Origin of the sequence: Sphingomonas sp. Leaf343 (assembly GCF_001423765.1) — a bacterium.
In the GTDB taxonomy this organism is placed as follows: domain Bacteria; phylum Pseudomonadota; class Alphaproteobacteria; order Sphingomonadales; family Sphingomonadaceae; genus Sphingomonas.
This window is the reverse complement of record NZ_LMPG01000013.1, coordinates 111,957-338,642: the sequence shown is the minus strand read 5'-3', so window position 1 is coordinate 338,642 and position 226,686 is coordinate 111,957. Positions and strand designations below refer to the sequence as shown.

Sequence of the window (226,686 nt, the reverse complement as noted above, 5' to 3'; positions counted from 1 at the left end):
GAAATCCTCGCTCGGGAGCGACGGGGAATCCGACGAGCTTCTGGAGACCATGGGCCAAAAAGGTCAATCCCGTGACCACACGCAATACAGCCAAAGCACAAGGCGCATAACGCTCAAGAAAACGCAGCGAAAACATATCTACCCCCCCAAATTCGATCGTGGTTCGTCGTTGGAAGGGCCGTCGGCCCCGTGGGGGGTGCCGCCAGCGACGACCGCGATCACCCTGTTACCGATCGTTACACTGCAGGATTAACGCGTCCGACATAATAGACGCCGCCGCCCGGTGCCACATTCTTTTCCGGTCAGGCCGCTCGCCTCAACTCAGGTCGTGCAGGTCTTTGCCCAGCGGTGCGGTGATCGCGAGATCGGATAAGCGGACCTGCAAGCCGGCGCGCTCGGGCGTGCAGGCCAGCGGCCCGACCCGATACGACGACGCGACCGGAAACGGGGCAAGCCGGACGAGTGGCCAGGTCTTGCCGTCCGCCGAGACCTGAAGCCTCAGCACGCCCTTGGCGACGGTCGCACGCATCCAGAAATCCTTCGGATCGCCCTCGTATGGACCTGTTCCCCAATCCGACTTACCGTCGGTCAGCACGCTGCTCAGCATCGCACGCCCGTCGGACAGTTCGATGCCCGCCTTGACCCAATGCCGCTCGTCGACGCGGATCATGATTCCGGCCTGATCGTACAGCTTGTCGTACGTGCCGCGAACGCGAAGCTGCGCAGTAAACGCGGCCGGTGCAGTGAAGCCGAGGAAGTGGCCGCTATCGCGGATGAATCCGTAATGCGTCTCGCGCCAGAAATCGCTGTCCTTATCGGTCACCATCAGCAGGTCGCCGGCCGAATCAACGCTCCAGCGTTTAGGTTCATTCAGCCAGCGGCCATCGCGGCGGCCCAGTATGGCCGTGTCGGCGGTATTGGTCTGCGAGGCAGCGCCGGCCATGGCCGGCATCGCCAGCGCCGCCGCCCCGCTGATGACGGAGCGTCGTGACATGATGGGATCTGCCATGCTTGTTGATCCTGCTACTACGATAGATGGTGGTGTACATATGTACACAAATCACGCGGCAAGGGAAGCTTGATGGCGGAACGATCTGCCGGGAACGATCCCGGACGGCGGCAGCGGATCGTCGATGCAACGCTGCGTGTAATCGCTGAATACGGCGTTGCAGATACCACCCATCGCCGGATTGCCGCGGAGGCCAACGTGCCGCTCGGATCGGTCACCTATTATTTCGCGTCGCTGGAGGCGCTGATGACCACCGCTTTCCTGCAATTGGCGGCACAGGCATCGGATGGGTTCGCCGCACGGCTGGCGCAGGCGATCAATCGGCGGGACGCGCGCGCGGCGGTGATCGACATCATCGCGGATTCGGTCTGGGCCGAACCGCGCACGCTGCTGCTCAGTTACGAACTCTACGCTTTCGCGGCACGTCACCCGCCTGTCGCCACGGTGATGCAGCAATGGATGAACAGTAGCCGCACCGCGCTGGGCCGCTTCTTCGATCCGTTGACCGCGCGGGCGCTGGACGCACTGGTGGAGGGGATCGGCATCCATAACTCCATCGACACCGAGCCGCTCGATCGCGATGCGATCCGGACGATCGTCGAACGGATCACGGGCGTCGACTGAGGCCCCCGAAGCCTGCGGCCGAAGGTCGCGTGACAAAGCTGCATCCCTCCTGCCGCTTACAGGGAGCATTCCCTGTAAGCGGCGGCGCGCGTCAGTAATTCCATTGCAGCTGGGTGCGGATCAGGTTTCCCTCGGCCGTGCCCAAGCGACGTTCGTCCGCTTCGGTACGCTGCATCCGGGCATAGGCGATCGTGATTTCGATCGGCGGTACGGGCTGAAACTCGATGCCCAGTTCGAATTCGTCGGTTTCCAGTCGTGGACTGTTGGGCAGGGCCTTCCAGCCGCCGCGATATCGCTGCCAACGGGCATAGGGCATGAAGGCGCCGAGTGGCGACCGGGGTACGCGGGCCATCGCCTGGATATAGCCGCCGTTCAGCGGTCTGGTGGTGATCGCCTGCAGGACGCGATCATATTCGGGGCCGCGCCCCCAGTTCCATTCCGCCTGGAAGCCGATCGGTTGCGGATAAAAGATCGCATGGAATCCGGCGCGCTCCTCACGGAAGGCGACGGGACTGACGCCGCCGGCGCGTAGTTCAGGCTGAACGTCGTTGCGCAGCGCCGCGGCGCCGACTTCGAGCACCTGCCCGGCGAATCCCGCACCCAGCCCGTCGAGTTCGAACGGCCAGGTAGCGAGGGCTACGGTCATCAGGCCGTCGTTGGTTTCCGTGCGGTTGATGCCCTGGCCGTTATAGACGCCGATCCCGAATGCCCCATAATTGCCGAACAGTTTCTGGCCGTCGTTCGCCAGCCGCTTCCAGATCCGCTCGGCCCTTAAGGGTGTGTAATAGGCGACGATCCCGATGTCGCGTTCGCTCGGCACCGCACTGTTGATGCCGTCGCTGCGGTCGAGCGCCAAGCGGTTGGACGAGGACTGCATGTTCTCCCACCCGTACGGCACTTTCGACTGACCGAAGCGCAGGCGGAGGCGTTTGTCGGGATCGATGACGGTGTCGACATAAGCGTCGCGAAGCTGTGCGAACCCCTCACGCCGCTCGCCGCCGGACTGGTTGCTGACGCTGGTCGCGAAATCGGGCTGGAAATAGAAGGATACGCGGTCGTTCAGATCGCCCTGCAAGACGACGCGGATACGCCGGAAGGTGAGGCCGGTGTTATCGCCGATGCCACCGTCATGCACCGACCGCAGGCGCGATATGCCGGCAGGCGCGGCGCGATCGCCCGAGAGGATCTCGTTGAAGCGCAGCTGCGTGTAGCCGCGCAGCAGGATGCGGTCGGACCAGAGTTTGTGACCCGTGCCGCGGCGCGCGAGCGAGGCGGGACCCTGCGCGAGTTGCGTGTTGCCGGGCATCGTCCCGGCGGGTGCGGCCGGACCCGTGGCAGCCGTTTGCTGCGATGTTTGCGCGATCGGGCGGGCGGGGGCGGGCGCGGCCCCACCAGCCGCCTGCATCCGCGCGATGGTCGCCTTGAGCTCGTCGATCTGGCGCTGGAGGTCCTGCACGGTCTGCGCGTGGGCCGGGAAGGCGGGCATGGCGAGCGATCCGAAACCGGCCATCGCCACCAGCAGATTTCGTGGCATGGCCGTCATCGCTCTTGTTGGGCGGGTTCGGATGCGAGCCGCCATCGTTGTCCGTGTTGCAGTTTTGCGACGCCAATATGACGATCCGGCGTCTGACGGCAATCCGTTCCGTCGTTCCGCAATCGGGGCGTTGACCCATGGCCTGCCCATTATTGACAAAATGCTTTTGTTATTAGACCCTTGGCTCAGCGCCGATGGTTCGCGAACGAGATGGGTCGAGGCGCAACGGGAGGGGGTGATCGCCCTCGTCAGACAGAGGTGCGCGATGATCCACGCCGTTTTTCCCCTTAGAGCGCTGATCCTCACAGCCGGCGCCCTTGCCGCGGTCACGGTCGGCGCTCAGTCCGCGCGATCGGTGCGCGAGCCCGTCGACGAGGCCAATCCGCTGGTAGGCACCGCGCCGCTCGACCGCGCCGATCTGCTCGGCAATGCGCCGCCGCCGGGGGAGCCGGCCTATTCCGGGCAGACCTCGCCGGGGGCGCGCGTACCGCACAGCGGCGTCGAGGTCGCGCCGGTCAACGTCAACATCGAGCTGAGCTACCCCTTCGGCGTTCCGGCGCCATATCATTATCCCAACGCGACGATGATCGGCTTCACCGCGGGCGGCGGGCCGACCTATGGCGGATGGGCGAAGCCGTTCTTCATGCCCGTGGTCGGCGACTGGACCGTACCGCCCGCCTATACTCGGGTTCACTACGATAAGGCGCGCGAAACCGCCGCGCCCGGTTACTACAGCGTGGAACTCGACGGCGGGACGAAGGTCGAGTTGACCGCGACCCGCCTGAGCGGTCTGATGCAGTTCACCTTTCCCAGGACCGACCGGGCCGCAGTGCTGGTCAATCTGCCGCGTGCGGGTGGGACGGTGGAAGTGGTCGGCGACCGCATGATCCGCGGCCTGTCGACGCCGGGTGACCGCGACGTGGCTGATGGTCCCTATTTCATCGCCGAGTTCTCGAAGCCGTTCACCGGCTTTGGCACCTTTCGCAAGTCACCGGGCGACAATGCGATCTGGGGGATCGGCGACAAGGATGTCGAGGCGAACCGCCGCGCCATCGCGGGTAGCTATGCGGGCGGCTATCTGAAGTTCGCGGCGCGCGATGGCGCGACGGTGCAGGTCAAGGTTGCGCATGGCCACAGCTATGCCGAGGCCGAAGCGCGGCTGCGGGCCGAACAGCCGGGCTGGAACTTCGCCGGCGTCCGCGGGGCCGCACGCGCAGCGTGGGCGCGGTTGCTGAACAGGGTTGAGGTGACGGGCGGTACGCCGCGACAGCGGCAGCTGTTCTATTCGACGCTGTTCCAGTCCTTCGCCAGCCCACGGCTGGTCGCGCGCAAGAGCGAGACGCTCGTGCGGCGCGGCGGGGAAGCGTCGGTGGTGGCGTATGACCGCTATAGCCCGGTGCCCTACTGGGATACCGCGCGCAACCAGTTGACGCTGCTGGAATTGATCGATCCGGATCTGGTCGCGGCGACGATGCGGTCGGAACTGGAGACGGCGCGGGAGCGGGGGTATATGAACACCTCGTTCCACGGCGACCATGCGGTACTGATGTATCTCGGCGCGATGGAGCGAGGCATCCCGTTCGATTATGCCGCCGCGTACGACTATCTGCGGAAGAACGCGACCGACACCAAGGGGCCGCGCGGTTACCTGGACGAATATGCGGCCAGGGGCTGGATCGCCGACATCGTACCGGAGGGCAATCCCAGTCCGCCCTATGCCGGCGGCAAGGCGGGCATGGACAAGACGCTGGAATATGCCTGGGACGATTACGCGCTGGCGCAGTTCGCCCGGCGGCTCGGTAAGACGGAGGACGCCGCGTTGTTCGGCAAGCGCGGGTCGAACTGGCGCAACGTGTTCGATCGCTCGACGGGATTCATGCGCGGGCGGACGGCCGACGGAAAATGGATCACGCCGTTCGATCCGCAGGAACCCTATTACAACTTCGCCAGCAAGGAGGCGTCGGGCTGGTCCAATCTTTGGCTCGTGCCGCATGATGTCGCCGGGCTGGTCGGGGCGCTGGGCGGATCCGCGGCGTTCAATGCCAAGCTCGATGCGTTCTTCAATACGCCATACACGCCGAAGGGGATCTGTCGCGATTGTACCGGCCTGATCGGCCAGTATGTGCAGGGCAACCAGCCCGATCAGCACGCCCCCTATCTCTATGCGTGGAGCGGGCAGCCCTGGAAGACACAGCGCCTCGTTCGCCGCGTGCTCGCCGACCTCTATGGCAGCGACGCCGCGGGATACGGCTATCCGGGCATGGACGATCAGGGGTCGACGTCGAGCTGGTACGTCCTGAGCGCGATGGGTTTCTACCCCGTCGATCCCTCCACTCCACACTACATCATCGGCAGTCCGATCTTCGACCGGGTGCGGCTGACGATGGGCAGCGGCAAGGTTCTGGAGGTGGTCGCGCGCAACAACTCTGCGGCCAACATGTACATCCAGTCGGCGACGCTCAACGGCCGGCCGTGGACCAGACCGTGGTTCAGTCACGCCGATATCAAGGCTGGCGCGACGCTGGTGCTGATGATGGGGCCGAAGCCGAACACCGGCTGGGGCAGCGCGCCGAGTGCCGCGCCGCCTTCGGCGTCAGGTGGCGTGCAATGAAGCAAATGCCGACGCAATTCTTCTACACGACGGAAATAGCACGGAATTAATTGACAACTTTCTTTTCATATTTTTCAATCCGGACACGCTGTCGGGCCACATGAGGGCCATCCACGGGAAGGGACCCGTATCGGCGGCGGTCAGGGAACACCGGAGGCGATCGCGCCCCGGTGACGAACAGAGGGGAGACACGACATGACGTTCACCGGAGCCGCAACCCGCCGTCGCCTGATCGGCGGATTGCTATCGGCCACTGCGATGGTCGGCCCCGCGCCGGCCACCGTGGCCCAGACAACGACGCAGGGTGCCCCGGCGGGTACCTCTACCACACAGAGTACGCCAAGCGGTGCTACGCCGCCGACACTCCAGAACCCCGAGACTACCGCGCCGCAGGGGCCGGGTGCGGGCACGCCGCAGGGAGCCGACGGGACCGTGGACGGCGGCGACATCGTGGTCACCGGATACCGCGAGTCGATCGAGGCGAGTCTTCAGCAGCAACGCGAGGCCAACGCGTTCGTCAACGTCATCACGGCACAGGACGTCGGCAAATTCCCCGACCGGAACGTCGCCGATGCGTTGCAGCGCGTTCCCGGCGTCGTCATCAGCCGCGACGGCGGCGAGGGCAGCCGCGTCAGCATCCGCGGCCTGCAATCCGGCCTGACGCTGACGCTGCTCAACGGCAACTTCATCGCAGGCGCGGACAGCGGCGATCCGCAGCGTTCGTTCAACTACGTCCTGCTGCCGACCAACTTCATCGGCAGCGTCGAGACGTTCAAGTCCCCGGAAGCGCGGATCGAGGAAGGTGGCGTCGGCGGCACCGTCATCGTCAACACCCGGCGTCCCTTCGACCTGCCCGCATGGTCGGGTTCGGTCACCGCGGAGGGGACCTATGCCGACACCACCGAGAAGGTGAACCCGCAGCTGTCGGGTCAGGTATCGTGGAAGAACGAGGACCAGACGCTCGGCCTGCTGGTCGGCGCGACCTATCAGGAGCGCAACGTCCGCGAGTTGCGGGGCGGCACGGAGACGTGGCGCTGGTGGAGCGATCGTGCGCCCGGAACCAACGCGATCCTGACGCCCGCGACCGACGTCGACGGCAACACCTATTCGAACAACGCGGCGATCTCCTATTGGCCAGGGCAGGGTACGACCACGCAGAGCGGCCAGCATTATACCGGCTACTGGGCCCCGCAGGCGGTCACCACCGAGGTCTTCCAGCAGAAGCGCAACCGGCTGGGCATCCAGGCGACGGCGCAGGCGAAGCCGTTCGAGGATTTCGTCGTCACCGCGAATTATTTCCGTTTCCAGTACAGCAGCGATTTCGTCAGCAACCAGCTCGCCATTCCGGAATGGGGTTATGGCGACTTCTTCAACGGCGCGACGCTCGATCCCAGCGGAACGATCTTCCAGTCGGCGACCTTCCAGGTGCCGCCCGCCGGCACAGGCTGTCTGACGCGCACGCCGCCCTGTACGATGGAGACGCCGCAGATTCGCGGATCGTACAGCCGAGAAAAGCAGATCTCGAACACGTTCGAGGTCGAGGGCGCGTGGCGCAAGGACCAGTTCGACGTCGTCTTCAAGCTGGGCAAAACCCGCGCAGAGGGAGGCCCGTCGCTACGCTTCAACATGGCAGCGAAGCCGCGTTTGACCGTGCCGGGGCAGGAGCGCAACGGTAACTTCCTCAGTCGCTGGTCGTTCGACAACAACCAGCTCAACATGGAGTTCTCGCCGGAGTTGCAGGACAATATCCGCAACGGTGCCGCCCAGATCGACGTCGGTTCGACCGGATCGAGCTTCACGACCAGCTCGCTGGAGCAGCGTTACGCCCAGTACGACGTGACGTACCGGACGGAGACCTTCCTCGATTCGGTTCAGGCCGGCATCAAATGGCGCGACCTGCGCATCGCGCGCGACACCGGTCGGATCGAATGGTACGCCAACCCGGCGACGCAACAGCGGTATCAGGACACGCCGGCCGGGGCGGTCGCGCGGCCGGAGTTCTTCTACGACAAGCCGATCGACAACATCACCGGCGGGTTCAAGGCCAATCTGGTCCCGGGCATCGATTTCAACAGGGTCCTGAACTACCTGAACACGACGTATGGCGACCCGACCAAGGTCGACGAGAACGGGTTCCAGTATTTCCTCGGCGAGCGCGTCTGGGCCGCCTACTTCCAGGCGAATTTCAAGACCGACCGCTTCCGCGGCAATCTGGGCGTCCGCGTCGCGCAGACGCGCCAGACCGGCACCACGTCGGACCGGCTCCAAATCCTGAACGATTACTGCACCAATGGTCCGGGCGGTCCGCTCGACCCCAACCGGCCGCTGGGCCCGGACGGCAATTGCTCGGTACTGCCGCTGTCGGTTCGCGAGACGATCGTCAACACAAGCGTCGACCAGAGTCGCACCTATATGGACGTGCTGCCGAGCGCCAACGCGGCGTTCGACATCACCGACACGCTGCTGTTGCGCGGTGCTGTGGCGAAGGTGATCTCGCGCCCGGCTTTCCAGAATCTGGGCCAGCAGCGCTCGCTGACGTTCCGGTCGGATGCGTACGCGTTCGACCGGGCGCAATTCGGCGAATTCGCCGGCTGGTCCGGCAGCGGCGGCAATCTCGACCTTCAGCCGTTTTCTGCATGGCAATATGATCTGGGGCTGGAATGGTATTTTCAGCGCGGATCGATCGTCGGTGCGACGCTGTTCCGCAAAGACGTGAAGGACTTCATCGTTCCGCTCGTCATCGACGTGGTGCAGACGGTGCAGGGCAACAACGTGCTGATCCAGCCCTATTCGACCAACGCCAACGGATCGAGCGCGGTGACGCAGGGCGTGGAAGTGTTCGCGCAGCACACGCTGCCGTTCGGGTTGGGGGCGCAGGCCAACTTCACGTACAACGACACGTCGACGTCGGTCATCACGCTCAATGGACAGAATGTCGGCAGTTCGCCGCTGGTCGGCAGCGCGAAGACTCAGGTCAACGGCTCGATCTTTTTCGAGAACGACCGGATGCTGCTGCGCGCGTCGTACAATCGGCGCGGCCGGATCGTCGGGGGCCTGTCGTCGGGACTCACCGTCTATACGGCACCCTACGAGCAGGTCGACCTGAACGCGTCGTTCAAGCTGATGGAGGGCCTAAACCTGACCGGGTCGGTCATCAACCTGACGAAGTCGGAGAGCCGCACCTATCTGGGCAATGATACAGAGGCGCGGTTCGGATCGAACAACTATTTCGGCCGGATCGCCTTTCTGGGCCTTTCCTATAATTTCTGACGCGTTCCACGGCGCGTTTCCGGTGGGTGGCTTCCTTGAGAGCCACCCATTTCTTTTTGGCGGCCTGCCAGTCCATGTCAGAAAGCGGTGGAGAGCACCGCACCGATCGCATTGTCGAAGTGCGCGTTCATCAGCGCGATGGCACCGGGCGCGTCGCGGTTGCCGATGGCGCGGGCGATCTCCTCATGGCGTTGCAGGACAACACGGCGGGCCTCTTCGGTGTCGCGCGTCTTCCACGCCAGCGGCACCGCTTCCACCATCAGCGGCTCGAACGAGCGGACGATCTGAAGGAACAGCGCATTGCCGCTGGCGCGCGCCACCGCCTGGTGAAAGACGATGTCGTGATGCGTGACGGCGGCGATATCGTCGGCGCACGACATGGCGGTCGCGGCGGACAGGATGATCGCCGCATCCTCGTCGGAACGGCGGCCGGCGGCGAGTTCCACCGTGCGCAATTCCAGCGTGCGGCGAACATCCCACACCTCCGCGACGGACACCTGCGCGGTCGAGACGGCGTGGTCGAGCGAGGTGCCCATCACCGACCCGTCGATTGCGCCGACGCGAGCGCGCCGGCCATTGCCGACGTCCAGCAGGCGCAGCGCCGCCAGTGCGCCGAACGCCTCCCGCATCACCGCGCGACTGACGCCCAGCTCGGTCGCGAACTGGCCCTCCCCCGGCAGCGTGTCGCCGACCTTCAGATCGTGATTGCGGATATGGTCACGGATGCGGCGGACCGCGAAATCGACCAGCGAGCCGCTTTCATCGATGCGCGCTGCCTTCATGCCGCCAGTTCCAGCGCGCGCAGGCGCGTGGGAGCGAGGCCGAAGCGGCGCGTGAAGGCGCGGCTGAAGCTGGCATTGTTCTGATAGCCGCAACGATAGCCGATCGAGGACACCGGCAGGTCAGTGGCGAGCAGAAGGCCGTGCGCGCCGTGCAGCCGACGGTCGGCGATAGTGGCGGCGACGGTGGAGTTGAAGAGGGTGCGGAAGCCACGTGTGAGCTTTGCGCGGTTGAGGCCGCAGGCGCGGGCGATGGAGTCGAGCGTCAGTTTCTCCTGCCAGCGTTCGTCGATCAGCCGGCGCGCGGCGGCGAGGCGGAGCGAATCGAGTTCCGACAATTCGCCCGATCCGTCCGCGGGAACGAGATCGTCCAGCACCGCCAGGGTGGCGCACAGCAGTTCGATGCTCTTGGCCAGCCGCATCGTGTAGCAGGCCGGTTCGGGCAACGGGCAGTCGCGCAGCGCGAGGACCAGCGCGCGCAGGTCGCTGGGCAGATGCCAGGTCGCGGGCGCGTCGGGCAGGGTGCCGAACAATCGGCGGCAGGCGGTGGCGGCGACCCGGAGCACCACGATCGCGTCCGCATCGGTGCCGTCGCCATAGCGGCAGACGGGGGGATGATCGCCATCCCCCAACTGGAACCGCAACGTGACCGCATCGGCATCGAACGACCGCGCATCGTCGGGGACGTCGCCATTGCCGATGAAGGCCAGCATGTCCGTCGATACGTCGATCCGCTGTTTGAACGTGACCGCCATGACCCTCTCCTTATGAGAGCATCCTATACCTTTATGAAAGGTCGTCAACAGCTATCTTATAGGTCTATCGTCGCCGAAACGGGTGCGGTGCGGATCGCGAACAGGAACGCGCCGACCGACAACAGGCCGGTGACGACGCCGACGATGGCGAGCGCGGGCGCGAGATGCCCCTCGCCGCCGAGCATCGTGCTGACCAGCGTCACCAGCGGCGGCGCGATGCCGAAGCCGATCAGGCCGGCGAAGGCGATGAACGCGCCGATGCACAGGCCGCGCAGTTCGTTGGGGATCAACACGGTCAGCGCGACCGACGTAGCGAGGCCGGTGATCGCCCCGCAAAGCGACAACAGGCCGAACGCCAGCGCGAACCACGTCACCGACGGCGCGATCGGGAACAGGGCGGCGGGGACGCCGAGCATCGCCGCGACCGATGCACCGATCAGCAGGCCGCCACGGCGGCCGCTCTTCTGGCCGAGGTCGGCGGTGAAGCCGCCCAGCAGCGTGCCGCCGAGACCGCTGACCAGCACCAGTGCGCCCATCCAGCCGGCGAAGTCGCCCGGCTGCAACCCGAAGCGGCGCGAGAGGACGGGGGCGGCCCAGACCAGTGCGGCGTTGTCCGCCATCACGACGGCGACCTGACCGACGAACAACGGGATCAGGAACCGGCGGCGCGACCAGAGCTGGCCGGCGAGGACCCCGAACGGGGCGTGCGTGGTCGCCGCGACCTCGCGCCGGGCGGGTTCGCGCAGCAGGAGGAGCGGCGCGATCAGGACGATGCTGACGATCGCCAGCACGACGTGCGTGCCGCGCCACGGGACCATTCCCGCGATCGTCGGCAGCGTGCCGCCGGTGAACGCGCCGAACAGCCAGCCGCCGAGTGCGAACGCTCCCGCGATGCCGGCGATCTTGCCCAGATTGACGACCAGCATCGCGCGACCGCGCTGTTCGGGAACGCAGAGATCGGCGGTCAGCGACAGCGCCGCCGTCAGCGCGGCGGTGGTGCCGGTCGCGGTCAGGACGCGCGCGACGAACAGCATCGTCGCATCCTGAGCCACCGCGGTCAGGGCGGTGCCCAGCGTCCAGACCAGCGCCAGCGCGATCATCAACCGGACCCGGTTGAACCGGTCGACGAGGAGGCCGACGGGGATCGAGAACACGACCAGCGCCAATCCCGCGCTGACGCCCTGGATGATCCCCAGCGTGGCATCGGTCAGCCGCAGTTCGGCCTTCACGCTTTCCTGCACGGTGCCGAACGATCCCATCATCGCGAAGCCGATCGTCATCGCCAGCGTCAGGGCGAGAAGCGAGGGCAGCGCGCTGCGAAAGCCGGATCTGGGTGCGAGTGCGATCGTCGCCATTATGCGATTGCTCCTGACAGGGCGCGGGCCAGCGCGTCGATACGGGCGGCCTGTGCGCGGTTCGCCACGGCCGGGCCGGGCAACGCGTCGAAGCCGTGGAAGCCACCGGGGTGGACGTGAAGTTCGGTCGGTACGCCCGCGGCGATCAGGCGGCGGGCATAATCGATATCCTCATCGACGAAGAGGTCGAGTGCGCCGGTCATGATGAAGGCCGGCGGCAGGCCGGACAGGTCGTCGGCGCGCGCCGCGGCGGCATAGGGCGACACGGCGTCCATGCCGGGTTCGTGGCCGAGCAGCGCCGCCCAGCCGAAGCGGTTGTTGTGCGGCGTCCAGATGAACTCGCCCGCGAAGGGATGCGGCGGCCGGATGCAGGTGCGGTCGTCGATCATCGGATAGGTCAGATGCTGGAACGCCAGCCGGATCTCGCCCCGATCGCGCGCCATCAGCGCGAGGGCCGCGGCGAGGCCGCCGCCCGCGCTTTCGCCCATCACGCCGAGGCGGGCCGGATCGATTCCCAGTTCGTCGGCGTGCGCGACGGTCCAGCGCAGGCCGGCATAGCAATCCTCGATCGCGCCGGGGAAGACCGTCTCCGGCGCGAGGCGATAGTTGACCGACACGATGACGCAGCCGAGCGTGCCGGCGAGCGGGCGGTGGATGAACTCCAGCTCGCGCGCCGATCCGCCGACATAGCCGCCGCCGTGGATGTGGTAGATGCAGCCGGTCGAGCCGGTGGCGTCGCGCGGGCGATAGATGCGCAGGCCGATGTCGGGCGCGCCAGCCGGGCCGGCGATGCGCCGCTCCGTCACGTCGACGCCGCTGTCGGGGGCCGGCGGCAGGGGCAGGTCGCGGGCGCGGAGTTCGGCGAGCGTCGCGTCCGTCAGCCGCACCGTGGGCCACGCCGCCAGCAGGGGATGGAGTTCCGGATCGACGAGATGCCGGCTGGTCATCGGTCGGGTCACAGGGTGAAGATCTTCCCGGGGTTCATCAGGTTCAGCGGGTCGAGCGCGCGCTTGATCGTCCGCATCGTATCGACCGCATCGCCCAGTTCGGCGACCAGCCAGTCCTGCTTGCCGATGCCGATGCCGTGTTCGCCGGTGCAGGTGCCGTCCATCGCGATGGCACGGTCGACGAGACGGCGGTTGATCGCCTCCACCTCCGCGAACTCGTGCGGGGCGGCGGGGTCGATCGAGAAGATGACGTGGAAATTGCCGTCGCCGACATGACCGAGGATCGAGGCCGGGACGCTGCCGGCATCGATATCGGCCCGGGTCTGGAGGATACATTCGGGCAGGCGACTGATCGGCACGCACACGTCCGTCGTCCAGCCGACCGCACCGGGGCGGACGTTGACGGCGGCGTAATAGGCCTCGTGCCGCGCCTTCCACAGCTTCGCGCGTTCCTCCGGCTGGTTCGACCATGCGAACTGGCCGCCGCCATTGGCGTCGGCCAGCCCGGCGACGATCTCCACCTGCTCCGCGACGCCGTTGGGCGACCCGTGAAATTCGAAGAACAGCGTCGTGATCTCCGGATAGTCGAGCTTCGACCAGCGGTTGACCGCCGCCATCTGACGGTCGTCGAGAATCTCGACGCGGGCGAGGGGTACGCCGCACTGGATCGACTGCACGACGGTATCGACCGCGCCCTGCAACGTCGCGAACCCGCAGACGGCGGAGGATATCTGTTCCGGGATCGGGTGCAGGCGCAGCGATACCTCGGTGATGATGCCCAGCGTGCCCTCCGCGCCGACGAACAGGCGGGTCAGGTCGTAGCCGGCGGCGGACTTGCGCGCGCGGGTGCCGGTGCGGATGACTGTCCCGTCTGCGGTGACGACGGTGAGCGACAGCACCGCATCGCGCATCGTGCCGTAGCGGACGGCGTTGGTGCCGCTGGCCCGCGTCGAGGCCATGCCGCCGATCGTCGCGTTCGCGCCCGGATCGATCGGAAAGAACAGGCCGGTGTCGCGGAGATGCGCGTTGAGTTCCTCGCGCCGCACGCCCGCCTGCACGGTGCAGTCGAAATCCTCGGCATGGATCGCGAGGATCGCGTCCATCCGCGACAGGTTGATGCTGACCCCGCCGTTCACGGGCAGTGCGTTGCCCTCGATCGAGGTGCCCGCGCCGAACGGGACGATCGCCACCCCCGCCGCCGTGCACAGCCGGACGCAGTCGGCGACCTCCTCCGTCGAGGCGGCGAAGACCACCGCGTCGGGCAGCGCCTCCGCGAAATGCGCCTCGCTGGTGCCGTGCTGGCGGCGGATGCCCTCACCCAGTGCCAGTGCGTCGCCGAAGCGCTGGCGGAGGGAGGCGACGAACGCCTCGTCGAGCGGCGGGCGGACGGGGTTGCCGGACTGGCCAGGTCCGGACTGGGCAAGCGGTGCGTGGATCATGTCAGAACCGGATCGTGCCGCGGATACCGATGCGCCGGCGTGGCGACTGGATCGCGAGGTTGGAGACGAGCGGCGCGGGCAGGCCGGCGCGGCGCAGCAACGAGGCGTCGAGATACGTCTCGACATATTTCTCGTTGAGCAGGTTGGTGGCGAAGGCGGCGACCTCCAGCGGCCCGGCCTGCCAGCCGAGCGACGCGTTGACGAGGTAATAGGGCGACAGGATCGGTACCGATGCGGCATCGAGCGAACCGCCGGTGCGAGCGCCCTTGGCGACGACGTTGGTGTCCAGCACGATCGCCTGATCGCCGTGGAAGGGCAGGCGCAGGTTGGTGCCGACCGCGTAGTTGGCGTCGGGCACGAACAGGATGCGGTCGCCCGGATAGGCATAGCCGGTCACCGCCTGGAACTGGCGGGCGTCGGTGACGCGCGAGTGGAGCAACGTGGCATTGGCGTAGACGCGCCACAGCTTGCTGATGCTGAACGACAGTTCCGCCTCCGCGCCGTAGCTTTCGACGTCGCCGGAATTGAGGTTGATCGCGACGAAGCCGACCGGCTGGCCGGTCGCGGGGTTGAGGATGGTCGACGGGGCGAGGGCGTTCGCGCCGATGAAGTTCTTGTAGTCGTTGTAGAAGGCGGCAACGTTGGCGGTCAGGCGGCCGTCGAGGGCGCTGGCCTTCGACCCGACTTCGTAGGTCCAGACGCTGTCGCCCCGGTAGGTCAGGTTGGGTGCGCCGGGACCGTTCTGGCCACCGCCGCGCACGCCGCGCGCGACCGAGGCGTAGGTCATGAAGTCGGGCGTCCAGCGCTTGGTCAGCGTCGCGCGCGGCTGCCACTCGTTCGCCTTGTAGGCGGCGGGCAGGCCGGCGGTGGAGGCGCTGAGCGTCTGGTGGTCGTAGCGGATGCCGACCGCGAGATCGAGGCCGTCGCCGAAGTTGAGGAAGCCGGTGGCGAAGCCGGCCATGTTCTCGTTCTTCGCGGTGGCGGTCGCCGGCACGGTCAGGTTCGCGGGCACCACGGTCGTGGTCGAGACCGCATCGGTGGTCGAGCGGCCGTAGAATGCACCGATCAGGGTCGAGAAGCGGTCGCTCCACTTGGTGTCGAAACGAAGCTCGCCGGTGCGCGTCTTCAGCGTGCGGTCGGAGGTGACGCGGAAGAAGTCGAGCGCGCTATAGTCGCCGTCGCCCGCGCTGACCGTGTCGCTCTGGTTGTAGGCGGCGATGGCGGTGATGGTCGTGTCGATGCTGTCGACGTCGAACTCGCCCTTCAGGTTGGCGGCGTAATAGTCGATCGTCGCGAGGCTGCGCTGGTTGGTGCTGTTGTCCAGCGTGTAGTCGCGCGGGCCATTCACGTGGAAATACGGGGTCGAGCCGCCGAAGACGCGGTCGTAGCCGCCGTTGAGCGTGAAGCGCGCCCAGTTGGCGGGAACGAAGCGCAGCGTGGCGTTGATGCTCTGCGTTTCCAGCGGGTTCTGGTCGCCGCCGGCCAGCAGGTTGCGCTGGAACCCGTCCTCGCGGTGGTATGCGGCGCCGATGCGGAACTGCAGGACATCGTCGACGATCGGGCCGGAGATGCTGCCGGAGACGGACGCGTAGTTGTCGCCGGTCGCCAGCGCGCCGTCGATGCGGCCCTGCCAGTCGTTGGTCGGCTGGCGCGTGACGACGTTGATCGCGCCGCCCAGCGTGTTGTTGCCGAACAGCGTGCCCTGCGGACCGCGCAGCACCTCGACGCGGGCGACGTCGACCAGCGGTGAGTTCAGGTACGTCGTGTTGGGCTGGTAGATGCCGTCGATGAAGATGCCGACGCCGGGCTGGACGGTATCGATCAGCGTCGTGCCGACGCCGCGGATCGACACGAATGCGCGGCCGACCGAATCGGAATTGATGTTCAGGCCGGGCGTGTAGGCGGCGACGTCGCGCACCACGACCAGTTGCTGGTGCTTGATGGCGTCGCCGGAGATGGCGGTGACGGCGATCGGCACGTCCTGCAACCGCTCCTCACGACGGCGGGCGGTGACGACGATGTCGGAGGCGGCCGGATCGGTGCCGGCGGGGTCGGAGGCGGCGGGGTCGACCTGCGGATCGGCGGGCGTGCCCCGATCGGTGGTCCGGGCGCCCTGTGGCTCCGCCGTCTGTGCCTGCGCGAGGGCGGGCATGACGAGAGCGAGGGCGGTGGATAGCGCGAACAGCGAACGACGACGCATGCAGAACCTCTCCGTGAGCGGCGGATCGTTGTCGTCCACCTGTCAGAAAGGTATGCGCCTGTCGCTACCTATCGGAAAGGCCGGCGGCTGTGCCGATCGGCTCTCCGGCTTGCCTCACCAGCAGGAATAGCCGCCGTCGACGAGGACGATGCTGCCCGTCATCAGGCTGGCGGCGTCGGAGGCGAGGAAATGGACGACGGACGCCACCTCCTCGGGTTCCCCAAGGCGGCCCTGCGGCGTGGCGTCGATCCAGCGGCGGTACATCTCGCTTGTCCGGTCGGCGAAGGCGTTGAGCGGGGTCGCGATATAGGTGGGGGCGACGGCGTTGACGCGCACGCCGCGGCCGGCCCATTCGGCGGCGAGGCTCTTCGTCAACTGATGCACCGCAGCCTTGGAGGCATTGTAATAGCTTTGCGGCTGCGGGCGGTTGACGATGACGCCCGACATCGAGCCGATGTTGACGATCGATCCCGATCCCTTCGCCAGCATCCGCCGCCCGAAGGCGCGCGCGCACCAGAAGGTGCCGTTGAGGTTCACGTCGAGGACGTTCAGCCAATGCTCGTCCGCGACATCCTCGGCCGCGGTGTCGCTGCGCGCGATGCCGGCGTTGTTGACGAGGATGTCGGTGCCGCCGCTGCGCTCCGCCGCCGCCTCGACCGCCATGGAGTCGGTCACGTCGAGGACGCAGCCGTCGACGCGGTGGCCCTTCGCGCGCAGGCCGTCGAGACCGCGGTCCAGCAGGGCGGGGTCGCGGTCGGCGATCGTCACGGCCGCGCCGAATTCCGCCAGCGCGTCGGCGCAGGACCAGCCGATCCCCTGCGCGCCGCCGGTGACGAAGGCGGTACGGCCGTCCAGCCGCAGGCGTTCAGCGTACATCGTGTCGATCCCTCAGGGCAGATAGGCGGCGGCGGGCATCGCCGGTTCGTGCGCGGCGGTGCCCGCCTCGACCCGGTAGACCTGCCGCGTGTCGCAGTCGAACGCCGGCCACGGCAGCGAGCCGTCGCGCGCGAAGTCGATCCACAGGCGGTGCATGCGATCCGCCAGTTCCTGCGGTGCGGTCCGGCCGAGCAGACCCTCCGGCCCGGTCGCGGTCGCGAGCGTGTCGAACACGAACGGGATCTCCACCGCATGCGCGGCGCCGAGTTCGCCACCGAACGCGGTCGATCGCCATTCGAACTCGTAGACATGGGTGCGGCCGCGATGCTCCTCCGCGAAGCGACGCGCGGGCCAGCGGAAGACGAGGTCGGTCATCGCATCGGTCAGCGCACGGCCGCCCGACTGGCGCCCCGCGCCATAGGCGTTCAGGACGCTCCACGCGCGCGGCTGCGACCGGCGGAGCGCGAGCCACGCGATCAGCCGGCCGATCCTGTCGCGCACCCCGCTGGAGACGAGATACAGGTTCATTTCCTCCGCGTTCGATCCGATCAGCACGTCGATCTCCGCGCCCGCACCGGTCGTCAGCGCGGCGAGCGGCTCGGCCGGCAGCACGTCGTCGCCGTGGACGGGCACGAAGCGGCTGATGCCGAACACCGGCTCGCGACCGTCCGGCCCGCGCAGGTCGAGACGCGTCGTCGGCAGCGACACGCGCTCGATCGCGTCGAGCACCGCCTCGGCCGGGGCGGCGGCGAAGCCGTCGCGGGTGGCCGCGACGCCGAGCAGCTTCGCCATCTTTGCGACGAGGCGCTGCGCCACGCCAATGTCGCGCGTCATGCCGCCATGCCCGCTCTGGACGATCGCGCGGCGGAACAGCCCCTTCGCCAGCGGCGACGTGACGAGATCGGCGATCGCCATCGCCCCCGCTGATTCGCCGAAGATGGTGACGTTGCCGGGATCGCCGCCGAACGCCGCCACCTCCCGCTGCACCCACTCCATCGCCGCGAGGATGTCGCGCAGTCCGAGGTTCGTCGGCACGCCGGGGATCGGCAGGAACCCGTCGAGGCCCATGCGATAGTTGATCGCGACGCACATCACGCCGTCGCGCGCGAAGGTGCCGCCGTCCTGCACCGGCGCATCCTTGCTGCCGACGACGAAGCCGCCGCCATGGACGAAGACCATGACGGGCAATCCGCCACGGTCGTCGTCGGGCCGCCAGACGTTGAGCGTCAGGTAGTCGTCGCCCGGCACCCAGCCGTCGCCGACCAGCGCCGCCACGTCCAGACCGGGCACCTCCCTGATCCGCTGCGGCGCGTTCGCGCCCGCGGTGACCGCGTCGCGGATGCCGGCCCACGGTTCCACCGGCTGTGGCGGTTCGAACCGTCGCGCGCCCGTCGGCGGCGCGGCGTAGGGAATGCTGAGGAAGCGGCGCACGCCATCGGCGACGATCCCGCGCAACTCGCCGGCCTGCGTGCGGATGATGATCGGCGGGGATGCGGATGATGCCATGACGCGATCCTAGATCATCCCGACGCGTCGGCAGCGACTTACGCTATGCCAATCGGCATCTTGCGCGTGCCGCGGGTGCGATCGGCCCGGTCGCGCCGGTGGGTGGCGAACCCTTGTCTTTCGATCCGGGCGGAGGCACCCGGTGCGGATGGACGCCGGCGACGATCTGGAAACCGCGATGCTGGGGCCGGTCCTGGCCGACCGGTCGTGCGGCGACTGTACCGCGTGCTGTACGACCCTGACGGTGGATACGCCCGATTTCGCCAAGCCGGCGGGGGTGCCGTGCGTGCATCTGACGACCGGGGGGTGCGGTATCCATCCCGTCCGGCCCGGCATCTGCCGGACGTGGTTCTGCGTCTGGCGGCGCGACGCGGGTTTGCCGGACGAGGCGCGGCCGGACCGGTCGGGGTTGCTGGTGTCGCTGAATTTCGTCCGCGCGCCGCAGAACTGCCTTGAGGGGGTATCGATCAACGTCCGCCTGCTGCCCGGCAGCGACGCGATCGGCAACGGGATGGCCGCCGCGATGCTCGACCGGCTGTGCGACCGGCTGATCCCGGTGTGGTTCAGCGACGGAGCGAAAAAGATGCTGATGCACCCCGACAACGACGTCGCCCGCCTGATCCTGTCCGGCGACGCGCCGCCGCCGGCATTGCGGGACGAGGTCGCCGCCTGGCGGGAACGCTACGGAGCCTTTGCCGACAGGGGTTGAGCGTCCGTGACCCGGCGGGCCTGCCAGCCGGGCCCGGTCATCCTGTCGCCCGCGACGACGCCGTCATACGCCCTGCCCGACGCGGTGAAGCGGATGTGGGCACCGCTCAATCGGGCACCGGTCAACCGGGCATCGGTCAATCGGGCATCGGCCAACCGGACGTCGGCGAGGGTTTCGGTGGACCCGGCGCGGACCAGCGTGCCGCCGATGTCCTGAAAATGCTGGTGCAGGACCAGCCGCCCGCCATCCGACAGCGCCCATTCGCCGGCGACCGCCGCCGGTATCCGCCACAGATACAGATGCGATCCGCCCACCCGGCCGGTCCGATCGGGGGGCCAGTCCGCCATGTCGAAGGCGTGGCTGACGATGCGGGTGCCGGGCGGCAGGTCGCGGAGCAGATGCGGCCGCAACCGCAGATTGACGCGCGGCAGCAGGAACATCGTCACGACGCTGTGTCCCCGCAGCGGCGTGGCGAACAGGTCCTGCGCGACGAAGCGGGTGCGATCGGCGACCCCGGCGCGGGCGGCGGCGGCCTTCGCCTCGCCGATCAGGACCGGGTCGATGTCGACGCCGGTGCCGGACGCCCCGCGACGCGCGGCGGCGATCAGGATGCGGCCGTCGCCGGTGCCGAGATCGAGCACCCGGTCGCCGGGGCCGACCGCCGCCATGTCGAGCATCCTGTCGACCACTTCCGGACGGGTGCCCAGATAGGGCACGTCGAGCGACGGGCCGCGGCCGGTGAGCGTGGCCCATGAACATCGCGCGACGCCGGGCGACAGGCAGCGCGCGCCCAGCGCAACGCTGCCGCTGGCGAGCAGCGTCAGGGCGAGTGCGGCGATCGTGGAGCGGCGGGACATCGCGATCCCCGCTCAGGCGCGGGGTTCGGATGAAGACGCCGGGCCGCGCACTGGTCCGCGCACTGGCCCGCGCACCGCCAGCAGCACCAGCGCCCCGACCGCAAGGACGGCGACGCCGACCAGCGCGCTGACCCCCGTATAGGCGATGCTGGAATATAACAGCCACGCGCTGGTCGCGCAGAACAGCGCCGGCACCACCGGATAGAGCGGCACGCGGAAGGCACCGGGCGGGAGCGGCGCGCGGTGGCGGAGTACGAACACCGCCACGCCGACCAGCAGCAGGAAGAACCAGAATACCGGCGCGGTATATTCGACGACCGCGCCGAACGCGTCGCGCCCGAACGTCGCGCCGATGACGAGGAGGACGGCGATCGCCCCCTGAAGCAGCATGGCGTTGCCGGGCGTATCGCGCGCCGCGCTCCACCGGCCCAGCCAGCGGAGGCGGGGAAAGGCGCGGCCCAGCGCATAGCTGGTGCGCGCGCCGGTGATGACGGTGGCGTTGGCGGAGGTCAGCGCGGCGATCGCGATCATCAGGCTGATCGCCGCGCCGCCCGCCGGCCCGAAGGCGCGCGCCATCACGTCGGCGGCGACGGTCTGGCTGCCGGCCACCCCCTCCAGCCCCAGCGCGCGCAGATACGCCCAGTTGACCAGCAGATAGAGCAGCGTGACCAGCCCCAGGCCGGCGATCATGACGGGGGCGATCCGGCGGCGCGCGTTCTTCAGTTCGGCGGAGATGTAGACGACCTCGCTCCAGCCGCCATAGGTGAGCAGCACGAAGACCAGCACCAGCCCGAGCGCGCCGTCGCGCTCGACGCGTGGGGCGGGCGCGGCATGAGGAGCGACGATCAGGCCGGCGACGATGACGCAGACGAGGCCCAGCACCTCCGCGCAGGTCATCCAGAACTGCGTGCCCGCGCCCTGCCGGATGCCGAGCCAGTTGAGGCCGGTCAGCCCGACGACCAGCAGCGCGGCATAGATGCTGCTCGCCTGCGACCCGACCGGCAGCAGCGCGGCGAGATAATCGCCAAAGACATAGGCGAGCAGCGCCAGCGACCCGGTCTGGATGACCGCGAGCCGCGCCCAGCCGTACAGGAAGGCCAGATCGCGCCCGAACGCCAGTTCGAGGAAATGGAAATCGCCGCCGGCACTGGGGTGGGCGGAGGCGAGTTCGGCGTAGCAGAGCGCCCCCAGGATCGACAGCACGCCGCCGAGCGCCCAGGTGCCGAGGAACATCGCCTCGCTCGACGAGGCTCCCGCGACCATCGCGGGGGCGCGGAAGATGCCTGCGCCGATCACGATCCCGACGCACAGCGCCAGCCCGTGCCGGATGCCGAGCGTCTGGCGCGGTTGCGCCGCGGGATCATTGGGCAGGGCAGGGGGCAGGGCAGGGGGCAGGGCAGCGGAGAGGGCAGGGCGCGCGGTATCGGTCATGCCCCCTTGTGCAACGCGCGTCAGCGTTCGGGAACCGTCCACAGGTGGATATCGCCGCCCAGCAGCCCGCCCTTGATCGTCCTGTCCGGCTTCCAGTCGCCCATGTCGTGCCAGTAGCTGACGATCCGCGTGCCGGGTTTCAGCGCCATCAGCTTCGGCCGCAGCTTGCGGTTGATGTCGGGCCAGAGGAACAGGGTGACCACGGTCGCATCGGAAAAGTCGGCCGCGAACAGGTCCTGAAGCCGGAAGTCGACCTGTCCGGCGACGCCCGCCGCGCTGGCGTTGGCCTTCGCTTCCGCGATCCGTTCGGGGTCGATGTCGATGCCGACGCCGCGCGCGCCGTAATCCTTCACCGCCGCGATCGGGATGCGGCCGTCGCCGGAGCCGAGATCGTAGACCACGTCGCCGGGCTTCACGCCGGCGAGATCCAGCATCGCCCTGACCTTCTTCTGCGGGCTGGGCTGGTACCGGACATCGGGTTTGCGGAGCGGGGCGGCGGGAGCCGCGTCCTGCGCGATCGTGGCAGGCGCGGCGACCGCGCAAAGCAGCAGGGCGATCGCTGCGCGCCGGATCATCGCCACGCCGCCCAGCGCACGGCGTTGGTCAGGATGCGGCGGTAATCGGGATCGTCGTAGCTTTCGGGCCGATGCCCCAGCGCGGAATAGACGACGCGGCCCTTCGTCGCGGGATTGACCCAGATGACGGGATGCCGGCCCATCGCCAGCTTCGCGCCGGGCCGGTAGCTCCCCTCGTCGATCCGCGCGAGGACGGTCATGCCGCGCGTCGCGGGATCGACGTCGAACGAATACCATTCGTCGACCGGGCTCCACGGCAGCGTGACGCCCGCCATGACGGGGTGGCGCGGACGATCGACGACGATGCGCGCCGGCTGGAACTGGTCGTCGCCGCCGGGATGGCCGATGAACCTGGTGCGGACGATCGTGTCGACATACCAGGGCGCGGTATGGCTGTCGTCGCCGGCGGCATGCAGCGCGACCACGCCGCCGCCCCGCGCGACGAAGCGGGCGAAGGCCGCGCGCTGGTCGGGCGTGAGGAAGTCGCCGCTGGCGCTGTTGAGGACGACGACAGAGAAATGCCGCAACTGCGCGTCGTTGAAGATCGCCGCATTCTCGGTGACGTAGCTTGGCCGGTGCAAGCCCGTAGCGATGTCGGCGAGCACGCGGTTCGAATGCGGGATATGTTCGATATGCCGCCAGCCATTCGTCTTCGACACGATCAGCACGGCGCGATCGAGCCGGTCGGGCAGGACGGGCGCGACCGTGTCGTAGGCGGGGGGCGGCAGATGAGGGTTCGGGCCGGCCTGGGCCGTGGTCAGCAGCGCGACCGCGGCGAGCATCCGGTGCCTCGATTTCATGTTCATCGTGCGATCTCCCGCCCGCGATCCTAAACCAACGGACCGGGGTGTGCGAGCGGGCGTGTATCGGCGTCGACCGCGCCGCGGGATCGATGGCGGGCGATCATCCGGCATCACGGGGCGGCGTCACGCGCCAGACGGTGTTCGACAGATCGTCCGCGATGATGAGCGCGCCGCGCGGGTCGAGCGTCACGCCGACCGGCCGGCCCCGCGTCTTGCCGTCCGCACCCATGAAGCCGGTCGCGAAGTCGATCGGCTGCCCGGCGGGCCGGCCGCCGCGGAAGGGGACGAACACGACCTTGTACCCGGACGGCGCGTCGCGGTTCCAGCTGCCATGTTCGCCGACGAACACCCCGTCGCCGAACCGGCCGCCCATCGCCGCGCCGGAGAAGGCGACGCCGAGCGCGGCGACATGCGCGCCGAGCGCGTAATCGGGGCGGATGGCGCGCGCGACCATATCCGGCTTTTGCGGGCGGACGCGCGGATCGACGGTCTGGCCCCAATAGCTGTACGGCCAGCCATAGAAGCCGCCGTCGCGGATCGAGGTCAAATAATCGGGGACGAGATCGGGGCCAAGCTCGTCGCGCTCGTTCGCCACCGCCCATAGCTGGTCGGTGCCGGGCCGGATCGTCAAAGCGGTCGGGTTGCGGACGCCGGTGGCGAAGGGGCGATGCGCGCCCGTCGCCGCGTCGACCTGCCAGATCATCGCGCGATCCACCTCCGCCGCCATGCCGCGTTCGGTGATGTTGCTGTTCGATCCGATGCCGACATACAGGAAACGGCCGTCGGGGCTGGCCGTCAGCGATTTGGTCCAGTGGTGATTGATCGCGGCCGGCAGGTCGGTGACCTTTTCCGGTGGGCCGTCCGCGCGGGTCTGGCCGTCACGATAGGCGAAGCGGACCAGCGCATCCTGATTCGCGACGTAGAGCGCACCGTCGACCAGTGCGAGTCCATAGGGGGCGTTGAGGTTTTCGGCGAACACCGTGCGCCCTTCGTAGACGCCGTCGCGATCGGCGTCGCGCAGCAGCGTCAGGCGATCGCCGCCCTTCACCGACGTCGTCCCCTTCGCCTTGATGATGCCGGCGATGAAATCCTTGGGTCGCAATTTGGGGGCGTCCGCGCCGCCCTTGCCCTCCGCGACCAGAATGTCGCCATTGGGCAGGACCAGGGTCTGGCGGGGAACCTTCAGGCCGGTGGCGATGGCGGTGATCGCATAGCCCCGGGGCACGGTGGGGCGATCTTTCCCCCAGCCGGCGGGGTCGGCGATCTTCATGCTGGGCAACAGGCCGCGCTGCTGGGTCGGCAGGGTGGGGTTCGCGCCGTAGCGCGACGCGGCGGGTTCGTCGCCGCAACCCGCCAGCAGGATCGACAGGCACGTCGCCGACGACAAAGCGAGCCGCGTCATGCCACCGTCTCCCCGCGCAGGCTGGAAAAGCCGATCCACGTCGCCGACAGCGCGAACACGGCGGTGATGATGCTGAGGATCAGCCCCTCCGGCATGCTCGCCCACGCATCCTTCGCGTGGACCAGCGCATCGACGAAGCCGACGACGAAGGTCACGAGCAGGAGCAGGGCATAGCCGATCGGCCGCTGGCCGCGGCGGTCGGCGCGCAGCACCTCGACGATCGACCAGAGCAGCGCGGCTCCGCAAAAGACCAGCGCGCCGGCGAGGAGCCACGACGCGAAGTTGATCCACTGAACCTCGTAGGAGCGCGCATAGGCGAGGTCGCCGAGCAGCGCGCCGACGAACAGCGGCACGGTCGACGCGAGCAGCACCGCGTGAAGGGGGTGGAGGATCTTCATCGCGCGCCGGCGTGGCACGGGGTGTGGCACGGGGTGTGGCAAGGTTGACACGGAGCTTCGTCCTTCTTCAGCGACCGGTGCGGCGGTGACGACAATGCCGGCGATCACGGGGACAATGCGGTATGGTCCGGCGATGTTCCGCCGACGCCGCATCGGACCCGTCGCCGATCGGGGACGGGATCACGTCGGTGGTGGTCGAGCCGGAATTCTGCCGGTAATGAGGTGCTTGGTTGCATCGTCGTCCGGCCGTGAGACGCCGGTCGATAGCGGAACAACAGATTCGATCATGATCGCGGGCAGGAACAGCATGACATTCCCCATCCACGGCGCGCTGGCAGTGGTGATTGCGGTCGCCGGTGCGACGATCGCGGTCGCGCAGACGGTCGCCTCTGCGCCGGCCGCCGATCCGGAACGGGTGCAGACGGCGGCGTTGTTCGAGAAGACCTGTTCGGGTTGTCACGAGCTGGAACAGGCTACCAGCCAGCCGCAGGACGTCGCCGGATGGCATGCGACGGTGGAGCGGATGGTCGGCTATGGTGCGGCGCTGACCCCGGCGGAGCAGGACCGGATCGCGCGATATCTGGCGACGGAACACGGGGTGCCGGCGGCGAAGTAGCTCGCTAAGCCTCTTCGACGACCGGCCGCCGGTCGTGCGGCGGGCCGGCCGTCAATGCTCCCCGAACGCGCCCCAGAAGGAGCCGACGAGCGGTTCGATCATATATTGCAGCGCGGTGCGACGACGCAGCGGCACCAGCACCTCCGCCGGCATGCCCGCGCGGAACGCGAAGTCGTCGCCCCGTGCGCGACGGACGATGGCGAGCTGTTCGGGGGGGATGCGGATTTCGGCAGTGTAGTAATGCTGGCTGGAGCGTTCGTCGGTGAAGCTGTCCGCCGACAGCCGCGTCAGCACTCCCTCCAGATCGGGCAGGTCGCGTTCGTGGAGCGAGGGGAAGCGCACGCGCGTCGTCTGGCCGACGTGCAGGTCGTCGGCATCGTCCGGCTGGACCTTTGCCTGCACGACCATCGGCGCGGCTTCGGGGACGATGTCCATCAGCTTCTGGCCGGGCGCGACGACGCCGCCGGGGGTGAAGACGGTCAGCCCGACGACCGCGCCGCTGGCGGGGGCGCGGATTTCGGTCCGTGCGACCTGATCGCGCGCGGCGGCGAGTTTCGGCAGCACGTCGCCCAGCTTGTCCTCCGCATCGCGCAGTTCGGCGGCGGTGCGCTCGCGATAGGTCTGCTGCGCCTCCAGACTCTGCAACTGCATCTCGCGCATCGCGTCGCCGCTCTGCGCGACGCCGGCGATATACTGGCCGTCCTGCCCGCGCAGCCCGGCCCGTTGCCGCTCAAGCTCGCGCAGGCGGGTCTGCGACACGAAGCCCTTGTCGGCGAGCGGCGACAGCGCGCGGATCTGGTCGTCGATCAGGCGCAGTTGTTCGCGCGCGGCATCGGACTGGCGCGCATAGCCGCGACCCTGCTGCACCGATTGCTGCGCGCGGCTGCCGAGCGCGCCGCGCTGGGCGCCGAGGGTGGCGCGACGGGCGACGAGTTCGCGCTGCTGCATCGCCAGCGTTTCGGCGGCGAGGGGGCGGTCCTGCTCCGCGAGGGAGGCGAATTCGGGTGGTGTCGCGACCTGCGAAGCGCCGGCCTGTTCGGCGAGCAGCCGCGCGCGTTGCGCCCAGAGGCGGATCGCCTGCGCGGCGAGGATGCGTTCCTGCGCCTCGACATCGGGCGCGGCGAGACGGATCAGAAGCTGACCGCGCCGCACGCGCTGCGCCTCCTGCACCAGGATCGCGGCGACGACGCCGCCGTCGCGGTGCTGCACCGACTGGCGCTGGCCCGATACGACGAGCTGGCCGGACGCGTGCGCGGCGGCGTCGAGCCGCGCGACGGCGGCCCAGCCGAGGAACAGCACGAAGAACAATGCCGCGACGATGCCGCCGGTGCGGATATCGCGGCGCGGGTCCGACAGCCGCGCATGGGCGGCGATCATCTGGTCCGACAGGCTGCTCACGACACGCGCGCCATGCGGCGCCCGGCGGGCGGGGCCATCGTCGCGAGCACGGTGTCGCGGTCGCCGGACAGTTCGACGCGTCCGTCGCGCAGCAGCAGCATGCGGTCGACCACGGGCAGGATCGCGGGTTTGTGCGAGACGATCAGGATGGTCGTGCCGGCCGCCTTCAGCTTCGCGAGCGCGGTGACGAGGATCGCATCGCCCTCCGCATCGAGGTGCGCGTTGGGTTCGTCGAGCAGCAGCAGCGTCGGCCCCCCGAACACCGCCCGCGCCAGCGCGACCCGCTGACCCTGCCCGGCCGAAAGCCCGCGTCCGCCCGCGCCCAGCATATGGTCGTAGCCGCCGGGCAGGCCGAGGATCAGCTCGTGCGCCCCGACCAGTGTCGCCGCCTTGATGACGGCGGCGTCGATCAGGTCGGTCGCGCCGCTGAGTTCGGTGGCGAAGCGGCTGATGTTCTCCTTCACCGTGCCGGCCAGCAGCGCGGTCTCCTGAGGCAGATAGCCGATGTGGCGACCGAGCAGTTCGGGGTCCCAGTCGGTGCGGGCCGCGCCGTCGACGCGGATGGTGCCGGCATCGATCGGGCGGGCTCCGGCGAGCGCCCGCAACAGCGTGGACTTGCCCGCGCCGCTGGGTCCGATGATCGCCACGACCTGACCGGCGGCGACCTGCATGTCGATCTCGGCGAGCAGCTTGCCGTCGCGCGCTGTGGGGCTGGCGACGGTCAGCGCCTCTACGGTCAATGATCCCTTCGGCGACGGCAGGCGCGTCGGCGTGGCGGTGTCGGGATCGCCGAGCAGCGCGTCGAGCGACCGGTACGCGTCGCGACCATGCGCCAGTCCCTTCCACGCCGAGACGAGCTGTTCGATCGGCGACAGTGCGCGCGCGATCAGGAACGACGAGGCGAAGATCGCGCCCGGCGAGATCGACCCGTCGATCGCCAGCAGCGCGCCGAGCCCGAGCGCCAGCGATTGCAGCGTCAGGCGGACGAACTTGGTCGCGGCGAGATACGAACCGGCGGTGAAGCCGACCTCCGTCGACAGCGTCAGCGCGGTCTGGCGCTGGCGGAGCTGGCGCGAGACGACGGCGCGTCGCATTCCCATCGCGCGCACGGTATCGGCGGCGAACAATGTCGAATCGAGCGCGAGATGGCTGGCGCTGGCGGCGAGCTGCGCGCGTTCCAGCTTGCGGTGCGTCGCCACCTCGTTGCGCCACGCGATCACGGGCAGGATGATGCCGCCCGCCAAGGCCATGACGCCGATCCAAGGGTGCACGAGAAAGCAGACCGCGATGTAGATCGGCGTCCACGGCGCATCGAGCAGGGCGAGCACGCCCGCGCCGGTCAGCGTCTGGCGCATCGAATCGAAATCGCGCAGCGCCTGCCGCGCGGCCGGGCGTTCCGGCCGGCCGAGCATCGCATCGAGGATGGCGGGCGCGACGGCGGCGTCGAGCAGCACGCTGGCGCGGACCAGCAGACGCATGCGGATCCGGTCGAGCATCGACAGCGTCAGCAGCGCGACGGCGAGCGCCAGCGTCAGGAACAGCAGCGTCAGCCGGCCCTGCGTCGGCACGACCCGGTCATAGACCTGCAGCATGTACAGCGTCGGCGCGATGTAGAGGATGTTGAGCAGCGCGCTGAACCCGGCGGCGGCGGCGAGATGCCGACGGCAGCGCGCGAAGGCCGCGGCCAGCACCGTTCGTTCCTGATCGCCGTCCGCCATTGCCCGTTCCATTCGCCTCGAACCGTGGCAGCGGCGCTTTCCGACCAGACGTCAGGTCGATACCCCATGATTATCACGGAACCGGAGCCATTGCACCGGCTGCGTTAGACAGGATCATTGGTAAATGTACCGTTACGGAACAGCATCATTTCAGTGGTCCGTGGCTCTTAACGCACATCAAACCTCATGCTATTGGCTCCGGCGACGGCAGAACGAGCGAACAGCCGGACGTCGACTTGAAACATGACCGAATTATTACACCGATGCCTTGGAACGGGGCGTCGGGCGCTGTAAACCATTGGGGGTACTGGAAATGCTGGCACACGCACCGATCCGGCTGGACGGTTCTCTGAATGAGTGGTCGCTGGACGACCGGATCGACCGCGGCGTGCTGCCGACCGGCTATACGCTGAGCGGGACGTCGGACACGGCGAACTTCTACCTCGCCCTGACCTCCGCGACGGCGATCGGCGCGAACACGACGGTGTGGCTGAATACCGACCGCAACGCCGCCACCGGATATCAGGTGTTCGGTTTCGCGGGCGGTGCCGAATATAACGTCAACATCGCCGCCGACGGCACCGCATCGCTCTACAGCGGTGCGGCCGGGCAGACGTTGGTCGCCGCCAACCTCCAGATCGGCCGGTCCACGGATGGCAAGACGCTGGAAATCCAGATCCCGAAATCGGCCATCGGCTCGCCGCAGGCCATCGACGTCATCGCCGATGTCAACGATTCGGTATTCCTGCCCGGCAGCTATTCGGACCGTCCCTTCACCGTGTTCGGCGACAGTGGCATCGTGCCCGATGCCGGCAAGCGCGTCGCGATCGTCTATTCGGAGACGACCGCGAAGAATTACTTCAGCGAAACCGCCTATGGCCAGTTGTTCATGGCCGCGCAGAGCCAGGTGACGCAGGCGGGCCTGCCGTTCGACATCCTGACCGAAAAGGACCTGACCAGCCTGACGACGCTGGCCAAGTACGACACGATCGTCTTCCCGTCTTTCCGCAACGTCGACGCAGCGCAGGCAAGCCTCATCACCAACACGCTCGAACAGGCGACGAAGCAGTTCGGCATCGGGCTGGTCGCGGCGGGCGAGTTCATGACCAACGCCGCCGACAACAGCGCGCTGCCGGGCGACAGCTATGCGCGGATGAAGCTGTTGTTCGATGCGACGCGCGTCGGCGGCGGCTTTCCGGCGGACGTGACGGTCAAGGCGACCGACGGCGGCGTCGGCGTGTTCGACAATTTCGCGCAGGGCGAGGTCGTCCGCGATTACAAGGGCGTCGGCTGGACCGCGATCACCAGCGTCAGCGGACAGGGCGCGACGATCGCGACCGAGACGGTCGGCGGCCAGACCTATGCCGCGGCGCTCGCCACGCAGACCGGCGGCCGCAACGTCATCTTCTCGTCCGAAGCGGTGATGGCCGACAGCAACCTGCTGTGGCAGGCGGTCGATTACGCCACCAACGGCAACGGCATCTCGGTCGGGTTGCAGATGACGCGCGAGAAGGCCATCGTCGCGGCGCGCAACGACATGGACCAGAGCCAGTATCGCGACGAGGTGAACCCCGCGAACGACGCGGCCGGCATCTATGACAAGATGCTGCCGATCCTGGATCAGTGGAAGAAGGATTACGGCTTCGTCGGCAGCTATTACGTCAATGTCGGCAACAATCCGGCCGTCGAGGAGACGACCGACTGGGCGGTATCGGGCGCCTATTACAAGAAGCTGCTCGACATGGGCAACGAGCTGGGCACGCACAGCTACACGCATCCGGCCGACACCAATCTGCTGACCCCGACGCAGGTCGCGTTCGAATTCGGCCAGAGCAAGGCGGTGATCGAGGCGGAGATGTCGAAGATCCTCGGCCGCGCCTTCACGATCACCGGCGCGGCGGTGCCCGGCGCGCCGGAGGGGATCGTCACGTCGCAGGAAATCCTGAAATATGTCGACTATCTGTCGGGCGGCTATTCGGGCGTCGGCGCGGGGTATCCGGGGGCGATCGGATTCATCCCCGTCAAGTCCGCGGTCGGCCCCGAGCTGATCGTCAACGGCAGTTTCGAACAGGCCCCGGTCGCCGCCAATGCGTGGCGGATCAACGGCAACGGACAGGTCGCCGGCTGGACCGGCTCGCGCGACGGTATCGAGGTTTGGAACAACGGTTTCATGGGCGTGAAGCCCACCGCCGGGCTGAACGTGGTGGAGGTCGACGCCATGAACGGCGCGCTGACGCAGGCGGTCGCGACCGAGGCGGGCAAGACGTATACGCTGTCGTTCGACTATGCCGGGCGTCCGGGTGCGCTGCCGAGTTCGACGTTCGAGGTCGTGTGGAACGGCAACGTCATCGCCACGGTCGCGCCGACCGGATCGACGATGACCGCGAAATCGCTGACCGTCACCGGCACCGGCGGCAACGACACGGTGCAGTTCCGCGCGGTGGCCGGCGACACGGACAATTTCGGCGCGCTGCTGGACAATGTCTCGCTGAAGTCGCTGGTGAACGGAACGTCGTTCAATCAGGTCTATATCGCGCCGAACACCAGCTTCGATTTCACGCTGGTCGGGTTCCAGGGCAAGACCGCCGAGCAGGCGGCCGCCGCCTGGGCGACCGAGTGGAACCAGTTGACGGCAAAGGCGGAGGTGCCGGTCGTCGTGTGGCCGTGGCACGATTACGGCCCGACGCTGTGGGATACCGACAATACCGGCCAGCCCAGCCGCTACTCGCTGGCGATGTTCACCGACTGGATCTCGCGCGCCGCGGCGGCGGGGTCGGAGTTCGTGACGCTGGCCGATCTGGCGGAACGGACGGCAGCGATCGCGAAGTCGACGCTGACGACCAGCGTCGTCGGCAACGTCGTGACGGCGACGGTAGGGTCGGGCGATGCCGGCCGCTTCGCGCTGGACGTCGACGGGCAGGGAAGCAAGGTCATCCAGAAGGTCGCGGGCTGGTACGCCTATGACGACCAGAAGGTGTTCCTGCCGACCACCGGGGGCACCTTCACGATCACGCTGGGAACGACGGCCGACGACGTCACCCACATCACCGACCTGCCGATGCGGTCGGAGCTGAAGACGGTGACGGGCGATGGCCGCAGCCTGAACTTCTCGCTGGTCGGGGAGGGTAAGGTCACGGTCGACCTCGCCGCCAGCGGCACCGACTGGACCACGATCACCGGGGCGACCGTCGCCAGCCGCGTCGGCGACGTCGTGACGCTGGATGTCGGCGCGAACGGCACGCACGATGTCGGCATCACCTATGTCGCCAACGTCGCGCCGGTGCTGACGTCGAACGGCGGCAGGGCCAATGTGGCGCTGTCGATCGCGGAGAACGGCACCGCCGTCACCACGATCGCGGCGAGCGACGCCAATCTGGCGCAGGGCGACAGGGTCCATTACGCGCTGGGCGGCGGCGCGGACGCCGATCGGTTCAGCATCGATGCGACCACCGGGGTCCTGAAGTTCATCGCCGCGCCCGATTTCGAGGCTCCGCTCGATCGTGGCGGCGACAACGTCTACGACGTCACCGTGCTGGCGATCGACGAGCGTGGTGCGAGCGTCGCGCAGGCGCTGGCGGTCCGGGTCGCCGACGTGGCAGGCGTGACGCTGAAAGCGTCGATCTATGGCGGGACGCTGAACGGCACCGGCGAGAACGACAATCTGTCGGCGACGCTGCTGAAGGCGACGCTGAACGGGCTGGGCGGCAACGACATGCTGACCGGCGCGGCGGGCGAGGATACGCTGAACGGCGGCGACGGCAACGACGTGCTGGTGGGTCTCGGCAATGCCGATCGCCTGACCGGCGGCGCGGGCAACGACATCTTCCGTCTGACCAGCACGCGCGATTCCGGCGAATCGAAGGGCACGCGCGACGTCATCACCGACTTCCAGCAGGGCCAGGACAGGATCGACCTGTCGATGATCGACGCGAACGCGTCGTTGCGCGCGCCCGGCGATCAGGCGTTCACGCTGATGCCGGGCGTCGGCGGCAAGTTCACGACGGCGGCGCAGCTCCGGTACAGCTACGTCATGATCGACCGCGTCGAGCATACGATGATCGAGGGTACCACCGATACCGGATCGGGAGCCGAGTTCTCGCTGGCGCTGGTCGGGCATTTTAACCTGACGCCAAGCGATTTCATGCTTTGACGGACGTGCTGCGACGAGGGCCGCGAAGGCCATCGTCGCAGCGACCGGGAAGGCGGGGGTAGACGGGTGGCCGGCATCGGCTTCAGACTGGCGCATATGGCGCGCACCGGCGGGATCGGCGGGGCGGCGGCGGCGGCCGTGCACGGGGCGACGATCAGCTCCGGCCCCTGGCTGCTCGCCGCCGGCACGATCATGGCGCTGGAGCAATGGTCGCGCGGCAATGCCGGTGCCGACGCCGCCGGGGCGCTCCAGACGATCCTGATCTATGCGTTCAGCGTGTCCGCGTTGATCGCGGGACCGGTCGTCGCGGTGACGACGCGGGCGCTGTCCGACCTGCTCTATGCACGCCGGTCGGGGGATGCGCCGGGGATGCTGGCGGCGTCGCTGATGACGGTGACGCTGGTGGCGCTGCCCGCGGGGACGGTCATCTATGCACTGGCCGGGCTGGCACCGGTCGACCAGTTGCTGAGCGTCGCGATCCTGGCGCTGCTGGCGCAGATCTGGGTGGCGAACCTGTTCCTGACCGCGATCCACGCGCACCGGGCAATCCTGACGGGCTATGCCGTGGGCGCGGCGGCGGCGGCGCTGGCGGCGTGGCCGATCGACGCGGCAGGGTTGCGCGGCCTGTTGATGCTGACGATCACCGGGCTGCTGGTGACCGATCTCTGCCTGATCCGGGCGATCCGCGTCAGTTTCGCCGGTATCCCGAGCTGGCCGGCGGACTGGCGGGGTCTGTTCCGCCGGCACGCGCACATCGCCGCCGGCGGAATCGCGGCGGCGGTGGCGATCTGGATCGACAAGTGGATGCTGTGGGGATTGTCCGCCGACAGCGTCGCATCGCTGGGGATGTTGCGGCATCATCCGATCTACGACCCCGCCAGCTTTCTGGGGCTGCTGGCGCTGGTGCCCGGACTGACGCTGTTGCTGGTCGTGATGGAGACGCGGTTCGACCGGCAGTTCATGGCGGTGATGGCGGCCTGCGCCGGGGCGGGGACGATCGGCGGCATCGACGGGGAGCGGCGGCGGCTGGCGCGCGTCGTGGTCGAGAACCTGCGGCTGCTGATCGTGGCGCAGGGGACGATCGCGGTGCTGCTGTGGGTGCTGGCACCGGCGATCGCGCACGCGATCGGGATGGACCCGCGCGGCATCTTCGCGTTCCGCTTCACCGTGGTCGGGACCGTATTCCACCTTATCGCGCTCTTCGCCACGATCATCCTCTCCTATTGCGACCTGTTCGGCCGGGTGCTGGTGGTGTGGGCGTTGTTCGCGGTGTTCAGCGCGATCGGCACGCTGGCGCATCTGTCGGCGGGGTTCGCCGGCCTCGGCTGGGGCTATATGGCGGGCGCGGCGATCGCGGCGGTCGCGGGGCTGACGCTGGTGGCGCAGGCGATCGGCGACCTGACGTACCTGCTGTTCGTGGGCAACAATCCGTCGATCATGGGGGAACGGCGGCGATGGGCGTGACGCGCCGCCTGATGCTGGCGATGCTGGCGGCGACGGGGTTCGCCGCGCGCGGTGCGGGCGCGTCCGCGAACTACGTCGTGCGTCGCCGCTTGCCAAGCGGCAACGACTGGCGCTGGGCCGTCGATTACGGTCCGGCGACGCGGCCCATCGCTGCGCGATCCCATGACGTGCTGATCCTGGAGCCGGATCACGCGCGGGCCGTCGCGCCGCTGCGCGGTCCGGGTGCGACGGTGCTGGGCTATATCAGTCTGGGCGAGGTGGCGGAGAGCCGGGCGGTGTTCCCGGCGCTGGTGAAGGCGGGGGCGCTGCGCCAGCGCAACCCGCACTGGCCGGAGGCGCGCTATGCCGACCTGCGCCATGCGCGCTGGCGGGCGGAGGTGGTGGACCGGATCGTCCCGGCGATCCTGGCGAAGGGCTATGACGGCATCTTCATCGACACGCTGGACAATGCGGAGGCGATGGAACGTGCCGATCCGGCCGGGAATGCCGGCATGATCGCCGCCGCCGCATCGCTGGTCGCAGCAATCCGGCAACGATTTCCTTCTATTACGATCGTGATGAACCGCGGCTATGCCCTGCTGCCCGGCGCTGCGGCCGATGTCGACGGCGTGCTGGGCGAGGCGATGGCGTCCCGCTGGAACTTCGCCACGAAGCGTTACGACCGGCTGGTCGACAGCGACTGGGACTGGCAGGCGACCCGCCTGCGCGCGGCGCGGGCGAAGAACCCGGCGCTCGCGCTGATGACGCTGGATTACTGGGACCCCGCCGATTCGAAGGGCGTGGCGGCGCTGTATGCGCGGGAGCGCGCGGCGGGGTTCGTGCCCTATGTCTCCGTACTCGCGCTCGACCATATCGTGCCGGAGCCGGGCCGGTGAGACGCGGGCAGCGGATCGCGCTGGCCTTGAGTGTCGGTGGTGGAGCGGTGGCGCTGGGCGGTGCGTCGCTGCTGCTGTCGCCGCGCTCGGACGAGCAACTGGCGGCGGCGATGCGCGCGCACGATCGCAGCGGCGTGGCGCGGATCGCGGGAACGGTGCGGCCGGCGGATGCGGGCACCGCGATCCTCGTCGCGCGGTCGCTGATCGAGGCGGGGAAGGCCGGTGACGCGCTGACCTATCTGACGCCGGTGGCGGCCGCCTATCCGGGCGACACGACGGTCGCGGCGCTGCTGGAGCGGGCATTCGTCGCGACGGGGCGCGACGCCGACCGGCTGGCGGCGGTGCGCGCGCGGGCGGCGAACGGCGGGGCGGCGGACGTCCGCGCGTGGCGCGCGCTGGCGCAGGCGGCGGGTGACGAGCGCGCCGAACGGGCGGCGCTGGAACGGCTGGGCACGCTGAAGATCGCGACCGGGCCGGAGGCGGAGCGGTTGGCGTGGCTGGACGAACAGGCGGGAGCGGGGGAGGCGGCACGGGTCAGGCTGGCCGCGCAGCCGGTGCTGTCGACCGACGCGCTGCAACGGCTGATGCGGCTGTCGCTGGCGGATGCGGACGCGCCGACGCTGGAGGCGCTGCTGGCGCGGCTGGCGGCGCGGACATCGCCGCCGACCCGGGCGGCGGTGATCGACGATCTTGCCGCGAAGGGCCGTCCGGCCGTCGCACTGGCGCTGGCGGCGGGTGCAGCGCCGGGGGCGGATGCGGTGGCGCTGTGGCCGCGGCGGTTCGCGCTGCTGCGGCAGACGGGGGATGTCGCGGGCGCGCGGGCGCTGCTGGCGGCGGCGGTGACGAAGCCGGCAGGGGTCGCGCCGGGCGAACTGGTCCGCGCCGCCTATGCGCTCGACTGGCCGGAGGGGGTCATCCTGGCGGCGGAGCATCACGCGATCCCGCGTCCCGACACCGCGCTGGCGCGCGATCTGGCGGCGCGGGTGAAGACGCGGCCCGATCTGGTCGCGCGGCTGGATACGGTGGCGGGCGCGGACTGGCGACGGGTCGATCCTTGGCTGGCGTTCCACGTGGCGCAGGCATCGGGCGACCGCGGGGCGGCGCTGCGCGCGGCGGCGGCGCTGCCGGGTCCGGCGGCGGATCAGGCGCGCGAGCAATTGCTGGCGGGCGATCCGGCGGCGCTGAGGGCGCTGCTGATCGAGCGGGCGGGGCGGCGGCCGGAGTCCGCGGCGACGGTGGCGGAACGGCTGCTGACGCTGGGGTTTCGCGACGATGCCATCGCGACGTTGCGGATCGCGGCGAAGGATGCGCCGATCGACGCGGGCACGACCCGTCGCCTGTTGTACCTGATGGGGCCGCGCCCCGATGCCGGATCGCTGGCGTGGATCAGGCGGCGGGCGGATGGCGGCGACGCTGCGATGCGTCTGCGCTGGCTGGCGGCCTATGCGGATCGCGATCGGCCGGTGGCGGCGCTGAGAACGCTGGAGGCGCATCCGCTGGGCGACCGGACCGAGATGCTGCTGGCGCGGATCGCGCTGGCGGCGACGACGCGCGATGCGGCGGCGGCGAACCGCGCCGCCCGCGTGCTGCTCGACGGACGGACGCTGACCGCCGACCAGTGGCGGGCGGCCGGGGCGGCATGGCCGGCGAAGGGCGATCCGGCGATCCGTCTGGCGTTCGCGCGTAAGCGGCTGGCGATCGGGGGTGCCGGCGCGGGCGACCGGATGGATGTCGCGTGGACGGCGTGGAACGGCGGCGACGTGGCGACCGCGCGCGCGGCGGTGACGGCGCACCTTTCGGTGACACCGGACGATGCGGCCGCGCTGATGCTGATGGCCGCGATCGAGGCGAAGACGGGCGGCGAGACGCGGGCATTGCCGTGGGTGCGCCGCGCCTATGCCGCGGGCGAGGGCGATACGCGCGAGCGGGCGGCGATGCTGCGGCGGACCGGCCGGTCGGGCGAGGCGCTGGCGATGATCCGCCGGCTGCGCGCCCGTGACCGGGGCGACCGGACCCTGATCGCGGAGGAAGCGAATCTGTTGATCGCATCCGGGCGACCGGCGGCGGCGCAGGCATTGTTCGCGCGATGATCGCGCCGGTTCTGTCCGCACTGGTGCTCGTGGCGACGACGGTGCCGACCCTGTCGGTCGATATCGACGCGCTGACCCGGGACATGGCGGTGACCGGCGGCGATGCGCCGACGGGCGGGGCCGCGACGCTGCGCTGGCGCGGCAAGGTCAAACTGGTGGTGGAGCCGGGCGATGGCGCCGATGCGGACGAGATCGTCGTGCGGTTCGACACGCCGCTGGACGAGGCCAGCATCGCCGGATTCCAGAGCCGGCTGGGCAGCGGCCTGTCGCGGTTCGAGTGGAACGACGACAGTCTGGTGCTGCGCGCCGCCCCCGGCCGGGCGCTGACCGCGATGCCGCGGGGCGACACGCTGGTGGTGACGATCGCGGCGGACGATGCGTCGGCGGACGTGCCCGCGATCGCCGACGATCCGGTGCCCTATGCGCTGGCGGCGGCGGCGGCGGATGCGGCGGCGGGGTATCCGGGCCGCGCGCACCGCCGCGTGGCGGCGCTGGCGACGCGCTATCCGGGCGATCCCCGCGTCCGCCGCGCGCTGGCGGATGGCGATGCCGCGCGCGGGGCTTCGGGGCGGGCGGCGGCGGGGTACCGCGCGCTCGACGCCGACGATCGCACCGCGCGGCGCACGATCCGGGATGCGGGCGGAGAGGCTTTGATCGGCGCAAGTTATCGCAACGGATCGGGATTTTCGCAACTCGACGGCACCGCGCGGCTCGGTGTGGCGATGTCGCCCGCGTTCATGGCCGCCGTCGCGGTGCGGCAGGTGCATACCCGCGCCGACGCGCTGGTCGGGCGGGATGGCATCATGCGGTCGGGCAGGGCGGACGCGACGGTGATCGAGGCGGGCGGCAGCATCGTCGGCGCGCGGCCGGTGCGGGTGGAGGCGGCGATGCTGGTCGACCTGTCCGACCCGCGCGTCGCATTCCGCGGGCGGCTGTTCCACGGCTATGCCGAAGGGGAGGCGCGGCTGGTCTTCGCCTATCGCGCGCCGGAGTTCCAGACCGCGGAGCAGGCGCTGTTCGGCGGCCATGCCAGCCGGATCGGCGGCGGCTTCACGTGGCGGCTGGCCCCGGCCCTTCAGGCGCGGATCGATCTCGGCCTGAACCGCTATGGATTGGCGAACGAGGCGCGGCTGGTCGACAGCACGACGCTGTCGGCGGGACTGGACCTGATCCTGCACCGGGGCTCCCCCGATATCCTGTTGCTGTACCGGCTGGATGCGGAATATGTCGGGCGTCAGGTGCGGCGACCGGGAGGACTTCCGGCGCTCGCCTATTTTGACCGGGAGAATCATACCGGCCAGTTGCTGGTCGCGCGCGACGTCGGGGCGATCCGGCTGGCGGCGGCGGGCGGCTGGACGGTCGATCGCTATGGCAGCGACGGGCCGACCGCCACCGTCACGGCGGGCGGCGCGATCGGCGATGCCTGGCGGTTCGATCTGGGCGGCGGGGTGACATCGATCCAGCAGCCGAACCTGCCGGGGACGCAGATATTCGCGCGGGGCTCCGTCTCGCGCAGTTTGGGACGACCATGACCTTACCTCGTAACATCCGCATCGCCGGGGAGATGGCGCTGGCGTTCGGGGCGCTGCTGCTGCTCGATCGCTGGATCGGCGCGGACATGTTCCGGACGGTGCAGCCGCATCCGTTCTGGCTGCCGGTGCTGGCGATGGCGCTGGTCTATGGAGCCGGGCCGGGGCTGGCGGCGGCGGCGGTCGCGACAGGGCTGTGGATCACGGCCCCGCATCCGACGCTGGCGATCGGGGAGGATCCGTTCGACCGCCTGGTGGCGCTGTCGATCGGGCCGATGCTGTGGATGGCGGCGGCGGCCTTGATCGGGGAGGTCAGCTCGGCCCGGATGCGGCGCATCGCGCTGCTGGATCGGCGTGCGGCGATGCTGGCGCGCAATACCGCGGCGCTGACGGAGGCGCACCAGACCCTGGTATCCACCAACCGGACGCTGCGCGTGCGGATCGCGACCGAGGAGCGCGGCGTGGCGGAGGCGATCGCCGCCGTCCCCGGCCTGATCCACCCGCATCCCGCCGCGCGGCTGCGAACGATCGCGCGGCTGGTCGAGCTGGATGCCGGCAGCGACGATTTCTCCGTCTATATGGAGCAGGACGGCGTCTGGCACCGCTTCCTGCGCGGGAGCGGCGCGACGCTCGACGTGACGACGCTGTCGCCGTCGCTGGTGGCGCGGGTGGCGACCAGCGAGACGCCGTTGCCGATCGATGCGCCGGTGCTGGACGGCGTCGGCGTGGTCGCGCTGGCGGTGGGCACGGACGATGCGCCGCTCGCCAGCGTGCTGGTGTTCCACAACCTGCCGATCGAACGCTTCACGCAGCGCGGGATGATCGATCTGCTCGCGGTCGCCGGGCGGCTGGGGCCGTTGCTGGCGGACGAGGGGCTGCGCCGCGCGGGCCAGCAGACGCGGCTGCGCGTCGTCGGGTCGGATCTGGTCGCGTGAAGGGTCCCGCGGCGATGCGGCTGATCTGCCTGGCGGTGCTCGACCTCGCCTGGCTGCTCGGCTGTTCGCTCGCGGGGGCGTGGGGATACCGGCTGTTCGGGCCGGGGCACGCGGTGCTGACGGCGGCGACGCTGTTTCAGGTGCGGACGCTGGCGGACTGGCGGCAGCCGGGCGGGACGATGCTGTGGATCGCCGCGACGGCGGGGCCGGTCGGCCTGCTGATCGGCCGCGCGCTGCAACCGCTGTTCGGCCGGGTGCCGCTGCGCCTGCACCTGCCCGCGCCCGACGGCGATATTGGCGGGGAGGCGGTGGAGCCGGTCGCGGCGACGCTGACGCGGCTGCCCGACGCCGCGCTGATCGGGCCGATGGCGCCCGTGTTCCGGCACGGCCGGATCGGCGACCGACAGGCTGCGATTGAGGCGGCGGTGCTGTCCTATCAACCGCGGCTGTCGGCGATCGTGGCGATGGGCCTGACCGATCGCGACCAGACGATCCGCGCGCTCGCCGCCTCCGCGTCGACGCGCGCGGGGCAGTTGCTGATCGACCGGCGGCAGCGGCTGGAACGGGCGATCATGGCGCATGGCCGGCTGGACGACCGGATCGCGCTGGCGACGATGCTGGCGGATCACGGCGAGCATGACCGGCTGTTGTCGCCCGCCCGGCGTGCCAGGTTGCGCGCGGAGGCGGCGGGTCTGCTGAGGGATATCCTGACGCGGCTGCGCCCCGGTGATCCGCGGCACGATCCCCGGCGCGATGTGCGGTACGATCCCGGGCACGATCCGCGGCACGAGGCGATGCTGGCCCTGCTCCAGCGGATGGAGCCGGACGGCGGCGATCCCGACACGCTGCCGCTGGGCGCGGCGATCGACCGGCTGTACCGACAGCGCGATCTGGCCGGACTGGCGCGGCGGTGCCGGGCACCCGATGCGATGGCGCTGCGCGAGGACGATCCGCTGCACGCGATGGCGGCGTGGTGGCGGGGCGCCATACCCGCCTGATGCCGGACGCGAACGTCGATGCCGATGTCTGCCTGATCGTCGAGGGAGCCTATCCCTTCGTCGTGGGCGGCGTCGCGAACTGGGTGCAGGACCTGATCGTCGGGCTGCCGGATATCTCGTTCGCGGTGGTCGCGATCAAGGCGGACGGGCGGGAGATGCCGTGGCGGTTGCAACCGCCGCCCAACGTCCTGTTCGTGACCGAAGTCTCGCTGGCCCCCGAGATCGGCATCGCGGCGCGGCCGCGCAGCCGGTCCGAGATCGAGGCGATCGCGGCGTTGCTGATCCGGTTCCTGGTCGATGGCGGCGAGGAACCGCTGATCGAGCTGGTCGCCGTCCTGTCCCGCGCGCGCCCCGCCTGGACGGCGAGCGAGGTGCTGTCGCACCCGACGACGTTCCGGGCGATCACCGACTATGCGGCACGCGACCTGCCGGAGGCGTCGTTCCACCTGATCTTCTGGGCGGTGCGGACGTTGCTGGGCGGATTGCTGGCGGCGTTGCTCGCGCCGTTGCCGCGCGCGCACAGCTATCACACGATCTCGACCGGGTTCGCCGGGCTGATCGCGGCACGGGCCTCGATCGAGCGCGGCCGGCCGAGCGTCATCACCGAACACGGCATCTATCTGCTGGAACGACAGATCGAGATCATGATGGCGGACTGGATCGGCCAGCACGAGGAGGCGATGCTGACGCTGGACGGCGCGGTGCCGGGCATTCGCGACCTGTGGCGGCGTGCATTCGAGAATTATGCGCGCGCCTGTTACGACCGCTGCGACCCGATCGTCGCGCTGTACGCGGCGAACAATCAGGTGCAGCGGCGGCTGGGCGCAGCGCCGGAACGGGTGCGATCGATCCCCAACGGCATCGACGTGGCGCGGTTCGACATGGTGGCGGCGAAGCGCGATCCGGACCGGCCGACGATCGCACTGATCGGGCGCGTCGTGCCGATCAAGGACGTGCAGACCTTCATCCGCGCCGCCGGCATCGTCCATCTGGATCATCCGCAGGCGCAGTTCCGAATTCTGGGGCCGACCGACGAGGACGGCGAGTATTTCGAGGAATGCCGCGCGCTGGTCGATGCGCTGAAGCTGGGCGGCGTCGTGCATTTCGAGGGGCGGGTACGGGTCGACGACTGGCTGCCGGTGATCGACGTCGTCGTGCTGACCAGCCTGTCGGAGGCGCAACCGCTGGTGATCCTGGAGGCGGGGGCGTGCGGCATCCCCTCGGTCGCGCCGGACGTGGGCAGTTGCCGCGAATTGCTGGAGGGGCCGGCGGGGGAGGACGCGCCGGGCGGCCTCGTCACGCCGCTGGTCGATGCGGAGGCGACGGCGGCGGCGATCGGCGAGCTGCTCGCCGATCCCGCATTGCGCGAGCGGCTGGGGGCGAACCTGCGCCGACGGGTGCGGCGCGATTACGACCAGTCGATGGTGCTGGCGCGTTACCGGGCGATCTACGAGGGCGCGATGCTCAGCGGATCGTGAAGCGCGCCTGATCCACGACGCGGCCGTCGACGTCGATCAGGCGCAGCCGGTGCGGCCCCGGTGCGGGCATCACCTGCGGCCGCGCGCCCGCCGGCCCGAGATCGCGGTCGTCGAGCATCAGGCGATACGCGGCGGCGCTGCCGGTGACGGACACCGCGAACCGCTGGCGATCGGGCGGGATATCGGGATCGATCGCGTAGACGGTGCCGGCGACCGGATTGGCGATGCGCGGCCGTCGCGCCGCGGCGGGGGCGGCGGCGATCAGCGTCTGGCCGGTGCCGCGGAGGAAATACTCGCGGCGCGGCTGCTCGATCCGGTCGGCGAAGGCGATCCCGCGCGCCTCGACCCCGGCGGGCGGCGGCGGCGCGCGGCCGGGGGTGCGGGCATGCAGCGCCAGCATCAGGTCGCGCCATACCGGCGCCGCGCCGCTGGTGCCGGAGACGGCGCGCATCGGATCGCCCTCCAGATTGCCGACCCAGACGGCGACGGTGAAGCGATCGGAAAAGCCGACGCACCAGTTGTCGCGCATCGCTTTCGACGTGCCGGTCTTCACCGCCGCCCAGAAGGGCAGGCGCAACGCCGAGTCGAGGCCGAACGTCGCCGCGCGGGCGTTGGGATCGGCCATCATGTCGGCGACGATCCACGCCGCCGCGGGCGTCGTCACCGGCCGCGCCGCGATCGGGGGCGCACGCATCAGCACCCTGAGCGGCGACCAGCGCCCGCCGTTCGCGAGGCTTCGATACGCGTCCGCCTGTTCCAGCAGCGTGACCTCCGCCGAACCCAGCGCCAGCGAGAAGCCGTAATATTGCCCGTCCTCGGTCAGGCCGCGATACCCGGTATCCCATAACCGGTCGCGAAACGGATCGACGCCGACCAGCAACAGCGTCCGCACCGCCGGCACGTTGAGCGACCCCGCCAGCGCGCTGCGCGCCGATACCGGCCCCTTGAAACCGTGATCGTAGTTCTGGGGCACGTACAACCCGGACGCGGTGTCGAGCTGCACCGGCGAATCGTCGAGGATCGATGCGGCGGTCAGGTATCCGCGCTCGATCGCCTGTGCGTACAGGAACGGCTTCAGCGTCGATCCCGCCTGACGATAGCTGTTCGCGCCGTCCACCGATGCCGCCGTCGACGCGCCGCCGATACCGCCGACATAGGCGAGTACGTCGCCGCTCCGGTTGTCGATGACGACCACCGCGCCGTCGCGGGCGCGGGTCCCGCCCAGCCCCTGCAACTGCCGCCGGAGCGCGCCGATCGCCAGCCGTTGCAACCCGGCATCCAGCGTCGTCGCGACGCGCAGGCCGGGTCTGGTCAGCAGCCGGTCGGACAGATGTGGTGCCAGACCGGGATCGAGCGCCAGACTGCGCGCTGGGCCGAGCATCGACGCCGCCTGCGCCTCGAACGGGGTACAGTCGCCCGCATGGGCAAGCCGGCAGGCGCGACGGGCCAGCCGGTCGGCGCTCGCCTGCGGATCGGGGAGCAGGGCGGCGAGCAGCACCGCATCGTCGCGGGCGAGCGCGGCGGGGGTCTTGCCGAAGAACCCCATCGCCGCCGCGCCGATCCCCTGCGCCTCGCCACGGAACGGCGCGAGGTTCAGGTACGCCTCCAGGATCTGGTCCTTGGTCCAGCGCGCCTCCAGCGCCCGTGCGGCGCGCATCTGCCGCAGCTTGTCGCGCCAGCCGCGTGCGCCGGGGCGGGCCAGATCGGGAGCGAGGAAGCCCGCGACCTGCATCGAGAGGGTGGAAGCCCCGCGCGCGGACTGTCCCGCGAGCCGCCGCCGCAGCGATCCCGCCAGCGCCAGCCAGTCGATGCCGCCGTGTGAGGCGAAGCGGTGATCCTCCGCCGCGACGATCGTCCGCAGCACGGCCGGAGCGATCCGGTCGAGCGGCGTCCACGCGAGCCGCCGCGTCGCGAAATCCACCCGCGCGCTGTCGATCAGCACGCCGTGGCGGTCGTAGAGCCACGCCTCCGACGGGCGATAGGCGGCGCGGGCCTGCATGTAATCGGGGATGGGCGGCGGACGGGTGGGGTAGTCGAGGACGGCAAGGAGCGCGAAGGCGACCAGCGCGGCGATCCAGCGCCATCGCCGCCGCAAGACTTCGCGTGTTCCCACCCGGTGCCGCACAGAGCCACGCCCGCCGGTCACAGCCGATGCCGGACTGGTGCCTTCCGCCCCGCGTGCCGCATGACGTCGTTCACGCGCCCGGCATGACGCGGCACCGTCACCGCATCCCCACCACGACCGGCGCGTTCGGCACCGCCGCGCGGATCGCGGGGGAGTACATCGCCTCCACGCGGCTGGGTGGCAGGCCGAAGCGGCCCGCGCCGTTCAGGCGCACGGTGTAGGCGACCACGAACCGTCCGCGCGGGACCCACGCGAAATAGCCGCGCCATGCGTCGCGGCCGCGTTCGACGTACGACGGCTGGACGCCCTCTCCGTCGCCGCTCGCCTGCAACATCGCCGATTGCCCGCCGAGATCGCCGACGATCGTCGCGCCCGCCGGGATCGGGTCGCTGACGACGACCCAGTTGCGCTCCGCGGTGGCGTCGACCGTGATCGTCACCTTCAGCACGTCGCCACGCGTCAGCCGGCCGGGGTTGCGTGCCTGCACCGGCGTCACCTGCCGCGTCATGCGATAGCCGGCGGAAAGCGAGGTCCTGAGCGGGACGGCGGCGGACACCGATACCGTCGCCCATGGCCCCGCACCGCCGGCCTGCGCCATCCGGAGCGGCGTCGGTGCGGCCAGCAGCGGGAAGGACGCGCTGCGCTGGTCGCCCGCCAGCGGCCATCCCTTCGCGATCCGGCGCGTGCCGTACGCCAGCGTCGTCGTGCCCGTCACCGCCTCCGCCGGATAGAGCCCGCCGAACTTGCGCGCCGCGATCGTGCCCCACGCGTTCGCCGTCGTCGTATCCCAATGTCCGCGCGTCTGGCGCAGCGCGGTGCCGACCATCATCCGAGGCGCATCGTCCTGCCAGCCGGGGCGGCCGAGCGTCACCAGCGTCGCCTTGATCGTCGCCTCGTCGCCCGACGACATCAGCCACCACGACTGCGACGACTGATCCGACAGGTCGAGCCGCGTACCCTCGTAGACCAGCCGCGTCCGCAGCACGCGCTCGCCCTCCGCCTTCAGCGCCGGGCCGTTGGCGAGGCCGGGGATGCGGTCGAGTGCCGCGAGATAATCGGCCAGCGTCGCGGTCGGCATGTCGGCGGGCGGCATCCCGATCTGGCCGAGCATCGCCGGCGTCGCCGCCCCGACCCGCGCCAGCGCGGCGAGCGCCGCCACGCGTTGCAAGCGCACGTCGCCATAATCCTCGCGCCGCAACCGGCCGTCGAGCACCGCCTTCATCGCCTCGACCATCCGCGTCTTCGCCGCTTCGGGCAGCGCCAGCCCCGCCTCGCCGGTGATCGACAGCACGTATGCCGTCAGCGCCTCCGACCCGTTCATCGTGTCGCCGGGGAAGTAGCGCAGCAGGCCGTCGGGTGCCTGATAGGTCGGGATATCGCCCGCCAGCCGCGCCCAGCCCGCCGCATCCCCCAGCACGACGATCCGCGACAGCCGCTGTTCGAAGCAGTTGTACGGATACCCGCTCATGTAATCGCGCACGCCCTTCAGCGAGGGCACGAGGCTGTCGTCGAGGCGGATGTCGACGCTGCCCCGCCCCGGCAGCGCGCCCGCGGGCGGCCCGATCGGGATCATCGAATCCGCACCGACGCGCGCCAGCGTCGCCGCCCAGATTTCGACCGGCACCGCGGGCACCACGTCCTGCGTCACCGTGATCCGATCCGTCGCGCGGCCATCCGTTGTGCGTGCCCGCACCTGCCAGCGCAGCGACGCGACACCGTCCGGCGCGGTCAGGTTCCACGCGACCGGAGCGGCACCGCCCGCCGGGATCGTCACGGTCAGCGGCTTGCCCTGCGCCACGCGCGGGAAGATGTCGACGTTCGCCGTCACCGTCATCGGCTTCGCCGATCCGTTGCGCAGCGTGAAGGCGGCGGCATAGAGGTCGCCGGTCCGCACCAGCGGCGGCAGGCCGGCATAGATCGACAGGTCCTGCGCGGTACGGATATCCGCGCTGCCGGTGCCGAACAGCTGCGCGCCGTCCGTCGCGATCGCCACCAGTTTGAAAGACGACAGCGCGTCGGAGAGCGGCACGGCAACGCGTGCCTGCCCGCGCGCATCCAGCGCCACGCGCCCGCGCCACAGCAGCACGGGCTGGAAGTTCTCGCGGTTCAGCCCCGACATATCGCCGCCGCCACCGCCGCCCGCCTCCACCGCCTTGCGCCCGTAATGCCGCTTGCCGACGACCTGCATCTGCGCGGTCGCGGTCAGCACCGACAGCGGCCGCTCGCCCATTTGGGCGGTGAGCACGTCCCAGCTATCGTTCGGCGCAAGCTGCAACAGCGCCTGATCGACCGCGACGAACGCGACATCGGCGGTGCGCGCCGGCTGACCGTCCGGCGTGCGGACGCGGATCGCCACCTGCGCGGTGTCGCGCGGGGCGTAGCGGTCGCGATCCGCCTTGACGGCGACCTGCAACCGGTGCGCTTCCCACCCGACCTTCACCCTGGCGATGCCGATGCGGTAGGCGGGCTTGGCGAGATCGACCAGGGCGGTCGGCTCCGGCGCGTCGTCGGGCGTGTCCGACAGCCCCAGCGTACGGGCGATGCCGTGCAGCCAGCTCCAGAACCCGCTGGTCGTCCGACCGCGCACGACCATCACCGACACGAACACGTCGGGCGCATAGGCCCCCGTCATCGGCACCGACACCACGGGATCGGAGCCCGACAAATGCGTGACGAAGCTGGACAGCACGCCCTCGCGCTCCACCGTCACCAGCGCGGTCGCCTCGCGGAAGGGCATCCGCACCTGGAACCGTGCGGTTTCCCCGGAGGCGTAGGATTGTTGTTCGGGGACGAGGTCCATACGGTCGCCATTGTCGCCGCCGAACCACCAGTCCTCGTCGCCCGCCAGCCACACGCTGCGCACCGCGCGCGCCGTTCGCCCGTCGCCGTCGACCGTCGTCGCGACGGCGTAGATTTCGCCCGAGACGCCCGGATCGACCTTGCACTGGGCCAGTCCCTGCGCATCCGTCGTGGCGGTACAATCCGCGTCGATCTTCGTCGTGCGCATCTGGTTGTCATAGGCGTAGAACCCGCCGATCAGCCGCCGCCGCGCGGTCAGCACCTGTCGGCTGTACAGCGCGACCGAAATCTTCTGGCCCTTGATCGGCTTTCCGCCGGTATCGAGCGCGACGAAGCGCAGGCGCAGATCGTCTTTCTTCATCAGCCAGCCGTCGGTCTTCACGCCGAGCTGCACGCCCGACGCGAAGATCGGGATCGTGCGCGACGCGGTCAGCGTCTCTCCGTTCGCATCGCGGTAGTCCATCTCGACCTGCATGTCGGCATTGCCGTCGAGCGACTGCGGCACCTCGATCGTCTGCCGCGCGGTGCCGTCGCCGCCCAGCATCGCGGGCAGCGTCTGCGTCGGCGGCAGCTCGGTCCGCTCCTCCTCGCCGTCGCCGTCGAGCGCCTTGACGCCCTCGGTCACCGCACGCCCGCCAAAGGTGTAGCCGTCATACCCGTCGGGCGTGGCGCTGTGCGCGAACCAGCCGACGCGCAGGTCGACACCCAGATTGGACGCGCCGCCGCCCGACAGATAGCCGACGAACAGGTCGAGCGGCAGGCTGGCGGGACGGATCGCCGCCGTCTTTGGCCCGGTCATCGTCGCGCGCATCGTCGGCAGCTTGTATTCGTCGACGCGGAACGACTGGTCGATCGCGATCGATCGCCCCGCCGCCTCGATCGACAGGTCGTAATCGCCCATCGGCGCGCCCTGTGGCGTGGTCCACTGGTTCTCGCCGATGCCGTTCGCGTCGATCCGGAGCGGCAGTTCGAACTGCGTGTCCGACCCGCGATGCGTCAGCTTCAGCGTGCCGGTGACGCCGGGGGCCAGCGCGAAGCCGCTGCCGTTCGGACGCCGCAGGATGTGCTTCATATGCACCGTCTCGCCCTGCCGGACGAGCGCACGGTCGAACACGGTGTGGACCATCTCGCCACGCGCCGAATAGCCATAGGGCAGGTCGAAGTCGTAGGGGCGGATGCCCTCGCCCCATTCGGTCAGGGTGAAGCTGAAATCGCCGTCGCGGCGCGCCGACACCATCAGCGCGTGCGATCCGGTCTCGCTGGAACAGTCACTATAGGTTTCCGGCTCGGGCAGGCCGGCGGGTACGTACAGCCCGCCGCTGCGATCGGTCACGCCGCGCGCCAGCAGCCTGCCCGTGCAACTGTCGGTGACGCGCACCTCCGCATTGGCGGCGGGCTTGCCGTCCGACAATTGCGTCACCCACGCCAGACTGCGCTCGCGACCCCATTTGAAATGCACCGCCATGTCGGTGACCAGCGCCGCGCTGGCGACGTAACGCGGCACGTCGCGCCCGAGCAGCGCGCGGCCCAGCACCGGGCTGGCGAGTTCGACGACGTAGAAGCCGGGTTTGGCGAGGGGGATGCCGACGACCTCGAAATCCTTGCCCTTGCCCGGCAGCGCGACGGTCATCGCCGCACCCGAGCCGGCGGTCAGGATCGGCTTTTCGCCGGTGTGGTTGACGCGGATCGTCTCGCCGCCGCGCTCGACCTCCTGAATATCGGTGTCGTCGGCGGTGTCGACGGTGCGCAGCCATCTGGCGACGTCGCCGTCCGAGCCGTCGACGCGGATCGTCTGGCCGCTCACGGCCAGCCTCCGGCCCTGCAATGCCGGCTCGACGTTGCGGACCGTCACTGGCAGCACGCCACCCTGCTTCGCCTCCAGAATGCCGAAGCCCGCGGCGAACTTCACGAGCGGCGGCGCGACGTCGAACCGCAGGTCGAGCGGGAAGCGCTCGGCGTTCGCCAGAATACGCCCGCTCTCGTCCCTGATCCCGGCGGGCAGGAGCAGCGTGCCCGTGGTGCCGAACGGCAGCGGGCTGGCGAAGGTCACGTCCGATGTCATCGCCCTCTTGCGATCGTCGTCGTCGAAGGTCGGCGCGATCGTCTTGCCGTCCGGCGTCCGGATGCGGATCGTCGCCGCCTGGCTCATCGGCACGGGCGCGGTGAAGCGGACATACGCCTTCTCGACCGGGCTGCACCCCGCCTGCGGATTGACGCGCGAACATTCGAACCGTGCAGTAAAAGGCTGGCGCACGGTATAGTCGAAACGCTGGTCCGCGCCCGCCAGCTTGCCGCCCGCGCCGGCGATGTTCGCGCCCCAGACCAAAGCCACGTCGCGACCGGGTGGCAGCGGCCGGCGGCATTTCAGCGCGGTGACGGTCGACAGCATCCGCTGGCGATCCGGCGCGGCGGCGGGGATCGTGACCGGCAGGCCCGCGCTTTCGAGGAAGCTGCGCACCTCCCACTGGGCGGTGCCCATCTTCGCCAGCAATTCGCCCGCGAGGCTGGCGGGCAGCACGTCGACCGCGATCCGTTCGCCGATCCCGTCGACGGCGCAATACGCATTGGCGGCGACCGAGGCGGGTGTCGCGGCCATGTTCGCCGCGACGAGGAACACCTGATCCTCCTCGATGTCGCGGCCCTGACCCGGCAGCACCGCGCGCGCCACCGGCCCGCCCGCGTCGATCCGGAAGCTCTGCTGGTCGGCCAGCGCATAGCCGCTCGCGCTTTTCAGGCCGTCACGCGTCTTCGCCTGACATTCGGTGCCGCCGGGCAGGGGGCTCGCAAACTCCCAGACATAGGTCTGCTGGTCGACCCAGCGTCCCTCGCCGCCCACCGCGCATTCCACCACCAGCGGCCCCGCGGCCCGTGGATCGCCGAGCGCGACCATCGGCTGGCTGAACCGGATCGTGAACCGCTCGATCGAGCCGCCGCCGATCCCCGGCGTCGCGAGCACCACCTGCGGCGCGCTGTCGCCGGCCGCCGCGAGGGGGGCGAGCGCGAGGGCCAGCAGCGCCAGTCGAACCGTCAGCCTCATCGTGTCGCATCCCCGCCCGTCGCGCAGACGCTACCCCCGCCCGCGCAAGAGTCCAGCGGGATGCGACGGGCGGTCAGGCGGTCCAGGGAGAGACGTCGTCCGCCTGCGCGATCAGCGCCAGACCATAAGCGATCGAGGTCAGCTCGCCGCCCGACATGATGCGTCCGGCGCCGAACCGCGCCTCGAACACCTGGCGCACGGCGGGGACCAGCGACGTGCCGCCGGTCAGGAAGACGCGGTCGATCTGCCGTTCGGTCACGCCCGCATTCGCCAGCGCCTGATCGACGGTCGCGGCGATGCGGGCGATGTCGTCGGCGATCCACCCCTCGAACTCGGCACGCGCGACGTCGCGCTCGATCACGATGTCCGCGCCGGCGAAGCGGAAGGTCGCGTGGTCCGCCGTCGACAAGGTGCGCTTCAGCCGGCCGACCGCGTCGTAGAGCGGGAAGCCGAGTTCGCCCTCGATCAGGGCGATCATGCGGCCGATCGCGTCCGGATCGACCGCGCTGCGCCGCAGCCGGTCGAGTTCGGCCAGCGTCCTGCGGTTGCGCATCAGCGCGAGCTTCGACCAGTCGGCGAAGTCCGCGAAATAGCCGCCGGGTATCTCCAGTATCTTGTCGAACGACCGATAGCTGCCACCCTTGCCGAGCAGGGGCAGCACCAGTCGATCGACGATGCGCTGGTCCAGCCGGTCGCCAGCGATGCCGATGCCGGCATGGCCGAGCGGGATGCAGCGTCGCGCCGCCCCCGGTTCCGCGACGCTGACGATGGAGAAATCGCTGGTGCCGCCGCCGAAATCGGCGACCAGCAGCGTCGCCGGCTCGGTCAGGCGGGCGGCATGGCCGAACGCCGCCGCCAGCGGTTCGTAGACATAGTGGACCTCGCCCGCGAACCCGTCGAACATGCCGTCGTAACGCTGGCGCGCCAGTCCCTCGTCGGGGCGCGACCCAGCGTAGCGGACGGGCCGGCCGACGACGACCCGGTCGAGCCGGTCGAGCGCGCCGCCCGCCTGCGCGGCGAAGCGCTGGAGGAACAGGCGGCCCAGCTCCTCGAACCGATATCGCTTTTCGAACACCGGCGCGGTGTCGAACGAGGCGCTGGCGGCGACCGACTTGAACGACTGGAGGAAGCGGCTGTCGCCCGGATACTCCAGATATTCGCGGATCGCCGCCGGCCCGGCCTCCACCGCGATGCCGCCGCGGACATCCTCGTCGTGCCAGAAACACAGGGCCGAGCGGAAGACTTCGCCGTCGGGGCCGTCCAGTGTCACCAGTCGGGGGTCGCCGGCGCGATCGGCAAGGGCGGCGACGCTGTTCGTCGTCCCGAAATCGATTCCGGCGGCTCGCATCGTCGTCATCGGTGGCAATCCGGCAGCATCAGGGAAGGCGCGCTATGTCGCGGCGGGCGCGCCCGGACAAGCGGCGACGCAACCGTTCAGGCCGCGGGCAGCGACTGCAACGTATCGGAGATGCGTTGTCGTAGCTCCGGCTCGCGCGTGATCTCCAGCATCGCGCTCAGGCTGCGGCGGGCGGCGGGTACGTCGCCGTCGACCAGTTCCAGCCGCGCCTGTTCCCACCACGCATGACCATAGGCCGGGGCCATCAGCGTCATGCGGCGATAGAGATGAAGCGCACGGCGCCCCTTGCCGCCACGTTCGGCGCGGGTCGCCTGGTTCAGGAGCAGGCGGATCAGGACGGCCCGGTTGGGCATCGTGCCGACGGTCGGCGCGCCCGACGCGCGCCCGTTGCCGAACGCGGTCAGCAACGCCGCAAGCTGTTCCGCCCCGACGCGCGCGCCGCCATGAAAGGGATCGACGATCACCGGCGCGTCATCGCCCGGCGCGCCGTCGCCCGCGATCAGCACCAGCACATGGCCGGGCAGATCGAGCAGATCGGCCCGCCAGCCAACGCGCCGCGCCGCAGCGACATGGAGGATCGACAGGCTGACCGGCAGGCCGCGCCGGCGATCGATCACCCGGATCAGGTCGGCATTGTCGGGATCGTCATAGCTGTCCTGATCGCCGATGAAGCCGAACTCGCCGGCCAGGACGGAGGCGAGCGCCGCCGCCCGGTCTTCCGCCGTCGCCGCATCGCCACCGACCGCGTCCAGCCGGACCGCGATGTCGGCCAGCAGGTCGCGATAGGGTTCCAGATCGGTATCCGGATGATCGAGCAGCGCCAGCGTCAGCGCCGCCTCGTCCAGCACGATATCCTCTTCGTCGACCAGCCCCAGCCGGATCAGTTCCTCGCTCATGCTATCAAGATGGGGCGGCGGCGAGCCTGTGCAAACCGCCACGCTGGCGCCTGGGGTCCACACGGGGGGATCAGAGGCCGATCCGGTCGAGCGCCGACGCCAGTTCGGTGCTCATCGCCTCGTCTTCCCCGGCGGGGGTCATCCGGTTGAGCACGGTCCGGACGCGCTTTTGCGCCACGTCCATCATCTTGCGCCGCACCTCCCGCGTGGCGTTGGTGCGCCACGACGGGCTTTCGCCGACCAGGGCGGCCCATTTCGCCTCCTCCGCCGCCATGATCGCCAAGGCGAGGCGCAGGCCGTCGCGGCGGCCATGTTCATAGTCTGCGGACGTCGGGTCTTTGGGCACGACGGTCAGACGTCGACGCTGTCATAGACGACGACGCGGTCCCACAGGTCCCCGCATTCCGCCACGAAGCGCTTGTGGATGGGATGTTCCTGATACCGGCCCTGATCCTGAACCGTGTCGAAGATCATCAGTTCGGACACGTCGTAGCTGCTGTCGACCACGGAACGCTTCTCCGTCGCGGCAGGCACGCCGATGCGCAGTTCGCGGATTTCGGGGATGTCACGCAACGTCTTCAGCCCGGCGATCAGCCGGGGCGCGTCGGCGGGGTCCTTCAGCCAGAAGAAGACGTGGTGGACGATCTGCTTGCGCGGGTTCGCCCGGCCGGCGGCGATCGCCCGGCCGGTCAGGATGGTCAGGCCCGACAGCGTGAGCAGCCCTATCCAGCGTCGACGGTCCACCACCATGATAATCCTTTCGCGTGTGCGTTCCGACGATGCCGCCCGCCGTCCGATCGCGCAACCGCTGGCGAGCCGTTCGGGTCGACGGCGTCACGCCTTGCGACGGATCGCCCAGATCAGGCCGGAAACGCTGCTGACCAGTGCGGCCAGCGCCATCAGCATCGGTGCGTCGAGATTCGTCATGATCCACCTCCCGATCCCGGGCATGACAGCGATAATCGTTGTAGGACAGCGCGTTATGTCTATCGATCGGCGAGAGATGCAGTTTGATGGAATGGGTCGTCCGACCGAAGTGCCCGCCGCTGCGTCATCGGCACCGGTCGCAACGTGCGGCGTTGAGCGCCCGTGAGACATGCGAACGAGACGGCGGATACCGCATCCTGGTGGCTGATCGTCGCGATGGCCGGGGCGTGCCTGATCGCGTGTCGCGGACTCGGGTTCCGCATCGATGCCGCGCGCGCGATCGTGCCGGCCGCGGCGATCGGCCTGCTATGGGCGGGTGCGGTTCTGGGGCGAACGCGCGGGCGGCCGCGGCTGGCGGCGGGGGCGACGGCGTTCCTGCTGATGACGTCGTTCACGATCATCGGCGTCGTCCTGTCCTATGCCCTCGCCGCACGCGCCGGGCCGTTATGGGACGGGCGACTGGCGGCGGCGGATGTCCGGCTCGGCTTCGAATGGCCGGCGGTGTTCGACGCGCTCGACGGTCATCCGGTCGCGTTGTGGGTGGGCGGTGTGGCCTATCACAGCCTGACGGTGCAGATGATCGTCTGTATCGTCGTGCTGAGTGCGGTCGGCCGGTTCGACGCGCTGCGGATCGCGGTGGCGGCGGCGATCGTCGGCGGGTTCGCAACCATCCTGATCTCCGGCGCGATGCCCGCCATGGGCAACGTCTTCGACCCGGCCGGGTATCGTCGGCTCTGGCCATCGGTCGCGTGGATGGAGCGGGCGATGATTGTCGGCCTGCGCGACGGATCGTGGCGGACGCTGGACCTGACGCAGTTGATGGGGATCGTCACCTTTCCCAGTTTTCATGCCACGTTGCCGATCATCCTCGCCCGGGCACAACGGGACGTGCCGGTCTGGCGGATCGTCGCGCCGGTGTGGGCGGGGGTGACGATCGTCGCCACGCCGGTGTTCGGCGGGCATTACGGCGTCGACGTGCTGGCGGGGATCGCCATCGCGCCGCCGGCGATCGTCGCGGGGGCTTATATCGTCCGGGTGCGGGCAGCGGCGCAGCGACCTATATTCGGGGATGCGGTAACCCCGATCACAGGTCCGGCCGCCGGGTTGCGGTTGGCGGGGCGCGGCCGGCGGCGTACAGCGACCGGGTCTGGAGTAGGCGATGACGTGGTTTGAGAAGCTGGCGCTGGTGGTCGGCATGGTGGTCTTCATGGAGTGTTTCGCCTGGGCGACGCACAAATACGTGATGCACGGCTGGGGCTGGGGCTGGCACCGGTCGCATCACGAGCCGCACGAGGGCGCGTTCGAGAAGAACGACCTCTACGCCGTTACCTTCGCGGTCATCGTCGTCGGCTTGTTCGTGGCGGGCATGTGGTGGGAGCCGTTGTGGTGGGCGGCGCTGGGCATCACCATTTACGGCGGCATCTATGCGTTCGTGCACGACATGATGGTCCACCAGCGTTTCGGCATGCGCTGGGTCCCGCGTCGCGGCTATTCCAAGCGGCTGTTGCAGGCGCATCGCTTGCACCACGCGGTCAAGGGCAAGGACGGCGGCGTCAGCTTCGGGTTTCTGTTCGCGCCGGACCCGGCGAAGCTGAAGCGGAAGCTGTCGGAGCGCGTGGAGCGGTGACGGGCAAGGGGTCAGACGGGCGCACCAGCATCCTGCTCGCCGCGGCGATCGGGGGCGCGTGGCTGGCGATCCACATCGGCGGCATCTTCCTGTGGGAATGGCGCTGGACGACCGCGCCGGTCGCGCTGGTGCTGATCGTCGTGCAGGCGTGGCTGAGCACCGGGCTGTTCATCGTCGCGCACGACTGCATGCACGGTTCGTTCGCGCCCGGCCGGCGGGGCTGGAACACAGTGGTCGGGACGCTGTGCCTCGCGGCGTATGCGGGGCTGTCCTACGGTGCGCTCTATCCCAAGCATCACGCGCATCACGCCGCGCCGGGTACGGCCGACGACCCCGATTTCCATGCGGGCGCTCCGCGACAGGCGTTGCCGTGGTTCGTGCACTTCTTTCGCGGCTATTACACGCACGGCCAGATCCTGAGGATCACCGTGGCGGCTGTCGCCTATATGCTGTTGGGCGCATCGCTCATCAACATCGTCGCCTTCTGGGCGGTGCCGGCGCTGCTGGCGCTGGCGCAACTGTTCGTGTTCGGCACCTATCTGCCGCACCGCCACGACGACACGCCGTTCGCCGACACGCACAACGCCCGCAGCAATTCGCTGTCGCCGCTGGCGTCGCTGGTGACCTGTTTCCATTTCGGGGCCTATCACCACGAACATCATCTGAAGCCGCAGACGCCGTGGTGGCGGCTGCCCCGTCTTACGCGCGCAGGATGAACCCGGCGCTGACGGCGGCGGCAGCAGCCGGGGCACCGCCGGCCGTCGCGATCTCCCCGGACAGGCGCCGCGCCGCGGCGCGGTAGTGCGGCGATCCGATCACGTCGGCCAGCGCGGTGGCGATGTCCCTGGCCGACGCCCGTGTCGGAGAGACGATGCGCCCCGCGCCGAGATGCGCGACGCGCGCGGCGGTGCCGGGCTGTTCGAACGCGATCGGCAGCACGATCATCGGCACGCCGGCGGCCAGCGCATCGAGCACCGAATTGAAGCCGCCGTGCAGCACCGCCGCCGCACTGTGGCGCAGGACCGCCCGTTGCGGCCAGAAGGCGCGCACCAGCGGATCGCCCGGCAGCGTCGCTTCCTCCTCCGCCGACAGGCCGCCGCCATGCGCGATCACCGCGCGCGCGCCGATCCGCGCACAGGCATCGGCGATCTTCGCGAACACCGCCCGGCGCGACCCCTGCAACGTGCCGAGCGAGCAGAAGACCAGCGGCCGGCCATCGTCGGGCAGCACGACTTCTTCGTCATCCTCTGCCCGCCAGGGGCCGCCATACCGGAAACCGGGGGGCAGCGCGGTGCGCGGATAATCCAGACTGCGCGGGCATTGCGCGATCTGAAGGGTGTCGCGTTCGTCCGTTTCCGCGAGTCTCCACGCGCGCCGCCTTTCCTCCAGCACCTGCGTGATCGGGCGGAGCAGCAGGTCGGATATCGTGTACCCCGCCCAATTGCGATGGCGGCCCCACGGGTCGGTCCGGTAACGCCAGCCGACGAAAGGCGGCGGAACGGCGGTTTCGCGCAGCAGCGGCAGGCCGGTCACGCTGATGACATGCGGGATGCCGAGCCGTGCGGCGATCAGCGGACCCGCCGGTTCCGCGGCATCGGCGATCACCGCGTCGGCGCCGATCCGCTCCAGCACCGCCGGCGCCTCGTCCAGCAGCAGGCGGGTCAGGCCGGCGGTGGCGCGGATCATCCGCATCAAGCCCGCCGGACCGGTCGGATCGGCCAGCCGCTTCAGATAGGCGGCGAGGGCGATCGATGTCGGGAGCGGCGCGAAGCCGATCCGGTCGTCGGCGATATGCGCGGCCACATCGCCGCCATGCACGAACGTCACCCGGTGGCCGAGCGCGATCAGCTCGCCGCCCAGCACCTGCAACGGGTTGAGGTGACCCGCCGTCGGCGGCGAGACGATCGCGACGTGCCGCCGGGCAGGTGTGACCGGTGCGCGCATGGGCCGGACCGTGACGTCGTCGCTATCGGACCGGGGCGGACGGCTGGCAAAAATCGATCATACTCGCGCGGACATGACCTCGCCGCGCTATCACGATCGTCATGATGCCCCGCTGATCTCGATCAGGGGGCGGCATGTTTCAGTCGCGAGTGCCCTCGTCGTAATCACCAGCATTAGCAAGGAGGTGAGGTGGTGAGCCGGATAGCCGATCCTTTTCATGGCATCCGTCCTGCGGCGGGGGCATGCGACGTCGGCAGGAGGACGGACATGACGATGCTGATCGCAGGGGGCTATGCAGGCACAGGGGCGCGCGGCCTGTATCCGCTGGACCTGACCGCTGGCGTGCTGCGCGTCGGCGACCCGATCGCGCCGGTCGTCAACGTCTCCGCCGGGGTGGCCGTGCCGGGAACGCGGCGCTGGTTCGTCGTGGACGAGGCGGCGGGACGGATCGTCGCGCTGGACGCGGCGACGGGGTGGCAGCCGTCGGTGTCGTTCGGGTCGGGTGGGATCGATCCCTGCCACCTCGCGCTCGATGCGTCCGCAGGGTTGTTGGCGGTGGCGAATTATGGCGACGGGGCGGTCGCGCTGTTCCGGATCGATCCGGACACCGGTCGCCCGTCGGGTGCGCCCGCCATCCATCGTCATCGCGGCAGCGGCCCGGTTAAGGATCGTCAGGCGGGGCCGCATGCGCACTGGGTGGGGTTCGACCCTGCCGGGCGGCTTTATGCGGTCGATCTGGGTGCGGATCGCATCCTGTTATTCCATCCGCGGCAAGGCGCGCTGGGCGAACCTGTCGTCGCGCATGTCGCGCCGCCGGGTTCAGGGCCGCGCCAGCTTGCGTTCCACCCGTCGCGGCCGGTCGCCTATCTGCTCTGCGAGCTCGCCTCGACGCTGACGGTGCTGCGGGTCGGCGGACGTGGCATGCTGACGGCGGAGCGGACATGGCCGATGCTGCCCGCCGGGACGACGGTCGAGAGCCTGGGCGGGGCGATCGTGCTGAATGACGCGGGGACGCGCCTCCATGTCAGCAATCGCGGCCATGACAGCATCGCGACCTTCGCGCTCGACGCGTCCGGCGATGCGACGCCGCTGGGGCATGTGCCGACCGGCGGCCGCTCGCCGCGCTTTCTGCTGGTGGCGGACGAGCATCTGCTGGTCGCGCACGAGCAGGCGGGTGGCGTCACGCTGTTGCCGCTGGATGCCGGGGGAATACCCCAGCCGCCGGCCGGCCGCGCCGATGTGCCGGGCGCGTGTTTTCTGGGCTTGCTGTCGCCCTGAGACGGCGTTCAGCCGGGATGATGCTTCCGCGCGCCGGGTTCGGGCAACCCCAGACTCCAGACGTCCGGCGCAGCATCGGCGGCCTCGCCCAGTGCATCCGCGATCGCCTCCACGACCTGAAAACCGGCGCAGGGGTCCAGCATGCAGCGGAGGCGGTTGAGCGGACTGCCGGGGTCGAGGCGGGCGGGGCCGACGACGATCACGTGCACGCCGCGTTCGATCGCGGTGTCGATCGCCGCGGCGAGCCCGCGACCCGGCAGCGCGTGACTGACGGCGAGCGCCGCCGGTGTCTCGCGATCGAGCAGCCTTTCCAGCGCCCGGACGTCCCTTGCGGTGCCCGCGACGCATCCGCCTGCCGCCGCGATGGCATTGCCGAGATAGGTCGAGCGGAAGTCGTTGCCGACCGCCAGCGCGACGGGCGTACCGTTCAGGCGATCGCGACGCATGGCGTGCTCGACCGCAGGCAGCGGTGCGGTGGATTGATGCGTCGATAGCGTCCGGTTCACGGGTCTTGCCTCTCGTTCCTCTATGACGAAGTACCCTCTACCTTTTGCCCGGCCATGTCCTTGATCGCGCTCAGTTTATCCGGGTTCTGACCGCACGCCGGGGGCGTCGCGTCGTGCCGCACGACGTTCTGCATAACGCGGATCAGATGCCGGAACCGTGATCCGGTCTGCCGATTTTCCGATCGTCATAAAGGCTGGATTATCAATATGTTGATCTTGATGAAGTCGGATAGCGACAGCGGAGAAACCGGGGATCGGGAACGCTGGTTCTCGCCCGATCGCCGGGGTGCGTTGCTGACGGTGCTGCGCCTGCTCCGTGCCCGCGACTATGCGTTCGTCACGGCGACGCCGGCGACGCACGCGCGCGTCGTCCGGCGTCCGACCCGGCGGGCGGCGACGGATCTCCGCGACGTGCTCGGCTGGAGCCTGCCGTTCGAACGCGAAATGCTCGACGCGGAGCGTCGCGGCACGGGAGACAGGCGATCCGCATCTGACGCTTGCCGACATCAATCCCAAGGCGCTGTTCCTGTCGAGCATCAACGCGGAGTTCGCCGGCATCGATCACGGCACCATGCGCGCGAGCCGGCCGGGCTAGGTGCCGGGACATTACGATCTGGTCGTCACGCATCCGCCGTTCATGATCGATGAGGGGCAGCGTGCGTACCGGGACGGCGGCGACCTTTACGGTGCACGCCTGTCGCTGGAATGGGTGGCGCAGGCGATCGACCTGCTCGCGCCCGGTGGCCGGCTGATCCTGCATACCGGCGTATCGATCGTCGGCGGGCGCGACGTCCTTCTCGACGCCTTGCACGAGCGGCTGCCGACGAACGGACTGAGCCTGGAGTATCGCGAGCTCGACCCCGACATCTTCGGCGAGGATCTGGACCAGCCGGGCTATGCCGAGGTCGAGCGGATCGCGGCGGTGGGCCTCGTGATCCGTCGCGTGGACGAGCCGGACTGATCCGGCTTCATCCTGCTGGACGTCTTCGCAATCAGGCCAGCTTCAGCCCTTCGCGGTGCATCAGTCTGGTCAAATGGCGGTTCTGCGCCTCGTCCAGCGTCCGGCGCATACGGGGGAACAGATCGTCCTCCTCCTCGCGCATGTGCTTTTCGATCCACGCGCGGAATTCCTTCAGCTTGGGCAGCCACGCGGGATCGTTGCGCGGCATCTCTCCCAGATCGAAGAAATACTGCTTCACGTAACCATGTTCGTGATTCAGGTGATCGGCCGCCTCCGCCATCTGGAGGTCGCGCATCATCGCATAGACGCTGTTCTCCTCCTGAAACGCGTGTTTGCCGATCGCGTGCTTCAGCGTCGTCAGCAACGTCGTGCGCGTCCCCGGCTGGTCGTCGCCGGTCGCCTCGATCTGGTCGAAGATCGCCAGCGCCGCCCTGTGTTCGGCGGCCAGCGCCCGATCCCAGCTTCCCGCCAGAACGGACGGAGCCTGCACCACCGCCTTTCGCAAGAGGTTCGCGAGCAGCCCCGCGCCGACGCCGGCGGCGATACCGATCGCCACGTCCCGGCCCAGCCCGGCCGATCGACCGGTGGCGTCGGTACGATCGCGCAAGGCGCCCGCCTCGACCTCCGTCGCGGCACCGCCGCCGCCGCCGATATCGCGCGTCGCCTCCGCGAAGGCCACGCCCGAGCTTTCCTCGACGAAGACGACGCGGTCGTCCCCCGTCTTCACCGGATGGCCATAGCCGGGATCGTCGACGCGGTGGTCGCCGGTGTCGACCTCCCGCGTGGCGTTACCCTGCTTGTCGTCGGGTTCGGGGGTTCCATAAAGATGGGGTGCGTCGGCCATCGGATTCGTCCTGCGCGATTGGATCGTCTTCCGGCAACCCGCCGCATCCGACGCGGTTCCGCCATATGATCTGCATTATCAATGTCTTGGGACAATTTCGGCTGCGAGTTGACGACCGGCGGCGGGGGCGGTCCGATATCTCGCCACGGCTGCAACTCCCGCATCTTATCAAGGGTTAGTCCCTCGCACCCAGCCAAGGATTCCCATGACAGATCATTCCACCCTGAACGCCGGCAACGGCGGCGAGACGCATCAGACGACCGATGCCGATTATCCGGTGCTGACCACCAACCACGGCATGCCGATCAGCGACAATCAGAACCAGCTGAAGGCGGGCGCGCGTGGCCCGGTGCTGCTGGAGGACGAGGTCTATCGCGAGAAGATCAACCATTTCGATCACGAGCGCATCCCGGAGCGGATCGTCCATGCGCGTGGGAGCGCGGCGCACGGCTATTTCGAGTGCACCGAGAGTCTGGCCGACATCACCGTCGCCGACCTGTTCCAGAAGAAGGGGCAGCGGACCGAGGTGTTCACCCGCTTCTCGACCGTCGCGGGCGGTGCCGGGTCGGTCGATACGCCGCGCGACGTGCGTGGCTTTGCGGTGAAGTTCTACACGCGGCAGGGCAATTGGGACCTCGTCGGCAACAACATCCCGGTGTTCTTCATTCAGGACGCGATCAAGTTCCCCGACCTGATCCACGCCGCCAAGATGGAGGCGGATCGCGGCTATCCGCAGGCGGCGACCGCGCACGACACGTTCTGGGACTTCATCAGCCTGATGCCGGAATCGACCCACATGATTATGTGGGCGATGTCGGACCGCACGCTGCCGCGCACCTTCGCCAACATGGAGGGGTTCGGCGTCCACACCTTCCGCTTCATCAACAAGGAGGGGAAGTCGACCTTCGTCAAGTTCCACTGGAAGCCGAAGGCGGGGCTCGCCTCGACGATCTGGGACGAGACGGTGAAGATCGCGGGGGCCGATCCCGATTTCCAGCGCCGCGACCTGTTCGAGAGCATCGATCGCGGCGACTTCCCGACGTGGGAGCTGGGCGTCCAGCTGTTCGACGAGGAGTTCGCCAACAGCCAGCCGTACGACGTGCTCGACGCCACCAAGATCATCCCGGAGGAAGTGCTGCCGGTGAAGATCGTCGGGCGGATGGTGCTCGATCGTTATCCGGACAATTTCTTTGCAGAGACCGAGCAGGCGGCGTTCGTGCCGAGCCACGTCGTGCCGGGCATCGGCTTCTCGAACGATCCGTTGTTGCAGGGGCGGCTGTTCAGCTACACCGATACGCAATTGTCGCGGCTGGGGTCGGTCAATTTCCATCAGTTGCCGATCAACGCGGCCAAGGGGCGTACGGCGGCGGCGGGGTGTCCGTTCCTGAACCAGCAGCGCGACGGGCACATGCAGATGGCGGTGCCCAAGGGGCGGGCGAATTACGAGCCGAACAGCCTCGCCAAGGCGGGCGAGGAGGCCGGCGCGCGCGAGGACCCGGAGGGTGGTTACAAGACCTTCCCCTCGGAGGAGCAGGGGCAGAAGCTGCGCATCCGGCCGGAGAGTTTCGCGGACCATTATAGTCAGGCGCGGCTGTTCTTCCGGTCGATGGACCCGGCGGAACAGGCGCACATCGCCTCGGCGCTGGTGTTCGAGCTGTCGAAGGTGAGCCTGGAGCATATCCGTATCGCGGTGATGGCGAATTTGCGGAACGTCGACGAATCGCTGGCGCAGCGGGTTGCCGATGGGCTGGCGATGGACTTGCCGGAGGCGTCGCCGACCGCGGGGCCGGTGATCGACATGGACCCGTCGCCGGCGCTGCGGATCATCCGCGGGCCGCTGGAGAAGCATACGCTGGAGGGCCGGACGGTCGGCATCCTGTTCGCGGACGGCAGCGATGCGGCGGCGCTTGCGGGGCTGACGTCGGGGATCGCGGCGGCGGGCGGGGTGGCGAAGCTGATCGCGCCCAAGGTAGGCAAGGTGCCGCTGTCGGACGGGTCGTTCGTCGCGGCGGATGCGCAGCTGTTCGGCCAGCCGTCGGTGACGGTGGATGCCTGCGCGGTGATCCTGTCGGAGGCTGCCACGGCGAAGCTCGTCAGGGAGGGCGCGGCGGTGCAATGGGTGATGGACGCGTTCGGGCATCTGAAGGCGATCGGCTTCAATGCGGAGGCCAAGCCGCTGCTCGACAAGGCCGGAGTCGAGGCGGACGAGGGCGTGGTCGATCTGGACGGGTTCGTCGAAGCGGCGAAGAAGCGGTACTGGGATCGCGAGCCGCAGGTGCGCACGCTGGCCTGACGCGATACCGGATGACCGTCCGTTGGCCTGAGCCATCGGGCGGTCATCCGACCGACGGCCCGGTCTGAATCTACCAACGTCCGGGTAGTTCGGCACGATATGGCTGGGGCGTGGTGCGCAGTAAGCAGCATACCATGACCGACAAGAATCCATCCGCTTCGCCCGCCAGCCAAGATGACGGCGATTATTTTCGCAAACGCGCCGCCGATCATCTTCAACTCGCTGAAATAGCGAAAGAATCCGGGTCGAAGGCGATCCATATGCGGTTTCATCGCATCTATCGCGACCGGGCCAGAATGCTGGGGATGGTGCTTCGCGACTAGCGGACCGCGCAAAAATACCAGGAACGGGCCTGTTTGCAATCGGTTGATGCGCCCTGACCGACAGCCCATCGCGGGTTCGGCAGCGGAGGCCCGATGATGAAAGTACCGGCGAACATAGTGCTGGGCATAGTGCTGGGCGCGTTGGCGCTGACGGCCTGTGCGGCCCCCGCGACCCGCATCTCCACGGGGTTGCAGCGTTACGGGCTGGACACGCAGCGAGCGGATTGCGTCGGCGGCCGGTTGCAGGCGGATCTTTCGCTCGGGCAGCTCCAGCAACTGGGACGCGCCGCCGCTGCCTATCGCACCGGCGACAGCGACCCGCAGGCGTTGACCCCGAGCGATCTGTTCCGCGTCGCAGGCGAGGTGAAGGACCCCGCCATCGCCCTTGCCGTCGGGAAGGCGGCTGCGGGTTGCGGTGTGTTGCCCTGACGCCCCACGAATCTTCAGCATGAAGGAAAAGACGATGAACGAAGACGAATTCAAGGGCGGTGCCCGGTATGTCGGCGGCAAGGTCGAGAAGGCGGTCGGCGACGCCGTCGACAGCCGCGACTGGAAGGTCGACGGCGTGGTCGATCAGGTCGCCGGCGGTGCGCAGCATGCCTATGGCCGCGCCCGTTCGATCGTGGGCGATGCGATCGACAGCGCGCCGGAACTGGCCGACGAGGCACGCGACCGGCTGAAGGCGGCCGGCGAGCGGGCGGCGGATGCCGCGCAGAAGGGTGGCAAGGCAGCGGCCGAGACGGTGCGCGATACGCCCACCCTGTGGGCGCTGGCGGCGGCGCTGACCGGATACGGGCTGGCGTGGATGATCCACGGGCGTCGCGGCTGACCATCCCGTGACGACCGCCCCCACCACGAAAGCCCGGACGACGACAGGAGGGTTCAAGTCGCTGCGCGAGACCGCCGATCTGCGCCATCTGCGCCAGATCATCGTCGGTCTGGACGAGGGCGTGATCCTGATCGATCCCGACCAGAGCCTGCTCTGGGCGAACGATGCCGCGCTGGCGATGCACGGCGTGGACGGTCTCGGGGATCTGGGCGCGACAGTGGACGAATATCGCGAGCGGTTCCAGTTGCGATACCGCAACAATCACCGCGTCGAGGCCGACGATTACCCGATCGAGCGGGTCGTGGCGGGCGATTCGTTTTCCGAAGTCGTGGTCGAGGTCACCGTGGCCGGGGAAGACGCGCCCCACTGGGTGCATCAGGTACGCAGTCTGGTCCTGAACGATGCCGACGAGGCGGAGCCGGCGTGTCTGGTGCTCATCATCCAGGACGTGTCCGCGCAATACGAGGCGGAGGACCGGTTCGAACAGTCGTTCAACGCCAACCCCGCGCCTGCGGTGATCTGTCGATTGAGCGATCTGCGGTTCGTGAAGGTCAATCAGGGATTCCTCGACATGACCGGCCACCGCCGCGAGCAGGTGCTGTGCAAGACGGTGTACGACATCGACGTGCTGCGCGGCGCGGATCGGCGTGATCTGGCGAAGGAACGGCTGGCCGAGGGCAGGACCATTCCGCAGATGGAGGCGGAGATCGAGTTGCCGGAGGGCGGGACCAAGCTGGTCATCGTCGCCGGCCAGCCGATCGACATGGACGAACAGCCGTGCATGCTGTTCACCTTCGCCGATCTGGAGCCGCGCCGGAAGGCGGAAGGCGCGTTGCGCCATAGCGAGGAGCGCTTCACCCGCACGTTCCAGATGGCGCCGGTGCCGATGGCGATCGGCGCGCGCGACGGGCACGTGCTGTACGAGGTCAATACCAGCTTCACGCAGATGACCGGCTATCCCGCGACGGAGATCATCGGACGCCCGCTGGGCGAGGTCGAGCTGTGGGAGAATAGCGGCGTAAGGCGGGAGATCGAGGCGGCGATCGACGGCGGTCGCGACCTGCGCGGACACGAAGCGCGCGTACAGGCCAGGGATGGCGCGTCGATCGACTGCCTCGTGTCGACGGAGGCGATCCGGCTGGGCGAGGATGCCTGCGTGCTCTGGGCGTTTCAGGACATCACCCAGCGCAAGGCGACCGAGATCGAACTCGTCGAGGCGATCGAGGCGGTGATGAAGGATACGAGCTGGTTCAGCCGGTCCATCATGGACAAGCTGGCCCGGCTGCGCGCGCCGCAGACCGATACCGAAGGGCCCGGGCTGGACGACCTGACCGCGCGCGAACGCGACGTGCTGGCGCTGATCTGTCGCGGGTATGACGACAAGCGGATCGCCCGCAGTCTGGATGTCGCGAGCAACACCGTGCGCAACCACGTCGCCCGCATCTATGCCAAGATCGGCGTCAATCGTCGCATCGCGGCGGTCGCCTGGGCGCGTGCGCGCGGTTTCGACGGCGAGGGCGTGGCGATCGAGAAACTTAATCGGGAGACGGCGGCATGACCGCGAAGCAGCCACACGACTCCTCGGCCAGCAACGCGTCCGCCGATGGCGGGGCGAAAGCCGCGACCACGCGCGAGGCGAAGGGATCGGTCCACGAGGCGATCGGCAAGCTTATCGGCGACGATGCCGTCCGCGACCGGGGTACCGCCGAAAAGCGTGCCGGTGCGGCCGACGCGGTCGAAACCCGGAAGCCCCGGCGACGCTGAACGCCCCGGAACAGACATCACAGAGTTCAACAGGAGTAATCATGGCTACCGATTTTACCAACGGCGTTTCGCCGATCGATCACGCGCGTCCGGGCAAAACTCCCACCCGCATATCCTGGGGCGCGATCTTCGCCGGCGTCGTGCTGGCGGTCGCGGTCCAGCTGGTGCTGGGCATATTGGGGACCGGCATCGGCCTGACGATGGTCGATCCCGTGGAGGGCACGACGCCCGGCGCGGCAGGCTTCGGCATCGGGGCCGGCGTCTACTGGCTCGTCACCACGGTCCTGGCGCTGGGTGCGGGCGGTTACGCTGCAGCGCGCGTGGCGGGCGTGCATGAGCGGTTCGATGCGCTCGTCCACGGCCTCGTCGTGTGGGGCGTCACGCTGATCCTGACGCTGTACCTGCTGACGTCCGCGGTCGGCGGCATCATCGGCGGCGCATTCCGCACCGTCGGCGCAGTGTCCGGCGCGGTCGGCAGCACCGTGAGTGCCGCGGCCCCCAAGGCCGCGTCGCTGGCCAAGATCGACGAAGACGACGTGCGTCAGGAAGCGTCCGCCTATCTGTCCGACGCTCCCGCCGATCCCGCCCAGATGACGCCGGAACAGGCGCAGAAGGAAATCGCCGGTGAATTGCCGGCGCTTGCGCGCGGTGGTGACGACGGTCGTGAGGCCGAAGCCCGGATCGTCGACATCGTCGCCGCCCAGCGCAAGATCAGCCGCCCCGAGGCGCAGGCCCAGGTCACGCGCGCCAAGCGGCAGTTCGTCCGGACCAAGAACGAGACGATCGCGACCGCCAGGTCGGCGACCGATGCAGCGGCCGGTGCCGCGGCGGGCACGTCGTTCGTGCTGGTGTTCGCACTGCTCGTCGGTGCGGCAGCGGCAGGGTTCGGTGCGACGGCGGCAACGCGCCGCCGGCTCCGTTGATCTGACTGCGGCGGGCCGGTCCGTCCGGTCCGCCGCTCATGTTTTTCAAGGAAGGAATCATCAATGAAGAAGACGATCGTTTTCGCCGCCGTCCTGATGGGCATGGCCTCGCTCGCGGCCTGCAACACGGTGAACGGTGCGGGCAAGGACCTGAAGTCGGCAGGGTCGGCGGTGTCCGACGCATCGGGCGAGAGCAAGAAGTAATGCGTAAGGGAGCGCCGCACCCCGTGCGGCGCTCCTGTACATTCCGATCATCGCATCAGGATGAAACCTGCCAGCTATCCTCGTCCACGGCCGCTTCGGCGGTGCGGCCGAGATGACGATAGAATTGCTCGAAGATCGGCACCGTGAAGGTGACGAGGACCGGATCGCCATCCGGCTCCTTGAAGGTCAATACGACGAAGCGCGTTCCCGTCTCGTCGATCATCAGACCGGTTTCGATCGCGCCGGGGCCGCTGGGGCTGATGACGATTTCCGCCACGCCGGTCAGCTCGGGTGCGCCGCGCTTTCGACGGCATCGTCGCTGCCGTCGGTCGGGATCGCGGCGGGGTCGACCGGCATCGCGTCGCCGGCATCGTCTTCGGATAGCCGCATCTGCTCATAGGCGATCTCCAGATCGGCGACACCCGAACCGGTCGGCTGGATCGGCAGGTCGCCAAAGCCTTCCGGCGCGGGATCGGTCGGGATGTCGGTCGGTGTCCGGTGATCGGTCATCATGCTCTCCTTGATCGGGAATGAGGCAGCAACGCACCGCGCGGCGGCTGGTCGCATGATCGGGTGCTGATCCGCGCGCGAGGCTGGGCTACAGCGCGCCGGCATGGCGCAGGCGCGAGGACAACAGAGGCGGCGTGCGCCCGCGAAACGGCGCAAAACGACGGCGCGGCGGCGGGCCACGTCGCAGCGACGCTGGCTGTTGCTGGTCGGTGTCGTCGTCGCGGTGATTGCCCTGGCGGCGTGGATCGGGTCGCTGCCGCTGCCGGTCGCGCCGCCGAACCGTGCCCGGCCGATGTCGATGGCGGCCGCGCGGGCATCGAACGCGCGCGTGCCGATCGTGGCCGACCGTCTGCGGCGAGCCGCGCGCTTCCGGTTCCGCGGCGGCCCGGCGGCGCGCGAGCAGGCCATCGAATGTCTCGCGACCGCCGCCCTGTACGAGGCCGGCGACGATCGTCGCGGCCAGCGCGCGGTGATGCAGGTCGTGCTGAACCGCGTCGGCGCACGGGGTTTCCCGAAAACCGTCTGCGGCGTCGTCTATCAGGGATCGGCGCGCGTCACCGGGTGCCAGTTCTCGTTCACCTGCGACGGATCGGTCCGGCGGCGGCCGATCCATGCCGGCTGGACGGAGGCGCGGCGTCAGGCGCGGCGGGCGCTGAACGGTCGCGTCTATCCGGAGGTCGGGCGGGCGACGCATTACCATACCGACTGGATGGTGCCGTACTGGCGCGATTCGCTCGTTAAAGTGGCGCGGATCGAGTCGCATCTGTTCTACGTCCGCCGCCGCGATTGACGACCGGCGGTGCGCACCAGCACAAGGCTGTGATGAGCATCGGATCGCATCGTCGCCTTGCGCTGTGGGCGCTCGCCTGTCTCTCCGGCGTGATCGCCACCGGCGCGGCGGCGTGCCCGCTCGCTTCCGGCGGTGCGGCGCGGTTTTCGCCGGGCGCGGGCGCGGCGCCGGTCGGCGTGCATGTTCCGGCGGGCTGGACGGGCGCGCAGGCCGCGCCGCTCGTCATCCTGCTGCACGGCAGCACCGGCACCGGCGCGCAGATGCTGGCGAGTTCCGGCCTGGCGGCGACGGCGGACCTTCACGGCTTTCTGCTCGCCTATCCTGATGGCGGCATCCGCGCCAAGACCGGCTTCGTCTGGAACATCCCCGGCGTGCCGACGGTCGAGGGCAGGCTGCCGGGTCCGGGCGACCGGGACGATGTCGCCTATATCGGCGGGCTGATCGACGGCATGGTCGCGGCGGGCTGCGTCGATCGGGCTCGCGTCTATGTGACGGGCCTGTCGGGAGGCGGGCGAATGGTGTCGTGGCTGGGCTGCGTCGCGCCGGAGCGGTTCGCGGCGATCGCGCCGGTCGTGGGACTGCGTGCGGGCCATCCGCTGGCGTCCGATCCGGCCAGACCCGATCCGGCGACCTGCCGGCCCGCGACGCCGGTGTCGGTCATCGCCTTTGCCGGCGATCGGGACCAGACGAACCCGATCGGGGGCGGTGGCGCAGGATATTGGCGCTATACGATGCACGCGGCGGAGCAGCGCTGGGCGCAGCTGAATGGCTGTCCGGTGCCGCCGATGACGCGGTGGGTGGCCGCCGCCGTATACGAGGAACGCTATGCCGGGTGCAGCGACGGCACCGAGGTCGTCGCATGGATTTCGGTCGGCCGGGGGCATGAATGGGTCGTCGACAACGACACGCTGTGGGCGTTCCTGTCGAGACATCGGCGCCCCGGTCGCTGATCCTTCACGCGCGCGGGTGACGCGGCAGTCGGCGCTCGACCAGCAGGACCGCGCCGGCCGCCAGCAACAGGCACACCGCGAGGAACAGCATCGGTGCGAGATCGCTGCCGGTTTCGTCGCGGATGCGCGGCACGACGGTCTGCGCGACGAAGCCGCCGAGATTGCCGACGGAGTTGATCGCGGCGAACCCCGCCGCCGCCCCGGCCCCGGTCAGGAAGCGGGGTGGTAGCGTCCAGAACACCGGCTGGCCGGAAAATATGGCGGGCGCGGCGATGCACAACAGCGCGAACTTCGCTGCCGCGCCGGGGACGATCACGCTGGCGACGAGCGCCGCCGCGCCGATCAGCGCGGGGGCGACGATGTGCCAGCGCGGGTCCGCGAAGCGCGCGGCATGGCGCGGCACCCACCACAGGGCGAGCGCGACGAGCAGCCACGGGATGACGTTGAGGAAGCCGTTGGCGGTGTTCGAGACGCCGAAGCCGCGGACGATCGTCGGTAGCCAGTAGCTGAGGCCATAGGCGGCAAGCGGAAAGCCCAGATACGCGCCGCACAGCATCAGCACGCGCAGATCGGCCAGCGCGCGCAGCGGATTGCCGTGGGCGACGATGCCGGCAGCGGCGCGTTCGGCCGCCAGCGTGGCGGCGAGCCAAGCCTTCTCGGCGGTCGACAGCCACGGTGCCTCCTCCGGCCCGCGCGGCAGCCAGCGCAGGACGGCGGGCACCAGCAGCAGCGCCGGGATGCCCGTGGCGAGGAACACCCACTGCCAGCCGCGCAACCCGAGCGATCCATCGAGGTCGAGCAGCATCCCCCCGATCGCGGCGCCGACCGCGTTGGCGAAGGCGCTGGCGACCATGAACAGCCCGATCGCCCGCGCGCGGTGCGCCTGCGGGAACCACAAGGTCAGCGCGTAGAGGACGCCGGGAAAGAACCCCGCCTCCGCCATGCCGAGCAGGAACCGCAGGACGTAGAACATCGCCTTGTTGGGCGTGAAGGCGAGCAGCAGCGTGACGAGGCCCCAGCTGGCCATGATCCGCGCGAACCACAGCCGCGCGCCGACGCGTTCGAGGACGAGGTTGCTCGGAATCTCGAACAGGCAATAGCCGATGAAGAACAGCGCCGCGCCGAATCCGTAGGCGGCCTCACTCAGCCCCAGATCGCCGACCATCTGCAATTTGGCATAGGACACGTTCTGACGGTCGATATACGCGACCATGTAGATCAGGCCGAGCAGCGGGATCAGCCGCGTCATCACCCTGCGGACGGTGCGGTCGCCCAGTTCGTCCATCGCTCTATTCCTCCCCCGTGCCGCCCCCTTGTTCGGGCAATCGGGTGCGGGTGCAAGTGGTTGCTAGTCTTCGGTCGCCGCGACCGGAACCGCCGTCTCCAGATTGGGCACCAGCAGATGCACGAGCAGCAGGGCGATCAGGTATGCGCTGCCGGCCCAGAGGAAGACGGGGACGTAGCTGCCCACGGTCTCCAGAACCTGTCCGACATAGCGCGCCATAATCATGCCGCCGACCGCGCCCGCCGCGCCGCCGATGCCCATGACAGAGGCGACCGAGGTGCGCGGGAAGGTATCGGACACCATCGTGTAGAGGTTGGACGACCAGCCCTGATGCGCGGCGGCGGCGACGCCGATGATCGCGACGGCTGAGAACAGGCTGGACACCGTGCTGGCGAAGACGATCGGCGTGACGAGGATCGCGGAGGCGAGCAGCGCCAGTTTCCGGCCGGCATTGACGCTGTAGCCGCGCTTGATGAGCGCCGACGACAGCCATCCGCCGCCGATGCTGCCGACATCCGCCAGCAGGTAGACCGCGATCAGCGGCGGGCCGAAGGTCTTGAGATCGAGGCCGTGGCGCTTGGCGAAGAAATCCGGCAGCCAGAACAGGAACAGATACCAGACCGGATCGGTCAGGAACTTGGCGAGGACGAACGCCCAGGTCGCGCGACGGCGGAACAGCTGCCGCCACGGGATCGTCGCGGTGCCGGCGTGATTCTCCTGATCGGAGGTGATGTAGGCCAGTTCCTGCGGCGTGATGCGCGGGTGCTTCTCCGGCGCGCGATAGAAGGTGAGCCACGCGGCGAGCCAGATGAAGCCGAGCAGACCGGTGATGAAGAACGCCGCCTGCCACCCGTAATTGAGGGCGATCAGCGGCACGACGATCGGCGTCGCGATCGCGCCGACGTTCGCGCCCGCGTTGAGAATGCCGGCGGCGAGCGCGCGCTCCTTTTTCGGAAACCACTCCGCGACCGACTTGATCGCGGCGGGAAAGTTCGCCGATTCCCCCAGGCCGAGCGCGAAGCGGGCGGCGGCGAACCCGCCGGGGCTGCGGACGAAGGCGTGGACCAGCGCGGCGAGGCTCCACACCGTGATCGCCGCCGCATAGCCGAGCTTCGATCCGACCTTGTCGATGATCGGTCCGCAGGCCAGCAGGCCGATCGCGTAGGCGGCCTGGAACCAGAATACGATCATGCCGTAATCGATCTCGGACCAGCCGAGTTCGTTCTGCAACGTCGGCTTCAGGATGCCGATGACCTGACGGTCGATGTAGTTGATCGTGGTCGCGAAGAAGAGCAGCGCGCAGATCACCCAGCGGACGTTCCCGCCCGCCTTGGTCGGGGGGGCGGCGATCGCCTCGCTGGAACCGTTCACGCGCACTCTCCCGGCAGATCATGATTGGGTCGGACGGCTGGACTCACAGCCGGTAGGCGCGGCGGACGAGACCCACGGTCAGGTCGTGCGCCAGTTCCGCCGCTTCCCAGTCCGCCAGCCGATGTTCGGCGACGAGACGGGCGAGCCACGCACAGTCGACGCGGCGGGCGACGTCGTGGCGCGCGGGGATCGACAGGAAGGCGCGCGTATCGTCGTTGAAACCGACCGTGTTGTAGAAGCCGGCGGTCTCCGTCGTCATCTCGCGATAGCGGCGCATCCCCTCCGGCGAATCGTGGAACCACCATGCCGGGCCGAGCTTCAGGCACGGATAATGGCCGGCCAGGGGCGCGAGTTCGCGCGTGTAGGTGGTTTCGTCCAGCGTGAAGAGGATGATCGTCAGCGAGGGTTCGTTGCCGAACGCCTCCAGCAGCGGGCGCAGGCCGTTGACGAAATCCGCCCGCATCGGGATGTCCGCACCCCGGTCGCGGCCGTGGCTGGCGAACAGTGCGGCGTTGTGGTTGCGATAGCTGCCCGGATGGATCTGCATCACCATGCCATCCTCGACCGACATGCGCGCCATTTCGGTCAGCATCTGCGCGCGGAACAGCTCGGCATCGGCGGCGGTGACATCCGGACGGATCACGCGCTCGAACAGTGCCGCCGCTTCACCGGCATCGAGATTGGCAGTGCGGGCGGTGGCGTGGCCGTGATCGGTCGCGGTCGCGCCGGCGGCACGGAAATCCGCGCGGCGCTGGCGGTGCGCGGCGAGATAGCCGGTCCAGCTCCAGACATCCTCGCCGGTCAGTTCGCCGAACCGCTCCATCGTCGGGCGGAAGGCTTCGTGTTCGACGTCGATCACGCCGTCCGGGCGATAGGTGGTGACGACGCGGCCCTGCCAGCCGGAAGCGCGGATGGCGCGGTGCGCGTCGAGGGGATCGTCCGCGCCCTCCGTCGTCGCGAGGAATTCAATGTCGAACCGCTCGAACAGCGCGCGCGGGCGGAAGGCGTCGCTGGCGAGCAGTTCGCCGATGCGATCGAAGTAGAGATCGCTGGTGCCGGCATCGAGCGCGACGTCGAAGCCGAGCACCTCGGCGAAGACATGGTCGAGCCACAGTTGCGAGGGCGTGCCGCGGAACAGGTGCATGTTTTCGGCGAGCGTGCGCCAAGCCTCCCGCGGATCGACCTGCGGCGGTCCGCTGCGCGAGGGCACGCCGAGCCGGTCGAGCGCGATCCCCTGGCTGTAGAGCATGCGGTAGAGATAATGGTCGGGCGACAGCAACAGGCTGGTCGCGTCGGTCCACGCCGCGTCGGTGGCGAACCAGCGCGGATCGGTATGGCCGTGCGGCGACACGATCGGCAGTCTGCCGATCTGCGCATACAGGCTGCGGGCGATCGCCCGCTGATCCGGGTCGCTGGGGAAGAGGCGATCGTCGGACAGGCGGAGCGGACGGGCGGTCATGCCGCCACCGTCGCGCGCGTCGGCGCGGTCGCGCGGGCGGCGGTCGCGTGGGTGGCGGTCGCGTGGGCGATGCCGCGTTCCAGCCCGCGCAGTTCGGCGAGACCGCGCATCCGCCCGATCAGCGAATAGCCCGGCAACGTCCGCTTCGACAGGTCGTCGAGCATCTGGTGACCGTGGTCGGGGCGCATCGGGATCGAACGCCCTTCGCGCGTTTGCAGATCGTGGATCGCGGCGACCAGCGAAACCATGCCGGCGTCTCCTTCCAGATGGGGAGCCTCGTGGAACGCGCCGCCGGGTTCGCGCTGGACGGAGCGGAGGTGCAGGAAGCCGATGCGGCTGCCCAGGCGATCGATCATGCCGGGCAGGTCGTTGTCGGCGCGCGCACCGAACGATCCGGCGCAGAAGCACAGGCCGTTCGACCGGTTGGGCACGCGGCGGAACAGCGTGGCGACATCGTCCTCGGTGCTGACCACGCGGGGCAGGCCGAACAGCGGGAAGGGCGGATCGTCCGGATGGACGACGAGCTGGATGCCGAGTTCGTCCGCCAGCGGGCAGACCGCCTCCAGAAAGGCGACGTGGTTGGCGCGCAGCGTGTCGGCGTCGATGGCGTCATATTCGGCCAGCGCCTGACGGAACTGGTCGCTGGTGAAGGCTTCCTCGCTGCCGGGCAGGCCGGCGATGACGGTGCGTTCCAGATGACGGCGCTGATCGTCGTCCATCGCGTGGAAGCGCCGCGCCGCCCGGTCGAGCATCGCCGCATCGTAGGAACGCTCCGCTCCCTCGCGACGCAGGATGTGGAGGTCGTAGACCGCCGCCGCCTCTAGTTCGAAGCGCAGTGCGAGCGCGCCGTCCGGCATTGCCCAGCCGAGATCGGTGCGCGTCCAGTCGAGCACCGGCATGAAGTTATAGGTGATCGTGCGGATGTCGCAGGCGGCGAGATTGCGCAGGCTCTGGCGGTAATGATCGATCAGCGCGTCCCAGTCGCCGCTGCGGGTCTTGATGCCTTCGTGGACGGGAAGGCTTTCGACCACCGACCAGTCGAGGCCGGCACCGGCGATCTCCGCCTTGCGCGCGGCGATCGCGTCCGTGTGCCAGATCTCGCCGTTCGCGATCTCGTGCAGCGCGGTGACGATCCCGGTCGCGCCCGCCTGCCGGATGTCGCGCAACGTCACCGGATCGGATGGCCCGAACCAGCGCATCGTCTCGATCATCATCACCCTGTGGTCGTCCCTTTGTGTGGCGCCGGCCGAGCCGGCGTTGATCCTGTCGACCGGTCTAGCATCGTCCGATTTGATAGACCAGCTTCAATGATGCTGTCAGACCAATTCGGACGGCGATTCGTCCCGAAAGAAAAAGGCGGGTGCATCACGTATTCGCGCAATGCACCCGTATCGTTCTATCGGCATCGGTAGGAAAGGCGATGCCGACCGGGGGACGATCCTTGAAGACCGGGATCAGAACTGGAAGTTGACCGCCAGCGCATAGGTGCGGCCGAAATAGGCCGTGTACAGCGGATCCTTGCGATTGGTGTCGACGGTCAGGCGATTGGTTTCGTTGGTGATGTTCGACACTTCGGCGATCAGCTTGATGTTCTCGCTGATGTTGTACGAGGCCGAGGCGTCGACGAAGATCGAGCTGGCGTTGGACGTCGAATCCGCATCGACCGAACCGCTGGGCACCGCCGTCAGGAAGGCGGAGCGGTAGTTGAGCGTCGAGCGGATGCTGAACCGGCTATCCTCGTAATAGATCGTGCCGCTGGCGGTCTCCGGCGACAGGCCGACGAGCGGCGCGGTGCGCGTCAGCGTCGAGGAGATGACATAGTCGATGTTCGACCGCACGCGCGTGAAGTTCGCCAGCGCGCCGAAATTGCGCAGCACCCCCGGCAGGAAGGTGAACGGCAATTGCACGTTCACCTCGAACCCGCGCAGCGGCCCGCCCGGCGTGTTGTTGCTGCGCTGGACGGTGAACTGGTCGCCGGGCCGCAACTGCGTGCCGTTCAGCAGCGTCAGCGGCAGGCCAATATCCTGGAACGCCACCGACTGGCTGGTCGTCTGGATGTAGGTCTCGATGTTCTTGTAGAAATAGGCGACCGAGATCAGCGATCCGGGTGCGAAATACCATTCGAGCGAGGCGTCGAAGGTGTTGGCGCGGATCGGGTCTAGGAACGGGTTGCTGAACGATGCGGTCTGGATCACCAGATTGGCGGAACCGGCGGGGATCAGCTGGCCATAGGAGGGGCGCGACATCACCCGCGCCGCGGAGGCGCGTGCGATAAGTTCGGGCGTGATATCCAGCGCCAGGTTCATCGACGGCAGCCAGTCGTCGTACTTGCGACCGACGTTCGAGATCACGAAGCGCGACGGATACAGCGATCCGCTCGGAGCCGCCGTGGTGATCGGGCCATAGGTGTCGAGGTTGGTGTGGACGTAGCGCACGCCGGCATCGCCCCGCAGCTTGAACGGCAGGATGTCCTCGGTGTTGAACTTCGTCATCAGATAGCCGGAGCTGTACTTCTCCTCGACGCCGCCGAACGTGCCCTTGGCGCATTCGACGCTGCAATAGACATAGCCGTCGAGGCCGATCGCCGAGCGGAACTTGTCCGGATCGATCGAGACGAAATCCTGCAGTTGGCCATCGAGGTTCTTGCCGACGCCGCTGGTGACGAACGAGAAGTCGGCGATCGAGACGCCGGAGGGCAGCGCCAGCGGCGTGTTGGTCGCCAGTTGCCGTTCGCGCGCGGTGTATTTGTTGGTGCGGTACTGGCCACCGAACTGCAGCGTGAAGTTGCGGGCGGCTTCCCATTCGCCGTTCAGTTCGAACGTCTTGCTGGTGATCGTATTGCGGCGGATGAAGTTCGACAGCTGACCCTGCTGGTCGCCGTTCGACAGCGGCGGGCCATAGCGGAACAGCGCGGGATTGGTGGTGTCGATCCCGTAGTCGATCTTCGGGATATCCGCATTGTCGCGGAAATCGATGCCCCAGTTGCGCGTGTCGTTCGAGTCGATCGCGACCTGAAGCCGGTTCACGTCGAGGCGCGACTGGTTGATGCCGGCCAGACCGAACACGCGGAACGTGTCGGAAAAGCGGTGATCGATGTTGAGATTGGCCTGCTTGTATTCGGACTTGAACCGCTCGTCCTGCATTTCCGAGCGGAGGTCGACGCCGTCGAACAGGCCGTGGACCAGCGATCCGTTCTCGTCGACCTCGATCTCCCGCACCGACGTCAGCGGCTGGCCGTTGTTCGAGATGGCGCGGCCGAACGAGCGCGCGTCGAACATCGTGTCGAGGCGGTTGACCTTGAAGCGCGAATACAGGCCGTCGATCGAGATGTCGGTGTTGTCGCCCGGCTTCCATTGCAGCGTCAGCGATCCGGCCAGACGCTCCTGATCCTGGCTGCTCTTCACCGGGCGCGGCAGGCGGGGCAGATAGACGCCGCCGCCGGGGCGGCCGTTCACGCCGGTCCGCGCCATGATATAGTCATAGGCGGCGGCGGTGCCCGTGCGTGGATTGCCGGTACTGCAATTATTGGCGTCCGCGCCGATCGGCACGCCGTTGGGCTGCGTGTAGCCGACGGTCGGGCTGTTCGTCGCCGCGCCGCGGAACGAATATCCGACCGGCGTACAGAAGGGGAAGATCACACCGGCGTTGGGCGTGCCGGCGGGTTGCGCCAGACCGTAGACGGTGGTCGGCACGACATCGACCGCCGAATACGCATATTCGTCGATATGGCGCTTCGAATAGGCGATGCTGCCCAATATGCCGAACGTGTCGCCGAACTTCTTCGACACCAAGGCGGACAGGCGCGGGTCGATGTCCTTCTTGATGTCGTTGTAGATGCCGCGCGCGGTGCCGGAGAACACGAAGTCCTTCTTCTGGTCGAACGGCTTGGGCGCGCGCAGGTCGACGGTCGCGCCCAGCGATCCTTCCTCGACATCCGCCGACAAGGTCTTGCGGACCGACAGGCTGGAGAAGATCTCGGTCGGGAAGGTGACGAAGTCGAAGGAACGCCCGGTGGCGACGCCGCCGCGGATGTCGCTGCCGCTGACCTGCGACACGCCTTCCATGCCGTTGATGCGGACGCGGGTGAACTGCGCGCCCAGACCGCGGACGGAGATGTTGCGACCCTCGCCGCCATCACCGCGCGACAGGGCGACGCCGGGGATGCGCTGCATCGATTCGGCGAGGTTCGAATCGGGGAACTTGCCGATATCCTCCGCGACGATGCTGTCGATCGCGGCGGTTTCGTTGCGCTTCTGGTTGAGGGCGTTGTTCAGCGATGCCCGGAAACCGGTGACGACGATGTCGGCATTGTCGCCGGATTCGGTCACCTGCGGCGGGGTTTCTTGGTCGGCGGTGGCAGCGGCCGGGGACGGGGTCTGCGGCGACAGGGCGGCGCCAGCATCCTGAGCGAAGGCCGGGCTGGCCGCGATCAGGCTCAGCAGGCTGATCGAGACGTAAAGGTGGCGCTTATGGCCGTGCTGACAGGTCAAAACCCTCTCCCCTTTTCAACGATCGGCCGCATGTTCGCGGTCCTGACCGTGCAAATGGCAGTGGCTCGATGCCCTGCCTTACATGTCAGGTATCAATGTAAGGGAGATATGACAAGTGCGTCTTACAACAAACGATCGATCAGTGGCCGGGCGCGGAATGGTTCAGACCGAACGGCGCGCCAGCGCATGACGACGCTGCACCGCCTCGGCGCGGGCGCGTTCGACCGCCTCGGTTTCGGTGACGTCGAGCAGATGGTCGATCACGCGACTGAGATGGTCGCGCATGGCGTTGCGCGCATCGACCGGCGAGCGCGCCTCGAGGGCGCTCAGGATGCGGCCATGTTCGGCCATGCGGCTTTCGGTGCCGAGGCTGCCGGCCTTGAGCAGGACCTCGCGCGCCAGCGGCGACCGGAAGCGCATATCCCAGAAGTCGGTGACCGCGGCGATGATGACGGCGTTGCCCGTCGCCTCCGCGATGGCGATGTGGAAGCGGCGGTCGGCATCCTCGGCCGCGGCGTTGTCGGTCTGCTTCATCTGCGCCAGCAAGGACCGTAATTCAGCGAGTTGCGCGGCATCGATCTCGGTCGCGGCGACGGCGGCGACTTCGCCTTCCAGCAGGCGGCGGGCTTCGGTGATCTCGAACGCCCCGATGTCGAGTTCCCGATCCGCGTCGGCGGTGCCGGTCGCCATCACGAAGACGCCGGACCCTTTCCGGGCCTCGACCATGCCCTGCATCTCCAGCGCGATCATCGCCTCGCGGACGGTGGGGCGACTGACCTTGAACCGTTCGGTCAGGTCGCGTTCGGCGGGCAGGCGCGATCCGACGGGAAACAGGCCGGCGGCGATATCGGTCATGATCGCATCGACGATCCGGCGATACAGCTTGCCGCCACTCTCTGTCTTGCGCATTCCAGTTCCTCTGCTCGACGCTGCCGACCGACTGTAGCGGAAAGTCGGTTTGGCGACAAATGTCTGACATCTCTATTGCGTGTGGTCCGACCACGATTTAGGGTCGGTGGCAGGAGAGGTGCGACAAGCACCGGTGCATACATGATAACAGGCGAAGGCCGATGCCGCGATTCGCGTCAGGTCGATCGCCCAGCAGGGGCAAGGCACATGAGGATGGTCCGAGGGTTTGCGGTTCTGGCCGTGGCGACCGCATCGCTGGCCGCAGCCGGATCGGTTCCGGCGGCCGCGCCGGTTGAGGTGGGGCAGGCTCAGTCGAACCAGGCTCAGGCGAAACAGGCGGATGCGCCGTGGCGCGACGTGACGCCGCGCGCCGGTCTGGCCGGCTGGCATGCGGTCGGCGGCAAGGCGACCTATGCAGTCGCGGACGGCGAACTGGTCGGACGCGCGGAGATCAGCAAGACGAACAGCTGGCTGGTGTCGGACGCGCAATATGGCGACTTCATCATCGAATTCGATGCGAAGACCGATCCGAAGCTGAATTCCGGCGTGATGATCCGGGGGCAGAGCCGGCCGGATTACAGGAACGGCGTCGTATTCGGCTATCAGGCGGAGATCGACCCGTCGAAGCGCGCGTGGAGTGGCGGGCTGTACGACGAGCAGCGGCGGCAATGGCTCTATACGCTGGGCCGTAACGAGGCGGCGCGGCGGACCTTCCGGTCGGGCGACTGGAATCATTACCGGGTGGAGGCGATCGGCGACCGGCTGAGGACGTGGGTCAACGGCGTGCCGGCGGCGGACGTGGTCGACGATGTCGACGCGCGCGGCTTCATCGCGTTCCAGGTCCACGCCATTCCGGACGACGAGGCGGCGCGGCATCCGGAAGCGCGGTTCCGCAACGTGCGGATGATTACCGACCGGCCCGCGCGCTTCGCGCTGCCTGAGACGGGGCCAGCGACGGGGTCCGCGACGGGGCCAGCGACGGGGATCGAGCAGCAGGGCTGGCTGTCGAACCGCCTGTCGAGCGGCGAACAACGCGCTGGATGGAAGCTGTTGTGGGACGGCAGGACGGCGAAAGGCTGGCGCAGCGCGAAGGCGGCCGGCTTTCCCAAGAAGGGCTGGTCGATGGCGAACGGCCTGCTGACGGTCGAGGGCGCGGGCGGTGCGGAGTCGACCAATGGCGGCGACATCATCACGACGCGCGACTACCGCAATTTCGAGCTTTCGGTCGATTTCCGCCTGACCGAGGGGGCGAACAGCGGCATCAAGTATTTCGTCGACCCCAATCTGTTGAAGGGTGACGGATCGGCGATCGGGCTGGAGTATCAGTTGCTGGACGATGCCCGGCATCCGGACGCCAAGATGGGCCGCGACGGCAACCGCACGATCGGGTCGCTGTACGACCTCATCACCGCGCGCAACCTGCTCGACCCGGACAGCCCGGGCAAGCGGGTCAACCCGCCGGGCGAGTGGAACCGCGCCGTCATCGTCGTGCGCGGCAAGCATGTCGAGCATTGGCTGAACGGCTTCAAGGTCGTCGACTACGAGCGCGGCTCGCCGGAGTTCCGGGCGCTGGTCGCGCAGAGCAAATACGCCAAATGGCCGAATTTCGGCGAGTGGGAGCAGGGGCCGATCCTGTTGCAGGATCACGGCAACCGCGTCGATTTCCGATCTATCAAGATCCGCGAACTTTAAGGGGGATGGGATACATGCTCGACCGTCGCACGATGATGACCGGGGCCGGCGCGGCGCTGGGGATCGCGATCAGCGCGCGCAGCTATGCGCAGATCAAGGGCGCGAACGACCGGCTGCGGGTGGCCGTGGTCGGCGTCAACGGCCGCGGACAGGCGCATATGAGCGCCTTCGCGAAGCAGCCGAACGTCGAGATCACGCATCTGGTCGATTGCGATTCCGCGGTGCTGGCGAAACGCGCCGCCGCCTTCGCCGCCAAGGGCAATGCGAGGATCAAGACCGAGGCCGATTACCGACGGTTGCTGGACAAGAAGGCGGTCGACATCGTCACCGTCGCGACGCCCGATCACTGGCATGCCAAGCTGGCGATCGACGCGATGGATTCGGGGCGCCACTGCTATATCGAAAAGCCGATCGGGATCGCGCCGGCCGAGGGCGAGGCGCTGATCGCCGCGCAGAAGCGCACCGGGCGGACGTTGCAGGTCGGCAACCAGCAGCGCAGCAGCCGCGAGACGCAGCAGCTTCGTACGATGATCCAGGCGGGCGAACTGGGCGACGTGTACGAGGCGCAGACCTGGTACGCGAACAATCGCAAGTCGATCGGCAACGGCAAGGAGGTCGCGCCGCCGGCCGAGCTGAACTGGGACATGTGGCAGGGGCCACGCCCGCGCGGGTCGTACCGGTCGAACCTGGTCCACTACAACTGGCACTGGTTCTGGAAGTACGGCACCGGCGAGATCTGCAACAACGCGATGCACGAACTGGACGTGGCGCGCTGGTTGATGGGCGTGACCTATCCGAAGACGGTGTCGGCGCGCGGCGCGCGGCGCTTCTATCAGGGCGACGATTGGGAGATGTACGATTCGCTCGCGCTCGACCTGATCTACGACAATGATCGCGCGATCCGCTGGAACGGGCAGAGCTGCAACGGGCAGCTGACCTATGGCCGCGGGCGTGGCGTGCTGTTGCTGGGCACGAAGGGATCGGCGGTGGTCGATCGCAACGGGTTCGAGCTGTACGATCTGGCCGGCAAGTCGATCCGGCAGGTGACCGCGCCGAACAGTTCGGAGACGACGGGCACGGTCGGGGAGGGGGCGCTGGACGTGTATCACGCCGCCAATTTCCTCGATGTGATCCGTGGTCGATCGAACCAGCTCGCCTCCCCGATTGCGGAGGGGCATATCAGTACGACGTTGTGCCATCTGGGAAATATGGCGTATCGGACGAAGAGCGTGCTGACCGTCGACCCCACCACCGGCAAGCCGACCAGCGCGGAGGCGATGAAGCTGTGGTCCGTGGACTATCAGCCCGGCTGGGAGGTCAAGGCCTGACGCCGGATGCGATCATGACGCTGGACGCGCGACCATCGTCGGACAGCACGGGTATCGCGTGCTTCTTCGCGATGGGCACGCGCGTGGAATTGCACCGGTTCGGTCCCGGCGACGACGACGCGCTGATGCTGGCGCGGCGCGCGATCGAGGCGGTGGACGATGCGCTGACGATCCATCGCCCGTCCGTGACGACGGCGCTGAACGAGGCGTTGCTTGCGGGGCAGGGCGTCGCGGTGGACGATCCGGTGCTGTTCGACGCGCTGGTCGCGATCGACGCGGCACGGGACCTGACGCTCGGGCTGTTCGACCCGACCGCCGATGCGCGGCAGGCAGGCGGGTGGAGCGACGTGCAGTTCGACGAAGGTACTCGCCGTATCGCCGCGCTCCAGCCGCTCGCGCTGGATTTCGGCGGGTTCGGCAAGGGCTTCGCGCTCGACCGGGCGGCGGCGGAACTGCGCCGGGCGGGCGTCTCCTGCGCGCTGCTGTCGGCGGGGGAGAGTTCGATCGCGGTGATCGGCGAGCATCCGCTGGGTGGCGGCTGGCCGTTCTCGATCCCCGATCCGCTGCGCCCCGACCGCGTGCTGATCGAGCTGGAGTTGGCCGACGAGGCGCTGTCGATCTCGTCCACGGTCGGGGCCGGCACGCTCGCGCCCGGTCGTGCGGCGATGATCCGGCCGACCGATGCCGCCGTCATCAGCGCCGCGCGATCCGCCGTGGTGGTCGATCGCAGCGGATCGCATGCGGAGATGCTCAGCACCGCGCTGATCGTCGCCGCCGACGACGAGGTCGCGCGCCTGCGGGGCGGTGCGCGGCGGTTCCTGTTCGATCTTGCCCCCGTTGAATCAGCCAGGATGCTTGTGTGATGACCGAGAAGGATTTCGACCTCACGCGCCGATCGTTCATCGATCGCGTGCTGATGGCCACGGCGGGCGCGGCGATGTCCGCGGCGACGCCCTGGGCCGCGATGGCAGCGGGGGCGCAGACGCTGGGCACGGGCAAGGTGCGGCTGGGCGTGATCGGCACGGGCGATCGCGGTCGCGCGTTGATCCAGAATATCGGCAAGACGCGCAACTGCATGGTCGCCGCGATCTGCGACACCTATGCACCCAATATCGTCAAGGCGCAGCAATGGGTCGCGGCGGGGACGCCGACCTTCGCCGATCATCGCGCTATGCTGGACGCGGGCGGGCTGGACGCGGTGGTGATCGCGACGCCGCTGAACATGCACGCGAAGCACAGCATGGATGCGTTCGACGCCGGCCTGCATGTCTGGTGCGAGAAGGCGATGGCGCGGACGATCGCCGATTGCGGCGCGATGGTCCGCAAGTCGCAGGACAGCCGCAAGGTGCTCCAGATCGGGCACCAGCGCATGTTCCATCCGACCTACCTCAACGCGCTGCGCAGGGTGAAGGCCGGTGAGATCGGCACGATCACGCAGATCCGGGCGAGCTGGCACCGCAACAACAGCTGGCGGCGGCCGGTGCCGGCGGACAGCAACGATCGCCGCATCAACTGGCGGCTGTACCGCGAAAGCTCCGCCGGGCTGATGACGGAGCTGGCGACGCACCAGCTACAGGTCGGCAACTGGTTCCTCGACGGCGTGCCGACGCGCGTGCTGGGCTCCGGCAGCATCTGCTACTGGAAGGACGGGCGCGAGGTGTACGACCATGTCGCGCTGATCTACGAATATGCGGGCGGGCGGAAGTTCATCTACACGTCGCTGCTGAACAATGCGCGCTATGGCTGCGAGGAGCAGATCCAGGGGAGCAAGGGATCGATCGAGCCCGAACTCGGCCGCATCTATCAGGAAATCCCGCCCAAGACGCTGGCGCTGCAACGGATGCAGGCCGACGTGAAGCGCGGGCACAAGCGCGTCGTGCCGATCGGTGGCGCGACGTGGTTCCCGGAATTGCCCGTCACCACGCCGGGCGATTCGCTCGGCTGGGGCGAATATGACGAGACGATGCTCCAGTTCGAGGGCTTCGGAGAGGCGGTGCGATCGGGCAAGCCGCTGCCGGGGCTTTTGTATCAGGCGTATAATGCCAGCGTCGCGTCGCTGCTGGGCGAACAGGCGATGGACAAGGGCGAGGCGCTGACCTGGCCGACCGGCCTCGTGACCATTTAAGGGAATTTGCCACCGTGACCGATTCCAATCGCCGCGCCGTTCTGGGCATGGGCCTGACCGCCGGGCTCGTCGGGTTCGCCGCCGACGCGCTCGCACAGTCCGCGACACGGGGCGACGCGCCGACCGAAAGCGCGATGGCGCGGCCCGCGCCGGAGGCGAAGTACCGCGTGCCGTTCGCGGTGATCGGGATGGATCACAACCACATCTATGGCATCACCGACGCGATCATCCGCGGCGGCGGCGTGCTGACCAGCTTCTACGCGACCGATCCGAAGCAGATCGCGATGTTCCAGAAGCGGTACCCGGCTGCGAAGCTGGCGCGGAGCGAGGACGAGATCCTCGACGATAAGACGATCAAGCTGGTGTGCAGCGCCGCGATCCCCAGCCTGCGCGCCCCGCTCGGCATCCGCGTCATGAAAGCGGGCAAGGATTATCTGAGCGACAAGGCGGCGGTGACGACGCTGGCGCAACTGGCGGAGGTGCGGCGCACGATCAAGCAGACCGGGCGCAAATACGGCATCATGTATTCCGAACGGCTGGAGGTGCCCGCCGCGGTCATGGCCGGGCAGATGGTGCATGACGGCGCGATCGGGCGGGTGATCCAGACCGTCAATCTCGCGCCGCACCGTATCTCCGCGTCCAGCCGCCCCGACTGGTTCTGGGACCCGGCGCGGAACGGCGGCATCCTGACCGATGTCGGCAGCCATCAGGCCGACCAGTTCGTGTATCTGACGGGCAGCAAGCGCGCGCATGTCGTCGCCTCGCAGACCGGCAATTTCGGCAATCCGCAGCATCCGAAATTCGAGGATTTCGGCGACATGGTGCTGAACGGCGACGGCGGCACCGGCTATGTCCGCGTCGACTGGTTCACGCCCGACGGCCTGTCGACCTGGGGCGACGGGCGGCTCTTCATCCTCGGCACTGAAGGGTACATCGAGCTGCGCAAATATGTCGATATCGCGGGCCGGCCGGGCGGCAACCACCTGTTCGTCGCCGATCGCAAGGGCATGCGCTACATCGACTGTTCGAAGGTGCCGCTGCCGTTCGGGCCGCAGTTCGTGAACGATCTGGTCGAGCGCACGTCGGTCGCGCAGGATCAGGACGGCGCGCTGCTCGCCGCCGAACTGGTGCTGACGGCGGAGGCCAAGGCGACGCGCGCCAAGGCTCCCTGACGGTTACGCGAACTGGCGCGGCACCCAGCGGACGAACGCCTCTGGCCAGAGCGAGCCGGGCTGCGCGTCGGGCAATTGCACGCCGAAGCCGTGGCCGCCGCTTTGCAGGATATGCGCCTCGACCGGCACCTTCGCGGCGATGCACGCGTCCAGCCAGCGCAGGCTGCATGATGCCGGCACGACATCGTCGTCGAGCGCATGGACGAGGAAGCAGGGGGGCGTCTTCGCGTCGATGTGACGGAGCGGCGAACGGCGCAAGACCGCGGCGTCGGGGGCGTTCCGGTCGAGCAGATTCTCGCGGCTGCCGACATGCGTATCCGGCAGTTCCAGCGTGGTGACGGCGTACATCAGGCCGGCGAAGGCGGGTTTGGCCGGCTGGCGATCCGCGGCATCGACGGGCGTATAGACCCGCTCGTCATAGGCGGTCGCCAGACTGGCGGCGAGGTGGCCGCCGGCGGAGAAGCCGAGAACGCCGACCTTCGCCGCATCGATACCGAACCGCGTTGCGCCCGCGCGGATCAGCCGCATCGCGCGCTGCGCATCCTGTAGCGGCACGTCGGCCTGTGCGTCCCAGCCCTCGGCGGGGAGGCGATAGGTGAGGATGAAGACGGTATAGCCCTGCGCGGCCAGGCGATCGGCGACGCGATTGCCCTCATTATCGAGCGATACGAAGCCGTAGCCGCCGCCGGGGATCACCAGCACGCCGATGCCGTTCGCCGTGGCCGGGCGGCGGATGGCGATCGTCGGCTGCGCGACGCCGGTGATGCGGGCTTCCGGGGTCGGCTTGCGGCCAGGTTTCGGCAGCGTCGCGCGCGCGCCGGGTGGACGGCCCGGCCACAGCGGCATCGTCTCCGCCTCCGCAGCGGCGGCCATCGTGGCGGGCAGGGCGGCGGCTGTGAGACTCAGCGCGATCAGGCTGCGGCGGTCAAGGTCGGTCATGTACGTGTTGTCGGGGGAAATGCAGCTGATCGCAAGAGCGTGCGGGTGCGTCCGAAGGCGGGCCCCAGGATCCTGTTATGCCGGAACGAACCCGCATGACGGGGCGGGTGGTTGCGCTTGCCGCAAATGGTTTCGGGAGCGAAATGCGTGTTGCGGGGTTCAAGCCCCCTCATCCCGGCGCGTTTTCCGATCGCGTCGTCGAACTCTCGCAAGGCAGCACCTATGGCCGTCCACCGTCAGCGCGTCGAAAATGGCGGCCTGATCCTCTTCGTCGTCGCGTTCACCCTCGCACTGGGGTTCGTGGTGTCGAGCTTCGCCGGCGCGCTGCTGTGGGCGGCGCTGGCGGCGTTGCTGTTCCAGCCCCTGTTCCAGCGGTTGCTGGCGCGGTGGCCGGAACGACGGAATACGGCGGCGGCGGTGACGATGCTCATCATCACCTTCGCGGTCGTGATCCCGGCGATGATCGTCGCCAGTCTGGTCGTGGAGCAGGCGGCCAGCGTCTACAACCAGATGCGATCCGGCCAGATCAACTTCGCGTCGTATTTCCAGCAGATGCACGACGCGCTGCCGCAGCGGCTCCAGCGATTGCTCGACAGCGCCGGGTTCGACAGTTTCGAACGCGCGCAGGCGAGCATCTCGGAGGCGATCGGCAGCAGCGCGAGCATGCTGGCGCGGCAGGCATTCTCGATCGGCGCGAATGCGGCGGCGTTCCTGCTGGCGTTCGGCGTCGGCCTGTACGTCACCTTCTTCCTGCTGCGCGACGGCGGCCGGATCGGCCCGGCGATCGTCCGTGCGTTGCCGCTGGAGCCGGCGGTGGCCGAGCGTTTCGCGGAAAAGTTCGTCGCCGTGGTGCGCGCGACGATCAAGGGATCGGGCGTCGTCGCGCTGGTGCAGGGCGCGCTGGGGGCGATCACCTTCTGGATCGTCGGCTTGCCGGCGGCTTTGCTGTGGGGCCTGTTGATGGCGATCGCGGCGCTGCTGCCGGCGGTCGGTCCTGCGATCATCTGGGGACCGGTGGCGGTCTATCTGCTGGCGACGGGGGCGATCTGGCAGGCGGTGGTCGTGGTATTGTCGGGCGTGCTCGTCATCGGGCTGGCGGACAACATCCTGCGCCCGATCCTGGTCGGGCGCGACACGGGCATCCCCGACTGGCTGGTGCTGGTGACGACGCTGGGTGGAATCGACCTCGTCGGGCTGAGCGGGATCGTCGTCGGGCCGCTGGCGGGCGCGCTGTTCATCACGGGCTGGCAGGTGCTGACCGAGCAGCGTGGCGCGGCAGCACCAGCGCCCGAATGAAGTTGCCGAGTTCGACACGCCGGCCGGACTCGTCCGCAAACGCGTCGTCGACACCCAGCCGCCAGCGCAGCGGGCGCGAGGCGGGGTCGTTGTCGAGAGCGTCGAGCAGATCGGCCTGCGCCTCGACATCGGCGTCGTCACGGGCAAGGCCGGCGTCCGCCAGCCCGTCCTTCTGACGGCGTAACGCGGTCGCGATCTCCGCCAGCGACAATTCCGGATGGTATTGCACGCCCCAGAACACGCCCCTGTCGTGGCGGACCTCCGCAGCCTGCACCCGCGTCGAGCCGTTGCCCGCCAGCAGGGTCGCGCCGGGCGGAAGTTCCTCGACCTCGTCGCCGTGAATCGCAGGAGCGTCCCACACGATCGTCCGGCCGGCGAGCAGCGGGTGGTCGCAACCCTCCGGCGTGGCGACGATCCGGCGGGCGATCCCCGCCTCCAGCCGGTCCGGCATCTTGCGCACCTTACCGCCCGCCGCTGCGACCGCGACCTGAAGACCGGCGCAGGAGCCGAACGACGGCGTACCGGAGGCAAAGACGGCGCGCATGAACGCCAGTTGCCGGCGTACTGCGGGCGTGTCGTCGTAGACATGGAGCGGCGAGCCGGTCAGGAACACGCCGTCATAGTCCGCCAGCTCGTCCGCGGTGTAGGTCCGGGCATCCTCGTCGGCGGGCGCGATGCGGGTGATGTCCGCGCCCGGCATCATCTGATCCAGCGTCGCCGCATAGCTTTCACCGGAGCTTTTGCCGGTATGCTCCCGACGCGCGTCGCGCTCCTCGGGGGTTTCGCTCTCGGCGACCAGAACCTTCAACAACGACGGCACCTTTCATCGGGAGCCGCCTCAACGCACCGGTTGCGGGACGCGTTGCCGCTGCACCATGATTGATCTACGTTCGACCCGTTCAAGGAGACATGCACCATGTCCATCACCGTCAACGGTTTACCTGTTCCGCTGCCGACCGATCCGCGCGTTTCGCTGCTCGATCTTCTCCGCGAGGAATTGCAGCTTTCGGGAACGAAGAAGGGCTGTAATCAGGGCGCGTGCGGGGCATGCACCGTGCTGGTCGACGGACAGCGGATCATCTCCTGCCTGGCACTGGCGGTGCAGTATGACGGGCGCGAGGTGACGACAGTCGAGGGGCTGGCGCAGGGCGGCGTGCTGCATCCGTTGCAGGCGGCGTTCGTGGAGCATGACGGGTTCCAGTGCGGTTATTGCACGCCAGGTCAGATCTGCTCGGCGATCGGTATGGCGGCGGAGGTGAAGCGCGGCGTGCCGAGCCATGTCACCGGCGATCTGTCGGCGGAGACGATCGCGCTCGACCGCGACGAACTGCGCGAGCGGATGAGCGGCAATCTGTGCCGCTGCGGGGCGCATAACGGGATCGTCGATGCGATCTTCGAGGTTTATGCCGGGACGGAGGCCGCAGAATGACGCCCTTCACCTTCACGCGTGCCGCCGATGCTCCGGACGCGGTGCAACGCGCGACCGACGCGAGCACCAAGTTCTTCGGGGGCGGGACCAATCTCGTCGATCTGATGCGCGAGGCGGTGGAGCGCCCGACGACGCTGATCGACGTCACGGGGCTGTCCGACGGCGTCGAGGATACCGAGGGCGGCGGGCTGATGATCGGGGCGGCGACGACCAACACCGCGCTGGCGGAGCATCGCGCCGTGCGGACCCGCTATCCGGTGCTGTCGCGCGCGATCCTCGCCGGAGCGAGCGCGCAGATCCGCAACATGGCGACGGTGGGCGGCAATCTGCTCCAACGGACGCGCTGCACCTATTTCTACGATGTCGAGGGATCGCGCTGCAACAAGCGGCAGCCGGGGCAGGGATGCGATGCGATCGAGGGGTTCAACCGCATCCACGCGATCCTCGGCGCGTCGCCGTCGTGCGTGGCGACGCACCCGTCGGATATGTGCGTGGCGCTCGCAGCGCTGGATGCAGTCGTGCACCTGTCGTCCGCCGGCGGCACGCGGACATTGCCGCTGACCGATCTGCATCGGTTGCCAGGCGAGCATCCCGAAATCGAGACGATGCTGGAGCCGGGCGAACTCATCACCGCCATCGAGCTGCCGGCGATGCCGATGGCGGCGCATTCCGCCTATCGCAAGGTGCGGGACCGGGCGAGCTATGCCTTCGCGCTGATCTCCGTGGCGGCGGCGCTGGAGGTCGAGGATGGCCGGGTGACGGACGTGCGCCTCGCGCTGGGCGGGGTGGCGCACCGGCCGTGGCGGGCGTTCCGGGCGGAGGAAGCGTTGCGCGGCGGACCGGCGACGGTGGCGGCCTTCACCGCCGCCGCCCGGGCCGAACTCGCCGATGCGCAGCCGCTGCGCGATAACGGCTTCAAGGTCGAACTGGCGACGCGGACGATCGCGGCCGTGCTGGCCGATCTGGCGGGAGTGAGCGCATGAGCATCGTCGAGGACGCCAAGCAGGCCGTACAGGGCGCCGTTCAGGGCGTGATGCAGAAGGCCATCCAGATGGCGCCCGACAGCTTCATGCCGGGAGGAAAGCCCGATCCGCTGATCCGGCAGCAGCATGGGCATATCGGCAAGCCGATCTCCCGCCTCGACGGGCCAATCAAGGTGCGTGGCGAGGCGACCTATGCGGCGGAGTTCCCGCTCGACGGGATGCTCTATGCGGCCCTGGTGTTCAGCACGATCGCCAAGGGGCGGGTAGCGGCGCTCGACACAGATGCGGCTGAGGCCGCGACGGGCGTCGAACTGGTGATGACGTATCGCAACGCGCCGCGCATGGCGCCGATGCCGCTGTTCCTGACATCGGAAAAGGCGTGTGGCGGCAACGACCTGCCGATCATGCAGGACGATCGCATCTCCTGGAACGGTGAGCCCGTCGCGCTCGTGCTGGCGGGGACGCAGGAACAGGCGGATCATGCCGCGTCGCTGATCGCGATCGAATACGAGGCCGAGCATTCGGTGACCGCGATGGCGGAGGCGAAGGCGAAGGGGACCGAGCCCGGCAATTTCATGGGCCAGCCGCTGCAATTCGCGACCGGCGATGCGGCGGCGGCGCTGGCCGCGGCGGCGCACAGCGTCGACCGGACCTATACGACACCGCGTCACAGCCACAATGCGATCGAACTGCATGCGGCGACGGTGGCGTGGCAGGGCGATACGCTGCGGGTCCACGATGCGTCGCAGATGGTGGCGCACATGGCGTGGTCGCTGGGCCATGTCTTCGGCCTCTCCGAGGACAAGGTGCATGTCACGTCGCCGTTCGTCGGTGGGGGCTTCGGCAGCAAGGGGCTGTGGCAGCATCAGGTGCTCGCTGCCGCGGCATCGAAGCTTTCGGGCCGGCCGGTCCGGCTGATGCTGTCGCGGGAGGGCGTCTACCGGATCGTCGGCGGGCGCACCGTGACGGAGCAGCGCGTGGCGATCGGCGCGTCCGAAGACGGCAGGTTCGACGCGCTGATCCACACCGGCACGACGGCGATGAGCCGGCACAACGTGCTGCCCGAGCCGTTCATCCTGCCGACGCGCAGCGCCTATGCCGCGGGCAGCATGACGCTGGACGTCGAGGTCGCGTATCTCGACATGGTCGCCAACACCTTCATGCGTGCGCCGGGCGAGGCGGTCGGCACGTTCGCGCTGGAGAGCGCGATCGACGAGCTGGCGGTGGCGATGGACATCGACCCGATCGAACTGCGCCTGCGCAACGAGCCGGACAAGGACCCGACGACCGGCGCGCCCTTCTCGTCGCGCGAGATCGAGAAGGCGTATCGCGACGGGGCCGCGCGGTTCGGCTGGGCGGATCGCGGCGCACCCGGCAGCCGGCGCGAGGGCGAATGGCTGATCGGCACCGGCGTCGCGACCGCGACCTATCCCTATTACCGGATGCCCGGCGGCGCGGCGCGGATCACGCTGAGCCGTGAAGGGCATGCGACGGTCGATATCGCCGCGCACGACATGGGCATGGGCACCGCCACGGCGCAGACGCAGGTCGCGGCCGACCGGCTGGGGCTGCCGATGGAGCAGGTGACGTTCCGCTATGGCGACAGCACGCTGCCCGGCGTCGTCATGGCGGGCGGGTCGCAGCAGACGGCGGCGATCGGCGCGTCCGTCATGGCGGCATACCGCGACCTGGTGACGGAGTTGCTGAAGCTGGCGGGCAACGATTCGCCGCTGGCGGGACTGGACGCGGACGAGGTCGTGGGCGTCGACGGCGGGCTGGCCAAGACCGACGACCGCACGCGGCACGAAAGCTATGCGTCGATCCTGTCGCGGGCGCAACGCGACGAGGTGGTCGTGGAGGCGACGCCGCCTGCGCCGCTGGAGACGATGCACTGGTCGATGCACTCGCACGGCGCGATGTTCTGCGAAGTGCGCGTCAACGCGGTGACGGGGGAGGTGCGGGTCAGCCGCTTCCTCGGATCGTTCGACTGCGGCCGCATCCTCAACCCCAAGACCGCGGCCAGCCAGTTCCGCGGGGGGATCATCATGGGCCTCGGCCTCGCGCTGATGGAAGAGACGCAGTTCGACGAGCGCAACGGCCGGATCATGAACCCCAGCCTCGCCGAATATCATGTGCCGGTGCACATGGACGTGCCGGAGATCGACGTGATCTGGACCGACATCCCCGACCCCCACACCCCGATGGGCGCGCGCGGCGTGGGCGAGATCGGCATCACCGGCGTCGGCGCGGCGGTGGCGAACGCGGTGTTCAACGCGACGGGGAAGCGGGTGCGCGACCTGCCGATCACGCTGGACAAGCTGTTGTGATCGTTGGGGGTGGGTCTGGAGGCTCAGGCCAAGCTTAGTCCTGTGCGCCGTATCCTGCGTGAAGGGCCGGTTTCATCTTACGGCCGGGCATGACGGATATCGGCGACACTGTCCGCCTCGATCCCTAACTCGAAGAGGCGCAACATACACGCATTTTTGACTTTGCGAGAGCCTGTGCGCCTCCAGTTTCCGATCGCCATGTCGTGTTGCCCTTCGCGACGACAGGCGGGTGGCGTTCACCGGATGCGAACGGCGCCGCCACCCTTCCCCTCGCGCCGACGTCAGTCCTTCTTGGCGGTCAGGTGGGCGCTCAGATGCTTGTTCATTTCGAACATGCTGACGGACTTCTTGCCGAAAATCTTGGCCAGAGCGTCGTCGCCGTTGATCTGGCGGCGATCCTTGGCGTCCTGGAGGTCGTGCTTCTTGATGTAGTCCCAGACCTTCTTGACGACCTCGCTACGCGGCAGGTCGTCCTTGCCGACGATTTCGGCGAGGTCGGGGGATGGGGTGACGGGGGCGGTGATGCCGCCGCGGGCGCCGCCAGCGGGCTTGCCGGTTGCCTTGACCGTCTTCTCGGCGGCCTTCGTCTCGTCCTTGCCGCGTTTTTCTGCCGTGCGTGCCATGTTCCAAGCCTTTCATCTGCAATGATTCAGGGGCGTAACGACACAGGGGCGACATGGCTCCGGCGGGTGCGACGAAGCGTAACGCTTGGTTTTCGGCCGCAGTGCAGCATAATGCCGGCATGCGGATCGCGATCATCGACACCAGCACGACGCGCGCGGCGATCATCTCCGATGGTCTGCGCGATGCGGGACTGGGCGATCTGGTGCTGATCGATCCCGCCGGGCCGCTGCTCGCGCAACTGGAAGCGGCGCGGCCGGAGGTGGTGCTGGTCAATCTGGAGAATCCCAGCCGCGACGTGCTGGAGGATTTCTTCGCCATGTCTCGCGCGCTCGCCCGGCCGATCGCGATGTTCGTCGATCAGAGCGATGCGGAGTCGACGGCTGCGGCGGTCGATGCGGGCGTGTCGGCCTATATCGTCGATGGGCTGGCGAAGCAGCGGATCAAGCCGGTACTCGATCTGGCGGTGCGGCGGTTCCAGGCGTTCGCGCGGCTTCAAAACGAACTGGCGGAAGCGAAGAGCGCGCTGGCCGACCGGCAGGCGGTGGACCGGGCGAAGGCGATCCTGATGAAGCGGCGCGGGCTGGACGAGCCTGCCGCCTATGCGCTGCTGCGCAACCACGCGATGCAGTCCAACCGGCGCATCGCGGAGATCGCCGAGGCGATCGTCACCAGCGACGCGCTGATGGGAGATTTGTGATGGTCCGCATCGGTTTCCTGCCGCTGGTCGATGCGGCCCTGCCGATTTTGGCGCATGAACAGGGCTTTGCCGCGGCCGAGGGCGTGGGCATCGAGCTGGTGCGCGACATGACGTGGGCGACGGTGCGCGACCGGTTGCTCTATGGTCACACCGATGCCGCGCACCTGATCGCGCCGCTGGCGATCGCGACCAGTCTGGGACGGGGGCGGCCCGCCGTGCCGCTGAGCGTGCCGTTCGTGCTGGGGCTGAACGGCAATGCGGTGACGCTGTCGACGGCCCTCGCGGCGGCGGTGGAGTTGGGCGACGGGCTGGCCGATCCGGTGGTGCTGGGTGAACGGCTGCGGGCGGTCGCGGTGGAGCGGGCGGCGGCGGGAACGCGGCTGCGGTTCGGGGTGGTGCATCGCTATTCCAGCCACAATTACATGCTGCGATACTGGCTGGCGGCAGCGGGGATCCAGCCCGATCGCGATGTCGAGATCGTCGTGACCAGCCCGCCCTTCGCCGCCGATGCACTGGCGGCGGGCGAGGTCGACGGCATCTGCGTCGGCGAGCCGTGGAACAGCATCGCGGTCGACCGCGGGGTCGGCCGGATCGCACTGGTCACCGCGCAGATCTGGCGGCGGGGCGTGGAGAAGGTGCTGGCGCTGCGGGCGGACACGGTGGCGGAGCGGGGCGACGAGGTCGCGGCGCTGATCCGCGCGCTGCACCGGGCCGCGGCGCATTTCGTCGCGCCGGACACGGCGGAGGACAGCGCGGCGATCCTGTCGCGCCCCGAATATTGCAATGCACCGCCGGAGACGGTGCTGCGCGCGATCACGGACCGGGTGCGGCTGGCACGCGATGCGGAGGCGCTGCACATCCCGGATTTCATGTTCCAGTACCGCGAGGCGGCGAACTTCCCGTGGCGCAGTCAGGCGGCGTGGCTCTATTCGCAGATGACGCGGTGGGATGGCACGCCGTTCTCCGCGGGGGAGGCGAAGGCGGCGGAAGGGGTGTTCCGGCCGGACCTGTACCGGGCGGCGCTGGCGGGATCGTCGGCGACGCTGCCGGGGGCGAGTTCGAAGATGGAGGGTTCGATCGGTGAGGCGACCGGCGTGGGGGCGACGCAGGGCCGGTTGATATTGGGGAGCGACCGGTTCTTCGACGGGCGGGCGTTCGATCCCGACGAGATACCGGCCTATCTGGCCGGGCTGGCGGAGTAGCGGCCCGGCTGTCGTTTGCTGCATGTGCGAAATGCACTTGCGCCGACCCTGCGAATCAGGCAGTTTTCGAATCGTCGGGCAATGATGCCGGACACGAAATAGACGCAGCGCCTTTCCAACGGGGGGCAGGCACTGCGGCGACGGATGGCGGCGACGCCACCCTTCAACGGCAACGAAGCCGCCAGGATGCAGCCAGTGATGGCCGCCGTCCTGGCGGCTTTTTCTTTGTCCAGCGCAGATGGGGACGGCACATGGCGACGGCACTCTGGCAAGACGATACGACGACGGACAAGACCGGTTTCTGGGCGAGCGGCCATACGCCGACGCTGATCGCCGCGTTCCTCTACTTCGACCTCGCCTTCATGGTGTGGGTGCTGCTCGGGCCGCTCGCTCCCGAGATCGCGAAGACGCTGGCGCTGACCCCCGCCGAAAAGGGCCTGATGGTCGCGACGCCGACGCTCGCTGGCGCGATCCTGCGCGTGGTCAACGGGCTGCTGGTCGACCGGATCGGGCCGAAGAAGGCGGGCGCGATCAGCCAGATCATCGTCATCGCGGGACTGTTCTCCGCCTGGACGCTGGGGGTGAACAGCTTTGGCGGAACGCTGGCGCTGGGCGTCATCCTGGGCTTCGCCGGCGCCAGTTTCGCGATCGCATTGCCGCTCGCCAGCCACTGGTATCCGCCGCAGCATCAGGGCAAGGCAATGGGCCTCGCCGGCATGGGCAATTCGGGCACCGTGCTCGCCGCGCTGTTCGCCCCCGCGCTCGCCAAGCTGTTCGGCTGGAACGCGGTGCTCGGCCTCGCCTGCGTGCCCCTGACCCTCGTGTTCGTCGCCTATATGATGATGGCGAAGGATGCGCCGAACGCCCCCGCACCCAAGAGCCTCGCGCAATATCTGACGCCGCTGAAGACGGCGGACGCATGGTCGCTGATGGGCTTCTACGCGGTGACCTTCGGCGGGTTCGTCGGGCTGGCGGCGTCGCTGCCGATCTATTTCACCGACCGGTTCGGGCTGACGACGATCCAGGCCGGCTATTGCACCGCGGCGTGCGTGTTCGCCGGGTCGCTGGTGCGGCCGATGGGCGGGGCGCTGGCCGATGCGATTGGCGGGGTAAAGACGTTGACCGCGGTGTTCCTCGTCGCCGCGCTGGCGCTGGCGGGCGTATCCACGGCGAACAGCGTCGAGGCGGCGCTGGCGCTGTTCGTCTGTGCGATGCTGGCGCTCGGCACCGGCAACGGCGCGGTGTTCCAGCTCGTGCCGCAGCGGTTCGCGGCGGAGATCGGCGTGATGACCGGGCTGGTCGGGTTCGCAGGCGGCATCGGCGGCTTCTATCTCGCTTCGTCGCTTGGGATCGCGAAGCAGATGACCGGCAGCTTTTCGTCGGGCTTCCTGATCTTCGCGGGTCTGGCGCTGGTCGCGCTGGCCGGGCTGGCCTTGGTCAAGGGCGGCTGGCGCGCGCGCTGGGGTGCCGCCGGTGGCGTGCGGATCTGACATGCGCCACGTCATCGCTCTTCCCTTGATCGCCGTCGGTGCGACCCCCGTCGCGGCGCAGACGATCGCCCCGCTGGTCGAGGTTCGCGTGCGTCACGAGCATGTCGATCAGGCCGCGCTGCCCGGCGACGCCGATGCGGTGACGACGCGGGTGCGGGCGGGCGTGCAGGTCAGCGAAGGGCCGTGGTCGGCACTGGCGGAGGCACAGGGCAATCTCGCGATCATCAGACGTTATTATGACGGGCTGAGCGGACCGGCCACGCGCCGCCCGCTGATCGCCGATCCCGAGAGCATCGGCCTCTATCGCGCGCAGGTTCAGTATCGCAGCGCGCCGTTGACGGTGACGGCGGGGCGGCAGCGCATCCAGCTGGACGACGAACGCTTCGTCGGCGCGGCGGCGATCCGCAACAACGGCCAGACCTTCGACGCGGTGCGCGCCGAGATCGTGCCGGTGAAGGGCGTGAAGGCGGACGTCACCTATGCATGGAGCGTCCGCACCATCTGGGGTATCGACGGGTTCGGCGCACGGCCGCAGGCGGTGGGCGGCGACAATGTCTTCGCGACGCTCGGCTGGGCGTCGCCGATCGGCACGCTGAGCGGTTTCGCCTATCTGGTCGATCAGGACGAGGCGCCGGTGCAGGGCTACCGCCTGTCGAGCCAGAGCTACGGCGTGCGGCTTGCGGGATCGCGCAAGCTCGGCAAGGCGACCGTCGCGTGGCAGGCGAGCCATGCGCGCCAGTCCGATTACCATCGCAACCCCAACGACTATCGCGCCGATTACTGGCTCGCCGACATCGCGGTCGACCTCGCCGGGCCGAAGCTGGGCGGGGGGTATGAGGTGCTCGGCGCGGATCGGGGCGGCGCGCTGACGAGCTTCCAGACGCCGCTGTCGGCGATCTTCAAGTTTCAGGGCTGGGCGGACAAGTTCACCACCACGCCGCCCGACGGCATCCGCGATCTCTACGCCAGCGCCGGCTGGGGCTGGAAGCAAATCGGCACGCTGAAGAACGTGTCGGTGCAGGCGATCTACCACCGGTTCGGGAGCGACCGGCTCGTTCGCCATTACGGCAACGAGATCGACCTGCTCGCGAGCGCGAAGCTCGGCCGCACCGTCGCGGGCGTCCGCTACGCCGATTACGACGCGGACCTGTTCGCCACCGACACCCGCAAACTCTGGCTCCAACTGGACTGGACCCTATGATGAACACCGCTGAGCATCTGGTCGTCATCGGCAACGGCATGGCCGGCTGCCGCGCCGTCGAGGAACTGATCGCCCGCGATCCGCACCGCTACCGCGTCACCATCTTCGGCGCAGAGCCGCATGTGAACTATAACCGTATCATGCTGTCGCCGGTGCTCGCGGGCGAGAAGACCTTCGACGAGATCGTCATCAACGATGCCGCCTGGTATGCGACGAACGCGATCGAGCTGGTTTCGAGCGATCCGGTGCAGGCTATCGATCGCGCTGCGAAGACGGTGACGGCGCGCTCGGGCCGCACCGTGTCCTACGACAAATTGCTGATCGCCACCGGCTCCGATCCGTTCATCATCCCGGTGCCCGGCAAGGACCTGCCCGGCGTCATCAGCTTCCGCGACATGGCGGATGTCGACCACATGCTCGCCGCCGCGGGAGCCGGCGGCGATGCGGTGGTGATCGGCGGCGGGCTGCTCGGGCTGGAGGCGGCGCACGGCCTCACCCTGCGCGGCATGAAGGTCACCGTCATCCACTTGATGCCGACGCTGATGGAGCGGCAGCTCGACGAGGCGGCGGGCTGGCTGCTCAAATCCGCGCTCGAAGCCCGCGGCCAGACCATCCTGACCGAAGCGCACACCGCTGCGATCGTCGGCGACGGCAAGGTCGAGGGCGTGCAGTTGAAGGACGGCACCGTCATCCCCGCCAGCCTCGTCGTCATGGCGGTCGGCATCCGCCCCTCGGTCGCGCTGGCCCGCGACGCCGGGCTGGAGATCGGGCGCGGAATCAAGGTCGACGACCATATGGTCACCTCCGACCCTTCGATCCTCGCGGTGGGCGAATGCGTCGAACATGACGGCAACGTCTATGGCCTCGTCGCGCCTTTGTGGGACATGTGCCGCGCACTCGCCGACGGGCTGGTCGAGAAGCACAGCGGCTATCGCGGCTCGGTCACCTCCACCAAGCTCAAGGTCGCCGGCCTCGACGTCTTCTCGGCGGGCGATTTCTCGGGCGGCGACGGCGCGGAGGACATCGTGCTGCGCGACGCCTCGCGCGGCGTCTACAAGCGCGTCGTCGTCCGCGGCGACAAGGTCGTCGGCGCGGTGCTGTACGGCGATACCGCGGACGGCGGCTGGTATTTCGACCTGCTGAAACGCGAGGAGGACGTGTCGGCGATCCGCGACATGCTGATCTTCGGACAGGCCTTCGCCTCGGGAGGAGGCGTTGCGGACCCTAAGGCGGCCGTTGCGGCGCTCTCCGACAACGCGGAGATCTGCGGCTGCAACGGCGTCACCAAGGGCAAGGTCGTCGCGTGCATCGGCGCCGGCAACACGACGCTCGACGCCGTGCGCGCCACCTGCAAGGCGTCCGCATCCTGCGGATCGTGCACCGGGCTGGTCGAGACGTTGCTCGCCGTCACGCTGGGCGACGATTATTCCGGCGAGCGCACCGTCAAGACGATGTGCAAATGCACCAGCTTCGGCCACGACGACGTCCGGCGAGAGATCGTCGCGCAGGACATGCGCTCGATCCCCGAAGTCATGCAGAAGCTGACGTGGAGCACCCCCGACGGCTGTTCGTCGTGCCGCCCCGCGCTCAATTACTATCTGCTCTGCGCGCTGCCCGGCGAGTATAAGGACGACCAGCAGAGCCGCTTCGTCAACGAACGGCTACACGCCAACATCCAGAAGGACGGCACCTATTCGGTCGTCCCCCGCATGTGGGGCGGCCTCACCTCGCCGAAGGAACTGCGCGCGATCGCCGACGTGGTCGAGAAGTTCGATGCGCCGATGGTCAAGGTCACCGGCGGCCAGCGCCTCGACATCTTCGGGATCAGGAAGGAGGATCTGCCCGCGGTCTGGGCGGACCTGAACGCCGCCGGGATGGTCAGCGGCCATGCGTACGGCAAGTCGCTGCGCACGGTGAAGACGTGTGTCGGGTCTGAATGGTGCCGCTTCGGCACGCAGGATTCGACCGGGCTGGGCGTGAAGGTCGAGCGGATGACGTGGGGCAGCTGGATGCCGCACAAGTTCAAGATCGCGGTCAGCGGCTGCCCGCGCAATTGCGCCGAGGCGACGATCAAGGACTTCGGCGTGGTCTGCGTCGATTCGGGGTACGAACTCCACGTCGGCGGCAACGGCGGGATCAAGGTCCGCGCCACTGACTTCCTCTGCAAGGTCGCAACCGAGGAGGAGGCGATGCATTACTGCGCCGCCTTCATCCAGTTGTACCGCGAGGAAGCCCGCTACCTCGAACGCACCGCGCCATGGATCGAGCGGATCGGCGTAGACTATATCCGCGAACGCATCGCCGAAGACGCGGAAGGTCGCGACGCGCTGGCCGCACGCTTCCGCTATTCGCAGACCTTCTCGCAGGACGATCCCTGGGCCGCCCGCGCGGCAGGTGACGCGCGCGAACAGCATGCACCGATGGCGGTCTTCACACCTTTGGACGCAGCGAGGGAAATGGCATGACCGGCGAATGGCTCGACATCGGCTGGGTCGACGAGATCCCCGTCCGCGGCAGCCGCACCGTGCAGGTGACCGGCGGCGACGACATCGCGGTGTTCCGCACCGGCGACGGCAAGGTCTTCGCATTGCTAGATCGCTGTCCGCACAAGCACGGCCGGCTGTCGCAGGGGATCGTGCACGGCGGTGCGGTGGCGTGTCCGCTGCACAATTGGCGGATATCGCTGACCACGGGCGAGGCGCTCGGCGAGGACAAGGGCTGCACCCCGGTGGTGCCGGTGAAGGTCTCCGCCGGGCGGGTGCTGATCTGCCGGACCAGCGTGCTGAAGGCGGCGGCGTGAGTAGCAAGAAGAAAGCCCCTCCCCTTCAGGGGAGGGGTTGGGGGTGGGGCGGTGTCTCACCGAGACCATCGTCCGCGGACAGGCCCCACCCCAACCCCTCCCCTCAAGGGGAGGGGCTTTGAAGCCCGTCCGCACCACCTGCGCCTATTGCGGCGTCGGCTGCGGCATCGTCGCCACCCCCACCGGCGAGCGCACCGCCACCATCGCCGGCGACCCCGACCATCCCGCCAACCACGGCAAGCTCTGCTCCAAGGGCACGCACCTCGGCGAAACGATCGGCCTCGAAGGGCGTCTGCTCCACCCCATGATCGGCCAGCGCCGCGCCACATGGGACAAGGCGCTCGACCTCGTCGCCCGCAGGTTCCGCGACACCATCGCCAGACACGGCCCCAACAGCGTCGCCTTCTACGTCTCCGGCCAGCTCCTGACCGAGGATTATTACGTCGCCAACAAGCTGATGAAGGGCTTCATCGGCTCGGCCAACATCGACACCAACTCGCGCCTCTGCATGTCGAGCGCGGTCGCCGGCCATACCCGCGCATTCGGCGAGGATATCGTCCCCGCCAGCTACGACGACCTCGACGCCGCCGACCTGATCGTGCTCGTCGGCAGCAACACCGCCTGGTGTCACCCGATCGTCTACCAGCGCATCATGGCCGCCCGCGCCGCGAGGGGTACGAAGCTGGTCGTCATCGACCCGCGCCGCACCGAAACCGCGGACGAGGCGGACCTGCACCTCGCCATCCGCCCCGGCACCGACGTCGCGCTGATGCACGGCCTGCTGGCATGGTGCCGCGCGAACGGCGCGGTCGATGACGCCTATCTGGAGCGCCACGTCGCGACTCCCGCCCATTTCTGGACCGGGTTCGGCGAGGGAAGCGACCTGTGGTCGACGGCGCGCGTCTGCGACGTGCAGCCGGACGACCTCAGGCGCTTCTTCGACCTGTTCGCCGCGACGCCGCGTACGGTGACGATGTTCAGCCAGGGGGTGAACCAGTCGCTCGCCGGCACCGATCAGGTCAACGCGATCATCAACCTCCATCTCGCGACGGCGCGCATCGGCAAGCCCGGCGCGGCCCCCTTCTCGATCACCGGACAGCCCAATGCGATGGGCGGGCGAGAGGTCGGCGGCCTCGCCACGACCCTCGCGGCGCATATGGACTTCGCCCCCGACAACGTCGCCCGCGTCGCCCGCTTCTGGGCCGCGCCGAACATAGCGACGAAGCCGGGGCTGAAGGCGGTCGACCTGTTCCGCGAACTCGGTCACGGCCGGATCAAGGCGTTGTGGGTGATGGCGACCAACCCCGCCGTCTCGATGCCCGATGCCGGCCGCGTGCGCGAAGCGCTGGCCGCCTGCCCCTTCGTCGTGGTCAGCGACGTGATCGCCGACACCGACACCAGCGTCCACGCCCACGTCCGCCTGCCCGCCGCGGCATGGGGCGAGAAGGACGGCACCGTCACCAATTCGGACCGCACGATCAGCCGCCAGCGCGCCTTCCTGCCTCTGCCTGGCGAGGTCAAGCCCGACTGGTGGATCGTCAAGGAAGTCGGCAGGCGCATGGGGTGGAAGACCGCCTTCGCCTATGATCGCCCCGCCGAGATCTGGCGCGAACATTGCCGGCTGTCGGCCTATGAAAACCACGGCGAGCGGCTGTTCGCGCTGCCGGGTCAGGCGGCGACCGGCAACGCCGCCTATGACGCGATGGCGCCGTTCCGCTGGGGCGGCACCACGTTCGCGAACGGGCGCTATTCCACGCCGGATGGTCGCGCACGGCTGGTGCCGGTCGCGCAAAAGCCGCTGTCGGCCCCGCTCGCCGACTGGCCGATGACGCTCAACACCGGGCGTTACCGCGACCAATGGCATACGATGACCCGCACCGGGCTCAGCCCCAAACTCGCCCGCCACCGCGAGGAGCCGCTGGTCGAGGTCCACCCCGACGATGCCGCCGCGCTTTCATTGACCGACAACGGCCTCGCCCGCGTCGCCACGCCACAGGGCGACAGCCTGTTCCGCGTGCGGCTCGCCGCGACGCAGCGGCGCGGCGAGCTGTTCACCCCGATCCACTGGACCGATCGCACCGCCACCGGCGGCCGCACCGGGCTCCTGCCCCGCCCGCTCGCCGACCCGATCTCCGGCCAGCCCGGTTTCAAGGCGACCCCCGCGCGCATCGCCGTGGTCGAGACCGCATGGCGCGGCTTCGTCATCGTCGCCGGCGAACTGTCGCAACGCCCCGATTGTCTATGGGCGACCCGCGTCGCCGTGCCGTGCGGCACCGCCTGGGACCTCGCGGGCAACGGCGATCCCGCCACGCTCGACGCGCTGCTGCCGGCGGGCCAGCGGCTGGAGGCGATCGACGCCGCACGCGGCACCCGCCGCATCGCCATCCTGCGCGACGGCCGCCTCGCCGCCGCGCTGTTCGTCACCCGCGATGGCATCCTGCCACCCCGCGACTGGCTGGTCGCGCAGCTCGCCGAGCCGCAGGCCGCCGCCACGCTGCTGGCAGGCCGCGCACCGGGCGTGCAGGTCGATGGCGGCCCGATCGTCTGCGCCTGTTTCGATGTCGGGCTGAAGACGATCCTGTCCGCGATCGCGACGCAGCATCTGACCGACGTCGCCGCGATCGGCGGCGCGCTGAAGGCGGGCACCAACTGCGGCTCATGCCGCCCCGCGCTCGCCAAACTCCTCGCCGAAGGATCGACCCATGCCGCATGATCTGATCGCCCCCGGCACCGTCTGGCTGGTCGGCGCCGGCCCCGGCGATCCCGACCTCCTCACCCGCAAGGCCGAACGGCTGATCGCCGCCGCGGACGTCGTCTTCTACGACGCGCTGGTCGGCCCCGGCGTGCTCGATCTGATCCCAGCGGGCGTCGAGCGCGTCGGCGTCGGCAAGCGTTCCGGCCGCCATTCGAAGGATCAGGGCACGATCGACGATCTGATCGTCGCCGCCGCGCTCGCGGGCCGACGCGTCGTGCGGCTGAAGGGCGGCGATCCGTCGATCTTCGGCCGCTCGACCGAGGAGGTCGACGCCTGCGCCGCGCACGGCATTCCCGTCCACATCTGCCCCGGCATCACCGCCGCCAGCGCCGCCGCCGCCTCCGGCAGCATCTCGCTGACCATGCGCGGGCTGGCACGCTCGCTCACCTTCGTCACCGCGCATGCGCGGGCGGGGGAGCCGCTCGACCTCGACTGGGCCGCGCTCGCCCGCCGCGACACGACGCTTGCGGTCTATATGGGACGAGCCGCGGCAGGCGACGTCGCGCGCAACCTGATCGGCGCGGGCCTCGCGCCGGATACGCCGGTGATGGTCGCGGTCAACGTGTCGCTGCCTACCGAACGGCTGATCCGCGGCCGGCTGGACGCGCTGTCGTTCCTGGTGCGCGCGGTCGGCGCGAACGATCCGACGCTGTTGCTGATCGGCGCGGCGATGGGAGCCGCGGAGCCCGCCTCCGCGATGCCGGCGCGAACGGTCGAACGCGCCGCATTACGGGCGTCAGCGCTGTAGCCTGATCGTCCGCCCCTCCCGCGCGGAGCGGTAGATCGCCTCGACGATCCGCATGTCGCGCAACCCCTCCGCGCCGGAGACGATCGGTTCGCGACCGGCGGCGGCGCATTCCGCCATATGGTCGAGCTGCCCGACGAACTGGTTGACGGGAACGGGCGGGGGTTCGATCACGCGGTCCCGGCCGTTTCGCCCGGTCCACATCCGGTTGCCGTCATATTGCGTTGCGGGTTCCAGCTCGATCCGGCCCTTGTCGCCCATCAGCAGGATGTGGTTCTGGTTGGCGCTGTACATCGACTGGCAACTGGCGAGCGCGCCGGAGGGGAATTCCAGCGTCCAGTCGATCATGTCCTCCACCTCCGTGAAGCGGGGATCGCGGCGGTCGGTGGATTCGCGGGCGGTGACGGCGACGGGTTCCTCGCCGGTCATATAACGCGCCGCCTGAAGGCTGTAGATGCCCATGTCCATCAGCGATCCGCCGCCCGACAGCGCCCGCTTCAGCCGCCATTTGGCGGGATCGCCCTGAACGAAACCGTGTTCGGAGCGGACGTAGCGAATCTTGCCGGCGTCCCCGGCGCGGGCGAGGCGCATCGCCTCCAGATTATGCGGTTCGAAATGCGATCGATAGCCGATCATCAGCCGCCGGTTCGCGGCGCGGCAGGCGGCGATCATCGCCTCGCATTCCGCGACGGAGATCGCCATCGGCTTTTCGCACAGGACATGCTTGCCCGCCCTCGCCGCGCGGATCGTGTATTCGGCGTGCATCGCATTGGGCAGGCAGACATAGACGATGTCGACATCCGGGTTGTCGCGGATCCGGTCGAACGTGTCGTAGGAATAGACCGAGTCCGGTGTCAGGCCGTGCTCCGCCGCCACGCGCTTCGCCTTCGCCGGATCGCCGCTGACCACCGCCGCGAGCCGGCTGTGGCGGCATTTGGCGAATTGCGGAATGATGACGTTCAACCCGTAATAGCCGAGGCCGACGATAGCATAGCCCAGCTTGCGAGGAGGGGCCGCACAGGCGGGCGCCGCCATGCCGACCACCATCGCGGCGGCCGACAGCAAGATATCGCGCCGTTCGATCTCCACCCGCTATCCTCCTGTAATGCCGTGTATCGTCGTGGATGGTACAGGCATGATGCCGAGGTTCAACCGCCATCGCACCGCGATCGAGTGCAACCGCTTTATGCTGCACTGCATCGAAAACCGTCGCGGCCCGTCAGGTCCGCAGCGGGAGCATCGTCGCGTCCCGATCGACGACAGGATGGCGAGCATGATTGCGCAGGATCGTCGCGGGCAGCGTCGATCTGAGCGCGATCGCCACGTCGGCGGCGGTGCCGCTGTACGTGTCGGCCACGAAGGTCGGGAACGGCGCGGCGCGCCTGTTCGAAAACGACGAGATCGATCTGGACGCGATCATCGCCTCCGCCTGCCTGTTGCGCGACCTGAAGGCGTTGACCGAGGTGCAGGCGATGGCCCGCAAGACGCATTCGCCCGAGCCAGCGATGCAGGCGCTGGCGGCGACCGACCTGCATCTGATGGAAGCCTGCCCCGAACCGGCGGAGCGTGGTTCGGCGAGCAAGATCGATACGCGCTGGTCGCAGATCGAGGAGCTGCGCGCGCTGGGACGCGCGACGGCGGACGCGTGTCTGGCGGATTACCGGCGCGATCCGGGCCGCACCTCGACGGTGAGCGACCTGTTGGAAGCGGTGGCGGCGTAGCGACTATCGCAGCAACTTCGCCACCGCGATCGCCTTCGCCTTCGCATCGGTGGCGGCGACCGGACCAAACAGGTCGATCGCGACGTAGCGGCGGTCGTCGAGGAACAGCTGCAACTGTGCGCCCCGATCGCGCCATAATGCCGCGCGGCCGAGGCCGGGAACATCGGCGGCAGGGGGCAGCGTGCCGCCGGCGGTGCGCGACGCTTCCACATCGCTGCCCGCGGAATCGCCATTCGGCGCGGCGCGGGCTAGCAGCACCATCCGGCTGCCGTCCGCCAGCGTGTAGGTGCACATCGAAAATGCCGCACGCCCCTCCGCGGCGGGCGACACGCTGCCGAGTTCGGTCGTCGTGACGCCGACGCCAAGCGCCTTTGCCACGGCATCCCGGTCGAGGACGGAGCAGGCATCCTCCGCATTCCAGTCGGCGGTCGCCGTCGTCACCGCCTTGGCCGTCGCCGCGGTGGTGCCGTTGCCGTTGCCGCTTGAGTCCACGCCGCCGCATCCGGCCAGCGCCAGCATCGCCGCGATGCCCATCGACCTGTTCATTTCACCCTCCCCCGAAGACGGGTGAAGTAAAGCGCATCTTCGCCGGACTTGCCAGTGCCGGATCGTCGTGCGTGCCCCTATCGATCCGCGCCGATCGTGAACGACCATATCATCGGTTCGAGCGCGATGCGGTAGGGCATGTGGGGGCGGCCATCGAGGCTCCAGCCGGTGTCGCCGCCGACGCCCGCCTGCGCGGCATCGACCAGCAGCGTGCCGTTGCCGTGCGGGCGGATGTCGCTGCTGTGCCTGGCACTGTTCAGGTCGGCGTAGGGGAAGGGCAGGGCGTTGACCGACAGCGGCTGTCCACCGGTGACGCGCAGGCCCGGGACGTCCCGGCCGGTCAGCGCGATCCAGCGGACGTCCTGTTTGGAGCCGGACTCCTGCGGCCGTGCATAGCCATGATACTGGTCGGCCAGCGCACCCTGCCAGATCGCGATCTGGCCGCCGGTCTTGCGATCGGCATAGGTTTCCTGCGGCCCGCGTCCGTACCACCGCACCCGGTCGAGTGCCGGCGGAGTGGCGAAGGTCAGGCCGACGCGAAGCGGATCGGGCAGGGTGTCGCGGACGGGCGTGAACTGCACGTCGGCGCGGGCTGTGCCGTCCGCCGCCATCGTCCAGCGCGTCGTCGTCCTGACCGAGCCGACGCCCATGCTATGATCGACGACGATCGCATCGCCGTCCGCCGCGACACCGTCGACGCGGCGATTCTCGGAGAACTGCTTCCACATCGCGTGCGATTTGACGACGCCGGTGCCGACGTCGTTGTCGGTCGGCGCGCGCCAGAAATCGGGTGCGCCGCCGCTGAGCAATATGGTGCCACCGCGGGTGTAGCTGTGGACGAGACCCGTGGTGCGGTCGATCGTCAGCACCGCATCGCCGGCGGAGAGGGTCAGCGCATCGGCCGTTTCGGCGGGACGGACGTTCGTCGCGACCGGTGCGAGCGGGCGCGGCGGGGTGAGCGGGAACTGTTCCCAGCCGACGACATGCCCGGCGGGGACCATCGGGATCGCGCCCGCCTTCGCCCGCGCGCGCAGGACGAGGATGCGTTCGGCGCCGGCTTGCCGCGCGGGTGGCGGGGTGAAGTTCAGCGAGCTGCGGCCGCCGGGGGCCAGTTGCGGCGTCGGGATGCTGCCCGTCGCGACGGCGCGGCCGTCCTCCATCATCGTCCAGTCCAGCGTGAAGCGCGACAGGTCGATATGGTCGTGGCGGTTCGTCACCGCGAAACCGGGGCGCATCTGTTCGAAGGCGATCGGCGACTGCACCTTGGCCAGCTCGTAATATTCGGGGTCGGGTGTCCGGTCGGAGCGGATCACGCCGTCGCCGACCGGGCTGTCGTCGCCGCCCTTGTTAGCGAAGTCCGGCCCCTGCGCCCAGTATTCGCGGCCCTGCGCGTCCTTCCGGATGATCGTCTGGTCGACCCAGTCCCAGACGAAGCCGCCCTGCAGTCTCTTGTGGCTGCGGAAAACATCCCAGTAATCGGCGAAATTGCCGAGGCTGTTGCCCATCGCGTGCGCGTATTCGCACAGGATCAGCGGCTGGGTCAGGCCGGGCTGTTCGGCATAGTCGGCGATCTTGCCGATATCGTCGTACATCGGCGCGAAGATGTCGACATAGGTGTTCACCGGGTGTCGCCACCCGCTCATGCTCCAGCCGAGAAAGCTGACGAGGCGGGTGCGGTCGCGCGCCTTCACCCATTTCGCCGCCGCTTCGAAGCTGGTGCCGATGCCGGTCTCGTTGCCCAGCGACCAGAAGATGATCGACGGGTGGTTCTTGTCGCGTTCGACCATGCGCTGGACGCGGTCGAGATGCGCGGGTTTCCATTTCGGGTCGTTGCCGAGCAGGACCGTCGGGTCGTTGTTCCGCTCCTGCGACAGGCTGAGATAGCCGTGGCTCTCGATATTGGCCTCATCCATGACGTACAGGCCGTACTCGTCGGCGAGATCGTACCAGCGCGGGTCGTTGGGGTAGTGGGACGTGCGGACCGCGTTGATATTGGCCTGCTTCATCAGTTCGATGTCGCGGCGCATCGTCGCTTCCGACACGATGCGGAAGGTGCGGGGATCATGTTCGTGGCGGTTGACGCCGCGGATCATGATGCGGCGGCCGTTGACGCGGACCTCGCCGCCCGCGACCTCTACAGTGCGGAAGCCGATGCGGCGGCTGGTCGCCTCGATCAGCTTCCCGTCGGCGTCGAGCAGTTCGACGAGCAGCGTATAGAGATCGGGGGTTTCCGCGGTCCAGCGACGGATCGAGGGGATGGTGCCGTTCAGGGTAACGCCGCTGCCCGTGACGTCGCCGTCGCGGGTCAGGACGGAAGTCTTGCCGTCCAGCACCGTCGCGCGGACGCGGGTCGGGCGCGTATCGCCGGCAACGTCGACTTTCAGCGCCAGCGTGCCGTCACGATAGGCGGGGTCGAGCCCCGCCTCCACCGACAGGTCGCGCAGGCGAGTGGTGGGGGCGGCGTAGAGCGTGACGCTGCGTTCGAACCCGTTGACGCGCCAGAAATCCTGATCTTCCAGATAGCTGCCGTCGGCGTAGCGATAGAGTTCGATCGCGACGCTGTTGCGGCCCGGTTTCGCGGCGGCGGTGACGTCGAACTCGGCGGGAAGCTTGCTGTCCTCCGAATAGCCGACACGCACCCCGTTGACCCAGATGTAATAGGCCGCCCCCGCCGCGCCGACCGTCAGCAGCAGGCGGCGGCCCGCGAAATGCGGCGGTACGACGAAGTCGCGGCGATACGAGCCGACCTCGTTGAGTTTGTGGTCGATCCACGGCTGGTTGCGCGGAAACGGATAGCCGCTGCCGACGAAGACCGGGCCGCCATGCCCCGTGGCCTGAAGGATGCCGGGCACCTGCATCGTGCCCCAGCCGGACACATCGTACCCGGGCTGCTGGAAACCGGCGGGCCGGCTTTCCGGCGTCGGCGACAGGCGGAACCGCCATGCGCCGTCGAGCGACAGGTGGTAGCGGGATCGGCGGACGTCGCGGGACAGTGCGCCGCCGCGCGTCTCGAACCCGTCGAAGGTCGCGCGCATCGGCTCCGCGCCCTGACGGATGACGCCGGGCTGTTCCCATTCCGCAGGGTTGGCGACCTGCGCGGCGGCGGGGAGGACAGGCGTCGCCAGCAGGAGTGCGATCATCGCGGGGCGGATGAGATGGGTCATCAATGGTCCTGACGATAGCCGTGGGCGTACAACCGGATACGATATCCGTTTGCGGCGGCTACATCGGGGCGACAAGTGAAATCAGGCGGATCGGGTCTTTCCAAGCGAGCGGACTTCGGCAGAATGGCGGGCGACCGACCTTTCACGCAGGAAAAGAGGAAGACCATGACCCTCACCGGCCGGACACCGCGCTGATGCCGCGCTATCGCATCGACGGCCACAGCCCGCAGGTGCCGGCGTCAAGCTGGATCGCGCCGTCCGCCGACCTGATCGGCGACGTGCAACTGGGCGAGCAGGTCGGCATCTGGTTCGGTGCGGTGATCCGCGCGGACAACACGCCGATCGTGCTGGGCGACCGGACGAACATCCAGGAGGGGGCGATGCTGCATTCCGATCCCGGATCGCCGCTGACCGTCGGGGCGGACTGCACGGTCGGGCATCACGCGATCCTGCACGGGTGTACGCTGGGCGACCGGGTGCTGGTGGGGATGGGCGCGACGGTGCTGAACGGCGCGGTGATCGCCGACGACTGCCTGATCGGCGCGGGCGCGCTGGTGACCGAGGACAAGAGCTTTGCGGCCGGCAGCCTCATCATCGGGTCGCCGGCGCGGGCGGTGAAGGACTTGTCACCGGAGGTGGTTGCGGGCCTGAAGGTGGCGGCGGCGGGCTATGCCGCGCGACAGGCGCATTTCGCGGCTCATCTGGAGCGGCTGGACTGAAACGCCGGGTGGGCGCGTCAGGTGGAAGTGGGGCAGTAGCGGTCGAGGAAGTCCTGATGCGTGGGCAGCGCCTCGACGCCCGCCGCGACGCCTGCCTGCAACTGCGCCAGCGTGTCGCGCAGGCGGCCCGGCGGCATCATCCTCGCGACGTGGTGGTGCGTGCGCGGCTGAAGCCCCTGGCCCAGCATCACCTGTAGCCACGACGTGACGCGGAACAGCTCGTCCGCCCCCTGATAGGCCTGTGCATTGTCGCGGAAGAGCGCGATGCGGTCGGCCAGCGTGTCCGGGATGCCGCCCTCGCGACGGTCGCGCCAGAAGGGCTCGTCCCGCAGGTTGAGGTGATAGTGGAGGACGATGAAGTCGCGCACGCCCTCGATCTCGCGGCGGGACTGGTCGTTGTAGCGGGCGACGGTTGCGGGGCTGATGCCGTCGAACGGGAATTGCTGCACCAGCCGCGTCATCGCGACCATGATGAGGTGGAGGCTGGTCGATTCCAGCGGCTCGACGAACCCGCCCGCGAGGCTGAGGGCGATGCAGTTGCCGTGCCACGACCGAAGCCGGCGACCGGTGCGGAAGCGGATCAGGCGCGGGTCGGTCACCGTCTCCCCTTCGACCGAGGCGAGCAGGCGATCGTGCGCGGCGTCGTCCGACAGGTGGTCGGCGCTGTAGACCAGCCCGTTGCCGACGCGGTGCTGGAGCGGGATCTGCCAGCGCCAGCCGGCATCGTGTGCGACGGCGCGGGTATAGGGCACCGCCGGCCCGACCGCCTTCGTCTGCACCGCAAGCGCGCGGTTGGTGGGCAGCCAGTGGCCCCAATCCTCGAACCCGATCCCCAGGGTGTCGCCGATCAGCAGCGCGCGGAAGCCGGTGCAGTCGAGGAACAGGTCGCCTGCGATCCGCTGGCCGTCGTCCAGGTGCAGGGCGGCGATGTGGCCGGTGTCGCTGTCCTGTTCGATGCGGGCGATGCGACCCTCGATCCGGGTCAGTCCCGCCGCCTCGCACCGGGCGCGCAGGTACCGGGCATAACGGCCGGCGTCGAAATGATAGGCGTAGTTCAGCCGGTCCTGCCCGCCGGTGGCGAAACGGCCGGCGAGCGCGGCCTCGTGTTCGACGCAGTACGCTCCGATCGGCGCGGCGATGCCCTGCGCGCGCGCCTCCAGCCAGAAATGCTGGAAGTCGCCCATCCAGGTCGATCGGCCGACATCGCCGAACGAGTGGATGTAGCGCTCGCCGGGGCGCGTCCAGTTCTCGAACGAGATGCCCAGTTTGAAGCTGGCACCGGTCGCGGCCATGAACTCGCGCTCGTCGAGGCCGATCAGCGCGTGAAAGGCCTGTATGGTCGGGATCGTCGCCTCGCCGACGCCGACCGTGCCGATCTCGTCGGATTCGACCAGAACGACGTCGATCAGCGGGCCGAGCTGGTGCGTCAGGATCGCGGCGGCGAGCCAGCCCGCAGTGCCGCCGCCGGCGATGACGACGCGGGTGCGTTTCGGGGTGTCGGTCATCGGTTGAGCCGTTCCAGCAGGCGGGCGCGCAACCGGCGCGCGGCGCGATCGTCGAGGGTGGCCAGGTCGCCGTGCATCTGTTCGGGCAGGTGCGCGGCGGGACGGCCGCTGTCGCCCCAGACGTAATAATCGAACAGGCCGGCCCAGGCGCGCTTCTCCGCCGCCGGCCGGTCGCGCAACGACAGCAGGGCGTGGAGCAGCGTCGTCATCGGACTGTCGAGGAAGGCGGGGGCGTCGTTCCACCAATAGTTTATCATGACGTTGAACGCGCCTAGCGCCTCGACATTGTGCCACCACAGCGCGGGGTAGAAGAGGACGTCGCCGGGTTCCAGATCGGCGACCTGCGCGGTCGCCGCCGCTTCCGCGAAGCCGGGATAGCGATCGAGGTCCGGCGCGCGGAGGTCGACCATGCTGACGACCTGACCGCCGGGCGTCGGCTCCAGCGGGCCGGGGTAGAGGTTGGCGATCTGGTCGGGCGGGAACAGCGTGAAGCGGCGCGGGCCGACCATGCAGCACGCCAGATTGTTCGACATGTCGTAATGCGTGGCGGCGGTGGTGCGGTTGCCGATCCAGATGCTGGCGAGCGCGGGGTCGCGACCCTCCACGGGCGGCGGCAGCGGCAGGTCGTTCTCCGCGCGAAGGCCCGGCAGATAACGGTCGAGATCGGTGGAGCCGAGATAGAAGGACGGCGCGGCGGGATCGCCGAGGTGCGCGACGATGCGGTCGAGATAGTCGGACAGTCCGACGCGGCGGGCATCGAAATTCAGGCCGCTGAAATCGTCGCGGTAGAAGAAACGACCGCCGATCGCCGGATCGCCGGTATAGCCGACCACGGGCCGGCCCGCGTCGAACCGCTTGAGATAGGCCATCGCCTCCTTTGGCCCGCGCCGTCCCGCCGCGACCAGCGGCCAGTCGGCGGCGAGACCGCGCAGGATGACCGGCTCCTGCGCCGACAGCAGCGCGGCGGGCGAGAAGTCCGTCAGGGTCGCGCCCGCGATCTCGCGCGTGCGACGCTCCGTGATCGCGGGCAGGCGGCCCGTCACGACGCGTCGCGCTCCTGTCGCAGGGCGATCAGGTGGTTGATGTTCTCCAGCGACGCCGCCGCCATATAGGCGATACGGAGTATGCCGCTCTGCGACAGGCGCTGGAGCGTCGCGCTGTCGAGCGCCGCGAGTCGGTCCTGCGCGACGACGTGGATGTCGGGAACGACGTAGCTCTGCCCGTCGCCGAGATCGATCGCGATCTGCGTCGGGTGGAGCAGCCCGGCCTCCGCCAGGGCCGCGAAGGTCGGGGCCATCGATCGCTGTCCCTCGGCGACGACATCAAGGACGCGGGCGATGTGCTGGAGATAGGGGGCCTGTCCGCCGTGGCGGAGGAAGAGGGGTTCGCCGTCACCGGTGCCGACGCGGGGATCGTCGCGGTCGATCTGGATAGTGTCGTCGGTTCGCGCGAACGGGCCACGCTGGCGGATGGCGGGGACGTAGCGCGCCTGCCAGCGATCGCCGCGCAGGAACAGGTTCTCGTTCAGGTCGAGGCCGAGCAGCGCGACCGCATAGAATGCGCCGTCCTGCTGCCGGAACACGATCGGGTATTCGCGCTGCACCTGTTCGAACTCGGTCGGGAACACCAGCATCTGGTTCACCGCATCGCCCAGATCGGCCCCGTAGCGGATCGCCACCGTCAGGTCGGCATGATCGATATTGTCGAGGGGAACGCGGTCAGTCATCGCCGGACGATCCTGGCTTCGGGGACGGATGAGGATGGCGCAGGTCGGATGGCGGGGATCATAGGTCGCCGGGATGGCGGCTCAAGGGAGAAGTGCGTTCGCCGCCGTCGCCATCGGCCATCGTGGGGGCGTTGCGCGAGGCGGCGATCCGCCCGCGCCGGATTGCGGAAAAGGGGCCGCCCTCCGCCGGGCGGCCCCCTTCGTCCGGTCAGAAGCGGAAGCGGGCACCCGCGAGCAGGCGGGGCTTCAGTTCCTGTGCGAACACCAGCGCCTTCTTGTCGCGGCCATATTGGCGCAGCGGCTCGCTGGTCAGGTTCACGCCCTCGAACGACAGCGCGATATTGTCCGTCAGCTCGTAGCTGATGTTGAAATCGAGCGTGCCGAACGCTGCGTTGAACAACGGGTTGCGATCGTCGCCCTGGTTGGTCGCCGCGAGGAACTTCGCCCGCCAGTTATAGGTGACGCGCGCCGACAGACCGTTCTTGTCGTAGATCAGCGAGCCGTTGGCGCTGTCGCCCAGACCGGTCAACGCAAACACGTTGACGTCCGGATCGGCGGCGATGTCGACGTTCACGTTGCCGTCGACCTTGGTGTACGACGCCGACACACCGAAGCCGGTGTTGCCGAAGAAGTGCTGGCCGGCGAGTTCGAAGCCATAGATGTGGCCGTCGCGGTTGTTGATCGGCTGCGCCACCGCGAAGTTGAACAGCGGGTCCTCCGGGTTGGCGAGCACGTCGACCGCGCGCAACGTCGAATCGACGAAGGTCTGGTTGAGCGCCCCGCCCGGCGAGCGGTTGGCCTGGAAGGTGGCGTCCGCCTGCGCGGTGTTGCCGCCGTTCTGGACCAGCAGCGCCGTGTAGGTGAACAGGTTCACGTCGCTGAGGTCGGCGGCGAGTGCCGCCAGCCGCTGTGCCGCGACGCCCGAGCGCGTACCGGCCGCGCCGGAGGTCGGATCGCGCAGGCCGAACAGGTTGCGGTTGAACACGCCCTGACCGATGAAATTGCGGACCCGCTTGTCGAAGAAGCCTGCCGACACGAAACTGGACGGCTTGTAATACCATTCCAGCGACAGATCGAAATTGTCCGAGACGAGCGGACGCAGGTCGGCGTTGCCGCTGCTGCCGCCCGGCTGCCCGCCCAGGAAGGTCGGGCGTCCCGGCGTACCCGCCGTCGTCGACGAGAACAGGTTGCCGTAGTCGGGCCGTGCCAGCGTGCGGCTGGCCGAGGCGCGGGCGATGACGTTGTTCGCGACCTCGATGTTGAAATCGACCGCGGGCAGCAGGTTGGAGTATTTGCCCTTGGACAGGATTTCCTGCGGCGTCGCGGCGGCACCGGTCGGGAAGCGGATGCCGAAGTCGTTGTCGGCTTCCCACGCGATCGCGGACGGCACGACCTGAAGCGCGCGCGAGCGGACCCGTGTCTGTTCGTACCGGGTGCCGAACACGAGGTTGGCGGCGCGGCCGGCGATCTCCCCCTTCCACGTGATCTGGCCGTAGATCGCCCAGACCTTCTCGCCGACCTGATCAAAATCGTTGGCGGTCTGGTTGACCGGGTTGGCCGCATAGAAGCTGGAAAAGATGTTGTTCAGGTCGACGGCGTTGCCGCGGAAGGCGATCAGCGCCGCGTCGGCGGAGCGTGGCTTGTAGCGATCGAACTTGCAGGTCAGACAGAAGGTGTCGACGACGTTGCCGGCCAGCCGCTCGACGATGCCGGGATCGTTGATGCCCCAGTCGCCCAACTGCTGCTGCGTCTGCGTGCGGCGGCTGGTCATCAGCGAGTCGGTATAGGTGCCGCCGAAGTCGAACCGGCTGCCGCCGCCCAGATCCCAGCCGAGATCGGCGCGCGCGCCGTCGATGCGCTGCTTCTGCGCGGATGTGACCGTGCGCGCGATCTGCGTGCCGAGATCGCCCAGGTCGAGGACGCCGTTGCCGTTGCCGCGCAGCGCATCGTTGATCGTCGACGCCTGGACCGGGAAGCCGCTGCTGAAGTCGAGCGACTGCGAAGCGATGACGGGGGCGCCGAGGCTGATGAGCGTCGACGACGTGCCGTTCTTCGCATCGGGATCAGACTTGGAGATCGCGTGATAGCCGTCGACGTTCAGCGACAGGGTGTCCGTCATCTCCCACTTGCCGTTCAGGCCGTAGGACTGGAGCTGCGTCTTGGTGGCGCGGAACTGCTGTTCGTAGCCGGCATCCTTCACGCCGTTGATGTTCTCCTGAAGGAACGTCGTGGTGGCGATGACGGGGTTTTCGTCGAACGTCACCTGCGCGAAGGGGCGGTTGAACCAGTTGCCCTGCTCGCTGCGCTGCTCCTGCAACCGGTTTTGCGCGAACAGCGCGTCGGCGGTGAAGGTCAGGCGGTCGGTCGGCTTGAACTGCGCCACGGCCTGACCGTTGATGCGCTCGCGCTTGTTCTCGGAGAACTGGTAGCGGCTGTCGTTGGGGACCAGCACGAACGGCGTCGTCGGACGGTTGGTGATTTGGGTCGCCGCGTTGATGTACGGACCGGCGGTGTTGAAGAAGGTCGCGTTCGGGACGACGTTGAAATAGTTCGGGTTGCTCTGCGCCGAGGTGCTGTCGCGGCGCTGATAGCTGCCGAATGCGGACACGCCGAACGTGCCGCCGTCGTTCTTCCAGTTCAGCAGGCCGGACAGTTCCGGCAGGACCTTCTTGCCTTTACCATTGTCGACGCTGGTATCGTACAGCGCCTTGGCTCCCAGCGAGCCGCTCAGCCCGTCCTCGCGCGCATCGAGCGGGCGACGGGTGACGACGTTGATCGCCGCGCCGATGCCGCCCGACGGGATCGCGGCGCGGCCGGTCTTGTAGACCTCCAGCGTCGAGACGCCTTCGGAGGCGAGGTTCTGGAAATCGAACGAGCGGCCGGTGCCGCGCGCGAAGTCGCCGCCGCCGCTGGTATCGACGTTCGACGCGGGCAACTGGCGGCCGTTGAGCGTCACGAGGTTGAAGCCGCCGGAGAAGCCGCGGACGGAGACCTGCGAGCCCTCGCCGTTGACGCGGTTGATCGACACGCCGGTGATGCGCTGGAGCGATTCGGCGAGGTTGGTGTCGGGGAACTTGCCGATGTCCTCGGCGGAGATCGCGTCGACGACGCCGGCCGAGTTGCGCTTGATGTCGATCGCGCGATCGAGGCTGGCGCGGATGCCGGTGACGACGATGTCGGCGTCCTGAGTCGCATCTGCGGGGTCCTGCCCCGTCGGCTGCACGGCGGTGCCGGTGGCCTGCGCCCCGGTACCCGGCTGTGCGTTGGTGACCGAATCGGTCGTCTGCGCCGCGGCGGCGGCCGGTAGTGCCATGCACATCGTCAACGTCCAGATCGACGTCGACCGCGCAAGAGCGGACAGAACTGCAGAGCCCTTCATGATATCCTCCCGTATTGCGGCTTTACGCCGCCCCTGACCCGACCGTTTTTTGCTATCGGTCTTGTGGTAACGCTATCAGACTGTCCGACGTTGTCAATTGCCTTAAACGCCTGTAATCAGCCCTGTCGATCGCGGGAATAGTATACTGCGGCGATCCCTTTACCCGAGGATCCGTATTGGAAAGCGCGCCCAGACGGGCAACGATCGTCGATGTCGGCCGACGCGCGGGCGTTTCGGCCAAGACGGTGTCACGCGTCCTGAACGGCGAGCCGCATGTCAGCGCCGCGGTTCAGCAGCGGGTTCGCGACGCGGCGGAGGCGCTGCATTATCACCCCAACATGCTGGCGCGTGCGCTGGTGCGGCAGCGATCGATGCTGCTCGGCCTCGTTTATGAAAATCCGTCCGCCAGCTATGTCGTGGAGCTTCAGCGCGGAATGCTGACGCGGCTGGCGAACGGGCCTTACCGGCTGGTCGTATTCCCGATCGCGTCGATCATCGAACGCAGCGGAGAGGTTGCGGGGCTGTTGCGGTCCGCGGGGCTGGACGGGGTGGTCCTGGCACCGCCAGCGGCGGACGACCTTCGCATCCTGAACGATCTGGCGGCGGCGGGTATTCGTTGTGCGCGGATCGGACCGTCGCGCGGGATCGAACTCGCGCCGAGCAACCTGGTGGACGACATCACGGCGGCGCGGGAAGTCGCCGCACATGTCATCGCGCTCGGCCATCGGCAGGTCGGGATCATCAAGGGGCTGGCCTCGCACGCCGCCAGCGAGGCGCGGGCGATGGGGTATAGCCAGGCGTTCTTCGCGGCGGGCGTGCCGATGCGGCTCGATCTGGTCGAGCAGGGGGATTTCACGCAGGAGAGCGGCCACGCGGCGGCGCACCGCCTGCTGGCGCGGCCCGATGCGCCGACCGCCATATTGGCGCAGAACGACGACATGGCGGTGGGCGCGCTGCTCGCCGCGCGCGAGCGGGGGCTGACGGTGCCGGACGACCTGACGCTGGCGGGGTTCGACGACTCCGAGATCTCCCGCGTCTGCTGGCCGCCGCTGACGACCGTGCGGCAGCCGGTGTTCGACATGGCGGTGGAGGCGACGGACATGGTCATCGCCCAGCTTGAGGGGCGCAAGGCGACCGCGCGGCAGGATCATGCCCACCAGTTGCTGGTCCGCGCGTCCTCCGCCCCGCCCCGGCCGGCGGGGGTGGGCTGACGCGCCGTCGCTGACAGCGTTGACAGCGATCCCTCGACGCATGGCGCGGGCTGGGCTTTTCCCGCGAAAAGGGTGAAGGAGCCTTTCGTTTTCGGGAGGCGATGATGACGGTGACGCGGCGGACGGTGATGGCGACGGGCGGGTTGCTGGCGGCGATGCCGCGGATCGGCCGGGCGGCGGACGCGCCGCTGGCGAGCCGGCGTCCGGCCCCGAAGGACCGCCGCTTCGTCAGCCCGGCGGTGGAGCGGGAGATCGTGCGCGTAGCAACGCGCATCGGCGATCCGGAGCTGCGGTGGATGTTCGGGAATTGCTATCCGAACACGCTCGACACGACGGTGAAGATGGGGGTCGTCGACGGCAAGCCGGACGCATTCGTCATCACCGGCGACATCCCGTGCCTGTGGCTGCGCGATTCGGCGGCGCAGGTGCGGCCGTATCTGCACCTCGTGCCGTCGGACCCGAAGCTGGCGGAGCTGTTCCGCGGCCTGATCGCGCGGCAGGCGCGGTCGATCCTGATCGATCCCTATGCCAACGCGTTCATGGAAGACCCGACCGCGAAGAGCGATCTGGAATGGTCGCAGTCGGATTTGACCGAGATGAAGCCCGGCGTCGGCGAGCGGAAGTGGGAGGTCGATTCGCTCTGCTACGCGATGCGGCTGGCGCATGATTACTGGTCGGCGACGCGCGACCCGCGACCGTTCGACGCGACCTGGGCGCAGAGCGCGCGCGCGATCGTCCGCACCTTTCGCGAGCAGCAGCGCAAGGAGGGGCCGGGGCCGTATAGATTCCAGCGCAGCGCGCCGCAGCCAAGCGAGACGTTGCAGGGCGGCTACGGCGCGCCGACGCGGAAAATCGGCCTGATCCATTCCGGGTTCCGGCCGTCCGACGACAGTTGCACCTATCCGTTCCTGATCCCGTCCAACCTGTTCGCGGTGACGACGCTGCGCGAGCTGGCGGTGGTGGCGCAGGGCGCGCGACAGGATGCCGTGCTAGCGGCGGACGCCACCGCGCTGGCGGACGAGGTGGAGCGGGCGCTGCGCGAATATGGCACGATGACGCTGCGTGACGGCCGCAGGGTGTGGGCGTACGAGGTCGACGGGTTCGGGAATGCGGCGTTCATGGACGACGCGAACGTGCCGTCGTTATCGGGGCTCGCGTTCCTCGGCTGCGTCAAAGCCGACGATCCGCTGTGGCGGGCGACGGCGGCGGCGGCGTGGAGCGAGGCGAACCCGTGGTTCTTTCGCGGCAAAGCCGGAGAAGGGATCGGCGGGCCGCATGTCGGCGATGGTCAGATCTGGCCGATGTCGATCATCATGCGCGCCTTCTCCGCGACCGACGATGCGACGATCCGCCAGTGCCTCGCGATGCTGAAGGCGACTCACGGAGGCACGGGGTTCATGCACGAGTCGTTCGACAAGGACGATCCGAAGACCTTCACGCGAAGCTGGTTCGCGTGGACGAATGGGCTGTTCGGGCAGTTGATCGTGCATCTGGCGACGACGCGGCCGCATCTGTTGGCATGAGGTCTGCCGCTCCCTCCTCTTGAGGGGAGGGAGCGGGAAGATCTATCCCTCGCCCGAACCCGGCTCCGCCATCTTGCGGTGCTGTTCGGCCAGCACCGCGGCCGGCGTGATGCCGGTCATCGCGCCCTGCAGCTTCGTCTTCCAGCCGGAGAAGATCGAGGCCACGCCCTTGTTCATCGCGCTCCAGCCGTCCTGTGCGACATCGACGGGATCGCTCTTGCTGTCCGACTGTCCGACCGACGTGTCGAGCATGTCGCCGCGCGCGAAGAACTCCGTCTCGACGGGGCCGGGTTTCAGCGTGGTGATCGTCACGCCGTCCGCATCCTTGATTTCGTTGCGGATCGCGTCGGTGAAATAGTCGATGAACGACTTGGACGCGTTGTAGACGGCCTGGAACGAGCCGGGGATGTAACCGGCGATCGATCCGGTCACCAGCACCTTGCCCTCGTTGCGGGCGATCATCGCCGGCAGCACCTTTTGCAACAGGTAGATGGTGCCGACGATGTTGGTGTCGATCACGCGCCTCCAGTCTTCGACGCTCTGGTCGAGGAACGCATGGCCAAGGCCCTTGCCGGCGTTGGCGCACAGCACGTCGATGCGGCGGCCGTTCGTTGCGGCCAGCAGCGCGTCGACACCCTCGAACGTCGACAGGTCCGCCTCCAGCGGCGTGACCTCCGTGCCGAACTGGCGAAGATCGTTCGCCGCCGCCTCGATCAGCGGCTCGTCGGCGACGATCAGCACGTCGTAACCGTCCTTGGCGGCGAGCGTCGCCAGTTCGAAGCCGATGCCGGTCGAGGCACCCGTCACGATCGCAAATTTGTCGGCCATCATCACTCTCCTGTCAGTCTAGCGATCAAGCGGCGACCATGCCGGGCTTCAGCACGATCTTGGTCGTCTCGTTCTGCTCGTCGTGGAACATCTTGTAGCCCTTGGGCGCGTCGGTCAGCGGCATGCGATGAGAGATCAGGAACTCGGTCTCGATCTTCCCCTCCATGATCGCGTTGAGCAGGCCAGGCAGGTAATGCTGGACATGGGTCTGCCCGGTCTTGAGCGTCAGACCCTTTTCCATGAACGCGCCGAGCGGAAACTTGTCGACATAGCCGCCATAGACCGCCGGCATCGACACGCGCCCGCCCTTGCGACAGGCGATGATCGCCTGTCGGATCGAATGGGGCCGGTCGGTGCCGAGGAACAGCGACGCCTTCACCTGATCGACGACATTGTCGACGAACAGGCCGTGCGCCTCCAGTCCGACCGCGTCGATCACCGCGTCGGGACCGATGCCGCCGGTCATCTCCATCAGCGCCTCGTAGGTCGCGCTTTCCTTGAAGTTCAGCGTCTCCGCTCCAAACCGTTTCGCAAGTTCCAGCCGGTGCGGGAAGTGATCGATCGCGATCACGCGCTCCGCGCCCATCAGGAATGCCGACTGCACCGCGAACAGCCCGACCGGCCCGCAGCCCCAGACGGCGACCGTATCGCCCGGTTCGATCTGCGCATATTCCGCCGCCTGCCAACCCGTCGGCAGGATGTCGCTGAGGAACAGGACCTTGTCGTCCTCGACCCCGTCGGGGATGACGATCGGACCAACGTCGCTGAACGGCACGCGGACATACTCCGCCTGACCCCCGGCATAGCCGCCGGTCATGTGCGAGTAGCCGAACAGGCCGGACATCTCCGTGCCGTAGAGTTCGCGGGCGATATCCTGATTGTCGGCTGGAAGCCCGTTGGGACAGGCGGAATATTGATGCTTGCCGCAATGGTAGCATTCGCCGCACGCGATCGTGAACGGGACGACCACGCGCTGCCCCTTCTTCAGCGTGGATCGGGACCCGACCTCGACCACTTCGCCCATGAACTCATGGCCCAGAATGTCGCCGGCCTGCATCGTCGGGATGTACCCGTCGTAGAGGTGGAGGTCGGACCCACAGATCGCGGTCGACGTGACCTTGATGATCGCATCGCGCGGATTGACGATCTCGGGATCGGGGACGTTGTCGATGCGGACATCGTGCTTACCGTGCCAGGCGAGCGCTTTCACAATCCCATCTCCTCGAACTGCCCCGGGTTCATTGCGGGGGTGGCGATCTCGCCCGTCTCCAGCAATTGCTTGAAGCGGGTCAGGTCGCGGCGTGCCTGGATCTTCGGTTCGCGCTGGAACATCTTGGCGACGATCCTGCCGACGATGCCCGCGGGCGGGTCGTAGAGGATCGTCGCGCTGACGACCGTGCCGCGCGCACCAGCGTCGCGGAAATCGACGCGGCCTGAATTCGGCACGTCCGCGCCCTCCTCGCTGGTCCACGCGATGAAGCGGTTCTCCGCCTCGTCGGTGACGCGCGCATCCCATTCGACGGCTCCGCCGCCGGGGGCCTTGACCACCCAGTGGGAGCGCTTTTGATCGAGGGTTTCGATGCGGACGACGTTCTCCATGAAGCCCGGCAGGTTCGCGAAGTCGCGGAAATGCGCGAAAACCTCCGCCACCGGCTTGTTGATCGTGACGCTGGCGTTGGCGAAGCTGTCACCCTTGCCTTCCGGCAACTGGCCGGCGGCATCCGCCGGAGCGTCGCTGCGTTTCGAGGTGTCGAGCGGGGCGTCGTCGCTCTGCGGGTTCGCAAGGTCGGCCATCGGATTTCCCATGCTGATCTGGAACAGACAGGGGCGATAGCGCATGCGATCGGTCACGGGTTCCGATCAGCCGTCAAACAAAGCCAATCTTTTCAGTATGTTGATTTGCATCAGTCCAAAAGAAAGCACGACACTTCATTTTTGCCTGCGATATTATAAATCCAATCTGTAACCATTGCATAGCCAAACTGTCACGAACCTCGCCTAGCGCCCCCGCATCAAAACATCGGGGGACTTATGAAGACGTCGACCATTCGGCTGCTCGGCAGCGCGTTCGTATTCTGGGGCGCGGCCACCGGCAGCATCGCTGTCGCGCAGGAGGCGGCACCCGCCGTCGCCGGGGAGACGGCCAGCGAGGCGCTGACCGGCGACATCGTCGTCAACGGCCGTCGCCAGCAGAGCGTGTTGCTGGAGGAGCGCAACAGCATCGGCACGCTCGACATCGTCACCACGGGCGATGTCGCGGTCAACTCGCAGACCGGCGTCGCCGATCTCGCCAAGGCGCTGCCGGGCATCTCCGTCGCGCGCGATCAGGGTCGCAACCAGAGCGCCACGGGCGAGGCGCAGTTCGTGACGATCCGCGGCTTCGACACCGGCTTCAACGCCTATACGCTGGACGGTTTGCGCCTGCCGCAGGTGGCGGGCACATCGCGGGCGATCTCGCTCAACCTGTTCTCGCCGTTCGCGATCGGCGCGATTTCGGCCGACAAGACACCGGGCGCGAACAAGGATGCCGACGCGATCGCCGGCATCATCGACCTGCGCACGCCGACCGCGTTCGACTTCACCGCGCCGTTCATTCGCGGCCGCGTGCTGGCGCAGGGCGCGCAACTGGCGCTTGACCACAAGCAGCAGGGGTTCGGCGGAGCGATCGGCATCGACTTCGCGCGCCGGATGGGCAGCGACGGACAGTTCGGCGTCTACATGGCCGGATATTACGAGGAACGCGCCAATATGGGCGAGTCCACCGCCGTCCAGAACGATTACAAGACGACGCAGCGCAACGTCGGCACCGCGCGCGCCAATGGCGACGCGCTGTCGGCGGACGGCGTGCAATGGAACGTCTACACCAATACGATCAAGCGATACGGAGCCAGCGGGTCGTTTGATTTCCGTAGCGATCCGGTCGATCTCTATACGCGCGTCAACTACGCGACCTATCGCAACACCAACACGATGAACCAGACCGGCCTGCGCAACGAGCTGACGCGGGGGCAGACCAATCCGAATGGCGGCGCGTACAATGCCGCGGGCGTCTACACGCCGCTGGGGATCAATCCGGCCAGCTATTTCCGCACCGAGGATGTCGAGCAGGAGCTGCTCTCCGCACAGGTCGGCGGCAAGGCGCGGCTGGGCGGCGGCATCGTCGCGGCGCTGGAGGGGGCGTACGCCGACGGCCGGTTCGACCAGCCGCAGCGGATCGAGGCGGCGTTCCGGGGCATCGCCTATAACGGCGCGGCGGGGAACACCGGTGCGGCGACCGAGGGCGTCGTGGTCGACCTGTCCAATCCGAAATCGCCGCGGCCGGTGCTGTCGGCGGGGGCGACCGCCTATGTCGGCTCGCTCGACCGGCCGACGCAGCTCTACGTCCAGCAGGGCTACGACTATCTGTCGGAAACGAAGAAGACGGTGAAGGGCAGCCTGGGCTGGGAAGGGCGGGGCTTTCTCGCCAGCGTATCGGTCGGCGGTCTGTACGAGGACTCGCGTCGGGAGGGTCGCAGCCTGACGCCCGATGCGACCCGCTATCGCTTCCTGACGCCGCTTCAGGCGGGCACGGTGCAGGGGCCGTCGATCGCGCAGTATTTCGGCGATGTGCTGACCAGCTTCCTGGATTTCTATCCGCAGCGGCCGTTGAAGCTGCTGTCGCGCAGCCAGCTCGATTCGCAGGTCAGCCAGTTCGTGCCGACGATCGCGGTTCCGGTGGCGACGATCAATCAGGGGCTGCTGGACGGCAAGGAAACGCGCAAGGCGGCCTATGCCACCGCGACGCTGCGCGCGGGCGGGCTGGAGGTGGTGCCGGGCATCCGCTACGAGGACAACGCTTTCTCAGCACGCTATTATCTGTCGGACGCGGACGGTGCGCGCTTCGTGTCCGCCGGGCGTGACTACGACCATATCGACCCCAGCCTGCTCGTCGCGTTCCGGCCGAGCGAGGAGCTGGTCGTGCGTGGCGCGGTGCGGTCGAGCTATGCGCGCCCGTCGTTCGACCAGATCGCCGGCCCCACGCGGATCAGCCGCGATGCGGTGACGAACGCGATCCTGTCGATCACGCAGCCGAACCCCAACCTGAAGCCGGTGGAGGCGTGGAGCTACGACGCCGGGATCGAATATTATGGCGGCGTCGGCCGCTATCTTCAGGTCGCGCTGTATTACAAGGATCTCGACAACATCCTCGTACCCACCGGCGTGCGGTCGGCCGGCGAGACGATCGACGGCATCGTCACGAACCGTCCGATCAACGGCGGCACCGGCAATGCCAAGGGTATCGAGGCCTCGGGCCGCTTCACGCTGGGCGATCTCGTCGGATCGGCGATGCTGGGCAATTTTGGCGTCGGCGGCAACATCACCTATCAGCGGACGCGCGCCAATTACACGATATCGGCGACCGACATCCGCCGCTCCAGCCTGCCCCAGGCACCCGACCTGATCTTCAACGCGGAGGTCTTCTATGCGGGCGGCGGGCTGCGGACGAACCTCTGGTACAATCACACCGGGCGGTTGCTCGCCAGCGTGCAGGACAGCCAGCCCGACATCTACGTCCAGCCGATCGGCGAGCTGAACTTCGGTGCGGCGTACGAGGTGACGGATGCGCTGGAACTGGGCGTGTCGGTGCGCAACCTGCTCGACCAGCACACCTATTGGGCGACGGTCGGCCAGTCGAAGCGGTACATCTCCAACGACCGCAATGGCGGCTATCTGGAGACGGGCCGCGTGTTCCAGTTCAGCCTGACGATGAAAATGTAACGGGAAGATGTAACGGGAAGATGTAGCGGCAAAGAGCCGAAGTCGATGCGCGTGCGTTAGGACGCGCATCGACCCTTCTGGAGACCCCGATGATCCGCGACCTCGCCGAACTGGACCGCATCCGCGCCGAATGTCACTCGCTGGTGACGAAGCGCTCGCTGGCGTCGGCAGGGGCGGCGGTGGTGCCGATCCCCGGTGCGGACATCGTCGCCGACATCGGGCTGCTGACCAACCTGCTGCCCGCGATCAGCACGAAGTTCGGGCTGAACCACGAACAGGTCCAGAAGATGGAGCCGAACATGGCGCAGCAGGTGCTGGTGCTGGCGACCAGCGCCGGCAACACGTTCATCGGCCGCATCGTCACGCGCAAGCTGGTGACGGCGGTGCTGCGCCGGATGGGCGTGCGGATCGCGACCGCGTCGGTGGCGAAGTTCGTGCCGTTCATCGGGTCCGCGGTGGCGGCGACGATCAGCTTCGGTGCGATGAAGCTGGCCGGCGACGCGCATGTCGAGGATTGCTACCGCACCGCCCGCGCGCTGATCGGCGAGCCGGTAACGGCCGCACTGCCCGCGAGGTGATCGAGCAGCCCTGCCGTCACCTCCGGCAGGGCGGCGGGGGCCAGATCGTGCGCCATCGCCTGCACGACCAGCAGCTTGGCCCCCTCGATCCGGCGCGCGAGGTCCTCGCCGTGGCCGAGCGGGATCAGCGGATCGACCGCACCGTGGATCACCAGCGTCGGCGCGACGATGTGCGTCAGCAGCACGGGGCGACCCGTATCGGCGATGATCGCCGCGAGCTGCCGCCGCCCGCCGACCGGATAATGGCCGCGATCGACCGCGCGCGTCGCCTGTAGCGCCAGCGCCTCGACATCGCGCGCGGCCTCGGGGTGGGAGATCAGCGCGAGCGTCGCGATCGTCGCCGCCACCGCCTCGTCGCGGCTCGGCGTTGCGGGCCAGCGCATGACAAGCCGCCGCATCAGCGCCGGGCTGGGCGGTGGCAGGCCGGGCGCGCCGCTGGACGACATGATCGTCGTCAGGCTGGCGACTCGTTCCCGCCAGCCGGCGGCGATATGCTGCGCGATCATCCCGCCCATCGACGCGCCGACGACATGCGCGCGCTCGACCCCCAACGCATCCAGCAGCGCGACCGCATCCGCCGCCATGTCGCGCAGCGTATAGGCGAGCGGAAACGGCATCCGGAGCCGGCTCGCGCCCAGCACCCATAAAGGGTGCAGCGCCGGCGTGCCGTCCAGCCGCGTCGACAGGCCAACGTCGCGATTGTCGTAGCGGACGACGCGATATCCGTCCCCGACCAGCGCGTCGATCAGCGGATCGGGCCACGCGATCAACTGCGTCGCCAGCCCCATGACGAGCAGCACCACCGGTCCCCGCGGGTCGCCGGCTTCCTCGTAATAGAGATCGACGGCGTTGACGTGGACGGTGGGCACTTCGGGGTTCCTCGGGGTCGGAGCGGACGGCCTATACCATCGCCGCCCTCGAAGGGGAGTGCGCAGCAACAGGAAGACGGCCCCGCTATTCCCCTCCCTCGCAGCGGAGGATTTAGCGGCGGACGTCCAGCCCGCCTTCGTGGAACGTCGCCAGTTCGCGGCGGGTGACGAGGCTCTGGTCGCCCGGCGTCGCATGCTTCAGCGCGGCGAGCGCGAGGCCGGTGCGGGCCGCTTCCTCCAGCCCGTGCGGCAGGCCAGCGAGCACGCCGCCGGCAAAGGCGTCGCCGGTGCCGATCCGGTCGACGATGCCGGTGATCTCCACCTCGCCCGTCTCGACCGCCTCGTCCGGCGTGTCGATCCGCGCGGACAGCGTATTGTGGTCGGCATTGTGGACGTGGCGCGTGGTGGTGGCGATGTAGCGCAGCTTCGGAAAGCGTTCGAACGCCGCCAGCGCCGCCGCGCGCCGCCGCTCCGATCCCTCGCCCGGAAAATCGCGGTTCAGCAGCAGGGCGATGTCGCGGTGGCTGCCGAACATCAGGTCGCATCCCTCGATATGCCGCGCAAGAATGGGGGAGGGGGCGTCGCACCAGCGCGCCCACATGCTCGCGCGGAAATTGCCGTCGAACGACACCGGTACGCCGACGGCGTTGGCCGCCGCGATCGCCGCCAGCGCGACCTCCACCATCTGCGGACCGATGGCCGGATTGATGCCCGACAGATGCAGCCGGCCAGCGCCTGCCAGCAATTCCGCCCAGTCATAGGCGTCCGGCGGCGTCTGCGCAAACAGGCTGTTCTCCCGGTCGTAGACGATCGCCGACGCGCGCAGGCCAGCGCCCGGCGTCAGGAAATACAGGCCGAGCCGCCCCGCCGCCCGGCGCACGCGCGTCATGTCGACGCCGTGCCTGCGCATCGCCTCCACCGCGGCATCGCCCAGCGCATCGTCGGGGGCGGCGGACACGATCGCGCTCGGCACGCCCAGCCGGGCCAGCGCGACGGCCACGTTCGCCTCCGCGCCGCCGAAATCGGCGTTGAGCCGTGGCTCCTGAAACAGATGGCCGCGCCCCGGGGCCGACAGCCGCAGCAACAATTCGCCGAAACACACGATCTGACCGGCCGTCGCCATTCGGAATACTCCCCGCTTCGTCTTTATCGAGACGGGCCTATAACCGCGTCGGCGTGCCCTTGACAGCGCCGACAGCGTCGTGTTGGTAGCGCTATCAGCGACGATAGTCGAGTGGAGGGGATATGATGGGCGAGCGTGAGCCCGCGGCGATGCTGCCGGCGGACTGGGAAACGGGAACTTTCCTCGGTCGTATCCAGACTGCGGACGGACCCAGCCCGATCGTCGTGCGCGGTGGCGAGGCGTTCGACATGGCGCGCGTCGCGCCGACGGTATCGGCGCTGGTCGAGGCCGGCGACTTCTCCGGTGCGGGCGGCATTTCGCTCGGTCGCCTCGATCCGGCGGTCCACGACCTGCTCAGCCCGGTCGATCTCCAGTGCGTTAAGGCGTGCGGCGTCACGTTCGCGGTATCGGCGCTGGAACGCGTCATCGAGGAGCGCGCGCGCGGCGACTGGGCAGCGGCGGCGGCGATCCGCACCCGGCTGGAAGAGAGCATGGGCGGATCGATCCGCTCCGTCGTGCCCGGCTCTTCCGAGGCGGCGGCGCTGAAGGCGGCGCTGATCGAGGACGGCTTGTGGTCGCAATATCTGGAGGTCGCGATCGGCCCCGATGCGGAGGTCTTCACCAAGGCGCCGGTGCTGGCGACGGTCGGTGCGGGCGCGGAAATCGGTATCCGCTCCGATTCGGGCTGGAACAACCCGGAGCCGGAGATCGCGTTGCTGGTCGACAGCCGCGGCAACGCGGTCGGTGCGATGCTGGGCAACGACGTGAACCTGCGCGATTTCGAGGGGCGGTCGGCGCTGCTGCTGGGCAAGGCCAAGGACAATAACGCGTCCTGCGCGCTCGGGCCGCTGGTCCGCATCTTCGACGGCAGCTTCACGATCGACGATGTCCGGCAGGCGGAGGTCGGGCTGCGGATCGAGGGCGAGGACGGTTATGTCCTCGAAGGGCGCAGCAACATGGCGGAGATCAGCCGCGATCCGCTGGAACTGGTCAGGCAGACGCTGAGCGAGCATCAATATCCCGACGGTTTCGTGCTGTTCCTGGGCACGCTGTTCGCGCCGGTGCAGGACCGCGACGAGCCGGGTCGCGGTTTCACGCACAAGGTCGGCGACGTGGTCGCGATCGACAGCACCCGCCTCGGGCGGCTGGAGAATCGCGTCGTCACCTCCGCCGATGCCGCGCCGTGGACGGTCGGGATCGGCGCCTTCTATCGCAACCTCGCCGAACGGGGCCTGCTGGCATGAGCCGTGCGATCTATCCCAGCCTGAACGGCAAACGCGTCGTCATCACCGGCGGCGCGACCGGGATCGGCGCGGGGCTGGTCGAGGCGTTCGCGGGGCAGGGCGCACGGGTCGCGTTTCTCGACATAGACGAGGCGGCGGGCGAGGCGCTGGCGGCGCGGCTGGACGGGGCGATCTTCGCGCCCTGCGACCTGCGCGATCTCGATGCGCTGAAGAGGACGCTGGACGGGTTCGCCGGCCGGCTCGGCGGCGTCGACGTGCTCATCAATAACGCCGCGCGCGACGACCGGCATAGCGTCGAGGAGGTCACCCCCGCCTATTGGGACGAGCGGATGGCGACCAACCTGCGCCATCTGTTCTTCGCCGCGCAGGCGGTGGTGCCCGCGATGAAGGCGGCGGGCGGCGGCGCGATCCTCAATTTCGGGTCGATCAGCTGGCATCTCGGCCTGCCCGACCTCGTCCTCTATCAGACCGCGAAGGCCGCGATCGAGGGTCTGACGCGCAGTCTGGCGCGCGATCTGGGCCGCGACAACATCCGCGTCACCACGATCGTGCCGGGCAACGTCCAGACGCCGCGTCAGGAGAAATGGTACACGCCGGAGGGCGAGGCGGAGATCGTCGCCGCCCAGTGCCTCGACGGGCGTATCCAGCCGGTCGACATCGCCGCGCTGGCGCTGTTCCTCGCGTCCGACGATGCGCGTATGTGTACCGGACACGACTATTTCGTCGATGCAGGGTGGCGTTGATATGGTGCGATCGGTCCTGAATGTCGGTGCCACGCTGGGAGAGGGGCCGGTGTGGATCGGCACTCCCGATGCGGGCGCATTGTGGTTCGTCGATATCAAGGCGCACCGCGTCTACCGCTTCGATCCGAAGACGGGCGCGAGCCGCCACTGGCAGGCCCCCGATCAGGTCGGCTGGGTCCTGCCGGCCGAGGGTGGCGGCATGATCGTCGGGGTGAAGACGGGGCTGCACCGCTTCGATCCGGAGACGGGGCGGTTCACGCTGCTCCACGATCCCGAGCCGACGATGCCGAACAACCGCCTGAACGATGCGGCGACGGATTCGAAGGGCCGGCTGTGGTTCGGCAGCATGGACGATAGCGAGGGCAAGGCGACCGGGCGGCTGTATCGCTGCACCGGCGGCGTCTGCCTCGACACCGGCCTGCCGCCGGTATCGATCACCAACGGGCCGGCGATCTCCGCTGATGCGCGGACGCTGTACCATACCGACACCGGTGGCCGGACGATCTGGCGCGTGCCGGTCGACCCGGACGGCACCGTGCTGAAGCCGGAGGTGTTCGTCACGATCGAGGACGGCGCGGGCTATCCGGATGGGTCGGTATGCGATGCGGAGGATCATGTCTGGGTCGGCCTGTATGGCGGACACGGCGTGCGCCGCTACGACCCGGCGGGGAAGCTGGTGCACAGCATCAAGCTGCCGGTCGCGAACGTCACAAAGATGGCGTTCGGCGGCCCCGGCCTGCGCACCGCCTATGCGACGACGGCGCGACAGGGGCTGGATGCGGCGGCGCTGAAGGAGCAGCCGCTGGCCGGCAACCTCTTCACCTTCGACCCCGGGGTGGCGGGCGTGCCGGCGACCCCGGCGAAGATCTGACGACGAACGAACAAGCAAAAAACATCATCAGGAGCGGGACGGGATGGCAAGGGACCTGGGCGACCAGCGCGTAAACATCGGCTTCATCGCCGCGATCGTCGCGGTGGCGACGATCGGCGGCTTCATGTTCGGGTATGACTCGGGCGTCATCAACGGCACCCAGAAGGGGCTGGAGGCGGCGTTCGATCTCGGCAAGCTGGGGATCGGTGTTAATGTTGGCGCGATCCTGATCGGATCGTCGATCGGCGCGTTCGGCGCCGGGCGGCTGGCCGACCGGATCGGCCGGCGCGGCGTGATGATGATGTCGGCGATCCTGTTCCTCGTCAGCGCGCTGTTGGCAGGGGCCGCGAGCAGCTCCGCGATCTTCATCTTCGCACGCATCATCGGCGGTCTGGGCGTCGGCGCGGCCAGCGTCATCTCCCCCGTCTACATCTCCGAAGTCACACCCGCGTCGATCCGCGGCCGGCTGTCGTCGGTGCAGCAGGTGATGATTATCTCCGGCCTGACCGGCGCGTTCGTCGCGAACTTCGCGCTGGCGCGCTACGCTGGCGGGTCGACCGCCGACTTCTGGCTGGGGTATGAGGCGTGGCGCTGGATGTTCTGGCTGCAGGCGATTCCGGCCGCGATCTATCTGTTCGCACTGCTCATCATCCCGGAAAGCCCGCGCTATCTGGTCGCCAAGGGCCGCGATGCCGACGCGCACGCCGTGCTGACGCGGCTGTTCGGATCGGACGAGGCGGATCGCAAGGTCGCCGAGATCCGCGGCTCGCTGGCCGCCGATCATCACAAGCCCAAACTGTCCGATCTGGTAGACAAGACCACGGGCAAGATCCGCCCGATCCTGTGGGCGGGCATCGGGCTGGCCGTGTTCCAGCAGCTCGTCGGCATCAACGTCGTCTTCTACTACGGCGCGACGCTGTGGGAGGCGGTCGGTTTCACCGAGGACAACGCGCTCCAGATCAACATCCTGTCGGGCGTGCTGTCGATCGGCGCATGCCTGTTCACGATCGCGACCGTCGACCGGATCGGTCGCAAGCCGCTGTTGCTGGTCGGGTCGGCCGGCATGGCGGTGACGCTGGCGGTGGTCGCCTGGGCATTCTCCACCGCGGTCACCGATGCGGCGGGCGCGGTCAGCCTGCCGGGCAATAACGGCGTCATCGCGCTGGTCGCGGCGAACCTCTACGTCATCTTCTTCAACGCCAGCTGGGGCCCCGTCATGTGGGTGATGCTGGGCGAGATGTTCCCGAACCAGATTCGCGGTTCGGGGCTGGCGGTGGCCGGTTTCGCGCAGTGGATCGCGAACGCCGCGATCTCCGTCAGCTTCCCGGCGCTGGCAGTGTCGCCGGGGCTGGCCGTCACCTATTTCGGTTATGCGTTCTTCGCCGCCGTGTCGTTCTTCTTCGTCCGCGCGATGGTCAACGAGACGCGCGGTCGCGAACTGGAGGACATGCAGGGCTGATCGTCCTGCCGCCGGGTCCGTCGCGCGACGGACCCGGCGCCCCGGTCCTACCGGCCCCAGCCGCCGTTCCGCCGCCGCGCGATCATCGGGCGAAAGCGGACGCCCAGGCAGATGATCGTCGGCCACAGCAGCGTGTTGACGATATCCAGCGTCGTATCGGGCCAGCGCCACGATCCGAACTGCAACCGGTCCATGATCTCGTTGAACGCCTCCGCGACGATCACCACCGACAGCGGCACCAGACTGCCCAGCGACCGCCGCGTGACGACCCGCGCCAGCATCAGCACCGCCATGCCGGCGTGGATGTGCAGGATCGTGTCGGGCAGGCCGGTACCGTCACCGATCCAGTCGATGAACTGATGCCACAGGCCGGGCAGGGTGTGCGGGCCGGGCCGGCTGACCCAGTGAACGGCATTGTGCGCTATCATACGTGCCGGCCTAACGCCGTTGCCGTCACAACGCTATGTGGCGTGGCGCCAGTCGCCGGATATCGAGGACGTTCACGCCCGCCAGCCGGACCTCGCCCAACTGGCGATCGCCGGTTTCGACCAGGATGCCGTCGGCGGTGGAGCGGACCGTGCGCCACATCACCTCCCGCGCGACGAGGCCGCGGCCCAGTCGCTTGACCGCCGCGACGCGCCCGTCGCCGCTGACCGCCAGCGCGCCGCCACCATCCGCCCCCACGACCGCGCCGGTGACCGCAAAGCCCTGCAACGCCGCCTCGCAAGCGGCGGCGGCGTCCTCCGGGCTTTCGATCCGGGCAGGGCGGCGGGATCGTACGAACAGCAGCACGCCGACCGCCAGCGCGATCAGCACCGCCGCCGCGACCCCGATCTGGACCGGCATCACGCCGTTCGCCATATCGGCGATCATTCCGGTCCGGGACCTGCCAGCGCGTCGAGCATCGGCCGGATGCCTGCCAGATCATATCCCGCACCGGCGGCCTGCGCGGTCAGCAGACCCGGGTCGCGCCCCGCCTTCGCGGCGGCCAGCGCCCACAGATTGCAACTGCGCGTGCCCGACCGGCAATAGGCCAGCACCGGACCGTCCGCCGCAGTCAGCGCCGCCGCCATCGCATCCAGTTGCGGGTGGGAAAAGCCCGCCGCCGTCACCGGGATCGCGGTATAGGTCATGCCCGCCGCTTCCGCCGCCGCGCGCAGGGCGTCGCCCGCGGGCTGACCGGATTCCTCGTCGTCGGGCCGGTTGTTGACGATCGCGACATAGCCTGCGGCCTTGATCGCGGGGACGTCTTCGGGACGGATCTGGGGAGCGACGGCGAAACTGTCGTTGAGCGGACGGATCATGGCCGCGCCCTATCGCATCGGATGCCCCCCGTCAGCCCTTCGTCGACGATAATGCACCGTGCACCCCGCGCCGGCGAATACCGGATCGGGACGAAGATGTCGGAGCGAACCGGGTTACCGGATTGACGGAAAGCAACTTTTGGCGCTTGGGCGGTGTAGATTGTCAGGAGGGGGAATCATCATGGAAGACGACGACGACGAGATCGAAATGAATCCGTCCGGCAACTGGTCGGCGATGAACAGCGTCTTCAAATATGACGGTGGCAACACGCTGGCTTCCCGCGCCATGCACGGGCATGTGTCGAAGGTGATGGCGGGCGCGTCGGTGGCGACCTCGGCCGTGGGCCAGGCGCATCACCTGACGATGTTCGGCGTCGCCGGTGCCGCCGCGCTCGGCGCCGGTACGGCCGGCATCGGACTGGCGGTCGCCGGCGGGGCCATGTCGGTGATCGGCATCGGCACGTCCGCGGTATCGCTGTTCAAGACGGCCGCGCATATCGATGCGCTGGAGGACCTGAAGGCGCGCGGCTCGATGAAGCACCATTGCAACTGCAAGACGCGCGACTTCGGCAACCAGATGTCGGACGATCACGACGCGATCTTCAACACCGTGCTGCCCTATATCATCGCCAAGAAGAAGGCGAAGCGGAACAAGAAGGGCGTGGGCACGATGGGCCTGTCGTTGGGCACCAGCGCTCATCGGCTGGGCAAGGCGATCTACAAGTCGGTCAAGGGCACGAAGGGCAAGAACCGCAGCTTCTATGCCGAAGTGCTGGCGCGGCATGCGGTGACGCACGAATGCGATCTGGTCGCCGGGATCGTGTCGGAGCTTTACACCGGGCAGGATTATCTGGCGATCCGCTCGATGCGGTCCGATCAGGCCGCCGTGCTGATCGCGGCAAAGATGAAGTCGGTCTAGCCAGAACCGGAACGGCGTCCCCCTCCCCGTCAGGCGGAGGGGGCGTGCGTTCAGCCCGCGTCGCGGATCACCTGCAGGAAGGCGTCGCCGTACGCGTCCAGCTTGCGCGCGCCGATCCCCGACAGCAGCGACAGCGCCGCCCGGCTGTTCGGCCGTTGCGCCGCCATGTCGCGCAGCGTCGAATCGTGGAAGATGACATAGGGCGGCACCCCCGCCTCCTTCGCAAGATCCCGGCGGCAAGCGCGCAGCGCCTCGAACAGGGGATTGTCCGCCGCGTTCGCCGTGACGGGCGTGCCACGCCGCCGCCGCTCGCGCTTGGGCGGTACGATGACGGACAGCGCCGCCTCACCCTTCAGCAGCGGCTTCGCACCCGGCCCGAATTCCAGCCCGCCATGCGCGTTCGTCCTCAGCGCGTCGCGCAGCAGCAGCGCGCGCACCACCGGCTTGACCAGCGCCGCCTCGTCCGCCGTCGCGATGCCCCACACCGACAGCGCCTCGTGCCCGTTGGTCAGGCTGCGCTCGGTCGACTGGCCCAGCAGCACCTGTTCGACATAGCCCGCGCCGAACAACTGCCCCGTGCGGAACACGGCCGACAGGAACTTGCGTGCCGTCTCCGTCGCGTCGACCGCATCGCTGGAGCCGAGGCAATTGTCGCAATTGCCGCAGTCTTCGGTCGGGTTCTCGCCGAAATGCTTCAGCAGGATACGGCGGCGACAGCCCCCCGTCTCGACCAGCGCTCCCAGCGCGGCGAGGCGGGTCCGCTCCCCCGCCTGACGCTCCGGCTCGACCTCGCCGATCCGCTGGCGGGCGCGGGCGAAATCCTCCGCCCCCCAGAACAGGTGCGCGACCGAGGGATCGCCGTCGCGCCCGGCGCGGCCGGTTTCCTGATAATAGGCTTCGATCGATTTCGGCAGCCCGGCATGCGCGACGAAGCGCACGTCCGGCTTGTCGATCCCCATCCCGAATGCGACCGTGGCGCAGATCACCATATCCTCGCTCGCGACGAAATCCGCCTGGTTGCGCGCGCGGATCGCCGGGTCGAGGCCGGCATGATAGGCGCGTGTCGGCCGACCGGTCCGCGCCAGTTGCTCCGCCAGCTTCTCGGTCGCGGCGCGGGTCTGGGCATAGACGATGCCGGGGCCGGGATTGGCGGCGATCAGATCGGCGATCTGCCGCGAAATCGTGTCGCGGGCGGAGATGCTGTAGCGGATATTCGGCCGGTCGAAGCCGGACACGATCATCCCGTCGGTCGGAATGCCGAGCTGCCTGGCGATGTCCGCCCGCGTGTGTGCGTCGGCGGTCGCGGTCAGCGCCAGCCGCGGCACCTCCGGGAACGCCTCCATCAACGGACCGAGCAGGCGATAGTCCGGGCGGAAGTCGTGCCCCCATTCGCTGACGCAATGCGCCTCGTCGATCGCGAACAGCGACAGCTTCGTCTGCATCAGCAGGTCGCGGAAATGCGTGCCCGACGCCCGCTCCGGCGCGACGTAGAGAAGGTCCAGCTCGCCCGCCTTCAGCCGGGCGATCGTCTCGGCGCGGTTCTCGTCCACCGACGTCAGCGTCGCCGCGCGGATGCCGACGGCGGTCGCGGCGCGCAACTGGTCGTGCATCAGCGCGATCAGCGGCGACACGACGACGCACGTCCCCTCCAGCATGACGGACGGCAACTGGTAGCAGAGCGACTTGCCAGCACCGGTCGGCATGACCGCCAGCGTCCGCTCGCCATCCAGCACGCGCTCCACCACATCCGCCTGGACGCCGCGAAACGCGGGGAAACCGAAAACCTTGCTGAGAATGGGGAGGGGATCGAGCATCGTCGTCGGCGCATGTAGCGACGCCGGCCCGCCGGGTCGAGGTTTGCGGTCGGCCTCCCCGGCGCTTTGCCAGGACGGGTTGAATGGCATGCGGGCGAGGGGCATCTAGCCTGGATGAACGAAGTACGCGACAACCGGGCCGAGCAGGAATTCACGCTGGAGGTGGACGGCGAGCGCGCCGTCGCCGCCTATCAGCTCTATGGCGACGAGATCGTCTTCACCCACACCGTCGTACCGCCGGCGATCGAGGGGCGCGGCGTCGGCAGCCGTCTGATCCGCGTCGCGCTCGATAGCGCCCGCGACCGCGGGCTGAAGGTCTTGCCGCAATGTCCCTTCGTCGCCGACTTCATCCGCAAACATCCGGGATACCGCGATCTGGTGGGTTAAACTGCCGATCCGATCCGGCGCCTTCAGAACGCCAGCGCACCCTGACGATGACGGAGCGCGCCGATGCGCTCGCTCAGGCGCATCTTCTGTTCCGCCTTCTCACGAGCCGATATGGACATCACGGCCACCAGTCGATCCAGCCCGTCCAGATCGGATATGGTCAGGAACTCGCTGGCCTTGTTCACGAAGACGACGGACGTCTTGGTCTGGCCGAGGAGTTCGATCACGTTCGTCAGGGTGCCTGTGCTGCGCGAGTCCCAGATCATCAGGCCATAATCCGCGGCCTCTGCCATCGCGATGTCCTTGGCGGTGAACCAGCGGCGCGTGCCCGGCGGCGCATCCGGATAGATGTTTTCGACCGGCCAGCCTCCGACGTTGTTCCGCGGTTCGTCGCCGCTGCAATATACGGTGACCGAGCGGGCCTCATGATCCGCGAGCACGCGCTGGATCGCCGTATCGGCTCCGTCGGCGTCTCCGACGACGACGGCCATGTCACGCTCGACCACACTGGCGATCCGTTCGCAGACCGCGGGTTGAAGGCGGCTGATGGCGATCGATCCGGCGATGAACACGGTCTGGCTTCGCAACATCGTCATCTCCAGCTGATCGCCGCCACATAGATCCTGCCGACCTTTCCAGACTTCCTCAAGGCTGCGCAAGCCGCGTGGAGCGATGCTCCGGTATGGATCAGATCGTCGACCAACAGGATGTCGGACGGCCCGGCGCTCATCCCCGCGTCGTGGATGGAGAAGACGCCGGCCAGGACCGCATCCTTCTCTTCGCGCGTGTTGAGGTTCTTGAGCTGTGGCGTCGATCCCTTCTGCAACAGGCCGAGGTCGACCGGGCGACCGAGTTGCCTGGCCACTTCGATCGCGAGTTCCGTAACGGGTTGACGGGCACGGACGGTCGAGGCCGGCATCGGGACGATCAGGTCGATCTTGGCGAAAGCTGCTTTGGCACCGTTGGCCATCGCAGAACCCAGCGATGCGATATTTCCCCAGCCTTCGCGGTATTTAAGCTGGAACAGCGCCTCCCCGATTTCCGTCCGGGTCGTGTCGAACTGGGGGTGCCCATTGTCGTCGTCACCCAGGTACACGCTCGACAATGTGTGCTTGTCCAGCGCGAAACCCTTGTCCCAATTGCCGGTGATCGCCTTCGGATTGACCTTCATGTCCTGCTCCCTTTGGGAGACCGGTATGAAGTTCGGTCCGGGGCCGCTCAAATCCAACCTGCTCCGTTTCGGAGCAGGTTATTCCGCCGCCAGTGCCTCATCGCGTTCGCGGGCCTGGCGGGTCCACATCTCCGCGTACAGCCCGCCGCGCCTCAGCAGTTCGGCATGGGTGCCGCGCTCCGCCACCCGGCCGTGGTCGAGCACGGCGATCTGGTCTGCGTCGACCACGGTCGACAGGCGGTGCGCGATGACGATCGTGGTGCGGCCGCGCTCCACCGCCTCCAGCGTCGCGAGGATGTCCGCCTCGGTGCGGCTGTCAAGCGCGCTGGTCGCCTCGTCGAGGATCAGGATCGGCGGGTTCTTCAGCAGGGTGCGGGCAATCGCCACACGCTGTTTTTCGCCGCCCGACAGCTTCAGCCCGCGTTCGCCGACCCGCGTGTCGTAGCCGTCAGGCTGGCGTTCGATGAAGCCGGCGATCGCCGCACCCTCGGCGGCGCGCGCGACCTCGTCCGGGCCGGCACCCTCGCGGCCATAGGCGATGTTGTAGCCGATCGTGTCGTTGAACAGCACGGTGTCCTGCGGCACGATCCCGATCGCGGCGCGCAGGGACGCCTGAGTTACAGTGGCGATATCCTGTCCGTCGATCGTGATCCGGCCCGCGCCGACATCGTAGAACCGGTACAGGAGCCGGGCGAGCGTCGACTTGCCCGCGCCGGACGGGCCGACCACCGCCAGCGTCGTGCCGGCGGGGACGTCGATGTCGAGGCCGTCGAGGATCGGGCGGCCCTTGTCATAGCCGAAGCCGACCCCCTCGAACCGGACGTGCCCGCGCGCCACGTTCAGCGGCGTTGCACCGGGGGCGTCGGTCACGTCGGCGGGCGTATCGACCAGCGCGAACATGCTCGCCATGTCGATCACGCCCTGACGGATCGTGCGATACACCATGCCGAGCAGGTCGAGGGGGCGGAACAGCTGCGCCAGCAGCGTCGATACGAACACCACGTCGCCCGCCGAGAACGCGCCCCGGCTCCAGCCCCAGGCGACATAGGCCATGCCGCCGCCGAGCATCAGGTTGGTGATGAGCGCCTGACCGATGTTGAGCCATGCCAGCGAGTTCTCGGACTTGGTCGCGGCCCTGGCATAGGCGTCGACGGCACGCTCGTAGCGGCGGGCCTCGCGCTCCTCAGCGCCGAAATACTTCACCGTCTCGAAATTCAGCAGCGAGTCGACCGCATGCGCGACCGCGCCGGTGTCGAGGTCGTTCATCTGCGTGCGCAGCGCATTGCGCCAGTCGGTGACCTTGCGCGTGAACCAGATGTAGATCGCGACCATCGCGACGGTGGCGGCGACCAGCCACGGCCCGAAACTGTGCCAGAAGATCCCGAGCACCAGCGCCAGTTCGAGAATCGTCGGCGCGATGTTGAACAGGATGAAGTACAGCATCGTATCGATGCTTTTCGTCCCGCGCTCGACCACCTTGGTCACCGCGCCGGTCCGCCGTTCGAGGTGGAAGCGCAGCGACAGCGCGTGCAGATGGCGGAACACATCCGCCGCCAGCCGTCGCGTCGCGTCCTGCCCGACGCGCTCGAACACCGCGTTGCGCAGATTGTCGAACAGGGTCGTCGAGAAGCGGGACGCAGCATAGGCGATCACCAGCAGGATGACGATCGTCGCCAGTCCGCGGTCGCCCACCGCCATGCGGTCGACCGCGTATTTCAGCGTGTAGGCGGCGCCGAACACCTGCACCAGCTTGGAGCAGACGACGAGCAGCATCGCCGCCACGATCCGCGCGCGCAGCATCGGCTCCCCCGCCGGCCACAGATAGGGCAGGAACCGGCGGAGCGTGGGGATCAGCGGCTGGTCGGGACCGGCGGTCGGGAAAGATGGCGGCATTGATGCCCCATGTCGTGCACCCGGAGCCTGCGCGCAACACCCGGCGTCTTCATCGCCCTGTCAAGCGCGGCCCGGCGACCGACGGAACCCGTTCGCCGCATCGACGGTTGGATAGGGCAGGATGGGAGACGCTTGTATGACTCCGATGTTCTTCGTGATGGCGATCCTCGGCTGCGGTGACGGTAACACCGAGTGTACCGAGGCGCGCATCGTTCCGGCCCGCTATGCGACAATGGCCCAGTGCCGCGCCGCACTGCCCGACCAGCTCGCCCGGAACACCGACGTACCCTATCCGATGATCGGTGCGGATTGCCGTCGCTCCGGCGCGCAGATCGTCAAGGCAGACGCATCGACGCCGAAGGGCTGATTACCCGCCCGACGCCGTGCGCCATGCCGTTGCGATCTCGTCGAGCGTATCGGCGGTCGACCGGAACGGTGCGGGGTCCTCGCCGATCGAGGCGTTTACGATGGTGCGGCGCGCGCCGGCATACATGCGGGCCAAGGTCTTCGACACCTCGCCGCCCTTTTCGAAATCCAGTCCGGACTCCAGCGCGAACAGGATCGCGGTGGCGCGCGTGACGCGATCGCTCTTCACGCGGTACTGGCGCTGCTCGGCGGCATAGGCGGCGGCGCGAAGCGCGGCGACCAGTTCGCTGTAGAGGAGTTGCACCAGCGCCGGGCCGGTCGCCGCCTGCGCGGTGCGGCCGGCGGCGTCGATCTCGCGATAGGTGGACCAGGGGTCGCGGAGGAGGGTGGAAGCATAGGCCATGTCAGCTGCTCTTGTTCCAGGCGGCGATCTGGTTGGTCATGAACGCCTGCGTCGCCTTGTAGGCGGCGACGCGCGCATCCATCGCGGCATATTGTTTGGTCAGGCGATCCGATGCGGCGGTCGACTGATCGGTGATCTTCGACTTCGCCGTGGTCAGATCGGTCTGCGCCTTGGCATAGCGGGCGGCCGACGCATCGAGGCCGGCGGTCTTGTTGGTCAGGCGCGTCGCCACCGCGGAGAACGCCGCCGACAGGCCGCCGCCACTGGGCCCGGCCCCGTCCCGGAACAGCGCCTCCACGCCCGCAGGGTCGTTGGCCATCATCTTGTTCAGCCTGGCGGTGTCGACGCTCAGGCTGCCGTCCCGACTGGTCGACACGCCGATGTCGGCCAGCGTCTGCGGCCCGCCCGTCGTTGAGTTCGCCAGCGTCGTCGTCGTCAGCACGGCCAGCGAACGCTTGATGTCGATCGCGCTGCCGTCGCTCTTCAGCGAGCCGGTGTTGATGTTGGTTTCTTCCTTCACCATCGTCAGCAACTGGTTGAAGGTTTCGACGAAGTCGCTCAGTCCCTGGCTGATCGCGGTGCCGGGCGCCGTGGAGCCCAGCGTCACGGCTGACGGCGAGGTGGAGACGAGGTTCAGCTTCACGCCGTCGATCAGGTCGTCGATCGCGTTGCTCGACCGGCTGTACCGCGCACCATCCATGACCACGACCGAGTTCTTCGCCGCGGTGCCGACGGTCGCACCGCCCGACAGGCCGCCCGTGGCCGGACCTACCGCCAGCGTCGTCAGTTCGGCCTGATCGGCGTTCCCGCCGGTCTGGTCCACGGCAATCTCGAACGCCTGATCCGCCCCCGACGCGCCCTTGATCGTCAGGCGGACGCCGTTGCCGTCGTTGACCAGTTGCGTCTGAAGGCCGGTCTGCTTCGTGATCTGCTGCGCGATATCGCCCAATGTCGCGCCGTCGGCGACGGTGATCGGCACCGTCTTCGCCGCCGTCAGCGTGCCGGTGCCGTTGTAATTGCCGATCGCGACGGTCAGCGTGCCGCCCTTGAATCCCTTCGTCGCGGCGACCGGAGTATCGGTGGTCGCGGCCTGCGCCTGCGCCAGCGTCTCCACGGTGATGGTCGCGGACAGTTTCGGCGACACCGCGCCGCCGGTCTTTGTCGTCGCGGTCAGGACGCTGGGGTTGGAGCTTTGCGGCGTGGTCGCCAGCGTGCCGCCCTTCACCAGCGATTTCAGCGCGCTGTCGAAACCGCTGACCGCGCTCTTCAGCTTGGCGATGCTGCTGATCTGCGACGTCAGCGTGTCGCCCTTGCTGGTCATCTGCGCGGTCTTGGCGGCGAACTGCGCCTGCACCAGACTGGCGACGAGCGCCTTGGTATCGACGCCGGTGCCGACACCCAGCGAGGTGGCGAGCGTGGCGGTGGCACTGGTGCCGCTGGTCGCTGTCGTCGTGGCCATCTGCCGCTCCTGTGTTCATTCCGGTAAACGACCGATGACCGGCCGGCTTTAGGATTGTTTGATGCCGTTTTCGTCGAACCGCGCGGTCGGCGGCACGTCGATCCGCGGCTGCGGCGGGGCTCCTCCTCCGGCGGCGGCGTTGAGGCCGAAAACGAAGGCGAGCACGGCGGCGATGGCGACGTACAGATCGTCGCGCACCTCCTGCCCCTCGCGGCTGGTGTAATAGACGGCGCGGGCGAGGGCGGGATACTCCAGGATCGGCACCTGCGCCGTTCCCGCGAATTCGCGGATCGCCAGCGCGAGGGCGCCGCGGCCCTTGGCGACGACCACCGGCACCTGATCGCGGCCCCGGTCATAGCGAAGGGCGACCGCGAAATGCGTCGGGTTGGTCAGGATGACGTGCGCCTCCGCCACCGCCGCGCGCGCGCCGCCGGACAGCATCGCACGCTGGCGCGCGCGCATATGGCCCTTCGCCTCCGCATTGCCCTCGCTGTCCTTGTGCTCGTCCTTGATCTCCTGCTTCGTCATCTTCAGCTTGCTCAGGCGCTGGATGATCTGGAGCGGGATATCGATGCCGGCGATCGCGAACAGGCCGAGCGACATCGCGATCAGGATGCCGGTGAAGGTGCCGCCGACCTGCCCCAGCGCGTCCTGAAGATTGGACGACGACAGCCCCAGCGTCGACCGGGACGCCTTCATCAGCATGTAGCCGCCGATGCTGCCGAGCAGGATGACCTTGAGCAGCGATTTGCCGAGTTCGATCCAGCCGTGCGAGCCGAAGATGCGCTTCAGTCCCGCGGCGGGGCTGATGCGGCTGAACTTGGGCGCCATCAGCCCGCCGTTGAAGCCGACATTGCCCAGCATCATGCCGCTGACGATCGCGGCGGCCATGCTGACCGCGAACAGCGACGCCATCGGCATCGCCAGTCGCCAGCCCGCCTCCGCCAGCGGGCGCCAGGGCGAAAACTCCTCCACGTCGCCGCGCCCGAACTGGAAGCTGGCGGACATCACCTCCTTGCACGCGGCGAGCAGGGCGGGGCCCATGAACACCACCCACGCGACGCCGGCCAGCACGACGAATGCGGTCGCCAGATCGCGGGACCGCAGGACATTGCCGTCCTCGACCGCCTTTTCCTGGCGGCGTTGGGTTGGGGCTTCTGTCTTTTCGCCGCCCTCCGACATCAGCCGAGCACCAGCGTCTGGACCGCGCCCAGGCTCTCGGAGATGATGATGAGCATGTAATCGCCCATCGCCGGGAAGGCGATCGCCAGCGCGATGACGCCGACCGCGAGGCTGGCCGGCATGCCGACGGAGAACAGGTTGAGGGCCGGTGCCGCGCGGCTCATCATGCCGACGACGATGTTCAGGCAGAGCAGCAGGAAACCTACCGGCAGCGCCAGCAACAGTCCCGCGAGAAACGCATAGCCGCCGAAGAACGCGATCGCCTTCAGCTTTTCCGCGCCCAGCCACGCCTGACCGGGCGGCAGCGCGTCATAGCTCTTCACCAGCATGTCGACGAGGACGAGGTGCCCGTCGAGCGACAGGAACAACAGCGTCAGCATCACCGAGAAGAACTGGCCGAGCGCGGGGGTCGACTTGCCGTTCTGCGGATCGATCGAGGAGGCGAAGCCGATGCCCATCGACCCGCCGATGATCTCGCTGGCGATCAGCGGTCCGGCGAACGCGACCTGCAGGATGAAGCCCATCGAGAACCCGACCAGCGCCTCGGCCGCGACCGACACGAAGGTGGTGACGGAAAAGACGGAAGGCGGCGGCACGATCGGATGCGCGGCGAGGACGAGGATGCCGATCGCCCCGGTCAGCGACACGCGCACGACCAGCGGCAACGCCACCGCCCCGAACACGGGAGCCGCGATGAACGCCGCCCCGATCCGCACCATGACGAAGATCAGCGCCCAGAGCTGCGGCTCGATGGCGAGGCCGAATCCTAGCACGCCGCGGCCTGCGAGAGGGCGCACGTTGCGCGCCACGCGGGCAAGTCCGGCCGGGCTGGCACCGGACGCGCGGGCGTGGCTGCGCTGGCGCTGCGCCTCACTTCACCAGATCCGGGATGCGCTCGAACATCGCGACGGTGAAGTCGCTGAGCAGGCCGAGGATCAGGCTGCCGAAGATCAGGATCGACATCGCCACCACGACCAGCTTGGGGACGAAGGTCAGCGTCTGTTCGTTGATCGAGGTCGCCGCCTGCACCATGCCGAGGATCAGGCCCGCGAGCAGCGCCGGCACCAGAATGGGTGCGCTGGCGAGGGCCAGCACCCACATCGTCTGGTTCGCGATCGTCAGGAAATAATCGGCGTCCATGTCTCGGCGGTCCGCAATCACGAGGGGTGTTCAGGCGCTCCCCTGAAGGGGAGGAGGAGTGGCTAGACCGCGAACGAGTTCGCCAGACTGCCCATCGTCAGTGCCCAGCCATCGACCAGCACGAACAGCAGCAGTTTGAACGGCAGCGAGATGATCGTGGGCGACAGCATCGCCATGCCCAGCGCCATCAGCACGGTCGCGACGACGAGATCGATGACGATGAAGGGCAGGAAGACGAGGAACCCGATCTGGAACGCGGTCTTCAGTTCCGACGTGATGTAGGCGGGCAGCAGGATCGCGAACGGGATGTCCCTGGGGCTGGCGAACGGACCCGCCTTCGCCATGCCGGCGAACATCGTCACGTCCTTGACCCGCGTCTGCTTGGTCATGAAATCGTGGAGCGGCGCGCCGGCGGTCTGGATCATCTGCGTGCCGGCAAGCTGCCCGGCGGCATAGGGCTGGATCGCGGTCGTGTTGATCTGCGAGATCGTCGGCGCCATCACGAACAGCGACAGGAACAGCGACAGGCCGACGAGCACCTGGTTGGGCGGCGTCTGTTGAAGGCCCAGCGCCTGACGCAGTACGGACAGGACGATGATGATCCGCGTGAAGCTGGTCATCATCAACAGGATGCCGGGCAGGATCGTCAGCAGGCCCATGATGATGAGCACTTGCAGCGACAGCGACAGCGGCGCCGACTGGCCCTGCTGTCCGCCGAGCTGGCCGAGCGCGCGGTCGACCGCGTCGCCGACACCCGGAGCGGGGGCGGCTGCCGGTGCGGCTGCCGGGGCTGCGGCCGGTGCCGCCTGCGCCAGTGCCGGGGCCGACACGATCATCGCCAGCAGGATCGCCAGCACGATCCACAACAGCGTCCCGCGCGGGGCCTTCAGGGAAAGGGCGAGGCTCACCGGATCGCTCCCGTGTTGATCTGGGCGGGGACGGTCCGGCCCGCGTCGACCTTGTCGACCAGCGTCACGCCACCGCGCGCGACCGAGACGAGCAGGTTCCGGCCCTCGAACTCCACGACCGCGAGGCGGACGCCGGGGGAGATCATCATCGTCTCCCTGACCGCGATCAGCCGCGTCCCCGACTTGCCGGGCATCCGCGTCTCCAGCTTGCGCCAGAGATAGAGGCAGCCGATCATCAGGCCGCAGACCAGCGGCAGCAGGACGACCAGTTTCAGGATATAGGACCAGAGCATCGTGGATCAGCCGCGCTTGTCGGGGGAAACCAGTTCGGTCATCCGAACGCCGAAACGATCGCCGACCGTCACCACCTCGCCGCGACCGATCAGCGTGCCGTTGACGAACACGTCGAGCAGCTCGTTCGCCTGCCGGTCGAGTTCGATGACGCTGCCTTCGCCGAGCGCGAGCAGTTCGCGCAGCGTCAGGTTGGTCGAGCCGATCTCCACGGTGAGCTTCACGTCGACGTCCTGAAGCAGCCGGAAATTGGCGGCGACGGCGCTGTCGACCGGAAAACCGCCGGTCATGTCGTTCATTGGTCGAATCCTTCGGGAAAGGCGAGGCTGGTGAGGCGGATGGCGGCGCGGCCGTTGGACGTGCCGACGGTGCCGCAGCCGAGCCGGTCGCGGCCGACCATCACGGGGACGTCGGCGTTGATCGAGATCGGGATGACGTCGCCGGGCTTCAGGTCCATCAGCTTCGTCAGCGCCACCACCGGCTCGGCGAGCACGGAGCGGACCGGGAAACGGACGCCCATCGTCGCGCGGGTCAGGTTGTTGCGCCAGACGGGATCGGGCTCGGCCTTGTCGAGCACCTTGCCGGTCAGCGTCGCACCGTGCGGCTTCAGCGCCGCGACCGGATAGAGGATGTCGACGAACTGCGGCTGCGCCTCGCCCGCGGCGATGCCGAACCGGGTGACGATGACGGCGTCGTCATGGTCAATGTCGGCGTTCGTCTCGGCGCGTTCCGCCTGGAACGATACGCGGGTCAGCGGCTCCCATGCGGCGGCCAGCGGCGTCGTGACCGCACGGGCGATCCGCTGCGCCATCGCGTCCGCAGCGGGCGAGAACTCGGTCGGCAGCGGCTGCATCACCGCACCCGACCCGCCGAAGAACAGGTCGAGCATCTCCAGCACGAACCGTCCCTCGATCACGCACCATGCCTTGCCGCCGTTCGCGCCGGCGGACGGCGTCATGCCGAGCGGGGCCCAGGCGGTGAGGGTGTCGCCCCGCTCGACCCGGTAGTCGCCGAAACGCTGCACGCTGAGCGGTTCGGCCCAGCAGCGGATCTCCTGACGCAGCAACTGCTCCCAGACCGGGCGCAGCGTGCGCGCCAGCCGGGCCGACAGATGCTGGAGCGTGTTGAGGTCGCCGAACGGGTTCAGCTTCGCCGCGCCCAGCACCGTCTCGCGCGCGGGCTCTCGCTCGCGGGTGCGTCGATCGGATGTTGGCGGGGCGTTAACCATGCCTCACTGAACAACGAAACTGGTAAAGTAAACGTTACGAATGCCTCCAAATCCTTCTTTTTGCTCCAGCGTATCGTTGATCGCCTTCACCAGTTTGGTCTGGAGCTGGCGTTTGCCCTCGGTGGTGAAAACCTGTTCCTCGGTGGTGTCGCCAAGGGCCATCAGGATCGCCGAGCGGACGGCGATGTCGTTGGTCTTCAGGTTGGTGATGACCGTGTCGTCATAGGGCGTGGAGACGGCTACCCCGACTTGGACGAAGTGTACCGAATCGCGCAGGTTGGACGTGAAGTCCTTTTCCATCGCGAAATAATTGGAGGCGAACTTCTCGCCGCCCTCGCCCTCCGGCGTGGGCTTGCCGACGTGCTCGCTCGCCGCGGCCTCGCCTTCGCCGCCACCGTGACCGCCACCTTCGCCGCCTTCGCCCCCCTCGCCGGCATGCTTCTGCTCGCTCTTGGGCACGAGCTTGGGCTTGTTCGGGTCCTCATGCTCCGCTTCCGCCGCATGGCCACCGCCGATCATGCCCGACTGTGCGGCATAGACGCCCGCGCCGACACCGCCGCCGACCAGCACCAGCAGGCCGACGACCCCGATCAACAGCTTCTTCTTGCCGCCCTTCTTGGGGGCGGGGGCGGCATCGTCCTTGGCATCGCTCATCGTTGAAACTCCCGGAAATTAGGCGATCCGCCCGTCGCCGGTATCGGCGGTGGCGGCGGAGGCGGTGGAAGGATTGCGGCGCGCCGACGGCGTGTTCGGCTGGTGCTGCTGCGATTGCTGCTGCTGACGCTGCTGGTTCTGGCCGGCGTCGGTGCCGACCGAGGTCTGGCCCAGCTTCAGGCCACGCGCTTCCGCGGCTTCGGCGAGTCGCGGCTGCGCCTCCTGAAGCAGGGCGCGGGTCTGCGGCTGATCGGCGGCGAAGTGGACGTGCAGCGTGTCGCCGTCCTGCCGCACGCCGATATCGATGCCGCCCAGCGCGTCCGGCACCAGCCGGATACGCGTGTCCATGGCGTTCGCGGCGTCCGCCACGGCATCGCGAAGCGCGGCGATATGCGCGACCATCGCGTGCGGCCAACGCTGGTCGGTCATGTCGAGACTGGCCTGGCCGCCGCCCTGTGGAGCCGCCACGGCGAGCCGCTCGGTGGGCGCGATCGTGGCGGCCAGCGCCTCGGCACCGACCGTCAGGATACGATCCTCGCGCTCGCTGCGCTGGGCGGCAAGCCTGGCCGCGCCGAAAACGATGCCGGCGCTCGCCGTCGTTCCGACGGTCGCGGCGGGAAGGGGGGGCAGCGGTGCAGAAGCAGGCGGTGCCTCGGCGATCGGTCGCTCGGGCGAGGGCATGGCCTGGGCCGGCACTGCCGATACGGGAGCGGCCACCAAGGGCGCGGCGACGTTCGCGACGGGCACACCGGCGGCAACGGGCCCACTGGGGGCCACGGGCACACCGGCGGCAACGGGTTGCGCCGGATCGGTCGCGGCGCGCGGCGGCGGCGTCGTAATCGTCGCGTTCAGCGCGCTGGCCATCGCCGCGACGGGATCGCCCTGCGTGGGTAGCGCCCCGCTAGCGGGTGAGTTGGGGCGAGCGATCGCGCCCGTCACGGGCACCGCTGCGGCGATCGCGATCGTCGGCGGGCCGACGAGTGGCAGCGGCGTCCCGGTGGCGGGCGCGCGTTCGACGGGTGCCTCGGGCGGCGCATAGTCGATGATCGGCAAGTCGATCGGGAAGGGCGGGGCAACCTGCGGCGCGATCGGCAAACCGGATGCGGCGGGATGACGATCGGGCACGGCGGGCGTATCCGGACCCGGTTCGACCGGCGCGTCTGGCGCAGGCTGTGCGACGGTCGGTCCGGGTCCGGGCGCTGCGGCGACCTGAGGAACGATCGGGCCACGAGCCTTCGCCGGAGCGGGTTTGTCCACCGTCGCCGGCTCCGTGAGGGGCATCGCAACCGGGGCGGGAGCCACCGCGTCCAAAACCGGAGGGGCGATCGATACGGCGGCAGGGTCCTCGCGATCCGGGGCGTCCGGCTCGATCGTGTCGGGCAGGTTGGCCGTGGTCGGTGTCGGCAGATCGGCGATCGGCGGCGTCGGTTTGTCCGCGGTCGGGATCGGTCGTTTGCCAGCAGGGGGCAGCCGATGGGGCACGACGGGATCGCCGGAGGCGTGATCGACCGCGATCGGAGCGGGGATGATCGGAGCAGGTGCGGCGGAGTCCGCAGGGACTATGGCCGGGGGGACGGGTGCGATGCCCGTCGCCACCGGCACCGGCATCGCCGGCGCGTTCGGATCGGTGATGACGATCTCGACCGGATAGGGAAATTCCTCGGCCGTTTTCGGCTTTGGTTCGTCTCCCTGCCCGGTGATCGGACGCGGTGCGATGTCGACCGTCGGCGCGACCGGCGATGGTCGTGCTGCCGCAGCGGGCGGCGTGAGGATGTCCGGCAATACGACGGGAGCGGTATGGCCGCTCGGGATGGCGGACCGCACCGGCAGCGACACGGGCGTCGTCGGTAACGGGTTCTTCACGACAGGCGGGAGCGTCGGCGTCGGCCACGGCGATCCCTGCCCATCCACCGGGGGCTTCGGATCGATGCCGACCGGCCTGCCGACGATCAGGCCGCACGCGACCATAGCGACGTCATGATCGTCGGTGGGCGCAGGCGTCGGCATCGGCGACGTCGCGACCGGCGGTAACGGGGCCGAAGGGAACCGGGCCGGGGGCAGCGGGGCATCCGGCGTGGTCGGCAGGACGGCCACCGCCGGCATCGGCACCGGTATCGGCAAGCTCTTGCCGGTCGCGGCATCCGGCTGCCGATCGTCGGCAGGGAGGGCAATCGACACGGCAAAATCCGGTGTCGTCGCGCCGGTCGCGATGCCGCCCGTCGCGCCGACGCCTGTGCTGCCCGCACTCGGCAGCGCGAACACGCCGCCACCGCCGACCGCCACCGGCGCGCCGGCAGCGGCGACGCCCGCAGGAACGGCGGGGCGGAGAGTGGCGGCAGTGGACTGGATCATGGCGTAACGGTGTCCCGGACTATTCGGAACTCGATCAGCAAGGACCGTGCCGTTTCGCGCGGGGAATGCCCGGTGCGTCTTCCAGCGCGCGCATTTCCCGGGCCGTAGCGGCATGGCGCGCGCGTTCCATCAGCTTTTCGACGGCGGTCTGGTCGCGCTTGGCGGCGCGCGTGGCTTCGGTCGCGACATTGGCGCGGCGTTCGGCCATTTCGACGCGCGTGACGGCGGCGTCGGCGGTGCGTTGCAGCCGTTCCCGGTAATAGGCGGCGGCCGACAGATCGTGCGCGCCCGTCGATTGCGTCGTCGGCGCGACGGCATCGACCAGCGCGGAGATGCGCTGCGTCAGTTGATGTTCGCCCGCCAGCGCCTCCGCCTGCCGGACCTCCTCGGCGCGCGCCAGTCCGAGCTGGAGCGTGCGGACGCGGTGCAGCCGGGCCAGCATCTTCTCCTTCTGCACGCTCATGGCATGCCGAACACGCCGACCAGCTCGGCGGCGGCGTCGCCCAGCGACACCGTCTCGTCCGGGTCCTGCCGGATATAGTCGGTGACGGCGGGGTGATAGGCGATGGCGGCATCGATCGCCGGATCGGTCCCGGCCCGGTACGCGCCCATCAGCACCAGATCGCGATTCTCTTCGTAGGTCGCGAGATGCCGGCGCAGCACGCGCGCGGCGGCGAGGTGATCGTGCCCGGCGATATCGGTCATCACGCGGCTGACCGACGGGCCGACGTTGATCGCGGGATAGACGCCGCGCTCCGCCAGCGCACGGCTCAGCACGATATGCCCGTCGAGGATCGATCGCGCGGAGTCGACGACCGGATCGTTGCCGTCGTCGCCATCCGCCAGCACGGTATAGATCGCGGTGATCGCGCCCGTTCCGTGCGCGTCGGTGCCGGCGCGCTCGATCAGGTTCGGCAGCATCGCGATGGCCGACGGGGGATAGCCGCGCGCCGACGCCGGCTCGCCGAGCGCCAGTCCGATCTCCCGACCGGCATGCGCGACGCGGGTCAGCGAATCCATGATGAGCAGCACGTTCTTGCCCTGCGCGCGGAAATATTCCGCGATGGCATGCGTGCGCAGCGCGCCGCGGATACGCAGCACGGGCGAGTGGTTGGCGGGCACCGCGACCACGACGGAACGCGTGCGCGCCTCGCCCGCGACCTTGGTATCGAGGAAGTCGGCGACCTCGCGGCTGCGCTCGCCGATCAGGCCGATGACGATCACGTCGGCCTTGGCGGCGCGGACCATCATGCCCAGCAGCACCGATTTGCCGACACCGGAGCCGGCCATGATGCCGATGCGCTGGCCCTTGCCGACCGTCAGCAACCCGTTGATCGCGCGGACGCCGACGTCCAGCGGCTCCAGCACGCGGCCACGGTCCAGCGGTCCCTGCAGCTTGCCGGCCAGCGGCCAGGTCTGCGCGCCGCGGATTGGCCCCAGCCCGTCGATCGGCTTGCCCGCGCCGTCGACCACGCGACCCAGCATCGCGTCGCCGACCTCCGCCTCGCCGGCGGCGCCGAGCGGCCGCACCAGCGCCTTCGGCAATAGCGGCGCGGGGCCGCCGAGATTCATCAGCAGCGTGCGTTCGCCGCGAAAGCCGATGACTTCTGCCTCCACCGTGTCGCCGACCATGCAGACGGTGCCGACGGGCAACGACAGGCCGACCGCCTCCATCAACAGGCCGTCGCACGACATCAGCCGGCCCGACACCTTCGCGGTTGGGCGAAAATCGGCATTGGCGAGCGTGTCGAGATAATCCGCCGCGAACCGGTTCAGCATGCGGCGGCACCTTGGGGCAGGGGAACGCGGTCGATCGCGGCGGTCAGTTGCTCCAGCCACAACGCCGGTCCGTCCTCCACCATCGTCGACGCGCTTTCGAGGACGAAGCTGCCGCGCGACACCTGCGCGTCGCCGACCGCGAAGATCGTCGCGGGCAGGCGGCCCTCCAGCAGCGCGACATCCTCCGGGTGCACGCGAAGCATCGCCGATTCCTGCGCGTCCGCGAGCATCCGGGCGGCGATCTCGACGCGCGCCGTCAGACGGTCCGCGGCGACGCCGACATCGCCGACGACGCGGGTGACGAGCAGCATCACGGTCTGGCGCAGCTGCGCGGCGATCGCCGCGCGATCGATGCGGTCGGCGGACAGTTGCCCCGCGATGCCCTGGATCAGCGCCCCGTCGCGGTCACGCTCCGCCCCGGCCAGCGCGGTCGCGTCGGCCAGTCCCTCCGCATAGCCTTCCGCGCGGGCGGCCGCGACGGGGTCGACGAACGGCTGCTCCGCGGGCGGTGTGCACGCGTCGAGCGGATTCCAGCCCGCGGTCGGATTGTTGCCCGGATTGGCGGGTGAGAAGTGGCGGGGCATGCCGGCCCCGCTCGCGACCGCCCCGGCGATCCGCTCGCGCGGGTCGGATGGGGCGAAGCCGCCCGGTGGCGCGAACGCCGCCTGCAACAGTCCGGCGGCGACCTCGTGGCGCGCGGCGAAGCCGGCGACGAAGCCGCCCGACTCGTGGAAATCAGACATAGTCGTCCTCGCCCGCGCCCATCATGATCGTGCCGTCCTTGGCCAATGTGCGGGCGACGGCGATCATCGCCTTCTGCGCCTCCAGCACCTCGGCCAGCTTCATCGGCCCGCGCGATTCCATCTCGTCGCGGATACCGTCCGCGGCGCGGGCCGACATGCAGCCCAGGAAGCGTGCGCGGATCGCCTCGTCCACACCCTTCAGCGACTTGACCAGCACCTCGCCGTCCACGTTGCGGATCAGCGTGGCCAGGTTCTTGTCGTCCATCTCCAGCAGGTTGTCGAAGACGAACAGCGCCTCCTCGATCTGCTTGGCGACGTCGCGGTCGATCTTGAACAGCTTGGGCATGACCCGCTGCTCGGTCGCCTTGCGCGCGCCCGACAGGATCTTCGCCGCCTCGCGTGCGCCGCCCAGCATGACCGTCGAGCTGCTGCCGCCGGTCCGCCGCGACAATACGTCCTTCAGCGTCTCGACCGCATCGGGCGTGATCGGTCCCAGCTTGGCGATGCGATGCAGGATATCCGGCTGTGCCGCCTCCGGCATCAACTCCAATACCTGACCACCGATCGCGGGGTCCAGATTGGCGATGACGACGGCGGCGATCTGCGGATGCTCCTTCTCGATCATCGATGCGATCTCGTTCGGCTCCATCCAGTCGAGCAGTTCCAGCTCGCACACCGCTTCGGGCGGGGTGATGCGGGCGAGCACGCTCTCCGCCTTTTCCCGGCCGAGCGCGCGGTTCATGACCTTCTCGATCTGCGGACCCGGATCGAAGGTGATGCCGGTGCGGTCGCGGGCACGACCGACGAAATCGTCGAGGACATGCTCGACCTCGTCCTCCGACACGTCGGCCACCGCGAACATCGCGCTGCCGAGCTGGCGGACCTCGTCCGGCTCCAGCTTCTGGAGGATCGCGGCGGCCTCTTCCTCGCCGACGATCATCATCAGCACGGCGGCGCGTTCGATGCCGGTATAGGTGCGGGCCGGCGGGGCCGCGGGGGCGGCGTCGCTCACTTCGCGTCGGCCTTTATCATGTCGCGCACGGCGAGGGCGGCGCGCGCCGGATTGTCGCGGGTGAAGCCACGCACCGCGCCGATCCGCTCGTCATAGCCGCGGGAGTTTTCCATCTGGTCGAGGCTGACCGGCGCGGTAACCACCGGCATGCCATCCTCGCCGATCGTCGTGACGCCGCCGGTCAGCGCGCCGGCCGTGGCGGTCTGTGCGGCACCGGGCATCGCATCGTCGCGCTTCTTCATCAGCGACCTGGCGAGCGGGCGGACGCCGAGCAGCAGCACCAGCAGCACGATGACGACGGCGGTCAGGTTGCGCGCCACCATCGGCAGCCACGCATTGTCGTACCACGCAGGAGGCGCTTCGGCTTCCGTCGCACCGGCGAACTTCTTGCTGATGACCGTCACCTGATCCTGACGATTGGCGTCGTATCCGACCGCGCTCTTCACCAGATCGGTGATCTGCGTGATCTCCATCGCGGTGCGCCGACCCTTGTCCGGCTCGCGCAGGACGACGGCGACCGACAGGCGCTTGATCGAACCCGGCGCGGCGCGGGTGACGGATACCTCGCGGCCCAGATCATAGGCGCGCTGATAGCTGTCCGATTGTTTCGCGGCGTCCGGGGCAGGACCGCCGGCCACCGGCTGCGGTCCGCCGCTCGCGCCGACGGCCGGCGTCGGCACCTGCAAGGTGGAGGCGGGCGGCGGCGTGTTCGACAGCGCGCCGGGGATGCCGCCGGGAGTCTGGCCGCCGGGTGCCTGATTGCCCGTCCAGTTGCCGGTTTCGGCCCGCAGCGCGCCCTGCTTCTCGTAGCTTTCGCGCGTCGCCTGCGTCTCGTCGAGATTGACGTCGGCCTGCACCTCGGCGCTGAAATTGCCCGTGCCGAGCAACGGCGTCAGCAACTGCGTCAGTTGCTGGCGGTACTTGTCCTCGACGCGGTTCTGCACGTCGAGCCGTTCGTCACCCGCCGCGCCCAGCGCGTCGCGCCCGCCCGGCTTGGTCAGCAGCGCGCCCGCCTGATCGACGATCGTCACCGAGTCGGGCTTCATCCCCGGCACCGACGAGGCGACGAGATTGATGATCGACGACACCTGCGCGTCGGACAGCGAGCGGCCGGCGTTGAGCTTGACGATCACCGACGCGGTCGGCTCCGCCTTGTCGCGGACGAACACCGACGCTTCGGGCGTGGCGAGATGGACGCGCGCCTCGGCGACGGCATCGATGTCCTGGATCGAGCGGGCCAGTTCCGTCTCGCGCGCCTGACGCAGCCGCTCGCCCTCGACCGCGCGGCTGACGCCCATCGGCAACTGGTCGAGGATCGCATAGCCGCCGGGTGCCGCCTTGGGCAGGCCCTGCGACGCCAGCAGCATCCGCGCCTTGCTGTACGCGTCCTCATCGACGGTGATCGCGCCGGTGGCGTCGTCGACATGCGCGGCGATGCTCGCCTGTTCCAGGCTCTGCACGACTGCGGCCTTGTCCGCATCGGCGAGGCCGGAGAACAGCGTCTTCTGCGGCGGAGCCGACAGCGTCGTCCATGCCAGCGCGGCCGCGCCGATCAGGCCGACCATCAGCGCCATCGGCGCGGTGCGGCGCACGGCGGGCTGGGCCATGACGCCCTGGATCTGGCGGAGGGGGTTGGCGAACCGTTCCGGGCCGCCGGCGGTGGTGGTGGTGAGGGCGGTGCTCATGGGTTTAGACCGGCATGCTCATGATGTCCTTGTAGGCGGACAGCAGTTTGTTTCGGACCTGCAACGTGGCTTCGAAGCCGACGCTGGCCTGCTGGCGGGCGAGCATCACCTTGGCGATGTCGACCGTCTCGCCGCGCTCGTAGCTTTCGGAGAGCTTGGCGGCTTCGTTCTGGCCGTCGTTGACGCTCTTCAGCGCACCTTCCAGCGTGTCGGCGAAGCTGGTCGGCTTCGCTTCCGTCGCAGCGGTCGGGGCCGGCGCGGCGCTGGCGCGGGCGAGCGCCTGATTGCGTTCGAGGATCTGGGCGCGAAGCTGCATCACGCGGTCGATGCCGCCGACACCGCCGACCGGACCGACGCTCACGAGTTGGCCACCCGGGCGAGATCCTCACCCTGTTCGCGCGCCTTGGCGAGGCGATAGCGTAGCGTCCGTTCGGAAATGCCGAGCCGCTTCGCCGTCTCGATCCGGCTGCCGCCGCAGGCCTTCAGCGTCTCGCGGATCGCCGCGAACTCGCTCATCTGCACGACGTTGCCCAAGGTGGAGGGTGACGTCGCCTCGACCGGAGCCGCCGCCTGCACGGGGGCGGACGCGGGCTGGAAGGTGAAGGCGACGCGGCGGTCGAACACGATATGCTCGGCCTCGATCGTGGCACCGCCGGCGAAGAGCAGCGCGCGCTGGATCACATTCTCCAGCTCGCGGACATTGCCCGGCCAGTCGTGCTGGACCAGCGCCTCGATCGCGCGGTGCGTCGGCCACGGCACCACGGCGCGGGTGCCGGCATGGCGCAGGATCATCGTCGCGGCGAGCGCGGGGATATCCTGCGGCCGGTCGGCCAGCGACCGGGTGGTCAACGGAAAGACGGCGAGGCGGTAATAGAGATCGGCGCGGAAGCGGCCGGCGGCGACTTCGGACTGGAGGTCGCGGTTGGCGCAGGCGACGACGCGCACGTCGATCGGCTGCGGCACGGAGGCGCCGATCGGCACCACCTCGCGCTCCTGCAACACGCGCAGCAGCTTCGCCTGAAGCGACAGCGGCATCTCCGCGATCTCGTCGAGCAGGATCGTGCCGCCCTCCGCCGCGCGGAAAAAGCCCTCGCCACCCGACGACGCGCCGGTGAACGCGCCCTTCTGGTGACCGAACAGCAACGCTTCCAGCATCGATTCGGGCAGGGCGGCGCAGTTGATCGCGATGAACGGCCTGGCGGCGCGGGTCGATCCCATGTGGATCGCGCGGGCCAGCACTTCCTTGCCGGTGCCGGTCGGGCCGTTGATGAGGACGGTGATATCCGCCTGCGCCACCCGCTCGGCCAGCGCGAACAGCGCCAGCGTCTCGGGATCGGCGGCGGTGGGCATCTCCGGTCCGCCGACCAGCGCGCGGACCATCGCGGAGCCTACCGCGGCGTCGTTGCCGTCGAAGCAGACGCGGTGCGGCGATCCGTCGCGGCCGGGCACTACCGACGGGCCTTCGCCCGCCGCCGGTTCCGACAGGATGACGGTGCGGGCGGGGGCCGGTGCGGCCTCCCCGGCGCAGACCATGAACAGGTCGCCCGGCAAGGGCTGGCCGGTTTCGAACGAGCCGATCCCGAAGCCCTGCGCGCGCAGCGACGACAGCAGCGCGTAGCGGGTCTGGGTGACGGCGGCAGACGGAAAGATCGAACGCAAGGCTGAATACCCCCTGGAATGATGAAGCTTTGCGCCAGGTTCGGTAAACGTCCGGTAAACACCTTGCCGGGGCCGGCAGATATTTTCCGGGCGCGCGCGAGCATGTCGTGCGCGGGGTTGATCCTACGGGCGCGAGCACCCCCGCGAGGGCCGCGATCCGCCGCGATCGACTATTTCGCGGCCGGTCATTTTTTCCGCTTAAGCCCGGCCGCGCCCTGCCGTTCCTTGCTGTGACGGCTCGGCCCTCCGCTCTGGGGGCGGCGGGGAAGCCGTAGACCAACGGAGACAGACAATGACCGTTATCGCGACCAACACCTCGGCCATGCGCGCCGCCAACGCTTCGATGAGCGCGTCTTCCGCGCTGTCGACGGCGATGGAGCGCCTTTCGACCGGCAAGCGCATCAACTCGGCGAAGGACGACGCCGCCGGCCTGGCGATCGCCAGCCGCATGTCGAGTGCCGCCCGCAGCATGGGCATGGCGATCCGCAACGCCAATGACGGCATCAGCCTGGCGCAGACCGCCGAAGGCGCGATGAGCGAAGTGACCTCGATGCTGCAGCGCATGAAGGAGCTGGCCACCCAGTCGGCCAACGGCACGCTTCAGTCGACCGACCGCAGCGCGCTGCAGGCCGAAGTCAAGCAGCTGACCGCGGAGATCAACAACGTCTCCAACACCACGACCTTCAACGGCGTGAAGCTGCTCGACGGCAACACGCCGAGCATCAAGCTCCAGACCGGCATCAATTCCGGCGAGACGATCACGATGTCGCTGACCAGCGTCACGTCCAGTTCCTTGGCGCTGTCGAAGACGGTCGGTGCCGTCGCCAGCGGCACCGACATCGAGCTGCTCGACCTGACCGGCGGTGCGAGCGCCACCGTCAACGGCGTGAGGCTGGACGTGGACAGCGACGCCAAGACCGCGGCGGCGGCGATGACCGCCGGCGGCGTCACGGCCACGGCAGCACCCAATGTGGCGACGCTGACGGTCGGCACGACGACGGCTGCGGATCTCGAGGTCGGTGGCGTGAACGTCGACGTCGGCGCGAACGACACCGGCACGCAGGTCGCCGACAAGATCAACGCCGCGCTAGCAGCATCCGGCAAGAATCTGGGCATCAAGGCTACCTTCTCCGGTTCCACGCTGACCCTGACCGCGGCGGCGGGCGAGAACATCTCGCTGAAGACGTCGAACACCGGCCTGACCGCGGCGACCAGCAGCGGCGGCACGATGACCGGCACGCTCGCCGCCGGCGTCGTCAGCCGCAGCAAGATCAATGTCGTCAGCGCCGACGCGTCGAAGATCTCGGTCGAGGCCGATCCGGCTGTCCTGACCCAGATGTCCGTCACCGACACGACGGTGCGTGCGGTCGATATCTCGACGCAGAGTTCCGCGGCATCGGCGCTGGCGGTGATCGACTCCGCGCTGGACAAGATTTCCGCGGGTCGCGGCGATCTGGGCGCGGTGCAGAACCGCCTCCAGTCGACGGTCAACAACCTGTCGACCACCTCGACCAACCTGATGGACGCCAAGAGCCGGATCGAGGACGCGGACTTCTCCGCCGAATCGACCGCCCTCGCCAAGGCGCAGATCCTCAGCCAGGCGTCGACCGCGATGCTCGCCCAGGCGAACCAGTCGCAGCAGTCGGTGCTGAAGCTGCTCCAGTAATCCGAACGATCGGATCGGTCCCGGCGCCAGCCCCCCAAGCCGAACAGGGCGCCGGCATCGGCCCTCCCCGCCGCCTCCCCGGGCGACGGGCGAGAGGGTGAAGAAAACCCCGACGGTCGCAGGACCGCCGGGGTTTTCCGTATTCAGGATCGCGGCCGATCGACCATGGCCGATCGCTTCGCGACAGGATCAGCCGAAGGTGACGGTCGTCCGGACCGACCGGCGACGGCGCAGCGCGCCACCGACCAGACCGAACCCACCGATCATCATCGCCCAGGTCGCGGGCTCCGGCACGGCCAGATTGCCGCCGACCGACTGGATGAAACCGGTCGAGTAATAGAGATCCCGGTTCTTCAGAACGTCCGCCCGAACGTCCCAGCCCATCGCGTCATAGGCGGCGAGATCGAGCGCCTCGACGGCCCCCATCTGGCCGCGTCCGAGCGTCGGATCGAGCAGGCCGAGGATTTCGGGCGACGGCGGCGTATCGAGCCAGTGCGACGCCTGCTGCCCGTCGCCATAGGCACGACCGGTCGAGAAATACGAGTTGGCGTCGTAGATCGTCTGGCCGCGATCGAGCGAGAAATACGGATTGCCGCCGATCGCCCAGTCCAGCACGCCCGCCTGTGCGCTCTCCTCGCTGTAGCGGAACAGGTCCCAGATCGACATGATCGCGAAACCGTTCAGGTTGCCGGCGAAGCCCGTATTGCCGTCGTAGACGTCGACGCCCGACCGGAAGCCCAGCGCGTGGCCGATCTCGTGGATCGCGACCGCCAGAAAGTCGAAGCTGCCGGCGGTGATACCGTCGCTGGCGTTGAAGTCGAAGGCGAAGCTGGACGAGAAGCTGACCGAGCCGTCGATCTGGTTCGGGTTGTTGGCGGCATAGGTCGGCGCCAGGCCGAGCGCCTTCATCAGCGAGGTATTGGCCGACAGCGCCGAGTTGTTGGCGCTGGCGTCGTTGTCGAGGACGCGGGTCAGCGGCAATTGCACGCCGGTGCCGTTCGCCTTGGGGCCGGAGATGATCGCATCGACGGCCACGCCGCCGACGAAGTTGCTCTCGCGCGCATTCGGCAGCAGCATCTGCCTGTCGAGATTCGTGGTGCGCGACCGGTCGAGGGCGCGAAGCACGTCGCCGGTATAGGCGACGTTGGTCGTGCTGCCGGTGGAACCCAGGATGCCCGGCCCGAGCGCGCTGAAGCCGACGTTGAGGTTCACGCTGCTGTTGTTGCGCAGCACGCTTTCCCAGAAGTTCGCGGCGGTGCGGAAGCCGTTATAGGCGGCCGTGCCCTGCTCGACGCCACCGGTGTTGAACAGGTTGATCGTGATGGCCGAGGCCGGCTGGGCGACGACGAGCGCCGCGACGGCGGCCAGTGCGTACTTCTTCATGGTTCTAAAACCCCCGATGAACCACGGCCGTTCGTCGGCCTGCGGATGAGAGGGTTAAAGCAAGCTTAACCAACGAGGTAAATAGCGAGTCCCGGTTTTGGGCCGCGAGTGACGTAAAAATGTAACGCAGGGAATCCCGTGGCCTGGGGCCGGGACGTTCACCCCCGCGCCATCGCCTTCTTCAGCCGCGCATGGGCGGCGGCCTTGATCTGGCAGACGCGTGCCGCGCCGACGCCGAGCACCTGCCCGATCTCTTCCAGATTGAGTTCCTCGACATAGTAGAGCTGGATCACCTGCGCCTCGCGTTCCGGCAGGGCGGTGATCGCCGCGATCAGGCGGGTGCGGACCTCGCCCTCCGCCAGTTGTTCGAACGCGTCGGGGCCGTCGTCGGCGAACCATGGCAGGTCGTCGGCATAGACCTCGTCGATCGAATCGAACCGGACGGCTTCGGCGGTGGCGTAGTCGGTGCGCAGCCGTTCGACGGTGACGCCCAGCCTGGTCGCCAGCGTCGCCTCGTCCGGCGCGCGGCCGGTGGCGCGGGTCAGCTCCGCGATCGCGTTACTATAGAGCCGCCGCCGCTTCATCGCGCCGCGCGTCGTCGTCGCCTGACGCCGGAGTTCGTCGATCATCGCGCCGCGCACGCGGGTGACGCAATATTGCTTGAACGTGACCTGCCCGCGATCCTCGAACGCGGCGGCCGCCTCGACCAGCGCGACGAGGCCGACCTGCACCAGATCCTCGACCTCGACGATCGTCGACATCGATCCGTGGACATGCCACGCCAGTCTGCGCACCAGCGGCAGATGCTGGCGGACCAGCGCGTCGCGGTCGGTGGCGCGCTGGCCGGGCCGGTAGGTGAGGGGGGCGGCGGCCGGGCCGGCCATCAGCGGGGTGGCGTCGTCGAACGCGCCGCGCATCGGTTCGGCGCTCATGCGGCCAGCGCCTGCGGCTGGTGCGCGCCGCCGATGATCGCGACGACCTCCACGGCCTTTTCCTCGGGCACTTCGAAGAACGACAGGACCGGCGTGTCGGGCAGGCAGGTCCTGACCAGCTTGCGCACGGCGATGCGGATCGCGGGCTGCACGACGAGGGCGAAGGGCTTGGCCTCCGCCAGCAGCGGCTGTGCGGCCATCTGCAACGCCTCGACGATACGCCGGCCGAGATCGGGTTCGATGACGTGGCGGCGGGCGGTGTCCGCGCGCATCGCCTGTCCCAGCAGACCTTCCAATTGTCCCTCCAGCGTCATGACGCGCAGCGGCTCGCGGACACCGCACAGTTTCTGGATGATGAGCGGCCCGAGCGCAGGGCGGATCGCCTCCATCAGTTCCTCCGGATCGTGGGTGCGCTGCGCCGCGGTGGCGAGCGCGGCGGCGATGCGGCGGAACTCCTTGAGCGAGATGTTCTCGGCCAGCAGCCCCTTCAGGACCGCGGTCAACGTCGTCAGCGGCAGCGGAGCGGGGCAGAGCGACGCCACCAGCTGGCCGGCGCGATCCTTCAGCCCGTCGAGCAGCGACTGGACCTCGTCCGGCCCCAGCAGCTCGGACGCGTGGACGCCCAGCACATGGTTGAGGTGCGTCGCCATGACGGTGCCGGGATCGACCACCAGATAGCCCGCGCCGGTCGCCGCATCGGCATCGCCGGACGCGATCCAGGTGGCGTCGAGGCCGAAGGTCGGGTCCTTCGTCGCCTTGCCGGACAGCGAGCCGAACGCCTGACCGGTGTCGAGAGCCAGCATCTCGTCGGGCGACACCTGATCCTCGCCGACACAGACGCCGTTGACCATGATGCGATAGGTGTAGGGGGCGAGGTTGATGTCGTCGCGGACGCGGCATTGCGGCACGACGAAGCCCAGCTCCTTCGACAATTGCCGGCGGACGCCGGTGATCCGGCCCATCAGCGGCGCACCGCGACGCTCGTCCACCAGCGGCACCAGGCCGTAGCCGATGTCCAGATTGACCTGCATCGCGTCGGTGACCTCGTCCCACGCGATCTTCGACGGATCGGGCGCCTCCTCGGCGATCGGCATGGGCACGAAGGCGGGACGGGCGGCGATCTGGCGCAGCTTCCACGCGGCGAAACCGGCGATACCGGCAGCGGTCAGGATGATGAGGTGCGGCATTCCCGGCAGCAGTCCGAGCAGCCCGAGGATGACGGCGACCGGCGTCCATGTCCGGGGCGAGCCGAACTGGCCGCCGATCTGGCCGGCGAGATCCTTGTCCGACGACACGCGGGTCACGATCGCGGCGGCGGCGATCGACAGCATCAGCGACGGCAACTGCGCGACCAGCGCGTCGCCGATCGCCAGCAGGATATACCCCTTGGCGGCATCCCCGATCGACATGCCGTGGCTGACCGGCCCGAGGATCAGGCCGCCGACGACGTTGGCGGCCAAAATGAGCATCGCGGCGACGGCGTCGCCCTTCACGAACTTGGACGAACCGTCCATCGAACCGTAGAAATCGGCTTCGGTCGATACCTCGACGCGGCGCGCCTTGGCTTCGTCGGGGGTGATGAGGCCGGCGTTCAGATCCGCGTCGATCGCCATCTGCTTGCCGGGCAGCGCATCGAGGGTGAAGCGTGCGCTGACCTCGGACACGCGGCCCGCGCCCTTGGTCACGACGATCAGGTTGATAATCATCAGGATCGCGAACACGAAGATGCCGACGACGTAGTCGCCGCCGATCAGGAACGTGCCGAACGCCTCGATGACGTGGCCCGCCGCGCTCTCGCCCTCATGCCCGTGGACCAGCACGATGCGGGTCGAGGCGACGTTGAGGCCGAGGCGGAACAGCGTCGCGAACAGCAGCACCGTCGGGAAGGACGAGAAATCGAGCGGCTTCTGTGCGTTCAGCGCGACCATCAGCACCGCGAGGCTGATCGCGATATTGGCGATGAAGAACACGTCGAGCAGCGGCGCCGGGATCGGCACCACCATGACCACGACCAGCAGCAGGATCGCGAGCGGCAGCGCCGTCCCGCGGGCATTGGCGAGCAATTTGCCCATCTCAGTTCCCCATCCGGCTGAGCATCATGTACGCCAGCCGCGCCGTGTCGGGCGTCGGCCGCAGGACGCTGTTCGTCGCGCCCTCCAGTTTCCCCTGCGCCCAGGACAGCGCGTCGGCGGCGCTTTCGTTGTTGCCGGTGACGACGGTGGCGTCGCCCATGTTCAGCGCCTGCGCGGCAAACGTCAGGTTGGCGTTGCGCGTCTCCTCGACGCTGTCCGCCGCCGCGCCCAGCTTGCTGGCGAAGCGCTGATACACCTGCTCCAGCGAGCGCGGGCTGCCGTTGCTGGCATAGAAGACGCTGCGGTTGGAGCGCGCGGCGGACGGGAACAACGCGGCGGCGCTGGCGTCCGGATTGCGGTCGCGCGCCGACAGGAATTTGGTCGCGCCGCCGATTCCCAGAAAATGCGCCATGTACAGGTCGGTGCCGGTCGCGGCCCGGCCCAGCGATCCCTCGATCGCGTCCTTGTTGTCGGAGGCATGCTCGGCGGCCATCAGGCTGGCAGCGGCGGGATCGTTGCGCAGGTTCAGGATCGCCTGACGCGCGCCCGGCGCGACGGTGAAGCGACCGGACGCGGTCTGGCCGATCGAATCCGCGGCCCAGCCCATGCCGTGCTCCGCGCCGTGTTTCTTGACGATGCCGAGCCAGCTCGATTCGATGAACTGGTACAGGCCGGATGCCGACGAGGTGCCCGAACGGGCGCTGGCGTTGAAGCCGCTCTCCAGCTTCGCCTGGCCCATCAAATAATCGAAATCGACGCCGGTCGTACTCGACGCCTGCGCGATGGCCAACTGGACGCGGCTGGTGTTGATGGGACTGACGGTCACGGTTGCTGGATCACCTCTGTTCGAGGTGCATCACAGCAAGGGGCGTGCCAGTTTAAGGGTTCGAGGCGAAAGCCCCGGCATCACGCGTAGGCGTTCACCATCGGGCGGTGGCCGGCAAAGCTGTCACCGGTCAAGGTTTGCAGGCGGCGGCGGGTATTTGCCGCCATCAGGTTGACGTAGATCCGGCAGGTCTCGTTCAGCCGGTTCGCCTCGTCGGCCAGCGCGCGCAGCTCGGGCGCGGCGGGTCCGGTGCCGGCGGCGGCGATCGCGTCGATCCCGGCCAGCTTGTCGGCGGTGGCACGCTCCAGCGCGCGGACGTCGTTGGACTTCAGCGCGGCGATCTCCGCATGCAGCGCGTCGATCACCCGGATCAGAGCATCACGCCTTTGCATTCGGATTCCACTCCAGCTTCAACGCGATGAGGCGGTCGGCGATGGTCGACGGCAGCAAGGGGAACTTGCCGGTCGCGATCGCCTTCTTGATCTCGGCCACGCGTTCGGTGTTCACCGGCGGCGACGCGGCCATGGTCTTCGTGAGCGTGGCCGACGCGACCGAAGCCGTGTCGGGCGCGGAGGAGGTCTGGACCGCGGGTTCGGTCGCGGCCTTTGCAGCCTGCACGGGGGCACTGGGCGCGATCCGCGCTATGCTCCCTGTCTTGATTCCGATCGAGTCCATGACGTCCGCACCTTCCGGTTCTCGCTGACATCGGGAGAAACGACCGGCCCGGGCAAGCCTTTAGTGTTTTTTTATTCGGTCCATCCCGGCAACGTCGCACGACCCGACGCCAGCGCCATCGCCTGCACCGGGGCCTTGCCGTCGTCGACGCGGACCATGAAGCGCGCGCCGGGCACCGCATCGGCCATCGCGACGCCCTCCCGACTGATCGCGAAGCCGTCCGATCCAGCCTCGATCACCACCGGATCGCCGCGGCGGATCACCGGATCGACCTTGGCCGGGCGGGCGATCGCCGGCGTCGCGGCGGTCGGCGGCGCGGCGACGATGCCGGGCGGCGTGCGGACGGGGACGAACAATCGCCAGTCGGGGCCGGAGCAGGCGACGACGACCGCATCATGTGCCGCCGTGCGCCACGACAGCGCGACGGTCGGACAGGTCTGGAGCCGCAGCCGCTGGTCGATCCCGGCGCGCGCACCGCCTTCGTCGCCGACGCCGCGGCCGGTAAAGGCGGCGACCGCGCGGTCGAGTGCGCCGATGTTCTGGAACGAGGGCGTCGCCGCGGCGAGCAGCAAGGTGGCGATCATGGCTTCTTGTCCTGGTGGTCGCCCGTGAAGGCGAGCGTGACGGTCACGCCGCGCGCACGCGCGCTGGCGGTGGAGACGGTGATACGGCGCGGCGCCAGCGGCGCGAGGATCGCGGCGACGGCGCGGGCACGATCCGCGGCCAGCAACGAGGCGGAGCCCGTTACGCCATCAACATCGGCAGCGGTGCCGTCGGTCGCGCCGGTGACGGTCAGCGACACCCGCGGATCGGCCAGCACGCCACGCGCCCAGGCGGTGATCGCCGCCCCGCCGTCCGGCACGACCGCCGATCCGGGCGCGAAGCCCATCACGCCCTCCGCCGCGACCGGCAGCGCCGGCTCGTCGGTGGCGAAGCCCGCGCGCAGCGAATGCGCCAGCGCGCTCGGCTGGGCTCGGGTCGCCTGGATCAGGACGAAGAAGCCGACCAGCAGAAGCGCCAGATCGGCGAGCGTCACCAGCCACAGGGGGCGCGGCGCGGCGGTGTCGGGCCAGTCGTTCATGCGGCGGTCCTCAATTGATGCACGGGCGTCTCGCGCGCGGCGAGGGCGACGAGCGGTGCCTCGATCCGCAGGCGCTCCGACGCTTCGCGGCGACCGGCGGCGCGCAGGCGACCGGCGACCGGCGCAAGCACCAGATTGGCGAGCACCGCACCGTACAGCGTGGCGAGCAGCGCGACGGCCATGCCGCCGCCGATCGCCGATACGTCGTCGATCGACGCGAACATCCTGGCGAGGCCGACCAGCGTGCCGATCATCCCCATCGCGGGTGCGACCTCCGCCGCGGCGGCCCAGACCTCGGCCGCGACGACATGCCGCTCAATACGGGTGCGGCGCGCATCGCGGATCAGGATCTCGACCTCGATCGCGGGTGCGCCGTCGACGATCGCGGCGATGCCGGCGGCAAGGTCGCGGTCGGTGATGACGGTGCGGTCGAGCGCGACCACGCCGCACCGCTGCGCGATCCGCGCCAGTGCGCCGATCTGGAGCAGCAGCGGCTCGGCCGAGAAGCGGCGACGCGGCAACACGCGCAGGGCGGACACCGCACGGGAGAGATCGGCCGCCGGCGTACGCAGGATCGTGGCGACGACGGTGCCGCCGCCGACGATCGCCATCGCAGCCGGGTCGATGAAGGTGGAAACATCCATGCGGGACGTGGATGCAAGGGGTGTGCCGGTTTGATCGGCGTGCATCGTCGTACCGGGCGCGTCCCGGCATGGCGGGGGCGAGCGGCAACAGCCTTGCCGCCGGCCGGCAACATCCTGCCGCATGCCTTGCCGATCACCGGCAAATCATGTCGGTGCAAGGGTTTTCCGGAAACTGGCACGGCGGTTGCTTATGGTCGGATGCGCCATCGGGGCGCGACGGAGGCCATCATGGCAGGCGACAGTCTTTTCGGGGTGCACGGTGCGGCGCTGGAGGTGCGTGCCAAGCGCATGGGCGTGCTCGCATCGAACATCGCGAATGCGTCGACGCCCGGTTTCAAGGCGCGCGATATCGACTTCCAGTCGGCGCTCAAGTCCGCCGAGGGCAGCAACGATCGCGGCATCGACGCCGCGACCAAGTACCGCGTGCCGACGCAGACCTCGATGGACGGCAACACGGTCGAGCTGAACAACGAGCAGACCGCCTTCGCCGAGAACGCCGTGCAATATCAGACGACGCTGTCGTTCCTGAACGGGCGCATCGGCCAGATCACCCGTGCGCTGAAGGGCGAATGATGTCGCAACCGCTATCCATCTTTCAGGTCGCCGGTCGCGCCATGAGCGCGCAGCTGGTGCGGATGAATACCACCGCGTCGAACCTCGCCAATGCCGGCAATTCGGCATCGACGGCAGAGGCGGCGTACAAGACGATGAAGCCGGTGTTCCGCACCAGCTTCGACGCCGCCAGCGGCATGTCCACGGTCGACGTCGAAAAGGTCGTCACCGCCGGGGAAGCGCCGACGCAGCGTTACGATCCGTCCAACCCGATGGCGGACAAGGACGGCAACGTCTTCGACGCCGCCGTCGACGAAACCCGCGAGCTGGTCGACATGATGGAGACGGCGCGCGGCTACCAGAACAACATCGAGGTGATGAACACGGCCAAGAGCCTCATCATCGACACCCTCAAGCTGGGACGCTGATATCATGGCGATCGACACGACATATGCGATCCAGCCGGGGATCGATGCCTATTCCGCCAAGATGGCCTCGAAGGTGTCGGCGGCGGGCACGAAATCCTCGCTCGACCAGACCGATTTCCTGAAGCTGATGACCGCGCAGCTGAACAACCAGGACCCGTTCAGCCCGGTCGACAACACGCAGATGGTCGCGCAGATGGCGCAGTTCTCGTCCGTCGCCGGTATCAGCGAGATGAACGCGTCGATGAAGGCGATCGCGACGAAGCTCGGCTCGACCAGCGCGACCGATGCGATGAGCTTCGTCGGCAAGACCGTGCTGACGCAGGGCGATACCGCCTACGAGCGTCAGTCGGGCGGCATCACCGGCGCGGTCGAGCTGGACAAGGCGGCGACCGACGTTCTGGTGACGATCGCCGACGCCAACGGCAGCGTCGTCAAGACGCTCCAGCTCGGCGCACAGCCCGCGGGCAGCGCCACCTATGACTGGAACGGCAAGGACGATGCCGGCAACGCGATCGAGGGCGGCCCCTATAAGGTGACCGTCGACGCCGCCAACGGCGGCAGCACGGTCACCGCGCGCGGCCTCGTCTGGGCGCCGGTGCAGTCGGTGTCGGTCCCTGCCGGCGGCGAACCCACGCTCAACATCACCGGCCTCGGCACGGTGTCCACCTCCGCGATCCGCTCGATCGCCTGATCTTCCCGCGCGATCCGCCCCGATCGCCTGACCCCTTTCACGCAGGAGCTACCCAATGTCCTTCTACACCGCGCTCTCCGGCCTTCAGGCGTCGCAGACCGACATGGCCACGATCAGCCACAATCTGGCCAACGTCGCGACCACCGGCTTCAAGAAGAGCCGCACGGAATTCGCCGACGTCATCGCGTCCAGCGTGTCGACCGATCCGCGCAAGATGGTCGGATCGGGCGTGGTCGTGAAGGGCAACACGCAGCAGTTCAAGGAGGGCAACCTCCAGACCACGTCCAATGCGCTCGATCTGGCGCTGGTCGGCGAGGGCTTCTTCATCATGAAGTCGACCGGCACCAGCGACTCGGTCAACTACACGCGCAACGGCAGCTTCTCGGTCGATTCGGGCAACAACGTCGTCGATGCGCAGGGCAGCTACCTGATGGTCTATCCGGTCGACAGCGACGGCAACGTCACCGCCACCGGCAACGATGGTCTGACCAACCTGCAGATCCAGCAGACCAGCGGCACGCCCAAGGCGACCGGCGTGGTGTCGTATCCGGTGCAGGTGTCGTCGACCTCGACGCTGAAGGGCGACAAGATCGGGTACAAGTTCGACCGGTCGGACACGGCGACCTACAACAACTCGGTCGCGACCCGTGTCTACGACGCCAACGGCAACCCGCAGACGATGACCAGCTATTACGTCCGTACCAAGGAGGGCACGGCCGCCGATCCGAATGCGGTGCCGGCCAAGGACGCGACCACCGGCACATGGGACGTCTACACCTTCATCGGCGACCAGCCGATGACGACGGGCACCGCCAAGGCCGACAAGGTCACGCTGACCTTCGACGACAAGGGTGCGCTGGCCGACCCGAAAGCTGCGATCACCTTCAACGCGTTCGTGCCGACCTCCGGCGCCGCGTCGCAGACGGTGTCGCTGAACCTGTCCGGTTCGACCCAGCTGTCGAGCGCCTTCTCGGTCGGCACCAAGAAGCAGGACGGCATTGCGGTCGGCCAGCTCGCCGGCGTGACGGTGACCGACTCCGGCCTGATCCGCGCCAGCTTCTCCAACGGCGACATCGTGCCGCTGGGCAAGGTGGCGCTGGCCAAGTTCTCGACCCCGACCGGCCTGCGCCAGATCGGCACCGCCTATTGGGAGGCCACCGGCGTGTCCGGCGAGGCGGCGCTGGGTTCGGCGAGCGCGGACGGCTTCGGCAAGCTGATGTCGGGCACGATCGAGGGTTCGAACGTCGACATCACCGAGGAGCTGGTCAACCTGATCGCGGCACAGCGCAACTTCCAGGCGAACGCCAAGGCGCTGGATACCGCCAGCCAGGTCTCGCAGACCATCTTCAACATCCGCAGCTGATCTGAAACGGGGCGCGGAGGCACAGGATGGACAAGCTCGTCTATACCGCGGCGACGGCGCTGCGCGCGCACATGTCGTCGCAGGCGGCGATCGCCAACAACATGGCGAACGTGTCGACCACCGGCTTCCGCGCCGACCGCGTCGTGTTCGACCGCATCGAACTGAAGGGCGGCGGTGCCCAGATCGAGGCGCGCGCGCCGACGTCGGAGGAGGTGACCGACGCCGATCGCTCGCCGGGCGTCATCAGCCGCACCGGCCGCGCGCTGGACGTGGCGATGGCGGGCGATGCGTGGATGGCGGTGCAGGCGTCCGACGGATCGGAAGCCTATACGCGCCGCGGCGACCTGACGATCGCGCCGTCGGGTGTGCTCCAGACCGGCGACGGTTTTCTGGTGATGGGCCAGTCCGGCCCGATCACGCTGCCGCCCGCCAGTTCGGTGACGATCGGCGGCGACGGCACGATCTCGATCGTGGCGCAGGGTGACGCGACCGGCACGCCGCAGATCGTCGACCGGCTGAAGCTGGCGTCGACCAAGGGCACCGACACGGTCAAGGGCCTCGACAACCTGTTGCGCGTGCGCGGCGGCGGCACCCTGCCGGCCGATCTGGACGCGAAGGTCGAGGGCGGGGCGCTGGAGGGCAGCAACGTCAACATGACGCAGGCGCTGATCGACATGATCGAGAACCAGCGCGCCTACGAAGTGTCCGCCAACATGATGAAGTCCGCCAAGGACATGGATGAAAGCGGTGCATCGCTGATGCGCCTGCCGTCTTAAGGGAGAAATCGCATGACCTACGCCGCCATGCACATCGCACGCACCGGGCTCGACGCCCAGGATACGCGCATGCGGGTCATCTCGAACAACCTCGCCAACGTCAACACGACGGGGTTCAAGCGCGACCGCGCCTCGTTCGAGACCCTGTCCTATCAGGTCGTGACCGCGCCCGGCGCGCAGTCCACCGGCGAGACGAAATACGCCACCGGCCTGAACCTCGGAACCGGCGTGAAGGTGCAGGGCACCGCGCGGATCGAGACGCAGGGGTCGATGCAGCAGACGACCAACAGCCTCGACATGGCGATCGACGGCGACGGGTATTTCCAGGTGCAGCTGCCGGGCGGTGGCCTGGGCTATACGCGCGCCGGCAATTTCTCGCGCTCGCCCGAGGGGCAGATCATCACCAGCGAAGGTTATCAGGTGATGCCCGGCATCACCATCCCGGCCAATGCGACGACGATCACGATCGGCAACGACGGCACCGTGTCGGCGACGATCCCGGGACAGGCGGAGGCGTCGCAGCTCGGTCAGATCCAGGTCGCGGGCTTCCCGAACGCCGCCGGCCTGCAATCGACGGGCGACAATTACATGATCGAAACCGCGGCGAGCGGCGCGGCCAATCTCGGCATCGGCGGTCAGGACGGCCGCGGCCGCGTGCGACAGGGAATGCTGGAGGCATCGAACGTCAACGTCGTCGAGGAACTGGTCGACATGATCGAGACGCAGCGCGCCTACGAGGTGAACTCCAAGATGATCTCCGCGACCGACGACATGCTCAAATATGTGAACCAGAACCTGTGAGGCGTCGCACCGTGACATCCGCATCGCGCTCCCTTCGGCTCCACTGGATCGAGGTCGCGCTCGCCGCGGCATCGGGGCTGCTGGTGCTCGCCGCCGCCGCGCCATCGCCGGCGCACGCCGGCCTGTTCGGCAAGAAGAAGCCGGCGGAGGATTTCACCGCCGTCCGCCCCGCGCCGCTGCCGTTGCCGGTACCGGTCGTCGCGCCGGCCAACGGCGCGATCTTCCAGGTGTCGGGCGGATATGCCGCGCTGCATGAAGGCTGGCGCGCGCGCCGGGTCGGCGATCCGCTGACGATCGTGCTGGTGGAACGCACCGCCGCGTCCAAGACCGCCAATTCCAAGCTCGACTCGTCGGGCGGGGCGAGCATCACGCCGCCGGCGACCGGGCCGCTCAACCTGTTCACGTCGACCGACGTCTCGGCGAGCGGCAACCGCAACTTCAAGGGCGGCGGCTCGGCCGATCAGGCCAATTCGCTGTCGGGCGAAGTCAGCGTCACGGTGGCCGAAGTCTATCCGAACGGCACGATGCTGGTGCAGGGCCAGAAGCGCGTCACGCTGAACCGCGGCGACGAGTTCGTGCGGATCAAGGGCATCGTCCGCTTCGCCGATGTCGACCTCGATAACCGCGTGCCCTCGACCCGCGTCGCCGATGCGCAGATCTCCTATACCGGCAAGGGCGACGTCGCGCGCGCGAGCCGTCAGGGCTGGCTGTCGCGCTTCTTCTCGGTGGTGAGTCCGTTCTGATGCCTTCGCTGTTGCACGGTGGAAAGCGTGAACGATTCGGTAACCATCTTGCTGGCAAGACGGCGGCCATGATCCGTCATCTCCTCCTCTCGTTCACGATCCTGCTTGCCGCTTCGGCGGGGGCGCTGATCGCCGCTCCCGCGAGCGCCGATCGCATCAAGGATCTGGGCGGGTTCCAGGGCATCCGCTCGAACCAGCTCACGGGATACGGCGTCGTCGTCGGTCTGCCGGGCACGGGTGACGACAATCTCGAATATACGGTCCAGTCGCTGAAGGCGGCGACCTCGCGCTTCGGGCTGCAACTGCCGCCGAACGTCAACCCGGCGATGAAGAACGCCGCGGTGGTGATGGTCACGGCCGACCTGCCGCCCTTCGCGAAGCCGGGCCAGCGGATCGACATCACCGTCGCGTCGATGGGCCGCGCCAAGTCGCTGCGCGGCGGCAGCCTCATCATGATGCCGCTGCTGGGCGCGGACGGGCAGATCTATGCGATGGCGCAGGGCAATCTCGCGGTCGGCGGACTGGGTGCGGAGGGCGCGGACGGATCGAAGATCGTCGTCAACGTCCCCTCGACCGGCCGCATCCCGGAGGGTGCCACGGTCGAACGTGCCGTCGCCACCGGTTTCGACAGTGCGCCGAACCTGACCTTCAACCTCGCGCGGGCCGATTTCACGACCGCGCAGAACGTCGCCGCCGCGATCAACGGCAAGCTGGGCGGCGGCGTCGCGCAGGCGATCGACGCCGTCTCCGTGCAGGTCCGCGCACCGATGGGTGCGGAGCCGCGCGCCACGCTGATGTCGGCGATCGAGAATCTCGACGTCGTCTCCGCCGAACCGCCCGCCAAGGTCATCGTCAACGCGCGTACCGGCACCGTCGTCATCAGCTCCGCCGTCCGCGTCGGCGCCGCCGCGGTGACGCACGGGAAGCTGACCGTCCGCATCGACGAGAACCAGCGGATCAGCCAGCCGGGACCGCTGTCGAACGGCCAGACCGCGGTGGAGCAGCGTTCCAACGTGTCCGTCGACGAAGAAAAGAAGCCGATGTTCCTGCTGACACCCGGCCCCAAGCTGGCCGATGTCGTGAAGGCGGTGAACGCGATCGGCGCATCGCCCGCCGACCTCGTCGCGATCCTGGAGGCGCTGAAGGAAGCCGGCGCGCTGAAGGCGGAGTTGATCGTCCTGTGACCGACATTCCCGCCATCTCGTCCGCGACGGCCGCCGCGCCGACCACCGGCATCTCGGTCGACTCGAGCCGGTTGGCGAGCAAGGCCAATCTGAAAGAGGCTGGCGAGAAGTTCGAATCGGTGTTCACCGGCATGATGCTGAAGTCGATGCGGCAGGCGAAACTGGCCGACCCGCTGTTCGATTCGAAGTCCAGCGACACCTTTCGCGACATGCAGGACCAGCTGACCGTCAAGGACATGGCGCAGCACACGCCGCTCGGCATCGGCAAGGCGATGACGGAATTTCTGTCGCGCTCTCAACCAGATCTTAATCAGCCCCCCGGATAACGGCCGGTCATGAGCGATCTCCTTTCGATCGGCGCATCCGGCGTCCGCGCATACCAGAGCGCGCTGACCGTCACTGGCGAGAATATCGCCAATGTCGGGTCGGCCGGCTACACGCGCCGCAGCGTCCGGATGACGGAGATCAGCGGTGGCGTCGGCGCGGTCGACCGCAGCGCGTCGAACGGCGTGCTGATGACCGGCATCGTTCGCGCGGGCAACAGCTATACCCAATTGGCCGTGCGGTCGTCGGGGGCGGACCTCGCCCGCTCGGCGTCCGGGGCGCAATGGCTGGACCGGATCGAAAAGGCGATGACCGGCAACGAGCTGGCCGGCCGCGTCACCGGTTTCTTCAACGCCGCCACCGGATTGGCGGCCGAGCCCGATTCCGGCGCGCTGCGCACCCGGATGCTGAACGCCGCCGGCTCCACCGCGATCGCCTTCACCGCCACCGGTCGGGCCTTCGACCAGATCGACGCCGATCTGGACTCGGCGGGTGTGCAGGCGACGGCCCAGTTGAATTCGCTCGGCACGTCGCTGGTGCAGGTCAATGACGGCATCAGCCGGACGCCGCCCGACAGCGCCGCCGCGGCCCAGCTTGCCGACCAGCGCGACGCCATCTTGGACCAGATGAGCACGCTGGCCGATATCGGCGTCACGCTCGACCCGCTCGGCCGCGCCACCGTCAAACTGGGTGGCGCATCGGGCACGGCGTTCGTCGAGAAGAATACCGTCAACGGCCTCGCCTATTCGCGCAACACCGACGGATCGGTTGCGCTTTCGGTCGTGAACGGCCTCGACCGGCTGTCGGTGTCGCTGAACGGTGGCGAGCTGGCGGGGATCGTCGACGGCGCGCAGAAAGCCGCGGCGTCGCGTACCGACCTGAACAACGTCGCCAAGGATTTCGTGCTGAAGGTCAACGAGACCCAGCTCGCCGGCCAGGATCAGGCCGGCGTGGCCGGCACGAAGATGTTCAATGCCAGCGACGGCAAACCGACCGAGATCACCCTGAACTTCGACAGCGGCTCGAAGATCGCTGCGGCCAAGAACAATCTCGGCAAGCGCGACTCCAGCAACCTCGCCGATCTGCAGGCATTGCGCACCGACCGCGGCTGGGAAGCGAAGCTGACGCAGATCACGACGGACAATGCCAGCGCGCTCGACCAGAAGAACACGATCATCGCCGCGCAGACCGCGATCCGCGACGGGGCCGTCAGCGCGCAGAGCAGCGTGGCGGGCGTCAACATGGATAGCGAGGCGGTCGAACTGATGCGCTTCCAACAGGCGTATTCCGCCTCCAGCCGGGTGATCCAGGTCGCCCGCGACACGCTGCAAACCATCCTGGATATCCGGTGATCGCCATGCAGATATCGACCGCATCCTTCTACGACACGAACGCCAGCCGCATCTCGACGATGATGGCGCGCGCGACGAAGCTCCAGACGGAGATCGCGACCGGCAAGAAGGTGCAGACGCCGTCGGAGAACCCGGCCGTCTCGCAGCAACTGGCGGAGCTGTCGCGCAAGGACAAGGACGCCGCGGTCTATGGCCAGAACCTGACGCTGGCGGGATCGCTGCTCGATCAGGCAGACGGCGTGCTCGGCCAGATCGGCACGCAGATCGTGCGTGCGCGCGAACTGGTGACCAAGGCGGCGAACGGCACCGAGACACCCGAGTCGCGCAAGATCTTCGGCACCGAACTGGCATCGATCGTCGATGCGATCGTCGGCCTCGCCAACACCCGCAATGTGCGCGGCGAGCCGCTGTTCGGTACGCCCGACGGCACGCCGGCGGTCGCGCGCGACGGGAACGGCGTCTATCAATACGCGACCACCAACGTGTCCGAGGTACCGATCGCCGACAACCAGTCGGTGCAGGCAACCGAGAGCGCGAGCCGCATCTTCAAGGATGGCAGCGACGACACGCTGAACATGCTCGATACGCTGGCCAAGGCGCTGATGACGGGCACCGCCACCGATCAGCCGGCGCAGGACGCGCTGGATGCGATCCGGGCGGCGGGCGACCGGGTCGACGTGGTGCAGGCTTCTGTCGGCGCGCGCGGCGCACGCGTCGAACTCCAGCAATCCTTGCAGACGACGACGAACATGGATCGCGACGAACTGCGCTCCTCGCTGGAGGACACTGATGTGCCCGCGGCGTACATGGAAATGCAGCAGCTGATGACCGCGCTGTCGGCCACGCAGCAGACGTTCAGCAAATTGTCCCAGCTGTCGTTGTTCGATTATCTACGTTGAGTTACCCCGCTGGTAACCGGATGGCGACGACTTCACGCTAATCCGGTCGGGTAACGCCGGCGATGCCGGTCACCCGGAGGCAGCCCAGCAATGTTCCCAACCATCGGCATAGTCGTCCTGATCGCGATGGTGTTCGGCGGCTTCGCGATCACCGGCGGCGCGCTCGGCCCCGTCATGCACGCGATCCCGCACGAGATGCTCATCATCGGCGGTGCCGCCGCGGGCGCGCTCATCATCGGCAACTCGGGTGCCGAGCTGAAGGCGATGGGCGGCGGACTGGGCAAGGTCTTCAAGGGGCCGAAGTACAAGAAGCAGGATTATCTCGACGTCATCTTCCTGGTGTCGAAGCTGATGAAGATGCTGCGCATGGAAGGCCCGATCGCGGTCGAGCCGCATGTCGAGGACCCCAAGTCTTCCGCCGTCTTCGCCGAATATCCCAAGCTGCTGAAGGATCACACGCTCATCAACCTGATCGCCGATACGCTGCGCCTCGTGGTGGTGTCGTCGGGAACGCTGGACGTGCACGCCGTCGAGGAGGTGATGGACCACTCGATCAAGACGCACCACCACGAGGTGGAGGGGCCGCACACGACGCTGAACAGTCTCGCCGATTCGCTGCCCGCGCTGGGCATCGTCGCGGCGGTGCTGGGCATCGTGAAGACGATGGGGTCGATCGACAAGCCACCGTCGGTGCTGGGCGGGATGATCGGATCGGCGCTGGTCGGCACCTTCATGGGCGTGTTGCTGGCGTACGGCATCGTGTCGCCGCTGGCCGGCCGGCTGAAGCAGGTGATCGATGCCGATGCCGCGATCTACGACGTGGTGAAGCAGATCATCATCGCCTCGCTCCACGGCCATCCGCAGCCGCTGGTGATCGAGGCGGCGCGTTCCGGCATCAAGCACAAGAACCAGCCCGGCTTCGCCGAAGTGTTCGACGGGCTCCGGGGCAAGTAGGCGATGGCGAAGGCAGCTCCCCACGGGCACAACGTCCCGCCCAAGGTGATCGTCAAGAAGATCTATATCGAGGGTCACGGCGGCCACCATGGCGGCGCGTGGAAGGTCGCCTATGCCGATTTCGTGACCGCGATGATGGCGTTCTTCCTGCTGCTATGGCTGCTCGGCGCGACGACCGAAAAGCAGCGCAAGGGACTGGCCGACTATTTCGCGCCGACGCTGATGGATGCCAAGAAACTGGGCATCGGCGGATCGGGGCCGTTGGGCGGCGAATCGCTGATGTCGAACAACAAGACCGGGCCCAAGGCGGCGGCGGCGGCGATCGCGTCGATGGGCATCCCCGCTCCGTCGCTTCAGGCCGGACCCGATGTCGGGATGGGCAAGAAGGGATCGCTGCGCAGCACTCCGGCCAGCCGCGCCGAGGACCTGAAGACGTTCGAGCAGATGAAGCGTCAGGTGATGGCCAAGATGGCGGGATCGGCAGACCTCGCGAAGCTGGCCAGCCACGTCAAGTTCGTACGGACGGACGAGGGGCTAAGGATCGATCTGGTCGACGATGCCGATTATTCAATGTTCGCGATGGGGACGACCGCGCTCGATCCGCGCGCCGGAGAGTTGATCGGCATGATCTCGGAATCGATCCGCGGCACGCAGAACCCGATCATGATCCGCGGCCACACCGACAGCGTTCCGTTCGGCGATCCGCGCGCGATGAACAACTGGATGCTGGCGACCGGCCGTGCGGAAGCGACACGACGGCGGCTGGCGCTGGGCGGTATCCCGGAGGCACGGTTCGAACGGATCGAGGGCGTCGCCGACCGGGAACCGATGATCGCGAAGGATCCCGGCGATCCGCGCAACCGGCGGGTCGCGATCACCCTGCTCTATCGGCCGGGCGTGTTCGGCCAATAAGGCGGCGTGTTCGGCGAACAGGCAATAAAAAAGGGGCGGTCCGGCGGACTGCCCCTTTTTCGTCGTGCGTCGGCGGACGGTTACTCCGCCGCCTGGGCCTCGGTCGCCTTGCGACGACGGCCGGCGCCCTGGTTCTCGACCTTGGTGCCGGGCTTGCGGCCCAGACCGATCTTCTTCGCCATCGCGCGACGGCTCTCCGAGTAATTCTCGGCGACCATCGGATAGTCCGGCTTCAGGCCGTAACGCTCGCGATACTCGACGGGGGTCAGGCCGTTGGTCGCCAGATGGCGGCGCAGGGTCTTGTACGGCTTGCCGTCGATCATCGAAATGATGTGATCCTTGGACGCGAGCGACTTGCGCGCGCTGACCGCTGGTACATACTCGGCCGACGCATCCGCCGCGGGGGCGGGCTGGCTGCCGGCATTCAGTAGCGCGGACACCGTGTCGTGCATCTTGCCCAGGAAGGAGGGAACTTCGTCGGCGGAGGTGCGAGTGTTGGGGTTGCCGAGCCAAGCAATCGTGAGTTCGGTCGCCAGTTCAACGGCATTGGTATCAGTGGTGTCGGGGGACATCAGTTACTCCTTTGGTCCGAGTGTACGTAGCGATGCGCAACAGTGCGTCAACACCCAGACCAACATGATATACAACATAGTTGATCCCGATGCACGTGAACAAGTGATGCCGTAAAGCGGAAAACGCTACGTTTCGAAACCGACTTTCAGGAGATGCGCGATGAGCGACGACGACGACAAGACGAGCGGGCGGCTGGAGCGGCTGCAACTCGGGCTGGTTCACCTGCAGACGGCGATGGCCGCGTCCGGCGAGCGGGTCGTGGTGCTGCTGGAGGGACGCGACGGCGCCGGCAAGGATGGCGCGATCAAGCGGATCACGGAACATCTGTCGCCGCGCGCGACGCGCGTCGTCGCGTTGCCCAGACCATCGGATCGCGAACGGACCCAGTGGTTCCTGCAACGCTACGTCGCTCATCTTCCGGCTGCGGGCGAACTCGTGATCTTCAACCGTTCCTGGTACAATCGGGCGGGCGTCGAGGTCGTGATGGGCTTTTCGTCGAAGGCGGAACAGGCCGAATTCCTTCGCGATGCACCCGATTTCGAGCGGATGCTGGTCGAAAGTGGCATCAAGCTGGTCAAGATCTGGCTGGATATTACCAAAAAGGAACAGAAGTCGCGGCTCGATGCGCGCCGGACCGATCCGTTGAAGGCGCTGAAGGTGTCGGACATGGACGCCGTCGCGCAGAAGAAGTGGAAAGCCTATACGGCGGCGCGCGATACGATGCTGGCGCGCACGCACAGCGCCATCGCGCCGTGGTACTGCGTGCGGGCCGACGACAAGAAGGCTGCCCGGCGCGCGATCATCGCCCACATCCTGCACCAGGTCGCACCGGCGTCGATCGTCGAGGACCTGCCGCGCCCCGATCCGGAAACCTTGTTCGCCTACGACCCTGCGGCGGGCGAGGACGGCCGGCTGTCGTGATAGGCCCGGCCACGTGACGGGCACGATCACGGGGCGGTAGCCGGTTGCGTCGCGGGGAGGGCTGTCGCATGGCGGCGGCATGACGATCGCTCCCCGCGGATATGACGCAGTACCGGCGGGTGCGTCGCTGGTCGCCGTCGCGCTGGGCGATGCCGACGCGCCGGCGGTGCTGATGCTCCACGGCGAAGGCCAGAGCCGTGCGATGTGGGCGGAGGCGGTGACGGCGCTGGCGGAGGCCGGCCGCTATGTCATCGCGCTGGACCTGCGGGGCCATGGGGACAGCGGGACGGCCGGGGAGCCGGCCGATCTCGACGCGCATGTCGCCGACGTGCGCGGCGTGCTGGAGACGCTGGGCTCCCGCCCGGTCGTGGTCGGCTCCGGGCTCGGCGCGCAGGTCGCGCTCGCGACGCTGGGGGAGGGGGGCGAGCATCTCGCCACCGGGCTGGTCCTGCTCGACGAGACGGCGGGCGACGCGGCGATGTCCGCGCGCCTCGACGATGCGGCGACGCGGATCAAGGTGCCGACGCTCGTCATCGACGGCCCCTGTCATGACATCTCTGGCGCTCGCAAGGCGGCGATCTCGGAGGGCGGACCGCTGGTGGCGGCGGATCGCGCCGACGCGTTCAATGCGCTGCTGCTCGAATTCCTGGAGCAGGCCGCGCCGCGCGCCGTTCCCGAATACCGCGCCGGCAGCGACTCCCGGACGTTGCGCGATGCGCTCGGGTGTTTCGGGACGGGCGTGACGGTGGTCACGACGATCGACGCCGAGGGAAAGCCCGTCGGGCTGACCGCCAACAGCTTCACCGCCGTGTCGCTCGATCCCCCCTTGCTGCTGGTATGCCTGGCGAACACCGTCCAGTCGCTGCCCGCCTTCGCCGCGGCGGGGGTGTTCGCGGTCAACGTGCTGCACACGGGCCAGCAGACCGTCTCCGGCCGCTTCGCCAGCCGCCACGAGGACCGCTTCGCCGCCACGCCGTGGGAGACGTGGGATACGGGCGCGCCGATCATCGAACATTCGCTCGCCAGTTTCGACTGCACGAAGTTCGCGTGGCATGAGGCTGGCGACCACGTCATCCTCGTCGGCCATGTCCAGCGCGTCCGCTTCGAACCGCGGCGCGATCCGTTACTGTACTTCCGCGGACGCTATCGCCGGCTGCACTTCAGCTAGACAGCAGAAGCTAGACCGCAGGAACGTCCAGCACGTTGATGCCCGCATGCGCCGCCGCTTCCGCCTCGTCGCGCGGCAGGCCCGGGGGCACCGGATCGGCATAGCGGAAGGTCACGACGCCCGGCAGCTTCAATCCCTTGCGCGGCCATAACCGCCCGCTGTCGTTGGCGATCGCGACCAGTGGCAGGTTCAGCGAGCGGTACAGCCCCGCAAATCCCGGTCGCAGCGGCGGCTGCTCGCCCAGCGGTACGCGCGTACCCTCCGGAAAGATCAGCACGGACCGGCCGGCGGCGCGTGCTGCGGCCGCTTCGCGCAGCATCCGGCGCAGCGCGACGCCCGACGCCTCCCGGTCGACGGCGATCGCGCCATAGCGTTTGGCGGCCCAGCCCCACACCGGAATGTCCGCCAGTTCGCGCTTCAGCACGATCACCGGCGCATCGAACAGGTCGGGTGCGATGATCGCGTCGAACATCGACTGATGCTTGGCGACGTAGAGCACCTGCCCCGCGGGCCTGTTCCCCTCGACCCGGATGCTGATGCCCAGCAACACGCGCGCGCACCAGCAATGATATTTCACCCAGCCGCGGACATAGGCGCGCAATATGCGGTGTCCGAACAGGGCCCCCACCGGTGCGAACAGGACGATCGGCACCGATCCGGTCCAGAATACCAGCGCGAAGGCGATGTTGCGTAGCCGGACGATCATGCTCTTCCCAACCAGATGGCGATCCGGCGCAGGATCAGCTTGTTGTATTCGTTGACCAGCGTCCGCAGCCGCGGCGTGCTGGGCACGCCGTCGCCCAGTACCGTAACGCGCGGTCCCAGCGACGCGCGCAGTTCCATCCCCGCCCGCGGCACGTGCCAGTCGGAGGTGACCAGCCGCACGACGCGATAGCCGTGCGCGCGGACCCATTGCGCGGTTTCCTCCGCGTTCGATCGCGTATCGACCGCATCGGTGCCGAGGTCGACGCAGCAGGCGAACAGGCGCGCCGATCCCGGATAGGTGCGGGCCAGATCGGCCGGTCGCACGCCTGATCCGACGCCCGTCACCAGCATCCGCTTCGCCTGTTTGCTGCGCAGCAATTCCAGTCCCCGGTCGATCCGTCCCGCGCCGCCGGTGGGCACGACGATGCCGTCGGTGGTCGTCCCCTCCAGCGGCTGCGGCAGCGCGATCATGAAGACCGCGAAGCCCAACGCCCAGACCACACCGAGAAAGCCAAGCAGCCGGATCATGCCGGCGTCTTCGCAAGACGGCGCAACGCCGGCGTCACAGCGTGCGCCTCAGCGCCCGCGTCACGGCCAGTCGCGCCGCCGCCATCGCCAGCGCGACGAAGCCCATCGGCAGGATCGCGAGCAGGATCCAGTCCGCCGCGCCCAGCGTGATGCCGCCGATCAGCTCCGATCCCAGCGCCGTCAGTTGCCCGCCGATCAGGGCGATCACGCCGACCGCCACGATCGTCCCGACGATGCCGCCGATACCGGTGTCGAGCGCGATCCGGCGCTGGAACAGCCGCGCGACCTGAAGGTCGGTGGAGCCGAGCATGTGCATCACCTCGATCGTCGCGCGGTGCGCCTCCAGCCCGGCGCGCGCCGCCAGCACCACGACCGCCGCGGTCGCGCCCGCCATCAGCAGCACGACGCCGAGGGCGAGCCACGTCACCGATCGCATCAGGCCGCTGACCGGCGACATCCAGCGCGCGTGACGGTCGACCCGTGCCGCCCGGCTGGTCGCGGTGACGCCCGCCACCACGCGCGCCGCCGCGGCCTCGTCGTCGGTGGCGAGATCGACGTCGATCATCGCGGGCACCGGCAGGCCGGCATCGGCGGCGTCGCTGCCCAGCCACGGGCGCAGCAGCCGCGTCAGCTCGGCACGGTCGACCGGTGTGGCGCGCGCGACCTCCGGCATCTCCTTCAGTACCGACAATACCCGCGCGGCGGCGGCATCGCGGCGTGCGGCTTCGCCCTCCACCACCTGCACCGTCAGCCGCCCGGCCAGTTGCCGGTCGAGCAGTCGTCCCGCGCTGGCGGTGCCCAGTCCCAGCGCGGCGGCGAGCACGGTCAGGAACACCATGATCGCCATCACCCACGTCATCGCGCGGACGCCGCCCGCCTCGTCGAGCAGTCGGTTGGTGTCGGGGCGACCCCCGCCGGTCAACCGCGTCATCAGCGGCATCACGGCTCGTTCCGGGGCGGCGGATAGCGGAGAGCGCCGGTCGGATCGAGCAGGCGGCCGTGGTCGAGCCGCATCATCTGCGCGGTCGGGATGCGGGATACGAGGTGCAGGTCGTGGGTCGCGACGATCACCGTCGTGCCGATCGCGTTGAGCGATCCGAACAGGTGGATCAGGCGATCCGCCATCTCCGGATCGACGTTGCCGGTGGGCTCGTCGGCGACCAGCATCTCCGGCCGGGTGATGACCGCGCGCGCGATCGCCACGCGCTGCTGCTCCCCGCCCGACAGCGTCGCGGGCTTCGCATCGGCGCGCTCGGCCAGCCCGACCCAGGCGAGCATCTCGCGCACCGGCCGCTCGATCTCCGCATCGGCGATGCCGGCGACGCGCAGAGGCAGCGCGATATTGTCCCAGGTCGACAGATGCGGAACCAGCCGGAAATCCTGAAACACCACGCCGATGCGCCGGCGGAAACCGGGCAGCCGTTCGCGCGGCAGCACCACCGCATCCTCGCCGAACAGCCGGATGACGCCGCGGCTGGGGCGTTGCGCGAGGTACAGGAGCTTCAGCAGCGACGTCTTGCCCGCGCCGCTCGCACCGCTCAGGAAATAGAAGGACCCCGCCTGCAGGCTGAAGCTGATATCGGTCAGCGTCTCCGCGCCGGTGCCATAACGCAAGCCGACATTCTCGAACTGCACGATCGTCGTCATGGTCCCGGGATGCTTGGCACGCCCGGCGCGCCGCTTCAAGCTTGCCAGCCGGCGCGGGGGCGCGCCGCTTCGCGCTTGCCAGCCCGGGCGGGGGCGCGCCGCTTCGCGCTTGCCAGCCGGCGCGCGGGCGTGGCACATTCATGACGGCCGCGCTTCGTCGGCGTGCTGGGGCGTAGCATGATCCTCGAATGTCCAGAGTGCCGAACGCGTTACCTCGTGCCCGACAGTGCGCTGGGGATCGAGGGGCGTACCGTCCGCTGCGCGAATTGCCGCCACAGCTGGTTTCAGGAAGCGACACCGCTGGACCTGCCGCCGGAGCCGCCGGAGCCGCCCGAGCCGGTCGCGCCGCCCGAGGTCGCGGCTTCGATCGCGCCCGAGCCGGAGCTTCAGCCTGAGCCGCCCGCCGAACCATCGGTCTTCACCGATCCCGGCTATGTCGATCCGGCACAGCCCGAGCCCGCCTTTGCGGAACCGAACTACATCACCCCCGCCCCCGTGGGGGAGGGAGCAGGCTACGACGCTTTCGCGCATCAGGCTCCGTTCCGGCCCCGGCGCAATCCGGCGCGGCTGTGGACGCTGCTGGCGATCGCGGCGGGATTGCTGATGCTGGTGGGCGCGGGTGCGATCCTGTGGGTCGGTGCGCCGGGGCTGGCGCAGCAACTGGGACTCAGCATCGGTCCGGCCGAGACGCCGCTGCGCCTGCGCGACAATCCGATCGAGCGGCGCGAGCTCGAGAACGGGTCGGAACTGTTCGCGGTCAGCGGCCAGGTCATCAATCCCTCGTCCGAACGCCAGCGGGTGCCCGACATCCGCGCGGAACTGCGCGATGCGCAGGGACGGCTGGTGTACAGCTGGACGATCACGCCGGAACGCCGCACGCTGGGACCGGGATCGACGCTCGATTTCAATTCCGCCAAGCTCGACGTGCCGTCCAATTCGAAGCAGCTGGAGCTGACCTTCGCCGGCGACGGGGGCGCATAGATACCGCCGATCCTCGCCTTCCCCCACGAGGATCGCAAACGCCCCTGACGATTCCCGTTGCGGTCCCCCGAACCGCTTGCTAGGGGCCGCGACCTGCCAGCTGCCGGTTACCGGCGGAGTTCACGTGCGGTCGTGGCGGAATTGGTAGACGCGCAACGTTGAGGTCGTTGTGTCCGAAAGGACGTGGAAGTTCGAGTCTTCTCGACCGCACCAGAAATTCCCGACATCGAGAATATCCCCCTGACGGGGATCACCCTATCAGGGGATCATCCCGCCAGAATATGCGCCAGCGCATCCAGCGACAACGGCGTGACGAAGCGGAACCCGCACCGGATGCCCGCTTCACCCGCCGCGTCGCTCGGCCGGACCCAGCAGATCCGCCCGTACAGCGACGATCCCGTGTCCGGCAGCAGCAATTGTCCCGTATCGCCGACGCGTATCGGCCACGGCGTCGCGATCTTCGCGCCGCCCGCCGACACGTCGATCGTCCGTGCCGCCAGCGGTTTGTCGCCGAACCGCAGCAGCGCGGGCCGCACGAGCGCGAACCGCGGCGCGCGCACGATCAGCCCGTCCTCGCCGACCGGCTGGAACACCCGCTCCACGATCTGCGGCGTCGCGAATTCCAGCCCCGCCTTGCGATTGCGGACCCAGCGCACGGTCGCCTCCACCGGGTCCAGCCCCCGGATCGTCACCGTCATGCGATCCCCCACCACCGGCGGCACCGCGAACCGCGCCATCATCCCGCCCGCCGAGATGTCGTGGACCAGGCATGCGACCTCCGTTCCAGCGCCGGACGCCCGCCCGATCAGCAGGACCGCACGGTGCCGCTTGCCGCCGCGCCGCCGGTCCGCCGCCACCACGCCCCCGACGTCCACATCCTGCGGATCCTGTTCGGTCAGCAAAACCGTAACTCCCCCTTCGTCCCGCGCGGTCCGGTCTGCGCCCGCAATTGTCGCGACCGGAAGCGGACCCGCTGCCAGAACGTCGCATCGTCCAGCAGCCAGTTCGCCACCGCCTCCGCGATCAGCGCCCCGATCACCGCGTCCGCCGCGGCCCGGTCCTGCGTCGCGAAGAACCTCGCGGGTGCGGTGATGTCGACGCCGTGATCCCGACAATTTCTGGGGGCGATCATCAGTTGAGCCGCATGCGGAAGCGGAGGCGAAAGGTACCGCCGGTGGTGTGATTGCCTGTCATCTTCATCCTGATCTGTTTCACCTTCGCATCGCACCCGTTCGCGTCGGGGGCGGGGACGTAGTTCCAGCTCGTGCCGTCGTAGAATTCGATGCCGTCGGTCAGCGTCGCGAGCGAGGTGTAGGGCAGGGTCAGCCCGCTCGCGATCAACGCCCCGGCGGCCAGCCCGTCCGCCAGTTCGACCGGCGCGGCGGCACCGGGATAATTGTTGACCACCAGACACATGTTCGCCGGGATCACGTCGGTGAACTGTTCGCCCGTCACCGTCAGCCCGTTGTTGCCCGACGTCAGGATCCCCGCCGGATTGGTGACGAGGATGCTGTAATCCACCAGCGCCCCCGGCAGCGCCCTTGGGATAGCCGAGTTCATCCGGTCGTCCGCCACGACGCTGGATTTGACGATCGTGAGCGGAGCCGCCGCCGTCACGATCGGGAGCAGCATCGCCGCGACGAGGACCCGCATCCGGTTCATGGCCGCTGTCCGAACAGCCGACCCGCCACCGACTTCAGCGACCATTGGTCGAACTTCACGCGCATCGTCACGTACGGCCCCTTTCGCGTGTACCGGTCGGCGGAGAAATCGCGGTCGCGATAGCCGCCGATATTGTAGCCGGCGCTGACCCACACATTGCCGCCGGGGGTGACGCCGGCCGAAGGGCCGCCGCTCCACGACCACACGCCGCGATCCCAGGCGTGGCTGACCGAGCCCTGCACCCCGATATCGAACCTTTTGGCGAGATCGTGGCGCAGTTCGAAGCCCGCGACGTCGATGAAGCCGTCGTACACGTCGTCGGCGAACCGGCCGCGGACGTACTTCGCGCCGTAGTAGAGCGTGGCTTCCGTCCCGTGCGACAGCCCCTCCGGCCCGGTGCGATAGTTCAGCGCCAGATTGTTGACGACCCGGTCGGTGACCTGATCCCCGCCACGATAGGAGGGCACGCCGAGCGCGTTGGCGGCGGAGAAGCCGCTGTCCGCCCGCTCGTGCCGCAGTTCCAGCCGCTCCAGCACCGACCAGCGGCTGTCGAGCGGGCGCAGCGCCAGCGCCACGTCGGCCGATGCTGTCGCCGCGATCCGCCCCGCCTCGTCGCGCACACGGTACGCGCGGACCGACGACGCCAGCGTCTGTCCCTCGCCCAGTGCGCGCAGCAGGTTGCTGGTGAAGCCCAGCCGCTGCTCGGTATCGGCGTCGCGATATTCGGCGCGGCCGTTCCAAGACCAGCGCGGCCCGCGATAGGTCGCGCCCAGCGTCAGCGCGGCATAGTCGCCATTGGTCTGCGTCTGCGACAGGAAGCCGCCCGACGCCGCCGGCTGGAACGCGTTGACCGCGGCGAGGGGAGAGATGTTGCCCTTCACGGTGTTCGCCGCATCCACGGTCGCGTCGATCGTCCAGCGCGTGCCGATCGGCACCGACTGGCTGAGACCATATTGGGCGAAGGTGCGGCTGCCGTTCTCGCCCGCCGCCTGCTGGTTCAGCGTGCTCGACAGCTTCGCGCCGCTCCACGGCGTCAGGTCGAACCCGGCCTGCGCGGTGTGCGCGACGAAATCCCGGCCCGAGGCGATCTCGTACCCGCCGATCAGGCGGATGCCGGGCGTGATGCGATAGCCGGCGGTAACGCGCGTGCGCTCCGGGAAATCGGTGCTCGCCTTGTCGCCGCCCGGCGCGATCTGGGTTTCCGCGCCCAGCGTGAGCTTGTCGCCGAACAGCGCCTGCGTGCCGCCGAGCGTCAGCAGACGGCTGTCGCGGTCGCGCCCGTCGAGGCCGCGGTCGGACGCGATCTGCGTGCCGGCATACAGCGTGCCGGTGTTGCGGCGATATTCGACGCGCGCGTCGGCGGCGATCCGCTCGCCCGGACCGACCAGTTGCGTCTGGTACCACGCGGTGCCGGTGACCGACAGGCGATCGCTCAGCTTCAGGCGACCGTCGACGCCCAGCTTGCGCGTGCCCGCCTCGACCAGATTCTGCTGGCCGACGCCGAACATCGCGTCCTGCTGCCGCGCATAGGCGAGTACGTCGATGCCGCCGGTGTGCGTATCCGCCTCGACCAGATAGGCGGTGCCGGCGCCGATGCCGCCGCGTCCCCCTGCGGCCAGTTCGGCGCGCAGTTCGGTGACCCCCAGCTTCGCCTTCAGGTCGGCGCCGACGACGGTCGACTTCGCGACCGTCTCGTCGCGGATCATGCTGGTGCCGATCTCGACCCGGCCGACACGGGCGGCGACGCGGGCGGCGGCGGCGAGCTTGCTCGTCCGGCCACCCTCGACCTCGTAATCGGCGACGATGAACACCGGATTCTGGTTGCCGTCGCGGCTCAGGATCGGGCTGCGGAAGCGGACGGTGCCGGCCGACGTGTCGATGTCGTAGTCGATGTGACGCGTCAGCTGGCGCGTATCGAGGATCAGTTCCGACCGGAACCGGTCGCGCGTCTCGATGCGCAGCTTGTCGCTGTTCGGCACGATACGGCGCGTCGACAGGCGGTACGGGCCGGACAGGCCGTTGCCCTGGATCTCGTCGCGCGCATACAGCGTATCGGTTTTGGCCGCGAAGCCGGTCGCGCGGATCGTGGGGCCCTCGTAGGCGGCCTTCACGCCGTTCAGCGTGCGGCTGTAGCGGGTCAGCTGCGTATCGGTGAAGCCGGTCTCGAAATCGCCGAACAGCGCGTACAGCTCGCGCCGCTCCAGGCGCAGGTACAGCTTGCGGCGGGTCGGCGCGTCGTAACCCTGCACGGTGCCGTCGCCATAGACGGTGTAGTAGCGATCGGGATCGATCACGCCGAGCAGGCCGCGCTGCGGATCGTAGGCGCGGTCGCTGTCATACGCCATCGTCAGCAGCCACTGACCCTTGATCCGCCCCTTGGCATAGACGGCGAGCTGGCCGTCAGTGATGAGCTTGTTGCGCTCCGAGCGGGGCAGGGCCGTCGACCGGCTCTTCAGCGTGTCGTACCCGATCGTGCCCGCGCCGAAGCCGACCACCGACCATTGCTTGGCGGCACCCGACAGCCAGGCGCGGATCTCGCTCGACCGGACGGTCTTCTCTTCGGTCAGCAGCACGGTCGCGTGGACCGCACCCGCCTGCGTCGTCGGTTCCAGCGCGATGAAGGCATAGCCGTCGTCGCCGACGACATTGACCAGCGTCTCGGTCTTCTCGCGCCCGGCGAGCTGGCGGCGCTGCTCCAGCGCGGCCTCGACCGCGGCGCGGTAGGGCTGGTCGAGGCGGAAGGGCACCGGCGTGCCGGCGCGCACCGGGCGATTGTCCTTGTCGACGACGCGCACCGCGATCAGCGGGCGGGTCAGGCCGTCCGCGATCAGCCGGCTCTTGGCGGCATCGAACGTCGCGCGGACGCCGGCGCCGGCATAATGCACGGTGCGCTCCAGCGTGGTCACCGTCTTGCCGTCGGCATCCAGCACGCGGGCGGTCAGCAGGTTGTCGCCCGCGTGCAGCGACACACCGGTCCATTTGGACACCGCGACGCCGCCATCGGGGGCCGTGTCGGAGCCGTCATAGGCCAGCGCCTCTACGGCCATGCCGTCGACGCTCAGCGCGATGCGCTCGGACGGGGCATGCTTGATGACGACGCGCAGGGCGGGGTCGCGCGGATTGTGGTCGGCGGCGGGGAACAGCCAGCCGGTGCCCGGCGTCTGCCCGCTGAGCCAGTCGCGGTTGCCGGCGGCGGCGGCATCGTCGTCGACCGCGACCGGCAGCGCATCGGTGGCGGCGGCGGTGCGGCCGGTCGGCTCCAGCTGGAAATCGACGCGCTTCAGCGTGCCACCCACGCCCTCGACGAAACGCGAGATGGCGGAACCGGCGGCGCGCGTGTCGGCGTCGCAGGCGACGGCGCGGTGCGTCGCGGGCAGGCTGTTCTCGTCCAGCTGCACGACGTGGCGGCCCGCGCGCAGGCCCTCGACATGGTACAGACCGTCCTTGTCCGTGACGGTGAAGGTGCCATCCTCCATCATCAGGCGGATTCCGGGCACGCCCTTGCGCTTATCGACCGGATCGCCGCACGCACCCTCGGTGACGCGACCGATCAGCGTCATCGCGTCGCTGAACAGCAGCGCGCGCAGGCGGACGGAGGCGGCGGCTTCGTTGCTGGTCACGCCGCTGCCGGCGACGCGGGCGCGGTTCAGCGCCTCGCCGACCGGCGCACCGGGGGCGATCGACACGACGTAGTTCACGTCCACGCTGCCGCCGACGCCGACGTCGGGGACCGTGAAGGACAGCGTGCGGCCGTCGCTGGCGACGTCCGGCTCCGCCGCGCCGCGCGTCGATCCCCGCTCGTAGCGCAGGCCGGTCGGCAGCGTGTCGGTGATCTTCAGCGCGCGGGCGGGCGCATCGCCGCGGTTCGACAGTTGCAGGCGGTACTGGACGAAATCACCCGGCGACGCGTCGCGCACCGACGCCGTCTTGGTCAGCAACAGGCTGTTCGATCCGGGCCGGTCGAGCGGAATGTCGGTCAGGAACGGATCGGGCGTCTCCAGCACGAAGGGCAGGCCGAACGACGCGTCGTTGATGACGTATGCGCCGTTGCTGCCGGTCAGTTTCGCCAGTTCCCCGCGCGGGACGACGGAGGGGGCGGTATAGTCGCCCGGCGGCTGGATCCGGATCGTATAGGTTCCGGGCAGGGTCAGCGGGAACCAGTATCGCCCCTTGTCGGCAACGTAGACGCGACCGCTGGCGTCGGTCACCTCCTGCCCGCTGACGACGGTGGACGGATAGCGGCTGATGCCGTCGACGCCGAAGACGGTGGCGGGGGCGCCATTCGCATCGACCAGGCTGACGATCGCGCCGTCGACCAGCGTGCCGTCGCGCGAATCGAAGACGTAACCCGCGGGATCGATCAGCAGCGAGTTGTCGGACGAGAAACTGAAATTATCCTCGGAATAGCTGAAGCTCAGCCGCTCTCCGCGTTTCAGGATCGCTTCGCACGGCTTCAGCTCGGCCTGCGTACCGACCTGCGGAACGCCGCCGGCGAAGACACCGCTATCCGGCGCTGTCTCCATGATCGGAATCTCGCCGTTGTAGCTCGGCGTCGAGATGTCGATGTTGGCGGTGTCGCGGATCGCGGGGTCGCGGTTCGCGCCGGGGGCGTCCAGCACGAAGATCATCGGGTGCGACAGATCGAACGCGGCCAGCGGCGGGGCGGACGCCAGTGTGGCCGCGTCGATCGGGGCGGGGGTATATTGCGGGGACGGCGTCAGGTCGCATCGCGCACCGGTCAACTGGTAACCGGGCGGCGGCAGGCGAAAGCTGATGCGGGTCGGGCGCTTGGCATGCGAAAAGGGCAGCGTGACGGTGTTCGAGCGGACCGATGCGGTTTCGCCGGTCGCGGTGCGGAACGACAGCGTCGCGGTGTTCTCCACCCTCGTCGTCTGCGCAACCGCCGCCATCCCCGCCGACAGTGCGGCGAGGGGGAGCATGATCGGCAGGACGAGGCGGTGGAAGGGGGGCATGGAATCCTTGGCAGAAGGTCGGCGGGGGAAGTATTCGGCGCGCGCGGGCGGAGGGGAGGGATCGCCCGCGCGCACCGGGACCCGAGGAGGGGAGGGAGCCTCGGGTAGGGGGTGAAGGGGCTAGTTGATCGTCACGCGGAAGGCGGCGCTGACGGACGCGCCGCCGCCGACGGTCGGCACGATCGCCGTCACCGTCTTCGTCTGCGTGTCGAAACTGCCCTTGTAGGTGGTGCCGTCGTTGTCGTCGTTGGCGTCGTCGTCCTGCGCCTCGGCGATCAGGACGCAGGTGCCGCCGGGCGTACCGATCTTCAGCGTGCCGGGGACGTACGTCGTGTTGGTCGGGATGACGTCGGTCAGCGTCACCGCGTTGGCGCCGGTGCCCAGCGTCGCGTTGCGGATGGCGAGGCAGTATTCGACCGTCGCGCCCGGCAGCGCCTTCGGGTTCAGCGTGCTGACGCCGTCCGAAATGACGGTGGACGACTTGGTGACGCTGAGCGCGACGTCGTGGATGCCCACGACATAGGCCAGATACGCGCGGCCCTGGCCGTTGCGGAGGAGATCGGCTCCGACGCCGTCGCTGTCGTCGTCGGCGAACACGACGTCGACATCGTCCTTGCCGTTGAGCGGCGACGCCACGAGCGCGGCGCCCTTCGTGCCGGCCTGTCCGCCCGCGGCGACGGTCGCCTGCAGGTTGACGATCGCGAGTTGCGCCGAGCTGGCGGGCACGTCGCCGACCAGGAACACCGTCGCCGACGCGTCGGGGGCCAGTTCGTCGATGAAGGCCGCCGTGTCGACGCCCGGATCATATTTGTTGTTGCCGTTCGAATCGACATACGCCTTCAGGTTCTGCATGTCGAAATTGTCGGTGCCCAGACCCAGGCCCAGCGACAGGTTCTGGTCGCCGTCGAGCAGGATGTCCTGCGTCGCGTTGGTCTTGTTGGTGACGCGGAACGTGGTCACCGCGCCGATCTCGCCCTGGTTCACCTGCGTGTCGGCCTGTTGCAGGGCGACGACGGTCAGGTTGACCTTGCGATCGACGACGAAGGTCGCGGGGTTGGACGCGGTCGTCTGCGCCTGACCGTTGACCGAATAGGTCGCATTGGCGGTGTTGGTGACGAGCACGCCCGCGGCGGTGCCGTTGGGGGTGGTCTGCGCTCCTGCCTGCGACGCCGCGACGCCGGAAACGGCCGCGGTGCCGGTCAGCAGCAGGCGCATGGTACGCGTGAACATGGTGCCTCCTGTCGTTCGGGTATGGGTGGTGGTGGGACGGGTCATCGGACGATCGCCTGGAAGGCGAGTTCGCCGCCGGTGCCCGCGGTCACCGGCGAATCGAGACGCCAGCGGACGTGCGTGACGTCGTCGGCGGTGGCAGGGCGCAGGCCGCCGGTGGCGGCGGCCACGCGCAGCGACGCGAGCGGCCCGAAATTCCGGCCGTCGACCGACACTTCCGGCGTCGCGCCGGCACCGCGCGGCCCGCGATAGGCGAGGCCGGTTGGCACCGGATTGGCGAGTACCAGTCCGGAGATCGGTGCGGTCCCGCGATTGCGATAGGCGAGCTGCACGACGACGCGGTCGCCCGGGCCGACATTGTTCGGCGCGGCGAGCTTCATCGTCACGCTGCCGTCCGACGCCGCCACCCGCGTCTCCGCGAGCATCGTCGTCGTCAGGGCGAGCGGGGAGGCAGCGGCGGCAGCGGCGGCGGCGGCGGCAGCGGGCTGGGGACTCGCTGCCGCCGCGACCGCGGCGAACAGGAACGGGATCATCGCATTTTCCTTCACTGGAGACGGACCTTGAAGCGGACGGTATGGGCGGTGGCGGCCCCGCCGGACCGGTCGGGCAGCCGGATCGACACGGCGCGGCCGTCGAAGCCGCCGGCGTCGCCGTCCGCGGCATCGCTGAGCACGGCGTCGTCGAGGGTCATGGAGCCGGGCAGGTAGACCGCGTCGGCCGGGACGGGATCGTCGATGGTCGCCGCCGACAGCGCGGCGTCGGCGGGGATGCGGGCGACCAGCGTGTAGGTAACGACCGCGCCGGCGCCGGCGGTCGCCCCGGCGGGGAGGGGGGAGCCGTCGGCGGCGGCGACCGCCTGCGACTTGACGAGGGTCGGGGTGGTCGAGGCGGTGGCGACGAACGGGATCGCCGCGCTGGCGATCGCCCCCGTCTCGCCGACGATGGCGTCGCTGCCGTCGTCGCCCAGTCCGGGCAGTTCCTGTTCCGGCTGGCCGTGGCCGGTCGCCGCCTCCGCCGTGACGGTCAGGCTGCCGTCGGCCGCGACGGTGCCGGCGGCGGGGGCCAGCACCGCGACCAGCGGCAGCGTCTCGCCGGGGGCGAGGACGGGGGTGGCGCCGGTCAGCACGGTATCCCGGTCGGCGTCGAACCGGCCGTCGCCATCGATGTCGATGGCGACGGTCTGCACCGTCGTCGCCGGCGTGGAGGTGCCGGCGGTGACGATGAAGGCTTCCTGGCCGGTCCCCTGATTGGTCAGCTGGACGGGCACCGACACCGGCGCGGTATCGATCGTGACCATGCCGCCATCATGCGCCAGCCCGATGTCCAGCCGCTCCGCCACGACGATCGTGACGGTGTTCGAGGATTGCGACCGGACCGTGCCGTCGACATCGTAACGCAGTTGCGCCGTGTTGGTGATCGCGGTGCCGGCGCGGGTATCGGCGGCGATCGCGGGCGCAGCGGATACCCACGCCAGGACAGCCGCGGGAAGGGCCGCGGAAAGCCCCCCCATCCGCCGTCGCAACGCTGTACCCGAACAAGACAATTTTCGCTCCCACTGGTTTCGCGGGAACAAAATCGCTCGATTTAGATTAAGCAGGTTCTACCAAATCACATTGGCGATCAATGGCTTGGCAACATGTTTTTGCCGGCGGCAACAGGTCTGGTAAATGCGTCGGTAACCATCGCATCCCGCACGCCGCGGTCGTGCAATCCGGCTTGAGCCTGTGAAATCCCACCAAAGCGGACGGATCACGCCCGGAATGGCCCTTTCACCCCGTTTCGGCGTGAAATTTCCTGTCGATGCAACCGCTTCCCGGCAGGCTCGTTCTGTCGATACACCACGCATGTTCGTTTATGCGTGGTGACCATATTCCTGTTTCAGGCGATCCAGCGTCGCCAGGTCGGGTTTGCCGTCGAAAAACCGGTCCAGACCCTGTCTGAAGCCGGCCTTTGCCGAATCACCTGCGACCGCTTCGAACAACGTGAGCGACGATCGCAGCTTCATCGCGTCGACGTCTCCGAAGATCGCCCTGGCCGAACCGGGTGCGGATATCGCCGTTTGCGTCGCCTCGATCAGGCGCGATCCCAGCAGTGGATGGGCCAGATAGGCGCGGGCTTCCGCCGCGGAAGCGATGGCATAATGCCGGGCGGTCTCGCTGCGGCCCAGCCCGGCGATCTGGGGAAAGATCCACCACATCCAGTGGCTGCGCTTCCGACCCGCGGTCAGCTCGGCCAGCGCGATCGGCCAGGTGTCGGCCTGCGCGTCGGTAAAGCGGGACAGGTCCATGCCGATGCGTCCTCTTCGCCGCCCGCGCTCCTGCAACCGCCGGGGATGCGGCGCGTTCCCCGCTCCTGAACTGATATCGACGGGAGGAGCAGACGCCGATGGCGCGCCGCACGATCATGGCCATGGCAGCCCTTTCCACCGCGATGATCGTCGTCGCGTGCGGACAGCGCGATCCCGACGGCAACACGCTGGCCCCCAGCGGCTTCGTTCCGCCCGCGACACAGGCGCCCACCCCGCTCGCCGGACAGGAGCAGACGACGCCGCTGGCCAGCTATGTCGGGCATCACCCCAATGACGCGGTCGACGGCGTGACGTTCTTCGACCGCAGCGAGGTCGCCAACACGCTGATCGAGCTGGTCCCCGACGAGCGCTCCCGTCATCTGATCGCGGGGCGGGAGGCCACGACCACGCCGATCTTCCGCCGTGGCGCACTGGTCGCCGCGCATGGTTGCGAGGCAGCCAATTGCGGCGACCGCAACTGGACGGTGATGATCGCGGCCGACGCGAACGCCGACAAGGCGATCGTCTGCTATCACGACGCCGCGACGATGGGCGATGCCAGTCGCTGGACGACCCGCGCCCGTGCCGAACGCCGCGCCGGTGCATGCCCCTCCGCCTGAAGGACCCGATATGCTCGAACATGTTCCACATTGGCTGGGAAGCGCGTTGAAAGGCTTGCGCGCCGGCACCGACAAGCTGGCAGTCGCGCAGGAGGGACTGGGACCGTTCGAAACGCTGACTCTGTCCAGCCCCGCCTTCGCGGACGGCGCGCGCCTGCCGGAGCGGTTCACGGCGGATGGCGCGGGCGTCTCGCCACCGCTGGTATGGCGCGATCCGCCGCCGGGCACGGCGCAGCTGGCGTTATTGGTGGAGGATGCCGATTCGCCGACGCCGCAGCCGCTGGTGCATGCGGTGATCTGGGGGCTGGAGCCGGTAGCGGGGCAGCTTGCCGAGGGCGCGATCGTCGCGGACGGCGACGGCGATGCGGCGGGCCGCGATGTCGGCCGCAACTCCTATTATCGGGAAGGATGGCTGCCGCCCGATCCGCCGACCGGCCACGGCGAACATCGCTACGCGTTCCAGCTGTTCGCGCTGTCGGAGGGTGTTGGCGATCCGGGCGATTCACCCGGTCGTACCGCGCTGCTGGCGGCGATGCGGGGCAGGGTGCTGGCGGCGGGGGTCCTGATCGGGACCTATTCGCGGGCCGAGGAGGCTCCGGTCGGCCCGGTGGGCGCGGCAGCGGCGGCCTGATCGGCGCGCCGCCCGCAGCGGCATCAGATCAGCGTCGCGTGCGCCGATCCGAACATCAGCATCACCGTAGAGGCGAAGCCGATCAGGCCGAGGAGGATGCTCTGTTTCATGTCCGTTGCTTCCGGTGGGATCGTTCAGGCGATCGGAACGATGGGGACGGCGGCGCTGACGGCGATCGCGGCGAAGCTCAGGGCGGCGACGAAGCAAGCGACGAAACGCTGGGCGGACTGGAAATTGATGGTCATGGTGGTTCTCCCTTTTGGCGGAACCGACCGTTCGGCTCCGATGCCAGCAGCTTTGCAGACACCGTGCCAATTTTTTAAGTATCTGAAATAGCTTGATTATCTTGAATGTCGAATGGGCGTTTGGCGTAGTTCGCCATTTCGCCCGGCATTCCTCACCAGCAAATGGCGGCGGTCACCTCACGCGGCGCAGACCTTGTCGCGGCCCGTATCCTTGGCGGTGTACAGCAGCCGGTCCGCGCGCTCGAACGCGGTATCGGCCTTCTCGCCGGGGCGGATCGCGGTGACGCCGGCGGAGATCGTGACGATGCCGAGCGGCTTGCCCGTATCGCGATCCCGGAACCGGCGCGACGCCACGTCGGCGCGTGCCGCGTCGAGCAGGGTCGCCGCCCCCGCCAGATCGGTTCCCGCCAGCAGGATTGCGAATTCCTCGCCGCCGTGGCGCGATACGACATGGCCGTCGCACGCCGCCGCCAGCGCCTCGCCGATCGCGCAGAGCACGCGGTCGCCGACCGGATGTCCGAAATCGTCGTTGACGCGCTTGAACCGGTCGATATCGCACAGCGCCAGACAGTGCGGGCCGCTGCCCTCCACCCGCTCCGCAAAGGCATCGGCAAAGCCCAGCCGGTTGCACAGGCCGGTCAGCGGGTCGCGCCGTGCATCGTCGCGCGCCTGCTTCAGCTTGGCACGAAGCGTGTCCGCCTCCTCCGTCGCCTGCGCCAGCTTCGTTTCCGATTCGCGAATGCGGCGGATCATCGCGGTGGCGATGCGCGTCACCTCGCCGCTGTGCTGCATACGCGGGGAGCGTTCGATGGCGGCCGCGCTGGCGGCGAGATCGCGACCGAAGTCGCGGGTCTCGACGTGCATCGCCCTGGTCATCGCGGCGAAAACGTCGACCTGCGCCTGCGTCTGCGCCACCAGCGCCTCGGCCTGACGATCCAGCGCGACATCGCCCTCCGCCCACCGGGCGGGCGGCGAACCGCCCGCGACGACGCTGCCGCCCAGCTGCTCGATCTGCTCGCGCGTGAGCCGATAGCCGCCGTCCGTCAGCAAGGCGATCTCCGCGGCCAGATCCCCCCCGGGCTCCGACAGGGCGGCATAGGCGAATGTATAATGCGCAGGATCAGGGCTCAGACGGTGCGCGGCAAGAAATGCCCCGATCCGATCGTAGAGATCGTCGCCCTGATCCTGTCGCCGCGCAACGCCGGCGTGTCCCATTCCCACCCTCCGCTGGTCCCTCGATTGGAACGTCTACGGCGGAAGCGTTATCATCAGGTAATCATGTCGGGGCCGCAACGGTAACGATTTGATCTGTGTTGCATTGCCCCAAGCGCTTGGGGGAACGGCGGGAAAGGATCAGGAACGGAGCTTCTGGACCGCCGCCAGCGTCTCCTCGACATGGCCGCTGGCGTCCATATTGTCGTGGACGAAGGCGATTCGGCCGTTGCGGCCGATGACGTAGCTGGTGCGCTTCGTAATATCGCGACCCGCCATCTGCTTGCCCAGCGACACGTCGTAACCGGCGACGACCTTCGGTCCGGCGCTGGCGACCGCGAATTTGCCGGCGCATTTCTCGGACGAGAAGCGCTGGAGCGTCGGCACGTCGTCGGCCGACATACCGATGACCGTCGCGCCGGCCTTGCGGAACGCGGGCATCGCCTCCGCGAACGCATGCGCCTCCGCGTTGCAGCCGCCGGTGAACGCCGCCGGGAAGAAGTACAGCACGACGGGACCCTTCTTCAGCAGGTCGGCGAGGTGGACGTTGACCACCTTGCCCGCGACCGCGCCGCGCGTCGTGAAGTCGGGTGCCTGCGCACCGGGAGCCAGCGCCGCACAGGCAGGGGCGGCGATCGCAACGGCGGCAATGATCGGCAGCAGGCGCATGGAAAATCCTCTCGGGTGTTATCGGACAAGGCTGTAGCGCGGGCGCGTGCGTCGCGATAGGCCGGTGTCATGCCAGTCCGCCCCGCCGATATCGACCTCGCCCACCGCCTCGCCGACGCCGCGGGCGCGGTGATCCGCCCCTATTTCCGCAAGCCCCACGGGCTGGAGACGAAGGCGGACCACAGTCCCGTAACGCTCGCCGACAAGGAAGCCGAAGCCGCGATGCGCCGCCTGCTCGACGCCGAATGCGCGGGCGATGGCGTCCACGGCGAGGAATACGGGATCAAGCCGGGCGTGACGAACCGGCAATGGGTGCTCGACCCGATCGACGGCACGCGCAGCTTCACCGCCGGCCGTGCGATCTTCGGCACGCTGATCGCGCTGCTGGAGGATGGCTGGCCGGTGTTGGGGATCATCGATCAGCCGGTGCAGCGCGAACGCTGGGTCGGCGTCGCGGGCCGCCCGACGACCTTCAACGGCGTGCCCGTACGCACCCGCGCTTGTCCCGCGCTGGAGGGGGCGGTGGTCGCCACCACCAGCCCGCATCTGTTCGCGGAGGGCGACGTGCCGCACTACATGGCGCTCGTCGCGGCGGCGTCGGGCGGGCATGTGCGGCAGGGGCCGGTCTATGGCGGCGACTGCTATAACTACGGCCTGCTCGCGTCGGGGCACCTCGACATCGTCTGCGAATCGGGGCTGCAACTCTACGACTTCGCCGCGCTCGCGCCGATCGTGGAGGGGGCCGGAGGACGCCTGTGCGACTGGAACGGCGACCCGCTGACCGCATCGAGCGAGGGCCATGTGCTGGCGATCGGCGATCCCGCGCGGGCCGAAGAGGTGCTGGAGGCACTCAGGGCGACACCGCACGAGCATTGAGGCACCCGTCATTGCCGCAATGATGGGATATTGGGCCTACCGCCTCACCCTGCCCCCTGCGCCGGGGTATTCACCCCCATCGACTGCAGATACCGCTTCACGTTCCGCGCCGCCTGACGCAGGCGCTGTTCGTTCTCGACCAGCGCGATGCGGACGAAACCTTCGCCGTTCTCGCCATATCCGACACCCGGCGCGACCGCGACCTTCGCCTCGGTCAGCATCTGCTTGGAGAATTCCAGCGATCCCAGATGCGCCAGCGCCGGCGGCAACGGCGCCCAGGCGAACATCGACGCACGTGGGCTTGGAATGTCCCATCCCGCCCGCGCGAAGCTGTCGACCAGCACGTCGCGGCGCTTGTGGTACAGCACTCGGTTCTTCTCGACGATGTCCTGCGGCCCGTTCAGCGCCGCGCATGCCGCCGCCTGGATCGGCGTGAACGCGCCGTAATCGAGGTACGACTTCACCCGCGTCATCGCCGCGATCAGCTTCGCATTGCCGACCGCGAAGCCGATCCGCCAGCCGGCCATGCTGTACGTCTTGGACAGTGATGTGAACTCGACCGCGACATCCTTGCCGCCCTTGACCTGCAAAATGGAGGGCGTCGGATTGCCGTCGTAATACAGCTCCGAATAGGCGAGGTCGGACAGGATCCACAGCCCGTGATCCTTCGCGAACGCCACCAGCCGCTCGTAGAAGGCGAGATCGACCGTCTCCGCCGTCGGGTTCGACGGATAGTTGACGACCAGCACGCTCGGCCGCGGCACGGTGAACGCCATCGCCCGCTCCAGACTTTCGAAATACGCCTCGTCGGGCGTCGTCGGCACGGCGCGGATCGTCGCGCCGGCGATGATGAAGCCGAAGGTGTGGATCGGATAGCTGGGGTTCGGTGCGAGCACGACATCGCCCGGCGCGGTGATCGCGGTGGCGAGGCTGGCCAGCCCCTCCTTCGATCCCATCGTCACGACGACCTCGGTCTCCGGGTTCAAGTCGACCCCGAACCGTCGCCCGTAATAATTCGCTTGCGCGCGACGGAGGCCGGGAATTCCCTTCGATTGCGAATAGCCGTGCGCGTCCGGTTTCCGCGTCACCTCGATCAGCTTCTCGATGACGTGGTCCGGCGGCGGCAGGTCGGGATTGCCCATGCCGAGATCGATGATGTCCTCGCCGCCCGCGCGCGCCGCCGCCCGCATCGCGTTCACTTCCGCGATCACGTACGGGGGCAGGCGCTTCATGCGGTAGAAATCGTCGGACGGGTCGGTCATGGCAGTACCTTTCGCAGACGCATCTACAGCGAAGCAGCGCGCCGCGAAAGCTGACGCGGAACCGCGAATGCGCTACGCCCGTCTACAGGATGAGGAGAGACCGCGCATGGCCGACGCACCCGAGCAGCCGACCCTGAAGGACATGCAGCATTGGACCTGGGTCCTGGGCCGCGCGCAGCAGATGATGATGGAGCAGGGCATCGGCGCGTTTCCGACCATGCCCGGCTTCAACGACCCCGCGACGCTGGAGCGGGTGCGCGACTTCTGGACCGACAGCCTGACCTTGTGGCAGCGTTTCCTCGATCCCGCCGGTGCGCCGCCGGCCGCGGAGGCGCCCGAACAGGCGCGCGACAAACGGTTCAAGGATGCGGCGTGGCGCGAGAATCCCGTCTTCGACCTGATCCGTCAGAGCTACAATACGATCGCCGACCATATGCTGCGCGGCGTCGACGCGATCGACGGCATCGATCCGAAGCAGCGCGAGCAGTTGCGCTTCGCCACGCGCGGCTTCGTCGATGCGATGAGCCCGACCAACTTCGCCCTCACCAATCCGGCGGTGCTGGAGCGGACCGTCGAGACGCGCGGCGAGAACCTGCTCAAGGGGCTCCAGAACATGCTCGCGGACATGGGCCGCGGGCAGATGACGCACACCGACGGCTCCGCGTTCGAGGTCGGCCGCAATCTGGCCGCGACGCCGGGTCAGGTGGTCAGGCGCACCGACCTGTACGAACTCATCCAGTATAATCCGACGACGAAGAAGGTGCTGGCGACGCCGCTGCTGATCTTCCCGCCGTGGATCAACCGCTTCTACATCCTCGATCTGACGCCGGAGAAGAGCTTCATCCGCTGGGCGGTGGAGCAGGGCGTCACCGTGTTCATGGTCTCGTGGAAATCCGCCGACGCGACGATGAAGGATGTGATCTGGGACGATTACGTCGCCGCGCAGGTCGATGCGATCGACACCGTCCGCGATCTGCTCGACGTACCGGCGGTGCATACCGTCGGCTATTGCGTCGCCGGCACCACGCTCGCCGCGACGCTGGCGGTGGAGACGGCGCGGGGCGGGGCGGACAAGGTCGCCAGCGCCACGTTCTTCACCGCGCAGGTCGATTTCTCCGGTGCCGGCGACCTCCAGCATTTCGTCGACGACGAACAGTTGAAGATGCTGGAGAAACTGTCGCCGGACGGGTTCCTCGACGGCCGCTACATGGCAGCGACCTTCAACGCGCTTCGGGGTCGCGACCTGATCTGGAACTACGTCACCAACAACTACCTGCTCGGCAAGGATTATGCGCCGTTCGACCTGCTTCACTGGAACGGCGACACGACCAACCTGCCCGCGAAATGGCATCTGTCGTATCTGCGCGACCTGTATCGCGACAATCTGCTGGTGACGCCCGGCGCATTGTCGGTCGGCGGCACCCCGATCGACCTGACGACCGTGACGACGCCCACCTATGTTCAGGCCGGACGCGAGGATCATATCGCGCCCGCCGAAAGCGTGTGGAAGCTGACGCACCATTTCGCCGGCCCGCTCCGCTTCGTGCTGGCCGGGTCGGGTCATATCGCGGGCGTCGTCAACCCGCCCTCCGCCGGCAAATATCAATACTGGACGAACCCGGAACAGACCGACTCGCTGGGCGACTTCGTGGCGGGCGCGACCGAGACGAAGGGCAGCTGGTGGCCGGATTGGCTCGGATGGCTGAACAGCCTGAATGATGCGCAGGTGCCGGCGAAGGGTGCGCGCCTGCCCGGAAAGGGCAAGCTGCCCGCGCTGGAACCGGCACCGGGAAGCTACGTCCGCGCGAAGTGAGTGAGGGACTTATTGCTGCACTGCACAATTTCTGTTTGACAAACTCCTGTCGCCTCTCCATTTGTGCAGTGCAGCAAGGGAGAGGTGCGGCATGGCGACGAATGGACGCAAGGCAGACGGACGCAAGCCCGCGGTGACGCGATCGGCACCCGTTGCCCCCGCATCGAAGCCCGTCGATGGCCCGACGCCGGTGCCGCCGGCCCTGTCCGCCACCAACACCGTCGATGCTCCCAGGGCCGTGGCCGCCAAACCTGCGCCATTGAAGTCCGGGCCGGCCCGGCCGGTCGCGAGCGATCCCGTCGCTCCTAAGCCGGTCGTCAAGGCCGCGGCGGCAAAGCCGGCCGCGCCGGTCGCCAGGGCTTCCGAGCCGGCGAAGGCGGCGGTCGCATCGATCAAGGCATCCGTCGTCGAGGCCGCCAGGGCGGTCGCGACGCCGATCATCGAAGCCGTGGCGGCGCCTGCCGCACCTGCTTCTCCCGTGGCCGAACCGGCTGCGACCACCCCCACGGCCGCACCGGCCGCCACTTCAGAAGCAAAGGAACCGATCATGGCTACCGTCATCGATAATGCCCAGAACGCCGCCCAGTCCGCCGCACAGGACACCTCCGCCAAGGCGCAGGCCATGTTCTCCGACATGACCGAGCGCAGCAAGGGTGCGGTCGAGAAGAGCCAGAAGCTGTTCGCCGACGCCACCGAGTTCGGCAAGGGCAACGTCGAGGCGCTGGTCGAATCGTCGAAGATCGCCGCTCGCGGCATCGAGTCGATGAGCCACGAGGCCGTCGCCTATGCCAAGTCGTCGTTCGAGCAGGCTTCGGAAGCGATGAAGACGCTGTCGTCGGTCAAGTCGCCGTCGGAGTTCATGAAGCTCCAGGCCGATTATGCCCGCTCGGCATTCGACGCGATGATGGCGCAGACCTCGAAGTCGACGGAAGCGTCGCTGAAGCTGGCCGGCGAGGTCGCGCAGCCGATCTCGAACCGCATCGCGGTCGCCGCCGACAAGATCAAGGTCGCCGCGTAACTGGTGCCTTGGCCGGGTTCGCCCGGCCTGTGGAACGGGGCGGCGCAGCGATGCGCCGCCCTTTTTCGTGTCCCGATCCGGTGATCCAGGTGCCCGTCGATCCGGTCGCACCATGCGAAAGCGGCGTTCGGGTCTTGCCCATCGGTGGCGCGGTGCCATATCCCGCCTTCCCATGCAGCGACCGATCGACACCCCCTTCATGACGGCTGCCCCGGCGACCGTTCCGGCGCCGCCGACGATGGCCCAGCGCCGCGACGCCGACGGCGACGATACCGGCACCGGCATCGCCACCAAGACGCGCGCCAGGACGAAACAGCCGACGCCGTACCGCGTGCTGATGCTGAACGACGATTACACGCCGATGGAGTTCGTCGTCCTCTGCCTCCAGCGGTTCTTCCGCATGGATATGGAAGAGGCGACCCGCGTCATGCTCCACGTCCACCAGCGCGGCGTCGGCGTCTGCGGCGTCTTCTCCTACGAGGTCGCGGAGACGAAGGTCAGCCAGGTGATGGACTTCGCCCGCCAGAACCAGCACCCCCTGCAATGCACGCTGGAAAAGGCGTAGACGCAGGCGGGCCGCCGATGGAAGCGAGCAGGCCGCCGTTCGTCGTATGATGCTCTTTTCGGCGAGGGATCGGGGAAGGGCTTATCCGCCAGGCGACGCACGCCCGATGCGGAAATCCGTCACTCCCCCGCCGGCAACCACCCCAGATTCGCCTGCGCGTACCGGTCGACATAGTTCGCCGCCCGCACCAGCCGCTGTTCGTCCAGCAGCGTATACCGCCCGCCGTCCCGCCCGATCAGGCCCTCGTCCTCCAGTTGCCGCAGCATCCGGTTGACGTGAACCGCGGTCAGGCCGGTGGCGTCGCCGATCTCCTCCTGCGTGATACCGGGATGGAAGCTGTCGCCGATCTCGGGATCGCCGCGGCGCAGGCGGCTGCGGATATCGAGCAGCAGTGCCGCGACGCGCGCCTTCGCCGAGGTGCGGCCGATCGCCGCCAGCCGATCCGTCAGTGCGACCCGCCGGATCTGGTCCAGCGCCATCATCGCGCTCGCCAGCCGGGGATGCGCGGACAGCAGCGAGGCCATGGCGCTGCGGTCGAACGGGCTGATGACCACCTCCGTCAGCGCCATCACCGTCTCCGGCGAGGTTCCGAACGCCAGCGCCGACATGGCTATCATGTCGCCCGGAAACAGGAAGCGGAGGATTTGCCGCCGCCCGTCATGGAGCAGGACGTAGCTCATCATCATGCCCTGTTTCAGGACGTAGAGTTCGGCAATCCGGTCGTTCTCGCTGATGAGGATCGCGCCGCGCCGCAACCGGCGTTCCCGCTCCTCCAACGCTGCCAACGCGGCGTGTTCGACCGGAGTCAGTGTGACGAGATCGCCGAGACGGGCGGCGAAACAACTATGCGGCACTGGCGACCCATCCCCCCGGTAACGCAACCAATTAGGCGGTAGGTTGGCGCGGCTGCATTAAAGTCGATCAACCACAGGCGGATCGGCGGAATGCCTGCGATTCCGTATGCGCAGATCGCCGCTTTGCGGACCCCGGCCATCGGTTCCGGTCGCCCGCCGCGGTGCACGACCCTTGCACCCGACGCCACGCGCGATAGAGCATATCGGATGGACCGTATCCTGATCCGCGGCGGTAATCGCCTGTCCGGCCGCCTGCCGATTTCCGGCGCGAAGAACGCCGCGCTCACGCTGATGCCGTGCGCGCTGCTGACCGACGAGCCGCTGGTGCTGTCGAACCTGCCGCGCCTCGCCGACGTCGACGGGTTCGGCCATCTGCTCAACCAGCTAGGCGCGTCGACCGCGGTCGAGGGCACGCGCCCCGACGAATTCGGGCGGACGATGACGATCCACGCGAAGTCGCTGACCTCGACGGAGGCCCCGTACGACATCGTCCGCAAGATGCGCGCGTCGATCCTCGTGCTCGGCCCGCTGCTCGGGCGCGGCGGCGAGGCGCGGGTGTCGCTGCCCGGCGGCTGCGCGATCGGCAACCGTCCGATCGACCTCCACCTGAAGGCGCTGGAGGCGATCGGCGCGGAGCTGGAGATGACGGCGGGCTACGTCAAGGCGACCGCGCCCGGCGGCCGGCTGAAGGGGGGACGCTATCGCTTCCCCGTCGTGTCGGTGGGCGCGACCGAGAACGTCGTGATGGCGGCGTCGCTCGCCAGCGGGACCAGCGTGATCGAGAATGCCGCGCGCGAGCCCGAGATCGTCGACCTGTGCCGCTGCCTCGTCGCGATGGGCGCGTCTATTGACGGCATCGGTACGGAGACGCTGACGATCGAGGGCCGCGACCGGCTGCACGGCGCGACGTACCGCGTGATGCCCGACCGGATCGAGGCGGGCAGCTATGCCTGCGCCGCCGCGATCACCGGCGGATCGCTGGAGCTGACCGGCGTCGATGCGGGCGACATGGGCGCGACCTTGTCGGCGCTGGCGGATGCGGGCGTGCTGATCCAGCTCAAGCCCGGCTCCGTCTGCGTCTCCGCGCCCGATCCGCTGCGCCCCCTGACGCTGACGACCGCGCCTTTCCCCGGCTTCGCGACGGACATGCAGGCGCAGTTCATGGCGATGCTGACGCTGGCGGACGGCGCGAGCGTGCTGACCGAGACGATCTTCGAGAACCGCTACATGCACGTGCCGGAACTGGCGCGGATGGGGGCCGATATCCTCGTGCAGGGCCGCACCGCCGTCGTCCGCGGCGTCGGCAGGCTGACGGGCGCGCCGGTGATGGCGACCGACCTTCGCGCGTCGATGAGCCTGATCCTCGCCGGGCTGGCGGCGGAGGGCGAGACGCAGGTCAGCCGCATCTATCACCTCGATCGCGGGTATGAGCGGCTGGAGGAGAAGCTGTCGGCGGTCGGCGCGGATATCGAGCGCGCCGAGGGCGGCTGACGCCGGTTCAACCGAACTCCCCCCGTTCCTCACTCCCCTCCCCATGAGGAGGGGAGTGAGGAAAAGGCTCAGATCGCCGCCAGCGCCTGATCGAAATCGGCGATCAGGTCGTCCGCATCCTCGACGCCGATCGAGATCCGGACCAGGTTGTCGGTGATCCCCAGCGCCTGCTTGCGCGCATCCGGCACCGACAGGTGCGTCATCGCCGCCGGGTGGCTCGCCAGCGTCTCGGTCCCGCCCAGCGACACCGCCAACTTCGCGATCCGGAGCGCGTCGAGGAAGCGGAACGCCTCCGCCTCGCCACCCTTGACGAGCAGCGAGAAGGTCGAACCCGCGCCCGAACAATGCCGGTCGAAGATGTCCTTTTGCCGCGCATCCTCGATGAAGCCGAGATAGCTCATGCTGTCGACCTTCGGATGCTGGCGCAGGAAGGCGCAGACCTTGGCCGCGTTCTCGCCCGCGCGGCTCATCCGCAATTCCAGCGTCTCCAGCGACCGCAGCAGCATCCACGCGGTGTTCGGGTCGCAGATCGTGCCGATCGTGTTGCGCATCGAACGGATCGTGTCGATCTGCTCCTTCTTGCCCAGCACGCCGCCCGCGACCAGATCGCTGTGCCCGCCGGCGTATTTGGTCAGCGAATAGACGACGATGTCCGCGCCGTGCTTCAGCGGCTGGTGCCACAACGGCCCCAGGAACGTATTGTCGATCGCGATCGGCGGCTTCTCCGCCCTGTCGGCGAAGATCGCGTCGCGGCTGGCGGCCACCGCCTGCACGTCGACCAGCGCGTTGGTCGGGTTCGCCGGGCTTTCGAGATAGATCAGTGCGACATTGCCGGTCGCGGCCTCCTCCAGCACGCGGTCGATCTCCTCGCGGGTCGCGCCTGCCGGGAAGTCCAGCCACTTGACCCCGAACTTGCCGAGGATGCGCCCGATCAGCGTCTCCGTCGCGGCGTAGAGCGGCCCGGAATGGACGATCGTGTCGCCCGGCTTGGTCATCGCGAGGAACAGCGTCGCGATCGCGGACATGCCGCTGGAGAAGGCGAGCGCATCCTCCGCCTCCTCCCAGACGCCCAGCCGATCCTCCAGAATCTCCTGATTGGGGCCGTTGAAGCGCGAATAGACCAGCCCCTCGGCGCCGCCGGGACGCTTGCCCGTCACGCCCTCGAAATGACGTTTGCCGGCGGCGGCGTTGGGGAAAACGAAGGTGGAGGTCAGGAAGATCGGCGGCTTCAGCGATCCTTCCGACAGCGCGGGGTCGTATCCGTGACCCATCATCAGCGTCGACGGCTTCAGCTTGCGGCCGCCGATCGCCTCGACCTCCGCCTTCGGGCTGACACGCGCGGCGACGCCGGTCAGGTCGGCTTCCGTGGGGGTAGGGGTGTTCGGCATGATCCGTCTCCTTTGCGAAGGATGCTATCAGCCAACCCGTATCGTGGGAAACCAGTTCAACCCGAATTACAAACCGATAAGGGCGATCTGCCGCCCGTAAGAGGGTTCGCCGCGATGCGTGGCCCGCCGGTACGAGAAGAAGCGCGCTTCGTCGGCATAGGTGTCCAGCCCCAGCGCCTCGATCCGCGTCACGCCGGCCTGCGCCAGCCGGTGCGCGACATAGGCCTCCAGATCGAAGCGGTGATGCCCCGGCCGTCCTTCTGAAAAGAATCGCTCGTTCGCCGGATCGGCCGCGGCGAAGCGCGTCAGGAACGCGGTATCGACCTCGTAGCTGCGCCGCGCGATGCACGGTCCGATCGCCGCGACGATCCGCTCCGGCTGCGCACCCAGCGCGCGCATCGCGGCGATCGTCGCATCGGTGACGCCGCCGATCGCGCCCTTCCATCCCGCATGCGCCGCACCGATCACGCCCGCGTGCGGATCGGCCAGCAGCACCGGTGCGCAGTCGGCGGTCAGGATGCCGAGCAGCAGCCCCGGCCGGTCGGTCACCAGCGCATCGGCATGCGGCCGGATGTCGCCCAATGGCGCTGTGACGGTGACCGCATCGGCGGAATGGATCTGGTAACAGGTGGTCAGCGCCGCGCCCGGCAGCACCGCCGCGACGGCGCGCGCGCGATTCTCCGCCACCGCCGCCGGATCGTCCTCCGACCCCAGCCCGACGTTCAGCCCGCCGTGGATACCCGCGGACACGCCGCCGCGCCGCCCGAGGAACCCGTGCGCCACGCCCTCCAGCGACCGCGCCCGGATCACGTCCACACCCGTCATGCGGTCGCTCACAGGGCCAGCCGCATCAGATCGTCCTCGTCCGCCTGCTCGCCGACCATGAAAACATACGTCCCGACCCGCTCGAACCCGCGCTTCTCGTAGAAGCGTCGCGCCCGGTGGTTCTCGATGAACACCGACAGGTACAGGTCACGCGCACCCTCCGCCCGCGACGTCTCGATCGCCCAGTCCATCAGCGTCGCGGCGACGCCGGTGCCATGCCACGCCCCCAGCACATATAGCTGCCGCAACTCCGCCGACGGCCCGCGGCGTTCGACGGGCAAAGCCGGCGGCCCCAGCTTGGCGAAACCGGCGGCGACGCCGTCGTCCTCGGCGATGCGGATGCGGAAACCGGGATCGCCCAGCTCCGCGGCCCACGCTTCCTCCGACAGCCGTTCGAGGAACGCCGCCAGATCCTCCGGCCGGTACAGATGCCCGAACGTGTCGGTGAAGCTCTGCCGGCTCAGCGCCGACAGCGCCGCCGCATCGCCGGTCACGGCATCGCGATATTGGATCATGTCATCCTCTGTCGAAGGCCGCCGGCACCGGCCATGTCGGGGCCGTCACCGCCAGCACCTTGAACAGCCGGCCCATCTCGCCGACCAGCCGCATCCGGTCCGCCGCGATCCGTTCCGCCTGATCGGGCGTGGCGCGGGCGAGGGCGGCGGCGCGCGAGTCGATACCCAGCGTCACCAGCCACTCCCCCTGCTCGACCGGCCCCCACGCGACCGCACCCGACGCCTGCGCGGCGGCGGCCAGCGTGGTGAAGTCGACATGCGCGGTCAGGTCGTGGTCGCCGGGGTTCTCGTACGGGTTGGCGAAGCCGTGCCGCTTCACCGCCTGCAACGTCTCGCCCAGCACCGGCCCTTCATGGCCGTAATCCACGATCAGCAGCGCACCGCCCTGCATCGCGATCCGCGCCGCCAGCGTCCGGATGACCGCGACCCCGGCGGGCGACACTTCCAGCACCGAACCCGGGGGCGATGCGCGCAGTGGTTCGGGGATGACGGCGTCGGGTACCGGCTTCCCCGCGATCGGCAGGAACAGGATGTCCTGACACGCCACCAGCCGCTCGCGCCATGCCTCCGGTCCCTTGACCAGTTGCCGGATCGGCAGCGCATCGAAGAACTCGTTGGCGATGACGATCAGCGGCCGGTCGGTCGGCAGCGTCTCGACCGCATCGTGCCACGTCGCGTCCGGAAGCCGCTCCGTCTGTGCCGCGCGCAGCAACGGGCTGGTCTCGACCAGATGCACGTCCGGCGTCAGGCCGGCCCGCGCCATCGCCCGCGTCGCGTCCACCGCCAACGTCCCGCGTCCCGGCCCCAGTTCGACCCACGCGACATCCGGGCGTTTCGCGCGGTCCCAAAGGTCGGCGCCCCACAGCCCGACGAGCTCGCCGAACATCTGGCTGATCTCGGGCGCGGTGACGAAATCGCCCGCCGCGCCGAACGGATCGCGGGTCGCGTAATACTGCGCGTTGGCGGCGACCATGTACTGCGACACCGGGATCGGTCCCGCCAGCGCGATCGCGCGCGCCAGCCGTTCGGGAAGTGCCTCGTCCGTCACGGTTCAGGCCACGCTGTCGACGCCGGCGATCGGCTCCACCCGCGTCCGCCGTCTGGTGGAGGTCGTCACCAGATACAAGCCGCCCGCGATCATCGGCACGCACAGCCACTGGCCCATATGCAGCCCGGTCGCCTCCGCGAAGGCGACCAGTTGCCGGTCGGGTTCGCGGAAGAACTCCACCGTGAACCGCGCGATGCCGTATCCGACCAGGAACAGCCCGACGAGCCGTCCCGGATAATAGCGCGCCCTGGTCCGCCAGAAGGCATAGGCCAGCAGCGCGAACAGCAGCACGCCCTCCAGCGCCGCTTCGTACAACTGGCTCGGGTGCCGGGCCGGGTCGAGCATCGGATAGGGGACGGTGTTCGGGAAGACGATCGCCCAGGGCACGTCGGCGGGCTTGCCCCACAATTCGCCGTTCACGAAATTCGCCAACCGCCCGAAGAACAACCCGAACGGCACCACGCACGCGACGTAGTCGTGGATGCGCAGCCAGTCGAGTTTGTGCTTGCGCGCGAACAGGATGATCCCCAGCGACGTACCCAGCACGCCGCCGTGGAACGACATGCCGCCATCCCACAGTCGCACGATGCGCAGCGGGTGCAGGAACATTTCCGGCGCGTAGAAGATCACGTAACCGATCCGCCCGCCCAGGATGATGCCCAGCGTCGCATAGAAGACCAGATCGTCGGCATGTCGCCGCGCCATCGGTGCGCCGGGCTGCGCGAGCAGCTTCAGCAGGTACCACCACCCGATCAGGATGCCGGCGATATAGGCCAGGCTGTACCAGCGCAGCGTGAAGAACCCGATCGAGAACACATCGGGGTGAAGCCCCAATGATTCGAAACGGATATGATCGCCGACGGCCGCGGCGAGAATGGGCAGGATCAAGGCTTCCCCCTCTTGGATCGGGCCTGCATAAAGGTCGGAAACGACAAGACCAAGCGGAGAGAGCGATGCGGACGGAGCTGGATGGCCGGATGGACGGCATGCTCGCGGCGATCACGGGCGAAGGCGGCATGATGCCGCTGACCACGATCGAGCGATGGGGCACCGAATTGCCGGTGATCGCCGCCGCGCCGCCCACGCTCGCCGCCTACTTCGCGCATTTCTGCGAACAGCACCGCCAGGCGTGCTTCATCGTCGCGGGCGAGGAACGGCTGACCTTCGGCGAGACGTTCGCGACGGCTTTATCGGTGGCGAAGGCGCTGGCCGGGCGTGGCATCGCGAAGGGCGATCGCGTCGGGATCGCCGCGCGCAATTCGCCGTCGTGGATCGTCAGCTACATGGGCATCGTCATGGCGGGCGGCGTCGCGACCCTGCTCAACGGCTGGTGGCAGGCGGACGAGCTGGCGGTCGCGATCCGCGATGTCGACTGCTCACTGATCGTCGCCGATCCGCCGCGCGCCAAGCGCCTTGCCGCCATTCGGGGCCTGACCACGCCCGTCGTCGTGCTCGACGACACGCTGCCGCTGCCGCAGGCGATCGCGCCGCTGCTCGGGGGTGCGGAGGGCGAGTTGCCCGACCTGTCGCCGGACGACTCGGCGACGATCCTGTTCACCTCCGGCTCGACCGGCCGGTCGAAGGGCGCATTGTCCGATCACCGCGCGGTGGTACAGGGGACCTTCAACTTCCTCGCTTCCGCCGTCGTCATGCTCGGCCTGTCGACGCAGGACGGCAAGGCACCGCCCGCGCAGCACGTCACGCTGCTGACGCTGCCGCTGTTCCACGTCACCGGCGAAGTGCCCTGTTTCCTCCAGAGCTTCGCGATCGGCCGCCGGCTGGTCATCATGCCGCGCTGGGACGCGACCGAGGCGATGCGGCTGATCCAGCGGGAGAAGGTCAGCTACTTCGTCGGCGTTCCGTTGATGAGCTACGAGATCCTCAATCACCCGGATCGTGCGGATTACGACCTGTCGACCGTGTCCGACTTCGCCGCCGGCGGTGCACCGCGTCCGGAAGAGCATGTCCGCCGCATGGACGAGGAACTGGGTGGCCCCGCGCCGTTGATCGGTTTCGGCCTGACCGAAACGAACGCCGTCGGCAGCGGCAACTGGCGGTCGAACTATGTCGCCAAGCCCGCCTCCGCCGGCCGCGCCTCGCCGCCTTTGGTCGAACTCGCGATTCTCGACGATGCCGGCCACCATCTGGCGCAGGGCGAGCGCGGCGAGATCGGCATCCGCTCGATCGCCAATTTCCGCGAATACTGGCGCGACCCGGCGGCGACCGCGGCGGCCTTTACGCAGGACGGGTTCTTCCGGTCGGGCGACATCGGCTATCTCGACGAGGACGGTTACCTGTTCATCGTCGACCGCAAGAAGGACATCATCATCCGCGGCGGCGAGAACATTAGCTGTCAGGAGGTCGAGGCGGCGCTCTACGCCCATCCCGCGGTCCACGAGGCGGCGGTGTTCGGCCTGCCCGACGCGCGTCTCGGTGAAGTCCCGGCGGCGGTGGTCCATGCCGACGAGGGGCTGGAGCCGGACGACCTGAACACCTTCCTCGCCGAGCACCTCGCGGCGTTCAAGGTTCCCGCCCGCATCTGGTACGCCGCTGGTCCCTTGCCCCGGCTGGGCACGGAGAAGATCGACAAGGTCACCCTCAAAACCCACTACCGCGCCCTCGCCGCGGCGGAGGCGGGGTGACACTCCTCCCCTGCAAGGGGAGGTGGCGCGAAGCGACGGAGGGGTGACACCCCTCTCGATAGCGGCACACCCCTCCGTCAGGGCTGCGCCCTGCCACCTCCCCTTGCAGGGGAGGAGTGAAGTCGGAGCAGCAAACACTTAAGCCCCGCCCGAAAACCCGCTAACCCCACCCGATGACCTCGCCCGCGACCTCATGCCGATAGACCGCCGACAGGTTCTGATCGCCGGCGGCATCGGCACCGGCCTGATCGTCGCGTGGAATCTGTGGCCGCGCGACTATCCGACGACGCTGGTCGCCAATCCCGGCGAAACGCCGTTCGGCGCGTATCTGAAGATCGGCGAGGACGGCCATGTCACCGTCGCCGTGCCGCAGGCCGAACACGGGCAGGGCATCTGGACCACATTGCCGCAGATCGTCGCCGACGAACTCGGCGCGGACTGGCGCACCGTGGCGGTGGAGGCCGCGCCGCTCAGCCCGCTCTACGCCAACGCGCTGGGGCTGGACGACCTGCTGGAGGGCATGCCGACCGGCGTCACCGCCGCGAACCCCGCGCCGATGCTCACCGCCGCGTCCAGCTCGATCCGGCGGTTCGAGGACCCCGCGCGCGACGCCGCGGCAACCGCCCGCGCGCTGCTGTGCATGGCCGCCGCCCGGCGCTGGGACGCGGACTGGCGCGCGTGCAGCACCGCCGCCGGCTTCGTCGTGCTCGGCCGGCAACGCCTGCGCTTCGCCGAACTCGCCGCCGCCGCCGCGAAGCTGACCCCGCCCGATCCGTTGCCGATCGGAGTGCAGGGCGCGGGCAAGCTGATGGGGCAGGACCTGCCCCGTCTCGACGCCCCGGCCAAGGTCGACGGCTCGGTCAACTTCACAGGCGACATCCGCCTCCCCGACATGGTCCACGCCGCCATCCGTCAGGGACCGCTGGGCGATAGCCGATTGGTACGGGTCGACCGCGCTGCCGCCGACCGGGTGCGTGGTGTGCTGTCGGTGGTGGAGACGCAGCGTTGGGTCGCCACGGTCGCGACGACGTGGTGGGCCGCCAGCAAGGGGCTGGAGGCGCTCGCCCCCCGGTTCGAGACGCGCGGTCCCCGTATCGACGATGCGTCGATCACCAAGGCGCTTGATGCGGCATTCGAGGAGGACGGCCACAGGATCGCCACGACCGGCGATCTGTCCGATGTCTTCAGGGGCGCGGTGCTGTTCACCGCCACCTATCGTGCGAGCGCAGGCGTGCACGCTGCGATCGAGACGCCGGCCGCGACCGCGCGGTTCGACGACGGTCGGCTGGAACTCTGGCTGGCGACACAGGCTCCCGGCATCGTCCGTGCCGCCGCGGCCCGCGCGGCGGGACTGGCGGAGGAGGCGGTGCTGATCCATCCGATGCAGATCGGCGGATCGGTGGGGCAGTGCCTCGACACGCAATGCGCCGAACAGGCCGCCATTCTCGCGGTGAAGATCGGCCGGCCGGTCAGCCTGACCTGGTCGCGCGCGGAGGCGATGCTGCAAGACCGGTATCGCCCGCCCGCCGTTGCGCAGATGGCGGCGCGGCTCGGCACGGGCGGGGCGATCATGGGCTGGCAGGCGAAGATCGCCGCGCCCGCGACCGGGATCGACCTGGTTCGGCACTTGGTTCCCGGCGTCGGCACGCGGCTGGCGCAGGGCGCGAACGGCGCGGATGCCTATGCGGTCGGCGGTGCGGTGCCGCCCTATCGGCTGCCCGCGATCGCGATCGATCACCACCCCGCCGACATCGGCATCCCGACCGGCCACTTCCGCGGCGGCGCGCATGGGCTGACCTGCTTCTTCACCGAATGCTTCCTTGACGAACTCGCGCATGCGGGCCGGTCCGAACCGGTATCCTTTCGCATCGGGATGCTGGGCGGCGAGCCGCGTCTGGCGCGCTGCCTGTCGACTGCCGCCTCCCTCGGCGGGTGGGAAGGCGGCGTACAGGGCAGCGGGCAGGGGATCGCCGCGCATGCGTTTCGCGGCAGCTATGTCGCCGTCATGGCGGAGGCACATATGGGGGACGACGGCCGCACGGTGGTCGACCGGCTGGTCGCGGCGGTCGATTGCGGGCGGATGGTCAATCCCGACATCGTTCGTCAGCAGGTCGAGGGCGGGCTGATCGTCGGCCTCGCACAGGCATTGGGCGGCGCGACGGGATTCGACCGCAATCTCGCGACCGCGCGCGGCTTCGATCGGCTGTGGCTGCCGCGACTGGCCGATACGCCGGACATCACGGTGGAGTTGATCCGCTCCGGCGAAGCGCCCTGCGGCGTGTCCGAACTCGCCATTCCACCCGTCGCGCCGGCGATCGCCAACGCGCTGCATGCCGCGACGGGCTATCGCATCCGCCGCTTGCCGCTAAGAGCCTGAGCATGAACCCTCCCGTCCACGCGCCCGCCGATCATCCGCCCATCGCGAAGCCGCGCATCGGCGTGCTGCTGATGAATCTCGGCACGCCTGACGGGGCGGACGCCAAGTCGGTGAAGCGCTACCTCGGCGAATTCCTGTCGGATCGCCGCGTCGTGGAGATTCCGGCGATCGCGTGGCAGCCGATCCTGCGCGGCATCATCCTGAATACGCGGCCGAAGAAATCCGCGCACGCCTATCAGCAGGTCTGGCGCGAGGACGGCTCGCCGCTCGCCGCCTTCACCCGCGCGCAGGCGACGCGACTGAAGGATGCGTTCGGGCCGGGCGTGCTGGTCGACTGGGCGATGCGCTATGGCAACCCGGCCATCGCCGAGCGGTTGCAGGCGATGAAGGATGCCGGGTGCGAACGCATCCTGCTCGCGCCGCTCTACCCGCAATATTGCGCAGCGACGACCGCAACCGCCAACGACAAGGCGTTCGCGCATCTGGCGACGATGCGCTGGCAGCCGGCGATCCGCACCCTGCCGCCCTATCACGACAACGCCGCCTATATTGGCGCGCTGAAGACCTCGATCGAGCAGTCGCTGGCACGGCTCGACTTCGAACCCGAGACGCTGATCGCCAGTTTCCACGGCATGCCGAAGCGGACGCTGGCGCTGGGCGATCCCTATCATTGTCATTGCCAGAAGACGGCGCGCCTGCTCGCGGAGGCGATGGGTCGCCCGGTGACGATCGCGTTCCAGTCGCGCTTCGGTCCGGCTAGGTGGCTGGGGCCGGCGACGGACGAGACGCTGGTCGCGCTGGCGCAAGCCGGTACGCGCAAGGTCGCGATCGCCGCGCCCGGTTTCTCGGCTGACTGTCTGGAGACGCTGGAGGAGCTGGCGATCCGTGGCCGCGAGTCGTTCGAGCAGGCGGGAGGCACCCATTTCGCCTATCTGCCATGCCTCAACGACGAGGATGTAGGCATCGATATGTTGCGCAACATACTTTCACGGGAACTTGAAGGCTGGGTGCGGCTGCCCTAGCGTCGATACAACCACAACGGGAGAGGTTGAATGGCAAGAGTGGCGATCGTCACGGGCGGAACACGCGGCATCGGCGAGGCAATCAGCCTTGCGTTGAAGGAGGCGGGCTTCATCGTCGCCGCGAATTATGCGGGCAATGAACAGCGCGCGGCCGAATTCACGGAGCGTACCGGCATCCCCGCCTACAAATGGGACGTCTCGGATTACGATGCCTGTCAGGAGGGTTGCGCCAGGGTTGCCGCCGATCTCGGCCCGGTCGACGTGGTCGTCAACAATGCCGGCATCACGCGCGACGGCACCATCCTGAAGATGACGTATCAGGCGTGGAAGGAAGTGATTGATACCAACCTGGGCGGCTGCTTCAACATGGCCAAGGCCGTGTTCCCTGGCATGCGCGATCGCAAATGGGGTCGCATCGTCAATATCGGATCGATCAACGGACAGGCCGGCCAGTACGGTCAGGTCAACTATGCCGCCGCCAAGTCGGGCATCCACGGCTTCACCAAGGCGCTGGCGCAGGAGGGTGCGCGCGTCGGCGTCACCGTCAACGCGATCGCGCCGGGCTATATCGATACCGACATGGTCGCTGCGGTCCCGGCCGACGTGCTGGAGAAGATCGTGGCCAAGATTCCGGTCGGTCGGCTGGGTCAGGCGCACGAGATCGCGCGCGGCGTCGCCTTCCTGTGTTCTGAAGATGGCGGCTTCGTCACCGGATCGACGCTGAGCATCAACGGCGGGCAGCATATGTACTGAAACCGGGGGCGGCGCGACCTCGTCGCGCCGCCGCTTCTGGAACGACCGGCAGATCGGGGAAAGCGAAGCCCGCCTGACGGGGAATGGTGGCATCGTCATCGAGCACGCTGGCCGGTTCTTGCGGATCGGACCCGATCGCCGGCTATTTCCCGCCGGAAATTTCCCCGTTTTTCAGGAACGCCGCGGCGATATCGCCTTGCACGGCGAATGCGGAACGATTTCCTTGACCGCTGTATACGCCGCGCAGGACATTCCTGTCGAGATCGGTCAGGGATGTCGGGGCATGGTCGTCGCTATCGGGCATGAACGCCGACAGGATCGAATCGCGGGTCGCGGCCCGTCCGGATCGGCCGTCGACCAGTCCTCGCATCGCGGCATAGTCGGCGATCTGGATCGGATCGCGGCCGCGGACGCCGGCAGCGTCGATCACCACATAGGCGGCCACGATATCCCGCCGAAAGGTCAGTGAAGTCAAGTTCCCACCCTGTACCGTCACCTCGGCGACGCCATCGGTGCCCCGATTGGGCGTTCTGCCGTCGCGGCTGCGGATGTCGGCCTCTACCCAGGCGCGGGCGAAACCGGGCTCCGCTACTATCCGGCGGACATCGGCGAGCGACTGCCCGGCGACGTTGCCCGGGCGGTGATCGGCCAACCTGCGGACCGTCGCGCGTGAATCGCGCACGATCAGCACGATGAGATTGGGCGCGCATCCGGGTTCGCCGACACGCAGGCCGATCTCGTCCGCGACGATGCCGATCCGGTCGACGATCGCCTGAGCGGCCGGTCGGGTCAGCCCCATCACGCCGGGGCAGACGGGAACCGTGAAACGGGCCAGCGGCTGATCCGGAGACAAAGGCGGCAAGATCTGTTCGACGCGGCGGCGAACCTCCTTCTTCGTCGGCGTACCGCTGGCGGTTACGACGATGTCGGAGGGTGGCACGGGTGATGGCACCGATGCCGCCACCTGCAGCGACAGGATCAATCCGTGGAACATCGTTTCATGGATAACGACCATGGAGCGCAATGCAATCCGCTGCCCGGGTCGGAACCTGCCGCAAAGAGGGTCGGTCCCAACGAGGAACCGACCCCCACCCCCCAAACGCTACACGGGGGGTACGCAACTGCCGCAGATGTTAGCGGCGGCAGTATCCGGGACGATCCGAACGATCGATCTCGCGACCGGCGAGACCGCCGAGCACCGCGCCGCCCAGAGTGCCGACCGTACGGTCGCCGCGGGTGTCGACGGTGCGGCCCAGCAGGCCGCCGGCGATGGCGCCGATGATGGCACCGCCCGCGCCATCCTTGCAGCGCTGGCGTCCCCGATAGTCGCGACGGCTGTCGCGATAGCCGCGATCGTAGTTGCCGTAGCCGCGATCGTCGTAGCTCCGATAGTGACGGCCACGCTGCGCCTCCGCGGCGCTGACGGGGATCATGGCCGATGCGCCCATTGCGAGAGCGGCGGCGGTGAGAGAAAGCGTCCTGAACATGTCTCGTACTCCCGTTTCTGGCTTTTCGGCGGGGTAGGTGCCCGTCGTCGATGTTAGGCTTTTCGCCGATTCGCATTGAGCGAACCCTGAATGTGTCCGTTATCGCCGGTTCAGGCTGGCGGTGCGTGAAGGGAACGCTATGCCCGGCGGGTGCGACGCTCCATCCTGCTGACGACGATCGTTGTGTTGCCACTGGTGGTCGTGCCGCGCTGGACCACTTTGGAACGGCGACCAGTGCCGTCCGGGCGGCTGACGATCGCCACGGAGCGGGTGGCGCTCGATCCCGACGATCCGGATCGTCGGCGCGTCGGCTGTCTCGATTATCTCGGTGGCGTTCGGTTGAAGGGTGACGACCGCACCTTCGGCGGCTTCTCCGCCCTCGCCGTCCGGGGCGAGCGGTTCACGCTGATCGGTGACGGTGGCCAATGGCTGCGGTTCCGCATGGGCGCGAACTGGACGCCGCGCGACATCGCATTCGACGACCTTCCCGGCGGCCCCGCCAGCGGCTGGGAAAAGCGTCACCGCGACGCCGAGTCGCTGACGATCGACCCTGCAAGCGACCGCGCCTGGGTGGGGTTCGAGGCGTACAACCAGATATGGCGCTACACGCCCGGATTCGGTCGCGGGGATCGCGGTGTCGTTCCCGCTGCGATGCGGGACTGGAACGAGAATGGCGGTATCGAATCGCTCGCCCGTCTACGCGACGGACGCTTCGTCGCGATCTCCGAATCACCTCCGCGCGAAACGGGCGCGCGGTTGAGGATGGGTCTGGTCTGGCCGGGCGACCCGACGGCGACGCGGCCGGCCTATCGATTCGGTTACGCGCCGGTCGGCCGGAACGACGATCCGTCCGACATGACGCAATTGCCGGACGGCCGGCTGCTGGTGCTGGAACGCGGTTTCGCGCTGCCGTTCCGGTGGTGGAACCGGCTGGTCGTGGTCGACCGCGCCGCAATCCGGCCGGGCGCGCGTATCCTGGGCCGATCGATCGGTGTCCTCGCCGCGCCGCTCATTACCGACAATTTCGAGGGAGTGGCGGCGCAGCGGGAGGGCGCATCGACCGTCATCTGGCTGGTATCGGACGACAATCACCTGCCGATCCAGCGCACCTTGCTGTTGAAGTTCCGCCTGACCTGCTGACACGGTGAAAGGCCCGCGCACCGATCGATGCGGGGGCCTTTCACGAACCCGGACGGGAAGGGCGTTTACGCCGCGACGGCGGTGGTCGCGCGCTTCTTGACGATGTCGCGCTTCAGGCGGCGGCAACGCAGCGACAACTTGTCGTCGCTGGTCTTCACCAGCCAGTTGTCGAGACCGCCATTATGCTCGACCGAGCGCAGGCCGTGCGTCGACACGCGCAGGCGAACGCCCTGTTCCAGCGCGTCGGACAGCAGAGTGACGTTCTGCAGGTTCGGCAGGAACGTACGCTTCGTCTTGTTGTTGGCGTGGGATACGTTGTTACCCACCTGCCGGCCCTTGCCGGTCAGCTCGCAGATGCGCGACATGATGACTACCTTATCTCGGTGTTGGCCTGGTTTCGGGTCGGCCCGGAAAGGTCGCGCTCGTATCGGGCGATGGCCGATACGTCAAGCTTCGACCTGTGCAACGCTTGGCGATACGACGCGTTGTTACGCCATCGAATCGGATGGGAGAGACGAGAATGCGCGCGCTGTTGGTCCTGGTCGCGATCGCCGTACTGGTGGTCGCCGGTCTCCTGTATTTCAACATCGTCTCGATCGACCAGACGCAGCGTGGTGTCGTGCAGGCTCCCAAATTCGAGGCGGACGTCGCGAAGGTGTCGCTCGGCACCGAGAACAAGACGGTGGCGGTGCCAACGATCAACGTCGAGCGTCCGGCGAACGCACAGGCCCCGAACTGAGGCTTGCGGCCGCGGTGACACGCCCGCATGACGCAGGCGATGTTCCCGCTGCCCGAACCGATGCGGACCGCGCTGGCCGCTGCGCGAGCGGCGGCCTTGGCCGGTGAGGTGCCGGTCGGTGCCGTCGTGATGCGGGGCGGCCACGTGCTGGCGATTGAGGCCAATGCACCTCGACGTCTGAACGACCCGACCGCCCATGCCGAGATGCTGGCTATTCGGGCAGCATCGGTCGCGCTCGGCCATGACCGGCTGGAGGATTGCGACCTCTGGGTCACGCTGGAGCCGTGCGCGATGTGCGCGGGCGCAATCGCGCATGCCCGGATACGGCGGCTTTATTACGGCGCTCCCGATCAGAAGGGCGGCGCGGTGGAACACGGCCCGCGCCTGTTCGGACAATCCACCTGCCATCACCGGCCGGACGTCTATGCGGGCATCGGTGAAGGCGAGGCGGCAGCGTTGTTGCGGAACTTCTTCGCCGCGCGGCGGTGATCTGGAGGGTTTTGCGGTGGGGTAAGCTGCGTAAACTCGCTGCGCGCTCCGAGTCGAGGGTAGCGGGGAGCCGCTCCCCTTCGCCCTTACTGCCGCAAATCGCTTTGCGTGATCGGCACGATCTTCACCTCTACACGGCGATTCTCCGCCCGGCCGGCATCGGTATCGTTCGGAGCGATCGGCTGCGTCTCGCCGTAGCCACGCGTGCCGATGCGGGCCTGTTGCACGCCCTGCGCCGCCAGATAATTCGCCACCGACAGCGCGCGGCGCTCCGACAGGGTCTGGTTGTACGCATCGCTGCCGGTAGAATCAGTGTGGCCGTACACGTCGATATAGGTCTGGTTATATTCGGCCAGCGTCGATGCGACCTGATCCAGCGTCCGCTTGAACTGCGGCTGCACGTCGGCGCTGTCATAGGCGAAGGTTATGCCCGACGGGATATTCAGCACCAGATCGTCGCCGCGCCGGATCACCTGCACGTCCGTGCCCGCGGTCCGCGCGCGCAGGTCGCGCTCCTGCTTGTCCATGTACGCGCCGATGCCGGCGCCGGCGAGGCCGCCGATGCCCGCGCCCAGGATCTTTTCCGTCCGGTCACGCCGTCCGCCGACGAGATCGCCCAGCAGATACCCGCCCAGCGCGCCGCCGATGCCGCCGATCGCGGTCTTGGAGATCGTGCGCTGCCCCGTTTCCGGATCGGTGACGCAGGCGGTGGTGGTCAGCAACGCGGCGAGGCCGGCGAGCAGGGACGGGCGGGTCTTCATGGGTGATTCCCTCTTTTCATATGTCGTCGGGTGAACCCCGCGCATGCCAGCTTGTTCCGGTTGCGCACTGAACGCGACCTGACCCTGGGGGCTGACCCGAACCGAATCGCAACATGAACGGTTGTGGCGGCCGGATCATCCCGGCTAAGGAACCGCTCAAGCCGATGGCACTTCCTCCCTTTCCCTGGATCGATGTCCTAATCATCCTGGCGCTCGTAGCGCTGAACGGCGTGTTCGCGATGAGCGAACTGGCCCTGGTGTCCTCACGCAAGGCCCGGCTGGAAGCGATGGCCCGCTCCGGCAAGCGCGGCGCCCGCGCTGCGATCACCCTGTCCGCCGATCCCGGCAAGTTCCTGTCGACCGTCCAGATCGGCATCACGCTGATCGGCATCATCGCCGGCGCCTATTCGGGCGCGAGCCTTGGCACGCCGACCGCCGCGCGGCTGGAGATGCTGGGCCTGTCTACGGAAACCGCATCGACGGTCGGCTATGCGCTGGTCATCGCGCTGACGACCTATGCCTCGCTGATCGTCGGCGAACTGGTGCCCAAGCAATTCGCCCTGCGCTCGCCCGAGACGGTGGCGGCCTTGGTCGCGGTGCCAATGGGCTGGCTCGCGATCCTGACCGCGCCGATCGTCTGGCTGCTCGATCAATCGAGCGCGCTGATCTTTCGCCTGCTGCGCCTCGACCGCGAGAACGAGGATCAGGTGACGGCGGAGGAATTGCACCTGATCGTCGCGGAGGCGTCTAAATCCGGCGTGATCGAGGAGCATGAACGCTCGATCATTTCTGGTGTGGTCCGTCTTGCGGACCGGCCGGTGCGCGAGATCATGACGCCGCGCACGGAGGTCGACTGGCTCGACCTCGATGCCGGCGAAGACGCGATGCGGGCTAAGCTGATGGCCAGCCAGCACACCCGTCTGCCGGTCGCGCGCGGATCGATCGACGCGGTCGAGGGCGTGGTGCAGTCGCGCGACATCGCCGCGACGCTGCTCCGCGGCGAGCCGCTCGATCTGGCGAAGCTGATGCGCAAGGCCCCCGTCGTGATCGACGTGATCGATGCCCCCGACGCGCTGCTCGCATTGCGACAGGCGGAGGTGCCGATGGCGCTGATCCACGACGAATACGGTCATTTCGAGGGGATCGTGACGCCCGCCGACCTGCTGTCGGCGATCGGTGGCGCGTTCGCATCCGATGCCGATCCCGACGAATCGCCGCCCGTGGTCGAGCGCGACGACGGATCGCTGCTCGTCGCCGGCACCGCCTCGGCGGACGCGCTGGCCGAACGGCTCGGCATCGACCTGCCCGAGGACCGCGACTACGCCACCGCCGCCGGCCTTGCGCTCGCCGCGTTCCGCCATTTGCCGCTGGAGGGCGAGAGTTTCGTCGAACAAGGCTGGCAGTTCGAGGTGGTCGATCTGGACGGCCGTCGCATCGACAAGCTGCTCGTCAGCGCGGTTTAGGAAGCGGGGGGTTGGAAGGTCGATCGCGGCGTCGGCAGCGTCTGGGCAACTGTCTACGTCATGCCGCGCTCGTCCCGGCATGCGCCTGCCGAGATATGCGCGTTGGACTAACCTTGGCCTGACCTTCCGATCTAAAGCCGCCCGAACGCCGCCTCGAATCCCGCCCGGTCGCCCGCCGACAGGAAGCGTGCCTGTTCGATCCAGCGATCCCGGCTCATGCGCCCCCGGAACGCGCCGAGCTCGGCGTCCAGCGCCTCTGCCTGAGCATCGGTCAGCGCCGCGATGTGACCAACAGTCGTGACGCCCAGCTCCGCCAGCCGTGCCGCGACCTTCGGCCCGAGGCCCTTCAGGGTCGTCACCGGCGCATCCGCCGACACCGGCGGCGCGGCGTCGCGCTTGATGATGTCCGGACCCGGCAAGTCGCCTGCAAGCGTCGCCGGGCTGGCGTCGAGCGGCGCAGCGGCCGGGATTGGCTCGTCCGACAGCGACGTGGGGTCGGCCGGCAGTGGATCGGCAGCAGGACGACGATCGGCAGGCGGTGTCACGACCGGCATGGGCTCGGTCGCAACGGGCTGTGCAGAAAGCTGCGACTGCTTCTGGACCTGCTCGACCACCGGTGAGGGCGGCGGCGGTGGCGGCGGCGTAACGCTCACCTCCTCACCCGCGACAGGCGCAGGCGCGGCCGGTTCGATACCCGCCTGCTCCGCATTGCGTTCGACCTGCATTTCGGCCTGTCGGCGCGCACGCTTGCGACGCGCACCGATGACGATGACCGCCACGGCGGCGAGCGCGATCAGCAGGATCAGGACGAGGTGGATCGTCGTGATGACCCCGGTGCCATCGGGCAGCAGGCTGGTACCGGAAGCGGATGCGGTGGCGCTGGTTTCGTTCATGACGCCGTGTCTAACCCGCTGGTCCGATGCCTGCGAGTGCTAATCCGCGTCCGTCGCCCGGTCGCTGCCGGCGGACCGGTGCACGTCGCGGTTCGCCAGCCGGGTGAGCTGCCCGAACTCCTGCCGCCAGTAATCCGGCGCATCGCCCGCCAGCCGCCGGATGTCGGCGAAGCTGTATCGCTCCAGCAGCGGATCGCCACGCAGCCGCTGGCCATAGGCCGTGACCGCCACTGCGAAGGCCGTATCCCCCGCCGGCACCACCGCCGTGCGCAGCGATGCCGCCGACACGGGCCGATCCAGTTCGCGCGAAGCACCCCCGGCGGGCAGCTTGTAGCGCAGCCGGACATAGGCCATCTCTCCTCCCGGCTCCGCCCCGGATGCGGGCATGGCGGCGGCTCCGTTGCCGGCATAGCGCCGCTGTTCGGTCCACCCTTTCGCGCCGACGGGTACGACTTCGTACAGGGCCGTGACCTGATGGCCCGCCCCCATGTCGCCGGCATCGACCGCGTCGTTCATGAAATCCTCGTCCCGCAGCGCCCGGTTCTCATACCCGATCAGCCGGTACTGCGCGACGAAGGCCGGATTGAACTCGACCTGCACCTTCACTTCCCTGGCGATCGTGACGAGCGTCGCGGCCATTTCCTGGCCCAGCACCTTCTCGGCCTCCATCGCGCTGTCGATATAGGCATAGTTGCCGTTGCCGACGTCGGCGATGCGCTCCATCATCGCCTCGTTGTAGTTGCCCGTACCGAAGCCCAGCGTCGTCAGGGTGATGCCGTCGTCGCGGTTCCGCCTGACCATCGCCTCGATCGCATCGTTGCTGGCGACGCCGACGTTGAAGTCGCCGTCCGTGGCCAGCAGGATGCGGTTGGCGCCATCCTTGACGAAGCCGGCGCGCGCGGTGGCATAGGCCAGTTCCAGGCCCTCTCCGCCGGCGGTGCTGCCGCCCGCCGACAGGCAGGACAGCGCTGCTTTGACATAGTTCGGGTTCGACGTGGGATCGAGGACGATGCCCGCCGCGCCGGCATACACGACGATCGATACCCGGTCGCGCGAGGTCAGCCGATCGGCGAGCCCGGACAGCGCCGCCTTCACCAGCGGCAGCTTGTCCGGGCTGTCCATCGATCCCGACACGTCGACCAGGAACACGAGATTGACCGGCGGCCGTGTCGCTGCCGTCACGTCGTAGCCGCGCAAGCCGATTCGCAGCAGCCGGGTATCGGGGTTCCACGGCGTCCGTACCACGTCCGTGGTGACGCTGAACGGCTGCGCGGCATCGGCCGGTCGCGGATAATCGTAGCGGAAATAGTTGATGAGTTCCTCGGTACGGACGGCTTCCGCCGGCACCGGTTGCCCCTCCTTCAGGAAGCGGCGGACATTGGCATAGGATCCCGTGTCGACATCGATCGAGAAGGTGGAGACGGGCGTATCGGCGACGCTGTGAATGGCGGCCACTGCCTTGCCCGCATAGCGTTCGGTGTTGCCGGGGGCGCCGTACGGTGCGGCTCCGCTGACGATTGCCGAGGGTATGATGGCCGACGTCGCGACGCGTGACGTACCGGTGACGATGATCTCGCTGGTCGTCACGGCGGGCGCCGGTGGCGGTGGCGGTGGCGGTGGCGGCGGAGGTGGGGCGATCGGCGCCCCCGGTGCGAATTGGGCGAGGCCGGCCCCCCCGTCACCGATGCGGCAATGCACCGGCGACCGTGCGTCGGGATGGCGGGCGACCGATCGCGCCGCTCCTCCGGTTCTCTGAAGCGCCGGTGACGGTGATGGTGACGGTGACGGCGGTGCGGGCGGGGGCGGGGCCGCCGACGTGGTGACCAGCAACGAGACGGCGGCGACGGCGGCACGAAGACGCATGATGAACCCTCCCGGCGCAACCAGTCGACCCGGATACCCCGATGTGACATTGTCACATAGGCGATGGGCGATCAACGGGTCTCCCGCGCTATTTCGCGCCAGCCGATGTCGGTCCGGTGGAACCCGTCCTCCACCCGCAACGCCTTGATCGCGCGATAGGCGGCGGCCTGCGCCGCGCCGACGCTGTCATCGAGCGCGGTCACGGCCAGCACGCGGCCGCCGCTGGTCCGCAGGGTGCCGCCATCGGTCAGGGTCCCCGCCTGGAACACGGTCGCGCCGGTGGCCTCCGCCTCGTCCAGACCCACGATCCGCCCGCCGGTGCGCGGCGCGGCGGGATAGCCGGCCGCTGCTACGACGACCGTCAGGGCTGTCCGATCCGAAAACACCGGCGGTGCAACCTCCGCCAGCGTGCCGGTGGCGCAGGCCAGCATCACCTGCACCAGATCGCCCTCGAAGCGCGGCATCAGCACCTGCGCCTCCGGATCGCCGAACCGGGCGTTGTATTCGATCAGCTTCGGTCCGCTCCGCGTCAGCATCAGCCCGGCATAGAGCACGCCGACGAAGGGCGTACCCTCTGCCGCCATCGCCTCGACCGTGGGGCGGACGATGGTGTCGATCGCCAGCGCCTCCAACTCGGGCGTCAGCACGCGGGCCGGGCTGTACGCACCCATGCCGCCGGTGTTCGGACCGGTGTCGCCGTCGCCGACCCGCTTGTGATCCTGCGCGGAGCCGAACGGCATCAGCGTGGTGCCGTCGGTCAGCACGAACAGGCTGGCCTCCTCGCCATCGAGGAACTCCTCGATCACCGCCTCGCCGCCATCGCCCGCGAAGAGGTCGGCGATCGCGGCCATCGCCTCGTCCTTCGTCATCGCGACGGTCACGCCCTTGCCCGCCGCCAGCCCGTCCGCCTTGATGACGACGGGCAGCCCGAACGTACCCGCCAGCGCCGCCTCCGCGGTCGCGCGGTCGGTGACGCGGATATAGCCGGCGGTGGGAATGCCGGCGCGGGCGCACAGGTCCTTGGTGAAACCCTTCGATCCCTCCAGTTGCGCCGCCGCTTTCGATGGCCCGAACACCGGAATATCCGCCGCGCGCAGCGAATCGGCCAGCCCGTCGACCAGCGGCGCCTCCGGCCCGATCACGACAAGGCCGATCGCATGGTCGCGGCAGAAACCGGCGACGGTGGCGTGATCGGTCGCGTCCAGCGCTACGATCGTCGCATGGCCGGCGATGCCGGGGTTGCCCGGTGCGGCATACAGCGTATCCAGTGACTTGGACCGGGCCAGCTTCCACGCCAGTGCGTGTTCGCGCCCCCCCGAGCCCAGTAGCAGGACGTTCATGCCAGACCCCTTTTCCGATGAAGCCCGGCTCGTAGCGGAGGCCGTGCCCGGCGACAACGCGCTCGCGTTGTCGGTTGGCGAGCTGTCGATGAAGCTCAAGCGGATGGTGGAGGGCGAGTTCGGCCATGTTCGCCTGCGCGGCGAGATCAGCGGCTACAAGCGCGCCGCGTCGGGTCACGCCTATCTCTGCCTGAAGGACGAGGCGGCGGTGATCGACGGCGTGATGTGGAAGGGGGCGGCGTCGCACTTGGCCTTCAGTCCGCAGGACGGGATCGAGGTGATCGCGACCGGCAAGCTGACGACCTATCCCGGCCGCTCCAAATATCAGGTCGTGATCGAGCGGATGGAGCTGGCCGGTGCCGGCGCGTTGATGGCGCTATTCGAGAAGCTGCGCGCCAAGCTGGCCGGCGAGGGGTTATTCGACCGCGGTCGCAAACAGGCGCTGCCGTTCATGCCGCGCGTCATCGGCGTCGTGACGTCCCCGACCGGCGCCGTGATCCGCGACATCCTCCACCGGCTGGAGGACCGCTGTCCGACCCACGTCGTCGTGTGGCCGGTGAAGGTGCAGGGCGAGGGCGCGGCGGCGGAGGTCGCCGCGGCGGTGCGCGGCTTCGACGCCTTGCCCGCGGACGGACCGGTACCGCGCCCAGACCTCGTCATCGTCGCGCGGGGCGGCGGCTCGATCGAGGACCTTTGGACCTTCAACGAGGAAGTTGTCGTGCGCGCCGTGGCCGACTGTTCGATCCCGATCATCTCCGCTGTGGGGCACGAGACTGACACCACGTTATGCGATCACGCCGCCGACCTGCGCGCGCCAACTCCGACGGCGGCGGCGGAGATCGCGGTGCCGGTGATCGCCGACCTGCGCCTGACCGTCGCCAGCCACCGCCAGCGGATTGAGCGCTGCGCGCGTCGCTATGTCGATTACGGGCGGCAGCGGCTGGACGGCGTCGCGCGCCTGCTGCCGAAGCGCGATGCGCTGCTCGGTCCTCAGCGGCAGCGCGCCGACGAGGCGGGGCAGAGGCTCGATCGCGGGCTGGAGCGGCGGGTGGTCGCGGCGCGCGGGACGCTCGATCGTGCGGCGGGGGCCTTGCGGCCGGCGGTGCTGGAGCGGCAGGTGGCGGCGTCGCGCGACCGGCTGGCGGCGACATGGCGGCTGGTGCAGACGCTCAACCCCGACAACGTGCTGGAGCGCGGCTATGCCCGGGTGACGGCCAGCGCGGGTGGAGAGACGCTGTCGTCCAGCGCGGCGGTGCGTGCAGCGGGGGCGGTGACGCTTCGGTTCAGGGACGGCGCGGTCGATGCGCGGGTCGATGGTGCGCCGGCCGCTGCCCCCTCTACAGCCCGGCCGCGGGTTGAGCGGAGTGGAGGCCGCGCCTATGTCGCCACCGACGCGCAGCCGACGCTGCTCTGATCCGGAAAGTTCCCTTCGATGCTGATGTCCAACACCGACCGCGCGGCGCGCCTTCATTATATGGCCAACGGCTTTCGCGTGTTGTCGCCGGGCGACCACGTCGTTTGCGCGGTGACGAGCGCGCGCATCCGGCTGGAGGATCTGCGCTACTGGAGCGTGAGCGACCAGGCTGCCTATGCCACCGCCGCGATCGCCAGCGAGGCGCTCGCGCCGCAATGACGCGCGTGACGGTGGCTAGCGCGGTATTGATAAGCGCCGGTTTGGTCGCATGTGTCGGTGCACCGGAGATCGCATCGCCACCGCCACCACGAGTGGCCGCGCCTGCTCCGGTTCCGGCACCCGCGCCGCGCCTGACCGTGACCGGGCAGCCCATCCAGGGCGGCATCCTGCGTGGTACGGCCAGCGGCGGCACGCTGTCACTGGACGGCAAGCCCGTTTCTATCGCGCCGGACGGTGCGTTCCTGATCGCCTTCGACCGCGATGCC

Annotated in this window: 210 protein-coding genes and 1 tRNA gene (2 of these 211 running past the window's edge); 94 read left to right on the top strand and 117 right to left on the bottom strand. The window is 68.5% G+C overall.

The genetic code is table 11. The annotated features are described in order from the left end of the window. Both ASG07_RS12695 and ASG07_RS12690 read right to left on the bottom strand, forming a co-directional pair. Positions 1–136, bottom strand: the beginning of a protein-coding gene (locus ASG07_RS12695; protein WP_055846970.1) for a DoxX family protein. 263 nt of this gene lie to the left of the window's left edge; 136 of the gene's 399 nt are visible here — the first part of the coding sequence; its start codon is at positions 134–136; the stop codon falls past the left edge of the window. Positions 137–316: 180 nt separating this feature from the next. Further along, positions 317–943, bottom strand: coding sequence for a DUF1349 domain-containing protein (locus ASG07_RS12690; protein ID WP_236694671.1), 627 nt, complete (start codon positions 941–943; stop codon positions 317–319). A gap of 138 nt (positions 944–1,081) precedes the next feature. On the opposite strand from ASG07_RS12690, the gene ASG07_RS12685 reads away from it, so the two are divergent. Then, complete coding sequence (locus ASG07_RS12685; protein ID WP_055846963.1) at positions 1,082–1,633, top strand: TetR/AcrR family transcriptional regulator; 552 nt, start codon at positions 1,082–1,084, stop codon at positions 1,631–1,633. A 91-nt stretch (positions 1,634–1,724) separates the two neighbouring features. Here the strand turns inward: ASG07_RS12685 and ASG07_RS12680 are convergent, their stop codons facing one another. Beyond that, a complete protein-coding gene (locus ASG07_RS12680; protein WP_055847204.1) occupies positions 1,725–3,167 on the bottom strand; it encodes a porin in 1,443 nt (480 codons plus the stop codon). Between the two features lie 265 nt (positions 3,168–3,432). On the opposite strand from ASG07_RS12680, the gene ASG07_RS12675 reads away from it, so the two are divergent. Next, positions 3,433–5,778 (top strand): GH92 family glycosyl hydrolase, encoded by a 2,346-nt coding sequence (locus tag ASG07_RS12675; protein ID WP_055846961.1) that lies wholly within the window; start codon positions 3,433–3,435, stop codon positions 5,776–5,778. Positions 5,779–5,973: 195 nt separating this feature from the next. Beyond that, the gene (locus tag ASG07_RS12670) at positions 5,974–9,048 is read left to right on the top strand and encodes a TonB-dependent receptor (RefSeq protein ID WP_055846959.1); all 3,075 of its coding nucleotides are present in this window, start codon (positions 5,974–5,976) and stop codon (positions 9,046–9,048) included. Between the two features lie 77 nt (positions 9,049–9,125). Here the strand turns inward: ASG07_RS12670 and ASG07_RS12665 are convergent, their stop codons facing one another. The 8 genes from ASG07_RS12665 to ASG07_RS12630 form a co-directional block, all read right to left on the bottom strand. Next, complete coding sequence (locus ASG07_RS12665) at positions 9,126–9,830, bottom strand: FadR/GntR family transcriptional regulator (protein ID WP_055846955.1); 705 nt, start codon at positions 9,828–9,830, stop codon at positions 9,126–9,128. Then, positions 9,827–10,582 (bottom strand): helix-turn-helix domain-containing protein, encoded by a 756-nt coding sequence (locus tag ASG07_RS12660; RefSeq protein ID WP_236694669.1) that lies wholly within the window; start codon positions 10,580–10,582, stop codon positions 9,827–9,829. Before ASG07_RS12660 ends, ASG07_RS12665 begins: the two co-directional genes overlap by 4 nt. Before the next feature lie 56 nt (positions 10,583–10,638). Beyond that, positions 10,639–11,937, bottom strand: coding sequence for an MFS transporter (locus ASG07_RS12655; protein ID WP_055846950.1), 1,299 nt, complete (start codon positions 11,935–11,937; stop codon positions 10,639–10,641). Then, positions 11,937–12,884 carry an alpha/beta hydrolase gene (locus ASG07_RS12650; RefSeq protein ID WP_055846947.1) on the bottom strand — a complete coding sequence of 316 codons (948 nt, stop codon included), beginning with the start codon at positions 12,882–12,884 and terminating at the stop codon, positions 11,937–11,939. The genes ASG07_RS12655 and ASG07_RS12650 overlap by 1 nt, the downstream gene beginning before the upstream one ends. Positions 12,885–12,892: 8 nt before the next feature. Next, on the bottom strand, positions 12,893–14,323 hold the full coding sequence (locus tag ASG07_RS12645; protein ID WP_055846944.1) for an FAD-binding oxidoreductase: 1,431 nt from the start codon (positions 14,321–14,323) through the stop codon (positions 12,893–12,895). A 1-nt stretch (position 14,324) separates the two neighbouring features. After that, entirely contained in the window at positions 14,325–16,523 is a 2,199-nt protein-coding gene (locus tag ASG07_RS12640; RefSeq protein WP_156361853.1) for a TonB-dependent receptor, read from the bottom strand. A 114-nt stretch (positions 16,524–16,637) separates the two neighbouring features. Further along, positions 16,638–17,399 (bottom strand): SDR family NAD(P)-dependent oxidoreductase, encoded by a 762-nt coding sequence (locus ASG07_RS12635; RefSeq protein WP_055846937.1) that lies wholly within the window; start codon positions 17,397–17,399, stop codon positions 16,638–16,640. Positions 17,400–17,411: 12 nt separating this feature from the next. Beyond that, a complete protein-coding gene (locus ASG07_RS12630) occupies positions 17,412–18,905 on the bottom strand; it encodes a carboxylesterase/lipase family protein (protein ID WP_055846934.1) in 1,494 nt (497 codons plus the stop codon). Positions 18,906–19,053: 148 nt separating this feature from the next. Here ASG07_RS12630 and ASG07_RS12625 point away from each other — a divergent pair, with 148 nt between their 5' ends. Then, positions 19,054–19,614 carry a YkgJ family cysteine cluster protein gene (locus ASG07_RS12625; protein ID WP_055846929.1) on the top strand — a complete coding sequence of 187 codons (561 nt, stop codon included), beginning with the start codon at positions 19,054–19,056 and terminating at the stop codon, positions 19,612–19,614. Here ASG07_RS12625 and ASG07_RS12620 read toward each other — a convergent pair. The 7 genes from ASG07_RS12620 to ASG07_RS18040 all read right to left on the bottom strand — a co-directional run bounded on the left by ASG07_RS12620 (position 19,587) and on the right by ASG07_RS18040 (position 25,389). Continuing rightward, complete coding sequence (locus tag ASG07_RS12620) at positions 19,587–20,471, bottom strand: class I SAM-dependent methyltransferase (RefSeq protein WP_055846926.1); 885 nt, start codon at positions 20,469–20,471, stop codon at positions 19,587–19,589. The genes ASG07_RS12625 and ASG07_RS12620 overlap by 28 nt on opposite strands. A 12-nt stretch (positions 20,472–20,483) precedes the next feature. Next, complete coding sequence (locus ASG07_RS12615) at positions 20,484–21,902, bottom strand: APC family permease (RefSeq protein ID WP_082474780.1); 1,419 nt, start codon at positions 21,900–21,902, stop codon at positions 20,484–20,486. A gap of 20 nt (positions 21,903–21,922) precedes the next feature. Next, the gene (locus ASG07_RS12610; RefSeq protein WP_055847193.1) at positions 21,923–22,477 is read right to left on the bottom strand and encodes an SAM-dependent methyltransferase; all 555 of its coding nucleotides are present in this window, start codon (positions 22,475–22,477) and stop codon (positions 21,923–21,925) included. Beyond that, the gene (locus ASG07_RS12605; RefSeq protein WP_055846923.1) at positions 22,474–23,283 is read right to left on the bottom strand and encodes a ThuA domain-containing protein; all 810 of its coding nucleotides are present in this window, start codon (positions 23,281–23,283) and stop codon (positions 22,474–22,476) included. Before ASG07_RS12605 ends, ASG07_RS12610 begins: the two co-directional genes overlap by 4 nt. A 97-nt stretch (positions 23,284–23,380) precedes the next feature. Continuing rightward, on the bottom strand, positions 23,381–24,682 hold the full coding sequence (locus ASG07_RS12600) for a PQQ-dependent sugar dehydrogenase (RefSeq protein ID WP_055846920.1): 1,302 nt from the start codon (positions 24,680–24,682) through the stop codon (positions 23,381–23,383). Further along, positions 24,679–25,080 carry a DUF2231 domain-containing protein gene (locus ASG07_RS12595; protein ID WP_055847190.1) on the bottom strand — a complete coding sequence of 134 codons (402 nt, stop codon included), beginning with the start codon at positions 25,078–25,080 and terminating at the stop codon, positions 24,679–24,681. The genes ASG07_RS12600 and ASG07_RS12595 overlap by 4 nt, the downstream gene beginning before the upstream one ends. A 180-nt stretch (positions 25,081–25,260) precedes the next feature. After that, complete coding sequence (locus ASG07_RS18040) at positions 25,261–25,389, bottom strand: hypothetical protein (protein ID WP_269082635.1); 129 nt, start codon at positions 25,387–25,389, stop codon at positions 25,261–25,263. Between ASG07_RS18040 and ASG07_RS12590 the strand changes: the two genes are divergently transcribed. Further along, a complete protein-coding gene (locus ASG07_RS12590) occupies positions 25,388–25,696 on the top strand; it encodes a hypothetical protein (RefSeq protein ID WP_156361852.1) in 309 nt (102 codons plus the stop codon). The two genes, ASG07_RS18040 and ASG07_RS12590, sit on opposite strands and share 2 nt — an antisense overlap. A gap of 51 nt (positions 25,697–25,747) precedes the next feature. Here ASG07_RS12590 and ASG07_RS12585 read toward each other — a convergent pair whose 3' ends face one another. Both ASG07_RS12585 and ASG07_RS12580 read right to left on the bottom strand, forming a co-directional pair. Then, complete coding sequence (locus ASG07_RS12585) at positions 25,748–27,094, bottom strand: HlyD family type I secretion periplasmic adaptor subunit (RefSeq protein ID WP_236694668.1); 1,347 nt, start codon at positions 27,092–27,094, stop codon at positions 25,748–25,750. Next, positions 27,091–28,812 carry a type I secretion system permease/ATPase gene (locus ASG07_RS12580; protein WP_055846914.1) on the bottom strand — a complete coding sequence of 574 codons (1,722 nt, stop codon included), beginning with the start codon at positions 28,810–28,812 and terminating at the stop codon, positions 27,091–27,093. Before ASG07_RS12580 ends, ASG07_RS12585 begins: the two co-directional genes overlap by 4 nt. Before the next feature lie 313 nt (positions 28,813–29,125). Between ASG07_RS12580 and ASG07_RS18035 the strand changes: the two genes are divergently transcribed. The 8 genes from ASG07_RS18035 (at position 29,126) to pelF (ending at position 42,331) form a co-directional block, all read left to right on the top strand. Further along, complete coding sequence (locus ASG07_RS18035; RefSeq protein ID WP_055846911.1) at positions 29,126–32,962, top strand: M10 family metallopeptidase C-terminal domain-containing protein; 3,837 nt, start codon at positions 29,126–29,128, stop codon at positions 32,960–32,962. A 66-nt stretch (positions 32,963–33,028) separates the two neighbouring features. Next, a complete protein-coding gene (gene pelG, locus ASG07_RS12570; protein ID WP_055846908.1) occupies positions 33,029–34,426 on the top strand; it encodes an exopolysaccharide Pel transporter PelG in 1,398 nt (465 codons plus the stop codon). Continuing rightward, a complete protein-coding gene (locus ASG07_RS12565; RefSeq protein ID WP_055846904.1) occupies positions 34,417–35,301 on the top strand; it encodes an endo alpha-1,4 polygalactosaminidase in 885 nt (294 codons plus the stop codon). Before pelG ends, ASG07_RS12565 begins: the two co-directional genes overlap by 10 nt. Then, on the top strand, positions 35,298–37,391 hold the full coding sequence (locus ASG07_RS18030; protein ID WP_156361851.1) for a hypothetical protein: 2,094 nt from the start codon (positions 35,298–35,300) through the stop codon (positions 37,389–37,391). The genes ASG07_RS12565 and ASG07_RS18030 overlap by 4 nt, the downstream gene beginning before the upstream one ends. Next, on the top strand, positions 37,388–38,923 hold the full coding sequence (locus tag ASG07_RS12555; protein ID WP_055846898.1) for a hypothetical protein: 1,536 nt from the start codon (positions 37,388–37,390) through the stop codon (positions 38,921–38,923). Before ASG07_RS18030 ends, ASG07_RS12555 begins: the two co-directional genes overlap by 4 nt. Further along, positions 38,920–39,855, top strand: coding sequence for a hypothetical protein (locus tag ASG07_RS12550; RefSeq protein ID WP_156361850.1), 936 nt, complete (start codon positions 38,920–38,922; stop codon positions 39,853–39,855). The genes ASG07_RS12555 and ASG07_RS12550 overlap by 4 nt, the downstream gene beginning before the upstream one ends. Beyond that, entirely contained in the window at positions 39,852–40,853 is a 1,002-nt protein-coding gene (locus ASG07_RS12545) for a hypothetical protein (RefSeq protein ID WP_055846894.1), read from the top strand. Before ASG07_RS12550 ends, ASG07_RS12545 begins: the two co-directional genes overlap by 4 nt. Then, the gene (pelF, locus tag ASG07_RS12540) at positions 40,853–42,331 is read left to right on the top strand and encodes a GT4 family glycosyltransferase PelF (RefSeq protein ID WP_156361849.1); all 1,479 of its coding nucleotides are present in this window, start codon (positions 40,853–40,855) and stop codon (positions 42,329–42,331) included. The genes ASG07_RS12545 and pelF overlap by 1 nt, the downstream gene beginning before the upstream one ends. Here the strand turns inward: pelF and pbpC are convergent. The 6 genes from pbpC to ASG07_RS12510 all read right to left on the bottom strand — a co-directional run bounded on the left by pbpC (position 42,318) and on the right by ASG07_RS12510 (position 53,295). After that, positions 42,318–44,426 (bottom strand): penicillin-binding protein 1C, encoded by a 2,109-nt coding sequence (gene pbpC, locus ASG07_RS12535; RefSeq protein ID WP_055847184.1) that lies wholly within the window; start codon positions 44,424–44,426, stop codon positions 42,318–42,320. The genes pelF and pbpC overlap by 14 nt on opposite strands. A 127-nt stretch (positions 44,427–44,553) precedes the next feature. After that, a complete protein-coding gene (locus tag ASG07_RS12530) occupies positions 44,554–50,292 on the bottom strand; it encodes an alpha-2-macroglobulin family protein (RefSeq protein WP_055846890.1) in 5,739 nt (1,912 codons plus the stop codon). 73 nt (positions 50,293–50,365) lie between these two features. Further along, complete coding sequence (locus tag ASG07_RS12525) at positions 50,366–51,649, bottom strand: Hsp70 family protein (RefSeq protein ID WP_055846886.1); 1,284 nt, start codon at positions 51,647–51,649, stop codon at positions 50,366–50,368. Between the two features lie 77 nt (positions 51,650–51,726). After that, the gene (locus ASG07_RS12520) at positions 51,727–52,545 is read right to left on the bottom strand and encodes a transglutaminase-like domain-containing protein (protein ID WP_055846884.1); all 819 of its coding nucleotides are present in this window, start codon (positions 52,543–52,545) and stop codon (positions 51,727–51,729) included. A gap of 70 nt (positions 52,546–52,615) precedes the next feature. Beyond that, on the bottom strand, positions 52,616–52,891 hold the full coding sequence (locus ASG07_RS12515; RefSeq protein WP_236694667.1) for a hypothetical protein: 276 nt from the start codon (positions 52,889–52,891) through the stop codon (positions 52,616–52,618). A 5-nt stretch (positions 52,892–52,896) separates the two neighbouring features. Then, entirely contained in the window at positions 52,897–53,295 is a 399-nt protein-coding gene (locus ASG07_RS12510; RefSeq protein ID WP_082474778.1) for a Dabb family protein, read from the bottom strand. A gap of 339 nt (positions 53,296–53,634) precedes the next feature. On the opposite strand from ASG07_RS12510, the gene ASG07_RS12505 reads away from it, so the two are divergent. The 3 genes from ASG07_RS12505 to ASG07_RS12495 are packed head-to-tail and all read left to right on the top strand — an operon-like array spanning position 53,635 to position 55,815. After that, positions 53,635–54,645 carry a phosphatase PAP2 family protein gene (locus ASG07_RS12505; protein WP_055846880.1) on the top strand — a complete coding sequence of 337 codons (1,011 nt, stop codon included), beginning with the start codon at positions 53,635–53,637 and terminating at the stop codon, positions 54,643–54,645. Beyond that, the gene (locus tag ASG07_RS12500; protein WP_055846877.1) at positions 54,632–55,099 is read left to right on the top strand and encodes a sterol desaturase family protein; all 468 of its coding nucleotides are present in this window, start codon (positions 54,632–54,634) and stop codon (positions 55,097–55,099) included. The genes ASG07_RS12505 and ASG07_RS12500 overlap by 14 nt, the downstream gene beginning before the upstream one ends. Next, the gene (locus ASG07_RS12495) at positions 55,096–55,815 is read left to right on the top strand and encodes a fatty acid desaturase (protein WP_055846875.1); all 720 of its coding nucleotides are present in this window, start codon (positions 55,096–55,098) and stop codon (positions 55,813–55,815) included. Before ASG07_RS12500 ends, ASG07_RS12495 begins: the two co-directional genes overlap by 4 nt. Here ASG07_RS12495 and ASG07_RS12490 read toward each other — a convergent pair. Continuing rightward, entirely contained in the window at positions 55,799–57,043 is a 1,245-nt protein-coding gene (locus ASG07_RS12490; RefSeq protein ID WP_055846872.1) for a glycosyltransferase, read from the bottom strand. The genes ASG07_RS12495 and ASG07_RS12490 overlap by 17 nt on opposite strands. Before the next feature lie 267 nt (positions 57,044–57,310). On the opposite strand from ASG07_RS12490, the gene ASG07_RS12485 reads away from it, so the two are divergent. Next, positions 57,311–58,321: a lactonase family protein gene (locus tag ASG07_RS12485; RefSeq protein WP_055846868.1), complete on the top strand. Its 1,011-nt coding sequence runs from the start codon at positions 57,311–57,313 to the stop codon at positions 58,319–58,321. An 8-nt stretch (positions 58,322–58,329) separates the two neighbouring features. On the opposite strand, the gene ASG07_RS12480 is transcribed toward ASG07_RS12485, so the two are convergent. Together ASG07_RS12480 and ASG07_RS17665 are read right to left on the bottom strand one after the other, a co-directional pair. Beyond that, positions 58,330–58,827 carry a hypothetical protein gene (locus tag ASG07_RS12480; RefSeq protein ID WP_055846865.1) on the bottom strand — a complete coding sequence of 166 codons (498 nt, stop codon included), beginning with the start codon at positions 58,825–58,827 and terminating at the stop codon, positions 58,330–58,332. A gap of 75 nt (positions 58,828–58,902) precedes the next feature. After that, a complete protein-coding gene (locus tag ASG07_RS17665; RefSeq protein WP_201781019.1) occupies positions 58,903–59,364 on the bottom strand; it encodes a hypothetical protein in 462 nt (153 codons plus the stop codon). 58 nt (positions 59,365–59,422) lie between these two features. On the opposite strand from ASG07_RS17665, the gene ASG07_RS17660 reads away from it, so the two are divergent. Further along, on the top strand, positions 59,423–59,788 hold the full coding sequence (locus tag ASG07_RS17660; RefSeq protein ID WP_055846857.1) for a hypothetical protein: 366 nt from the start codon (positions 59,423–59,425) through the stop codon (positions 59,786–59,788). Between the two features lie 31 nt (positions 59,789–59,819). Here the strand turns inward: ASG07_RS17660 and ASG07_RS12465 are convergent, their stop codons facing one another. Continuing rightward, on the bottom strand, positions 59,820–60,632 hold the full coding sequence (locus tag ASG07_RS12465) for a hemerythrin domain-containing protein (RefSeq protein ID WP_201781018.1): 813 nt from the start codon (positions 60,630–60,632) through the stop codon (positions 59,820–59,822). 205 nt (positions 60,633–60,837) lie between these two features. Here ASG07_RS12465 and ASG07_RS12460 point away from each other — a divergent pair, with 205 nt between their 5' ends. The 8 genes from ASG07_RS12460 to ASG07_RS16980 all read left to right on the top strand — a co-directional run bounded on the left by ASG07_RS12460 (position 60,838) and on the right by ASG07_RS16980 (position 66,968). Then, complete coding sequence (locus ASG07_RS12460; protein WP_055846854.1) at positions 60,838–62,925, top strand: catalase; 2,088 nt, start codon at positions 60,838–60,840, stop codon at positions 62,923–62,925. Between the two features lie 134 nt (positions 62,926–63,059). Beyond that, positions 63,060–63,248, top strand: coding sequence for a hypothetical protein (locus ASG07_RS12455; protein WP_055846852.1), 189 nt, complete (start codon positions 63,060–63,062; stop codon positions 63,246–63,248). A gap of 93 nt (positions 63,249–63,341) precedes the next feature. Then, positions 63,342–63,677 (top strand): hypothetical protein, encoded by a 336-nt coding sequence (locus tag ASG07_RS12450; protein ID WP_236694666.1) that lies wholly within the window; start codon positions 63,342–63,344, stop codon positions 63,675–63,677. Between the two features lie 34 nt (positions 63,678–63,711). Next, positions 63,712–64,077 carry a CsbD family protein gene (locus tag ASG07_RS12445; RefSeq protein ID WP_055847166.1) on the top strand — a complete coding sequence of 122 codons (366 nt, stop codon included), beginning with the start codon at positions 63,712–63,714 and terminating at the stop codon, positions 64,075–64,077. Positions 64,078–64,084: 7 nt separating this feature from the next. Then, positions 64,085–65,635 (top strand): helix-turn-helix transcriptional regulator, encoded by a 1,551-nt coding sequence (locus tag ASG07_RS12440; protein ID WP_055846849.1) that lies wholly within the window; start codon positions 64,085–64,087, stop codon positions 65,633–65,635. Beyond that, positions 65,632–65,841, top strand: coding sequence for a hypothetical protein (locus ASG07_RS12435; RefSeq protein WP_055846847.1), 210 nt, complete (start codon positions 65,632–65,634; stop codon positions 65,839–65,841). Before ASG07_RS12440 ends, ASG07_RS12435 begins: the two co-directional genes overlap by 4 nt. Before the next feature lie 41 nt (positions 65,842–65,882). Beyond that, positions 65,883–66,764, top strand: a complete 882-nt coding sequence (locus tag ASG07_RS12430; protein ID WP_055846845.1) for a hypothetical protein — start codon at positions 65,883–65,885, stop codon at positions 66,762–66,764. 63 nt (positions 66,765–66,827) lie between these two features. Further along, complete coding sequence (locus tag ASG07_RS16980) at positions 66,828–66,968, top strand: entericidin A/B family lipoprotein (RefSeq protein WP_082474777.1); 141 nt, start codon at positions 66,828–66,830, stop codon at positions 66,966–66,968. 55 nt (positions 66,969–67,023) lie between these two features. On the opposite strand, the gene ASG07_RS12425 is transcribed toward ASG07_RS16980, so the two are convergent. Both ASG07_RS12425 and ASG07_RS12420 read right to left on the bottom strand, forming a co-directional pair. After that, entirely contained in the window at positions 67,024–67,245 is a 222-nt protein-coding gene (locus tag ASG07_RS12425; protein WP_055846842.1) for a hypothetical protein, read from the bottom strand. Between the two features lie 5 nt (positions 67,246–67,250). Continuing rightward, positions 67,251–67,478: a hypothetical protein gene (locus ASG07_RS12420; protein WP_156361848.1), complete on the bottom strand. Its 228-nt coding sequence runs from the start codon at positions 67,476–67,478 to the stop codon at positions 67,251–67,253. A 103-nt stretch (positions 67,479–67,581) separates the two neighbouring features. On the opposite strand from ASG07_RS12420, the gene ASG07_RS12415 reads away from it, so the two are divergent. After that, the gene (locus ASG07_RS12415) at positions 67,582–68,268 is read left to right on the top strand and encodes a cell wall hydrolase (protein ID WP_055846835.1); all 687 of its coding nucleotides are present in this window, start codon (positions 67,582–67,584) and stop codon (positions 68,266–68,268) included. 32 nt (positions 68,269–68,300) lie between these two features. Further along, on the top strand, positions 68,301–69,218 hold the full coding sequence (locus tag ASG07_RS12410) for an alpha/beta hydrolase family esterase (protein WP_082474791.1): 918 nt from the start codon (positions 68,301–68,303) through the stop codon (positions 69,216–69,218). A gap of 4 nt (positions 69,219–69,222) precedes the next feature. On the opposite strand, the gene ASG07_RS12405 is transcribed toward ASG07_RS12410, so the two are convergent. From ASG07_RS12405 to ASG07_RS12380, 6 genes are all read right to left on the bottom strand, one after another. Next, positions 69,223–70,503 carry an MFS transporter gene (locus tag ASG07_RS12405; RefSeq protein WP_055846831.1) on the bottom strand — a complete coding sequence of 427 codons (1,281 nt, stop codon included), beginning with the start codon at positions 70,501–70,503 and terminating at the stop codon, positions 69,223–69,225. 63 nt (positions 70,504–70,566) lie between these two features. Beyond that, a complete protein-coding gene (locus tag ASG07_RS12400) occupies positions 70,567–71,874 on the bottom strand; it encodes an MFS transporter (RefSeq protein ID WP_055846828.1) in 1,308 nt (435 codons plus the stop codon). Between the two features lie 43 nt (positions 71,875–71,917). After that, the gene (gene uxaC, locus ASG07_RS12395; RefSeq protein ID WP_055846824.1) at positions 71,918–73,333 is read right to left on the bottom strand and encodes a glucuronate isomerase; all 1,416 of its coding nucleotides are present in this window, start codon (positions 73,331–73,333) and stop codon (positions 71,918–71,920) included. Further along, positions 73,330–74,547: a mannonate dehydratase gene (gene uxuA, locus ASG07_RS12390; protein ID WP_082474776.1), complete on the bottom strand. Its 1,218-nt coding sequence runs from the start codon at positions 74,545–74,547 to the stop codon at positions 73,330–73,332. The genes uxaC and uxuA overlap by 4 nt, the downstream gene beginning before the upstream one ends. A 240-nt stretch (positions 74,548–74,787) precedes the next feature. After that, a complete protein-coding gene (locus ASG07_RS12385) occupies positions 74,788–77,823 on the bottom strand; it encodes a TonB-dependent receptor (protein WP_055846821.1) in 3,036 nt (1,011 codons plus the stop codon). 162 nt (positions 77,824–77,985) lie between these two features. Next, the gene (locus tag ASG07_RS12380) at positions 77,986–78,732 is read right to left on the bottom strand and encodes a FadR/GntR family transcriptional regulator (RefSeq protein ID WP_055846818.1); all 747 of its coding nucleotides are present in this window, start codon (positions 78,730–78,732) and stop codon (positions 77,986–77,988) included. 207 nt (positions 78,733–78,939) lie between these two features. Here ASG07_RS12380 and ASG07_RS12375 point away from each other — a divergent pair, with 207 nt between their 5' ends. The 5 genes from ASG07_RS12375 to ASG07_RS12355 are packed head-to-tail and all read left to right on the top strand — an operon-like array spanning position 78,940 to position 85,049. After that, positions 78,940–80,424, top strand: a complete 1,485-nt coding sequence (locus ASG07_RS12375) for a 3-keto-disaccharide hydrolase (RefSeq protein WP_236694665.1) — start codon at positions 78,940–78,942, stop codon at positions 80,422–80,424. Positions 80,425–80,438: 14 nt separating this feature from the next. Beyond that, positions 80,439–81,752 carry a Gfo/Idh/MocA family protein gene (locus tag ASG07_RS12370; RefSeq protein ID WP_055847155.1) on the top strand — a complete coding sequence of 438 codons (1,314 nt, stop codon included), beginning with the start codon at positions 80,439–80,441 and terminating at the stop codon, positions 81,750–81,752. A 14-nt stretch (positions 81,753–81,766) separates the two neighbouring features. Beyond that, positions 81,767–82,615: an FAD:protein FMN transferase gene (locus ASG07_RS12365; RefSeq protein ID WP_055846814.1), complete on the top strand. Its 849-nt coding sequence runs from the start codon at positions 81,767–81,769 to the stop codon at positions 82,613–82,615. Continuing rightward, the gene (locus tag ASG07_RS12360) at positions 82,615–83,877 is read left to right on the top strand and encodes a Gfo/Idh/MocA family protein (protein WP_055846811.1); all 1,263 of its coding nucleotides are present in this window, start codon (positions 82,615–82,617) and stop codon (positions 83,875–83,877) included. The genes ASG07_RS12365 and ASG07_RS12360 overlap by 1 nt, the downstream gene beginning before the upstream one ends. Before the next feature lie 14 nt (positions 83,878–83,891). Beyond that, entirely contained in the window at positions 83,892–85,049 is a 1,158-nt protein-coding gene (locus ASG07_RS12355) for a Gfo/Idh/MocA family protein (RefSeq protein ID WP_201781016.1), read from the top strand. A 3-nt stretch (positions 85,050–85,052) separates the two neighbouring features. Here the strand turns inward: ASG07_RS12355 and ASG07_RS12350 are convergent, their stop codons facing one another. Beyond that, positions 85,053–85,988, bottom strand: a complete 936-nt coding sequence (locus ASG07_RS12350) for an alpha/beta hydrolase (protein WP_055846808.1) — start codon at positions 85,986–85,988, stop codon at positions 85,053–85,055. Between the two features lie 222 nt (positions 85,989–86,210). On the opposite strand from ASG07_RS12350, the gene ASG07_RS12345 reads away from it, so the two are divergent. Continuing rightward, on the top strand, positions 86,211–87,284 hold the full coding sequence (locus ASG07_RS12345) for an AI-2E family transporter (protein ID WP_055846804.1): 1,074 nt from the start codon (positions 86,211–86,213) through the stop codon (positions 87,282–87,284). Here the strand turns inward: ASG07_RS12345 and ASG07_RS12340 are convergent. Next, a complete protein-coding gene (locus ASG07_RS12340; protein WP_055847148.1) occupies positions 87,226–88,095 on the bottom strand; it encodes a type 1 glutamine amidotransferase in 870 nt (289 codons plus the stop codon). The two genes, ASG07_RS12345 and ASG07_RS12340, sit on opposite strands and share 59 nt — an antisense overlap. 105 nt (positions 88,096–88,200) lie before the next feature. On the opposite strand from ASG07_RS12340, the gene ASG07_RS12335 reads away from it, so the two are divergent. From ASG07_RS12335 to ASG07_RS12325, 3 genes are read left to right on the top strand one after another with little or no spacing between them, the layout of a single operon-like run. Further along, positions 88,201–88,713, top strand: coding sequence for a 2Fe-2S iron-sulfur cluster-binding protein (locus tag ASG07_RS12335; RefSeq protein ID WP_055846801.1), 513 nt, complete (start codon positions 88,201–88,203; stop codon positions 88,711–88,713). Then, complete coding sequence (locus tag ASG07_RS12330) at positions 88,710–89,696, top strand: FAD binding domain-containing protein (RefSeq protein ID WP_055846798.1); 987 nt, start codon at positions 88,710–88,712, stop codon at positions 89,694–89,696. The genes ASG07_RS12335 and ASG07_RS12330 overlap by 4 nt, the downstream gene beginning before the upstream one ends. After that, the gene (locus tag ASG07_RS12325; RefSeq protein ID WP_055846794.1) at positions 89,693–92,023 is read left to right on the top strand and encodes a xanthine dehydrogenase family protein molybdopterin-binding subunit; all 2,331 of its coding nucleotides are present in this window, start codon (positions 89,693–89,695) and stop codon (positions 92,021–92,023) included. Before ASG07_RS12330 ends, ASG07_RS12325 begins: the two co-directional genes overlap by 4 nt. 281 nt (positions 92,024–92,304) lie before the next feature. Here the strand turns inward: ASG07_RS12325 and ASG07_RS12320 are convergent, their stop codons facing one another. Further along, positions 92,305–92,646, bottom strand: coding sequence for an SWIB/MDM2 domain-containing protein (locus ASG07_RS12320; RefSeq protein WP_082474774.1), 342 nt, complete (start codon positions 92,644–92,646; stop codon positions 92,305–92,307). A 119-nt stretch (positions 92,647–92,765) separates the two neighbouring features. On the opposite strand from ASG07_RS12320, the gene ASG07_RS12315 reads away from it, so the two are divergent. From ASG07_RS12315 to cobA, 8 genes are all read left to right on the top strand, one after another. After that, the gene (locus tag ASG07_RS12315) at positions 92,766–93,344 is read left to right on the top strand and encodes an ANTAR domain-containing response regulator (protein WP_055846790.1); all 579 of its coding nucleotides are present in this window, start codon (positions 92,766–92,768) and stop codon (positions 93,342–93,344) included. Beyond that, entirely contained in the window at positions 93,344–94,546 is a 1,203-nt protein-coding gene (locus tag ASG07_RS12310) for a CmpA/NrtA family ABC transporter substrate-binding protein (protein WP_055846787.1), read from the top strand. Before ASG07_RS12315 ends, ASG07_RS12310 begins: the two co-directional genes overlap by 1 nt. A 251-nt stretch (positions 94,547–94,797) precedes the next feature. After that, on the top strand, positions 94,798–96,036 hold the full coding sequence (locus ASG07_RS12305; RefSeq protein WP_055846783.1) for a nitrate/nitrite transporter: 1,239 nt from the start codon (positions 94,798–94,800) through the stop codon (positions 96,034–96,036). A 1-nt stretch (position 96,037) separates the two neighbouring features. After that, positions 96,038–97,237, top strand: a complete 1,200-nt coding sequence (locus ASG07_RS12300) for an alginate export family protein (protein ID WP_055846779.1) — start codon at positions 96,038–96,040, stop codon at positions 97,235–97,237. Next, entirely contained in the window at positions 97,234–99,702 is a 2,469-nt protein-coding gene (nirB, locus tag ASG07_RS12295) for a nitrite reductase large subunit NirB (protein WP_055846776.1), read from the top strand. Before ASG07_RS12300 ends, nirB begins: the two co-directional genes overlap by 4 nt. Next, complete coding sequence (gene nirD, locus ASG07_RS12290; protein ID WP_055846773.1) at positions 99,699–100,037, top strand: nitrite reductase small subunit NirD; 339 nt, start codon at positions 99,699–99,701, stop codon at positions 100,035–100,037. Before nirB ends, nirD begins: the two co-directional genes overlap by 4 nt. 118 nt (positions 100,038–100,155) lie before the next feature. Continuing rightward, complete coding sequence (locus ASG07_RS12285; protein WP_055846770.1) at positions 100,156–102,750, top strand: nitrate reductase; 2,595 nt, start codon at positions 100,156–100,158, stop codon at positions 102,748–102,750. Further along, positions 102,740–103,540 carry a uroporphyrinogen-III C-methyltransferase gene (gene cobA, locus ASG07_RS12280; RefSeq protein WP_055846767.1) on the top strand — a complete coding sequence of 267 codons (801 nt, stop codon included), beginning with the start codon at positions 102,740–102,742 and terminating at the stop codon, positions 103,538–103,540. The genes ASG07_RS12285 and cobA overlap by 11 nt, the downstream gene beginning before the upstream one ends. Here the strand turns inward: cobA and ASG07_RS12275 are convergent. Beyond that, the gene (locus ASG07_RS12275; protein ID WP_082474773.1) at positions 103,529–104,626 is read right to left on the bottom strand and encodes a Gfo/Idh/MocA family protein; all 1,098 of its coding nucleotides are present in this window, start codon (positions 104,624–104,626) and stop codon (positions 103,529–103,531) included. The two genes, cobA and ASG07_RS12275, sit on opposite strands and share 12 nt — an antisense overlap. A 188-nt stretch (positions 104,627–104,814) precedes the next feature. On the opposite strand from ASG07_RS12275, the gene ASG07_RS12270 reads away from it, so the two are divergent. Then, positions 104,815–105,258, top strand: coding sequence for a hypothetical protein (locus tag ASG07_RS12270; RefSeq protein WP_156361847.1), 444 nt, complete (start codon positions 104,815–104,817; stop codon positions 105,256–105,258). Between the two features lie 3 nt (positions 105,259–105,261). Here ASG07_RS12270 and ASG07_RS12265 read toward each other — a convergent pair whose 3' ends face one another. Both ASG07_RS12265 and ASG07_RS12260 read right to left on the bottom strand, forming a co-directional pair. Next, positions 105,262–105,804, bottom strand: coding sequence for a hypothetical protein (locus ASG07_RS12265; protein ID WP_055846761.1), 543 nt, complete (start codon positions 105,802–105,804; stop codon positions 105,262–105,264). Positions 105,805–105,881: 77 nt separating this feature from the next. Further along, entirely contained in the window at positions 105,882–108,968 is a 3,087-nt protein-coding gene (locus tag ASG07_RS12260) for a glycoside hydrolase family 2 TIM barrel-domain containing protein (protein ID WP_055846759.1), read from the bottom strand. A gap of 194 nt (positions 108,969–109,162) precedes the next feature. Here ASG07_RS12260 and ASG07_RS12255 point away from each other — a divergent pair, with 194 nt between their 5' ends. Next, entirely contained in the window at positions 109,163–109,687 is a 525-nt protein-coding gene (locus tag ASG07_RS12255; RefSeq protein ID WP_055846756.1) for a gamma carbonic anhydrase family protein, read from the top strand. Positions 109,688–109,704: 17 nt separating this feature from the next. Here ASG07_RS12255 and ASG07_RS12250 read toward each other — a convergent pair whose 3' ends face one another. The 4 genes from ASG07_RS12250 to ASG07_RS12235 form a co-directional block, all read right to left on the bottom strand. After that, on the bottom strand, positions 109,705–111,192 hold the full coding sequence (locus ASG07_RS12250) for a tryptophan halogenase family protein (RefSeq protein WP_055846752.1): 1,488 nt from the start codon (positions 111,190–111,192) through the stop codon (positions 109,705–109,707). After that, positions 111,189–112,214 carry a cupin-like domain-containing protein gene (locus tag ASG07_RS12245; RefSeq protein WP_055847136.1) on the bottom strand — a complete coding sequence of 342 codons (1,026 nt, stop codon included), beginning with the start codon at positions 112,212–112,214 and terminating at the stop codon, positions 111,189–111,191. The genes ASG07_RS12250 and ASG07_RS12245 overlap by 4 nt, the downstream gene beginning before the upstream one ends. Positions 112,215–112,231: 17 nt before the next feature. Further along, positions 112,232–112,918: a SapC family protein gene (locus ASG07_RS12240; RefSeq protein WP_055846748.1), complete on the bottom strand. Its 687-nt coding sequence runs from the start codon at positions 112,916–112,918 to the stop codon at positions 112,232–112,234. 208 nt (positions 112,919–113,126) lie between these two features. Continuing rightward, positions 113,127–116,297, bottom strand: coding sequence for a TonB-dependent receptor (locus ASG07_RS12235; RefSeq protein ID WP_082474772.1), 3,171 nt, complete (start codon positions 116,295–116,297; stop codon positions 113,127–113,129). Between the two features lie 176 nt (positions 116,298–116,473). Here ASG07_RS12235 and ASG07_RS12230 point away from each other — a divergent pair, with 176 nt between their 5' ends. Together ASG07_RS12230 and ASG07_RS12225 are read left to right on the top strand one after the other, a co-directional pair. Next, positions 116,474–117,508 carry a LacI family DNA-binding transcriptional regulator gene (locus ASG07_RS12230; RefSeq protein ID WP_082474771.1) on the top strand — a complete coding sequence of 345 codons (1,035 nt, stop codon included), beginning with the start codon at positions 116,474–116,476 and terminating at the stop codon, positions 117,506–117,508. Positions 117,509–117,612: 104 nt separating this feature from the next. Further along, positions 117,613–119,031, top strand: coding sequence for a glycoside hydrolase family 125 protein (locus ASG07_RS12225; protein WP_055847126.1), 1,419 nt, complete (start codon positions 117,613–117,615; stop codon positions 119,029–119,031). Positions 119,032–119,073: 42 nt separating this feature from the next. Here the strand turns inward: ASG07_RS12225 and ASG07_RS12220 are convergent, their stop codons facing one another. From ASG07_RS12220 to ASG07_RS12210, 3 genes are read right to left on the bottom strand one after another with little or no spacing between them, the layout of a single operon-like run. Beyond that, positions 119,074–119,859 carry an SDR family NAD(P)-dependent oxidoreductase gene (locus tag ASG07_RS12220; protein WP_055847122.1) on the bottom strand — a complete coding sequence of 262 codons (786 nt, stop codon included), beginning with the start codon at positions 119,857–119,859 and terminating at the stop codon, positions 119,074–119,076. A 25-nt stretch (positions 119,860–119,884) separates the two neighbouring features. Next, positions 119,885–121,069: a zinc-dependent alcohol dehydrogenase gene (locus tag ASG07_RS12215; RefSeq protein ID WP_055846744.1), complete on the bottom strand. Its 1,185-nt coding sequence runs from the start codon at positions 121,067–121,069 to the stop codon at positions 119,885–119,887. Continuing rightward, positions 121,066–121,653 carry an SRPBCC family protein gene (locus ASG07_RS12210; RefSeq protein WP_055847117.1) on the bottom strand — a complete coding sequence of 196 codons (588 nt, stop codon included), beginning with the start codon at positions 121,651–121,653 and terminating at the stop codon, positions 121,066–121,068. The genes ASG07_RS12215 and ASG07_RS12210 overlap by 4 nt, the downstream gene beginning before the upstream one ends. 237 nt (positions 121,654–121,890) lie before the next feature. On the opposite strand from ASG07_RS12210, the gene ASG07_RS12205 reads away from it, so the two are divergent. After that, positions 121,891–124,617 (top strand): TonB-dependent receptor, encoded by a 2,727-nt coding sequence (locus tag ASG07_RS12205; RefSeq protein WP_055846741.1) that lies wholly within the window; start codon positions 121,891–121,893, stop codon positions 124,615–124,617. A gap of 89 nt (positions 124,618–124,706) precedes the next feature. Beyond that, positions 124,707–125,195, top strand: a complete 489-nt coding sequence (locus tag ASG07_RS12200) for a hypothetical protein (protein ID WP_055846737.1) — start codon at positions 124,707–124,709, stop codon at positions 125,193–125,195. On the opposite strand, the gene ASG07_RS12195 is transcribed toward ASG07_RS12200, so the two are convergent. Then, positions 125,135–126,064: an alpha/beta fold hydrolase gene (locus ASG07_RS12195; protein WP_055846731.1), complete on the bottom strand. Its 930-nt coding sequence runs from the start codon at positions 126,062–126,064 to the stop codon at positions 125,135–125,137. The two genes, ASG07_RS12200 and ASG07_RS12195, sit on opposite strands and share 61 nt — an antisense overlap. 112 nt (positions 126,065–126,176) lie before the next feature. After that, positions 126,177–127,187 (bottom strand): sugar kinase, encoded by a 1,011-nt coding sequence (locus tag ASG07_RS12190; RefSeq protein WP_055846728.1) that lies wholly within the window; start codon positions 127,185–127,187, stop codon positions 126,177–126,179. 122 nt (positions 127,188–127,309) lie between these two features. On the opposite strand from ASG07_RS12190, the gene ASG07_RS12185 reads away from it, so the two are divergent. From ASG07_RS12185 to ASG07_RS12170, 4 genes are read left to right on the top strand one after another with little or no spacing between them, the layout of a single operon-like run. Beyond that, on the top strand, positions 127,310–128,431 hold the full coding sequence (locus ASG07_RS12185; protein WP_055846725.1) for a fumarylacetoacetate hydrolase family protein: 1,122 nt from the start codon (positions 127,310–127,312) through the stop codon (positions 128,429–128,431). Beyond that, on the top strand, positions 128,428–129,174 hold the full coding sequence (locus ASG07_RS12180; RefSeq protein WP_055846722.1) for an SDR family NAD(P)-dependent oxidoreductase: 747 nt from the start codon (positions 128,428–128,430) through the stop codon (positions 129,172–129,174). The genes ASG07_RS12185 and ASG07_RS12180 overlap by 4 nt, the downstream gene beginning before the upstream one ends. A gap of 1 nt (position 129,175) precedes the next feature. Continuing rightward, entirely contained in the window at positions 129,176–130,045 is an 870-nt protein-coding gene (locus ASG07_RS12175; RefSeq protein WP_055846719.1) for an SMP-30/gluconolactonase/LRE family protein, read from the top strand. Between the two features lie 43 nt (positions 130,046–130,088). Further along, the gene (locus ASG07_RS12170; protein WP_055846716.1) at positions 130,089–131,504 is read left to right on the top strand and encodes a sugar porter family MFS transporter; all 1,416 of its coding nucleotides are present in this window, start codon (positions 130,089–130,091) and stop codon (positions 131,502–131,504) included. Positions 131,505–131,551: 47 nt separating this feature from the next. On the opposite strand, the gene ASG07_RS12165 is transcribed toward ASG07_RS12170, so the two are convergent. The 3 genes from ASG07_RS12165 to ASG07_RS12155 are packed head-to-tail and all read right to left on the bottom strand — an operon-like array spanning position 131,552 to position 132,808. Continuing rightward, a complete protein-coding gene (locus ASG07_RS12165) occupies positions 131,552–131,932 on the bottom strand; it encodes a hypothetical protein (protein ID WP_055846713.1) in 381 nt (126 codons plus the stop codon). Positions 131,933–131,957: 25 nt separating this feature from the next. Beyond that, entirely contained in the window at positions 131,958–132,377 is a 420-nt protein-coding gene (locus ASG07_RS12160) for a hypothetical protein (protein WP_236694664.1), read from the bottom strand. Next, complete coding sequence (locus ASG07_RS12155; protein WP_055846709.1) at positions 132,374–132,808, bottom strand: TIGR01244 family sulfur transferase; 435 nt, start codon at positions 132,806–132,808, stop codon at positions 132,374–132,376. The genes ASG07_RS12160 and ASG07_RS12155 overlap by 4 nt, the downstream gene beginning before the upstream one ends. A gap of 181 nt (positions 132,809–132,989) precedes the next feature. Between ASG07_RS12155 and ASG07_RS12150 the strand changes: the two genes are divergently transcribed. Then, entirely contained in the window at positions 132,990–133,727 is a 738-nt protein-coding gene (locus ASG07_RS12150; RefSeq protein WP_055846705.1) for a hypothetical protein, read from the top strand. Positions 133,728–133,777: 50 nt separating this feature from the next. Here ASG07_RS12150 and recQ read toward each other — a convergent pair whose 3' ends face one another. Next, positions 133,778–135,541 (bottom strand): DNA helicase RecQ, encoded by a 1,764-nt coding sequence (recQ, locus tag ASG07_RS12145; RefSeq protein WP_055847110.1) that lies wholly within the window; start codon positions 135,539–135,541, stop codon positions 133,778–133,780. 114 nt (positions 135,542–135,655) lie between these two features. Between recQ and ASG07_RS12140 the strand changes: the two genes are divergently transcribed. Beyond that, positions 135,656–135,928, top strand: coding sequence for a GNAT family N-acetyltransferase (locus ASG07_RS12140; RefSeq protein WP_055846700.1), 273 nt, complete (start codon positions 135,656–135,658; stop codon positions 135,926–135,928). Positions 135,929–135,951: 23 nt separating this feature from the next. Here ASG07_RS12140 and ASG07_RS12135 read toward each other — a convergent pair whose 3' ends face one another. The 3 genes from ASG07_RS12135 to ASG07_RS12125 form a co-directional block, all read right to left on the bottom strand. Beyond that, a complete protein-coding gene (locus ASG07_RS12135) occupies positions 135,952–136,524 on the bottom strand; it encodes a hypothetical protein (RefSeq protein WP_236694663.1) in 573 nt (190 codons plus the stop codon). Beyond that, on the bottom strand, positions 136,521–137,099 hold the full coding sequence (locus ASG07_RS12130) for a ComF family protein (RefSeq protein ID WP_055846697.1): 579 nt from the start codon (positions 137,097–137,099) through the stop codon (positions 136,521–136,523). Before ASG07_RS12130 ends, ASG07_RS12135 begins: the two co-directional genes overlap by 4 nt. Before the next feature lie 78 nt (positions 137,100–137,177). After that, entirely contained in the window at positions 137,178–138,992 is a 1,815-nt protein-coding gene (locus tag ASG07_RS12125) for an ABCB family ABC transporter ATP-binding protein/permease (protein WP_055846692.1), read from the bottom strand. A gap of 136 nt (positions 138,993–139,128) precedes the next feature. Between ASG07_RS12125 and ASG07_RS12120 the strand changes: the two genes are divergently transcribed. Beyond that, the gene (locus tag ASG07_RS12120) at positions 139,129–139,359 is read left to right on the top strand and encodes a hypothetical protein (RefSeq protein ID WP_055846688.1); all 231 of its coding nucleotides are present in this window, start codon (positions 139,129–139,131) and stop codon (positions 139,357–139,359) included. Here the strand turns inward: ASG07_RS12120 and ASG07_RS12115 are convergent, their stop codons facing one another. The 18 genes from ASG07_RS12115 to ASG07_RS12030 all read right to left on the bottom strand — a co-directional run bounded on the left by ASG07_RS12115 (position 139,360) and on the right by ASG07_RS12030 (position 155,853). Further along, entirely contained in the window at positions 139,360–139,761 is a 402-nt protein-coding gene (locus ASG07_RS12115; RefSeq protein WP_055846685.1) for a flagellar export chaperone FliS, read from the bottom strand. It lies immediately after the preceding gene. Between the two features lies 1 nt (position 139,762). Further along, the gene (fliD, locus tag ASG07_RS12110) at positions 139,763–141,220 is read right to left on the bottom strand and encodes a flagellar filament capping protein FliD (protein ID WP_055846681.1); all 1,458 of its coding nucleotides are present in this window, start codon (positions 141,218–141,220) and stop codon (positions 139,763–139,765) included. 48 nt (positions 141,221–141,268) lie between these two features. Continuing rightward, positions 141,269–142,402 (bottom strand): flagellar type III secretion system protein FlhB, encoded by a 1,134-nt coding sequence (gene flhB, locus ASG07_RS12105; protein WP_055846677.1) that lies wholly within the window; start codon positions 142,400–142,402, stop codon positions 141,269–141,271. After that, positions 142,402–143,175, bottom strand: coding sequence for a flagellar biosynthetic protein FliR (gene fliR / locus ASG07_RS12100; RefSeq protein WP_082474789.1), 774 nt, complete (start codon positions 143,173–143,175; stop codon positions 142,402–142,404). The genes flhB and fliR overlap by 1 nt, the downstream gene beginning before the upstream one ends. 97 nt (positions 143,176–143,272) lie before the next feature. Next, on the bottom strand, positions 143,273–143,542 hold the full coding sequence (fliQ, locus tag ASG07_RS12095) for a flagellar biosynthesis protein FliQ (protein ID WP_055846675.1): 270 nt from the start codon (positions 143,540–143,542) through the stop codon (positions 143,273–143,275). A 62-nt stretch (positions 143,543–143,604) separates the two neighbouring features. After that, positions 143,605–144,378 (bottom strand): flagellar type III secretion system pore protein FliP, encoded by a 774-nt coding sequence (fliP, locus tag ASG07_RS12090; protein WP_082474788.1) that lies wholly within the window; start codon positions 144,376–144,378, stop codon positions 143,605–143,607. Between the two features lie 68 nt (positions 144,379–144,446). After that, complete coding sequence (locus ASG07_RS12085; RefSeq protein WP_055846667.1) at positions 144,447–144,743, bottom strand: flagellar biosynthetic protein FliO; 297 nt, start codon at positions 144,741–144,743, stop codon at positions 144,447–144,449. A gap of 6 nt (positions 144,744–144,749) precedes the next feature. Further along, a complete protein-coding gene (gene fliN / locus ASG07_RS12080) occupies positions 144,750–145,040 on the bottom strand; it encodes a flagellar motor switch protein FliN (protein WP_055846664.1) in 291 nt (96 codons plus the stop codon). Beyond that, positions 145,037–145,969, bottom strand: coding sequence for a flagellar motor switch protein FliM (locus ASG07_RS12075; RefSeq protein ID WP_055846661.1), 933 nt, complete (start codon positions 145,967–145,969; stop codon positions 145,037–145,039). The genes fliN and ASG07_RS12075 overlap by 4 nt, the downstream gene beginning before the upstream one ends. Before the next feature lie 3 nt (positions 145,970–145,972). Next, complete coding sequence (locus tag ASG07_RS12070; protein ID WP_055846658.1) at positions 145,973–146,623, bottom strand: flagellar basal body-associated FliL family protein; 651 nt, start codon at positions 146,621–146,623, stop codon at positions 145,973–145,975. 18 nt (positions 146,624–146,641) lie between these two features. Beyond that, complete coding sequence (locus ASG07_RS12065; protein WP_055846654.1) at positions 146,642–148,975, bottom strand: flagellar hook-length control protein FliK; 2,334 nt, start codon at positions 148,973–148,975, stop codon at positions 146,642–146,644. A gap of 34 nt (positions 148,976–149,009) precedes the next feature. Then, entirely contained in the window at positions 149,010–149,438 is a 429-nt protein-coding gene (locus tag ASG07_RS12060; RefSeq protein ID WP_055846652.1) for a hypothetical protein, read from the bottom strand. Then, positions 149,435–150,754: a FliI/YscN family ATPase gene (locus ASG07_RS12055; RefSeq protein ID WP_055846649.1), complete on the bottom strand. Its 1,320-nt coding sequence runs from the start codon at positions 150,752–150,754 to the stop codon at positions 149,435–149,437. The genes ASG07_RS12060 and ASG07_RS12055 overlap by 4 nt, the downstream gene beginning before the upstream one ends. Next, positions 150,748–151,497, bottom strand: a complete 750-nt coding sequence (locus ASG07_RS12050; RefSeq protein WP_055846645.1) for a FliH/SctL family protein — start codon at positions 151,495–151,497, stop codon at positions 150,748–150,750. Before ASG07_RS12050 ends, ASG07_RS12055 begins: the two co-directional genes overlap by 7 nt. Further along, positions 151,490–152,509 (bottom strand): flagellar motor switch protein FliG, encoded by a 1,020-nt coding sequence (gene fliG, locus ASG07_RS12045; protein WP_082474769.1) that lies wholly within the window; start codon positions 152,507–152,509, stop codon positions 151,490–151,492. Before fliG ends, ASG07_RS12050 begins: the two co-directional genes overlap by 8 nt. Then, positions 152,506–154,194: a flagellar basal-body MS-ring/collar protein FliF gene (fliF, locus tag ASG07_RS12040; RefSeq protein ID WP_055846642.1), complete on the bottom strand. Its 1,689-nt coding sequence runs from the start codon at positions 154,192–154,194 to the stop codon at positions 152,506–152,508. The genes fliG and fliF overlap by 4 nt, the downstream gene beginning before the upstream one ends. A gap of 4 nt (positions 154,195–154,198) precedes the next feature. Continuing rightward, entirely contained in the window at positions 154,199–154,510 is a 312-nt protein-coding gene (fliE, locus tag ASG07_RS12035; RefSeq protein ID WP_055847100.1) for a flagellar hook-basal body complex protein FliE, read from the bottom strand. Between the two features lie 41 nt (positions 154,511–154,551). Beyond that, on the bottom strand, positions 154,552–155,853 hold the full coding sequence (locus ASG07_RS12030; protein ID WP_055846639.1) for a sigma-54 interaction domain-containing protein: 1,302 nt from the start codon (positions 155,851–155,853) through the stop codon (positions 154,552–154,554). Between the two features lie 292 nt (positions 155,854–156,145). On the opposite strand from ASG07_RS12030, the gene ASG07_RS12025 reads away from it, so the two are divergent. Beyond that, complete coding sequence (locus ASG07_RS12025) at positions 156,146–157,519, top strand: flagellin N-terminal helical domain-containing protein (RefSeq protein WP_082474768.1); 1,374 nt, start codon at positions 156,146–156,148, stop codon at positions 157,517–157,519. 189 nt (positions 157,520–157,708) lie between these two features. Here the strand turns inward: ASG07_RS12025 and ASG07_RS12020 are convergent, their stop codons facing one another. The 9 genes from ASG07_RS12020 to ASG07_RS11980 form a co-directional block, all read right to left on the bottom strand. After that, a complete protein-coding gene (locus ASG07_RS12020) occupies positions 157,709–158,902 on the bottom strand; it encodes an NF038122 family metalloprotease (protein ID WP_055846632.1) in 1,194 nt (397 codons plus the stop codon). Between the two features lie 158 nt (positions 158,903–159,060). Further along, positions 159,061–159,834 carry a sigma-70 family RNA polymerase sigma factor gene (locus ASG07_RS12015; protein WP_055846629.1) on the bottom strand — a complete coding sequence of 258 codons (774 nt, stop codon included), beginning with the start codon at positions 159,832–159,834 and terminating at the stop codon, positions 159,061–159,063. Continuing rightward, the gene (flhA, locus tag ASG07_RS12010; protein WP_055846626.1) at positions 159,831–161,906 is read right to left on the bottom strand and encodes a flagellar biosynthesis protein FlhA; all 2,076 of its coding nucleotides are present in this window, start codon (positions 161,904–161,906) and stop codon (positions 159,831–159,833) included. The genes ASG07_RS12015 and flhA overlap by 4 nt, the downstream gene beginning before the upstream one ends. Position 161,907: 1 nt before the next feature. Further along, positions 161,908–162,732 (bottom strand): flagellar biosynthesis protein FlgJ, encoded by an 825-nt coding sequence (locus ASG07_RS12005; RefSeq protein ID WP_055846623.1) that lies wholly within the window; start codon positions 162,730–162,732, stop codon positions 161,908–161,910. An 80-nt stretch (positions 162,733–162,812) separates the two neighbouring features. Beyond that, positions 162,813–163,124: a hypothetical protein gene (locus tag ASG07_RS12000; protein WP_055846622.1), complete on the bottom strand. Its 312-nt coding sequence runs from the start codon at positions 163,122–163,124 to the stop codon at positions 162,813–162,815. After that, on the bottom strand, positions 163,111–163,407 hold the full coding sequence (gene flgM / locus ASG07_RS11995) for a flagellar biosynthesis anti-sigma factor FlgM (protein WP_055846619.1): 297 nt from the start codon (positions 163,405–163,407) through the stop codon (positions 163,111–163,113). The genes ASG07_RS12000 and flgM overlap by 14 nt, the downstream gene beginning before the upstream one ends. A gap of 71 nt (positions 163,408–163,478) precedes the next feature. Further along, positions 163,479–163,991 (bottom strand): flagella basal body P-ring formation protein FlgA, encoded by a 513-nt coding sequence (locus ASG07_RS11990; protein WP_055846616.1) that lies wholly within the window; start codon positions 163,989–163,991, stop codon positions 163,479–163,481. Further along, on the bottom strand, positions 163,988–164,488 hold the full coding sequence (locus tag ASG07_RS11985) for a hypothetical protein (RefSeq protein ID WP_156361846.1): 501 nt from the start codon (positions 164,486–164,488) through the stop codon (positions 163,988–163,990). The genes ASG07_RS11990 and ASG07_RS11985 overlap by 4 nt, the downstream gene beginning before the upstream one ends. Then, positions 164,485–165,132: a motility protein A gene (locus tag ASG07_RS11980; RefSeq protein WP_055846613.1), complete on the bottom strand. Its 648-nt coding sequence runs from the start codon at positions 165,130–165,132 to the stop codon at positions 164,485–164,487. The genes ASG07_RS11985 and ASG07_RS11980 overlap by 4 nt, the downstream gene beginning before the upstream one ends. A gap of 228 nt (positions 165,133–165,360) precedes the next feature. Here ASG07_RS11980 and ASG07_RS11975 point away from each other — a divergent pair, with 228 nt between their 5' ends. From ASG07_RS11975 to ASG07_RS11915, 13 genes are all read left to right on the top strand, one after another. Then, positions 165,361–165,705, top strand: a complete 345-nt coding sequence (locus ASG07_RS11975) for a flagellar basal body rod protein FlgB (RefSeq protein ID WP_055847092.1) — start codon at positions 165,361–165,363, stop codon at positions 165,703–165,705. Next, a complete protein-coding gene (gene flgC, locus ASG07_RS11970; protein WP_082474767.1) occupies positions 165,702–166,112 on the top strand; it encodes a flagellar basal body rod protein FlgC in 411 nt (136 codons plus the stop codon). The genes ASG07_RS11975 and flgC overlap by 4 nt, the downstream gene beginning before the upstream one ends. Positions 166,113–166,116: 4 nt before the next feature. Continuing rightward, positions 166,117–166,803 carry a flagellar hook assembly protein FlgD gene (locus ASG07_RS11965; protein ID WP_055846610.1) on the top strand — a complete coding sequence of 229 codons (687 nt, stop codon included), beginning with the start codon at positions 166,117–166,119 and terminating at the stop codon, positions 166,801–166,803. Between the two features lie 55 nt (positions 166,804–166,858). Continuing rightward, a complete protein-coding gene (locus ASG07_RS11960) occupies positions 166,859–168,166 on the top strand; it encodes a flagellar hook protein FlgE (RefSeq protein WP_055846607.1) in 1,308 nt (435 codons plus the stop codon). 26 nt (positions 168,167–168,192) lie between these two features. Then, positions 168,193–168,942, top strand: coding sequence for a flagellar basal body rod protein FlgF (locus ASG07_RS11955; protein ID WP_055846603.1), 750 nt, complete (start codon positions 168,193–168,195; stop codon positions 168,940–168,942). Positions 168,943–168,954: 12 nt separating this feature from the next. Continuing rightward, positions 168,955–169,743 (top strand): flagellar basal-body rod protein FlgG, encoded by a 789-nt coding sequence (gene flgG, locus ASG07_RS11950; protein WP_055846600.1) that lies wholly within the window; start codon positions 168,955–168,957, stop codon positions 169,741–169,743. Positions 169,744–169,790: 47 nt separating this feature from the next. Then, entirely contained in the window at positions 169,791–170,486 is a 696-nt protein-coding gene (locus tag ASG07_RS11945; RefSeq protein WP_055847084.1) for a flagellar basal body L-ring protein FlgH, read from the top strand. A 68-nt stretch (positions 170,487–170,554) separates the two neighbouring features. Next, a complete protein-coding gene (locus ASG07_RS11940) occupies positions 170,555–171,670 on the top strand; it encodes a flagellar basal body P-ring protein FlgI (RefSeq protein ID WP_055846595.1) in 1,116 nt (371 codons plus the stop codon). Further along, positions 171,667–171,996, top strand: a complete 330-nt coding sequence (locus tag ASG07_RS11935; RefSeq protein WP_055846591.1) for a rod-binding protein — start codon at positions 171,667–171,669, stop codon at positions 171,994–171,996. The genes ASG07_RS11940 and ASG07_RS11935 overlap by 4 nt, the downstream gene beginning before the upstream one ends. Positions 171,997–172,005: 9 nt before the next feature. Next, positions 172,006–173,346 (top strand): flagellar hook-associated protein FlgK, encoded by a 1,341-nt coding sequence (gene flgK, locus ASG07_RS11930; RefSeq protein ID WP_055846588.1) that lies wholly within the window; start codon positions 172,006–172,008, stop codon positions 173,344–173,346. Between the two features lie 5 nt (positions 173,347–173,351). Continuing rightward, positions 173,352–174,245 carry a flagellin N-terminal helical domain-containing protein gene (locus ASG07_RS11925; protein WP_055847080.1) on the top strand — a complete coding sequence of 298 codons (894 nt, stop codon included), beginning with the start codon at positions 173,352–173,354 and terminating at the stop codon, positions 174,243–174,245. A gap of 90 nt (positions 174,246–174,335) precedes the next feature. Next, entirely contained in the window at positions 174,336–175,199 is an 864-nt protein-coding gene (motA, locus tag ASG07_RS11920; protein ID WP_055846584.1) for a flagellar motor stator protein MotA, read from the top strand. A gap of 3 nt (positions 175,200–175,202) precedes the next feature. Then, complete coding sequence (locus ASG07_RS11915; RefSeq protein WP_055846579.1) at positions 175,203–176,111, top strand: flagellar motor protein MotB; 909 nt, start codon at positions 175,203–175,205, stop codon at positions 176,109–176,111. A gap of 80 nt (positions 176,112–176,191) precedes the next feature. On the opposite strand, the gene ASG07_RS11910 is transcribed toward ASG07_RS11915, so the two are convergent. Further along, positions 176,192–176,683 carry a MucR family transcriptional regulator gene (locus ASG07_RS11910; protein WP_055846575.1) on the bottom strand — a complete coding sequence of 164 codons (492 nt, stop codon included), beginning with the start codon at positions 176,681–176,683 and terminating at the stop codon, positions 176,192–176,194. Positions 176,684–176,843: 160 nt separating this feature from the next. On the opposite strand from ASG07_RS11910, the gene ppk2 reads away from it, so the two are divergent. Continuing rightward, on the top strand, positions 176,844–177,605 hold the full coding sequence (ppk2, locus tag ASG07_RS11905) for a polyphosphate kinase 2 (RefSeq protein WP_055846572.1): 762 nt from the start codon (positions 176,844–176,846) through the stop codon (positions 177,603–177,605). 79 nt (positions 177,606–177,684) lie between these two features. Continuing rightward, positions 177,685–178,773, top strand: a complete 1,089-nt coding sequence (locus ASG07_RS16975; RefSeq protein ID WP_082474766.1) for an alpha/beta fold hydrolase — start codon at positions 177,685–177,687, stop codon at positions 178,771–178,773. A 10-nt stretch (positions 178,774–178,783) separates the two neighbouring features. Here the strand turns inward: ASG07_RS16975 and ASG07_RS11895 are convergent, their stop codons facing one another. Genes ASG07_RS11895 through ftsE form a run of 4 tightly spaced genes read right to left on the bottom strand, consistent with a single transcriptional unit; the run spans position 178,784 to position 181,653 of the window. Beyond that, complete coding sequence (locus ASG07_RS11895; RefSeq protein WP_330219022.1) at positions 178,784–179,479, bottom strand: lysophospholipid acyltransferase family protein; 696 nt, start codon at positions 179,477–179,479, stop codon at positions 178,784–178,786. Beyond that, positions 179,476–180,006 (bottom strand): YdcF family protein, encoded by a 531-nt coding sequence (locus tag ASG07_RS11890; protein ID WP_055846569.1) that lies wholly within the window; start codon positions 180,004–180,006, stop codon positions 179,476–179,478. Before ASG07_RS11890 ends, ASG07_RS11895 begins: the two co-directional genes overlap by 4 nt. A gap of 34 nt (positions 180,007–180,040) precedes the next feature. Next, positions 180,041–180,937 (bottom strand): cell division protein FtsX, encoded by an 897-nt coding sequence (locus ASG07_RS11885; RefSeq protein WP_055847071.1) that lies wholly within the window; start codon positions 180,935–180,937, stop codon positions 180,041–180,043. 8 nt (positions 180,938–180,945) lie between these two features. After that, the gene (gene ftsE, locus ASG07_RS11880; protein WP_055846565.1) at positions 180,946–181,653 is read right to left on the bottom strand and encodes a cell division ATP-binding protein FtsE; all 708 of its coding nucleotides are present in this window, start codon (positions 181,651–181,653) and stop codon (positions 180,946–180,948) included. Positions 181,654–181,830: 177 nt separating this feature from the next. On the opposite strand from ftsE, the gene ASG07_RS11875 reads away from it, so the two are divergent. After that, positions 181,831–182,634, top strand: coding sequence for an MJ0042-type zinc finger domain-containing protein (locus ASG07_RS11875; protein ID WP_055846563.1), 804 nt, complete (start codon positions 181,831–181,833; stop codon positions 182,632–182,634). 126 nt (positions 182,635–182,760) lie between these two features. Beyond that, positions 182,761–182,847, top strand: a tRNA-Leu gene (locus tag ASG07_RS11870). Between the two features lie 53 nt (positions 182,848–182,900). Here the strand turns inward: ASG07_RS11870 and ASG07_RS11865 are convergent. The 8 genes from ASG07_RS11865 to ASG07_RS11830 form a co-directional block, all read right to left on the bottom strand. After that, complete coding sequence (locus tag ASG07_RS11865) at positions 182,901–183,536, bottom strand: PilZ domain-containing protein (protein WP_055846560.1); 636 nt, start codon at positions 183,534–183,536, stop codon at positions 182,901–182,903. After that, on the bottom strand, positions 183,530–183,766 hold the full coding sequence (locus ASG07_RS17270) for a hypothetical protein (protein ID WP_055846557.1): 237 nt from the start codon (positions 183,764–183,766) through the stop codon (positions 183,530–183,532). Before ASG07_RS17270 ends, ASG07_RS11865 begins: the two co-directional genes overlap by 7 nt. Next, positions 183,766–184,296, bottom strand: coding sequence for a hypothetical protein (locus tag ASG07_RS11855; protein ID WP_055846553.1), 531 nt, complete (start codon positions 184,294–184,296; stop codon positions 183,766–183,768). The genes ASG07_RS17270 and ASG07_RS11855 overlap by 1 nt, the downstream gene beginning before the upstream one ends. After that, on the bottom strand, positions 184,293–189,269 hold the full coding sequence (locus ASG07_RS11850) for a DUF11 domain-containing protein (RefSeq protein WP_082474764.1): 4,977 nt from the start codon (positions 189,267–189,269) through the stop codon (positions 184,293–184,295). The genes ASG07_RS11855 and ASG07_RS11850 overlap by 4 nt, the downstream gene beginning before the upstream one ends. A 120-nt stretch (positions 189,270–189,389) precedes the next feature. After that, a complete protein-coding gene (locus ASG07_RS11845; protein WP_236694661.1) occupies positions 189,390–190,499 on the bottom strand; it encodes a hypothetical protein in 1,110 nt (369 codons plus the stop codon). A 41-nt stretch (positions 190,500–190,540) separates the two neighbouring features. Further along, the gene (locus tag ASG07_RS11840; RefSeq protein ID WP_236694660.1) at positions 190,541–191,032 is read right to left on the bottom strand and encodes a hypothetical protein; all 492 of its coding nucleotides are present in this window, start codon (positions 191,030–191,032) and stop codon (positions 190,541–190,543) included. Positions 191,033–191,043: 11 nt separating this feature from the next. Continuing rightward, positions 191,044–192,009, bottom strand: coding sequence for a hypothetical protein (locus ASG07_RS11835; protein WP_055846546.1), 966 nt, complete (start codon positions 192,007–192,009; stop codon positions 191,044–191,046). Positions 192,010–192,351: 342 nt separating this feature from the next. Further along, positions 192,352–192,786: a DUF1810 domain-containing protein gene (locus ASG07_RS11830; protein WP_055846543.1), complete on the bottom strand. Its 435-nt coding sequence runs from the start codon at positions 192,784–192,786 to the stop codon at positions 192,352–192,354. Positions 192,787–192,884: 98 nt separating this feature from the next. On the opposite strand from ASG07_RS11830, the gene ASG07_RS11825 reads away from it, so the two are divergent. Both ASG07_RS11825 and ASG07_RS11820 read left to right on the top strand, forming a co-directional pair. Then, positions 192,885–193,406 carry a hypothetical protein gene (locus tag ASG07_RS11825; RefSeq protein ID WP_055846539.1) on the top strand — a complete coding sequence of 174 codons (522 nt, stop codon included), beginning with the start codon at positions 192,885–192,887 and terminating at the stop codon, positions 193,404–193,406. Positions 193,407–193,416: 10 nt separating this feature from the next. Continuing rightward, positions 193,417–194,037, top strand: coding sequence for a YbhB/YbcL family Raf kinase inhibitor-like protein (locus tag ASG07_RS11820; RefSeq protein WP_055846536.1), 621 nt, complete (start codon positions 193,417–193,419; stop codon positions 194,035–194,037). Between the two features lie 422 nt (positions 194,038–194,459). Here the strand turns inward: ASG07_RS11820 and ASG07_RS11815 are convergent, their stop codons facing one another. Together ASG07_RS11815 and ASG07_RS11810 are read right to left on the bottom strand one after the other, a co-directional pair. Continuing rightward, on the bottom strand, positions 194,460–195,497 hold the full coding sequence (locus ASG07_RS11815) for a GGDEF domain-containing protein (RefSeq protein ID WP_055846533.1): 1,038 nt from the start codon (positions 195,495–195,497) through the stop codon (positions 194,460–194,462). Positions 195,498–195,635: 138 nt separating this feature from the next. Next, entirely contained in the window at positions 195,636–196,163 is a 528-nt protein-coding gene (locus ASG07_RS11810) for a peroxiredoxin (RefSeq protein WP_055846530.1), read from the bottom strand. Between the two features lie 69 nt (positions 196,164–196,232). Between ASG07_RS11810 and ASG07_RS11805 the strand changes: the two genes are divergently transcribed. Beyond that, positions 196,233–197,039 (top strand): inositol monophosphatase family protein, encoded by an 807-nt coding sequence (locus ASG07_RS11805; RefSeq protein ID WP_055846525.1) that lies wholly within the window; start codon positions 196,233–196,235, stop codon positions 197,037–197,039. A 44-nt stretch (positions 197,040–197,083) separates the two neighbouring features. Here ASG07_RS11805 and ASG07_RS11800 read toward each other — a convergent pair whose 3' ends face one another. Beyond that, positions 197,084–198,301, bottom strand: coding sequence for an LL-diaminopimelate aminotransferase (locus ASG07_RS11800; protein WP_055846523.1), 1,218 nt, complete (start codon positions 198,299–198,301; stop codon positions 197,084–197,086). 106 nt (positions 198,302–198,407) lie between these two features. Here ASG07_RS11800 and ASG07_RS11795 point away from each other — a divergent pair, with 106 nt between their 5' ends. After that, positions 198,408–200,114, top strand: a complete 1,707-nt coding sequence (locus ASG07_RS11795) for a PHA/PHB synthase family protein (RefSeq protein WP_055846518.1) — start codon at positions 198,408–198,410, stop codon at positions 200,112–200,114. A 9-nt stretch (positions 200,115–200,123) separates the two neighbouring features. Here ASG07_RS11795 and ASG07_RS17900 read toward each other — a convergent pair whose 3' ends face one another. Continuing rightward, on the bottom strand, positions 200,124–200,663 hold the full coding sequence (locus tag ASG07_RS17900) for a hypothetical protein (protein WP_236694659.1): 540 nt from the start codon (positions 200,661–200,663) through the stop codon (positions 200,124–200,126). Here ASG07_RS17900 and ASG07_RS17895 point away from each other — a divergent pair. Together ASG07_RS17895 and clpS are read left to right on the top strand one after the other, a co-directional pair. Then, positions 200,662–201,132, top strand: a complete 471-nt coding sequence (locus ASG07_RS17895; protein WP_236694658.1) for a phasin family protein — start codon at positions 200,662–200,664, stop codon at positions 201,130–201,132. The two genes, ASG07_RS17900 and ASG07_RS17895, sit on opposite strands and share 2 nt — an antisense overlap. Before the next feature lie 238 nt (positions 201,133–201,370). Beyond that, a complete protein-coding gene (gene clpS, locus ASG07_RS11785; protein ID WP_055847058.1) occupies positions 201,371–201,697 on the top strand; it encodes an ATP-dependent Clp protease adapter ClpS in 327 nt (108 codons plus the stop codon). Between the two features lie 119 nt (positions 201,698–201,816). On the opposite strand, the gene ASG07_RS11780 is transcribed toward clpS, so the two are convergent. Next, positions 201,817–202,482 carry a Crp/Fnr family transcriptional regulator gene (locus tag ASG07_RS11780; protein WP_236694657.1) on the bottom strand — a complete coding sequence of 222 codons (666 nt, stop codon included), beginning with the start codon at positions 202,480–202,482 and terminating at the stop codon, positions 201,817–201,819. A gap of 276 nt (positions 202,483–202,758) precedes the next feature. Here ASG07_RS11780 and murA point away from each other — a divergent pair, with 276 nt between their 5' ends. Further along, the gene (gene murA, locus ASG07_RS11775) at positions 202,759–204,042 is read left to right on the top strand and encodes a UDP-N-acetylglucosamine 1-carboxyvinyltransferase (RefSeq protein ID WP_055846512.1); all 1,284 of its coding nucleotides are present in this window, start codon (positions 202,759–202,761) and stop codon (positions 204,040–204,042) included. Between the two features lie 68 nt (positions 204,043–204,110). Here murA and ASG07_RS11770 read toward each other — a convergent pair whose 3' ends face one another. From ASG07_RS11770 to lgt, 5 genes are all read right to left on the bottom strand, one after another. Beyond that, the gene (locus ASG07_RS11770; protein ID WP_055846509.1) at positions 204,111–205,430 is read right to left on the bottom strand and encodes a cystathionine gamma-synthase family protein; all 1,320 of its coding nucleotides are present in this window, start codon (positions 205,428–205,430) and stop codon (positions 204,111–204,113) included. A gap of 66 nt (positions 205,431–205,496) precedes the next feature. Next, entirely contained in the window at positions 205,497–206,255 is a 759-nt protein-coding gene (gene pgeF, locus ASG07_RS11765; protein WP_055847052.1) for a peptidoglycan editing factor PgeF, read from the bottom strand. An 8-nt stretch (positions 206,256–206,263) separates the two neighbouring features. Further along, positions 206,264–206,770, bottom strand: coding sequence for a GNAT family N-acetyltransferase (locus ASG07_RS11760; RefSeq protein WP_055846504.1), 507 nt, complete (start codon positions 206,768–206,770; stop codon positions 206,264–206,266). A gap of 1 nt (position 206,771) precedes the next feature. Then, the gene (locus tag ASG07_RS11755) at positions 206,772–207,818 is read right to left on the bottom strand and encodes a class I SAM-dependent methyltransferase (protein WP_055846500.1); all 1,047 of its coding nucleotides are present in this window, start codon (positions 207,816–207,818) and stop codon (positions 206,772–206,774) included. 3 nt (positions 207,819–207,821) lie between these two features. Beyond that, positions 207,822–208,706, bottom strand: coding sequence for a prolipoprotein diacylglyceryl transferase (gene lgt, locus ASG07_RS11750; RefSeq protein ID WP_055846497.1), 885 nt, complete (start codon positions 208,704–208,706; stop codon positions 207,822–207,824). A 65-nt stretch (positions 208,707–208,771) separates the two neighbouring features. Between lgt and ASG07_RS11745 the strand changes: the two genes are divergently transcribed. The 4 genes from ASG07_RS11745 (at position 208,772) to phbB (ending at position 214,612) form a co-directional block, all read left to right on the top strand. Beyond that, positions 208,772–210,460, top strand: coding sequence for a class I adenylate-forming enzyme family protein (locus ASG07_RS11745; protein WP_201781015.1), 1,689 nt, complete (start codon positions 208,772–208,774; stop codon positions 210,458–210,460). Between the two features lie 193 nt (positions 210,461–210,653). Then, on the top strand, positions 210,654–212,837 hold the full coding sequence (locus ASG07_RS11740; RefSeq protein WP_055846494.1) for a xanthine dehydrogenase family protein molybdopterin-binding subunit: 2,184 nt from the start codon (positions 210,654–210,656) through the stop codon (positions 212,835–212,837). Positions 212,838–212,839: 2 nt separating this feature from the next. Continuing rightward, the gene (gene hemH / locus ASG07_RS11735) at positions 212,840–213,859 is read left to right on the top strand and encodes a ferrochelatase (protein WP_055846489.1); all 1,020 of its coding nucleotides are present in this window, start codon (positions 212,840–212,842) and stop codon (positions 213,857–213,859) included. Positions 213,860–213,889: 30 nt separating this feature from the next. After that, positions 213,890–214,612, top strand: coding sequence for an acetoacetyl-CoA reductase (gene phbB, locus ASG07_RS11730; RefSeq protein ID WP_055846486.1), 723 nt, complete (start codon positions 213,890–213,892; stop codon positions 214,610–214,612). A 142-nt stretch (positions 214,613–214,754) separates the two neighbouring features. On the opposite strand, the gene ASG07_RS11725 is transcribed toward phbB, so the two are convergent. Both ASG07_RS11725 and ASG07_RS11720 read right to left on the bottom strand, forming a co-directional pair. Beyond that, complete coding sequence (locus tag ASG07_RS11725) at positions 214,755–215,606, bottom strand: hypothetical protein (RefSeq protein ID WP_156361844.1); 852 nt, start codon at positions 215,604–215,606, stop codon at positions 214,755–214,757. A gap of 139 nt (positions 215,607–215,745) precedes the next feature. Continuing rightward, entirely contained in the window at positions 215,746–216,099 is a 354-nt protein-coding gene (locus ASG07_RS11720) for a glycine zipper 2TM domain-containing protein (protein WP_055846478.1), read from the bottom strand. Between the two features lie 150 nt (positions 216,100–216,249). Here ASG07_RS11720 and ASG07_RS11715 point away from each other — a divergent pair, with 150 nt between their 5' ends. After that, complete coding sequence (locus ASG07_RS11715) at positions 216,250–217,239, top strand: esterase-like activity of phytase family protein (RefSeq protein ID WP_236694656.1); 990 nt, start codon at positions 216,250–216,252, stop codon at positions 217,237–217,239. A gap of 65 nt (positions 217,240–217,304) precedes the next feature. Here the strand turns inward: ASG07_RS11715 and rpmB are convergent, their stop codons facing one another. After that, positions 217,305–217,604: a 50S ribosomal protein L28 gene (rpmB, locus tag ASG07_RS11710; RefSeq protein WP_055846474.1), complete on the bottom strand. Its 300-nt coding sequence runs from the start codon at positions 217,602–217,604 to the stop codon at positions 217,305–217,307. A gap of 155 nt (positions 217,605–217,759) precedes the next feature. On the opposite strand from rpmB, the gene ASG07_RS11705 reads away from it, so the two are divergent. After that, positions 217,760–217,978, top strand: coding sequence for a hypothetical protein (locus ASG07_RS11705; RefSeq protein WP_055846471.1), 219 nt, complete (start codon positions 217,760–217,762; stop codon positions 217,976–217,978). Between the two features lie 60 nt (positions 217,979–218,038). Beyond that, positions 218,039–218,467, top strand: coding sequence for a nucleoside deaminase (locus ASG07_RS11700; RefSeq protein WP_082474785.1), 429 nt, complete (start codon positions 218,039–218,041; stop codon positions 218,465–218,467). Positions 218,468–218,553: 86 nt separating this feature from the next. Here ASG07_RS11700 and ASG07_RS11695 read toward each other — a convergent pair whose 3' ends face one another. Then, a complete protein-coding gene (locus tag ASG07_RS11695; protein WP_055846468.1) occupies positions 218,554–219,228 on the bottom strand; it encodes an OmpA family protein in 675 nt (224 codons plus the stop codon). A gap of 164 nt (positions 219,229–219,392) precedes the next feature. Between ASG07_RS11695 and ASG07_RS11690 the strand changes: the two genes are divergently transcribed. Beyond that, positions 219,393–220,691 (top strand): hemolysin family protein, encoded by a 1,299-nt coding sequence (locus ASG07_RS11690; RefSeq protein ID WP_055846463.1) that lies wholly within the window; start codon positions 219,393–219,395, stop codon positions 220,689–220,691. A gap of 131 nt (positions 220,692–220,822) precedes the next feature. Here the strand turns inward: ASG07_RS11690 and ASG07_RS11685 are convergent, their stop codons facing one another. From ASG07_RS11685 to purD, 3 genes are all read right to left on the bottom strand, one after another. Then, positions 220,823–221,584 (bottom strand): hypothetical protein, encoded by a 762-nt coding sequence (locus tag ASG07_RS11685; protein WP_055846459.1) that lies wholly within the window; start codon positions 221,582–221,584, stop codon positions 220,823–220,825. Between the two features lie 39 nt (positions 221,585–221,623). Further along, positions 221,624–223,447 carry a vWA domain-containing protein gene (locus tag ASG07_RS11680; protein ID WP_082474762.1) on the bottom strand — a complete coding sequence of 608 codons (1,824 nt, stop codon included), beginning with the start codon at positions 223,445–223,447 and terminating at the stop codon, positions 221,624–221,626. Positions 223,448–223,518: 71 nt separating this feature from the next. Then, positions 223,519–224,787, bottom strand: coding sequence for a phosphoribosylamine--glycine ligase (gene purD / locus ASG07_RS11675; protein WP_055846455.1), 1,269 nt, complete (start codon positions 224,785–224,787; stop codon positions 223,519–223,521). Between purD and xseA the strand changes: the two genes are divergently transcribed. The 3 genes from xseA to ASG07_RS11660 all read left to right on the top strand — a co-directional run. Then, a complete protein-coding gene (gene xseA, locus ASG07_RS11670) occupies positions 224,786–226,201 on the top strand; it encodes an exodeoxyribonuclease VII large subunit (RefSeq protein ID WP_055846452.1) in 1,416 nt (471 codons plus the stop codon). The two genes, purD and xseA, sit on opposite strands and share 2 nt — an antisense overlap. An 18-nt stretch (positions 226,202–226,219) precedes the next feature. Continuing rightward, positions 226,220–226,420, top strand: a complete 201-nt coding sequence (locus ASG07_RS11665) for a DUF2093 domain-containing protein (RefSeq protein ID WP_055846449.1) — start codon at positions 226,220–226,222, stop codon at positions 226,418–226,420. Positions 226,421–226,512: 92 nt separating this feature from the next. Continuing rightward, positions 226,513–226,686, top strand: the 5' end (the start) of a protein-coding gene (locus tag ASG07_RS11660) for a M23 family metallopeptidase (protein ID WP_236694654.1). 621 nt of this gene lie beyond the right edge of the window; the window shows 174 of its 795 coding nt (coding positions 1–174); its start codon is at positions 226,513–226,515; its stop codon lies beyond the right edge, outside the window.

Excerpts from the sequence above, each read along its gene's own strand:
- ASG07_RS11795 (WP_055846518.1), top strand. The coding sequence starts at position 198,408 with ATGGCCGACGCACCCGAGCAGCCGACCCTGAAGGACATGCAGCATTGG.
- ASG07_RS12070 (WP_055846658.1), bottom strand. The coding sequence starts at position 146,623 with ATGAGCGATGCCAAGGACGATGCCGCCCCCGCCCCCAAGAAGGGCGGC.
- ASG07_RS11760 (WP_055846504.1), bottom strand. The coding sequence starts at position 206,770 with ATGATCCAATATCGCGATGCCGTGACCGGCGATGCGGCGGCGCTGTCG.
- ASG07_RS12170 (WP_055846716.1), top strand. The coding sequence starts at position 130,089 with ATGGCAAGGGACCTGGGCGACCAGCGCGTAAACATCGGCTTCATCGCC.
- ASG07_RS12025 (WP_082474768.1), top strand. The coding sequence starts at position 156,146 with ATGACCGTTATCGCGACCAACACCTCGGCCATGCGCGCCGCCAACGCT.
- ASG07_RS12125 (WP_055846692.1), bottom strand. The coding sequence starts at position 138,992 with ATGCCGCCATCTTTCCCGACCGCCGGTCCCGACCAGCCGCTGATCCCC.
- ASG07_RS12235 (WP_082474772.1), bottom strand. The coding sequence starts at position 116,297 with ATGAAGGGCTCTGCAGTTCTGTCCGCTCTTGCGCGGTCGACGTCGATC.
- ASG07_RS12085 (WP_055846667.1), bottom strand. The coding sequence starts at position 144,743 with ATGCTCTGGTCCTATATCCTGAAACTGGTCGTCCTGCTGCCGCTGGTC.
- ASG07_RS11685 (WP_055846459.1), bottom strand. The coding sequence starts at position 221,584 with ATGAACGAAACCAGCGCCACCGCATCCGCTTCCGGTACCAGCCTGCTG.
- ASG07_RS12665 (WP_055846955.1), bottom strand. The coding sequence starts at position 9,830 with ATGAAGGCAGCGCGCATCGATGAAAGCGGCTCGCTGGTCGATTTCGCG.
- ASG07_RS12015 (WP_055846629.1), bottom strand. The coding sequence starts at position 159,834 with ATGAGCGCCGAACCGATGCGCGGCGCGTTCGACGACGCCACCCCGCTG.
- ASG07_RS12625 (WP_055846929.1), top strand. The coding sequence starts at position 19,054 with ATGGACGCCGGCGACGATCTGGAAACCGCGATGCTGGGGCCGGTCCTG.
- clpS (WP_055847058.1), top strand. The coding sequence starts at position 201,371 with ATGGCCCAGCGCCGCGACGCCGACGGCGACGATACCGGCACCGGCATC.
- uxuA (WP_082474776.1), bottom strand. The coding sequence starts at position 74,547 with ATGATGATCGAGACGATGCGCTGGTTCGGGCCATCCGATCCGGTGACG.
- ASG07_RS11810 (WP_055846530.1), bottom strand. The coding sequence starts at position 196,163 with ATGCGCCTGCTGCCGATCATTGCCGCCGTTGCGATCGCCGCCCCTGCC.
- ASG07_RS11850 (WP_082474764.1), bottom strand. The coding sequence starts at position 189,269 with ATGCCCCCCTTCCACCGCCTCGTCCTGCCGATCATGCTCCCCCTCGCC.
- ASG07_RS12605 (WP_055846923.1), bottom strand. The coding sequence starts at position 23,283 with ATGAACATGAAATCGAGGCACCGGATGCTCGCCGCGGTCGCGCTGCTG.
- ASG07_RS12305 (WP_055846783.1), top strand. The coding sequence starts at position 94,798 with ATGGCGACGGCACTCTGGCAAGACGATACGACGACGGACAAGACCGGT.
- phbB (WP_055846486.1), top strand. The coding sequence starts at position 213,890 with ATGGCAAGAGTGGCGATCGTCACGGGCGGAACACGCGGCATCGGCGAG.
- nirD (WP_055846773.1), top strand. The coding sequence starts at position 99,699 with ATGACCGGCGAATGGCTCGACATCGGCTGGGTCGACGAGATCCCCGTC.
- ASG07_RS12465 (WP_201781018.1), bottom strand. The coding sequence starts at position 60,632 with ATGGCCGACGCACCCCATCTTTATGGAACCCCCGAACCCGACGACAAG.
- ASG07_RS11820 (WP_055846536.1), top strand. The coding sequence starts at position 193,417 with ATGCTCGAACATGTTCCACATTGGCTGGGAAGCGCGTTGAAAGGCTTG.
- ASG07_RS12330 (WP_055846798.1), top strand. The coding sequence starts at position 88,710 with ATGACGCCCTTCACCTTCACGCGTGCCGCCGATGCTCCGGACGCGGTG.
- ASG07_RS12595 (WP_055847190.1), bottom strand. The coding sequence starts at position 25,080 with ATGAAGATCCTCCACCCCCTTCACGCGGTGCTGCTCGCGTCGACCGTG.
- ASG07_RS11890 (WP_055846569.1), bottom strand. The coding sequence starts at position 180,006 with ATGATCCGGCTGCTTGGCTTTCTCGGTGTGGTCTGGGCGTTGGGCTTC.
- fliQ (WP_055846675.1), bottom strand. The coding sequence starts at position 143,542 with ATGGACGCCGATTATTTCCTGACGATCGCGAACCAGACGATGTGGGTG.
- ASG07_RS11915 (WP_055846579.1), top strand. The coding sequence starts at position 175,203 with ATGGCGAAGGCAGCTCCCCACGGGCACAACGTCCCGCCCAAGGTGATC.
- ASG07_RS11925 (WP_055847080.1), top strand. The coding sequence starts at position 173,352 with ATGCAGATATCGACCGCATCCTTCTACGACACGAACGCCAGCCGCATC.
- ASG07_RS11940 (WP_055846595.1), top strand. The coding sequence starts at position 170,555 with ATGATCCGTCATCTCCTCCTCTCGTTCACGATCCTGCTTGCCGCTTCG.
- ASG07_RS12225 (WP_055847126.1), top strand. The coding sequence starts at position 117,613 with ATGACGGTGACGCGGCGGACGGTGATGGCGACGGGCGGGTTGCTGGCG.
- ASG07_RS11910 (WP_055846575.1), bottom strand. The coding sequence starts at position 176,683 with ATGTCCCCCGACACCACTGATACCAATGCCGTTGAACTGGCGACCGAA.
- ASG07_RS11985 (WP_156361846.1), bottom strand. The coding sequence starts at position 164,488 with ATGAACGACTGGCCCGACACCGCCGCGCCGCGCCCCCTGTGGCTGGTG.
- ASG07_RS12155 (WP_055846709.1), bottom strand. The coding sequence starts at position 132,808 with ATGATCCGTCCGCTCAACGACAGTTTCGCCGTCGCTCCCCAGATCCGT.
- ASG07_RS12075 (WP_055846661.1), bottom strand. The coding sequence starts at position 145,969 with ATGGTTAACGCCCCGCCAACATCCGATCGACGCACCCGCGAGCGAGAG.
- ASG07_RS12050 (WP_055846645.1), bottom strand. The coding sequence starts at position 151,497 with ATGTCTGATTTCCACGAGTCGGGCGGCTTCGTCGCCGGCTTCGCCGCG.
- ASG07_RS12185 (WP_055846725.1), top strand. The coding sequence starts at position 127,310 with ATGATGGGCGAGCGTGAGCCCGCGGCGATGCTGCCGGCGGACTGGGAA.
- ASG07_RS12320 (WP_082474774.1), bottom strand. The coding sequence starts at position 92,646 with ATGGCACGCACGGCAGAAAAACGCGGCAAGGACGAGACGAAGGCCGCC.
- ASG07_RS12210 (WP_055847117.1), bottom strand. The coding sequence starts at position 121,653 with ATGGCCGACCTTGCGAACCCGCAGAGCGACGACGCCCCGCTCGACACC.
- ASG07_RS12430 (WP_055846845.1), top strand. The coding sequence starts at position 65,883 with ATGGCTACCGATTTTACCAACGGCGTTTCGCCGATCGATCACGCGCGT.
- ASG07_RS12175 (WP_055846719.1), top strand. The coding sequence starts at position 129,176 with ATGGTGCGATCGGTCCTGAATGTCGGTGCCACGCTGGGAGAGGGGCCG.
- ASG07_RS17270 (WP_055846557.1), bottom strand. The coding sequence starts at position 183,766 with ATGATCGCCCCCAGAAATTGTCGGGATCACGGCGTCGACATCACCGCA.
- ASG07_RS12250 (WP_055846752.1), bottom strand. The coding sequence starts at position 111,192 with ATGACCGACACCCCGAAACGCACCCGCGTCGTCATCGCCGGCGGCGGC.
- ASG07_RS12000 (WP_055846622.1), bottom strand. The coding sequence starts at position 163,124 with ATGCAAAGGCGTGATGCTCTGATCCGGGTGATCGACGCGCTGCATGCG.
- ASG07_RS12345 (WP_055846804.1), top strand. The coding sequence starts at position 86,211 with ATGGCCGTCCACCGTCAGCGCGTCGAAAATGGCGGCCTGATCCTCTTC.
- ASG07_RS12380 (WP_055846818.1), bottom strand. The coding sequence starts at position 78,732 with ATGCGCAAGACAGAGAGTGGCGGCAAGCTGTATCGCCGGATCGTCGAT.
- ASG07_RS12685 (WP_055846963.1), top strand. The coding sequence starts at position 1,082 with ATGGCGGAACGATCTGCCGGGAACGATCCCGGACGGCGGCAGCGGATC.
- ASG07_RS12120 (WP_055846688.1), top strand. The coding sequence starts at position 139,129 with ATGACTCCGATGTTCTTCGTGATGGCGATCCTCGGCTGCGGTGACGGT.
- ASG07_RS12360 (WP_055846811.1), top strand. The coding sequence starts at position 82,615 with ATGACCGAGAAGGATTTCGACCTCACGCGCCGATCGTTCATCGATCGC.
- ASG07_RS12180 (WP_055846722.1), top strand. The coding sequence starts at position 128,428 with ATGAGCCGTGCGATCTATCCCAGCCTGAACGGCAAACGCGTCGTCATC.
- ASG07_RS12370 (WP_055847155.1), top strand. The coding sequence starts at position 80,439 with ATGCTCGACCGTCGCACGATGATGACCGGGGCCGGCGCGGCGCTGGGG.
- ASG07_RS12610 (WP_055847193.1), bottom strand. The coding sequence starts at position 22,477 with ATGATCCGGCGCGCAGCGATCGCCCTGCTGCTTTGCGCGGTCGCCGCG.
- ASG07_RS12660 (WP_236694669.1), bottom strand. The coding sequence starts at position 10,582 with ATGGCGGTCACGTTCAAACAGCGGATCGACGTATCGACGGACATGCTG.
- ASG07_RS12550 (WP_156361850.1), top strand. The coding sequence starts at position 38,920 with ATGACCTTACCTCGTAACATCCGCATCGCCGGGGAGATGGCGCTGGCG.
- ASG07_RS11825 (WP_055846539.1), top strand. The coding sequence starts at position 192,885 with ATGGCGCGCCGCACGATCATGGCCATGGCAGCCCTTTCCACCGCGATG.
- flgM (WP_055846619.1), bottom strand. The coding sequence starts at position 163,407 with ATGGACTCGATCGGAATCAAGACAGGGAGCATAGCGCGGATCGCGCCC.
- ASG07_RS12530 (WP_055846890.1), bottom strand. The coding sequence starts at position 50,292 with ATGAGGCTGACGGTTCGACTGGCGCTGCTGGCCCTCGCGCTCGCCCCC.
- fliP (WP_082474788.1), bottom strand. The coding sequence starts at position 144,378 with ATGATCGTGTCGGCCCCGGCACTGGCGCAGGCGGCACCGGCCGCAGCC.
- ppk2 (WP_055846572.1), top strand. The coding sequence starts at position 176,844 with ATGAGCGACGACGACGACAAGACGAGCGGGCGGCTGGAGCGGCTGCAA.
- ASG07_RS12415 (WP_055846835.1), top strand. The coding sequence starts at position 67,582 with ATGGCGCAGGCGCGAGGACAACAGAGGCGGCGTGCGCCCGCGAAACGG.
- ASG07_RS11975 (WP_055847092.1), top strand. The coding sequence starts at position 165,361 with ATGGCAGGCGACAGTCTTTTCGGGGTGCACGGTGCGGCGCTGGAGGTG.
- ASG07_RS12310 (WP_055846787.1), top strand. The coding sequence starts at position 93,344 with ATGGTCCGCATCGGTTTCCTGCCGCTGGTCGATGCGGCCCTGCCGATT.
- ASG07_RS11885 (WP_055847071.1), bottom strand. The coding sequence starts at position 180,937 with ATGACGCGGTTGACCGGCGGGGGTCGCCCCGACACCAACCGACTGCTC.
- rpmB (WP_055846474.1), bottom strand. The coding sequence starts at position 217,604 with ATGTCGCGCATCTGCGAGCTGACCGGCAAGGGCCGGCAGGTGGGTAAC.
- ASG07_RS11965 (WP_055846610.1), top strand. The coding sequence starts at position 166,117 with ATGGCGATCGACACGACATATGCGATCCAGCCGGGGATCGATGCCTAT.
- ASG07_RS11695 (WP_055846468.1), bottom strand. The coding sequence starts at position 219,228 with ATGAAGACCCGCCCGTCCCTGCTCGCCGGCCTCGCCGCGTTGCTGACC.
- ASG07_RS11800 (WP_055846523.1), bottom strand. The coding sequence starts at position 198,301 with ATGACCGACCCGTCCGACGATTTCTACCGCATGAAGCGCCTGCCCCCG.
- fliF (WP_055846642.1), bottom strand. The coding sequence starts at position 154,194 with ATGAGCACCGCCCTCACCACCACCACCGCCGGCGGCCCGGAACGGTTC.
- ASG07_RS16975 (WP_082474766.1), top strand. The coding sequence starts at position 177,685 with ATGACGATCGCTCCCCGCGGATATGACGCAGTACCGGCGGGTGCGTCG.
- ASG07_RS12165 (WP_055846713.1), bottom strand. The coding sequence starts at position 131,932 with ATGATAGCGCACAATGCCGTTCACTGGGTCAGCCGGCCCGGCCCGCAC.
- ASG07_RS11665 (WP_055846449.1), top strand. The coding sequence starts at position 226,220 with ATGCTGATGTCCAACACCGACCGCGCGGCGCGCCTTCATTATATGGCC.
- ASG07_RS12455 (WP_055846852.1), top strand. The coding sequence starts at position 63,060 with ATGACCGACAAGAATCCATCCGCTTCGCCCGCCAGCCAAGATGACGGC.
- ASG07_RS12615 (WP_082474780.1), bottom strand. The coding sequence starts at position 21,902 with ATGACCGATACCGCGCGCCCTGCCCTCTCCGCTGCCCTGCCCCCTGCC.
- flhA (WP_055846626.1), bottom strand. The coding sequence starts at position 161,906 with ATGGGCAAATTGCTCGCCAATGCCCGCGGGACGGCGCTGCCGCTCGCG.
- ASG07_RS12325 (WP_055846794.1), top strand. The coding sequence starts at position 89,693 with ATGAGCATCGTCGAGGACGCCAAGCAGGCCGTACAGGGCGCCGTTCAG.
- purD (WP_055846455.1), bottom strand. The coding sequence starts at position 224,787 with ATGAACGTCCTGCTACTGGGCTCGGGGGGGCGCGAACACGCACTGGCG.
- ASG07_RS12590 (WP_156361852.1), top strand. The coding sequence starts at position 25,388 with ATGACATTCCCCATCCACGGCGCGCTGGCAGTGGTGATTGCGGTCGCC.
- ASG07_RS12670 (WP_055846959.1), top strand. The coding sequence starts at position 5,974 with ATGACGTTCACCGGAGCCGCAACCCGCCGTCGCCTGATCGGCGGATTG.
- flgK (WP_055846588.1), top strand. The coding sequence starts at position 172,006 with ATGAGCGATCTCCTTTCGATCGGCGCATCCGGCGTCCGCGCATACCAG.
- ASG07_RS12240 (WP_055846748.1), bottom strand. The coding sequence starts at position 112,918 with ATGACTGACCGCGTTCCCCTCGACAATATCGATCATGCCGACCTGACG.
- hemH (WP_055846489.1), top strand. The coding sequence starts at position 212,840 with ATGAACCCTCCCGTCCACGCGCCCGCCGATCATCCGCCCATCGCGAAG.
- ASG07_RS12650 (WP_055846947.1), bottom strand. The coding sequence starts at position 12,884 with ATGACCAGCCGGCATCTCGTCGATCCGGAACTCCATCCCCTGCTGGCG.
- ASG07_RS12300 (WP_055846779.1), top strand. The coding sequence starts at position 96,038 with ATGCGCCACGTCATCGCTCTTCCCTTGATCGCCGTCGGTGCGACCCCC.
- ASG07_RS12200 (WP_055846737.1), top strand. The coding sequence starts at position 124,707 with ATGATCCGCGACCTCGCCGAACTGGACCGCATCCGCGCCGAATGTCAC.
- ASG07_RS11815 (WP_055846533.1), bottom strand. The coding sequence starts at position 195,497 with ATGGGACACGCCGGCGTTGCGCGGCGACAGGATCAGGGCGACGATCTC.
- pelF (WP_156361849.1), top strand. The coding sequence starts at position 40,853 with ATGCCGGACGCGAACGTCGATGCCGATGTCTGCCTGATCGTCGAGGGA.
- ASG07_RS12510 (WP_082474778.1), bottom strand. The coding sequence starts at position 53,295 with ATGGTGGTGGACCGTCGACGCTGGATAGGGCTGCTCACGCTGTCGGGC.
- pgeF (WP_055847052.1), bottom strand. The coding sequence starts at position 206,255 with ATGACGGGTGTGGACGTGATCCGGGCGCGGTCGCTGGAGGGCGTGGCG.
- fliN (WP_055846664.1), bottom strand. The coding sequence starts at position 145,040 with ATGAACGACATGACCGGCGGTTTTCCGGTCGACAGCGCCGTCGCCGCC.
- ASG07_RS12055 (WP_055846649.1), bottom strand. The coding sequence starts at position 150,754 with ATGCTGAACCGGTTCGCGGCGGATTATCTCGACACGCTCGCCAATGCC.
- ASG07_RS12555 (WP_055846898.1), top strand. The coding sequence starts at position 37,388 with ATGATCGCGCCGGTTCTGTCCGCACTGGTGCTCGTGGCGACGACGGTG.
- ASG07_RS12450 (WP_236694666.1), top strand. The coding sequence starts at position 63,342 with ATGATGAAAGTACCGGCGAACATAGTGCTGGGCATAGTGCTGGGCGCG.
- ASG07_RS12335 (WP_055846801.1), top strand. The coding sequence starts at position 88,201 with ATGTCCATCACCGTCAACGGTTTACCTGTTCCGCTGCCGACCGATCCG.
- ASG07_RS12220 (WP_055847122.1), bottom strand. The coding sequence starts at position 119,859 with ATGGCCGACAAATTTGCGATCGTGACGGGTGCCTCGACCGGCATCGGC.
- ASG07_RS11740 (WP_055846494.1), top strand. The coding sequence starts at position 210,654 with ATGCCGATAGACCGCCGACAGGTTCTGATCGCCGGCGGCATCGGCACC.
- ASG07_RS12620 (WP_055846926.1), bottom strand. The coding sequence starts at position 20,471 with ATGTCCCGCCGCTCCACGATCGCCGCACTCGCCCTGACGCTGCTCGCC.
- ASG07_RS11720 (WP_055846478.1), bottom strand. The coding sequence starts at position 216,099 with ATGTTCAGGACGCTTTCTCTCACCGCCGCCGCTCTCGCAATGGGCGCA.
- ASG07_RS18035 (WP_055846911.1), top strand. The coding sequence starts at position 29,126 with ATGCTGGCACACGCACCGATCCGGCTGGACGGTTCTCTGAATGAGTGG.
- ASG07_RS11960 (WP_055846607.1), top strand. The coding sequence starts at position 166,859 with ATGTCCTTCTACACCGCGCTCTCCGGCCTTCAGGCGTCGCAGACCGAC.
- ASG07_RS12645 (WP_055846944.1), bottom strand. The coding sequence starts at position 14,323 with ATGATCCACGCACCGCTTGCCCAGTCCGGACCTGGCCAGTCCGGCAAC.
- ASG07_RS11680 (WP_082474762.1), bottom strand. The coding sequence starts at position 223,447 with ATGCGTCTTCGTGCCGCCGTCGCCGCCGTCTCGTTGCTGGTCACCACG.
- ASG07_RS12500 (WP_055846877.1), top strand. The coding sequence starts at position 54,632 with ATGACGTGGTTTGAGAAGCTGGCGCTGGTGGTCGGCATGGTGGTCTTC.
- xseA (WP_055846452.1), top strand. The coding sequence starts at position 224,786 with ATGCCAGACCCCTTTTCCGATGAAGCCCGGCTCGTAGCGGAGGCCGTG.
- ftsE (WP_055846565.1), bottom strand. The coding sequence starts at position 181,653 with ATGACGACGATCGTGCAGTTCGAGAATGTCGGCTTGCGTTATGGCACC.
- ASG07_RS12690 (WP_236694671.1), bottom strand. The coding sequence starts at position 943 with ATGGCCGGCGCTGCCTCGCAGACCAATACCGCCGACACGGCCATACTG.
- ASG07_RS12445 (WP_055847166.1), top strand. The coding sequence starts at position 63,712 with ATGAACGAAGACGAATTCAAGGGCGGTGCCCGGTATGTCGGCGGCAAG.
- ASG07_RS12190 (WP_055846728.1), bottom strand. The coding sequence starts at position 127,187 with ATGGCGACGGCCGGTCAGATCGTGTGTTTCGGCGAATTGTTGCTGCGG.
- ASG07_RS11770 (WP_055846509.1), bottom strand. The coding sequence starts at position 205,430 with ATGCCGAACACCCCTACCCCCACGGAAGCCGACCTGACCGGCGTCGCC.
- ASG07_RS12115 (WP_055846685.1), bottom strand. The coding sequence starts at position 139,761 with ATGGCCTATGCTTCCACCCTCCTCCGCGACCCCTGGTCCACCTATCGC.
- ASG07_RS12255 (WP_055846756.1), top strand. The coding sequence starts at position 109,163 with ATGCCGCGCTATCGCATCGACGGCCACAGCCCGCAGGTGCCGGCGTCA.
- nirB (WP_055846776.1), top strand. The coding sequence starts at position 97,234 with ATGATGAACACCGCTGAGCATCTGGTCGTCATCGGCAACGGCATGGCC.
- ASG07_RS12020 (WP_055846632.1), bottom strand. The coding sequence starts at position 158,902 with ATGAAGAAGTACGCACTGGCCGCCGTCGCGGCGCTCGTCGTCGCCCAG.
- cobA (WP_055846767.1), top strand. The coding sequence starts at position 102,740 with ATGCCGCATGATCTGATCGCCCCCGGCACCGTCTGGCTGGTCGGCGCC.
- ASG07_RS12150 (WP_055846705.1), top strand. The coding sequence starts at position 132,990 with ATGGAAGACGACGACGACGAGATCGAAATGAATCCGTCCGGCAACTGG.
- ASG07_RS12565 (WP_055846904.1), top strand. The coding sequence starts at position 34,417 with ATGGGCGTGACGCGCCGCCTGATGCTGGCGATGCTGGCGGCGACGGGG.
- ASG07_RS17895 (WP_236694658.1), top strand. The coding sequence starts at position 200,662 with ATGGCTACCGTCATCGATAATGCCCAGAACGCCGCCCAGTCCGCCGCA.
- ASG07_RS12060 (WP_055846652.1), bottom strand. The coding sequence starts at position 149,438 with ATGAGCGTGCAGAAGGAGAAGATGCTGGCCCGGCTGCACCGCGTCCGC.
- ASG07_RS12525 (WP_055846886.1), bottom strand. The coding sequence starts at position 51,649 with ATGACGACGATGCGAGCCGCCGGAATCGATTTCGGGACGACGAACAGC.
- ASG07_RS12675 (WP_055846961.1), top strand. The coding sequence starts at position 3,433 with ATGATCCACGCCGTTTTTCCCCTTAGAGCGCTGATCCTCACAGCCGGC.
- ASG07_RS11705 (WP_055846471.1), top strand. The coding sequence starts at position 217,760 with ATGCGCGCGCTGTTGGTCCTGGTCGCGATCGCCGTACTGGTGGTCGCC.
- ASG07_RS12140 (WP_055846700.1), top strand. The coding sequence starts at position 135,656 with ATGAACGAAGTACGCGACAACCGGGCCGAGCAGGAATTCACGCTGGAG.
- ASG07_RS12365 (WP_055846814.1), top strand. The coding sequence starts at position 81,767 with ATGACGCTGGACGCGCGACCATCGTCGGACAGCACGGGTATCGCGTGC.
- ASG07_RS11835 (WP_055846546.1), bottom strand. The coding sequence starts at position 192,009 with ATGGGGGGGCTTTCCGCGGCCCTTCCCGCGGCTGTCCTGGCGTGGGTA.
- ASG07_RS11855 (WP_055846553.1), bottom strand. The coding sequence starts at position 184,296 with ATGAACCGGATGCGGGTCCTCGTCGCGGCGATGCTGCTCCCGATCGTG.
- ASG07_RS17665 (WP_201781019.1), bottom strand. The coding sequence starts at position 59,364 with ATGCTCGACAGGAACAGCGCCTTGGGATTGATGTCGGCAAGCGTCAGA.
- ASG07_RS11830 (WP_055846543.1), bottom strand. The coding sequence starts at position 192,786 with ATGGACCTGTCCCGCTTTACCGACGCGCAGGCCGACACCTGGCCGATC.
- ASG07_RS12435 (WP_055846847.1), top strand. The coding sequence starts at position 65,632 with ATGACCGCGAAGCAGCCACACGACTCCTCGGCCAGCAACGCGTCCGCC.
- ASG07_RS12130 (WP_055846697.1), bottom strand. The coding sequence starts at position 137,099 with ATGAAGGTCAATCCGAAGGCGATCACCGGCAATTGGGACAAGGGTTTC.
- ASG07_RS11980 (WP_055846613.1), bottom strand. The coding sequence starts at position 165,132 with ATGGATGTTTCCACCTTCATCGACCCGGCTGCGATGGCGATCGTCGGC.
- fliD (WP_055846681.1), bottom strand. The coding sequence starts at position 141,220 with ATGGCCACGACGACAGCGACCAGCGGCACCAGTGCCACCGCCACGCTC.
- ASG07_RS11745 (WP_201781015.1), top strand. The coding sequence starts at position 208,772 with ATGCGGACGGAGCTGGATGGCCGGATGGACGGCATGCTCGCGGCGATC.
- ASG07_RS11805 (WP_055846525.1), top strand. The coding sequence starts at position 196,233 with ATGCCAGTCCGCCCCGCCGATATCGACCTCGCCCACCGCCTCGCCGAC.
- motA (WP_055846584.1), top strand. The coding sequence starts at position 174,336 with ATGTTCCCAACCATCGGCATAGTCGTCCTGATCGCGATGGTGTTCGGC.
- ASG07_RS12315 (WP_055846790.1), top strand. The coding sequence starts at position 92,766 with ATGCGGATCGCGATCATCGACACCAGCACGACGCGCGCGGCGATCATC.
- ASG07_RS12350 (WP_055846808.1), bottom strand. The coding sequence starts at position 85,988 with ATGACCGACCTTGACCGCCGCAGCCTGATCGCGCTGAGTCTCACAGCC.
- ASG07_RS12460 (WP_055846854.1), top strand. The coding sequence starts at position 60,838 with ATGACAGATCATTCCACCCTGAACGCCGGCAACGGCGGCGAGACGCAT.
- ASG07_RS12260 (WP_055846759.1), bottom strand. The coding sequence starts at position 108,968 with ATGACCCATCTCATCCGCCCCGCGATGATCGCACTCCTGCTGGCGACG.
- ASG07_RS11895 (WP_330219022.1), bottom strand. The coding sequence starts at position 179,479 with ATGATCGTCCGGCTACGCAACATCGCCTTCGCGCTGGTATTCTGGACC.
- ASG07_RS11700 (WP_082474785.1), top strand. The coding sequence starts at position 218,039 with ATGCGGACCGCGCTGGCCGCTGCGCGAGCGGCGGCCTTGGCCGGTGAG.
- ASG07_RS11955 (WP_055846603.1), top strand. The coding sequence starts at position 168,193 with ATGGACAAGCTCGTCTATACCGCGGCGACGGCGCTGCGCGCGCACATG.
- ASG07_RS12655 (WP_055846950.1), bottom strand. The coding sequence starts at position 11,937 with ATGGCGACGATCGCACTCGCACCCAGATCCGGCTTTCGCAGCGCGCTG.
- uxaC (WP_055846824.1), bottom strand. The coding sequence starts at position 73,333 with ATGACCGCCCGTCCGCTCCGCCTGTCCGACGATCGCCTCTTCCCCAGC.
- recQ (WP_055847110.1), bottom strand. The coding sequence starts at position 135,541 with ATGCTCGATCCCCTCCCCATTCTCAGCAAGGTTTTCGGTTTCCCCGCG.
- ASG07_RS11725 (WP_156361844.1), bottom strand. The coding sequence starts at position 215,606 with ATGTTCCACGGATTGATCCTGTCGCTGCAGGTGGCGGCATCGGTGCCA.
- ASG07_RS12630 (WP_055846934.1), bottom strand. The coding sequence starts at position 18,905 with ATGGCATCATCCGCATCCCCGCCGATCATCATCCGCACGCAGGCCGGC.
- ASG07_RS11845 (WP_236694661.1), bottom strand. The coding sequence starts at position 190,499 with ATGTTCACGCGTACCATGCGCCTGCTGCTGACCGGCACCGCGGCCGTT.
- ASG07_RS12375 (WP_236694665.1), top strand. The coding sequence starts at position 78,940 with ATGAGGATGGTCCGAGGGTTTGCGGTTCTGGCCGTGGCGACCGCATCG.
- ASG07_RS12405 (WP_055846831.1), bottom strand. The coding sequence starts at position 70,503 with ATGGACGAACTGGGCGACCGCACCGTCCGCAGGGTGATGACGCGGCTG.
- ASG07_RS17900 (WP_236694659.1), bottom strand. The coding sequence starts at position 200,663 with ATGATCGGTTCCTTTGCTTCTGAAGTGGCGGCCGGTGCGGCCGTGGGG.
- flhB (WP_055846677.1), bottom strand. The coding sequence starts at position 142,402 with ATGTCGGAGGGCGGCGAAAAGACAGAAGCCCCAACCCAACGCCGCCAG.
- ASG07_RS11875 (WP_055846563.1), top strand. The coding sequence starts at position 181,831 with ATGATCCTCGAATGTCCAGAGTGCCGAACGCGTTACCTCGTGCCCGAC.
- ASG07_RS12600 (WP_055846920.1), bottom strand. The coding sequence starts at position 24,682 with ATGACGCGGCTCGCTTTGTCGTCGGCGACGTGCCTGTCGATCCTGCTG.
- ASG07_RS16980 (WP_082474777.1), top strand. The coding sequence starts at position 66,828 with ATGAAGAAGACGATCGTTTTCGCCGCCGTCCTGATGGGCATGGCCTCG.
- ASG07_RS12265 (WP_055846761.1), bottom strand. The coding sequence starts at position 105,804 with ATGAACAGGTCGATGGGCATCGCGGCGATGCTGGCGCTGGCCGGATGC.
- ASG07_RS18040 (WP_269082635.1), bottom strand. The coding sequence starts at position 25,389 with ATGCTGTTCCTGCCCGCGATCATGATCGAATCTGTTGTTCCGCTATCG.
- ASG07_RS12205 (WP_055846741.1), top strand. The coding sequence starts at position 121,891 with ATGAAGACGTCGACCATTCGGCTGCTCGGCAGCGCGTTCGTATTCTGG.
- flgC (WP_082474767.1), top strand. The coding sequence starts at position 165,702 with ATGATGTCGCAACCGCTATCCATCTTTCAGGTCGCCGGTCGCGCCATG.
- ASG07_RS12490 (WP_055846872.1), bottom strand. The coding sequence starts at position 57,043 with ATGCGCGCACCGGTCACACCTGCCCGGCGGCACGTCGCGATCGTCTCG.
- murA (WP_055846512.1), top strand. The coding sequence starts at position 202,759 with ATGGACCGTATCCTGATCCGCGGCGGTAATCGCCTGTCCGGCCGCCTG.
- ASG07_RS12135 (WP_236694663.1), bottom strand. The coding sequence starts at position 136,524 with ATGACGATGTTGCGAAGCCAGACCGTGTTCATCGCCGGATCGATCGCC.
- ASG07_RS12420 (WP_156361848.1), bottom strand. The coding sequence starts at position 67,478 with ATGACCGATCACCGGACACCGACCGACATCCCGACCGATCCCGCGCCG.
- ASG07_RS12580 (WP_055846914.1), bottom strand. The coding sequence starts at position 28,812 with ATGGCGGACGGCGATCAGGAACGAACGGTGCTGGCCGCGGCCTTCGCG.
- ASG07_RS12680 (WP_055847204.1), bottom strand. The coding sequence starts at position 3,167 with ATGCCACGAAATCTGCTGGTGGCGATGGCCGGTTTCGGATCGCTCGCC.
- flgG (WP_055846600.1), top strand. The coding sequence starts at position 168,955 with ATGACCTACGCCGCCATGCACATCGCACGCACCGGGCTCGACGCCCAG.
- ASG07_RS12635 (WP_055846937.1), bottom strand. The coding sequence starts at position 17,399 with ATGTACGCTGAACGCCTGCGGCTGGACGGCCGTACCGCCTTCGTCACC.
- ASG07_RS12065 (WP_055846654.1), bottom strand. The coding sequence starts at position 148,975 with ATGATCCAGTCCACTGCCGCCACTCTCCGCCCCGCCGTTCCTGCGGGC.
- ASG07_RS12485 (WP_055846868.1), top strand. The coding sequence starts at position 57,311 with ATGACGATGCTGATCGCAGGGGGCTATGCAGGCACAGGGGCGCGCGGC.
- ASG07_RS12640 (WP_156361853.1), bottom strand. The coding sequence starts at position 16,523 with ATGCGTCGTCGTTCGCTGTTCGCGCTATCCACCGCCCTCGCTCTCGTC.
- ASG07_RS12520 (WP_055846884.1), bottom strand. The coding sequence starts at position 52,545 with ATGAGCGAGGAACTGATCCGGCTGGGGCTGGTCGACGAAGAGGATATC.
- ASG07_RS11840 (WP_236694660.1), bottom strand. The coding sequence starts at position 191,032 with ATGATCCCGTTCCTGTTCGCCGCGGTCGCGGCGGCAGCGAGTCCCCAG.
- ASG07_RS12410 (WP_082474791.1), top strand. The coding sequence starts at position 68,301 with ATGAGCATCGGATCGCATCGTCGCCTTGCGCTGTGGGCGCTCGCCTGT.
- fliE (WP_055847100.1), bottom strand. The coding sequence starts at position 154,510 with ATGCAGCTTCGCGCCCAGATCCTCGAACGCAATCAGGCGCTCGCCCGC.
- ASG07_RS11690 (WP_055846463.1), top strand. The coding sequence starts at position 219,393 with ATGGCACTTCCTCCCTTTCCCTGGATCGATGTCCTAATCATCCTGGCG.
- ASG07_RS12160 (WP_236694664.1), bottom strand. The coding sequence starts at position 132,377 with ATGATCGCCGATATGGCGAACGGCGTGATGCCGGTCCAGATCGGGGTC.
- ASG07_RS11990 (WP_055846616.1), bottom strand. The coding sequence starts at position 163,991 with ATGATCGCCACCTTGCTGCTCGCCGCGGCGACGCCCTCGTTCCAGAAC.